Source organism: Stenotrophomonas sp. 86428_Sma (assembly GCF_056481585.1).
Genome location: NZ_CM151156.1, coordinates 3,147,426 through 3,375,889, shown reverse-complemented (window position 1 = coordinate 3,375,889; position 228,464 = coordinate 3,147,426). Strand labels below are relative to the sequence as shown.

Below are 228,464 nucleotides of genomic sequence, written 5' to 3'. Positions count from 1 at the left end.
GGCCTTCGTTGACCATGCGGGCGTTGGTGATGAGGGTGGAGGACATGTCAGTGTTTTCCTGTGCAACGGCAAGAGGGGGCGTTGGGGGACTCGGGCACGGGGTCGAAGCCGCCGGGATGGAACGGGTGGCAGCGGCCCAGCCGGCGCGCAGCCAGCCAGCTTCCGCGCAGCGGGCCGTGCCGCGAGATGGCGTCCATCGCGTATTCAGAACAGCTCGGCACGAAACGGCAGCGTGGCCCCAGCAGGGGGCTGATGAAGCGCTTGTAGAAGCGCAGCAGGGCAATGAGCAGGCGCGAGATCACCCAGTCATCTTATGCCAGTTGGCATGAAGGCCGCATTTGTGCAGGATGGGCCGTTGGTCGCATGTCGCCGATGGCCTGCGACCGGTACCAGTACCTTCGGGTGCTGGCCAGGTTCCGTACCGCGCAAGGCGGTCCGTGTTTGTCGGACTGCCTCCAAGGGCGCCTTGACTCCAGGACTGAATGGAGCAGGGGGTCGAGGTTGCTGCTGCGGGTCGGGTAGGCTATAAAGGCCCGCTTTCCCGGGCCCCGGGGAATCCAAGGAAGAGCGTTTCGTGGCTGCTAAAAAAACTGCAAAGAAGGCCGCAACGGCCGCCAAGAAAACCGCCAAGCCTGTTGTGAAGAAGTTGGCGGCAAAGCCCGTTGCCAGGAAACCGGCCAGCAAGCCGGCGACCAAGGCAGCGTCCTCGCAACCGGCGGCCAGGAAGGCCACCGCAAAGAAAACGCCGGTCAAGGCAACCAAGCCGGTGGCGAAGAAGGCTGCTGCGCCCGCCAAGGCCAAGCCTGCCGCTGCCAGCAAGAAGGCGCCGGTGGTGAAGAAAGCCGCCAGCAAGGCCGCGCCGGTGAAGAAGGCCGCCGCCAAGCCGGTGGCGAAGAAGGCAGCAGCCAAGCCGGCGCCGAAGGCGGTGGTGAAGAAGGCTGCGGCCAAGCCGGTCGCCAAACCTGCAGCGAAGAAGGTTGCTGCGGCTAAACCGGTGGCCACGCCTGCCGCTGTAAAGAAAGTCACCAAGAATGTTGCCGCGCCGGCCGCAAAGCCGACCCCGGCCCCCGTAGTGAAGTCCGCACCGAAGCCTGCCCCCAAGCCGGCTCCGGCCAAGCCTGTCCCGGCCAAGACCGTGGCAGTGGCAGCAGCCCAACCGGCCCCCAAGCCGGCCCCGGCCGCCGCTCCTGCTGCTTCGAAGGCCCCGCAATCCAAGAATCCCGTGCCCGTTTCGAAATCGCCTGCCAAAACCGCCGTGAAATCCGATTCCGCTCCGAAGACCGTGTCGCGCCCTGTCGGCAAGGTTGCCGTGGCCGTCGCCGCCCGCTCGGCGGCACCGGCCCCGCGCAGCAAGTACAAGGTGGTCGAGTACAAGACCGACGAGGCCACCGGCCGCCCGATCCTGCCGGCTGGCTACAAGCCGTCCTCGGAAGAGGAATACATGAGCCCGCTGCAGCAGGAGTATTTCCGTCAGCGCCTGCAGAACTGGCGCGCGGACCTGGTGGAAGAGTCCAAGCAGACCATCGAGAACCTGCGCGAGGAAGTGCGTGACATCGGCGACGAAGCCGAGCGCGCGACCCGCGAGACCGAGAACTCGCTGGAACTGCGTACCCGTGATCGCTACCGCAAGCTGATCGGCAAGATCGACAGCACCCTGAAGCGCCTGGAAGCCGGCGACTACGGTTACTGCGTCGACACCGGCGAAGAAATCGGCCTGGAGCGCCTGGAAGCGCGCCTGACCGCCGAACGCACCATCGACGCCCAGGAGCGCTGGGAGCACCTGCAGAAGCAGCAGGGCGACTGATTCCCGATCGTTGTATGGTCATGCGAAAAACCCGGCCTCGGCCGGGTTTTTTGTTGGGTGTGGTTGGCTGTGTAGAACGGCGCCTTCCGGGTATAGGAGGGAGCCTGTGTGCGCGGTTGCTGTAAAGCCTAGCCCATGCCCGGCTCGGGTCGAAGGCGGAGGGCAAGGAAGAGCAAAAGCAAAAGCAAAAGCAAAAGCAAAAGCAAAAGCAAAAGCAAAAGCAAAAGCAGCCAAGCATGGCTTGGCTCTACCAAGGGCGGTCATGCGTGCGCTCGCGGCTGTTGGGTCCGCCTTGTAGCGAGCCGAGCACCGCAGGGGAATCAGGGGCGAAGAGGCGCCGCTGTTTGAGCGCAGCGAGTTCGGCGCCGTCCCCTGATTCACCGAGGAGCACAGGGCACCGGCGCGCAGCGCCGGCTCGCGGATGGCGGCGCGTTTCTTTTGGTTACTTTTCTTTTCGCGCGAAAAGAAAAGTGACACCCCACCGCGGTCACGGAAAGAGCCCGCCGGGCATGGCCCGGCGCTACCGGCGCGTGGGCGCGCGGAAATCCGCTCTATTGCAGGTCGCGAAGATTCAGTTTCCGCAACGTCGGGTTCTTCCACGCGGTGATCCCGGCCACGCTCAGCACCGCAAACCCGCCCAGCACCACTGCCGGCACCAGGCCGAGCAGCTTTGCCATCGTGCCGGCATAGAACGCGCCCAGTTCGTTGGACGAACTGATGAAGATGCCGTTGATCGACGACACCCGGCCGCGCATTTCTTCCGGTGTAGCCAGCTGCAGGATGGTCGAGCGGATCACCACCGACACGCCGTCGAAGGCCCCATAGAACAGCAGGATCAGCGCGGACAGCCAGAAGTGCTGCGACAGCCCGAAGCTGATCACGCACAGGCCGAAGCCGGCCACCGCGAACAGCAGCACGCGGCCGGCATTGCGGTGCAGCGGGTGGCGCGCCAGCCACAGGCCAACGCAGACCGAGCCCAGCGCCGGCATTGCGCGCAGGATGCCCAGGCCTTCCGGACCGTGGTGCAGGATCTCGTGCAGGAACGCCGGCAGCATCGCCACCACGCCGCCCAGCAGCACCGAGAACATGTCCAGCGCCATCGCCCCGACCATGATTCGGTTGCCGACCACGAAGCGCGCGCCTTCAGCGATGCTCTTGAAGATCGGGGCGGCCGGACCGGTATGCACCGGTTCTTCCACCTTCAGCGTGGCCAGGCAGGCCATCGCCACCAGCGCGAAGCCCGTGGCCACCGCGTAGGACAGGCCCTTGCCGCCGAAGCCGACCAGCACGCCACCCAATGCCGGACCGGCCACCATGCCGGCCTGGAACACCACGGCGCCGAGGCCAGCGCCACGCGCGAACTGGTCACGGGCCAGCACGCGGGCGAACAGGGCGTTGTAGATCGGCGACAGGAAGGCGCGGACCATGCCGGTCAGCGCAATGGCCGCATAGATCGGCCACACGCCTTCGAACGGCAGCCAGCCCTTGGCCACGCCGGTCAACACCAGCGCGGTGGCGATCAACCCGGAGCAGGCGACCATGCCGAGCCGGCGGCGCGGCAGGTGGTCGACCAGATAACCGGCGAACGGTGCGACGCAGAAGAACGGCAGCACCTCGGCCAGGCCAACCAGGCCCAGCGAGAACGGATTGCGGGTGACTTCGTAGATGTGCCAGCCGACGGTGACCGCGACCACCTAGTAGGACAGCATCGCGAAGATGCGGTAGGCCAGCAGCTTGGCGAAACCGGGCCGGGACAGCAGCCCCAGCGCGGTGTCTTCGGCCGTGGCGGGTTCGCTCACGACGGGTCGCGCTGCAGCTGGGCCTGCGCGGTCTCGCGGATGAAGGCCAGCATCGCCGCCACGCCGTTGCTGCGGGTGGGCGAGAGGTGGCGGGCCAGGCCGATGTCCTGGATGTAGCTCGGTTCGGTGGCCAGGATCTCCTGCGCCGAGCGCCCGGAGTACACGCGCAGGGCCAGGAAGATCAGGCCGGAAACGATGGCCGAATCACTGATGGCGTGGAAGCGCAGCGACTGCGCATTGCCTTCCGGCACGATCCAGACCATCGACTGGCAGCCGAGCAGGCGGTGCTCTTCGGTCTTCCATTCGTCCGGGAAGGCGGGCAGCTTGCGGCCGAGGTCGATCAGGTACTGGTAGCGCTCGGACCAGTCGCCGAAGAAGCCGAATTCCTCGGCGATGGCGGTCTGGGCCTCGGCGGCGGTGGGTTCAAGCGGGAACGGGGAGTCGGTCACAACAGTCTCTACAGTGGAGCGTGGCCGGCGGACCGGCCACGGGGCAGGGTGGGTCAGCCGCGCTTGCGCGACCAGCGCACGCCCTGCGGGGTGTCTTCCAGCACGATGCCTTCGGCGGCCAGCTGGTCGCGGATGGCGTCGGAACGGGCGAAGTCGCGTGCCTGCTTGGCGGCGGCACGCTCGTCGATCAGGCCCTGGATGCGGGCATCTTCGCCATCATCGCTGGCCGCGGTGCCGAACCACTGCGCTGGATCGGCCTGCAGCAGGCCCAGGGCCAGGCCGGCACCGAGCAGTTCGCCCTTCAGGCGCACCTGTTCGGCAGGGTCGGTGGCCCGGCGTGCATCTGCGGCGATGCGGGCCACTTCGGCCAGTGCCTGCGGGGTGTTCAGGTCGTCATCAAGAGTCGCCTCGACCGTGGCCGGGATCGCCACGACCGCCTCGACCGACGCCAGCTCGCGTAGCGTGCCGTACAGGCGGTCCAGGGTGCGCACCGACTGCTCGATGAGGCCATCGGACCAGTCCAGCGGCTGCCGGTAGTGGGCCGACAGCAGGGCCAGGCGCAGCGCTTCCGGCGGGTGCTGGCGGACCAGATCGTGCACGCGTTCGATGTTGCCCAGCGACTTGCTCATCTTGGCGCCGCCGAAGTTGAGCATGCCGTTGTGCAGCCAGAAGCGGGCGAAGATCTTGCCGCCGTGGGCGCATTCGCTCTGCGCAAGCTCGTTTTCGTGGTGCGGGAACTGCAGGTCGACGCCGCCGGCATGGATATCGATGGTCTCGCCCAGGTGGGCGGCGGCCATCGCCGAGCATTCGATATGCCAGCCCGGGCGGCCACGGCCCCAGGGAGACTCCCAGCCAGGGAGGTCATCGCTGGACGGCTTCCACAGCACGAAATCGCCTGGGTCGCGCTTGTACGGGGCCACGTCGACGCGGGCGCCGGCCAGCATCTCTTCCGGGTCGCGGCGCGAGAGCTTGCCGTAGCCTTCGAAGCTGGCCACCGCGAACAGCACGTGGCCTTCGGCGGCGTAGGCATGACCATTGGCGATCAGCTGCTCGATCATGGTGATGATCTGCGGGATGTGCGCGGTCACTTCCGGCTCGATGTCCGGCGGCACCACGCCCAGCGCGGCCATGTCTTCACGGTAGGCGGCGGCGAACCTGTCGGTGATGGTGCTGATCGGCACGCCCTGCTCACGCGCGGCGTTGTTGATCTTGTCGTCCACGTCGGTGATGTTGCGCGCGTAGCGCAGGCCACCGAAACGGCGTCGCAGCAGATCGGCCAGCACCCCGAACACTACCGGGCCACGGGCGTTGCCGATGTGCACGTAGTTGTAGACCGTCGGGCCGCACACATACAGGGTCGGACAGGCCGGGTCGAGCGGGGTGAACGGTTCGAGCTGGCGAGTCAGGTTGTTGTGCAGGCGCAGGGTCATGGGGCTGTGGCTGGGGGACAAGCCTGTGATTTTAGAACGTGTCGGCCCCCTTTGGGGGCACCGCCTGCCACCGGTGGACGCCGGGTCCAACCAGGGTGGGGTGGGCAGGAGCAGCGTGGACGGGTAATGTTCAGCCCCTTGCGCTCGCCACTGCCTACACTATTGCCGTGTCCTTGCTCCCGTCGCCAATGAAATCCACCGCGTTGCTGACCCTGGCCTGCCTGTCGGCGCTGGCCGCCGTGGCCCAGGCGCAGGAGGCCGAGCCCCGCAACCGGGTGGTGATCGTGGAGAACGTGAAGTTCGACTACGCGCAGGTACTGAACGTCGAACCCGTGTTCCAGACCCTGCGCGCGACCCGTACCGAAGAACACTGCGAGCCGGTCTCGACCCGGACCCTGGCGCCGGTCAATGTCACTGGTGAGGAGCCGGTCGAGGACAAGGGCCGGATCAGCCGCTTCTGGGACTCGGTACGCTCGATGTTCAAGCGCAGCGATGAAGAGGTCTCCGAGGACACCGCCGCCGAGTCACCGGCTCCGGCGCCGGCACCGGCCAACAATGGTCCGATGCTGACCCGCGACTGTCGCATCGTGCCGGTGGGACGTGAATTCCGCCGGCCCATCGCCTACGACGTGGACTACGTCTACAAGGGCACCAAGTACCGCTCGCGGCTGCCGGAAGATCCCGGCAACCGGCTCAAGATCCGGGTGTCGATCACCCCCTGGGTCGGCCCCGAGCAGGGCGCGGCCGGCAATCCCTGATTCTGCGGCCCCGGCCCCTTGCGTCGGCCCCGGCCGCATGCAAAGATGGTTGACCATGAAGCTCACCGACTTCCAGCACGACAGCAGCGCAGCCCGACAGGCGTCGGGCATGACCTCGCGTGCGCGTCGACCGGAACCCCACATCCTCGCTGGGTAACCGGAGCTTTTTGCTGTTCGTCCGAAAAAAACCCAGCCCGCCGGCTGGGTTTTTTCGTTTCCGCGTCATGAAAGCTGCAACTGCAACCTTTTCGTTCCACCTTTGCTTCCTGTTTTCCCTTCCACCGCGTCGAACCCGGCGCCGCCACGCAAGGAAAGATGATGTCCCCCAAGCACTTCCTGAACACCCAGGACTGGAGCCGCAGCGAGCTCGACGCGCTGCTGACCCAGGCCGCGCTGTTCAAGCGCAACAAGCTCGGCGACCAGCTCAAGGGCAAGTCGATCGCGCTGGTGTTCTTCAATCCGTCCATGCGCACCCGCACCAGCTTCGAACTGGGTGCGTTCCAGCTGGGTGCCCACGCGGTGGTGCTGCAGCCGGGCAAGGATGCGTGGCCGATCGAGTTCAACCTCGGCACGGTGATGGACGGCGATACCGAAGAGCACATCGCTGAAGTGGCCAAGGTGCTGGGCCGTTACTGCGACATCATCGCTGTGCGCGCATTCCCCAAGTTCATCGACTGGGCCTACGACCGCCAGGACATCGTCCTCAACAGCTTCGCCAAGTACTCGCCGGTGCCGGTCATCAACATGGAGACCATCACCCACCCGTGCCAGGAGCTGGCCCACATCATGGCCCTGCAGGAGCACTTCGGCACCCAGGACCTGCGCGGCAAGAAGTACGTGCTGACCTGGACCTACCACCCCAAGCCGCTGAACACCGCAGTCGCCAATTCGGCGCTGACCATCGCCACCCGCATGGGCATGGACGTGACCCTGCTGTGCCCGACCGCCGACTACATCCTCGACGACCGCTACATGGGCTGGGCCGAGCAGAACGTGGCCGAGAGCGGCGGCTCGCTGAAGATCAGCCATGACATCGACAGCGCCTACGCCGGTGCCGACGTGGTCTACGCCAAGAGCTGGGGCGCGCTGCCGTTCTTCGGCAACTGGGAACCGGAAAAGCCGATCCGCGACCAGTTCAAGCACTTCATCGTGGACGAGCGGAAGATGGCGCTGACCAACAACGGTGTGTTCAGCCACTGCCTGCCGCTGCGCCGCAACGTGAAGGCCACCGATGCGGTGATGGATTCGCCGCAGTGCATCGCCATCAACGAAGCCGAGAACCGCCTGCATGTGCAGAAGGCGATCATGGCGGCTGTTGCCGGGCGCTGAATCAAACAAGGGGTAGAGCCGACCGTTGGTCGGCTGCTCCCGCAGCGGCGCATCCAACATTTCAGCCGACCAGCGGTCGGCTCTACCGAATTCCCATCCCCCAAGTGGACCTGATCCCCATGAGCAACAAAGACGTCGTTCTCGCCTTCTCCGGCGGCCTGGATACCAGCTTCTGCGTGCCGTACCTGCAGGAGCGCGGCTACAACGTGCACACCGTGTTCGCCGACACCGGCGGCGTGGATGATGAAGAGCGCGATTTCATCGAGAAGCGCGCCGCCGAACTCGGCGTGGCCAGCCACGTTACCGTCAATGGTGGCCCGGCCATCTGGGAAGGCTTCGTCAAGCCGTTCGTGTGGGCAGGCGAAGGCTATCAGGGACAGTACCCGCTGCTGGTCTCGGATCGCTACCTGATCGTCGATGCCGCGCTGAAGCGTGCCGCCGAACTGGGTACCAACATCATCGCCCACGGCTGCACCGGCATGGGCAACGATCAGGTCCGCTTCGACCTGGCGGTGAAGGCCCTGGGTGACTACCAGATCATCGCGCCGATCCGCGAGATCCAGAAGGAACACACCCAGACCCGCGCCTACGAGCAGAAGTACCTGGAAGAGCGCGGCTTCGGCGTGCGTGCCAAGCAGCAGGCCTACACCATCAACGAGAACCTGCTGGGCCTGACCATGTCCGGCGGCGAGATCGACCGCTGGGAAGCCCCGGGCGAGGGCGCCCGCGGCTGGTGCGCACCGCGCAGCGAGTGGCCGGAACAGGCGCTGACCGTGACCCTGAAGTTCGTTGAGGGCGAAGCCGTCGAACTGAACGGCAAGGCGCTGCCGGGCGACCAGATCCTGGCCCAGCTCAACAAGCTGTTCGCCCCCTACGGTGTTGGCCGCGGCGTCTACACCGGTGACACCGTGATCGGTCTGAAGGGTCGCATCGTGTTCGAGGCCCCGGGCCTGGTTTCGCTGCTGGCCGCGCATCGCGCGCTGGAAGACGCCGTGCTGACCAAGCAGCAGAACCGCTTCAAGCCGGACGTGGCGCGCAAGTGGGTGGAGCTGGTCTACGAAGGCTTCTACCACGACCCGCTGAAGACCGACATCGAGGCCTTCCTGAAGTCCTCGCAGGCCAAGGTCAATGGCGAAGTGGTGCTGGAAACCCGCGGCGGCCGCGTCGATGCAGTGGCGGTGAAGTCGCCGCACCTGCTCAACACCAAGGGCGCCACCTACGCGCAGTCGGCCGACTGGGGCGTGGAGGAGGCCGAGGGCTTCATCAAGCTGTTCGGAATGAGCTCCACTGTCTATGCGCAGGTCAATCGCGGTTGACCTGTGACGGGGGTGCCGGCCGCTGGCCGGCGCCTCGCAACGTCAATGGAGGGTAGTGCCGGCCGCTGGCCGGCTCGTGGCACGGCTGGATCATTGCGGAGCCGGCCAGCGGCCGGCACTACCGATTTCGAACCCTACGGATATTCAGACACATGCTTGAACAGACGCTCGATCACCTGCAGGCCCTGGTGTCCTTCGACACCCGCAACCCGCCGCGTGCGATCACCACCGGTGGCATCTTCGATTACCTGCGCGTGAACCTGCCCGGCTTCAACGTCGAGGTGATCGACCATGGCGCCGGTGCGGTCAGCCTGTACGCCGTGCGTGGCACGCCGAAGTACCTGTTCAACGTGCATCTGGATACCGTGCCGGATTCGCCGCACTGGAGTGCCGACCCGCACGTGATGCGGCGTCTGGACGACCGTGTGGTCGGCCTGGGCGTGTGTGACATCAAGGGCGCCGCCGCTGCACTGGTGGCCGCGGCCAACGCCAGTGATGGCGATGCCGCGTTCCTGTTCTCCAGCGACGAAGAAGCCAACGATCCGCGCTGCATCGCCGCGTTCCTGGCCCGTGGCCTGCCGTATGAAGCGGTGCTGGTGGCGGAGCCGACCATGAGCGAAGCGGTGCTGGCGCACCGTGGCATCAGTTCGGTGCTTATGCAGTTCGCCGGCCGCGCCGGGCACGCGTCGGGCAAGCAGGATGCGGCCGCCAGCGCGCTGCACCAGGCCATGCGCTGGGGCAACCGCGCATTGGACCATGTGGAATCGCTGGCCTCGGCGCGCTTCGGCGGGCTGACCGGCCTGCGCTTCAACATCGGTCGCGTCGAAGGTGGCATCAAGGCCAACATGATCGCGCCGGCCGCCGAAGTGCGGTTCGGGTTCCGTCCGCTGCCGTCGATGGACATCGATGGCCTGCTGGCGACCTTCGCCGGTTTTGCCGAGCCGGAAGCGGCACTGTTCACCGAAACCTTCCGTGGCCCCAGCCTGCCGGCCGGTGATATCGCCGAGGCAGAGAACCGCCGTCTGCTGGCACGCGACGTGGCCGATGCGCTGGAACTGCCGATCGGCAACGCGGTGGACTTCTGGACAGAGGCCTCGCTGTTCTCCGCTGCTGGATACACCACGCTGGTGTTCGGCCCGGGCGACATCGCCCAGGCCCACACCGCCGATGAGTTCGTGACGCTGGAGCAGCTGCAGCGCTACACCGACGCCGTGCACCGCATCATCGCCGCCGGCGCCTGATCGACCCCACAACGCCGCCCGGCCCTGGCCGGGTGGAACTGCAACGCGGCGACCGCCGCCTGTGACGAAACCGAAATGTCTCCTGCCCTCCAGCCCCACCGCCAGACCCGCCAGACCATCGTGCGCCTGCTTTCCAGCATGGCCAGCGCGAAGGAGATCAGCCAGTACCTCAAGCGCTTCTCGCAGCTGGACGCCAAGCGCTTTGCCGTGGTCAAGGTCGGCGGCGCGGTGCTGCGCGACGATCTCGACGCGCTGACCTCTTCTCTGTCGTTCCTGCAGGAAGTCGGCCTGACCCCGATCGTGCTGCACGGCGCCGGCCCGCAGCTGGATGCCGAACTGTCGGCCGCCGGCATCGAAAAGCAGACCGTCAACGGTCTGCGCGTGACCTCGCCGGAGGCACTGGCGATCGTGCGCCGGGTGTTCCAGCAGTCCAACCTGCGCCTGGTCGAAGCACTGCAGCAGAACGGCGCGCGTGCCACCTCGATCACCGGTGGCGTGTTCGAGGCGGAGTACCTGGACGTGGACACCTACGGCCTGGTCGGCGAGGTGAAGAAGGTCAACCTGGCGCCGATCGAGGCCAGCCTGCGCGCCGGCTCGATCCCGGTCATCACCAGCCTGGGCGAAACCGCGGGTGGCCAGATCCTCAACGTCAACGCCGACTTCGCCGCCAACGAGCTGGTGCAGGAGCTGCAGCCGTACAAGATCATTTTCCTGACCGGCACCGGCGGCCTGCTGGACGAGCAGGGCAGCGTGATCGATTCGATCAACCTGTCCACCGAGTACGACCACCTGATCGCGCAGCCGTGGATCCACGGTGGCATGAAGGTGAAGATCGAACAGATCAAGGATCTGCTCGACCGCCTGCCGCTGGAATCGTCGGTGTCCATCACGCGCCCGGCTGACCTGGCCAAGGAACTGTTCACCCACAAGGGCTCGGGCACGCTGGTGCGCAAGGGCGAGAAGGTGCTGCGCGCCACCGCGTGGAACGAGCTGGACCTGCCACGGCTGAAGGGCCTGATCGAATCCAGCTTCGGCCGCACGCTGGTGCCTGACTATTTCCAGAAGACCAAGCTGCTGCGCGCCTATGTCAGCGAGAACTACCGCACCGCGGTGATCCTCACCGACGAAGCCGAGGGCGTGTACCTGGACAAGTTCGCCGTGCTCGATGATGCACAGGGTGAAGGCCTCGGCCGCGCGGTGTGGAACGTGATGCGGGATGAAACGCCGCAGCTGTTCTGGCGTTCGCGCAATGGCAACCCGATCAATCACTTCTACTATGCTGAATCCGATGGCTGCTACAAGCAGGGCCATTGGAAGGTGTTCTGGTACGGCGCCGATGGCATCGACCGGATCAGCACCTATGTCGACCACTGCGCCCAGCGCGCACCGAGCCTGCAGGGCTGAATGATGGACCATTCCGATCACTGGACTACGATTCCCACCCTGCGCGGCCAGCACGTGACACTGCAGCCGCTGCAGCCCGAGCATGTGCCTGGCCTGCGCGCCGCCGTGGAGGGCAGCGGCCTGGACCAGCTCTGGTACACCCAGGTGCCTTCGCCGGAGCGGGTCGAGCACTATGTGCAGGCCGCGCTGCAGGCACAGGCAGAAGGCAAGGTGCTGCCGTTCGTGATCCTCGATGCGGCGGGTGACATCGTGGGTACCACCCGCTTCTACGACCTGGATGCCGGCGTGCCCAAGCTCAGCCTGGGTTACACCTGGTATGCACCGCGCGTGCAGCGTACTGGCGTCAACACCGAAACCAAGCTGTTGCTGCTGCAGCACGCCTTCGAAACCATGGGCTGCATCAGCCTGGTGCTGGAAACCAGCTGGTTCAACTTCACCTCGCGCACCGCCATCGCCCGCCTCGGCGCCAAGCAGGACGGCGTGCTGCGCAACCACAAGCGGCACGCCGACGGCACGCCGCGCGACACCGTCATCTTCTCCATCATCGATACGGAATGGCAGGGCGTGAAGCGCCACCTGCAGTACCGCCTGGACAGCCACGCATGAACGATTCGACTTTCACCCTGGGCATCGTCGGCGCCCGTGGCCATACCGGTGCCGAGCTGATCACGCTGGTGGCCGCACATCCGCGGCTGAAGCTGGCCTTCGTGTCCTCGCGCGAACGCGCCGGGCAGCACCTGTCCGACCACCATCCGGAGTTCCAGGGCGAGCTGCAGTACGAGAACCTGGACGCCGACGCGGTGGCCGCCAAGGGCGTGGACGCGGTGATCCTGGCCCTGCCCAACGGCTTGGCCGCACCGTTCGTGGCCGCACTGGAAGCGGCGAAGCCGGACACCGTCATTGTCGACCTGTCGGCCGACTACCGCTTCGACAACAGCTGGTACTACGGCCTGCCGGAGCTGACCCGAGGCCGCTACAACGGCCAGAAGCACATCAGCAACCCGGGCTGCTATGCCACGGCGATGCAGCTGGCGGTGCATCCGCTGCTGGACCTGCTGGCCGGCCCGCCGCAGTGCTTCGGTGTGTCCGGCTATTCCGGCGCCGGCACCACGCCGTCGGACAAGAACAACGTCGAACTGCTCGCCGACAACCTGATGCCGTATGCGCTGACCAACCACGTGCACGAGCGTGAAGTGTCGGTCCAGCTGGGCGTGGCGGTTGAATTCATGCCGCATGTCGCGCCGCATTTCCGCGGCATCACGCTCACCGCCAACCTGTGGCTGAACCGCGTGCAGACCCGCGAACAGATCGTCGAGCGCTTCCAGCAGGCCTATGCGGGCGAACCGCTGATCGAGGTAGTGGATGAAGCGCCGTGGGTCAGCCGCATCGCCGGCCGCCACGGTGCGCAGGTCGGTGGCTTCACCCTGGCCCCGGGCGGCAAGCGGGTGGTGGTGGTGGCGACCCTGGACAACCTGCTGAAGGGCGCGGCCACCCAGGCCATGCAGAACCTCAACCTCGCGCTGGGCATCGACGAACTGACGTCGATCCCGCACTGAACGCGTATTCCGGAGCCCCCATGGCAGACCTTCTTTGGCAGAAGCCCGGCGTCGCCGTCGACGCCCAGATCCAGACCTTCCTCGCCGGCGATGACGTGATCCTCGATCGCGAATTCTTCCTGCACGACATCGCCGCCAGCGCCGCGCATGCACAGGGCCTGCAGCACATCGGCATCCTCAGCGCCGATGAGCTGGCGGGCCTGCTGCGCGAGCTCGACGTGCTGGCGCAGGACTTCCGTGAAGGCCGCTTCGTGCTGGACACGCAGTACGAAGATGGTCACTCGGCGATCGAAGCGCGCCTGACCGAACGCCTTGGCGATGCCGGCCGCAAGATCCACACCGGCCGCAGCCGCAATGACCAGATCCTGGTTGCCACCCGCCTCTGGCTGAAGGAGAAGCTGCTGCGTGTGGCCCAGCTCAGCGCCGAGGTTGCCAAGGTCGCGCTGGACCGTGCGCAGGCCGAGAAGGATCTGCCGATCCCCGGCTACACCCACATCCAGCGTGCCGTGGTGTCCTCGGCCGGCATGTGGTGGGCCGGCTGGGCCGAGGCCTTCATCGACAACGCCATCCGCGCGCGCGACACCCATGCGCTGGTCGACGCCAATCCGCTTGGCACGGCTGCCGGCTACGGTGTGAACCTGCCGCTGGACCGTGAGCACACCACGGCCGCGCTCGGTTTCGCCCGCATGCAGATCTCGCCGATCTACGCGCAGCTGTCGCGCGGCAAGTTCGAACTGGCCGCGCTGGAAGCGCTGGGCGGCGCCACGCTGGACCTGCGCCGCATTGCCTGGGACCTGTCGCTGTTCACCAGCGCCGAGTTCGGCTTCGTCGCGCTGCCGGCGCAGTACACCACCGGCAGTTCGATCATGCCCAACAAGCGCAATCCGGACGTGATCGAGCTGATGCGCGCGACCCACGCCAGCGTCGCCGCCGCGCGTACCGAGATCGAGCAGCTGCTGTCGCTGCCGTCGGGCTATCACCGCGACCTGCAGTCGTCCAAGGGCGCCATCTTCCACGGCTTCGGTCGCGGCCTGTCGGCGCTGGAACTGCTGCCGGCGCTGCTGGCCAACCTGGAATGGCGCGACGACAAGGTTCGCGCGGCAATCGACTCGGGCATGTACGCCACCGATGTGGCGGTGGAAGCGGCCGTGGCCGGCGTGCCGTTCCGCGAGGCCTACAAGGCTGCTGCCGCCGGTGCCGACAGCGCAGGGCAGGGGCGTACCCCGGAAGGCAGCCTGGCCGCACGCGTATCGCCGGGTTCGGCCGCCGACCTGCGCCTGGACGAACTGCACGCGCGCTGGCAGGCGCTGTCCTGATGGCCGGCACCGTCTACCTGGTGCTGGCCATGCGCCGGCCCGATTTCAACGCCGCCGCCGTGCAGCCGCACCGTGACTTTCTCGATGCGTTGCAGGCACAGGGCAAGCTGCAGCTGACCGGCGGTTTTGCCGATGGCAGCGGTGGCGCCTATGTGCTGTGCAACGTGGACAGCCTGGCGCAGGCGCAGGCCATCGTCGCCACCGATCCGCTGGTGACGATGCAGGCCTCCGCGCTGACCGTGCACGAATGGAACACCCGCTGAGAGCCTGACCGATGATCCAGCACGCTGCCCACGTCGCCTCGCCGTTCCCGCAACAGGCGCTGCCGCCGTGGCGGCGTGCAGTGCTGAAGGTCGGCAGCAGCCTGCTGGCGGCCGATGGCGGCGGCCTGTCGCCACGCCACGCGCTGGGCCTGGCCCAGTTTGTTTCCGCCAACGTCCTGGCCGGGCGCGAGGTGGTGATCGTGTCTTCCGGCGCGGTCGCTGCTGGGCGCGCGATCCTGCCGCGGGCCGATGAGCCGGGCGCAGCGATGGCAGCGCGGCAGGCGCTGGCTGCGCTCGGCCAGGCGCAGCTGATCGGGCTCTGGCAGCGCTTCTTCGAGCGCCCCGTGGCGCAGGTGCTGCTGACCCACGACGACCTGCGCAACCGCCGCCGCTACCTCAACGCACGCGCCACGCTCAATGAGTTGCTGCGGCTGGGCGCGTTGCCGGTGGTCAACGAGAACGACACCGTGTCGGTGGACGAACTCAAGCTCGGCGACAACGACAACCTGGCCGCCACCGTGGCCGCGCTGGTCGATGCCGATGCACTGTTCATTGCCACCGACATCGACGGCCTGTACAGCGCGGATCCGCGCACCGTGGCCGATGCGCGGGCACTGCACGACGTGCCGGAACTGAGTGACGAGGTGCTGGCGATGGCCGGCGGCGCAGGTTCGCGCGCCGGTACCGGCGGCATGCGGACCAAGCTTGAGGCGGCGGCCAAGGCGGGTCGTCTCGGCATCGAGACCTACCTTTTCAACGGCCGCAGCAGCGACGTGGTGCGTGCACTGGCGCAGGACCGCCTGTTCGGCACCCGCATCCACGCCGCGCGCAGCCGCGAGGCGGCCCGCAAGCACTGGCTGCGGCATGCACCGCTGACCGAAGGCGCGATCGTGATCGATGCCGGTGCGGCACAGGCCATGCGCGAGAAGGGCGCCTCGCTGCTGCCCGGTGGCATCACCGGTGCGGAGGGCGCGTTCCGGCGTGGCGATATGGTGCAGGTGTGCTGGAATGCACCACAGGGCCGTGTCTGCATCGCCCGCGGTGTCAGCCAGTACGCCGCCGATGATGTGCGCCGGATCGCCGGTCGCCATTCGCGCGACATCGAGGCCGTGCTGGGCTACAACTACGGTGGCAGTGTCGTCCATCGCGACGATCTGGTGCTGCCATGACCGGTTTGAAGGACTCCCCGATGAGCGAAATCGAAGCGCAGGCGCGTGCCTGCCGTGACGCGGCCCAGATCGTTTCCGGCCTCGACAGTGCGGCGCGCCGCACGCTGCTGCTGGCAATGGCGCAGGCACTGGAAGTGAATGCCGGGCTGATCCTGGCCGGTAATGCGCGTGACCTTGCTGCCGCGCGCGACAAGGGCGTTGGCAGTGCCATGCTCGACCGCCTTGCGTTGGACCCGGCGCGCCTGTTCGCGATGGCCGAAGCGGTGCGTGAGGTCGCTGCGCTGCCCGATCCGGTCGGCCAGGTCACCCGCGACGATGTGCGTCCAAACGGCATCCGTGTGCAGAAGGTGCGCGTTCCGCTGGGGGTGATCGCGATGATCTACGAAGCCCGCCCGAATGTGACCGCCGAAGCGGCCGCCCTGTGCCTGAAGGCCGGCAATGGCGTGATCCTGCGCGGAGGCTCCGAGGCGATCCACTCCAACACCGCCATCGCCCAAGCGTTGTCCGGCGCATTGAAGGCCAACGGCGTACCGCCGGCGGCGGTGACCGTGCTGACCGACCTGCGCCGCGAAGCGATGCTGGAACTGCTGCAGCTGCATGAGCTGATCGATCTGGCGATTCCGCGAGGCGGCGAGGGCCTGATCCGCTTCGTTGCCGAGCATGCGCGGGTGCCGGTGATCAAGCACTACAAGGGCGTCTGCCACCTGTTCGTGGATGCCAGTGCCGACCTCGGCAAGGCCATTGATCTGCTGGTGGATGGCAAGTGCAGCCGCCCTGCAGCCTGTAACTCGCTGGAAACGCTGCTGGTGCACCGCGACGTGGCCGAAACGTTCCTGCCGCGCGTGGCGCAGGCGCTGGGCGAGCGCGGCGTGCAGCTGCGCGCCGATGCACTGGCGCAACCGCTGCTGCCGGGCAGCACCGCCGCCACCGAAGACGACTATGCCGCCGAGTTCCTCGATCTGGTGCTGGCGGTGCGCGTGGTCGACGACCTCGATGCGGCTATCGCGCACATCCGCACTTATACCTCCGACCACACCGAAGTGATCGCCACCGAAGACGCCGGCCATGCCGAGCGCTTCGTCAACGCACTGCGCTCGGCGGTGGTGATGGTCAATGCGTCCTCGCGTTTCTCCGACGGCGGCCAGCTGGGCCTGGGCAGCGAGATCGGCATTTCCACCACGCGCCTGCACGCGTATGGCCCGATGGGGCTGGAGGCACTCACCGTCGAACGATTTGTCGTGCGCGGTGAAGGGCAGACCCGCACGTAGATCCACGCCATGCGTGGATGCTCTTCGCGGTAGACCCCGGTGCCGACCAAGGTCGGCACCCACCAGAGAGAACGCCGACCAAGGTCGGCATCTACCGTGCAGCAGGGCTACACAACCTCGCGGCGGATGCCGATCGGCCGCGCGTGATCGTCCATGTGCAGCGTGGCGGCCTTGCAGCCCAGCAGGCGCTCGGCCAGCCCGGTGCTGGCCCCCAGGTCGGCGGCCACTTCGTTGAGGCTGGCCAGCGGCCGCGGCAGGCGCCGGTCGTGGCCGCGGAAGCGCGCGCGGTTGTACTCGGCCCAGCCGATCAGCAGTACGCTGGCGCACAGCAGCATCAGCGGCAACGCCACCAGCACATAGGGGTCGAACTGGCTTTGCCGTTCGTACAGCTGCTGCCAGGCCAGCTGGCCGCCGACCAGCCACGACACCAGGGTGACCAGTGGCGCCCACAGGTAGAAGTAGAACCCCCAGAACGCGAGGGTGACGAAGCCCCAGGCGGTGCGTTGGAAGCGTGGTTGGCGATGCGGCTTGCGGATCATCCGCGAGTCGAAGCGGTTGGACGGGCGTTGTGCGTTCATCGGATCCCCCGATCGGGACTGGTCCAGGTGGCGCGCTTGCTGCGACGGCGCAGCAGGGTTTTCGGCAACGCCACCAGGGTGGTGGAAAGGCTGATCAACCAGTACGCCATCGGGTACCAGATGACCCAGAAGTAGTTGCGTCCAATCTGTGTTTCGTAACGACGGTCGATGATCAGGCTGCTGGCGAACTGCAGCAGGCAGACCAGGGCCAGGATCACGCCATGCCACTCCGGCAGCAGGCTGGCGATATGCAGTTGCGGGGGCAGTTCGATGAACTTGCCCAGCGCCCACAGCACCACGATGAACAACATGGTGTAGGCCCAGATCACGCTGAGCACGTACTCCAGCAGTACGCCCCACATGCGCCGCTCCTTCCAGTGCAGCAGCGAGCGGGCGTGGCGCAGCATCACCTCCACGCCGCCCTGGGCCCAGCGCAGTCGCTGCCGCCACAGTCCCTTCAGGGTTTCCGGCATCAGGATGAAGCATAGTGCGTTGGGTTCGTAGCGGATGTCCCAGTGCGCGCGCTGCAGCCGCCAGCTGATGTCGATGTCTTCGGTCACCATGTCATCGGACCACCAGCCGACCTGGTGCAGGGCGGTGCGTCGGAAGCCGGCGATCACCCCGGAGATGGTGAAGATGCGTCCATACACGCGCTGCGCGCGCTTGATCATGCCGATGATCGAGGAAAACTCGGCCACCTGCAGGCGACCGAGCAGGGTGGAACGGTTGCGGATGCGCGGGTTGCCGGTGACGGCACCGACCCGGTTGCCGCTGACCAGATGCCAGATCATCCAGTGCAGCGCGTGTTCTTCCAGCATCGCGTCGCCGTCGATGCACACCAGGTATTCCGAGCGTGCGGCGAGCGCCCCCATGCGCAGCGCATTGGCCTTGCCGAGGTTGCGGTCCAGGTGCAGCACGCGCAGCCGTGGGTGCTTTGCCGCCAGGGCGTCCAGCCGCGCACCCGTGTCGTCGCTGCTGCCGTCGTCGATGGCGATCACCTCATAGTCGGCCGGGTAGCGCTGGGCCAGCGCCGCGCCGAGTGTGTCGTCGAGGTTTGCCGACTCGTTGTGGCAGGGAATCAGCAGGCTCGCGAACGGTGGATCGACCATCAGCGGCGGGTCGTTGCGTGGGCGCGAATGGCGTTCGCGCCGGAAGTAGTAATACAGGCCGCCCGACATCCAGAAGAATGCCATCACCATCGGGTAGTAGAAGGCGAACTGGAACAGGACCTGCAGCAACGGATGCATGTCCATGTCACTTCTCCGGGTACGGGAAGTTGCCGGCGGACATTGCCGCGCGGGCATCGCGGGTGGAGGGCTGGTCGGCGATGAAGTCGTCCGGGTACCAGGCGAAGTGGTGCACGCCCTGCGCCTGCAGCTGGCGGATCTGCGCGCGCAGTCGCTCGGCGGGAATCGGTTGCCCGCTGCGCCAATCGACGGTCTGCAGTTCGAACAGGGTGTGCTGCAACTGTGGGTCATGTGCACGCACCGCGGCCAGCAGCTGGTCGAGCCAGCGCTCCGGATGCTTGCTGCCTTCCATCCACGGCATCGCCATCAGTGCGGTCTGGTCGTAGGCCTTGTTGAACAGGTCCAGGCGCTGCGCGAACCAGGCTTCGCTCTGCGGGCGCAGCACCGGCTCTGCGTACAGGTTGCGCACCGTGGCCAGCTTCGGCCGCCAGCGCTGCGCGCTGTTGCGCAGCGCCAGGGTGAAGTCGATCAACGCCTGCGTGCGTGCGCTGCTCCCATCGCCGGGCGCCAGCGTGGGCAGCTCGGTATCGCGCAGATAGCCATCGTCATGGAACAGCAGGCCCTCGAAGTAGGAGTTGACCGCCAGATCCTCGTAGAGGTCGAGCATGACCTGGCGCGCCTGGGGATTGGTGAAGTCCAGCCGGTACATGCCATCGGCATCGCCGTTGCGGATCGCCAGCGCCTTGCGCTGCACCGGGTCGGGCAGCTCGAAGCCGAGTACCGGCAGCCACGCGTAGACCTTCACCCCCGCACGCGATTTCAGCTGCCAGGCGACGCGACTGAACAGGTCCGCGCGCATCGGCATGTGGCGGTTGGGGAAGTACAGTGCATCGGCGGTGTTGTTGCCGTCCGGGTCGGCGAACGCCTGCAGGTAGACGTGCGTCGGTGCGATGCGCTTGACCCGCTCGATCAGTGCATCCAGATTGCGCGCCTGCTGTGCGGGCTCCGGGTCGTAGACATCATCCAGGTCGATCTGCAGGGCACGGATGCCATCGAGCGCGACGTCGCGGCGCAGCTCGTAGGCCAGCCCTTCCACGGTCGGGTTGTCGCTGACCAGGAAGCGCGCCAGGCCATGCAGGTCGCTGGCCACCGGCGTGCTGCGGCCCTCCAGATCGAAGGACACCGGCATGCCCAGCTGCTCGGCGATGTCGTTGCTCAACTGGTTGTAGGCCGCGTATGGCCAGACGATGGCGCGCGGGCGCACGCCCAGATGCTGCTCGATGCGCTGCACGCTGCGCGAGAGATCGGCGCGCAGGCGTTGCGCGTACTGCGCCTCGCTCTCATAGCTGCGCGTGGCGGGGTTGTAAACGCGGGTCACGACAGCCGGGGTGGAGTTCCCCTGTGGGTTGGCGAGCACCCCGTGGTGCAGGTCGTCGGTATGGCTGGCCACTTCGATCAGGCCGCTGTCGTGCATCTGCTTCAGCTGTGCCCAGGTGATGAAGTCGTCGCGGCCGAACGGCCGGTAGCCATAGTCGATGGTGCGGCCAGGTGCCATGTCCACGTAGTCGGTGATCACCGCCACCAGCGCCGGATAGCGGTAAGCCTGCAGCAACGGGAAGGCCTTGTCGTAGACGCTGCGCAGGCCGTCATCGAAGGTCAGCAGTACCGGTTTCGGTGGCAGCGTGGCGCGTCCCTGGGAGGCGTCGATCACCTGCGACAGCGACACCGGGTGGTAACCGTGTGCCCCCAGCCAGTCCAGATGGGCGGCGAAGTTCTGCGTGCTCACCGCATAGGTATCGGCATCCCCCTTGGCTGCGACCTGGTCGCGGATGTCGTGGTAGCTGAGGATCAGCAGGCCGTTGTCGATCGCATCGAGATGCAGGGCCTGCTGCGCGAAGGCCGGCGGCGCAGCCGACAGCAGCAGGAGCACGATCAGGCGCAGGATGCGGGTCATGTCAGTCTCCCCAGCGCAGTGCGGCTTCGAAGCCGATATGGCATTCGCGATGGCCGTCGTAGACCGGCCGCGACCAGCGCATGCCATACTCGAACACGCGGCCCTGGCCGATCTGCCACTCGTGCATGTATGACACCGACGGCACCAGTGCACTGCCGAAGCCGTCCTGCCAGTAATCGCCCAGCGAGACGGTCAGCCGGTGGCGGAAGTGGCGTTCGTAGTGGCGCCACAGCTGCTGGTCGATGCGCAGGCCGATCTCGACCATGCGATCACGCTTCGGGTTGAAGTAGGGAGCATCATCGCGGCTGCCGCGACTGGTGTAGGCACTGCCCAGGCCATCGATCAACCACCGTGGACGTGTCAGCAGCCGCTGCTCGACGCTGGTGCTGAACAGTTCGCGATGGTTGCCATCGTCGTAGCGGAAGCGGCTGGCGCCGAACATCCAGTGCGTGCGTTCGCTGCGCCGGTAGTCGACCTGCGCGCTGACGCTGTCGGCAGTGATGCCGGCCACGCGCGCCTGCATTGATGCATCCGGATCATTGCGTGCGGCGGTCAGTCCGGCATGCCAGTAGTCGTTGAACTGCCAGCCCACGCCGACGCGCAGGCCGGTATCACCGATGTGGTCGTTGGCGCGCAGCACTGCAGCTTCCGCATCCAGACGGCCGAATCGGTAGCGTACGCCCGCGCCCAGCCACAGCGGGTCGATGCGCTGGTCCTGGAAATCGACCGAGCGCCGGTCAGCGAAGGCGAACAGCCGCCAGCGATCGTCGAGTACGGGTGTCTGGACTTCCATGCCATAGCGGCGGTCGTCGTTGCCCAGTGGCGAGGTGCCACCACCGCCGGAACTGCGCCCGATGTCGGTCCATGCCTTCAGCTGCCAACCGCGGTGCGCGCGCCAGGCCTGGTCCATGCGTTCGACGGCGGGCTGGGTGGGGTAGCGCGCGACCAGATCGTCGTGCAGCGGTCGCGCCAGGTCATCGCGTTGCAGGGCGACGTAGGCTTCCTGCATGCCCAGCCGTGGCTCGATGTCGCGCGGGTCCAGCGCATGCGCCATCTGTTGCCGTTGCAGCGCCCTGCGTGGCCAGCCGCGCATCATGTACACGCTGCCCAGCGCGCTCTGCAGGCCGCCGTTGCCCGGTGCGATGTCGACCATCGATTCCAGATCGCGCTGCGCGGTGGGCAGGTCACCGCTGTAGGCGCGCACCATCGCCAGGTTGAGGTCGGCTTCGTAGCGCGACCAGTTTGGATACGGCGACTTGCCGTTGCTCCAGCGCCAGGCAGGTTCCTTGTCGCGCCACGCCTGCAGCAGGTCGACGGCCTTTTCCTGCTGCTCGCTTTCCAGGTAGGCGTAAGCCAGTTCCGAATGCGAGGCGTCGCGCGTCGGATCGCCTGCGACGGCCGCCTGCAGCACCGGAATGGCTTCTTCCGGATGCAGCGTGCCCATCAGCGAATCGCCGACCGCAGGCAGAACATAGTCGGGCAGGGCATGGCCTTCAGCCTGCAGTGCGCGGGCTTCCTCTCGCACCTGCGCATGGCGGCCCAGCCGGTTGAGCAGGATCAGCCGGTCCATGCGGATGCGCAATGGCGCCTGCACAGGTGGGGTGCCTTCGCTGCCCAGATAGCGCTGCATGCGCGCCAGGGTCGATTCGGCTTCTTCCAGCCGGCTGTCTTCGCTGCTGCTGTAGGCCAGGCTCCAGACCACCAGCTTGGCCAGGTAGTCGCCTTCGATGCGTTGCTTCTGAGCAGCGTCGAACAGTTGCGGGCGCTGCTGGTACAGCTCCCAGGCGCGCCAGGCATTGCCGATGTCGCCCAGGGTCAGGACGCGCAGCTTGAACAGCAGGTCGTCGTTGGGCTGCTGCTGGCTGGCGCGCTCGATCGCGCCGAGCGCATCCAGCCAACGGGCCTGGTCGCGGTAGCGGCCGATCTCGGCCAGGGCCGCCTCGCGGTCAGGCGGGGCAGCGCTGCTGGCCCAGGCCAGGGCGGTACAGGCAAGGCCGACGCAGAGCGCCAGCCGGCGGTGGACAACCATTGGGGACCCCCTTGGCTTCCGAACCAGACAACCTGAAAAATGTGACGCACATCACATGCCAGATTTTGGGATGGCCGTGGCCTGCGTCACTCCCCTCGCGAACTCCCATCCAGCAGGGATGGGCGAAACCAGGACAGCGACCTGCAATGTCTTGTCTGAAACGAGAGTCCCCCGCACACCGAGTGGTGGCCTGGGCGGCGCTGCCGCCCCCATGCCCGATGCCGGCACGCGGCAAGGATGGGCATTCGTGGGCACTATCCGCCCGGAATTGTCAGCCCGGCGTCAAAATGCGCAGACGGGCTGACGAGCGGTAGGTGGGGCCGGTTGCGAGGCCCCACGTGGCTTACCAGAGGTCTTCCAGCTTGCGCGGCTTGCAGGCCACCCAGGAGGCGCACAGCATCAGGGTGGCGCAGCCGAACAGGAAGCTGAATGGGATCGTCCAGCCGTCGCTGACGGTGTGCAGCCAGCCGACCAGGAACGGCCCCAGGCAACTGAAGCTGTAGCCCACGCCCTGCATGAACCCGGACAGCGCGGCCGAGCCGGTGGGGGTGCGGGTGCGCAGGTTGATCAGGGTCAGCGCCAGCGGGAAGGTGGACGGACCGACGCCGAGCAGGCAGGCCCACAGCAGCGGCGCCTTCATCGGGGCCACAAGCAGGCCGGTGAAGGCGATCACGAACGAGAAGAAACCGATCAGCACCAGCGGGAACGGGTTCTGCAGGCGCACCGCCATCGACGGAATGACCAGCGACGGCAGCAGGCCCAGTGCCGAGAACACGGCGACCATCACGCCGCCGAACGCGGGCGTGCCACCGGCCTCGACCACGATGCGCGGCAGCCAGGTGAACATCGAGTAGGTCATCAGCGAGGTCATGCCGAACATGAGCGTCATGCTCCAGCCCAGCGACGTGCGCCAGACCTTGCCGTGCGGCTGTGCGGTGGGATCGGTGGCGTCGGCCTGCGGCTTCGGTGCGCGCCTGGCCAGCAGCAGCCACGGCAGGGCGGCGGCCAGCGCCAGCAGCGCCCACATGCCCAGCGACACGCGCCAGCCCGCAGCATTCGCCACCGGCACTGCCAGCAGCGCCGGCAGCATCGTGCCCAGCTGCAGCACGCTGATGTACAGCGTGCTCATGGTGCCAACCTTGTTGGCGAAATAGCGCTTCACCAGCGGCGGCACCACCACGTTGCCGATGCCCATGCCGGCCAGTGCAACCACCGAACCGAGCAGCAGCGTGCCGACGTTGCCGGCGCTGGAACGCAGCAGCAGGCCGGCCATCGCCATCACCATCGCCAGCAGCGTGGTGCGTTCCAGGCCCAGGCGCCGCGCCAATGCCGGCGTGGCCACGCCGAACAGCGCGAACGAGGCGGTCGGCAGCATGCCCAGCACGCCGGTCATGGTGGTGCCGAAGCCGAACTGCTGGCCGAGCACGTCCAGCAGCGGGGTGATCGAGGTGACCGCAGTGCGCAGGTTGACCGCTGCCAGCAGGATCGCGGCAAACGCGAGGACACGACCGTGCAGCAGCGACGGCGAATCGGAAGGGGAGGAACTCATCGGTGGTCCTTGCAGGTGTCGCACGCCGCAGCAACGGCATGCAGCGCCGGCATCGGTCTACGCCGAAGCGGCAGGTGGGGGGGGGGGCTGCAGGAGGGCCGGCAGCGCGGCCATTGTACGTGCGCTGCGCGGCAAGGTCCCGTCACGCGGGCGGCCTGGCGCTTGATACAAAAAAACCCGGAGGACAGTGATGTCTTCCAGGCTTCTTGGTGACCACCGAAGTGGTCGGGGAGACAGGATTCGAACCTGCGACCTCTACGTCCCGAACGTAGCGCTCTACCAGACTGAGCTACACCCCGAAGGGAGCCGCCTATTCTAGCGATTCACCCCGATGGCGGCAAGGGGGGAATGCTGTTTTCTGCACACTGCCGAAGCAGTGCCACTTCAGGGAACAAAAAAGCCTGGACGATTTCACCAGGCTTCAATGCGACCACTTAAGTGGTCGGGGAGACAGGATTCGAACCTGCGACCTCTACGTCCCGAACGTAGCGCTCTACCAGACTGAGCTACACCCCGAAGGAGCCGCCTAAGATACCGTGTGAAGGCCAAGGCGGCAAGGCTTTTTTACAGCTCAGCGACGATTTTCCTTCTCGATGCGGTTCTGCTCGCGGGCTTCGAACCACATGCCGTTGAGGATGGCCACCGTCGAGGCGAGGCCGGCACCGAGAATCCAGGCGAAATACCACATGATCAGTCTCCTTCATTCCGGGTAGGTGCCGACCGTTGGTCGGCACACGTGCAAGCAATCAATACGCGTTCGGGTTGTTGCCCATCTCTTCGGTGGTGGTCTTGCCCTTCAGCACGCGGTACACCCAGGTGGTGTAGGCGAGGATGATCGGCAGGAACACCGCCGTGGCCAGCAGCATGATCCACAGGGTCAGGTGGCTGGACGAGGCGTCCCACACGGTCAGGCTGGAGGTGGGCTGGCTCGAGGACGGCAGCAGGAACGGGAAGATCGCAAAGCCGACGGTCAGGATGATGCCGGCGATGGCGGCCCCCGAGGCGATGAAGGCCAGGCCGCCGCGACGGGCCCGCAGCAGTACCGCACTGGCCAGCAGGCCGGCCAGGCCGAGCAGCGGGGCCAGGATCGTGGCCGGCATCGTGCTGTAGTTGCGCATCCAGCCGCCGGCGGCGCCCAGTTCAGCAGTCTTCAGCAGCGGATTGGTGGCGCCATCGGTGACCACCTGCGAGGTGATCTGGTAACCCGGCAGGCCGAAGGCCACCCAGGCGCCACCGACGGCGAACAGCACAAAGGCGATGATCGCGGCGATGCTGCCGAAACGGGCCGCACGTTCGGCCACCGGGCCGTCGGTCTTCAGCACCAGCATGGCGGCACCGTGGGCGACCAGCATCGACACGCTGAGCAGGCCGGCCAGCAGCGCGAAGGGCATCAGCAGGCCGAAGAACGAGCCGGTGTAGAAGATGCGCATGCTGTCATCGAAGTGGAACGGCACGCCCAGCACCACGTTGCCCACCGCCACGCCCATGATCAGCGCCGGGATGAAGCCACCGATGAACAGCGCCCAGTCCCAGGTGTTGCGCCAGCGCTCGCTGGGCATCTTGCTGCGGAACTTGAAGCCGACCGGTCGCAGGATCAGCGCGAACAGGATCACGAACATCGCCAGGTAGAACCCGGAGAAGCTGACCGCGTAGAGCGGCGGCCATGCGGCGAAGATCGCGCCGCCGCCCAGGATCAGCCACACCTGGTTGCCTTCCCATACCGGACCGATGGTATTAATCACCAGCCGGCGCTCAGCGTCGTTGCGGGCGACGAAGGGCAGCAGGGTGCCCACGCCCAGGTCGAAACCATCCATCACGGCGAAACCGATCAGCAGGATGCCGAGCAGCAGCCACCAGATCACGCGCAGCGTGGTGTAGTCCAGAAGAATGAAATCCATCTTGGTTCTCCTGCCTCAGGCCTGGCCGGCGGCCGGCGCCGAGGCATTGTGGGAAGCATGCGGCTGGGGCGACTGCAGTGACGGCAGCACCTCGTCCGGACCCTTGCGGATCGCCTTGAGCATCAGCTTGATCTCGACCACGATCAGCGCGGTGTAGATGGCAGTGAAGCCGGCCAGGGTCAGCACGATTTCATGCAGGGCCAGCCCCGATGCTGCATAGAAGGTCGGCAGCACGCCATCGACCGCCCACGGCTGGCGACCATATTCGGCCACGAACCAGCCGCACTCGATCGCGATCCACGGCGCCGGCAGCGTCCACAGGGCCAGCTTGAGGAACCAGCGCTTGTCCTGGAAATTGTTGCGGCAGGAGTAGTAGAAGGCCAGGGCGAAGAAGGCGATGAGGTAGAAGCCCAGGCCGGCCATCACGCGGAAGGTCCAGAACAACGGCATCACGCGCGGCACCGTGTCCATCGCCGCCTGCGAGATTTCCTGCGGGGTGGCGTTGAGGATGTCATCGCGATAGCGCTTGAGCAGCAGGCCGTGGCCCAGGTCCTGCCAGTGACGGTCGAACATCTCGCGCGCTTCAACGTCGTTCTTGTTGGCGCGCAGGCGTTCCAATGCACCGTAGGCCAGCTGGCCGCCACGCACGCGGTGTTCGGCGCGCTCGACCAGTTCCAGGATGCCGGGAATCGGCTGGTTCAACGAGCGGGTGGCGATCAGGCCCATCAGGTAGGGGATCTTCACCGCGTAGTCGTTCTGGTGGGTCTCCTGATTCGGGATGCCGAAGGCGGTGAAGTCGGCCGGCGCACGCTCGGTCTCCCACATCGCTTCGATCGCGGCCAGCTTCATCTTCTGGTGTTCGCTGGCGGCGTAACCGCTCTCGTCACCCAGCACGACCACCGACAGCGATGACAGCAGGCCGAACGCCGCGGCCACCGCAAACGAACGACGGGCCAGGTCCTTGTGCTTGTTGCGCAGCAGGAACAGCGCGCTGATCGCCATCACGAACACCGCACCGGTCACGTAGCCAGCGCTGACGGTGTGCACGAACTTGGCCTGCGCCACCGGGTTGAACACCACCGCCATGAAGTCGACCACTTCCATGCGCATGGTTTCCGGGTTGAACACCGCACCGGTCGGGTTCTGCATCCAGCCATTGGCCACCAGGATCCAGATCGCCGACAGGTTGGTCCCCAGCGCCATCAGCCAGGTCACCATCAGGTGCTTGACCTTGCTCAGGCGGTTCCAGCCGAAGAAGAACAGGCCGACGAAGGTGGCTTCCAGGAAGAACGCCATCAGGCCTTCGATCGCCAGTGGCGCACCGAAGATGTCACCCACGTAGTGGCTGTAGTAGGACCAGTTCATGCCGAACTGGAATTCCATGACGATGCCGGTGGCAACGCCCATGGCGAAGTTGATGCCGAACAGGACGCCCCAGAACAGGGTCATCCTGCGCCAGATCTCCTTGCCGGTCATCACATACACGCTCTCCATGATGGCCACCATGAAGGACAGGCCGAGGGTGAGCGGTACGAATAGGAAGTGGTACATCGCGGTCAGCGCGAATTGCAGCCGCGACAGTTCTACGACTGTCTGATCAATCATGGCCTGGCTACCTCGTTGGATAGTGCCGTTGCAGGTGGCGGGAAGGGTGGTCTACGGGGTGAATGATGTGACCGACTACTTCAAACAGCCTTGATCCAGATCAATGTATGAATGGGTATTCAGGAGGATCGTATGCCAACCCGATGAAGACTGCGACCGCCGGCCGCAGGGGGAGGCTGTTGCCTGCGCCTACAATGCCGTGTCTCCCCTGTTACCCGTGAAGACCCCTTGAGCGCTGCCGAAACGACCCCTGACGGCCTTTCCCCGGAAGCCGAAACGACCCGCCAGCGGCGTGCCCGCACCGCCTGGCTGGCCGATCTTGCGCGCTCCGCTCGAGGTCGCCAGCGTCTGGCGGCGCTGTGCATCAGCCTGTCTGGCGCGCTGCTGATCGGCCAGGCCGCTGCCATCGCCTGGCTGGTGCAGCAGGTGCTGGTGGAACGCGCACCGCTGGCGTCGGGCCTGCCGGTGCTCGCTGGGCTGGCGGTGATCCTGGTGCTGCGCACGCTGCTGGGCAGCGCCACCCAGGCGGCTGCCGGTGATGTGGCCGATGCTGCGCGGTTGGCGCTGCGCGAGCGTGTGTTCGCGCGCCTGCTTGGGCATGGGCCGCTGTGGCTGCGCCAGCGCCGCACCGGCGAGCTGGGCGAACTGATGCTGCATCACGGTGATGCGATCGAGAGCTATTACAGCGGCTTCCTGCCGGTGCGCACCGAAGTGGTGGTGGTGCCGCTGCTGATCCTGGCCGCAGTGGCCTGGGTGGATTGGGTGGTGGCGCTGATCCTGCTGTTCACCGCACCGCTGGTGCCGTTCTTCATGATGCTGGTGGGCTGGGGCGCTGAAGCCGCCGGCCGTGCGCAGCTGGGCGAGCTGGCGCGGATGAGCGGCCACTTCGCCGACCGCATCAAGGGTCTGGGCCTGCTGCGCCTGTATGGCCGCGGCGAGGCCGAACTGGACGGCATCGCGGCCGCCGCTGAAGGCGTGCGCGTGCGTACGATGAAGGTGCTGCGCATCGCCTTCCTGTCGTCCACGGTGCTGGAATTCTTCGCCTCGGTGAGCGTGGCGATGGTTGCGCTGTACCTGGGCCTGAGCTATCTGGGCCTGATGACGCTGCATGCAGCAGTGCCGACGCTGGGCGCTGGGCTGTTCTGCCTGCTGCTGGCGCCGGAGTTCTACGCGCCGCTGCGGCGGCTGGCCGCGCACTACCACGACCGCGCCAACGCGCTGGCCGCTGCCGCCGAGGTGGAGCGCCTGCTGCAGTCGCTGCCCGATGAGCAGGGCCTGATCGAGAACGAGATCGCGCCGCTGGCGGTGGAGCCGGCCGAGGCCGCATTGCCGCCGCTGCAGGCGCAGGGCCTGGTGCTGCGCCCGTTGGGCGCGCCGCACGACGTGCTGCAGCATCTGGATGTGCTGCTGGAACCGGGCCAGCGCCTGGCCCTGGTCGGCTCCAGCGGATCCGGCAAGAGCACGCTGCTGGAGGCACTGGCCGGATGGTTGCCGCCGCGTGCCGGCAAGCTGCAGCTGCGTCCCGGCGTGCAGGTGGCCTATGCCAGCCAGCGGCCGTACCTGTTCCACGGCAGCATCGCCGACAACCTGCGCCTGGCCGATCCCGGTGCCAGCGATGCGCGGTTGCGCGCAGTGGCCGAGGCCTCGCAGGTGCTGCAGTTCGCTCAGCGCCTGCCGCAGGGGCTGGATACCGTGATCGGCGAGCGCGGCTTCGGCCTGTCCGGTGGTGAAGCACGCCGCATCGGCCTGGCCCGCCTGCTGCTGCGCGACCCGCAGGTGCTGCTGCTGGACGAACCCACTGCGTTCCTCGATGCCGATACCGAAGCCGCGCTGCTGCGCAGCCTGGCCGCCTATGCACGTGGACGCAGCGTGGTGGTCGCCACCCACAGCCCTGCGGTGATCGCGTGGGCTGACCGTTGCCTGCTGTTGCCGGAAGGCCGCCTGGTCGAGCCGGCACAGGCGGTGCGCGCATGAGCCGTTCGCCTGATTCGCTGCGCGCGGTGTTCCTGCGCCATCGCCCGCGCCTGCTGCTGACCGTGCTGCTGCTGTGGATCACGATGCTGGCTGGCACCGCCCTGCTGGGCCTGTCCGGTGGCTTCCTGACCGCCGCTGCGCTGGCCGGTGCGGCCGGGCTGGCGCAGGGCTTCAACTTCTTTTCGCCGTCGGCCGGCATCCGCGGCCTGACCATGGCGCGCATCGTGTCGCGCTACTTCGAGAAGCTGGTCGGCCACGATGCCACGCTGCGCATCGCCCGCGACCTGCGCGTGTGGTTCTTCCGCCGCGCGCTGCCACTGGCACCGGCGCGGCTGGGGGCCACGCGTACCGGCGAACTGCTGGCACGCCTGCTGGGTGACATCAATGAGGTGGATGGCCTGCTGGTGCGTGCGATCGGGCCGCTGGTGGCGCTGGGTGCGCTGTCACTGGTGGCGATCGCCTCGGCCGCTGTGATCCTGCCGTCTGCGGCGGTACTGCTGGCGGTGCTGGCGCTGCTGATCGCCTTCGGTGTGCCGTGGCTGGGCGTGCGCGGTCGCGACGATGAGGAAGCCGACCGTGCCGCGCATCGTGCTGCCCTGCGTACCGCAGCCTTCGAAGGACTGGAGGGCGCGGGTGATCTGGCCGCGTTGCATGCCGATGCAGCGTGGCAGTTGAAGGTGCGCGTGGCGGCCAAGCAGCTGGCTTCGCGGGATCGTCGTCGGCGCTGGCGCCTGATCGCGGCCTCGACCCTGCATGGCCTGGTCGCCGGGCTGGGCCTGGTGGCGATGCTGGCGTTGGCCCTGCATGCGGCCGAACAGCAGCGCATCGCGCCGGAAATGGCGGCGGGTCTGGTGTTCCTCACCGTGGCACTGATCGAACTGTGGGCCGGCATGGGCCTGGCCTGGCAGTCGCTGCAGTCCGGGCGCATCGCCGCCGATCGCCTGCAGGCCATCGTCGAGCAACCGCCGACGGTGGAGGACCCGCAGGCGCCGCAGGCGGTGCCGCAGGCCGCGCGCGTGCATTGGGATGACGTGCACTTCCAGTGGCCCGGTGCGGCGCGGCCGGTGTTGTCCGGCCTGCAGCTGACCCTGGCGCCGGGCGAGCGGATCGCGATTCGCGGCGACAGCGGCAGTGGCAAGACCACCCTGTCGAGCCTGCTGCTGCGGTTATGGGATCCGCAACAAGGACGGTTGACCTACGGGGGCCGCGACCTGCGTGATTTCGCCCAGGGCGACTGGCACCGGCAACTGGCGTGGCTGCCGCAGAACGCGCCGGTGTTTGCCGGCAGCGTGGCCGAGAACCTGCGATTGGGTGATCCCGATGCCAGTGACGCCGCGTTGTGGGCGGTGCTGCGTCGCGTGCGCCTGGGTGAGTGGGCCGAGCGCAACGGTGGCCTGCAGACCTGGGTGGGCGAGAACGGCGCGACGATGTCGGCCGGCCAGGCACGACGCCTGGCGCTGGCGCGCGCGCTGCTGCGCAATGCGCCGATCCTGCTGCTGGACGAACCGACCGAAGGCCTGGACGTGGATACCGCGCGCGCGCTGCTGCAGGATCTTTCCGGATTGCTGGACGGGCGCAGCCTGCTGATGATCACCCACGACGACCTGCCCGACGGCGTGGTGGATGCGCAGTACCGGTTGCGTGATGGGGGAGTGGTGCGCGAAGCGTGAATGGTAGTGCCGGCCGCTGGCCGGCAACCTCATGGCGCTTGATATGGATACGCAATTGCCGGCCAGCGGCCGGCACTACCCATTCGAAGGGTTACCGCGAGAACTCGCGCAGCATCACCGCGATCGAGGCCACGTTGGCCAGCACGCACAGCCAGAACACCCACTGGAATCCGGCTTTGCGATGCTTGTGGCGGAACAGCGCCTGGCCCAGCAGCGCGCCCGGCCAACCGCCGGCAAAAGCCAGCAACTGCAGTGTGCGCTCGGGAATCCGCCACTGCTTTCGCTGCGCCGCGCGCTTGTCGTGGCCGTACAGGCCGAAAGACACCGCGCTGGCGAGCAGGCACCAACCGCCCAGCCACAGCGGCAGCACGCCGCTGACCGTCAGTGCGATCAACGCACCGAATGCGGCCAGCGCGAGGTTACGCCGCCATGCCACTTACAGCGCGTCGAGGAAGCCGCGCACGGCCGGGCCGAAACGCTCGAAATCGACGAGGAAGGCGTCATGGCCCTGCGGCGACTCCAGGCCGATGAAGCGCGCATCGGCACCGCCGGCGCGCAGGCCGTCGGCGACCTGTTGCTGCTGCTGCACCGGGAACAGGATGTCGGTGTTGGCGCCGATCGCCAGCGCCTTCTCCACCCGGATCTTCGCCAGCCCGGCCAGCACATCACCGTCGGCGTATTCGGCCAGGTCGAACCAGTCCATCGAGCGGCTCAGGTAGAGGTAGCAGTTCGGATCGAAGAAGCGCACGAAGCGCCGGGCATGGCCTTCCAGGTAGCTTTCCACCTGGAATTCCAGGCCGAACGGATCGTCGTCGGCCTGGTCCGAATCCAGCCGCACGCGGCCGAAGCGGCCATCCCATTCCAGTGCCGAACGGTAGGTGATCACGCCCAGCTTGCGCGCCATGCGCATGCCGGACTCGGGATACTCGGCATCGTCGTAGCGACCACCATTCCAGCGCGGATCGAGACGGATCGCCTCGCGCTGCAGCGAGCGGATCGCGATCGAGAACGGCAGTGCCTGCGCACTGCCGGAAATGTTGACGTGGCTGCGCGCAATGCCCGGGTGCAGCATCAGTACCGCGAGTGCGTTCATGCCGCCCATTGAATTGCCGACCACGCAGGCCAGCTGTTCGATGCCCAGGGCACGCACGACTTCGATGGCGGCGCGTGCGCCGTCTTCGATCGACAGCTCGGGGAAGTCGAGGCGATACGGTTGGCCCGTGGCCGGGTTGAGCGAGGCGGGACCGGTCGAGCCCTTGCAGCTGCCCAGCGAGTTCACGCACACCACGAACCAGCGGTCGGTATCGATCGGCTTGCCGGGGCCGACCATGCCTTCCCACCAGCCCGGTGCCGGGTTGGCCTCGTTGGCTGCCGCGTGTGCATCCGGCGAGAGGCCGGTCACGATCAGGATCGCGTTGCTGGCGTCGGCCGCCAGTGTTCCCCAGGTCTCATAGGCCACGCGCGCGCCGTGCAGGGCGCCGCCGCGCTTGAACGGGAAGGGCGAGGGCAGGGCGTGGAAGCGGGTGCCGGGCGGGATGAATTCGGTCATGCAGGCATTCTAGCGGGGCCGCATGTGGAGCTGGCGACACGCTGGTTTCCATCGGTGATGCAGGTAGTGCCGGCCGCTGGCCGGCAACCTCGCAGGCGCATCACGATTCATGAGGTTGCCGGCCAGCGGCCGGCACTACCGCGGCGCGTTACGGGAAGCGCAGCTCCACAACACCGTCGTGGGGCAGGCTCACCTTCACCGGTACGCTCTGCAGGTCATCCTCGCTGCGGTTGGCGCTGCCGGTGCGCGAGATGCGTGCCTGCACTTCCACTTCGCGATGGGCCGACAGCGGTGCGGTTGGCATCGGACTGTCTCCGTCGCCCAGCCCGACCGTGGCCGGGAATCCGGCCAAGGGCAGCTTGCGTGCGGCCACCGGCATCGGCGGTCCACCCACGGCGCGTGCCAGCACGAATACCTGGGTGCTGGCCGGCCACTCGGTGCCCTTCAACGCAGGCAACTGCACGCGCACCTGCAACAGCGCCGGTGGCGCCGCAACGGCTGCATCGGACGGTTGACCGGCGGCTTCACGGGCGATGGCGATCTGCGCCTGCAGCGCCTGCGCGGCGCCGGGCTCAAGCCGTGGCAGCAGGCCGCTCCACACATCTGCGGCCTCGGCATTCTTTCCGCGCTGGCGCAGGGCGATCCCCAGCAGCCAGCTGGCACGCTCGGCATCGGGCGCCAGCGCACGCGCCTGCTGCAGCCAGGCCATCGCCGTGTCATCGAACTGCTTGCCGGCATCGGCCTGCGCACGTGCCTGCGCCGCTTCCACCAGCACGCCGGGGTCTTCCGGGGCGAGAGTGGCGGCCCGCGCGAACGCGTCCGCCGCGGCTGCGGCATTGCCCAGTTCGGCTTGCGACCGGCCCAGCAGCGCCCAGCCATCGGCCCGCTGTGGGTCACGCTTCAGTGCATCCTGCAGGGCCTGCACGCCATCGCGCAGGGTGGCTACCGAAGGCGTCGGTTGTATCTGTGCTGCACGTGGATCACCGACCAGCAGGTACAGGCAGGCACCGGCCACGCCCAGTGCGAATACGCCGACCACGACGCCGCGGCGGCCAGAGTGGCGCAGCGGCCACAGCACCAGCGCTGCCATCAACGCAGCAACCAGACCGGCCAGCACCGGCAGCCAATGGCTCACCATCCGTCTCCTTCATCGGCCTTGCCGGCCGCTGCGGCGCCAACCGTACGGCCACGGCGGCGGACGATGCCCAGCACCACCAGAGCACCCGCACCGAGCATCAGCAGGGGACCGCCCCACAGCAGCCAGGTGCCCGGCTGCAACGGTGGCTGATAGAGCACGAACTCACCGTAGCGCGCGACCAGGAACTGCTTGATCTGCGCGTCGTCGTGGCCCTGCTGCATCAGCTGCAGCACCTCGCGGCGCAGGTCCTGCGCGATCTGCGCGTTGGAATCGGCCAGCGACTGGTTCTGGCACTGCACGCAGCGCAGCTGCGCGGCCAGGTCGTGGAAGCGGCGTTCTTCGGCGCCATCGCGGAACTGCAGCGGCTGCGGATCATGCAGCGGCTGCTGTGCCAGCGCGGCCGGCGGCAGCATCAGGAGCAACAGCGCCAGCAGCCAGCGCATGGGCTCAGGGCGCCGTGTGCAGCGTGCTGCCGGCATTGCCCTGGGCCTTCTCGATCTTCTCCAGCGCCGGGATCAGCTTCTCGTCGACCACGCGCTGGGTCATCGCACCGCTGTACTTCCAGCGCACGATGCCGCTGCCGTCGACAAGGAAGGTTTCCGGTGCGGCGGTCACGCCCCAGTCGATCGCGGTGCGGCCTTCCACGTCGCTGAGCACGACCATGAACGGGTTGCCCAGCTGTTCCAGCCAATGCAGGGCATCGGTCGGTTCATCCTTCCAGTTGTAGCCGATCACGCGCACGCGCTTGCTCTCGGCGAAACGGGTCAGCACCGGGTGTTCCTCGCGGCAGGCCGCGCACCAGCTGCCCCACACGTTCAACAGGTACGGCGCGCCACGCAGTTCGTCGCTGTGCACGATCATTTCCGGGTCGTGCAGCACCGGCAGCGCGAACGCTGGCGCCGGCTTGTCGATCAGCGCCGATGGCAGCACGTCGCGCTGCGGATCACCCGATTTCATAACCCCGTAGATCATCAGCCCGAGCAGGCCGAAGAAGAACAGCACGCCGATCACGATGGCTACCGGCGGCAGCGGGCGGGAGGGGCGCGGGGCGGGGGACTCGGACATGGAAACTCCTACGGACGACGGAAGCGGCGGTCGGCGGCGGCGATGAATCCGCCCAGGGCCATCAACAGCGCGCCCAGCCAGATCCAGCGCACGAACGGCTTGATGTGCACCCGTACCGCCCATGCATTGTTGCCCAGCGGCTCGCCCAATGCCACGTAGACATCGCCGTCGAAGCGTGCATCGATGCCGGCCTCGGTCATCACCTGGCCGCCGCTGGCGTACTGGCGCTTTTCCGGATGCAGCAGGGCCAGCTCGCGGCCGTCGCGGAACACGCGCAGGTGGCCGCGGTCGGCGATGAAGTTCGGTCCTTCACGATGGTCCACGCCCTCGAAGCGCACCTCGTGGCGACCGACCACCAGCTGCTGGCCCGGGGCCAGCGCCACTTCGCGCTGCACGTTCAAGGCTTCCACCAGCAGCGCGCCGGCCAGGAACACGGCGATGCCGGCGTGGGCAACGATCATGCCGAGCATTTCGGCGGTGAAGCGGCCGTTGCCGCGCAGTCGCTGCCAGACGAAGCGTGCGGTACCGAGTGCGACCCAGGCCGCAGCGGCCACGCCGATGCCGGCCTTCCAGCCGTTCTGCGGCGCCTGCCACCAGGCCAGCGCGCCCAGCAGCAGCGCCAGGCCCAGCCACGGTGCCAGCAGCGCGAAGGCGCGCGAGGGCTGGTCACGCTGCCATTTCACCAGCGGGCCGAACGGCAGCAGCAGGATCATTGGCGCCATCAGCAGCAGGAACAGGCTGCCGAAGTAGGGCGGGCCGACCGAGATCTTGCCCAGCGACAGCGCATCGGCCAGCAACGGATACAGCGTGCCGAGCAGCACCATCGCGCAGGCCGTGGCCAGCAGCAGGTTGTTGGCCAGCAGCAGGGTCTCGCGCGAGGTCGCGGTGAAACCACGGCGCGGGTCGTCGGCGTCCACGCTCAGCTGGCTGGCGCGCAGCGCGTACAGCAGCAGGCTGCCACCGACCAGCACCGACAGGAACACCAGGATGAACAGGCCACGCGAGGGATCGGCGGCGAACGAATGCACGCTGGTCAGCACACCGGAGCGCACCAGGAAGGTGCCGAGCAGTGACAGCGCGAAGGCCGCGATCGCCAGCAGCAGGGTCCAGCTGCCGAAAGTGCCGCGCTTCTCAGTGACCGCCTGCGAATGGATCAGTGCCGCACCGACCAGCCACGGCATGAAGCTGGCATTTTCCACCGGGTCCCAGAACCACCAGCCGCCCCAGCCCAGCTCGTAATAGGCCCACCAGCTGCCCAGCGCGATGCCCAGGGTCAGGAACCCCCAGGCGACGTTGGTCCACGGCCGCGTCCAGCGCAGCCAGCGTGCGTCGACGCGGCCTTCCAGCAGTGCGGCCACCGCGAATGCGAACGGCACCGCGAAGCCGACATAGCCCAGGTACAGCATCGGCGGATGGATGATCAGCCCCGGGTCCTGCAGCAGCGGATTGAGGTCGCGGCCTTCCAGCGGTGCCGGGTTCAGGCGCAGGAACGGGTTGGAGGTGAAGATCAGGAAGGCGAGGAAGCCGACGCTGACCACGCCCATCACCGCCAGTACGCGCGCCTGCACCGGTGCAGGCAGGTGCCGCGAGAACAGCGCCACCGCGCCGGTCCACAGGGCCAGCACCAGCGCCCACATCAGCAGTGAGCCCTCGTGCGCGCCCCACACCGCCGAGTAGCGGTAGATCATCGGCAGCAGCGAATTGGAGTTCTCGGCCACGTAGCGCACCGAGAAGTCCTGCTGCACGAACGCAGCGGTGAGCACCGCGAAGGCGCCGGCGAGCAGCAGCAGCTGTGCGAAGGCGGCTGGCCGTGCCACCGCCATCCATGCCGTGTTGCCGCGATGCGCGCCGACCAGCGGCAGGCCGGCCTGCAGCAGCGAGGCGAGCAACGCGCACAACAACAGGATCTGACCCAGTTCGGGCAGCACTCAGCGCACCTCGGGTGCCGTCACCGGCACGTCATGCTTGCGATGGGCGTCGCCCATCTTGTCGGCCACTTCCTTGGGCACGTACTTCTCATCGTGCTTGGCCAGCACCTCGTCGGCGACGAACACATCGTCCTGCAGGCGGCCACTGGCGACCACTGCGGTGCCTTCGGCGAACATGTCCGGCAGGATCCGCGACGTGGTCACCGCCAGCTGGGCATCGCCGTCGGTCACTTCAAAACGTGCTTCCAGCGAACCGACCGGGCGGTTGAAGGAGCCCTTCACCACCATGCCGCCCAGGCGGAACCGCGACTGCGCATCGACATCGCCGCGCAGCACTTCCGAAGGCGTGTACAGGTAGGCGATGTTGCGTTCCAGCGCCATCGCCACCAGCGCGGTGGCCAGCCCGGAGGCGAGCAGGGCCAGCAGTACCCAGACCAGGCGGCGACGTTGTACCGGCGTCATCGTTCCAGCTCCGTCGACAGCGGCGCCGCAGCGTCCTGTTTGACGGCGCGGGTCTGCTGCCGCTGCTGGCGTGCCAGCGCCAACCGGCGTGCCACGCGCAGGCGCAGCCACGAACCGATGGCATCGGCGCCGAGTACCAGCACGAACACGGCATAGGCGCCGATCACATAGGGCAGGTGGGTCATGGCTGGGCCTCCCCGGCCGCACGTGCGGCATCGACGCGGCCGCCGACCCAGGCCTTGCCGGCCTCGCGGTCGAGATTGTCGGCACGGGCCTTGGCCAGCACCGAACCGGCGAACCAGAACTTGGTGCCGATCACCATCCACCACAGCGGCGCGATCATCGCGCTGCTGATCGCCGATTCACCGAACACGTTGATCGACTGGCGCTGGTGCAGGCCGCCCCACCAGTCCACCGAATAGCGGATCACCGGCAGCAGGCTGACTCCGACGATGGCCAGCAGGCCGGCTGCGCGTGCGGCGCTGCGGCGGTCTTCGATGGCGTGATACAGGCCGATCACGCCCAGGTACAGGAACAGCAGCACCAGCTCACTGGTCATGCGCGGGTCCCAGTCCCACCAGGTGCCCCAGGTACCCTTGCCCCAGATGCTGCCGGTGAGCAGGGTGATCAGGGTGAAACCGGCACCCATCGGTGCGCAGGCCATGGCCAGGATCTCGCAGACCTTGATCCGCCAGATCAGGGCGATGGCGGCATACAGCGCCATCAGCGCGAACACGAACAGGCTCATCCAGGCGCTGGGCACGTGGATGTAGAGGATGCGGAAGCTGTCCAGCTGCTTGGCTTCCGGCGGCACCACCAGCAGCGCCTGCCACATGCCGACCAGCAGCACCGGCACCGCCGCGAGGTAGAACACCCGCGACCAGCGGGCAGCGAATCGGTCGAACGTGGGGGGCGAACCGAGTTGGTGGAACCAGCGGACAATCGGATTCATGCGTGGCGGCTATCCAGCAGGGGTGGATTGGCTCTCAGCTCGGTCAACTCAGAGAAATACGTATTGCAGCGGCGGTGGCCAACGGCGCCAGCACCAGCGCGACCAGCAGGCCGGCGCCCAGCATCAGCAGCGCACCGACCGGATCCTGTCCGCGTCCCGCCGCTGCCAGGCTGCCTGCACCGAACACCAGCACCGGCACGTACAGCGGCAACGACAGCAACGCCACGAGAATACCAGAGCGCCGGATGCCTACGGTCAGTGCAGCGACCACGCCACCGATCAGGCTCAGCAACGGTGTTCCCAGCAGCAACGATGCCAGCAACATCGGCAGCTGGTCATGCGGCAGATGCAGCATTTCGGCCAGCAACGGGCTGACCACGATCAGCGGCAGCGCAGTGGTGGCCCAGTGCAGCAGCACGCGCACCAGCACCAGCCAGGCCAGCGGCACCGGCGCCAGCAGCCATTGTTCCAGCGAGCCGTCTTCGGCATCGGAGCGGAACAGTGAATCCAGTGACAGCTGGCCGGCCAGCAGCACGGCCAGCCACAGCACCGCGCCGGCGGTGGCGGCCAGCAGTTGCGGCTCGCGCCCTTGGGCCAGCGCGAACAGCACCACCACCAGCACCGCGAACAGCAGCGGCTGCAGCGCATCGCCGCGGCGGCGCCAGAGCAGGCGCAGGTCGCGCTTGAGCAGGGCGCCCGCGGTCTGCCAGAGGCCCGGTTCGGTGCCTGGCGCGATCATGCGGTACCGCCGAGGTCGAGCTGGCGGGTACGCACCGGCGGTGCGGCATAGGCGCCGTGGGTGGTGACCAGTGCAGCGCCGCCGGCACGCAGATGCGCGGAAATCATCCGGTTGACCAGGGTGATGCCCTCCAGGTCGAGGTTGGCATAGGGTTCGTCGAGCAGCCACAACGGCGCCGGTGACAGCCAGATGCGTGCCAGTGCCAGCCGCCGCTTCTGTCCGGCGGACAGATGCCGAACGAGAGTGTCCTCATAACCGGCCAGGCCGACGATGGCCAGCGCGTTGCCCGGCATCTGCCGTGCGCGACGGCCGTGCAGGCCACACAGGAAATGCAGGTTCTCCAGCGTGTCCAGATCGGGCTTCAATGCGGGCAGGTGGCTGAGGTAGGCGACGTAACGCGCGCGCTCGGCATTGCCGGCCGGCCTGCCATCGATCTGCACCTGCCCGGCACCAGGCCGGGCCAGGCCCGCCAGCACGCGCAGCAGGGTGGTCTTGCCGGCGCCATTGCCGCCTTGAACCAGCAGGGCTTCGCCGGCGTCCACATGGAAGTCCAGCGGGCCGAACACCGGCTCGTCATTGCGGGAAAAGCTCAGGCCGCTGGCGGCCAGCAATCCAGGGGTGTTCAAGGGGCAAAGGTCTTCATGCCGGAGTGCGGCGGCAATTGTAGCGGTGAATTCACAGGGTAGTACCGGCCGCTGGCCGGCAGGTGCGACCCGGCGTCGCAGATCGTCCCAGGGGTGCCGGCCAGCGGCCGGCACTACCGACGCGCGGATTGCGTAAACTCGCAGGCCTGTTCCCCCACAGCCCAGGCCGATGCAACCGAACACCAAGCTGCCCAAGGTCGGTACCACGATCTTCACCGTGATGTCCCAGCTCGCCGCCGAACACGGCGCGGTCAACCTCGGTCAGGGGTTCCCGGACTTTTCCGCACCGCAGCGCCTGATCGATGAAACCGCCAGGGCGATGGGCGCCGGGCTGAACCAGTACCCGCCGATGACGGGTGTGGCGCCGCTGCGCCAGGCCATCGCGCAGAAGGCGTTGGACTGCTACGGCGCGCAGGTCGACGCGGACAGCGAAATCACCGTCACCAGCGGCGGCACCGAGGCCATCTTCAACGCTATTCACGCTGTGGTGCGTGCGGGCGAGGAAGTGATCGTGCTCGACCCGGCGTATGACTGCTATGAACCGGCGATCGATCTGGCCGGCGCCAAAGCCGTGCATGTGTCGCTGGATCCGCAGACCTTCGCCGTCGACTGGGACCGCGTGCGTGCGGCGATCACCCCGCGTACCCGCATGCTGATCGTCAACACCCCGCACAATCCGTCCGGTGCGATGCTGTCGGCGCAGGACATGCAGGCGCTGGCCGAGCTGCTGCGCGGCACGCAGATCTACCTGATCTCCGATGAGGTGTACGAACACATCATCTACGACGGTCGCCGCCACGAGTCGGCGCTGCGCTACCCGGAACTGCGCGAGCGCGCGTTCGTCATCTCCAGTTTCGGCAAGACCTACCACTGCACTGGCTGGAAGATCGGCTATGCGATCGCCCCGCCGGCGCTGACCGCCGAGTTCCGCAAGGTGCACCAGTACAACACCTTCACCAGCTTCGGCCCGGCGCAGTACGGCTTCGCCGCGATGATCCGCGATGAGCCCGAACACCACCTGGAGCTGGGTGCGTTCTACCAGGCCAAGCGCGATCGCTTCCGCGAACAGCTGGCCAGCACCCGGCTGAAGGCGCTGCCGGTGCCGGGCGGTTACTTCCAGCTGGTCGACTACTCCGCCATCAGCGACCTGCCGGACCATGAGTTCGTGAAGTGGCTGACCATCGAGAAGGGCGTCACTGCCATTCCGCTGTCGCCGTTCTACGAGAACCCGCCGGCCGGCCAGCGCCTGGTGCGCCTGTGCTTCGCCAAGAATGAAGCAACGATGGACGCGGCGATCGAACGCCTGCGCCTGCTCTGAGCGGAGGCGTGAACATGCAGGATCTGCGCATTTCCCTCGTCCAGGGCGACACCCGCTGGCATGACCCGGCGGGCAACCGTGAGTACTACGGCGCGCTGCTGGCACCGCTGGCGGGCACCACCGATCTGGTGGTCCTGCCGGAGACCTTCACCAGTGGCTTTTCCAATGAAGCCATTGCCCAGGCCGAAGGCATGGACGGCCCGACCGTGGCCTGGGTGCGCGAACAGGCCAGGGCCTTGAACGCGGCGGTGATCGGCAGCGTTCAGTTGCGTGATGGCGAAGGCGTCTACAACCGCCTGCTGTTCGCCACGCCCGATGGCAACCTGGAGTACTACGACAAGCGCCACCTGTTCCGCTATGGCGGCGAGCACGAGCGCTATGCGGCCGGCCGCGAGCGCCTGAGCGTGGAATGGAAGGGCTGGCGGATCAATCCGCAGGTCTGCTACGACCTGCGTTTCCCGGTGTTCTGCCGCAACCGCTTCAACGTTGAACGTCCGCAACAGATGGATTTCGATCTGCAGATCTTCGTTGCCAACTGGCCGTCGGCACGCGCCTATGCGTGGAAGACGCTGCTGCGTGCACGTGCGATCGAGAACCTGTGCTTCGTTGCTGCGGTGAACCGTGTCGGCGTCGATGGCAACCAGCTGCATTACGCCGGTGACAGCGCGGTGATCGACTTCCTCGGCCAGCCGCAGGTGGAAATCCGCGAGCGCGAACAGGTGGTCACCACCACCATCTCGGCTGATGCGCTGGCTGCACACCGCGCACGCTTCCCGGCGATGCTCGATGCTGATGCCTTCCACCTGGACGAGCAGGCCTGAGCGACGGCCTGAACGCCGCCGCACCAGCGCGCGCGCCTGCATTCAACGTGCACGCGCGCGCTGCTAGATTCGCCGCCAGTCTGATCGAACTGGAAGTCCTGCCATGAACACGTCCTTCGCCCTGCTGCTGGCCCTGTCCGCCGCATCGCTGGCCCCGGCCGCGCACGCCGCTGGCAACCTCGACTGCGAGCTGCGCTACAACCTGTCCGGCTGGTCGCTGATCTACAAGACCGCCTCCGGCAATGGCACGGTCACCTGCAGCAACGGCGCCAGCATGCCGGTGCGCATCCAGATGAAGGGCGGCGGCCTGACCGTGGGCAAGTCGAAGATCACCAACGGGCGTGGCAGCTTCACCGGCGCGGTCAGCGTCAACGAACTGCTGGGTACTTACGCCTCGGTGGGTGCGCACGCCGGTGCGGTGAAGTCCAGCAACGCGCAGGTGATGACCAAGGGCGACATCTCGCTGGCCCTGTCCGGTACCGGCAAGGGCTGCGACCTGGGCGTGGACGGCACCGCGTTCACCCTCAGCCGGCGCTGAGGCGCGACGGCTCGGCAGATCCCCAGCTGATGCGGATGTAGTGCTGTTCGGAATCGCTCAACAACCGTTCGACACCGAAACCATTCTTGAGCAGTTGTGCGGTCACGTCTTCGACGAGCTGCTCGCTGGCCATCACCTGGCTGAAGCCGAACACGAGATAGCGGCGGCCATTCTCCGAGCCGATCTGGATCGAGTTGTCGAGGTCGCGGTAGAACTGCTCGATCGGGCGCTTGGCGGCATCGGCGTTGGCGCGGGCCTGTTCGGCGGTAATGGTGATCATGGGCATCTGCCTGGTGTGGGAGAGCGCGCACGATAGCCAGCGCCCTGATGTGAATTCCGGGCGTGGCGCACAATGCCTTGTGTTTGCAGCAATTCCTAACATGCGGTGTGAGCGTCGATCCGCGCCGGAAAAGTGCCGCGCGGCGGTGAGCATCCTGCATCGACATGAAGTCATCGGGCAGGGATAGGGGCCAACCGCAGTGGAGGCGGTGCAACGCACCGCCCAGAGCGGGTCCTGCAGCTATCCGACGCTGTGGGCGCGCAGTGCATTTACGTTTCCTTGACCCTGCAGTAACCCCGCAATGCCTAACAGGGACGTCCCAGCGATTCTGCTGGGATCATTGGAGACGCTGGAATGGAGTTCAGAACGTTCGTGCTGCTCGTGGCCCTCATCGCCACGCCCGCCATCGCCCACGCCGAGGTCTGCCTGTCTGACAGCGGACTCGTTGTGCCGTGTCCTAGCCTGTTGCCGCATCCGGTGACGGCCAGATTCGAGATCGGCACCCTGCCGCGTGTGGCTGGCTCGCCGTCGGAAATCTACATCACAGGCGGCGGCCAGGTGGATGGAACGAGTAATTTCTCGGTCTATGCCAATGGTCAGTTCCTGTGCCGTACCAATGACAATTACGACGGTGGCAACACCACGCCCATCCGCCATTGCACCGCGACCATCGCAACACCCGGGACCTATGTGATCTCGGCGTCGCGCAACAGTCCTGGCAACTTCCTCGCGCCAATGGACGAAGTGATCAACGTGCAGTAACCCGCTGTTTGCTGATCCAGGCCCCGGGGCAGGGACCTCGGGGCCCCTGCTGCCCGCGTGGCAGCAGGAGCGAGTCCTTCATCGTTACGATCGGCAGCCAGGCCTTCCGCCGTCGACTGACCGATCCCGCTGCAGCCACAAGGCCAGCAGGCCACACACGATGAGGGTCGGTGCCAGCAGCTGCACTGCACCGACCAACGCCATTGCCGCGCCGATCAACAGGTAGTAAAGCAGGCCGAACAGCGCGCCTGCGCTGCCGAGACAATGCGGATAGCCGCGCAGAGCCTGGCCGAGCACATTGGGAATGGCAAGGCCGAAGCCCGTCACCACCGGGACCATCGCCGCGACCAGGGCAGGGTGATCATCCAGCAGCGTGGCCAGCAGGCCTCCCGTCAGGACCAGTCCTGCGGCGATGCGGATGCGCGTGGTTGCGGCAACGCCTGCACGCAGCAGGCGGCCATTGCCCCACGCGCCCAGTGCCGAGCCCAGTGCCAGCACCGCGCCGCTGGCGCCGAACCAGGTGGCTGGCCAGTGCAGGCGCGCAAACACGAAGGGGCCGAGTGCATACCAGCTGTACATCGCCACGTTGAAGGCCATCACCAGCAACGCGTGTGACCAGATCCAGCGATCGCGCAGCAGTTCCCGCAGCAGCGGCAGCATGAGCGTGTGCGGGATCTGCGCAGGGCGGCTTTCGCGCAGGCCAGCCAGGCATGCGACTGCCAGCAGGGCAGCTATCAGCAGCAGGCCGGACTGTACGCCGAGATAGCCATTGGCGGTGACCAGCAGCGTGCCCAGTGCAAGACCGATGGCCGGGCTCAGGGCGAGGGCCATGCCGATCCAGGAGAATGCCTGCGCCAATGCCGGCCCCTGCAGATGGTCGCGCAGCACGGTCTGGGTGACCACCGAAGCGGCGGCGGCGCCGACTGCGGCCAACGCCTGGGCCAGCAGCACCTGGCCGAAGCTGCCAGCCATCAGCCCGCCCAGTGCAGCCACTGCGAAGACGCCGAGGCCACAGAGCAGGGCGGGGCGACGACCGATACGATCGGCCAGGCGCCCCCACAGCAGCACGCCTGCAGCGAAGCCGAACAGGTATAGGCTCATGGCCTGGCTGGCGGCACTCGGCGGCAGGGCGAAGCGTTCGGCCAGATCGGCCAGGGCCGGGCTGTACAGGGTCTGTGCCAACTGCGGAAACATCAGCAGTGCAATGGTGAGCAGCAACAGGCGGCGCGACATGCGGGCGCTCCAGAAACAGGGCCGCGCATTGTGGTTGCGTCCGCAATGGCGCACTCTGTCTATCCTGTCATCGAATGCATGAAATCAGACATGGCCTGGTTGCAGCCGGATGAGCACTTCGACGCCGATGCCTGGGGCGCTCCGGTGCTGGGTATCGCGGCCTCATTGGCCGATCACGACTCGGGTTGGCACCAGCATGCGCGCGCGCAGCTGCTGTACACCCGGCAGGGCTGTACGCGCCTGACCTACGGTGATCGCATCAGCCTGCTGCCGCCCGCGCGCGCAGCGTGGATTCCGGGTGGGCTGCGCCATCGCGCGCAGATGCGCCAGGCGGTCGACTACCGTTCGTTGTACTTCGATGCCACCCTGTCGGCCCAACTGCCCCGCCAGCCGGCCATCATCAGCGTAGGTCCGCTGCTGCAGGCCTTGCTGGAGCCGATCGCGCAGGCACCGTTCGACCATGACTGGCAGTCGCCGCGCGCACACCATCAACTGGCGTTGTGCGTGCTGGAAATCGTCGCTGCACCGGTGGCGCCGATGGACCTGCCTCTGCCGCGTGATCCGCGGATCGCACGTTGTCTGCCGCTGGCCGAACAGCTGCCGCCCGAACTGGGGGAGCTGGCCGCGCGCACGGGCCTGAGCGCGCGTACTGTCGGTCGGTTGATGCAACGCGATACCGGCATGAGCTACCAGGCCTGGCGTCAGCAATGGCGCCTGATGCGGGCCATGGAGCTGCTGCTGCTCGGCCATCGCGTCGCGCATGTGGCGCAGGACACCGGCTTCTCCGCCGAGAGCCCGTTCATCGCCTTCTTCCGCAGCATGACCGGCACCACACCCGCCGCGTTCCAGCGCCACGCAAAAGGGGACGGAGGGGATTAAGTCGCTTTCGCCCCTTCGACACACGCCGTGGCAAAAACGACTTAATCCCCTCCGTCCCCTTTTTAAAGAAAAACCCCGGCCGGAGCCGGGGTTTTTCATTTCAGTCGGATCGCTGATCAGCCGCCGCGCGGGCCGCTGCGGCGCGGGCCGCCCGGACCGCGGTTGCCACCGGGGCCGCCCGGGCCTCGGTTGCCACCCGGACCACCGGGACCACGGTTACCGCCCGGGCCACGGTTGTTGCCACCGCCCGGACCGCGACCGCCCGGACGGGCGCCCTGCGCCGGCTTCGGGCTGCCATACGGGTTGAAACCCGGGGTGGCGTGGTCGGACGGGAAGCTCGGGGCATTGCCCGGATGGCCGTACGGGTGCTTGTTGCCCTGGCCCTGCGAGCGGTTGCCCGCGCCGGCCGGACGACCCTGGCCGCCTGCGCCGCCACGGCCTTCACCGCCGAAGCCGCCACGGCCCTGGCCGCCACCGGCGCCAGCACCCGGCCCCTTCGGCTTGCCGTACGGACGGCCCTGGCCGCCTGCGCCCGGACCACGGGCACCCGGGCCACGTGCGCCCGGACCGGCATTGCGATGGCCGCTCGGGCCGGTGCTCACGCCATCCGGCACGTACCAGGTGCGGAACGCGGCCGGGTTGCCTTCCGGCAGCGAACGATCGTTCTTCTGGGCACGCTGCTTGAACGGCTTCTGCGACTGCTTGGCTGCCGCTTCACCGCTGACCGTCAGGCCGCCCTTGAAGCCGCCACCCTTGCCGCCGCGACCACGGCCGCGGTCTTCGCGCACGTTGTCGAAGCGACGCAGCTCGCGACCTTCGTCAGCGGTGTTGTGGCCGTTGACGTAGGCGTTGCCGCGGCCACCTTCGCGCACGCGCACGGTGGTCTTGGCGGCGCGGCGCTGGCCGATCACCGGCTGCAGGGTCAGTGCCGACGGTGCGCCTTCTTCCAGCTTCAGCTGCGCGCGCAGGGCTTCAACCTGCGCGGTGCCCAGTTCCACCGAATGGCCACGGGCCAGTTCGCGCGGCAGGCTCACCTTGCCGTAGCGGGTGCGCTTCAGGCGGCTGACCTGGCAGCCCTGCGATTCCCAAAGACGACGCACTTCGCGGTTGCGGCCTTCCTTCACCACGACGCGGAACCAGTCGTGCGAATCGGTGCCGCCGATGCGTTCGATCTCGTCGAACTTGGCCGGGCCGTCTTCCAGTGCCACGCCACGGGTGAGGCGGTCGACGATGGCGTCGGAGACCTTTTCCTCGCCTTCCGGTGCACGCACGCGCACCACGTATTCGCGCTCGACCTCGAACGACGGGTGCATCATGGCGTTGGCCAGTTCACCGTCGGTGGTGGCCAGCAGCAGGCCGGTGGTGTTGATGTCGAGGCGGCCGATCGCGATCCAGCGCGCGCCCTTCAGCGGCGGCAGCGATTCGAACACGGTCGGGCGGCCTTCCGGATCATCGCGGGTGGTCACTTCGCCTTCCGGCTTGTTGTAGACCAGCACGCGCGACGGCTCGGCCAGGGCGGTGGCGACGAAGCCACGGCCATCCAGTTCGATCTTGTCGCCGCTCTTGACCGACATGCCGGTCTGCGCGACTTCACCGTTGACCTTGACCAGGCCTTCGGCGATGCGCTGTTCCAGCGCGCGGCGCGAGCCAAGGCCGGCCTGTGCCAGCACCTTGTGCAGGCGTTCTTCCAACTTGAACTGTTCGGAGGTGGCTTCGCGCTTGAGCGAGAGCTTGTTCAACGACAGCTTGCGAGGGGTGTCACTCATCAGTTTTGCTCCGGCCGACGGTTTCGAGGTCGGCCTCTGGTTCGGAATCGGCTTGGTCAACAGCCACGGTCGTCATCGCGACGGCGTTGTCTTCGCGTTCGTTCACTGGCACCGCGCGCTCGCCCGGCGCGGAATCGGGGTGCCCATCATCGAGGGGCGAAGGTGCTTGCTCATCGGAAGCCGGCGCAGGGGCTGCGTCGGCGGAATCGGGGGTGTCACTGCCGGCCAGGCCGGCATCATCGTTCGCGGCAGCGCTTTCGTCGCCGGCCGATAGGTCAGGACCGTCGGCGCTTGCCGCTGCCGGTGCATCGCGGTCCAGGGACAGCTGGGGTTCCAGCTCGCCCAGGTCCTTCAGTTCCGACAGTGGCGGCAGCTCATCCAATCGCTTCAGGCCGAAATAATCCAGAAAGCCCTTGGTGGTGCCGAACAGCGCCGGCTTGCCGGGTACGTCGCGGTGGCCGACCACGCGGATCCACTCGCGTTCTTCCAGCGCCTGGATGATGTTGCTGCTGACCGCCACGCCGCGCACCTGCTCGATCTCGCCACGGGTGATCGGCTGCCGGTAGGCGATCAGCGCCAGGGTTTCCAGGGTGGCGCGGGTGTAACGGGTCTTGCGTTCGGTCCACAGCCGGCTGATCCAGCCATGCACTTCGCCGGTGACCTGGTAGCGGAAGCCGGAGGCGACCTCGACCAGTTCCACGCCGCGGCCTTCGCAGGCTTCGCGCAGACGTTCCAGTGCGCGTTCGATGCTGCCCGGCGGTGCCGGTTCCTCTTCCGGGAACAGGTCCTTCAGCTGGGCCAGGGTGAGCGGCTGGCTGGAGGCCAGCAGCGCACCTTCGACAATGCGGTTGATCAGCAATTGATCCATCGGCAGTCAGCGCTCACTCGTCTGCATTGGCGGCGTCGTTGTCGTCGAACTCGCTGCTGAACTGCAGCGGGGCGTTGGTGTTGCCGGCGGCCAGCGATTTCACGTAGATCGGCGCCAGCGGTTCTTCCTGGACGATGTCCAGCAGCTGTTCCTTGGCCAGTTCCAGCACCGCCAGGAACGTGACCAGCACGCCCAGCTTGCCTTCTTCGGCCGTGAACAAGCCTTCAAAACGATAGAACTTGCCATCTTCCAGGCGTCCCAGCACTTCGCCCATGCGTTGCCGCACGCTCAGTGCCTCACGCTTGATGGCGTGGCCGCTGAACAGCTCGGCGCGCTTGAGCACGTCGTGCAGCGCCAGCAGCATCTCCTTCAGGTCCACCGGCGGCGGCAGTTTCACCGTAGCGCGTTCGGGCATGAAGGCATGGGCCAGGCTGGTGTCGCGGTCCTGGCGGGGCAGGGCGTCGATGTCCTCGGCGGCCTGCTTGAAACGTTCGTATTCCTGCAGCCGGCGCACCAGCTCGGCGCGCGGGTCGGCTTCATCGCCTTCCTCGCTGACCGGGCGCGGCAGCAGCATGCGCGACTTCACCTCGGCCAGGATCGCGGCCATCACCAGGTACTCGGCGGCCAGCTCGAAGCGCAGCTCGCGCATCACGGTGATGTATTCCACATACTGCCGGGTGATCTCGGCGACGGGAATGTCCAGGACATCCAGGTTCTGGCGGCGGATCAGGTACAGCAGCAGGTCCAGCGGGCCTTCGAAGGCATCCAGGATGACTTCCAGCGCGTCCGGCGGAATGTACAGGTCCTGCGGAATCTGCAGGACCGGTTGCCCATGCACCACGGCCAGCGGCATTTCCTGCTGCTGGGGGGCGGGCGGCCGGGTTGGCGGGTTCGCGTCGAGCGCGAGTTCGGAAGTCATCTAATGGACATCAGGATTGCAACGGACCAGTCGCGGCACCGGGTTTGCCGGGCCAACGCCACGGAGCCCCAGGGCACCAGACACGCCGGGATCGGCGCGATTCCACACATATCAAACAGCAGGACGCGCCGCAGGAAACGGCAGCGACGGAACTACGGGGAGGTCGTCTACGTGGCCCGGCCAGGTGGTCCGGTTTGAAGCAGCGGGACGGTCGTCGGGGGCTGCGTTGGCCGCAAAAACCGACGGGCTGCTGCATCCAGCCACGTGCAATGGAGTCTAGGGTAAGCCTTTGTTGCGCCAGTGTCCAGCCGGGCCGGGGCAGGGGCCGCATTGGCTAGAATCTGCGGACCCGACAACGCAAGCGAGGAAATGCCGGTGTGGTATGTGATCGAAGGGTATGACGGCCAGGATGTGCTGGCGCAGCGGCTGCAGGCGCGGCCGGAACACCTGGCGCGGTTGCACGCGCTGCGCGACGAGGGACGCCTGCTGCTGGCCGGCCCCTGCCCGGCGGTGGACAGTGAAGACCCCGGCCCGGCCGGTTTCAGCGGCTCGGTGGTGATCGCGCAGTTCGAGTCGCTGCTGCAGGCCCAGGCCTGGGCCGACGCCGACCCGTACGTGGCCGCCGGCGTCTACACCCGCGTGCAGGTGCGACCGTTCCGGAAGGTGTTGCCGTGAACGCGGAACGGATCTCGCGAATGCGTGATGCGCTGCAGCATGCGCTGGCGCCGAGCGTGCTCGAGATCGAGGACGACAGCCATCGCCACGCCGGCCATGCCGGTGCGCGCGATGGCCGCGGTCATTTCAACGTACATGTGGTCAGTGAACGCTTCGCCGGACTGGGCCCGCTGGCCCGGCATCGCGCGGTGTACGCCGCGCTGGGGACGATGATGGAGACCGATATCCACGCGTTGTCCATCCGCGCGCAGACCCCGTCAGAACAGGGCTGAGCCCTTGTCCCACGCTGTCCTGGCGGGTCCCTGCGGGGGCTCGCTGCAGACAGATTTCCATGTCCATTTCGGGACATTCGCCTAACGGACTGTTTACAAGCCCAGATGGAAACGCTTACATTCCGCGCCAATGCTGGTAGGTCCAAGCCGTGGAGGGCGGCTTCGTGAACAAGGCAGCCATCACAATCAAAGACGTCGCTCGCGAAGCCCGGGTCTCCGTGGCCACGGTTTCCCGCGCGCTCAACGGGCATGAAAATGTCGCCGAACCGGTCCGCCAGCTTGTGCTGGAGGTGGCCGCACGGCTGCGTTACACCCCGCACGCCGCCGCCCGCAGCCTGAGCAGCCGCCGCACCAATACGGTGGGCGTGGTACTGCCTGATCTGTACGGCGAATTCTTCTCCGAGCTGATGCGTGGCATCGACAATGTCGCCCGTAGCCGTCGCCAGCACCTGCTGGTGTCCAGCTACCACGGTGACCAGGAGCAGCAGGGCGCGGCCCTGCGCGCCATGCGCGGCCGCGTCGACGGCCTGCTGGTGCTCTCGCCCTATGCCGAGAGCCCCGGTTTCCTGACCGACAACCTGCCGCAGTCGTTGCCGACGGTGTTGATCAACACCTATCTGCCCGGGCAGGACCACCCGGTGCTGAGCATCGACGACCATGCCGGTGCGATGGCGATGACCCGCCATCTGCTTGACGCCGGCCACCGTCGCATCGCTTTCATTTCTGGCCCGGATCTCAACTTCGACGCGCGCGAGCGCCTGCGCGGCTTCCGTGACGCGCTGGCGGCTTTTGGCGGTGGCGCCGAGGGCATCGAGCTGCCCGGTGATTTCGACGAAGCTTCCGGCCATCGCGCCGGTCAGGAGTTGCTGGCAGCCGGAGCGCTGCCTGATGCCGTGTTTGCCGCCAACGACATGATGGCCCTGGGATGCCTGTATGCATTCACGCAGGCCGGTGTCCGTGTTCCGACCGATGTCGCCCTGGCGGGTTTCGATGACATTCCACTGGCGCGTTTCGTCCACCCGTCGCTGACCACCATGCAGGTCAGCATCGCCGAGCTCGGCGACCGGGCCATGACGCGCCTGCTGCAGTTGATGGACGGCACCTCCACGGACGGGACAGGGGACAAGCAGACCCTGGTTCCCCGCTTGATAGTTCGCGATTCCACCACTCCGCCATCGGGCCATTGAAGCCAGAGGCGTTCCTTCTTTTTTGATTGATCGCAGGGACCGCGCGAGCGGTCACCGCCACCCGGAGATTGAGTTGATGATGCATACCACCTTCCGCACGCCGGCACGCCGGCTGCTGAGCACCGCACTGGTCAGCTGCCTGATGCTGGCCGCCGCTCCGAACGTCATGGCGCAGTCGGCCAATGCCAGCCTGCGCGGCCAGGTTTCCGGCGCCCAGGCCGGCGCCGAAGTGACCGCCACCAACCTGGCCACCGGCACCGTCCGTCGCGGCACCGTCCGTGCCGATGGCAGCTACTCGCTGATGGGCCTGGACCCGGGCACCTATGACGTGGTCGCCAACGGCCAGTCGCAGAAGGTCACCGTCACCGTGGCCTCGACTGCTACCCTGAACTTCGCCGGTGCCGCCAGCAGCACCCCGGGTTCGACCGCGGCCACCAACCTGGACACCGTCAACGTTGTCGCACCGACCCTGCTGCAGGAAGTGCGCACGTCCGAAGTCGGCAAGACCGTCAGCCTGCAGCAGATCCAGACCACGCCGCAGGTCTCGCGCAACTTCCTGGAGTTCGCCGACGCGGTGCCGGGCATGATCTTCACCCGCGATGCCAAGGGCAACACCTCGCTGCGTGGCGGTGCCACCAACTCCGACGGCACCAACGTCTATATCGATGGTGTGGGCCAGAAGAGCTACGTGAAGGGTGGCGGCATCTCCGGCCAGTCCGGCAGCGCGGGCAACCCGTTCCCGCAGCTGGCCATCGGTGAGTACAAGGTCATCACCGGCAACTACAAGGCCGAGTACGGCCAGGTGTCCAGCGCCGCGATCACGGCTGCGACCAAGTCGGGTACCAACGAGTTCAAGGGTGAGACCTTCTACCGTTATACCAACGAAAGCATGCGTGCGATGACCCCGGCCGAACGCCAGCCGGGCAAGAGCAAGGAAGACTCGGCCGAGAAGGAATACGGCTTCGCGCTGGGTGGCCCGATCATCAAGGACAAGGCCCATTTCTTCGTCACCTATGAAGCCAAGCGCTTCGATCTGCCGGTGACCATCGCGCCGGACGGTGCCGTCACTCCGTCGGCCGCCAATCTGCCCGCCGATGGTCTCGCAGGTCTCGGCCCGGCCAGCCAGCCGTTCCAGCAGGACCTGATCTTCGCCAAGATCGACTTCGAGCCGACTGACAACGATCGCATCGAACTGACCTTCCAGGACCGCGACGAAACCCAGCAGCAGTTCAGTGGCCAGACCGCGAAGGTACACGGCAAGGTCGTGGACAACACCGACCGCCGTTATGCGCTGCGCTGGAACCACAGCGGTGAGCGTTTCTACAACGAGTTGATGGTGACCCACGAGGAGGCCTTCAACAATCCGCTGCCGTTGACCATGGGCAACGGCATCATCTACACCGCACCGGATTTCGGCGACTCGGACGCCAACCGCCCGCAGGAGAAGACGCTCGTCCAGGTTGGCGCGGCTGATGCCTTCGCCTCGCAGGTGAAGGGCCAGAAGGGCTGGGCGATCGAGGACAACCTGACCCTGGACGGCCTGCAGTGGGCGGGCGACCACACCATCAAGATGGGCGCCAAGTACAAGCAGATCGACCTGTACGCTTCCGACGCGGCGCAGATCAACCCTCAGTTCTCCTACACCATCGACAACCCGGCGTTCCCCTCGAGCACGCCGTATAAGGCGCAGTTCACCAAGGCCAGCACCGGCGTCACCGGCGTGCAGTCCGAAGTGCGCGCCAAGGTCAAGCAGATCGGCTTGTTCATCCAGGACGACTGGCAGGTCAATGACCACCTGCAGCTGAATATCGGCCTGCGCTGGGACTACGAAAAGAACCCGGTCTACACCGATTTCGTGACCCCGCCGGAGGTAGTGAAGGCGCTGTTCTCGCAGGATCCGAACGCGCCGGCGGGCGTGTCCCAGACCTATGCGCAGACGCTGGCGCTCAGCGGGCTGAACGTCAACGACTACATCAGCACCGGCCACAACCGCAAGAACTTCAAGAACGCCTGGCAGCCGCGCCTGGGCTTCTCGTATGACGTCAATGCCGACGAACGGCACGTGTTCCATGGTGGCGCCGGCCGTTCCTATGACCGCGACCTGTTCGACAACCTGGCACTGGAAACCACCAAGCTGGCGCTGCCGCAGCCGACCGTTTACTTCCGCAACCCGGCCACCGGCAACTGCATGTACGGCCAGACTCCGTGCTTTGACTGGAACCCGAACCTGATGAACGGCATCGAGAACGTGCAGGCACTGCTGGGTTCCACCAGCAATGAAGGCATGGAAGTCGATCTGCTGAACAACAACATGAAGGTGCCGTACGCCGACCAGTTCAGCCTGGGCATGAGCAACCAGTTCGGTGAGTGGCTGACCGACGCGACGATTTCTCGCACGCTGACCTATGATGGGTTCGCCTTCACCCTGGGCAACCGCTTCAACAACGGCAACTTCTTCGATAACCAGATGCTGTGTGGCGCCAAGGAGCCGACCTACGGCCAGCCGTGGAACTGCAACATTCCGGGCTTCGGCAGCCTGATCATCGGCCAGCAGGGCATCAAGACCCGTTCCACCCAGGTGCTGCTGTCGGCGCAGAAGCCGTACAGCAAGGAAAGCGGTTGGGGCACCTCGATCGCCTATACCTGGACCAACGCGCGTCACAACCGAAACATCAACGAGCATTACTCGTTCGATCGCGGCACCATCGGTGAGTACCCGACCATCAAGTCCAACGGCGCGCCGCGCCATCGCCTGGTGGTCACCGGCTCGTATGACGGCTTCTGGGGCATCACCTTTGGCGGCAAGCTGACCCTGGCCACGCCTACCCCGGGCAATGACTGGTCCTGCATCGCGCAGGCTGGCACTGCCAACTGCCTGCCGACTCCGGCCGCGGGTACTCCGGGTGGCAATGGCCGCTTCCTGCTCGGTGGCAAGATCTTCGGCTACCGCTCGCTGGACCTGCAGGCGACCAAGACCTTCAAGCTGGCCGGCGATACCGAGCTGTATGCGCGTATCGACATCATCAACGTGCTCAACTTCGACAACTTCTCGAACCTGAACTACGTGAAGAGCGATGGCAAGTTGCTGGTGAGCTACAACGAGACCGGCGATGTGATCGGTACCCCGCGTCAGGTGAAGGCCGAAGTGGGCTTCCGCTTCTAAGCGGATCCGCCTGAAGCAATACCCCGATGCCGCCGGTTCGCCGGCGGCATCGGCAGGAAGAAAAAAGGCAATGGCCGGCCCCGTGCCGGTCCATTGCCCATGCCGCTGCGGGCCAGGCGGCAGCGGCATGGGCAATGATCGCGGTGTCAAACCACGTTTTTCGTGGTTTTTTCAGAACGCATCTTGTAAACGATTTCAGATCATTGGACGGTATGCTTTCCCATCGATCAGACCACCGGAGAAATCGCGCCATGCAGGCACGCCATCTGTTGTCCGCCGCAGCGTTGAGCCTGGCCGTGGCCGCCTGCCAGCCGGCCCAGCAGGAACCTGCCAAGCCGCGGCCGCCGGTGATCCTGATCGAGGCCGACGCACCGCCGCGGCCGATGAAGCCGGTGCTGCCGCCGCTGTTCGATGACATCGAGCGGCGTACCTTCCAGTTCTTCTGGGATACCACCAACGAGATCAACGGCCTGACCCCGGACCGCTATCCGTCGCGACCGTTCGCCAGCATCGCCTCGGTCGGCTTCGCGCTGACCGCCTATCCGATCGGCATCGAGAACGGCTGGGTCAGCCGCAACCAGGCGATCGACCGCACCCTGACCACGCTGAAGTTCTTCCGCGACGTGCCGATGGGCCCGCAGCGCACCGGCAAGGCCGGCTACAAGGGTTTCTACTACCACTTCCTGGACATGCAGGAAGGGCGTCGCTACGACAGCTGGGTTGAACTGTCCTCGGTGGATACCGCGCTGTTGATGATGGGCGTGCTGTTCGCGCAGTCGTACTACGACGGTGACGATCCGCGCGAGAAGGAGATCCGCCAGATCGCCGACACGTTGTACAAGAAGGTCGACTGGCCGTGGCTGCAGCAGCGTGCGCCGCTGATCTCGATGGGCTGGTTCCCGGAGAGCGGCTTCATCGACCACGACTGGATGGGCTACAACGAGGCGATGATGGTCTACATCCTCGCCCTGGGGTCGCCGACGCACCCGGTCAGCCCGGATGCGTGGACAGTGTGGACGCGCACCTACGACAACGACTGGGGCGTCTACCAGGGCCAGGAATACCTGTCCTTCGGCCCGCTGTTCGGCCACCAGTACAGCCATGTCTGGATCGACTTCCGCGATATCCAGGACGCGTACATGCGCGAGCGCGGCAGCACCTACTTCCTCAACAGCCGCTCGGCTGCGCTGGCCCAGCGCGAGTACGCCATCGCCAACCCGATGCAGTGGAAGGACTATGGCGAGAACGTATGGGGCCTCACCGCCAGCGACGGCCCGCAGAACACCACCCAGGAGTACCGCGGCGAGCAGCGCCAGTTCCGCCACTACTCCTCGCGCGGCGCCGGCCTGCGCGAGAACTTCGATGACGGCACCATTGCCCCCACCGCCGCGATCGCCTCGGTGGTGTTCGCGCCCGAGCAGGTGATCCCGGCCACGCTGGAAATGCACAAGCGCTACGGCGACTACATCTATTCCAGCTACGGTTTCCTGGATTCGTTCAACCCCAGCTTCAACTACGACATCCCGATCAAGACCGGCCGCCTGGTGCCGGATCGCGGCTGGGTCGCCAGCGATTACATCGCCATCGACCAGGGCCCGATCCTGACCATGATCGCCAACTACCGCGATGACTTCGTCTGGGAAGTGATGAAGAAGAACCCGTACATCCGCAAGGGCCTGGAACGGGCCGGGTTCAGCGGTGGCTGGCTGGCACCGGAAGGTTCGTTCCAGCCGCTGGAACTGCAGAAGGACGAAAAGGCCGCGGCGGCACGCGCGGTGGGTATCGCCGAATCACGCGCGGCTGCCGCGCAGGAACAGAAGAACAATGCCAACCGCAATACAGGCCAGGGCAAGTAACCCGATGCCGAACTGGATCGACCGCCTGCGCCGCTGGGCGCTGCCTGCCCTGGCCGTATTGGCCGTGGCCGGCTGCGCCCGTACCGAACCGGGCACCACCACCGTGCGCTTCTGGGCGATGGGACGCGAGGCGGAGGTGGTCAGCGAGCTGATCCATGAATTCGAGGCCGAGAATCCGGGCATCAAGGTGGATGTGCAGAACATTCCGTGGACCGCCGCGCACGAGAAGCTGCTGACCGCGTTCGCCGCCGACGGCCTGCCGGACGTGTGCCAGCTGGGCAACACCTGGGTGCCGGAGTTCGCCGAACTGGACGCGCTGACGCCGCTGCAGCCGTTCGTGCAGCGTTCGTCCGTGGTCGACCCGAAGGACTATTTCCAGGGCATCTGGGATACCAATGTGATCCACGGCGAACTGGTAGGCGTGCCGTGGTATGTCGATACCCGCCTGATCTACTACCGCAAGGACCTGCTGGCCAAGGCCGGCTACGACCACCCGCCGCGCACCTGGCAGGAGTGGGACGAGCAGATGGCGGCGATCAAGCGCATGCAGGGCCCGAACCGCTATGCGGTGCTGATGCCGATCAACGAGTTCGAGCAGCAGCTTTCGCTGGCACTGCAGCAGCCTGATCCGCTGCTGCGCGACGACGACACCCGCGGCAATTTCGCCAGCCCGGGCTTCCGTCGCACGCTGGCCTTCTACGCCAACATGTTCGAGCAGGGCTGGGCGCCGAAGATGTCCGAGACGCAGATCTCCAACGTCTGGGATGAGTTCTTCCGCGGCTTCAACGTGTTCTACATTTCCGGCCCGTGGAACATCCGCGAGTTCAAGAAGCTGCAGCCGAAGGAACTGGAAGGGCAGTGGGGTACGGCCGCGCTGCCGGGTCCGGACGGCCCGGGCGCCGGTATTGCCGGTGGTACCAGCCTGGTGATCTTCCGCAAGTCGCAGCAGAAGGAGGCGTCGTGGAAGCTGATCGAGTTCCTGTCGCGACCCGAAATCCAGGCGCGCTTCCATTCGATCATCGGCGACCTGCCGCCGCGCCGCAGTACCTGGAACGCGCCGTCGCTGGCCAACGATCCGCTGGCCGCTGCGTTCCGTGACCAGCTGGAGCGGGTCAAGCCGACGCCGAAGGTGCTTGAGTGGGAGCGCATCGTGCAGGAAATGCGCATCGTCACCGAGAAGGTGGTGCGTGGTGGCCTGGCGCAGGACAAGGCCGTGGAAGAGCTGGACCAGCGCGTGGACAAGGTGTTGGCCAAGCGCCGCTGGATGCATGAACAACAACGCCTGCAGCAGCGCGTGCCGTCGCCGCAATCGAGCAGTGCCGTGGCCGCCGGGAGCGCGCAATGAAACGTACCTCGCTTGCCGGCTGGGTTTTCGCCGGTCCCTCGCTGATCGTGCTGGGCATGTTCTTCGGCCTGCCGGTCGCCTCGGCGCTGGCGCTGAGCGTGACCGATTTCGACCTGTATGCCTTGGCCGACAGCAGCAACCTGCGCTTCGTCGGCCTCGGCAACTACATCGATCTGCTGCAGACGCCGATGTTCTGGAAGTCGCTGTGGAACACCACCTACTTCGTGTTGATCGGCGTGCCGTTGTCGATCGGCGTGTCGCTGGGCGCAGCCATGCTGCTGAATGCACCGGCCGCGCGTTTCAAGGCGCTGTTCCGCACCGCGCTGTTCGCGCCGGTGGTGACCACACTGGTGGCAGTGGCGGTGATCTGGCGCTACCTGTTCCATACCAGCTACGGCCTGGTGAACTACGGCCTGGGCCACCTGGGCATCAGCCCGATCGACTGGCTGGGTGATCCCAACTGGGCGATGCCGACCATCATGCTGTTCGCAGTGTGGAAGAACTTCGGCTACAACATGGTGATCTTCCTGGCCGGCCTGCAGGCCATCCCGCATGACCTGTACGAGGCCGCCCGCATCGACGGTGCCTCGCGCTGGAAGCAGTTCCTGCACATCACCCTGCCGATGCTCGGCCCGGTGCTGCTGGTGGTCGGCGTGATCACCGTGTCCGGCTACTTCCAGCTGTTCGCCGAACCCTACGTGATGACCCGCGGCGACCCGCTGCAGAGCACCGTCAGCGTGCTGTATTTCATGTTCGAGGAAGGCTTCAAGTGGTGGAACCTGGGACGCGCCTCCGCGGTGGCGTTCCTGCTGTTCCTGATCATCCTGGCGGTGACCACCGTGATGCTGCGTTTCGGCCGCAAGAGGCAGTTGGTATGAGTCGTGAAATCGGCCAGTCGCGCTGGTACCCGTGGTTGATCAATGGTGCGTTGCTGGTGCTGGCCCTGGTCAGCCTGGCACCGCTGCTGTGGATGCTCTCGGTTTCGTTCATGCCGCAGGGCGAGGCGACCCATTTCCCGCCACCGCTGCTGCCATCCAGCATCACCACGCGCAACTACCATGAGTTGTTCGCGCGCACCGGCATGGGCGGCAACTTCGCCAACAGCCTGCTGGTGTCGGTCGGCATCACCCTGGGTTCGCTGCTGCTCAACACCATGGCCGGCTATGCCTTCGCCAAGCTGAACTTCGTCGGCCGCGAGCGCCTGTTCCAGGTGCTGATGGCGGCGCTGGTGATTCCGGCCCAGGTGGCGATGCTGCCGCTGTTCCTGCTGATGAAGCAGCTCGGTCTGGTCAACAGTTTCGGCGGCGTGATCGTGCCGGCGCTGGCCAGCGTGTTCGGCATCTTCCTGGTGCGCCAGTACGCGCGTTCCATTCCGGACGAACTGCTGGAAGCGGCCCGCATCGACGGGGCAGGGGAGCTGCGGATCTTCTTCCAGATCGTGCTGCCGATGCTCAAGCCGGTGCTGGTGACCCTGGCGATCTTCACCTTCATGGGCGCATGGAACGATTTCATGTGGCCGTTGATCGTGTTGACCGACCAGGAGCACTACACTTTGCCGGTGGCGCTGGCCACCCTCTCGCGCGAGCACATCATGGACGTGGAAATGATGATGGCCGGCGCGGTGGTCACCGTGGTTCCGGTGCTGGCGCTGTTCCTGGTGCTGCAGCGGTACTACATCCAAGGTCTGTTGCTGGGGAGCGTCAAAGGATGAAGCGAGCGATCGCCGTTGGACTGGGCCTGTTGTGGACCTCCCTGGCGATCGCCGCACCACCGGCGCTGCCGGCACCGAAGGTGCTGGACGACTTCGACGACATCGCAGCCTGGAAGCTGGTGCTGTCCGACCAGGTCAGCGGATCGCTGCGACCGGTCAGCGGCGCCGGTGGTGGCCGCGCGCTGTGCCTGGACTATGACTTCCACGATGTCTCCGGTTACGTCGGCATCCGCCGCGCGCTGAACATCGACTACCCGGTCAATTACCGTTTCGGTTTCCAGCTGCGCGGTGATTCACCGGGCAACGACCTGCAGTTCAAGCTGATCGATGCCAGCGGCGACAACGTCTGGTGGGTCAATCGTCCCGGCTACAGTTTCCCCAAGGCGTGGACGCCGGTCGAGTATCGCCGTCGCCAGATCGACAAGGCGTGGGGGCCGTCTCCCGAGAAGGAGATGGCACGCAGCGCTGCGGTCGAGTTCACGATCTACAGCAAGGTCGGCGGCCGCGGCACGGTGTGCTTCGACAAGCTGACCCTGCAGGGCCTGCCAGCCCAGGATGACTCGGCGCTGGTGCCGTCGGTGATCGCCGATACCGCCACCGCGCTGCAGGACCGCATGATCGACGGCAAGAGCGATACGTTCTGGATCAGCGGTGGCGTCAAGCAGCAGACCATCAGCCTGGACCTGCACAAGAGCCGCGAGATCGGTGGTGCGGTGATCGACTGGCTGCCGAACCTGGAAGCCCGCCGCTACACCGTGCGCACCTCCGAGGATGGCCGCGACTGGCGCACCGTGCGCGAAGTCACCAGTGGTGCCGGTGGCCGCGACTGGCTGGCGCTGCCGGACACCGATGCGCGCTACGTGCGCTTCGATCTGCAGGACGGCCCGAACTGGCGCTACGGCATCCGCGACATCGCGCTCAAGCCGCTGGCCTTTGCTTCCACCCCGAACGCATTCCTGTCCTCGGTCGCCGCCGACCTGCCACGGGGCTCGCTGCCTCGTGCCTATGTGGGCGAGCAGCCGTACTGGACCCTGCTCGGCCTTGATGGTGGCCAGGAACAGGCATTGATCAGCGAGGATGGCGCACTGGAGCCGGCCAAGGGCAGCTTCAGCATCGAGCCGTTCATCCGCCTCGATGGCAAGCTGCTGGACTGGTCGAAGGTGGCCATCACCCAGTCGCTGCAGGATCACTACCTGCCGATCGCCAACGTCGACTGGGTGCATGAGAAGGTCGGCCTGGCAGTGACCAGCTTCGTGCAGGGTACGCCGGAGCGCGCGCAGCTGATCGGCCGCTACCGTCTGAGCAATCCGGACAAGGTCGCGCACGAGTACACCCTGGCGCTGGCGATCCGCCCGTGGCAGGTCAACCCGCCCACCCAGTTCCTCAACACCGTCGGTGGTTTCAGCCGCATCGATGCACTGGATGTGGGTGAGCAGCTGGTGCGGGTCAACGGTGAGCCGCGCATCTACCCGCTGCAGGTGCCGGACGCGCGCTTTGCCAGTACGTTCGACGGCAAGCTTGATGCGATGCATCTGGAAAGCGGCACATACCCGGCGACCACAGCGGTGAAGGACAGCACCGGCATGGCGTCGGGTGCGCTGATGTACACGATCAAGCTGGAGCCCGGCCAGAGCCGTGAAGTGGCGGTGGTGCTGCCACAGACCGGTGGCTGGGCACCGCAGGCGCTGGACGTGGCCAAGGCGCAGGCGCAGGTGGCCGAGCAGTGGCGCAAGAAGCTGGGCGTGGTCTCGCTGCAGGTGCCGGCTGCGGGCCAGGCGCTGGTGGATACCCTGCGCACCGCGGTCGCGCACATGCTGATCTCGCGCGTCGGCCCACGCCTGCAGCCGGGCACGCGTTCGTATGCGCGCAGCTGGATCCGCGATGGCGCGATGATTTCCGAGGGCCTGCTGCGCATGGGCCGCAGTGATGCGGTGCGCGACTACATCAACTGGTATGCGCCGTATCAGTTCGAGAACGGCAAGGTGCCGTGCTGCGTCGATGCCCGCGGCAGCGACCCGGTGCCGGAGAACGACAGCCATGGCGAGTTGATCTACAGCATCGCCGAGTACGGGCGCTACACCGGCGACAGCACTTTCACCGAGCTGATGTGGCCGCATGTGCAGGGCGCCTACGGCTACATGGAGCAGCTGCGCGCCAGCGAGCGCACCGAGGAGAACCGGGCACGCAACCCGGCCTTCTACGGCATGATGCCGGCCTCGATCAGCCACGAAGGCTATTCGGCCAAGCCGATGCACTCGTACTGGGACAATTTCTGGGCACTGCGCGGCTACAAGGACGCGGCCCTGCTGTCGACCCAGCTGGGCAAGGTCGAGGCGATGCAGATCGCCGAGTCGCGCGACCAGTTCCGGGATGATCTGCAGGCCTCGCTGCTGTCCGCGATGCAGCAGCACAACATCGACTACCTGCCGGGCTCGGCCGAGCTGGGTGACTTCGACGCGACGTCGACGACCATCGCGCTGGCCCCGGGCGGCGAACAGGGCAGGTTGCCGCAGCAGGCGCTGGAGGCCACCTTCGAACGCTACTGGAACGAGTTCGTTGCCCGTCGCGACGGCAAGCGCGAGTGGAAGGACTACACGCCCTACGAATGGCGCAACGTGGCTGCGTTCGTGCGCCTGGGCTGGCGCGATCGCGCTTGGCAGGCGACCGAGTTCTTCTTCAAGGACCGCGTACCGCAGGCCTGGAACCAGTGGGCCGAGGTGGTTTCGCGTACGCCGCGGAAGCCGTTCTTTGTTGGCGACCTGCCACACGCCTGGGTGGCTTCGGACTTCGTGCGCTCGGCTTTGGACATGTTCGCCTACAACCGCGACATGGACGAGTCACTGGTGCTGGCCGCCGGCGTACCGACCGCGTGGTTGCAGGGCGAGGGCATCGCCGTGCAAGGCCTGCGCACGCCGCAGGGCCAGCTCAACTACCGCCTGCAGCGCAGCGACAAGCAGCTGGTGCTGGAGGTGCAGCCGGGCCTGGTGCCACCGGTGGGAGGCGTGGTGTTGCCGTGGCCATACGCCGGTGATCCGGGCGAGGCGAGTATCAACGGCGAAGCAGCCGAGTGGGTCAACAAGGAACTGCACGTGCACCAGCTGCCGGCGCGGGTTGAGATCGACATACCGAGCGCAGTGCGCCGCGCCGAACGCAAGGGGCAGTAACGATGAAGCAACAGGGGGCAAGGGTGCGCACGTCGGTGCGTGCCCTGGGGCTGGCAATTGCATTGGCAGTGCCGGGCGCGGTGATGGCGGCCGAGCCGGCTGCCGCGAACGCGGCGCCCGACGTTGCCAGCGCAGCGGGTATGAGCATGGTCACCTTCAACCTGCATCATGACCGCGAAGACTGGCCGAGCCGGCGCCGCACCATCCTGGCCGAGCTCAAGCGCCTGCAGCCGGATGCGGTTGCCCTGCAGGAGGTGATCCAGCGCCGCAACGTGCGAAACCAGGCGCAATGGCTGGCCAGCCAACTCGGCTACAAGTACGTGTTCGTGTCCACCGATCCGGTCGGGGCACCCAAGCGCTACGGCAATGCGCTGCTGACCCGGCGGCCGATCCTCGCCCGTGGTGATCATCTGCTGCTGCCGTTGGACGACTACCGCACCGTGGCTCACCTGCGCATCGACGTCGACGGCACGCCGGTGAACGTCTACGCCACGCATCTGAACGAGCGCAGCGATGAGAGTGGGCAGCGCATCCGTCGCACCCAGGTCGAGGACCTGCTGCGCTTCATCACTACGACGTCGGCCGGTGCGCCGGTGGTGATCGCGGGCGACTTCAATGCGCTGGTGGATGCCGCCGACCTGAGCGAGCTGCGCAGCCACTACGGCGACAGCTACGGCAGCGTGCACGTCAACACCGACCTGTCCGGGGTCAGTACGCTCAACCGCCACTATTACCAGGCGCCGTCGCGGATCGACCACATCTTCTTCCAGCAGGACGAGATGGTCGCGCGCGAGGCGAAGCTGCTGTTCGACCAGCCCGATGACAGCGGACGCTGGGCCTCGGACCACTACGGCGTGTGGACCCGGTTGCAGTTCGCACCGAAGCCCTGACGGAGCAGGCTCCGGTAGGTGCCAACCTTGGTTGGCACGAACGTGTCCGCGTGCACTGAATCAACGGCGCCAACCAAGGTTGGCCTCTACCAAAGCAGTGACCGTGCGCGGGGTGTGCCCTGGTGGGTGCCAACCTTGGTTGGCACGGACGTGTCTGCGTGCACTCAATCAACGGCGCCAACCAAGGTTGGCCTCTACCAAAGCAGTGACCGTGCGCGGGGTGTGCCCTGGTGGGTGCCAACCTTGGTTGGCGCGTGCGTGTCCACGTGCACTCAATCAACGGCGCCAACCAAGGTTGGCTTCTACCAAAGCGAAGCCAGCGCCAAACGCACACACAAAAACGGCGGGGATCATTGATCCCCGCCGTTTCGTTTTCACGCGATCAAGGAGCGATCAGTTCGCCGGCGGCGTGCGCTTGGCGGCCTCTTCGTCTTCTTCATCGGTCTTGGCTTCTGCAGCCTGGGCCGCAGCGTCGGCATGGCCATCGGCGACCGGGTCGATCGACGGCGTCACCACCGCTTCGGCGACCGGGGCAGCGGCCTCGATCGGCGCGGCTTCCACCGCCACCGGAGCGACCGGCTGTTCGGCGGCCACGACGGGCTCGACGACCGGCGTGGCTTCAACCACCGGCGCGGCCTCAACGGCCACCGGCTTGGCTTCAACTGCCGCAGCGGCTTCAACGATCTCTGGCTTGGCTTCAACGACCGGCGCAGCCTTGACCGCCACCGGCTTGGCTTCAACCACCGGCGCATCCTCGACCGCCGCCGGCTTCGCTTCGATCACCGGAGCGGCTTCAACCACCGGGGCGGCTGCAACTGCGACCGGCTTTGCTTCGGTCACCGGCGCAATGGCTTCGGTCACCGGCGCGGCAGCGGCTACCGGCTGGGCCGGGGTCGCCGCGTCGATGGCATCGAGCATGCTGGTCTGCACCGGCGAGGACACCGCTTCGGTCTTCGCAGCAGCTTCGACCGGGGCCTGCACTTCAGCCACGACCGGGGCGGCGGCTTCGACCACAGCGCTGCTCACCACGGCAACCGGTGCGGCGGCAACAGCGGCGGCAGCACGGACCGGTTTCGCGGCATCGGCAGCGGCCGGTTCGGCTTCGTCATCGAAGTCGAACTCCGGCTGCGAACGGGCCGGCTGCGCAGCAGCGACCGGCGCAGTGCCGGCAGTGCTGTCGACGCTCGGCTCGGCGCCGTCGGCGTCGTCACCGTCGTCACCATCGTCCTGGTCATCGCCCAGAGCGTCGCTGCCGGCGGCGTTCTCGGCGCCACCGCGACGACGGCGACGGCCACCGCGACGGCCGCGACGACGGCGGGTCGCACCTTCGCCGGTCTGCTCGCCATTGGCGTCGGTTGCAGCCTCTTCACCGGCAACCGCAACCACCTCGGTCTCGCTGGCGGCGTTGGCAGTGGTGTCGACCGGTGCTGCGGCTTCGGCCGGAGCGGCGGCCACCGGAGCAACCGGCGCGGTCGCTTCCTGCGCGGTCACCGTATTGGTGGCGACCGCCGTGGCGGCCACGGCTGCAGCCGCGGTCACGGCTTCGGCCGGTGCCTCGGCGGCGTTGCGCTGCGGCTTCTCGGCCGGCTTGTCACCGTCCTGCTGCGGGCGCGGCTGCTTCGGCTGCTTCAGCTTCGGCTGCTGCGGGTTCTGGCCCTGCTGCTCGTTGCGCGGCTTGTTCTGCTGCTGCGGCTGGTGCTGGCCATCCTTCTGCTGCGGCTCCTTCTGCTTGCCCTGCTGCGGCTGCTGCTGGGCATTGCCGTTGTTACCGTTGCGGCCGTCCTTGCTGCGCTGCTCACCGCGCTCCTTGCGGTTGCCGCCGTCCTTCTGCTGCTGCGCGTTGCCGTTGCCGCCGTTGCCGCGGTTGTCGTCGCGACGGTCCTTGCGGTCCTTGTTGCGATCCTTGTTGCGGTCCTTGCGGCCGCCGTCCTGCTGCTGGCGGGCGACCGGAGCCGCCGGTGCCGGTGTCGGCGCCGGTTCGCCACCGAACACGCGCTTGAGCCAACCGATCACGCCGCCGCTCGGGGCCGCTGCAACCGGCGCTGCCACGACCGGGGCCGGTGCCGCTGCGGCCGGCTCCACTTCCTCGCGCACCGGAGCGGGGGAGGTGTGCTTGACCTGGGTCACGGCCGGCGGCGGGATGTTCAACTGGCCCTTGGTCAGGGCGTGCACCGGCAGCTTGCGCGGGGTGCCGCGCTGGTAGCTGGGCTTGTTGCTCTCTTCACCCAGCTCGTTCTCACGCAGGCGGGTGACGGTGTAGTGCGGGGTGTGCAGCTGCTCGTCGGCGACGATCACGATCGGCGCCTCGTGGCGCTGCTCGATCTCACGCAGGGCGCTGCGCTTTTCGTTCAGCAGGTAATTGGCGATCTCCACCGGGGCCTGCACCAGCACCTGCCCGGTGTTCTCCTTCATCGCATGCTCTTCAGCCACGCGGATGATCGACAGCGACAGCGACTCGACGCTGCGCATGCGGCCGTGGCCGTCACAACGCGGGCAGACGATCTGGCTGGACTCGCCCAGGCTCGGGCGCAGGCGCTGGCGGCTCATTTCCAGCAGGCCGAAGCGCGAGATGCGGCCGACCTGCACGCGCGCGCGGTCGTACTTCAGCGCGTTGGCGAGGCGGTTCTCGACTTCGCGCTGGTGCTTGTTGGAGGCCATGTCGATGAAGTCGATCACCACCAGGCCGCCCAGGTCACGCAGGCGCAGCTGGCGGGCCACTTCCTCGGCCGCTTCCAGGTTGGTCTGGAAGGCGGTGTCCTCGATGTCGCTGCCCTTGGTGGCGCGCGAGGAGTTCACGTCGACGGCGGTCAGCGCTTCGGTCTGGTCGACCACGATCGAGCCGCCCGACGGCAGGCGCACGTTGCGCTCGTAGGCGCCTTCGATCTGCGATTCGATCTGGAAGCGGTTGAACAGCGGGATGTCGTCCTTGTAATGCTTGAGCTTGCGCAGGGTCTGCGGCATCACCTGCTGCATGAACTCGCGGGCGTGCTCGTACATCTCCTCGGTGTCCACCAGGATCTCGCCGATGTCGGCGCGCAGGTAGTCACGCAGGGCGCGCACGATCAGGCGCGATTCCTGGTAGATCAGGAACGGGGCCGGCTTGCTCAATGCGGCTTCGGCGATGGCGCGCCAGACGTTGAGCAGGTAATCCAGATCCCACTGCAGCTCTTCCGCATCGCGGCCGACGCCGGCGGTACGGATGATCACGCCCATGTCGTCGGGGATGTTCAGCTTGTCCAGGGCGTCCTTCAGGGCGGCCCGGTCTTCGCCCTCGATGCGACGGGAGACACCGCCGGCGCTGGGCGAGTTCGGCATCAGCACCATGTAGCGGCCGGCCAGCGAGATGAACGTGGTCAGGGCGGCGCCCTTGTTGCCACGCTCTTCCTTGTCGACCTGGACAACGATCTCCTGGCCTTCCTTCAGCAGTTCGCGGATGCCGGCCTTGTTGTGGTCGACACCGGCCTGGAAGTAATCGCGGGAGATTTCCTTCAGCGGCAGGAAGCCATGGCGGCCGCCACCGTATTCAACGAAGGCCGCTTCCAGCGAGGGCTCGATGCGGAAGATCCGGCCCTTGTAGATGTTGGACTTCTTCTGTTCCTTCGACGGCTGCTCGATGTCGATGTCATACAACGACTGGCCATCCACGATGGCAACACGCAGCTCTTCAGCCTGCGTGGCGTTGATCAGCATTCGCTTCATTGTTGCGTTCCTCGCAAGCGGCTACCGCGCGGAACGCCATGGGGTTTCGCCTCTGGACACGGTTCGCCGCCCATTCGCGCAAGCGCGGGGAGGGCGGCTTGGGTTTCCAGCGCTACGACACCACGGCAGGCCGCGGGAGCGCTTCACTCTTATGGGTTTTGGGGTGTTACAGGCCGCAGGCAGCTGTCAGCCAGGCTGGAGCGCCACGCGGGACATGTTCAGCACGGTTGCGTGTCAGGCATCCGGCGATGGCCGGGAAGGCCGGTGAGCCGCTAACATGGCCGCCCCGCGGGCGGTGGTCGCGCACTGTGCCGGATTCGTCGGAAGCTGGGCTTCTGGCCCTGAGTAACTTCCAACGAAATCAATCCCTTATCTCGCCCCCCGAGTGTAACAGAATAAACAGCCTGATGACTGCCCAAGACCCCACCAAACCCGCTGGCGACAAGCCTTCCGTGCGCATGATCACCGTTCCCGCCGACCGTGCCGGCCAGCGCCTGGACAACTTCCTGCTCGGCCAGCTGAAGGGTGCCCCGCGCAGCCTGGTCTACAAGCTGGTGCGCAGCGGCCAGGTACGGGTGAATGGTGGCCGCGCCAAGGCCGAACGCAAGCTCGAGGCGGGTGATGAGGTGCGCGTGCCGCCGGTCCGTCTCACCGAAGAGGGAGACAAGGCCGGTCCGCCGGAGGCGTTCATGCGCCGCCTGGAGCAGGCCATCGTCTTCGAGGATGCCCGCCTGCTGGCCCTGAACAAGCCCACTGGCGTGGCCAGCCATGGCGGCAGCGGCATCAGTTTCGGTGCCATCGAGACCCTGCGGGCCCTGCGCCCGGGCCAGACCCTCGAGCTGGTCCACCGGTTGGATCGAGACACCTCGGGCCTGCTGATCGTGGCCAAGAAGCGCTCCGCGCTGAGCGAACTGCAGGCGCTGCTGCGTGAAGATCACGGCGCCGGCATCCGCAAGCGCTACCTGACCCTGCTGGCCGGGCGCATGCCGGACGGCGTGATGACGGTCGATGCGCCGCTGCACGTGGGCCTGCGCCAGGGCGGCGAGCGCCATGTGCAGGTCAATGCGATCGGCAAGGAATCGATCAGCCACTTCCGTGTGCTGGAGCGTCGCGGTGGTCATTCCTACTGCGAAGTCCGCATCGAGACCGGCCGTACCCACCAGATCCGCGTGCATGCCCAGCATCTGGGGCATCCGGTGGCCGGTGACGACAAATACGGCGATCCTGCGGCCAACAAGCGGCTTCGTGAGCAGATCGGGCTGAAGCGTCTGTTCCTGCACGCGGCCTCGCTGGAGTTCGCGCTGGACGACGGCAAGAGCCCGTACGTGCTGAACGCGCCGCTGGCCGATGAGTTGGTCGAGGCGCTGGACCGGCTGCGCTGACGGCGGTTCGGCGGCGCCGGGTGCTTGGTCGGCGCCGTCGCTTCCCTGCGATGAGTGGGCTTGTCACTTTCTTTGCTCGTGCAAAGAAAGTAACCAAAGAAACACGCCGCCATCCGCGAGCCGGCGCTGCGCGCCGGTGCCCTGCGCTCCTCGGTCCGCCGAGGGGCGGCGCGGAACTCGCTGCGCTCAGACACCCGCGCCTCTTCACCCTCGCCGGACCTGCGGTGCTCGGCTAGCTACAAGGCGGACCAGACAGCCGCAGCGTAGACCCATATCCGCACGTAGCCTTTGTAGAGTCGAGCGACGCTCGACTCGCGCGCGCAGCGCGGGCTTCGCTTTCTTATTCTTTCATCGCGTGGCTGGCACGCACAGAAAAATGACGGGGCACGGGCGGGGGCGGCTTGCAGGGGTGTCCGCCGCATGGATGCGGCGGCCAAGCCTCCATGGATGGATTCACGGCGTCCCCTGCAAGCCGCCCCCGCCCGTGACCTCTCGATGCTGCGGGACCTACCAGCCGCGAGGGGGCTCAGCCCGTTGGCCGCAAACCCCTCACCACTTGAACAGCACCAGGCTGATCGCCAGCGTGCCCATGCCTGCCACCAGCCCGTAAACCGTCTCGTGGCCCTTGGCATAGCGCTTGGCCGCCGGCAGCAGTTCATCCAGCGCCAGGAACACCATCACGCCGGCGATCAGCCCGAACACCCAGCCGAAGGTGGCGTGCGACAGTGATCCGGACAGCAGCCAGTAGCCCAGCGCCGCACCCACCGGTTCGGCCAGGCCGGACAGAAGGCTGGCACTGAACGCGTAGAACTTGTTCTGGGTGGCGAAGTACACCGGCACCGCAATGGCGATGCCCTCGGGAATGTTGTGGATGGCGATGGCGAAGGCCAGCGGCATGCCGACCGACGGACTCTCCAGCGTGGCAAAGAAGGTTGCCAACCCTTCCGGGAAGTTGTGCGCGGTGATCGCGATCGAGGTCAGCAGGGCAACCCGCTTCAGGTACTCGCGGCTGTTCTCGCGGAACGCCGGGTCCTGCTTGTCCAGGCTGTCATGCGGGTTGGGGATGAAGTGGTCGATCAGCACGATCACGATCACGCCCAGCAGGAAGGCCAGAGTGCCGTAGGTGAAGCCGGTGCGCTCGCCATAGGCCAGTGCGAACGAGGCAATGGACTTGTTGAGGATCTCCGACAGCGACACATAGACCATCGCGCCGCCGGCGAAGGCCAGGCCAAAGGCCAGCAGGCGCGGGTTGGGGCGGCGCGAGAACAGCACCAGCAGGCTGCCGATGGCGGTGGCCAGGCCGGCCGCGAGGGTGACCGCCAGTGCGATCCAGACATTTTCGGGGGGAATCTGCAGCATGTACCGACGCGGTCCTGGTCAACAGACAACCGCCCCGGATGAACCCGGGGCGGGGAGGGCGAGGCGGGCGTCGGCTGGCCTCGTCGGGGCGCGCGCGATCAGCCGCCGCGGCGCAGGCGTTCTTCGATGGCGAAGCACTGGTCCGGCTTCGGCTGCGGCGGGTTGAAGCTCACCGGCACCTGGATCGTGGCCGGCACCGGCTGGCCGTTGCGGGTGGCGGCATTGAACTGCCAGCCCTGTACGGCGGTCCTGGCCAGCTCGTCCAGCTGGGGGTTGCCGGCGCCGGTCAGCAGAGCCACTTCGCTCGGCTTGCCATCGGTGCCGATGGTCACCTTGAAGGTGCTGGTGCCGCCCACACCCATGCAGGCCAGCTCAAGCGGGTACTGCGGCGGCGGTGTCTTCACCGCAGCCACTTCGGTGGGCGGCGGCGGTGGTGGTGCCGCTGGTTCGGACGCGCCACAGCCGGCCAGGCCGGTCGCAGCGATCAGGGACAGGCTCAGCAAACGTACGTTCATGGCAGTTGCTCCGTCAGGGCCGAAGTCTTCGCCGCACAGATGAAGTCGTTCTCGCTCAGGCCGCCCACATCGTGGGTGGAGAAGCGCACGACCGCGCGATCGTAGTGCACGCCCAGGTCCGGATGGTGGTCCTCGCGATGGGCGATCCAGGCCAGCGCGTTCACGAAGGCCATGGTGGCGTAGTAGTCCTTGAAGCGGAAGGTGCGCGACAGGGCCTGGCCGCCCTCGCTCAGCTCCCAGCCGGGAATCTGCGGCAGCAGTTCGGCCAGGCGGGCTTCGCCAAGCTTGTGATCGCTGCCTTTGCGCGGCACGCAACGGGCCTGGGCCAGTGGAATCAGGTCGGCCATGGGAATCTCCACCTCGTGTTGACTGAACAATGCGCCGGACGGTGTATAAACCGAATGAGCGGTTGACGCTTACTTGGCTAGAATAGCCTGATGATCCAGATCTCCGACACTGCCCAGACCCATTTCCGCAAGCTGATCGAACGCGAGGGCGTGCCCGGCATGGGCGTGCGCTTGAGTGCGGTCGAGCCCGGCACCCCGCGCGCCGATGCCCGGCTGGAGTTCGCCGAACCGACCGACCTGCTCGGTGACGAGTGGGCGGTGGACTGCGATGGCTTCACCCTCTACGTCGATGCGAGCAGCGTCGGCTGGCTCGATGGCGCCGAGATCGACATCGTCGCCGGCACCGCCGGTACCCAGCAGTTGACCATCAAGGCGCCGCGCATCAAGGGCGAGGCCCCCGGCGATGCCGCTTCGCTGGTCGAGCGCGTGCACTGGGTGGTGGAAAACGAAGTCAATCCGCAGCTGGCCTCGCATGGCGGCAAGGTGGCCGTGCAGGAAGTCTCGTCCGACGGCGTGGTGCTGCTTCGCTTCGGTGGTGGCTGCCAGGGCTGTGGCATGGCCGACGTGACGCTCAAGCAGGGCATCGAGAAGACCCTGATGGGCCGCGTGCCGGGCGTGACCGCCGTGCGCGACGCGACCGACCATGACAGCGGCCACGCGCCGTATATCCCGCGCGGCAACGTCGCCTGACCGCTGACGCGTGCCTCTGACCCGGGCCGAGCAACTCATCGAACTGCTGCTGGCCCGCCAGCAGCCACGCGCCGTCCTCGAGAAGTCCACGCGCCTGCCCTATGGCTGGGCGCTGTGGCTGCGCTCGCTGGGCCCGCTGCCGCGGCCGTTCCACGCCCGCGAAGTGATTGCGGTATTGCTGCCGCGCCCGCTGCCTGGACCGCCGGGCCAATCACCCCGGCTGTCGCCGTGGCAGGCGCTGCGCCGGTTGTTCTGGCAGGACTGGGACGCTGCGCCGCGCGATCAGCGCTGGATGCGCTGGACCTCGGCGTTGGCCAGCGCGCTGCTGCACCTGCTGTTCTTCATGCTGCTGCTGTGGGTTGCGGTGATCCGCACCACGGCACCGGAAGCAGAGGGCGCCGAAGGCGAGCGCATGCAGGTGGAATTCGTCGGCCGCGCCTCGCAGGAGGGCGGAGGCGATCAGCCGGGTGCCGAGGCGGCTGCGGCTGCACCGGCCGGCCAGGTTGCCGCCGGCCAGGCAGCAGGGGCCGCGACTGCACCTGAGCCGCGTCCTGTGGCCGCGTCGGCGCCTGCGCCTGCACCGGCTCCAGCACCGGCAGCCAGCGCGCCGTCGCCGCCGGCCGAAGCCGAGCCGGCCCCGCTTGCGGCCCCGCCACCGTCGCCGGTGCAGGCCACCGAAGTGGCGCAGGCCAGCACGGATTTCGTGGTGCCGCCGGTCAGCGTGCCGCGCACCGAGGTCAGCATCGTGCCGCGTGACACCACGCCCACGGTGCGCGAGCGCAGCGTGCAGCCGGTGCAGGCGCCGCCAACCCCAACCGCGATGCGTGCGCCGCAGATCGCGGTGCGGACGCCGCAGCTGCGTGACATCCCGGTGCAGGAGCGCGAAGTCAGTACGGTCGATGCACTGGCGGTGTCGCAGCCACTGCGCACGGCCGATGTGCAGGTGCGCGTGCCGCAGCGCGACGTACAGGTGCGCGAGCGTGAAGTGCAGGCGGTGGTCGATCCGCAGGTGCGGATGGCGACCGTCGCCGGTCGCGAACCGGCAGTGCATGCGCCGGCGGGTCGTGACGTACAGGTGCGCGAGCGCGAAGTAGCCTCGGCACCGGTGGCAGCCCCTTCGTCTTCCAGTGGCAATGCACCCGTGGCAACGCCCGCGCCGGCGGCCAATGGCAGCGCGACGCAGGCGAGCAGCAGCGCCGCGCGGCCTGCTGCATCCAGCACGACCCCGGCCCAGGCCGGAGCGCGCCCGGCCCCCAATCCGGGCAACTGGGCCACGCCCGCCAAGGGCGATGACTGGGGGGCATCGAGCCGCAACCAGGACGGCGCCGACAAGGGCGCCCGCCAGGCCAGTACCAGCGGCAAGGGCAGTGGCCTGTTCAATGCCGATGGCAGCGTCCGCGTGCCGGGCCAGGAAGGCGAGGGGCGTGCCGAGCGCGGTGCGCCAGGTGGCGCCAACGACGGCTGGAGCAAGGAACGCATCGCGCAATCGGGCACCTGGCTGAAGCGACCGCCGTACGACTACACGCCCACTTCGTTCGACAAGTACTGGGTGCCGCAGGAATCGCTGCTGGCCGAATGGGTGCGCAAGGGCGTCAAGGCGATGGAGATTCCATTGCCGGGTACCAGCACGAAGATCTCCTGCGTGATCTCGATCCTGCAGGCCGGTGGTGGCTGTGGCCTGACCAACCCCAACATGCAGGACCAGCCGGCGGTGGCACGACCGCCGCCGGACATCCCGTTCAAGAAAGAGCTGCAGGAAGACAACGGGAGCCGCTAACGGCTCCCGTTGTCCACGCATGTTTCCTTGTCCTCGCGCCGTTGGCGCGCCCCCTTGAACAACAAGGGGGCTTTTCGATGGACCCATCGCGGGATGTGACGGCCATGCTGGCGCGCTTGGGTAGGTGCCAACCTTGGTTGGCACAGAAGCGCCGACCAAGGTCGGCATCTACCGGATGCACGTGCGCCGACCAGGGGCGGCCTCTACCTGGGTGGTGACCTCACGCGCTCTGCGACAGAAACACCCAGAACGGCACGTCTCCGCCAACCCACTGGCCGGCTCGCACTTTGGTAGGTGCCAACCTTGGTTGGCACAGAAGCGCCGACCAAGGTCGGCATCTACCAGGGCATCGACCTCACGCGCTCTGCGACAGAAACACCCAGAACGGCACGTCTCGGCCGACCTGCTGGCCGGCCCGCGCTTTGGTAGGTGCCAACCTTGGTTGGCACAGAAGCGCCGACCAAGGTCGGCATCTACCGGAGCACGTGCGCCGACCAAGGTCGGCATCTACCGGAGCACGTGCGCCGACCAAGGTCGGCATCTACCAGGGCATCGACCTCACGCGCTCTGCGACAGGAACACCCAGAACGGTACGTCACGGCCGACCCAGTCGCGGCTGGCTTCGTCCATCACGTCCAGCAGAGTATCGAAATCCTTCTGCGTGGAGGCGCGCAACGTGTCCACGTCGGCCAGGAACAGCGCGTAGCCGTTGGCCGGCAGCCACTGCAGGTCGCGCAGGTTGTCCGACAGCGCATCCCAGTTGCCGCCGAAGCCGGCAGGGAAATCCAGTTGCGCGGCCAGCCGGGCCAGCAGGGTGCGCTTGTCGGCCACGCCTTCCAGGTCGATGCGGATCACCTTCAGCCCGGCATCGCGCATCGCCGCGGCCAGTGCGCCGATGTCGTCGCTGTCGATGGCGTAGACGCCGGCATTGTTGATGTCATGCAGGCCGAGGCCGAAATCATCGTGGCTCATCACTGCGCTCCCTGGGCCGGTACGGTGAAGCTGCGGAACGATGCGTAGTGGTCGTCGGTGTAGTACCACGCCTCCGGCGGATCGCCACCGGTGACGATGCGGCGCGTGCCGCGGGTACGCGCACCGGGGGTGTCGACGGTGTATTCGCGGTAGTAGCCGCGCGGGCGCTGCGGCAGCTGCTGTTCGCGGTTGCCGAAGGTGCTGCCGTCCTGGCGGTGCGGGAACGGGCCGCCACGCTGGATCAGGGCGATGGTCTGCCGGGCTTCGGCGGGCAGGAATGCGGGCAGGCCGTTGTCGTTACCGATTGCGGCCGTGGCCGGCGCGCGCGCGGCAGGCGCACCCTGCAGGTCCGGCGCGAACTGCGGCGTCGGCGGGCGCTGCATGAAATGGTTGGCGACCAGGCCGAGCAGCAGCAGGGCGATGGCGGTGATCAGCAGCCGGGGGTTGCGCATGGGCAGGGCGGGCGAGGGTGGTGCGGGCACTGTAGCGCCTGTGCGCTGCACGGTGCATGAGGACGCCGTCGCGTCACTGCTGCGTAACAATTGCCGTCATGCTCACTGGCAGGACGCAATTTCCTTTACATCCCCCTTGGTAATCTGGCGGTCTGTCCCCATCATTCACCGCGCAACGCCCGACACCGTCGGGTGCCCTCGCAATCAGGAGGTGCATCATGGCCTATACCCTGCCCAAGCTGTCCTACGCCTACGACGCGCTGGAACCGCATATCGATGCGGCGACGATGGAAATCCATCACACCAAGCATCACCAGACCTACATCAACAACGTCAACGCGGCGCTGGAAGGCACCGAGTACGCTGACCTGCCGGTCGAAGAACTGGTGAAGAAGCTCAAGTCGCTGCCGGAGAACCTGCAGGGTCCGGTGCGCAACAATGGTGGCGGCCATGCCAACCACTCGCTGTTCTGGACCGTGATGGCTCCGAATGCTGGCGGCAACCCGGTGGGCGACGTGGCCAAGGCCATCGACAAGGACCTGGGCGGCTTCGACAAGTTCAAGGACGCCTTCACCAAGGCGGCGCTGACCCGTTTCGGCAGTGGCTGGGCGTGGCTGAGCGTGACCCCGGACAAGAAGGTTGTGGTCGAGAGCACCGGCAACCAGGACAGCCCGCTGATGGAAGGCAACACCCCCATCCTCGGCCTGGACGTGTGGGAACACGCGTACTACCTGAAGTACCAGAACCGTCGTCCGGAGTACATCGGCGCGTTCTTCAACGTCATCGACTGGAACGAAGTCGAGCGCCGTTACCAGGAAGCGATCGCCTGATCGCGGTAACGGGATGAACTGAGAAGGCCGGGGGAGACCCCGGCCTTTTCTGTTGCAGGAGTCATTCGGTAGTGCCGGCCGCTGGCCGGCAATCGTGTGGTACCCGAGGAGCCGGCCAGCGGCCGGCACTACCTATTCGGCCGTGGCCGTATCACCCTGCAGGCGCAGGGTCGCCATCACGCCCAGGCGCAGGCCGGGCAGGTCGCCGTCGGCTGGCAGCAGGATCGGCTGCTGGCGGATGCCGCCGAAGTGCTTGACCTGGAACAGCACATCCAGGCCGTGGCCGCTGCTGCCACCGCCACTGGCCGCCGGCGCTTCGGCGCGGCCGCCGGGATTGCGCCGGGCCGGCTGGAAACCCGGCGTGCTGCGCACCAGTTCCACCGTGTTGGCCGAGAAATCGCCAGCAATCAGGCTGGGCATGCCCTCGGCGGTGGCGCCGACCCAGGTCATCAGGTCGCTGGTCTGATGCTGGCGGGCGGTGGCCTCGTCCGGGTCCGGGCGCAGCCGTGCCACATAGATGTTGACCAGTGCCTCGCCCAGCTTCAGCCGCATCATGCCGGCGGCGCTGAAGGTGCCGGGTGGGTGCAGCAGGGTCACGCCATCCTCGCTGACCGGCAGCCGGGTCAGCATCGCGTTGCCATGCCGCAACGGCTGGCTGGGCGGATCGGCGGTAACGAAGTCGCAGCTGTAGCGCAGCCGGCTGGCCAGCCAGCAGGCCGGATTGCGGCCCCGCTGCTGCAGCACCTGCTGCACCGAGATCACGTCCGGCTGCAGGTCGGTCAGCAACTGTGCGACCTGCTCACGGCGCAACTTCCATTGCGCGTCATCGCGGCTGGGCAGTTCCAGCGCGGCCACGGTCAGTTGCCGGGGCTCGTTGTCACTGGCAGTGGCGGCCGTTGCCTGCGGCCGCGCCTGTGCCTGCAACGCCATCAGCAGCACCAGGCAACTGAGCAGGAGACGGGCGGGGGCGAGGGGGCACATAACGATAAGTTTACGCTTTTGTCGTGCAGGTGCCGTGACTTCCGACACGGAGTGTCGCTGCCTGCCATGGATTGGCACCGTTGTCATGCAGCCCTGCAGCGTGCTTCGCAAGCCCTGCTTCCGGTAATCTTGCGCCTTTCGCTTTGCAGGATTGCCTTACAGGATGAGCCACGACGCAGTTGCCCCCATCGCCGGCCAGGGAAAGATGCCGCGCCAGATCCCGTACATCATCGGCAATGAGGCCTGCGAGCGGTTCAGTTTCTACGGGATGCGCAACATCCTGGTGCAGTTCCTGATCACCTCGCTGCTGCTGCAGGAAATCACTGCGGAAGGCCGTGCCGGTGAAGCCAAGGACATCATGCACAGCTTCATGATCGGCGTGTATTTCTTCCCGCTGCTCGGAGGCTGGCTGGCCGACAGGTTCTTCGGCAAGTACCACACCATTCTCTGGTTCAGCCTGGTCTACTGTGCCGGCCACCTGTGCCTGGCGCTGTTCGAGAACAGCCGCGAGGGCTTCTTCCTCGGCCTGGGCCTGATCGCGCTCGGTGCCGGTGGCATCAAGCCGCTGGTGGCCTCGTTCATGGGCGACCAGTTCGACCAGAGCAACAAGCACCTGGCCAAGATCGTCTTCGACGCCTTCTACTGGATCATCAACTTCGGCTCGCTGTTCGCCTCGCTGCTGATCCCGCTGGTGCTGAAGAACTGGGGCCCGCAGTGGGCGTTCGGCATCCCGGGCATCCTGATGTTCATCGCCACCTTCGTGTTCTGGCTGGGCCGCAAGCGCTACGTGCTGGTGCCGCTGCCGCCGAAGGATCCGCATTCGTTCGCCAACGTGGTGCGTACCGCACTGACCACGCGCGTGGCCGGCCAGGGCCGTCCGGGCCTGGTGATCGCCGTGCTCGGCCTGGTGCTGGCAGTGGCCTCGTTCGGCCTGGTTGGCTCGCTGGGCATCGTGATCTGCCTGTGCCTGGCGCTGGTATCGATCCTGGCCGGTATCGGTGGTGGCACCTGGCTGCAGCTCGATCGCGCCCGTGGCCAGCATCCGGCCGAAGCCGTCGAAGGCGTGCGCTCGGTGCTGCGGGTGCTGGTGATCTTCGCGCTGACCACGCCGTTCTTCTCGCTGTTCGACCAGAAGGCCTCGACCTGGGTCCTGCAGGGCCAGCAGATGCAGATGCCGAGCTGGTTCACCGCCTCGCAGATGCAGGCACTGAACCCGCTGCTGGTGATGATCCTGATTCCGTTCAACAACCTGGTGCTGTACCCGGCCCTGCGCCGCTTCGGCTTCGAGCCGACCGCGCTGCGCCGCATGACCGCCGGCATCGCCTTCAGCGGTCTGGCCTGGATCGTGGTCGGCGGCATCCAGGTGGTGATGGACGGGGGCAACGCCATGTCGATCTTCTGGCAGATGCTGCCGTATGCGCTGCTGACCTTCGGTGAGGTGCTGGTCTCGGCCACCGGCCTGGAGTTCGCCTACAGCCAGGCGCCGCAGGCGATGAAGGGCGTGGTGATGAGCTTCTGGAACCTGACCACAACCATCGGCAACCTGTGGGTGCTGCTGTCCAACGCGGCGGTGCGCAACGATGCGGTGACCCACAAGATCGCCAGTACGGGCCTGAGCGAGGCGGCGTTCCTGATGTTCTTCTTCGCCGGTTTCGCCTTCGTCGCGGCGTTGGCCTTCGGTTGGTACGCGAAACACTATCGTATGGTCGACAACTACCGTAGCGCCTGAGCCTGACATGACCCCCGTCAATCTGCTGTTGATCGCCATCACCGCCATCCTTTCGTGGATGGCGTTCAACAACCGCAAGCTGGCCGACCGCCTGATCCTGTGGCCGCCGGCCATCGACCGTCACCGCCAGTACGACCGGCTGGTGACCTATGGCTTCATCCACGCCGACTGGTCGCACCTGATCTTCAACATGATCACCCTGTTCTTCTTCGGGGGATTCATCGAGAGCGTGATGGTGCAGCTGACCGGCAGCTACCTGACCTACCCCGCGTTCTACATCGGTGCGCTGCTGGTCTCGATCCTGCCCAGCTACCTGAAGAACCAGAAGAACCCGAACTACCTCAGCCTGGGTGCGTCCGGTGCGGTGTCGGCGGTGCTGTTCGCCTTCATCCTGATCAAGCCGTGGTCGATCATCCTGGTGTTCTTCATCCCGGCGCCGGCCATCGTCTACGCCGCGTTCTACGTCGGCTACAGCATCTGGATGGACAAGCGCGGCGGTGACCGCATCAACCACAGCGCGCACCTGGCAGGCGCGGCGTTCGGCGTGATCTTCATGCTGGCCATGCAGCCGAGCATCTTCACTCACTTCCTGCGCGAACTCTCCAACCCGACCTTCCGCCTCGGCGGCGGTTGATGCCGGGAGCGGGGCGGATCGGCAGCGATCCGCCCCCGCTGTTTCAGAGCGTGGGCTGCTGACCGTAGGTATCCAGCAGGCGGGCGAACACTTCTTCGCCGATGCGCTGGAAATCCTGGTCCTGGGTCTGCCCCTCCACCGCCAGTTGCAGCAGGCCCTCCAGCAGGGCGCGGTCGGTATCTGAATTGGAATCGCTGGGGTGCATCGGAGCCTCCGCGGTGGTGCGCATGATCAACGGTCGCAAGGGCCGTGCCAGCCTGGCCGTACCCCTCCACAGGCGATAGCGGCCGCCAGCGCTCCAGCTTGAGGGTCGCAAACTGACGTGAATGGAACGGACTTGCCCCTGTTCAGGCTTCACGCGATCATGGCGCCCGGCTGCGCACCATCCACGCAGTCGCCGCAGGAGACAGTTCCATGGCTTCGGTCACGCCCCCCGGTCTGGCCTACGAGGTCGAACACGACCTGGCCAACCATCGCTTCACCGCCCGTGTGCGCGGACAGCTGGCGGTGCTGGACTACCAGATCAAACGCAGGCGCATGGTCATCACGCATACCGAGGTGCCCGAGCCGATTGCCGGCCGAGGCATCGCCGGTGAGCTGACCCGTGTGGCGCTGCGTTTTGCCCGTGAGCAGAAGTACAAGGTGGTGCCGGCGTGTTCCTACGCCGAGGCCTTCCTGCAGCGGCATGAGGAGTACCACGACCTGCTCGTTGGCTGAATGCCAGCGGGCCACGCTTCAGCCATGGCAGGCGATGATGTACAAACATGAACAGGGGATCCCGATGAAGATTGGAAACAACCGGCCACTGCACGGCAGCGTGCTGGCCGGCGTGGTAAGCGTGCTGTTGCTGGCCGGTTGCCAGCGTGAGAGCGAGCCGGCACCGGCGACCGACGCGGCGCCTGCCGCCGAGGCCACCGCCGCAGGCGAAACGCCGGTCACGGAAGCGCCGCTGGACCTGCGCGACGTGATCGAGAACAACGAACGCGAAGTGGTGGGTATCAGCTACCCGGCCGGCATCGACCGCTACCCGGGCTTGGCCCGCGCGCTGCAGAGCTATGCGACGAGTGCGCGCAGCGACCTGCAACAGGCGCTGGACGGGCTGGGCAATGACAAGCCGACCATGCCGTACGAGCTGTCGCTGAGCTTCGAGAAGCTGCTGGAAACCCCGCAGCTGGTGGTGGTCAGTGCCGATGGCAGCCGCTACACCGGTGGCGCCCATGGCGAACCGCTGGTGGCCCGATTCGTGTGGCTGCCGCAGCATCAGCAGATGCTCAGCGCCGAAAAGCTGGTGGCCGATGCCAAGGGCTGGAAGGCGATCAGCAATTTCGTCGCTGACCAGCTGCGTGAACGCGTGGCCACCCGCCTCAGCGGTGAGGACATGGATCCGGCCCAGCTGCAGGAATCGCTGCGCAACGCATCGCGCATGATTGCCGACGGCACCGGCCCGCAGGCCGACAATTTCAGCCAGTTCCAGCCGCTGACCGACGACAAGGGGCAGATCACCGCGCTGCGCTTTGTTTTCCCGCCGTACCAGGTGGGTCCATACTCGGACGGCACCCAGACCGCCGATGTACCGGCGGCGGTGCTGTTGCCGCACGTGGCCAAGGACTACGTGGAGCTGTTCGCACGCGGTTGACCGCAGTCGAGGAGGTGGCGTGGATACAGGGTTGCAGGAGCGGGTCGCCGGCCTGCTGCAGGAAGCCGGGGTCCGCATCGGCGGTTCCCAGCCACAGGATATCCAGGTTCATGACCCGCGCTTCTTCGCGCGGGTCATGGCGCACGGCTCGCTTGGCCTCGGCGAGAGCTACATGGACGGTTGGTGGGATGCCAACGTCCTGGATGAATTCCTTGTCCACCTGATGCAGGCGCACCTGGACGAACGGGTGCACGGTTGGCGCGAAGTGGCCGATGCACTGAAGGCGCGCCTGTTCAACCTGCAGGTGGGACAGGGCAGCTACGAGGTGGGCCGCCGCCACTACGACCTCGGCAATGATCTCTACCAGGCCATGCTGGGCCAGCGCCTGGTCTATAGCTGTGGCTACTGGCGCAATGCCGGCGATCTCGACGCCGCGCAGGAAGCCAAGCTTGACCTGGTCTGCCGCAAGCTGGGCTTGCGCGCGGGGCAGCGTGTGCTGGACATCGGCTGTGGCTGGGGCGAAGCCCTGAAGTTCGCCGCCGAGCGCTACGGTGTCAGTGGCGTCGGCGTGACCATTTCGCAGGAGCAGGCCGAGTTCGCCCGCGAACTGTGCGCCGGCCTGCCGATCGAGATCCGCCTACAGGACTACCGCGAACTGCACGAGCCGTTCGATGCGATCTTCTCGATCGGCATGTTCGAGCACGTCGGCGACAAGAACTACGCCAGCTTCTTCGAGGTGGCCAGGCGTTGCCTGTCACCGCGCGGCCTGCTGCTGCTGCACAGCATCGGCACCAACATCTCGCGGCATCGTACCGACCCGTGGATCGCGCGCTACATCTTTCCCAACTCGATGCTGCCATCGGCGGTGCAGATCACCAAGGCGTTCGAGGGCCGCTTCGTGCTGGAGGACTGGCACAACTTCGGCACCGATTACGACCTGACCCTGCAGGCCTGGCGGCGCAACGTGGAAGCGGCGTGGCCGCGGCTGGATGCGCGCTACGACGAACACTTCCGGCGCATGTGGCGCTTTTACCTGGCCGGGTCGATGGCCACCTTCCGTTGCCGGCACGCGCAGCTGTGGCAGCTGGTGCTGTCGCCGGAAGGCGTGCCGGGTGGGTACGTGGCGCCACGTTGAGGCTGCACTTCTGCCCTGCGCGACCGATGGTGCGGGTCGTGGAAGAAGCGACATCGCTTGACGTCATGCGCGAGCGTTGTCGGCGCTGTGCCTGGCTGGGGTGACGTGGGCGCTAGACTTGTCGACCAGCGGCATCACCGCTTCACTGAAGGCATCGCAGCATGGGTTGGGACATCACCTATCATCCGATTGCGGAATCCGAGATCCGTGACATCTATTTCCGTGCGCTGGAGGATGGCGCGCTGGTCGCCGAGCTGCAGCAGCGGTTCCAGATCGAGCCGTTCTACATGGAGCAGCTGCAGGAGCGCATCGAGGAGGCTCGCTCGATCAGCGCAGAAGTGCCTTTCGAGAAGGGGCACGCTTTGTACCTGGCGATCGTGGCTGGCCACCTTCGGCGGTATCACTATCTCCGCGGGAGCGCCCTTTCGTTTTTCATCGACGATCCGGTGGTCGCCCGCTATTTCGCGGACTGGCGGCAACTGGTGCCGTTGCAGTGGGCGGATGCTGCCGCCGGCAACCATCTACGTGAAAACTATGGTGGTGGCGTGTTCATCACGCATGCCCGGCTGAAGCAGTTACGCGCTGATCATGCAGTGGACAGCGCACTGGCTGCGCGCCTGGAGGAGCTGTTCTCCGATGGACGCCTGGTCGTTTTCTGGCGTGTTGTCGATTACGCGATCGCCAGCGGATGCGGATTGCTGGAGGCCAGCGAGGTGGTCGAGCCGAACCCGATGGATCTCAATGCATCGACCAGCTTGAGCAATCTGCTGAACTGCGCGCCGGATGGCGCGATGCTGTATGCGGAGGCCGCGGCGGCACAGCTGGCGGAGTTCGTGGCAGCGCACCCGGATATCGCATCGACTGCCGCTGCCACGCCCGGTACGCCGAAAGGACGGTGGTGGGAGCGACTGTTTCGGCGGTGACCGGAGAGCATCCACGCATGGCGTGGATCTACTGGTGGGTGCCGACCGTTGGTCGGCACGATCCATCCGCGCCACGAACCCCGGCATCATCGATCCACACATGACGCACTCCAGTAGATCCACGCCATGCGTGGATGCCCCAACAAAAAACCGCCCGGTCTCCCGGGCGGTTTTCGTTTCAGGCTACCGCGCGGGCGATCAGTTGCCGGCGCCGGTCAGGCCACGCTTTTCCAGCAGCGGTTCGATCTGCGGCTCGTGGCCGGCGAAATCGCGGAACAGCTGCATGGCATCCACGCTGCCGCCCTTGGACAGCAGGGTGGCGCGGAAGTGGTCGCCGTTCTTGCGGCTCAGGCCGCCGTTGTCCTTGAACCACTTCTGGGTGTTGGCGTCGAGCACTTCCGACCAGATGTAGGCGTAGTAGCCGGCCGAGTAGCCGCCCATGATGTGGCTGAAGTACGGGGTCTTGTAGCGCGGCGGAACCGGCGCGTAGTAGATGCCGTCCTTCTCCAGCGCGGCGCGCTCGAAGGCCATCACGTCCTTGGCGGCCGGCACCTGGTCGGCGCCGATCTGGTGCCAGCGCTGATCAAGCATGGCCGCGCCCAGGTACTCGGTGGTGGCGAAGCCCTGGTTGAACTTGGCCGCTGCCAGCACCTTGTCCAGCAGTGCCTGCGGCATCGCCGAACCATTCTGGTAGTGCTTGGCGTAGTTCTTCAGGATGACCGGATTATCCGACCACATTTCGTTGACCTGCGAGGGGAACTCGACGAAGTCACGCGGCACCGAAGTGCCCGAGAAGTACGGGTACTTCACGTTGGAGAACATGCCGTGCAGGGCGTGGCCGAACTCGTGGAAGGTGGTGTTCACCTCATCCCAGGTCAGCAGGGTCGGCTGGCCGGCCGGCGGCTTCGGGATGTTCAGGTGGTTGGCGACCACCGGCTTGAAGCCGGTCAGCTTGGACTGCGAGACGTAGGAGTTCATCCACGCACCGCCGCGCTTGGAGGCGCGTGCATACGGGTCGAAGATGAAGATCGCCAGCTGGCTGCCGTCAGCGTCGAACACGTCGTAGACGGTGACGTCATCGTGGTAGACGGGCAGGTCGGTGCGCTGCTTGAAGGTCAGGCCGAATTCCTGGCCGGCGGCGTAGAACACGCCGTTCTCCAGCACGTTCTTCATCTCGAAGTACGGCTTCAGCTGCGACTCGTCGAAGTTGTACTTGGCCTGGCGCACCTTCTCGCTGTAGAAGGCCCAGTCCCACGGTTCCAGCTGGAAGGTCGGCTTGCGCGCGGCCTTCTGTTCCTTGTCGATCATCGCCTGCAGATCGGCGGCTTCGCGCTTGGCGTTGGCCACGGCGGCCGGAGCCAGCTTGCCCAGCATTGCGTTGACCGCTTCCGGGGTCTTGGCGGTCTGGTTGGTCAGGTTGTAGGCGGCGAAGTTCGGGAAGCCCATCAGCTTGGCCTTGTCGGCACGCAGCTGCATGATGCGCGAGACCAGCGCGGTGTTGTCAAACTCACCGCCGCGGCTGCCGCGCGTGGTCGAGGCTTCGTAGATCTTCTGGCGCAGGGCGCGGTTGGCCAGGTTGGTCAGCGGCGGCTGGCCGGTGGTGTTGAGCAGGGTGATCACGTACTTGCCTTCCAGGCCACGGGCCTTGGCGGCTTCGGCGGCGGCAGCGATCTGCTCCTTGGACAGGCCGTCCAGCTCCTTGACGTCGTCGACGGTGATCGCCGAAGCGTTCACTTCCGACTGCACGTTCTGGCTGAACTTGGTGCCCAGGTTGGCCAGCTCGGCGTTCATCGCCTTCAGCGTGGCCTTGTCAGCCTCGGACAGCTTGGCGCCGGCGCGCACGTAGTTGTCGTAGTACTTCTCGACCAGGCGCACGCCTTCGGCGTCCAGGCCCAGCTGGCTGCGGGTGTCGTACAGCGCCTGGATGCGGGCGAACAGCTTGCCGTTCAGCGCGATCGCATCGCTGTGCGCGGCGAACTTCGCCGAGTAGTCGGCCTGCAGCTTCTTGCGGGTGTCATTGGTATCGGCGCCTACCAGGCTGAAGAACACGGTGGTCGCACGGTCGAGGATGTCACCGCTCTTTTCCAGGGCGATGATGGTGTTGTCGAAGGTCGGCTTGGTCTTGTTGTTGGCGATCGCCTCCACTTCCTTCAGCTGCTGCGCCATGCCGGCGTCGAAGGCCGGGGCGAAGTCGCTGTCCTTGATCTTGTCGAACTGCGGGAAATGCAGCGGCAGCGGGCTTTCGGCGAAGAACGGATTGGCCTGCTGGGCATGGGTGCTGGCAGCCGGGGTGGCGGCGCCGGCCGAGAAGGCGGGCAGGGCAAGGCCGAGGGACATGGCCACGGCAAGGGCAAGGCGAGTGGTCAAGGTAGGAACTCCGGTAAGGCAAACAAGGGCCCGAGGGTAACCCGGCCGGCGGCGCCCGCACTTGTGTCAAAAGGCATGTTGCCGGGGCTGGGCGCGGGTACCATGCATTAACCGCCCACGGCCCGCTGCCATGACCACTGCCTACGACTTCAGCTTCCGCGACCTCGACGGCCAGCCGCAGGCCCTGACCCGGTACCAGGGGCACCCGATGCTGCTGGTCAATGTCGCCAGCCGCTGTGGCTTCACCCCGCAGTACACCGGGCTGGAACAGCTGTGGCAGGAGTATCGCGAGCGTGGCCTGGTGGTGATCGGGTTCCCATGCAACCAGTTCGGTGCACAGGAGCCCGGCGACGCCGCGCAGATCCGCCAGTTCTGTTCGCTGGACTACCCGGTCAGCTTCCCGCTGTCGGAGAAGATCGAGGTCAACGGCGACTGGGCTGATCCGTTGTGGGCATGGTTGTCACGCGAAAAGCGCGGCCTGCTGGGTAGCGCCCGCATCAAGTGGAATTTCAGCAAGTTCCTGGTCGACCGCCAGGGGCAGGTGGTGTCGCGGCATGCGCCCACCACCAGGCCGGAGCAGCTGCGCGGCGAGATCGAAGCGCTGCTGTGAGATGAACCCGAAAAGGGGACGGAGGGGATTAAGTCGTTTGTGCACAAACGACTTAATCCCCTCCGTCCCCTTTTTGCTTATTTCTCGACGAAGGCGCGTTCGAACACGTAGTGGCCCGGCTGGCCGATACGCGGCGAGACCTGGAAGCCACGGGCATCGAGCACGCTGCGCAGGTCGGCCAGCATCTGCGGGCTGCCGCAGATCATCGCGCGGTCGTTCTCCGGGCTCAGCTCGGGCAGGCCGAGGGTGCGCTGCATCTCGCCGCTTTCCATCAGCTGGGTCAGGCGGCCCTGGTTGGCGAACGGCTCGCGGGTGACGGCCGGGTAGTACAGCAGCTTGTCACCGATCATCTCGCCCAGGAATTCGTGCTCACGCAGTTCCTTCTCGAAGTAATCGCGGTAGGCCAGGTCCTTCTCGTAGCGCACGCCGTGGCAGAGGATCACCTTCTCGAAGCGCTCGTAGGTTTCCGGGTCCTTGATGACCGACAGCCACGGTGCCATGCCGGTGCCGGTGCCCAGCAGGTACAGGTTCTTGCCGGGGTGCAGATCGCTGATCAGCAGGGTGCCGGTGGGCTTCTTGCCGACCAGCACCTTGTCACCCGGCTTGATGTGCTGCAGGCGCGAGGTCAACGGGCCGTCCTGCACCTTGATGCTGAAGAACTCCAGATGCTCTTCCCAGTTGGCGCTGGCGATGGAATACGCACGCAGCAGCGGCCGCGCCTCGGTTTCCAGGCCGATCATCACGAACTGGCCGTTCTCGAAGCGGAAGCCGCTGTCGCGGGTGAGGGTGAAGCTGAAGTAGGCATCGGTCCAATGACGGACCTCAAGCACCGTTTCGGCGCCAAAAGCGGAGGACATGGGCGTATCTATCGGAAGTCGTCGGGGTGATTCTATCTCAAATGAGACAGGTTCTCATTAGGCGGAACGAGAGGCGTTCTCAGCGGTAGCCGGCCGCCTGCAGCTCGAACAGCTCGGCGTAGCGGCCGCCCTGGGCCATCAGCTCTTCATGGGTGCCGCTGGCCTCGATCCGGCCATCGGCCAGCACCAGGATGCGATCGGCCATGCGTACCGAGGAAAAACGGTGGGAAATCAGCACTGCGGTGCGATTATCCGCCAGTTCCCTGAACCGCTGGAACACCTCGAACTCACTTCGCGCATCCAGCGCCGCCGTTGGCTCATCCAGGATCATCACCTGCGCATTGCGCATCCATGCACGGGCGATGGCGATCTTCTGCCATTGGCCACCGGACAGGTCCACGCCCTGCTTGAAGCGGCGACCGATCAGCTGGTTGTAGCCGCCGGGCAGGTCGTCGATCACTTCCTCGGCCATGCCGCGCCGCGCGGCGTCGGCGATGCGTGCCTGATCGTCCATCGCCTCGACCTGGCCGACGCCGATGTTCTCGCCGGCGCTGAGGTTGTAGCGCACGAAGTCCTGGAAGATCACCCCGAGGTTGGCGCGCAGGTCGTCCAGGTCGTAGTCGCGCAGGTCGCGGCCATCGAGCAGGATGCGGCCCTCGTCCGGTTCGTACAGCCGCGCCAGCAGCTTCACCAGGGTGGTCTTGCCGGCGCCGTTCTCACCGACCAGCGCCAGTACTTCGCCGGCCTGCAGCTGGAAATCAAGGTGGCGCACCGCCCATTGCTCGGCATCCGGGTAGCGGAAGCCGACGTTCTCGAACACGAAGCCCTGGCGGATCGGCTGCGGCACGCGCACTGCACCTTCGCGCGAGTGGATTTCCGGCTGGATCTGGAAGAACGAGAACAGGTCATCCAGGTACAGCGCCTGGCTGGCCACCTGCGAGAACCCGATCAACAGGCCCTCCAGCAGCTGGCGCAGGCGCAGGAAACTGCCGGCGAGGAAGGTCAGGTCGCCGATCGAAAAGTCGCCGCGCACCGTGCGCCAGGCGATGTAGGCGTAGGCGGTGTAGTAGCCCAGCGTGCCCAGTGCGGCCAGCAGCGTGCCCCAGAACGCGCGGCGCCGGGCCAGGGCGCGGTTGGCCTGGAACAGCGCGACCGACAGGCGCCGGTAGCGCTCCACCAGGAAGCGGTGCAGGTTGTAGATCTTCACTTCCTTGGCCGTTTCCACGCTGGCACCGAGCTGGCGCAGGTAGTCGAGCTGGCGGCGCTCGGGCGTCCACTGGAAGTTGAGGCTGTAGCCGGCCGCGTTGAAGTGCGATTCGCCGATGAAGGCCGGCACCAGGGCCAGCGCCAGCAGGAGGATCAGCCACGGCGCGTAGACCAGCAGGCCGACGGCGAGGCTGGCCACGGTGATCGCGTCCTGCACCTGGCCGAACAACTGGCTCATCAGGTTCATCCGGCCCATGGTCTGGCGCCGCGCACGGTCCAGCTTGTCCTGCAGGTCCGGGTCCTCGAAGTCCTCCAGATCCAGCGTTGCCGCATGTTCCATCAGTCGGATGCTGGTGACGTTGGCGAACAGTTCCGAGAGCAGAGCATCGGCGTAGCTGACCAGCCGGCCGAGCAGATCCGAGGCGATGGCCAGGCCGAATTCCAGCGCCAGCAGGCCCAGCAGCGGATTCAGTATGCCGCTGGACAGCGCCTCGCCCAGTGGCGGGAAGCCGGCATCGTGCTGGCTCAGGTGCAGGGCGCTGTCGATGATCAGCTTGCCGACGTAGAGCATCGCCACCGGCAGCAGTGCACGGATCAGGCGCAGGCCAAGGCTGGCCAGGGTGAGCGCGGGGCTGGTCTTCCAGACCATGCGCAGGAACGGTGGCAGGTTGCGCATCGCCCTGAAGCGCTGGCGCAGGCTGGGTTTCTTCGCGGCGGCAGCGCCAGCGGTGGGGGTAGCAGGCATGTGCGTATTGTGCGCGCCCTGCGCGTGGCGGAGGCATGAACGGGGCGCATGCCTGCCATGCGCCGGCAGGGCAGCGCGTCGGCGCCGCCTGCGCGCTCAGTCCAGCGCAGCCAGCAGCGCAGGATGGTGAGCGAACCAGAAGCGCAGGGCCCCGCTGTCGATGCCGTAGGCGCCTTTCCAGAAATCGACGGGATAGCTCCAGTCCGAAGAGCGCGACGTGCGCGGTGCCAGGCCGACCCGGGTGAAGCGTTGCGCCAGGCCGGGATGCTCGGGGGTCTGCAGCAGCCCGGCATGGCCCAGGGCATCCAGCAGGTGACGCGCCTGCTCGACGGACAGTTTCAGGCCCGGCAGCGCGCGCACGCGTTTGACGATGGTCGACGGGGTGTCCTTGGCGTCGCTCTCGTGGTGCAGCAGCCGCAGCAGTGCCACCAGTGTGCTCATGTCGCCGGGCGCCCGTCTGGGCGTCAGATTGTGTTGTTCCAACAGGAAGGTGATGGCGTTTACGCTTCCGCCGAGCACGACCCCGATGTTGTGGCGGACGCGCGCCCAGGTGGTCGGGTCGAATCTGCCTTCGCGGACCTGGCCGCAGACCGCACAGGCGAGGCTGGGGTGTGGCTGCTCCTGATGCCTGGGGAAGTGCACCATGAACGCATACGCCGACAGCCCGGCGCGCAGGTCGCTGCGGTTCTCCTGCACGCCGAGGATGAAGTTGTCTGCCACATGCTGGCGGTCGGCGCGGGCATAGGCGGCGAACATCCGCACCTGGAGGGCCTCATGGCCCGGATGTTCGACGGGCCACAACAGTCCATGCCGTTCAAGCGTCGACAGGAGTTCGGGCGACGCGGTGTCCCGCTCCCGGTACTGGGTCAGCGCCTTCAGCGCCTCCTTGCTGGGCGTGTCGGGGGCTTCGTCGGCCATGACGTTCGGATGCTTCCTGCGGGGCAGGTACAGTGCCCGGCGGTCCAGGCACTGTCAACGAAGCGCTCAGGGCAGCGGCGGCAGCAGCCCGGCGCCCAGCCGGTTCCAGGCATTGATCACCGCGATGCCCATGCTCAGGTCGCTGATGCCCTTCTCATCGAAGTGCGGTGCCAGTGCATCGAACGCCGCCTGTGACGGTGCACCGTCGGTCAGCCGGGTCAGCGCTTCGGCCCAGCCCAGCGCCGCACGCTCGCGGGCATCGAAGAAACGGCTTTCGTGCCAGGCCGGCAGGGTATCGAGCTTGCGCGGCTCGATGCCGCCCTTGCGCAGCGTGGTGGCATGCATGTCCATGCAGTAGCCGCAGCCGTTGAGCTGCGACACGCGCAGGAACACCAGTTCCATCAGGGTCGGATCGATCGAGCTGTCATGCACCGCCTGGCTGGTGGCCAGCAGGCCCTTGAAGGCTTCGGCGGCCAGGCGGGTGTATGGGACGCGGGGAGATGCGTGGTCGGACATTTTCGGCTCCACGGCGGCCACGATGGCCGCCTTTCATTACAAGGACGCCGTGCCGTCACCGCGCGTGACAACGTCCGGCAACTTTTCCGGATTCAACACGCTGTACACGTTGGCGATGCGGCCATCGACCACTTCGATGGTGGTGATCGAGTGCAGGCGATCGCCTTGGAAGCGCAGGATCGCCGGCTCGCCGTTGACGTAGCCCAACTGCGCCGGATGCGCCGCGCCGCGGCGGGCGATGGCCCAGAACAGGCGGCCGATGCGCTCGGCGCCCAGCAGCGGGCGGATCGCCGCGGTAACCACGCCACCGCCGTCGGAGACCAGCAGCGCGTTGGCGTGCAGCAGGGCCTGGATCGCTTCGCTGTCGCCGCGCTGGGAAGCGTCCATGAAGCGCGTGAGCAGTTGCCGGTGCTGGCTGGCGTCGGCGTTGAAGCGTTGCCGCCCGGCCTGCAGGCGCTGCCGGGCACGATGCACCAGCTGCCGGCAGTTGGCCTCGCTGTGGCCGATCAGGTCGGCGATCTCACGGTAGTCGTGGTCGAAGGCTTCCTTCAGCAGGAAGGCGGCGCGTTCCTCGGGGCCGAGCTGTTCAAGCAGGGTCAGGAAAGCCACCGAGACATCGTCGGCAAACGCATGCAGCTGCGCCGGGCCGGGCGCCGGGTCGGGCTCCAGGGTGACCGCCAGTGGCTCGGCCAGCCACGGGCCGACGTAGTGCACGCGCTCGCGCTTGGCTGCGCGCAACCGGTCCAGGCCGAGCCGGGTGGTGGTGGTGACCAGCCAGGCTTCGGGGTCGCGGACGGCCGCCGGGTCGGCGCCGGACCAGCGCAACCAGGCATCCTGGACCACGTCTTCGGCGTCGGCGCGACTGCCGAGCAGGCGGTAGGCCAGCGCCATCAGGCGCGGACGGTGGGTCTGGAAAGCGGTTTCAGCGTTCATGTGGGCAAGGACGCCGCAGTGGCGCGTGGCGTGACAGAGGGTGTGCGTGGATAGTGCAGGCCAGCGGCCGGCACTACCACCCTGCGGCCGGGGGAGGGGGTAAAATGGGGGGATTACCCCCGCCAGCCTCCAGCAAGCGAGCAAGTCGTGACATCGATCAAGCAGGAAGACCTCATCCAGTCCATCGCCGACGCGCTGCAGTACATCTCGTACTACCACCCGGTCGACTACATCAAGAACCTTGCCGCCGCCTACGAGCGCGAGGAGTCGCCGGCCGCGAAGGAAGCGATGGCGCAGATCCTGATCAATTCGCGCATGTGCGCCGAAGGCCACCGTCCGATCTGCCAGGACACCGGCATCGTCACCGTGTTCCTGGAAATCGGCATGGACGTGCGTTGGGACGACGCCACCATGGGCGTGGAAGACATGGCCAACGAAGGCGTGCGCCGCGCCTACATGCACCCGGACAACAAGCTGCGCGCCTCGGTGCTGGCCGACCCGGCCGGCAAGCGCACCAACACCAAGGACAATACCCCGGGCGTGGTCAACGTCAAGGTGGTGCCGGGCAACACCGTCGAAGTCATCGTCGCCGCCAAGGGTGGTGGTTCGGAAGCCAAGACCAAGTTCGCCATGCTCAACCCGTCCGATTCCATCGTCGACTGGGTGCTGAAGACCGTGCCGACCATGGGCGCCGGCTGGTGCCCGCCGGGCATGCTCGGCATCGGCATCGGCGGCACCGCCGAGAAGGCGATGCTGCTGGCCAAGGAAGCGCTGATGGAGCCGATCGACATCACCGAGCTGCAGGCCCGTGGTGCGTCCAACCGCATTGAAGAGCTGCGCCTGGAGCTGTACGAGAAGGTCAATGCGCTGGGTATTGGCGCGCAGGGCCTGGGTGGCCTGACCACCGTGCTCGACATCAAGATCAACGATTACCCGACCCACGCGGCCAACCTGCCGGTGGCGATGATCCCGAACTGCGCGGCCACCCGCCATGCGCACTTCACCCTGGATGGCAGCGGCCCGGTGATGCTGGACCCGCCGTCGCTGGAGGACTGGCCGAAGCTGACCTACGATTCGTCCAAGGGCACCCGCGTGGACCTGGACACGATCACCCCGGAGGACGTGGCCAGCTGGAAGCCGGGCCAGACCCTGCTGCTCAACGGCAAGCTGCTGACCGGTCGCGACGCCGCGCACAAGCGCATGGTCGACATGCTCAACAAGGGCGAGGAACTGCCGGTCGATCTGAAGGGTCGCTTCATCTACTACGTCGGCCCGGTCGATCCGGTGCGTGACGAAGTAGTGGGCCCGGCCGGCCCGACCACGGCCACCCGCATGGACAAGTTCACCCGTCAAGTGCTTGAACAGACCGGCCTGCTGGGCATGGTCGGCAAGGCCGAGCGCGGCCCGGCGGCCATCGAGGCGATCCGTGACAACAAGTCGGCCTACCTGATGGCCGTCGGTGGTTCGGCCTACCTGGTGTCCAAGGCGATCAAGGCGGCGAAGGTGGTTGGTTTCGCCGACCTCGGCATGGAAGCGATCTACGAGTTCACCGTGCAGGACATGCCGGTGACCGTGGCGGTCGACTCCACTGGCGAATCGGTGCACAAGACCGGCCCGCGCGAATGGCAGGCCCGCATCGGCAAGATTCCGGTGGTGGTGGAGTAATTCCTCCCGTTCCGGTCCAGACAACGGCGCCCGTGTGGCGCCGTTGTTGCATGCAGCCTGCCCGTGGATGGTGTGCTCTGCTAACGTGCGCTGTCTGACGTATTGGAAGGGAGTCCATCGTGCTGCAGTGGTCGCGTGTTTTCGTGTTGCTGGTCGCTGCGCTGGCATGCAGTGCCTGCGGGCCACGTTATTTCGTCGAACCGCCAACCCACGAAGCGGGGAGGATCTGCGCGTCGGTCTGCGAGAGCCAGAAGGCGACGTGCGACTTCCACAACCGCGCCCGCGCGGAATCGGATCAGCGCAGCTGCGAAAGCGAGAAGAGCCGGATCATCAGCCGTTGCAGTGGTATCGCCGACGACAAGCAGCGGCACAACTGTGAAGGGGGCAACGGCGCCGGCACCTACTGCGGTTCCCCGGCGCTTCCTTCATGCAGTGCTCCGTACGCCCAGTGCCTGCTCTCCTGCGGCGGCACCGTGAATGAAGTCCGCACCGACACCGGCATTCCCGTGTACTGATTCGGGGGCGCGCGTCGCTGCCTGCACGAGTAACCGTAGTCTGCTAAGGTCGGAACACCCCTGCACCGGATGTGCCCATGCGCCTGCATCGATCCGTCGCGGCTGTGTTCCTGCTGGTCCTGGCCGGCTGCAGCACAACGTCATCCTATGAAGGTGCGGATTTCTCCGCCTCCTCGCAGTGCCGCATGCAGTGCCAGGCCGACTATCGCAGCTGCATGGCGCAGAATGACTCCCTCGGCAGTCGCCAGAGCAATTGCGAGCAGCAGGTGGTGCCGGCGCCGGACAAGCGCTGCAAGGATGTGGACAACCCGGACCTGCGCCGTGCCTGCGAACTGAAGGCGCATGACTGCACGATGCGCGCGCCGATGATGTCCTGTGGCGAACGCCGGGATTCCTGCATGAGCATCTGCGGCTGAGCAGCGACCGCGCGCGCGGGTGCATAATCGGCGGATCCACCCGCACAGGATCCGCCGCATGAGCACCACGCTGTATGGTTCAACCAGTACCGCCGCGCTGGTGGTGCACTGGCTGCTGATCGAGCTGGGCATCGAGCACGAACTGGTGCTGCTGGATTTCGACGCGCGCGAGCACAAGTCGGCGGAGTACCTGGCGCTGAATCCGGCCGGTGTGGTGCCGACGCTGCTGATCGATGGCTTGGTACTGACCGAAGCGGCGGCGATCGCACTGTATCTGGCTGACCGCCATCCGGAGGCCAACCTGCTGCCCGCACTGGGCACGCCGCAGCGCGCCGATGCCTACCGCTGGATGTTCTGGTGTGCCAATACGCTGCAGCCGGCCTATCGTGCCTGGTTCTATCCGCATGAAATGGCGGGCGAGGCAAATATCGAAGCGAGCCGCGAGATGGCCCGTCAGCGCCTTGAGGCGGCCTGGCAGCAGGTCGCCACGCACCTGCAGGCGCATGGCCCCTACCTGCTGGGCACCACGCCCTGCGTGGTCGACTACATGCTGGTGATGCTGATGCGCTGGTCGCGCAACATGCCGAAGCCCAGCGACACCTGGCCTGTGCTCAAGGCACATGCCACGTCGATGAAGGCGCGCCCGGCGTTCGCCGAGGTGTACCGCCGCGAAGGCATCACCGACTGGCGGTAACCAGAAAAGGGGACGGAGGGGATCAAGTCGTTTGTGCACAAGCGACTTGATCCCCTCCGTCCCCTTTTCCGTTACAGGATCTCCAGCACCGTTTCCGGTGGACGGCACAGCCGGGTGCCCTTGGGCGTGCGCACCACGGGGCGGTTGATCAGGCGCGGGTGTGCGGCCATCGCGGCCAGCAGCGTGGCATCGTCGGCATCTTCCAGGCCCAGTTCGGTGAACTGTGCTTCCTTGCTGCGCACCAGATCACGTGCGCTCAATCTGGATTCGGCCAGCACCTGGCGCAGTGTGGTCACATCGGGTGGATTGCCCAGGTACTCGATCACCTCCGGCTCGAAGCCGGCATCGCGGATCAGCTTCAGTGCGCCGCGCGAATTGCTGCAGGCCGGGTTGTGCCAGATCGTCACGTCCATCAGAACCACTCCAGCAGCGACACGCCCACGCCCACGTAGGTGGCCTTGTGGTTGTAGTCGATCAGGCTTTCGCCGTAGCCGTCGAAGATCTGCACGTGGCCGCGCAGCAGGTTGCTGATCGGGAAGCCGTAATCCAGCTGCAGGGCACCGTGTGAGCGGCTGCCGGTACGCAGCGAATGGCGTGCCATCAGCGAGACTTCGTGGCCGTTGCGGTTCCAGGTCAGGGTCGCATCACCGCGGCCCATGTAGTCCTCGATGTCCGGATTGTTGTCGTCGCTGCGGGTCTCGGGAATGCGGTACCACGGCCGCAGCACCAGCGCCCAGTTCTCGCGGTCCAGGCCGATGTTGAGCATCACCCGGTTCCAGCTGCGCGACAGTGGGTCGGCACGGCCGTTGGACTGGTGGTTCAGCGCGATGCCGGTCATGCGTCCACGCCAGCCACCGATCGAGTAGCCGTTGCGGAACACCATCATCACTTCCGGCTCGTAGTTAGTTTCGCGGAACGGGCGCGAATCCTCGCCGTTGTAGGCCTGCCAGCGCGAGCTCTGGGTGTAGCCGGCCCAGATGTCGCCGTTGTCGCCGAACAGGTTCTCGGCGATCTTGGTCTTGAAGCTGATCTGGAACTTCAGTTCGGCGCTGTCCAGCACCTGCGGCGTGGTGACCGTGTTGGCCGGGTTCGGCGAATGCGGCGTGGTGTTGCGGTCGCTGGTCCAGAACGCCGGCAGCAGGTACACCGGCTTGTAGGCACGCAGCTGGAATGGGCCGAGCTTGGAGTCCTCGGCCAGTTCCCAGCGGCTGTCCAGCAGCGAACCGCGGCCGGCATTGGCCAGCGCGCTGTCGGGCGCAGCGGGGCGGAACAGGTCGCTGACCCGCTCGCGCAGTTTCTCTTCGCCCTGGCTCACGCGAGCGGTCTGGCGTTCTTCGCGACGGGCCTGCGCGGCCGCCTCGGCAGCGGCATCGGCGGCGGCCGTGGCCTGCGGCGTATGCGCGAACAGGCGGTCATAGCAGGCCAGGCGCGCCGCGTCAGTGGTGATGGCGGCACACGCCGCCGGCGAGGTATCGGTGCTGGGCACGAATTCCTGCGCGGCCAATGGGGCACTGGCCAGGGCCAGCGCCAGCGGCGCAAGGCGGGGAAGCAGCGGGGGGAGGGTCATTCCAGCAGGCCCTTCGGTGAATACGGGAATCGCACAGTGTGGCGGCTGTACCGCATCGCGGCCAGCCCCCACGGTTTATGCACGGCCACCGCGTGCGCGCGGCGTGAAGACGGTGCGGGTTACAGGAACCAGGCGAAGGCGAACAGGCCCAGCATCGCGATCACCACCGCCAGCTTCAACGCCAGGCCGAGCAGGATGCCGAGCCAGGTGGCCAGACCCACCTTGGTCGAGCGGCCCAGTTCACGGGTGTGCCAGTACTCGCCGGCCAAGGCGCCGATCAGGGGCCCGGCAAAGAGGCCGATCGGCATGAAGAACAGCCCGACGATGCTGCCGACGAACGTGCCCCACAGCGCCTTGCGGCTGGCACCGACCCGCTGCGCACCCACCACTGTGGCCAGCACGTCCACCAGCAGCGAGAGCAGGGTCAGTACGCCCAGCGCGACCAGGGTCGGCCAGCCGACGTGGGCGAAGCCGTCGGCCCACGCCGCCAGCAGCAGTCCGATGAATACCAGCGGGATGCCGGGGAGGGCCGGAAGGATGATTCCGGCGATGCCGACGAGGACAAAAATGACCGCTAGCAGATATAAGATGAATGAGAGTCCCATGCTGCCCCGTATGGTGGTCGTTTTGGGGTTGACAGTGAAAGATTTTGCCAGTTGCTTTTTCGTTTTGGGCGGGTTAAGTTGCAGTCGCTGAGCTTGGCAAGGTCACCGTGGATCGTGGCCTGATGAAGCAAGATCTTCCCGATCCGCTGCATCGATGCACCTCGCTTCCCCCTTGCTTGTCAGCCGCCCACCAGGCGTTTCCTACAACAAGAGAGAGTCACCAGGGAGTTAGTGAGATGTCTGATCGCGAGACCGGTACCGTCAAGTGGTTCAACGATGCAAAGGGCTTCGGCTTCATCAGCCGTGAAAACGGCGAAGACGTGTTCGTGCACTTCCGTGCCATCCAGACCCAGGGCTTCAAGAGCCTGAAGGAAGGCCAGAAGGTCACCTTCACCGTCGTGCAGGGCCAGAAGGGCCTGCAGGCCGACGCCGTTCAGCCGACTTGATCGCGCTGCATACCGTCAAATGAAAAGGCCCGCGCAAGCGGGCCTTTTCCTTGCCGTCGGCCCGATGCAGGTCAGCGCAGGATGACCTTGCCGTTGACTACGCGCACGTAGGTGTTCTCGCGGATGCCGCCGAGGTCGCGCTGGTTGACGACGATGGTGCGGCCATCGTCCATGCGCACGCTGATGTCGTAGGTGTCGCTGGTCACGTTCTTCTGGATCTGGTTGCCGGCCAGTGCGCCACCGACCGCGCCCGCAGCGGCGGCGATGTTCTTGTTGCCACGGCTGCCGCCGGTGTGGTCGGAGATCTCGTGGCCGGCCACGGCGCCGACGATGCCGCCCAGGATCGCGCCGGTCGCGCTGGGCGCGGTACGGCCGGACTGCACGGTGTTGATGCGGGTCACGATGCCGCAGTCGGCGCAGCGGCCCTGGTTGTAGCCACCATTGTTGCCGTAGCCGCCATTGTTGTAGCCGTTGTTGTAACCACCACCGCCGTAGCCGGGCGAGGTGGCACAGCCAGCCAGGGCAAGGGTAGCGATGGCGCTGGCGGCGATGAGCTGGATCTTCATGGGGCGTCTCCTGGCCGTGAAGGCGGGTGTCTGGGGTGGTACTGCGTCATGCAGCAGGGTGGACGAATCGTCCCCTTTTGAACGTGAACAAGGCGCCAACCGCGCAGGCCTTGTCCGGCTGCAGGATGAATGCGGCTCAGCGGAAGTCCTGGTGGCAGGCGCGGCAGTCGGCCTGCACCGTTTCCACCACCCGGGCCAGGGCCGTGCAGTCGCTGGGCGGCGCAGCCAGAGCGGCGTTGAGGTTGCCGCGCAGCTGGCTGGCATGTTGCTGGAACTGCGCGCTGTCCTTCAGCCCGGGAAAGGCCAGGTCCAGGTCGTTGGACAGCAGGCGCATCGCCTGCAACCGCGGCACGCTGTCGGCCAGGCTGCAGCGGTTCTGCTGCTGGGCCTGCTGCAGCAGCTGTGATTGCCGTTGCATCACCTGCATCAGGCTGTCCGGGAACGGATCGCGGCGGGCCTGCAGGGCGCGGCCGACCATCACCGTGGCGATCAGGCCGATCAACAGGCCCAGGCCGAGCACGAACAGATAGCGGTAGGCGGTGGACGGGCGGCGGGGCGGGCTGGCGTTCATGGCGGGCTCTCCGGACGTGCAACGGTGGGTTCGATGCCGGCGCGCTGCAGGCGCTGGCGCCTGCACGTTAAAATAGCCGGATGAACGAACAGGTCAAACAACGCTTCGCCGGCATCGAACGGCTGTATGGCGTGGGCGCACTCGAGCGCCTGCAGAGCAGCCGCGTGGCGGTGGTGGGCATGGGTGGCGTTGGCTCGTGGGTGGTGGAGGCATTGGCCCGTTCGGCGGTCGGTCACCTGACCCTGATCGATGCCGATGACATCTGCGTGTCCAACACCAACCGGCAACTGCCGGCGATGGAAGGCAACTACGGCCGCAACAAAGCCGAGGCGATGGCCGAACGCTGCCGCGCGATCAACCCGGACATCGCGGTCGATGCCGTACAGGCGTTCCTGACGGTGTCGAACATGGCCGAACTGCTGGACCGTGGCTTTGATCTGGTGATCGATGCCTGCGACAGCTTCCGGGTCAAGGTCGAGACGATTGCCTGGTGCCGCCGCCGCAAGCTGCCGCTGCTGACCGTGGGTGCCGCCGGTGGCCGCACCGATCCCACCCTGGTGCGCATCCGCGATGTCTCGCGCACCGAGCACGACGCCATGCTGGCGTTGATCCGCAAGAAGCTGCGCAGCGAGTTCAACTTTCCGAAGAATGCCAAGCGCTACTTCGGCGTGCCGGCGGTGTATTCGCTGGAGAATGTGAAGTACCCGCAGGCCGATGGCAGCGTCTGTGGCATCCGCCCGAACCTGGGCGCTGATGCGGCATTGAAGCTGGACTGCGGCGCGGGCCTGGGTGCGGCGACCCACATCACCGGTGCGTTCGCGTTCGCGGCGGTCGGCAAGGCGCTTGAAATGCTGCTGGAGCCGAAGAAGGTGAAGGCCGAAGTGGTCGAGGATCACGCTGACGCGTGATGGTAGTGCCGGCCGCTGGCCGGCAACCCGGAATGAATGAATCAGCGCAGATGCCGGCCAGCGGCCGGCACCTACCGTTGCATTGCGGGCAGCGCGAACAGCCGCCGCGCGTTCTCCGTCGTGGCCTGGGCCACCGCGTCCAGCTCCATCCCGCGTAGCGCCGCCACGTGGCGGGCGATGATCGCCAGCCGTGCCGGTTCGTTGCGCTGGCCGCGGATGCCGGCGTCAGGCTGGTCCGGAGCGTCGGTCTCCAACAGCAGCTGTTCCAGCGGCATCTCGCGCACCAGCCGCTGCAGGCGTTGCGCGCGTTCGTAGGTCAACGGGCCGCCGAGCCCGAGCAGGAAGCCCTGCCTGTGCAGTTGCACTGCCTGTTCCGGACTGCCGGAAAAGCTGTGCACCACGCCGCGCAGGCCGCCGACGCGACGGATCGCGGCGATCACCGCATCCACCGCGCGCCGTGCATGCACGATCACCGGCAGCTCGAACTCACGGGCCAGTTCCAGCTGACCGATGAAATATGCCTGTTGCGCCTCGGCATCCAAGCCTTCAACGAAAAAGTCCAGACCACATTCGCCGATCGCGCAGGGGCGTTCGCGTTCGATCCACTCGCGCAGCAGCGGCAGGTGCCCAGGCTGGTGCTCGGCCAGGAACATCGGATGCAGGCCGTAGGCTGGGTACAGCCCCGGCGCCTGCTGGCAGACCTCGCGCAGCTTCGGCCAGCTGGCTGCGGTCACCGCCGGCACCACCTGCAGGTGCACGCCAGCGGCCTGCGCACGCTCGACCACCGCGGCGCGGTCGCGGTCGAACTCGCTGGCGTCCAGATGGCAGTGGCTGTCGACCAGCAGGCTCAATGCTGCTCCAGCGGCGGAGGCGTGGTGGTGTTGCGGCGCTTCCAGTTGGCCAGCAGCAGGGTGCCGAAGCCGAGCACCAGCTCATCGACGAACGGAATCGGGTCTGGGATGAACAGGGTCAGCGCGAACAGGCCCGCGGTGAGCTTGAACAGGGTGGGGTAGCGCAGCCGGCGCGCCCATTGCAGTACCGGCAGCAGCATCGGGTTGGCCATGGCGGGGGTCCTCCTGGGGAATATGCAAACGCTACCACGGGCCCAGCATTTCCCGATGCTGAATGGGTTACGGGAATGAGCAGGAAATGTGGAGATTCCGTTCAGGCAGCGCATGCTGCAATCTGGTTCGAGAACGTTGCGGATGGTCCGCAAGGAGCAGGTCATGAAAAGCACAACTACAACTGTCCTGGTCGCAGCGGGCGCGCTGCTGGTCGGTGGCATCGCCACTGCCGCCTTCATGAAGAGTGGCGACAGATCGCCCGATTCCATCAGCGCCGGAACCCCCAATGGTGAATCGCGCCTGGTCGATGGCAACGCCACCGACGATGGCGCGCGTGGTGACACTCTCGACCCGACCGCACCGCGTGGGCTGGAATATGCCGATGTGCTGAAGGTCGACCCGATCACCGAGAAGCAGAAGGCCTACGCCACCGTGATCGGCACCGACGCGGTGCGTGAGACCTCCACCACCCAGACCCCGCATGAAGTCTGCCAGGACGTGACGGTGCAGGAGCGCCTGCCGGAACGTGACGGCAACGTCGGCGGTACCGTGGTCGGTGCTGTGGTGGGTGGCCTGCTGGGCAACCAGGTCGGCGGTGGCAACGGCAAGAAGGCCGCGACCGCAGCCGGTGCCGTGGCCGGTGGCTTCATCGGCAACCAGATCGACAAGCGCCATGTGGGTGGCCGCGTGGTCAACCGCACCGAGCGCCAGTGCCACACCGAGACCGCCACCTCCGAGTCGAGCCGTGTTACCGGCTACAACGTGACCTACCGCAACGAGGACGGCACCACCGGCACCATGCGCATGGCCAGCAAGCCGGGCAACCGCATCGCCATGGGCACCAATGACGTGGTGAAGGGCTACAACGTGACCTACCGCTACGACGGCGCCGAGAAGACCGTGCGCATGGACAACAAGCCGGCCAGCGATCGCCTGCCGGTGGTCGACGGCCAGCTGGTCACGCAGACCGCTGCTGCCGGTGCCACGGCGGCCAGCACGCGCCAGTAATCCAGATGCCGCATGCAGTACCTGACGGGCCGGCTTATGCCGGCCCGTTTCGTTGCAGCCGGCGAAATTCATCCGCGCGGGGCGTGAATCCACCATCATGGACGCTTCCTTCGACATGGAGCCGGCATGAGCATCTTCGACCTGCGCATCGAAACCGAACGGCTGATCCTGCGGCCGCTGCTGCGCGAGGACTACGAGCCGTATCTGGCGTTCTGCGCCGACGAGGAAACGATGCGCACCCTTGGTGGCGTGCAGCCGCCTTCGGTGGCCTGGCGTGGCTTCTGCAGCCTGGCTGGCGCCTGGCAGCTGTTTGGCTTCTCGATGTTCAGCGTGATCGAGAAATCCAGCGGTGACTGGATCGGGCGGATGGGGCCCTGGCAACCGCAGGACTGGCCCGGTACCGAGGTCGGCTGGGGCATCCGTCATGCCAGCTGGGGCCGGGGCTATGCGCCGGAAGCGGCGGTCGCAGCAATCGATTGGGCGTTCGACACGCTGGGTTGGGACGAAGTGATCCACACCATTGCCGAGAACAACGACAACTCGCGGGCGGTCGCGCGCAAGCTCGGCAGCACCCTGCTGCGCATGGGGGAGTTGCCAGCGCCGTACAACGACAAGCCGATGCAGATCTGGGGCCAGTCGCGCGAGCAGTGGCGGCAGCGCGCGCGCTGATCGTTGCCCGGTAGTGCCGGCCGCTGGCCGGCAATCGCATGAATCTGCCGCAACGCGATTGCCGGCCAGCGGCCGGCACTACCGGGTTGCCATGCTGCACCCGCGCTTGGCATTCATCGGCGCGCTTGCCAGACTGCACGCAGCTGGCCGCCGGCCGGATCCGATGGAGCAGGCGATGGTGGAAGAGCGCGTCCCGTTGACGGTGCATGGCATGTCGGTCTCGGGCAATTGCCACAAGGTGCGCCTGCTGCTGGAGCAGCTCGGCAGCCGCTACCGCTGGGTGGAGGTGGACAGCGCCCATGGCCAGACCCACACCCCCGAATTCCTGGCGTTGAATCCGAATGCCAAGGTGCCGCTGATCGTCCGCGACGATGGCCGCGTGCTGACCGAATCCAACGCGATCCTGTTCTGGCTGGCCGAGGGCACGCCGTACCTGCCCACCGATGGCTGGGAGCGCGCGCAGGCGTTGAGCTGGATGTTCTTCGAGCAGTACACGCACGAGCCGTGCGTGGCGGTGGCGCGCTTCATCCGTGGCTGGACCCCCGCTGATTCACCGCGCCGCGCCGAACTGCCGCGCCTGCACGAGCGCGCCGCCACCGCGCTGGCGGTGATGGAGCAGCACCTGCGCCAGGCGCAATGGTTCACCGGCAACGGATATGGCGTCGCCGATATCGCGTTGTTCGCCTATACCGACGTGGCGGCAGAGGGCGGTATCAGTCTGGAGCCATTCCCGGAAGTGCGTGGCTGGCTGCAGCGCGTGCGTGAACAACCGCGCTTCCTGCCGATGCCGGCCGTGACTGCCGAAGTGCGCTCGCGATTCGAGGCTGCGTGACTCTCGCCAGGGTGACCCCCACAGGGTAGCGCCTGGCCAGCGCCGGGCGGAATGCAACAACGACACGGAGGGTGTTCGATGTTCGCTGTGGTTCCAGATCCGATTCCCGCACGCATGCGCGTGCTCAACCGCGCCGAAGTGTGCGACGTCAACTTTCTCGATGCGGTGCGTGGCTGGCGTGGAACCCCGCGTCCGCGCCCGGCGCCGGATGCGCCGATCCTGCCGGGCAGCACGCTCACTGCCGCAGCGTTTGGCGAACTGTTCGATTCGCAGCTGGCCAGCCGCCAGCTGGACCTGATGGCACGCGTGCTGCGCGTTCAGAACAAGGTCTTCTACACCATCGGTTCCTCCGGCCACGAAGGCAACGCGCTGTTGGCGCGGGCCTGCCGGCATACCGATCCAGCCTTCCTGCACTATCGCTCTGGTGCCTTCATGGCCGAGCGTTCGCGCCAGGTGCCGGGCATCGATCCGCTGCGCGATGCCGCGCTGTCTTTCGCCGCCAGCGCCGATGACCCGGCCAGCGGGGGCCGCCACAAGGTGTGGGGCAGCAAACCGTTGTGGGTGCTGCCGCAGACCTCGACCATCGCGTCGCACCTGCCGAAAGCGCTGGGCACCGCGCTGGCCATCGAGAGCGGCAAGCGCCTGGGGCAGCCGTTGCCGATCCCGGCCGACAGCATCGTGCTGTGCTCGTTCGGCGACGCCTCGGCCAACCATGCCACCGCGCAGACCGCGTTCAACACCGCGATGTGGTCGGCCTACCAGAAGCTGCCGGCGCCGATCCTGTTCGTCTGCGAGGACAACGGGCTGGGCATTTCAGTGAAGACGCCGGAAGGCTGGATTGCCGAGCGCTTCAGCCGCCAGCCGGGGCTCGACTATTTCTTCGCTGATGGTCTCGACCTGGCCACCGGGCACGCCCAGGTGCAGGCGGCGGTGGAGCACTGCCGGCGCACGCGGCGACCCACCTTCCTGCATCTGCGCACCACCCGCCTGATGGGCCACGCCGGCACCGACTTCGAGGTGGAATGGCGCGCGCTGCCGGAGCTGTGCGCGGCCGAGGCGCAGGATCCGCTGCTGCGCTCGGCGCAGATCGCGATGGAGTCGGGCTGGATGGATGCGGCCGCCATCGAGGTCGCCTACGAAACGATGCGCGCGCGCTGCATGGCGGCGGCGGCGGATGCCGAAGGCCGCCCGACGCTGCAGTCGCTGCAGGAGGTGATGGCGCCGCTGGCACCGTACACGCCGGCGGCGGTGCAGGCCGAAGCGCGGCGCGAGGTGCCCGCCGATGCGCGCGAAGCGCTGTATGGCGGTGCGGAGGCCCTGCCCGAGCGGCAGGCACCTCGGCACCTCGCCATCCAGATCAACCATGGGCTGCAGGAACTGCTGGCGAAGTATCCGCAGAGCCTGCTGTTCGGCGAGGACGTCGCGCAGAAGGGCGGTGTCTATACCGTCACCAAGGATCTGCTGCGCCGCTTCGGCCCACGCCGGGTGTTCAACACCCTGCTGGACGAGACCATGATCCTGGGCATGGCGCAGGGCCTGGCCAACATGGGCATGCTGCCGATCCCGGAGATCCAGTACCTGGCCTACCTGCACAACGCCATCGACCAGGTGCGCGGCGAAGCGTGCTCGCTGCAGTTCTTCTCCAATGACCAGTACCGCAACCCGATGCTGGTTCGGGTGGCCGGGCTGGGCTACCAGAAAGGCTTCGGTGGCCACTTCCACAACGACAATTCGATCACCGCGCTGCGCGACATTCCCGGCCTGGTGGTCGGCTGCCCGTCGCGCGGCGACGATGCGGTGATGATGCTGCGCACGTTGGCCGCGCTGGCGCGGGTGGACGGGAGGGTGGCGGTGTTCCTGGAGCCGATCGCGCTGTACATGAGCAAGGACCTGCATGCGCCGGGCGATGGCCAGTGGCTGTTCGACTACCCCGCCCAGGGCCAGACGCTGGTGCCGGGCGAAGGGCGGGTCTATGCGCCGGAGGCAGGCGACCTGGTGGTCTACACCTATGGCAATGGCGTGCCGATGGCGCTGCGCGCGGCGCGGGCAATCGAGCAGCAGCTGGGCTGGCAGGTGCGGGTGGTCGACCTGCGCTGGCTGGTGCCGCTGGATGCCGGTTTCATCGCCGCGCAAGCCGCCAGCGCCCGGCGCGTGCTGGTGCTGGACGAGGGCCGCCACAGTGGCGGGGTGGGCGAGGGCGTGGTCACCGCCCTGGTCGAGGCCGGTTTCGGCCACCTGCCGCTGCGCCGGGTCTGCGGTGCCGATACCTATACGCCGCTGGCGGGGGCAGCAATGTTCGGGCTTCCAAGCGACAATGCGGTGATTGGCGCCGCCCTTGAACTGGCGCAGGAACCTTGATGCATGTGTGGATTGGCGGGAATGTTGTTGCCGGCGCCGGTGGCGTCGGCCGAGGTGCTGCAGGCGCAGGTCCTGGCCATGGGCGAGGCGCTGCACCACCGCGGGCCGGATGATGGCGGCAGCTGGGTCGATGCCGGGGCCGGCATCGCGCTGGCGCACCGTCGGCTGAGCATTCTCGATCTGTCGCCGCTGGGCCACCAGCCGATGGCCTCGTCCGATGGTCGCTACGTGATGGCTTACAACGGCGAGGTCTACAACTTCGCCGCCCTGCGTGCCGAACTGGAGCCGCTGGGACACGCCTTCCGTGGGCACTCCGACACCGAAGTGCTGCTGGCAGCGATCCTGCAGTGGGGCATGGAAGACACCCTGCAGCGCTGCAACGGCATGTTCGCCATTGCGCTGTGGGACCGCCAGGAGCAGTGCCTGTGGCTGGCCCGCGACCGTGTCGGCAAGAAGCCGCTGTACTACGGCTGGGCCGGCGACACGCTGGTGTTCGGTTCGGAACTGAAGGCGCTGTGGCAGCACCCGGCCTTCGACAACGACATCGACCGTGACGCCCTGACCCTGCTGCTGCGGCTGGATTACATTCCGGCGCCGCACAGCATCCACCAGCGCTGCTACAAATTGATGCCGGGCCGCGTGCTGCGCCTGGATGCGGAAGCCGTAGCGGCGGGTGCGGCAGCGCACAGGCCGGAACAGGCGCAGCGCCCATACTGGGATGCCCGTGCACGCATGCAGGCGGCGCTGGCTGCGCCGTTCCAGGGCCGCGTCGAGGAAGCCGAGGAGCAGTTGGACGGGCTGCTGCGTGACGCGGTCGCGCTGCGCATGGTGGCCGACGTGCCGGTGGGCGTGTTCCTGTCCGGCGGCACCGATTCGTCGCTGGTTGCCGCGCTGATGCAGGCACAAAGTGGCCAGCCGGTGCACAGCTTCAGCATCGGGTTCACCGGTTCGGGCCACGACGAGGCGCCGCTGGCCAAGGAGCTGGCCGCGCATCTGGGCTGCGACCACACTGAACTCTACGTCAGCGGTGCCGATGCGTTGGCGGTGGTGCCGCAGTTGCCGGCGATGTTCGACGAACCCTTCGCCGATGCCTCGCAGGTGCCGACCGCGCTGGTCGCCCGCCTGGCGCGGCAGGGCGTGACCGTGGCGCTGTCCGGCGATGGTGGCGACGAGCTGTTCTTCGGCTATACCCGCTATGTACGCGCGCTGCGCAACTGGCAGATGCTGGGCCGTGTGCCGGGGCCGCTGCGGCGCTGGATGGGCGCGCGCTCCCAGCAGCAGGGCGAGGCCTCGCGTACCGGCGGCCTGGCCGCGCTGCTGGCCGAGTCCGGTGCGCGTGGCATCGGTGACGTGTACCGCAACCGCATCTCGCGCTGGCGCGACCCGGCGGCGGCAGTGCCCGGGGCGCAGGCCGCGGGCAGCTTCTACGACCTGGCCGACCCGTTGCACGGTGCCGGCACACCGGCCGATGCGATGATGCTGGCCGATTACGTGACCTACCTGCCGGATGACCTGCTGTGCAAGGTCGACCGCACCTCGATGGCGGTCAGCCTGGAAGCCCGCGCACCGCTGTTGGATTCTCGCGTGGCCGAGTTCGCCTGGTCGCTGCCGCTGGGCTTCAAGCGCAGTGAAACCACCAGCAAGGTGCTGCTCAAGCGCGTGCTGGGCCGCTATGTACCGCAGTCGATGGTGCACCGGCCCAAGCGTGGTTTCGGCGCGCCGGTCAGTGACTGGCTGAAGGGCGACCTGCGGCCGTGGGCCGAAGACCTGCTGCAGCCCGCGCGGCTGGAGCAGGAGGGCGTGCTGTCGGCGGCCGCGGTACAGCCGCTGTGGCAGCAGTTCCTCGGCGGCCAACGCAAGTGGCATACCCATCTGTGGAACGTGCTGATGTTCCAGGCCTGGCAGGCGCATTGGCGGCAGGTGCGCGCGGGCGTGACCGGCGGCTGATCTTCACCGGCATGCAAGGGCCCGGCGACTAGGCTGGGCCTCCCGCACCGTGAGGAGTATGTCCCGATGTCCGTCCCCACCATCGCCGTGTTCGTCGGCAGCCTGCGCAAGGATTCCTGCAACCGCAAACTGGCCCATGCGCTGGAGAAGATTGCCGGCGACCGTGCGCGCTTCCAGTACGTGCAGATCGGTGATCTGCCGCTGTACGACCAGGACTTCGATGGCCACTATCCGGCGCAGGGTGCCCGGCTGAAGGACCAGGTCCGTGCCGCCGATGCGGTGCTGTTCGTGACCCCGGAATACAACCGGTCGGTGCCTGGCGTGCTGAAGAACGCCATCGATATCGGCTCGCGCCCGTACGGTGACAGCGCGTTTGCCGGCAAACCGGCGGCGGTGATCGGCGCCTCCATCGGCCAGATCGGCACCGCCGTGGCCCAGCAGCACCTGCGCAACAGCCTGGCCTTCCTGGACATGCACGTGCTCGGCCAGCCCGAGGCGTTCATTCATTTCAAGGACGGCCTGATCGATGCCGATGGCACGGTCCACAATGAAGGCACGCAGAAATTCCTGCAGGGCTACGTGGACCGGTTCCTGGCGCTGATCGCGGTTCACGTCAAGGGCGATTGACGCCAGCGGTTGCCAGCCCCATCTGCGATAATGTCCGCTCGGGTGCCGCAATGGCGCCCGTCGCAGGCAGTGCGACGCCCCCACGCCAGTCTGGCCAGGCACCGGCGGATATCCCCCGTTTCTCCACGGCTTATCCACAGGCTTGTCCATGGCCGCCGGGGTCGGCGCATGCCTACACTCGTCCGGCCCAATTTCGCAGGAAACACCGCAGCATGTCCGCTCGCCCCGGCTTCCGTTCCAACCGCAGAGAGCGCGGTGATGGCTTCGATCGCGATCGCGATCGCGACGAGTCGCGCATCGACCAGTTGCGGGTACCGCCCCATTCGGTGGAAGCCGAGCAGGCGGTGCTGGGTGGCCTGATGCTGGCCCCTGAGGCCTATGACCGGGTCAATGACCAGCTGACCGAAGGCGATTTCTACCGCCGCGACCACCAGATGATCTATCGCGCGATCCGTGAGCTGTCCGAGCGCGAGCGGCCGTTCGATGCGGTGACCCTGGGCGAGTGGTTCGAATCGCAGGGCAAGATGGAACTGGTGGGCGATGGTGCCTATCTGATCGAACTGGCCAGTACCACCCCGTCGGCGGCCAACATCGTGGCCTACGCCGAGATCGTGCGTGACAAGGCGGTGCTGCGGCAGCTGATCCAGGTGGGTACCGACATCGTCAACGACGGTTTCCAGCCCGAGGGACGCGAGAGCAGCGAGCTGCTGGCCTCGGCGGAAAAGAGCGTGTTCGCCATCGCCGAACAGGGCGCACGCGGCCGTACCGATTTCGTGGCGATGCCCGGTGCATTGAAGGATGCCTTCGAAGAGCTGCGCAGCCGCTTCGAGAACGGCGGCAACATCACCGGCCTGCCGACCGGCTACAACGATTTCGATGCGATGACCTCCGGCCTGCAGCCGACCGACCTGATCATCCTTGCCGCGCGCCCGGCCATGGGCAAGACCACCTTCGCACTGAACATCGCCGAGTACGCGGCGATCAAGTCGAAGAAGGGCGTGGCGGTGTTCTCGATGGAAATGTCGGCATCGCAGCTGGCGATGCGCCTGATTTCCTCCAACGGCCGCATCAACGCACAGCGCCTGCGTACCGGCCAGCTGGAAGACGAGGACTGGAGCCGCGTCACCAGCGCGATCAAGATGCTGAAGGAAACCAAGATCTTCATCGACGACACGCCTGGCGTGTCGCCGGAAGTGCTGCGTTCCAAGTGCCGCCGCCTCAAGCGCGAGCATGATCTGGGCCTGGTGGTGATCGACTACCTGCAGCTGATGAGCGTGCCGGGCAACAGCGAAAACCGCGCGACTGAAATCTCGGAGATCTCGCGTTCGCTGAAGGGCCTGGCCAAGGAACTGCACGTGCCGGTGATCGCGCTTTCGCAGCTCAACCGCTCGCTGGAAACGCGTACCGACAAGCGCCCGGTAATGGCCGATCTTCGCGAATCGGGCGCAATCGAGCAGGATGCGGACATGATCGTCTTCATCTACCGCGACGATTACTACAACAAGGAAAATTCGCCGGACAAGGGCCTGGCCGAGATCATCATCGGCAAGCACCGTGGCGGCCCGACCGGGTCGTGCAAGCTGAAGTTCTTCGGCGAGTACACCCGCTTCGACAACCTGGCCCATGACTCGGTCGGTTCATTCGAATAGCCGTAGTGCCGGCCGCTGGCCGGCAACCACCCCACGGCCGGCAAACCATTCGAAACGCCGAACGTCCGTATGTGGCGTGTAAATGACATGTAACGCGACGCTTTTACGATTCCGCCGCTGCTGCCCTTCGACGCCGCCCTTCGGCGTCCAGCGTGCCCAAGGAATCCGCCCCCATGCCGTCCCACGCTCCGCTCCGCCGCAATCTGCTGGCCCTGCTGGTCTGTGCTTCGCTGCCGTCGCTGGCTGTCGCTGAAACCGCCCCCGCCACCGACGCACAGTCGGCCACCACCCTTGACTCGGTCTCGGTGATCGGCCGCGGTGAAGCGCGCCAGGTGCAGCGCGTGACCGCCGAGGACATGAAGGTGCTGCCGCCGGGTGCCAATCCGCTGAAGCTGCTTGCAACCAAGCCGGGCGTGCATTTCGAATCGGCCGATGCCACCGGCGCCTACGAATGGTCCACCACCATCAGCCTGCGTGGCTTCAACCAGAACCGCCTGGGCTACACCCTTGATGGCATCCCGCTGGGCAACATGGCCTATGGCAACAGCAACGGCCTGCACATCAGCCGCGCGGTGATCAGCGAGAACCTGGGCGGTGCGGAGGTCTCCACCGGCATCGGCGCACTGGGTACACCGTCCACCAGCAACCTCGGCGGCGTGTTCCAGTTCTATTCGATCGATCCGTCCACCGAGTATGGGGTCGTGCTGGCACAGAGCTTTGGTAGTGACAGCGCACGCCGCAGCTATGCACGCCTCGATACCGGCGAGCACCAGGGCTTTGCCGCCTACCTGTCCGGCGTGTATTCGGAAGGTGACAAGTGGAAGGGCAAGGGCTCACAGGAGCTGAAGCAGTTCAACGGCAAGGCCACCTACAACTTCGGAACGGACAGCAAGATCACCGCGCTGTTCAACGCCTCGCGCCGCGTCGAGGCCGATTACCAGGATCTGTCGCTGGAAATGATCGATCGCCTCGGCTGGGACTGGGACAACTACGCGCCGGACTGGGATCGCGCCGTCGCCGCCGCACGCGGCAAATTCAGCGGCGGCGTCAACAGCCCGTGGGATGCGTACTACTCCGGCCACGGCCTGCGCAATGATGACCTGTCCAGCATTGCCGGCGATTTCGGCCTGAACGAGTCGATGCGCTTGAAGGTCAACGTCTACAACCACAGCAACCGTGGCCAGGGCCACTGGTTCAGCCCGTCCAATCCGTCGAACCCGGGCACCAGCCGCGAGATTCCGATCTCGATCCGCACCACCGAGTACGCGATCGACCGTACCGGCGTGACCTCGGCGTTCACCTGGAACGTCGGTGGCCACGAACTGGAAGCCGGCCTCTGGTACGAGGACAACGGCCACAGCGTGCAGCGCAACTTCTACTACATCGACGGCCCGATCACCGACGACTTCTTCCTGCGCAACCCGGACCAGCGCGTGTGGCACCAGCGCTACACCACCATCACCCGCCAGTTCTACGTGCAGGACCGCTTCCGCCTGTTCGATGACCGCCTGACCATCGACATCGGCGCGAAGTCGCCGCATACCCGCACCAGCGTGCGCACGCCGCTGGGCAGCTATGCCAACAACAGCAGCCTGACCTCGAAGAAGGGCCTGCTGCCGCAGGCCGGCTTCAACTTCAAGCTCAACGAAGGCAACGAGATCTTCGGTTCGTTCGCCAAAAACGTCGCCGCCTATGCGCTGGGCGTGGGTAGCCCGTTCAATGTGCCGCAGGCCGCCTTCGATGCCAGCGCGAAGAACCTGAAGCCGGAACAGTCGCGCACCATCGAGCTGGGTTGGCGTGGCTACGGCCGCGGCTATGAAGCCTCGGTGGCGGTGTACGACGTCAAGTTCGACAACCGTCTGCTGGCCATCGCGCAGTGCGTGGGCATCCTCGGTTGCCCGGCGCTGTTCTCCAACGTCGGTTCGGTGACCAGCCGTGGCGCCGAGGCAACCTTGCAGCTGAAGCCGATGCAGGACCTGACCTGGTCCAACGCGCTGTCCTGGAATGACAGCACCTACGACAACGACTACGTGAACAACGGCGTGGTGCCGACCCGCGGCAAGACGACCGTCGACACCCCGGAATGGATGTTCGCCAGCACCCTGGCGTGGACCCCGGGCCCGTGGGACCTGCGCCTGGCCGCCAACAATGTCGGCAAGCGCTACGTGACCTATACCAACGATGTGTCGGTGCCGAGCTACTGGCTGGTCAACGCCTCGGCGGCCTATGACTTCGGCAAGCTCGGCCCGGCGCAGAACCTGACCGTAGCGCTGAACCTGACCAACCTGACCGACAAGCGCTACCTGTCCTCGATCAACACCAATGGCACCTACGCCGCTGACCCGACCCGCAGCCTGGCGACCATGCAGGTCGGCGCGCCGCGCCAGGTGATGGCCACCGCCACCGTGCATTTCTGATGCGCGGGCCTGTCGATCCGGAAAGCCGTCGTCGCCTGCTGCGCATGGCGTGGCAGGGCACGGGGGCGGCGATCGCGCTGGCGGCGATGCCGGGGCTGGCCACGGCCGGCCCGCGGCCGCGGCTGGGGCGCGATCCGTTCACCCTCGGCGTAGCCGCTGGCGATCCGGATCCGCAGGGCGCGGTGCTCTGGACGCGGCTGGCCCCGGACCCGCTCAACGGTGGTGGCATGCCATCGCGGGCGGTGCCGGTGCGCTGGTTCGTGGCCGAGGACCCGGCCATGCGCCGGCTGGTGCAGCGGGGGACTGCGGCCGCGGTGCCCGAGCTGGCGCATTCGGTGCACGTGGAGGTCAACGGCCTGCGCCCAGGCCGCGACTACTATTACCGTTTCGCCTGCGACGGCGATGAGGAAAGCGCGGTCGGCCACTTCCGCACCGCGCCGCCGCTGGACACGCAACTGCAGCAGCTTCGGTTGGCCCTGTGCACCTGCCAGGCCTGGAACAGCGGCTACTACCCGGTCCTGCGCGATATCGCGCAGAGCGATATCGACCTGGTGCTGCATGCCGGGGACTACCTGTACGAATACAGCCCGCTGCAGAACGCGCGTGGTCGTGCGCTGGATGCGCAACGCTTCAGTGGCGAGACCGTCAGCCTGGAGCGCTACCGTGACCAGTACGCGCTGTACAAGCTCGATCCGGATCTGCAGGCCGCGCATGCCGCACACGCGTTCGCGGTGATCTGGGACGACCATGAAGTACAGAACGATTACTCCGGCATCCACCCGGAAAAGCCCGGTGTATCGACCGAAGATTTCATCGTGCGTCGTGCGGCGGCCTACCGCGCGTTCTACGAGCACCTGCCGATGCGCAGCACACCTGCGGGCAACGGCGGCCTGCGCGTGCATCGGCGCCTGCGCTACGGCGATCTGGCACAGCTGACCCTGCTCGATTGCCGCCAGTTCCGCCCGGCCAATCCCTGTGGCGTGGGCGAGTCGCCACGCTGTGATGCTGCACTGGACCCGCGCATGAGCATGCTCGGCACGGGCCAGGAGGCGTGGTTCGCGCAGTCGATGGCGGCCGCGCAGGGCACGCGCTGGAACGTGGTGGTGCAGCAGTTGCTGATGGCGCAGCTGCGGCTGGACGGTGGCACGCCACGCGAGCGCTTCTGGAATGACGCCTGGGATGGCTATCCCGCCGCACGTAACCGGCTGCTGCAGGCGATGCAGGCAGGCGGGCAGGGCAATGCCATCGTGCTGGGCGGCGACTGGCATTCCACCTTCGTCAACGACCTGAAGCTGGATTTCGACGCGGCCAGTGCGCCGGTCGTAGCCACCGAATTCATCGCTCCGGCGATCAGCAGTGGCGGCGACGACACGCCATACGGGCCGTACTACGGGCCGTCGATTCCGCAGAACCCGCATATCCGCTATTTCGACGGTGACCGCCGTGGCTGGTGGAAGCTGCAGCTGAACCGGCAGACCGTGGATGCGGAACTGCGCTTCGCCGACAGTGTGCTGCGTGCGGACGCTGCGGTGCGCACCGCGGCGCGTTTCCAGGTGACCCACGGCCGTCCGGGCGCTGTCCCGGTGTAAATCCCTGCGGTTGTGCCGGCCGCTGGCCGGCAACCTCCTGAATCTCCGGTTTCCCCGCAATCGGTTTCATCGCCCCCAGCCCGGGTTTCGTCGCAAACCGTTTGCGGGCGGCCAGGGCGGGGCGCCAAGGTGTCCGCAGGCGGCAGGGTGCCGCCCCAAGGAGACCGTGATGAAGACCCTGTTCGCGCTCGGTGTGTGGTGCCTGCTGTTCGTGCTGTGCTGGCCGCTGGCGATCCTCGCCCTGATCGCCTGGCCGTTCGTGTGGCTGCTGAGCCTGCCGTTCCGCCTGGTCGGCATCACCTTCTCGGCCCTGTTCGCGTTCCTGCGCGCGCTGTTCATGCTGCCGGCGCGCCTGCTCGGTGGCCGAGCGGTGGCTGCATGAGGACGGTGCTGCTGGTGGCGCTGGCATTGCTCGCGGGGCCGGCACTGGCCACACCTCCAGCGCCACCGTCGGTGTGGCTGGAACGCCAGCAGACTGCTGCGGCTGACGAGGCAAATGCTGCAGCGGTCTCTGTGCAGAAAGCCAAGGAGCGCTGCAGGGTCGCGAAGGAATGGAAGGTTGGCGAGACGGTGGTGCAGCACAGGGTCTGCGACGATCCGCCGAAGAAGCCGGTTGGGAAAGTGTAGCGCCGAGCCTGTGCTCGGCCCCACATCACGCGGCCTCCGCGCGCAGCGCCGCCTGCACGGCCGGTCGTGCGTTGATCCTGCGGGCATAGGCAGGCAGCGCCGGCCACACCGCCAGATCGATGGAGAAGAAGCGGCACCAGCCCAGTACCGTGAAAAGGTAGGCATCGGCGATGCTGAAGTCTGGTCCCATGAGGAAGTCCTGCGTTGCCAACGTCTCCTGCAGCAGGTCGAAACGCTTGAACAGCTTCTGCCGGAAGAAGGCCTTGGCCGCTTCCGGCAGATCGGCGTTGAACAGCGGCGCCGAGCCGGCGTGGATCTCGCTGGTCACGAAGTTCAGCCATTCCTGCAGTCGTACCCGCTCCCAGCTACTGATGGGCGGGGCCAGTGCGCATCCGGGTTTCAGGTCGGCCAGGTACTGGACGATGGCCGGGCCTTCGGTCAGCACCTGCCCGTCATCCAGTTCCAGCGCCGCGACATAGCCTTTGCGGTTGATGGTGCGGAAATCGCGGCCATCGGCGGTCTGTTTGCTGGCGTTGTCGACCTTGACCAGCTCGAAGGGGAGGCCAAGTTCACGTAGCACGATATGGGGCGACAGCGAGCAGGTGTAGGGCGCGTAGTACAGCTTCATGGAGGGTCTCGAGGGAGAAAGGACGGCCGGGTCAGCCGGTGCGAGGCAGTCTGCTGTGCGAGCGGTATCCGGTAAAATCAATCTTTGATTTTTCTCCCATAAGCTGGGCTACTGCCTGTCATGATGAATCTTGCCCACTGGCGCCTGCTGGTTGCGGTGGCCGACGAGGGAACCATCTCGCGCGGCGCTGACCGGGTTGGCATCAGCCAGTCCGGTGCCAGCCAGGCCCTGGCCCAGCTGGAGTCCTCATTGGGGTTTGCGGTGTTCGTGCGCGAGCGGCGTCAGGTCGAGATCACTGCGCTCGGGCAGCGGGTGATCGAACACGCACGCATCATGCTGGGCGGCCTGCAGGCGATCCGTGCGTTGGCCGATGACAGCCAGGGGTTCAGTGGTGCACGCATCCGCCTGGCGACCTTCCCGTCACTCGTTTCCAGCGTGCTGCCAGCGCTGCTGCGGGATTTCCAGCGCCGCCACCCGGGCATCGAGGTGGTGATCGTGGAGGGTACGGACGAGGAGGTCGAGCGCTGGCTCGAATCGGGCACGGTCGACGCCGGCGTGGTGATGAACCCCGCTGCAGATCGCGCGCCGTTGATGCTGGGCAGCGACGGGTGGATGGCGGTGCTCGCGCAGGCGCATCCGCTGGGGCGCCGCGCCACGGAAAGCGGGGTGGCCTTGAGCGAGCTGGCGGGCGAACCCTTCATCCTCGCAACAGGGGGTTGTGCGGTGAACGGTCAGCGCCTGATGGCGGACGCTGGTCTACAGCTGAGCGACGTACGAATGACCGTGCGCGACTGGGCCAGCGCGTGCGTGCTGGCGCGCGAGGGACTGGGCGTCTCGCTGGTGCCGGAATCGACGTTGCCGGACGATCTCCATGGCCTGCGCGTGCTGCCGGTGAAGCCGGCCATCCGTCGATTGTTTGGCCTGGTCTGTTCGCCGGCGGGTCGCGCATCGCGTGCAACGCAGGTCTTCATGCGGGAGCTGGCCACGGCCGTTGCGGGCAGTGCGTCCGGATCAGCGTGAACCGGCTACCGACGGGGAGCCGGAGCGTGCGGACGTCAATCTGCCCGGCAGGGTTGCGGGCAACAAAAAACCCCGCCGAGGCGGGGTCTTTTGATTGCTGGAGTGTGCCGGCCAGCGGCCGGCACTACCAGCGAACGATCAGTTCGCCTTGTGGATGGCGCGCTTGCTGACCGCCATTGCTGCGTCGTGGATCACTTCCGACAGCGACGGGTGAGCGTGGCAGATGCGGGCCAGGTCATCGGCCGAGCCGCTGAACTCCATGGTCAGCACGCCTTCGTGCACCAGCTCGGAGACGTTGGCGCCGACCAGGTGCATGCCGAGGATGCGATCGGTTTCGGCATGGGCCAGGATCTTCACGAAGCCGGCCGGCTCGATCATCGCCACGGCACGGCCGTTGGCGGCGAACGGGAAGCTGCCGGCCTTGTACGGAATGCCTTCGGCCTTCAGCTGGGCTTCGGTCTTGCCGACCCACGCCAGTTCCGGCTCGGTGTAGATGACCCACGGGATGGTGTCGAAGTTGACGTGGCCCGGCAGGCCGGCGATCAGCTCAGCCACCGCGATGCCTTCCTCGAAGCCCTTGTGCGCCAGCATCGGGCCGCGCACGCAGTCGCCGACCGCCCACACGCCGTTGACGCCGGTGTGGCAGTGCGCATCGACTTCGATCTGGCCGCGCTCGTTGATCTTGACGCCGGTGCCTTCGGCCAGCAGGCCCTTGGTGGCGGCGCGACGGCCAACGGCCACCAGCAGCTTGTCCACGGTCAGGGTCTTTTCGCCTTCGCTGTCGGTGTAGGTGACAACGACTTCCTTCTTCTTGCCCTTGCCGGTGATCTCGGTCTTGGAGACCTTGGCACCGAGGCGGATATCCAGGCCCTGCTTCTTGAATTCCTTGGCAGCGGTCTTGGCCACTTCGGCGTCGGCCACGGCCAGGAACTCCGGCAGTGCTTCCAGGATGGTGACTTCAGCGCCCAGGCGCTTCCACACGCTGCCCAGTTCCAGGCCGATCACGCCGGCGCCGATCACGGCCAGGCGGTTCGGCACTTCGGTGAAGTCCAGGCCGCCGACGTTGTCGACGATGGTCTCGCCGTCGAACTTGGCGAACGGCAGTTCGATCGAATCCGAACCGGCGGCGATGATGACGTTGGTGCCCTTCAGCTCGACGATGGAACCGTCATGCTGGGTGACCTTGACCACGTTGCCCGGCTGCAGTTCGCCGAAGCCGTAGTAGGCAGCGACCTTGTTGGCCTTGAACAGCATGCCGATGCCGCCGGTGAACTGCTTGACGATCTTGTCCTTGCGGCCAACCATCGCCTCGACGTCGATCTTGGCATCCTTGAAGCTGATGCCGTGGTCGCCAAAGATGTGGCCCATGTTCCAGAACTGGCGCGAGGAATCCAGCAGCGCCTTGGACGGGATGCAGCCCACGCGCAGGCAGGTGCCGCCCAGCGCCGGCTTGCCGTCCTTGCCCAGCGCTGCGTCGATGCAGGCGGTCTTCAGGCCCAGCTGGGCCGCGCGGATGGCAGCGTGGTAACCGGCCGGGCCGGCACCGATGACGACGACGTCGAATTGTTCAGCCATTGAATTATTCCTTGATGCATTACCAGAACCCCTCCGCGCGGGCGCGGAGGGGCGGGAGGTGTCTTACAGGCCGAACAGCATGCGGCCCGGGTTTTCCAGCTGGTTCTTGATGTCCACCAGGAACTGCACCGAGTCCTTGCCGTCGATGATGCGGTGGTCGTACGACAGCGCCAGGTACATCATCGGCGCGATCACGACCTGGCCGTTCTGGGCGATCGGACGCTCCTTGATGGCATGCATGCCCAGGATGGCGCTCTGCGGCGGGTTGATGATCGGAGTCGACAGCAGCGAACCGAAGGTGCCGCCGTTGGTCACGGTGAAGGTGCCGCCCTGCAGTTCTTCCAGGCTCAGCTTGCCATCACGCGCCTTCTTGGCGTAGTCGGCGATGGTCTTCTCGATGTCGGCGAACGACATGCGCTCGACGTTGCGCAGCACCGGCGTGACCAGGCCCTTCTCGGTCGAGACGGCGATCGAGATGTCCGAGTAGCCGTGGTAGATGATGTCGTCGCCGTCGATCGAGGCGTTGACCAGCGGGAAGCGCTGCAGGGCATTGGCAGCGGCCTTCACGAAGAAGCTCATGAAGCCCAGCTTGATGCCGTGTGCCTTGACGAACTCGTCCTGCAGTTCCTTGCGCGCAGCCGAGACCTTGGACAGGTCGACTTCGTTGAAGGTGGTCAGCATGGCGGTGGAGTTCTTCGACTCCATCAGGCGCTCGGCGATGCGCTTGCGGATGCGGGTCATCGGCACGCGCTCTTCCGGACGTGCGCCACCGGCCTTGCCGGCGCCGCCGTTGCGGGCGAAGTTGACGATGTCTTCCTTGGTCACCGCGCCGCGACGGCCGGTGCCGTCGACGTCGGCCGGGTTCACGCCTTCGGTGATGGCGGTGAAGCGGGCGCCCGGCGGCAGGATGTCGGCGGCCGACTTGGCAGCCGGGGCCGGAGCGGCGGCAGCGGCCGGCGCAGCGGCGGCCGGAGCGGCCTCGGCCTTCTTCTCTTCAGCGGCCGGAGCCGGGGCAGCAGCGACGGCGCCTTCCTCGATGATCGCCACGACCTGGCTGGAGGTCACGGTCGAGCCTTCGGCGTACTTGATTTCCTTGAGCACGCCGTCGACCGGCGACGGCACTTCCAGGACGACCTTGTCGGTTTCCAGGTCAAGCAGGTTTTCGTCGCGCTTGACGGCGTCCCCCACCTTCTTGTGCCAGGTGGCGATGGTGCCGTCGGCGACGGATTCGGGCAGTACCGGGGCTTTGACTTCGGTGGCCATTGCGGGAGCTTCCTGGTTTGTCTTCTAAATAGGGGGAGGATTATTCAGCGAACGTGTCGTTGAACGGGTTGACCAGTGCATCGGCGACCAGCTGCTGCTGTTCGCGGACGTGGTCAGCCATGTGACCGGCAGCCGGCGAAGCCGAACGTGCGCGACCGGCGTAGTGCAGGTTCTGGCCATCGGCCAGGCAGAACTGCAGGTGGTGGCGGATCTGATACCACGCACCCTGGTTCTGCGGTTCTTCCTGCGTCCACACCACGTCGGTGGCCTTGCCGTACTTCTTCAGTTCGGCAGCCAGCAGCGCACGCGGGAACGGGTACAGCTGCTCCACGCGGATGATCGCCACGTCGTCCTGGCCACGCTTGGTCTGGTCTTCCAGCAGGTCGTAGTAGACCTTGCCCGAGCACAGCACCACGCGCTTGACCTTCTTGGCGTCCGCGTTGGCGTCGCCGATCAGGTGCTGGAACTCGCCGTTGGCCAGTTCGTCCAGGGTCGATACGGCCAGCTTGTGGCGCAGCAGCGACTTCGGCGACATCACCACCAGCGGCTTGCGGGTGGTCAGGTGCTGCTGGCGACGCAGCATGTGGAAGGCCTGCGCCGGTGTCGACGGCACCACCACCAGCATGTTCTCCAGTGCGCACAGCTGCAGGAAGCGCTCCAGGCGCGCCGAGCTGTGTTCCGGACCTTGCCCTTCATAACCATGCGGCAGCAGCAGGGTCAGGCCGGAGATGCGGCCCCACTTGGCTTCACCGGCGGCGATGAACTGGTCGATGACGACCTGGGCACCGTTGGCGAAGTCGCCGAACTGGCCTTCCCAGATGCACAGCGTGTTCGGATCGGTGGTGGAGAAGCCGTACTCGTAGGCCATCACCGCTTCTTCGCTCAGCAGCGAATCGATGACGGTGGCCTTCTCCGGCGAATCCACCAGCTGCCGCAGCGGCATGTAGTAGTTGTCGGTCTTCTGGTCGTGCAGGATCGCGTGGCGGTGCGTGAACGTACCGCGACCCACGTCCTGGCCGACCAGGCGCAGGGCACTGCCTTCGTCGAGCAGGGTGGCGTACGCCAGGTTCTCGGCAAAGCCCCAGTCGCCCGGGATCTCGCCAGCGGCCATCTTGCGGCGGTCGTCGTAGACCTTGGCCACGCGCGAGTGCAGCTGCACTTCGTCCGGAATGGTGTTGATCAGCTTGGCCAGCTCGACCAGCTTGTTCTTCTCGACCTTGGTCGAGATCGGGTCGGACAGCTTGCCTTCCAGCAGCTTCGGCCAATCGACGAACAGCGGGCTGGTCGGCGGGGTCTTCTCGACCTTGGCCAGCTCGGTGGTCACTTCACCGGCATCCAGCTTCTCGCGGTAGGCATCGACCATCGCCTTGCCGGCACCGGCGGCGATCACGCCCGCCTTTTCCAGCTGCTCGGCGTACATCTCGCGGGTGGTGGCGTGCTTGCGGATCACCTGGTACATCAGCGGCTGGGTGATCGCCGGTTCGTCGGCCTCGTTGTGGCCCCAGCGGCGGTAGCACATCAGGTCGATGACCACGTCCTTGGCGAACTTCTGGCGGAACTCGAAGGCCAGCTGCGCGGCGAACACAACGGCTTCCGGATCATCGCCGTTCACGTGCAGCACCGGGGCGGCGATCATCTTCGCCACGTCGGTGGCATAGCGCGTGGAACGCGTGTCCAGCGGGTTGGAGGTGGTGAAGCCGACCTGGTTGTTGACCACGATGTGCACGGTGCCGCCGACGGCGAAGCCGCGGGCCTGCGACATCTGGAACAGTTCCATGACCACGCCCTGGCCGGAGAAGGCCGCGTCGCCGTGGATCAGGATGGGCATGACCTGCTTGCGCGCGGTGTCCTTGCGGCGCTCCTGGCGCGAACGCACGGAACCGGCCACGACCGGGTCAGCGATTTCCAGGTGCGACGGGTTGAACGCCAGCGCCAGGTGCACCGGGCCGCCATCGGTGGCGACGTCGGCGGAGAAGCCCATGTGGTACTTCACGTCACCGGCCGAGGCGTGCTCGTCGTGCTCGAACTTGCCTTCGAATTCGTCGAACAGCTTGCGCGGGTTCTTGCCCAGGGTGTTGACCAGCACGTTCAGGCGGCCGCGGTGGGCCATGCCGATCACCACGTCCTTGACGCCATCCTTGCCGGCGCTGCGGATGATGGTGTCCATCATCGGGATCAGCGAGTCGCCGCCTTCCAGCGAGAAGCGCTTCTGGCCGACGTACTTGGTGTGCAGGTAGCGCTCCAGGCCTTCAGCCGCGGTCAGGCGCTCCAGGGTGCGGCGCTGGGTATCAGCGTCCAGCTGGTAGTTGCCACCGGCCAGTTCCAGCTTCTTGTAGATCCACTGGCGCTGCTCGACCTCGGAGATGTGCATGAACTCCGCACCGATCGAGCCGGTGTAGGTCGCCTTCAGGCGTGCCAGCAGGTCGCGCAGCTTCATGCGCGGCTGGCCACCGACGCCGCCGGTGCTGAACTCGCTGTTGAGGTCGCCATCGGACAGGCTGTGGAACGGCAGGCCCAGGTCCGGGGTGTTGACCGGTGCGGCCAGGCCCAGCGGATCGAGGCGGGCGTCCAGGTGGCCGCGCGAGCGGTAGGCGGTGATCAGACGACCGACATTGCGCTCGCGCTCGTCGCCTGCACCGTTGCCGGTACCGGCCTTCAGCGCATCCTTGGCCGCGTCCGCAATGTGGGAGATGACGGCCGAGTGCGGAATGTCACCTGCTTCACGGCCCTTGAAGCCGTCGAAGTAGGTTTTCCATTTGGGATCGACACTATCCGGGGAGACCAGGTACTGCTCGTACAGGTCCTCGACATAGGAGGCGTTGCCGCCGGCGAGTTGCGAAGATTGCGCAAACTGCTTCAGTTGATTGTCCACGATGGAGGGTGTTGATTCGCTTTGTGGGGTATGGCTTCAGAAGGACCCGGCAGGAAGATGAATAGCCCTGCGCGGGCGCGTTCAAACAGCCAAATTGTACCCCCAACCGGACACGAAGGGGCACCACCAGAGGTATCGCGCGTCCCCCGGTGCCGGTTCCAGACAGGTTGAGTCAGCCCGCTCCGCTCAGATGCCGAGCGCGCGCAGTTCGCTGCAATCACGCGAACGGTCCCAGACGCGCTGCAATTGCTGCTCGAACGGCTGCGAACGTGCCGGCAGCGCGATGCCGGCTTCGCCGTCGAGGCGATGGCCGATCAGACGAAAGTAGAAGTCGCCCGCATCGTTGAGCAGACAGGCCGAGGCCAGCGCACGGTCGACCGGGTCGGTGACCTCGCGGAACTGGATCACGCTGGGCAGGCGCTGGGCCAGCGCCAGCAGCGGCGCCCCGCTAGATGCGATCGCGGCGGCGTCGTGCACGATCACCCGCAGCTGCTTGTCGTGGCGGGCGGTGACGAAGCGGCGCAGGGCGGCCTGTACCGGGGGCGCGTCGAGCAGTCCGGGGTCCAGGTGGCGGCTGTGCAGCCATAGCTGGCGACGGGCGCGGTGGATGATGGCCGTGGTGATGGCCACCGCCTCGGCGCGGCTGTCGATGGCGCTGGCCGCGCCCAGCCGGCGGCGCATCTGCTGGTGGCCGATGCCGGCCTCCTCGAACACCTCGCCTTCGGGCAGAAAGCCCTGGCGGGCGTAGAAGTCACGGGCGGGCAGCTGGGCATGCAGATGCAGCTCGGCCAGGCCGAGCCGGCGCCCGGCCTCCACCAGCGCTTCCAGCAGGGCCTCGCCGACCCCGCGGCTGCGATGGCTGGCCAGCACCGCCATGCGGCCGATGCGGCCATCCGGGGCCAGCCGGCCCGTGCCCACCGGCTGGTTGTCACTGTCCACCGCCAGCACATGGGCACTGACCGGGTCCAGCGCATCGCGTTCCAGCTCGGCGGCGATGCCCTGTTCCTGCACGAACACGCGTTGGCGTACCTCGTGGATGGCTGCGTGGGCATCGGCGTGGCTGACCTGCTGGACCCGGATCATGGCGATGGCTCAGGCCCGGCCGGCGCTGTCGTCTTCCTCGTCGTCCTCGAAGTTGACGATGACCTCGATGCCGTCGTCGTGCACGGTCACGGAGTGGACATCGTCGGACACCGCGTCGGCGTCGATCGCATCCACGCGGTCGCGGCCTTCGACGACCTCGCCGAGCACCACGGCATCCTCGCCGTCGTCCTCGTCTTCGGCCTCGTATACCTCATTCGGGTCGATCAGCTGGAACACCCCGCCGACCAGCAGCTGCTGGACCACGGCACGGCCCTTGTCGGACAGGCCGCGATAAGCGGCGGCGTCCAGCTGTTCGGTGCCAGCCAGGCGCTGCGCGTCCTTCACCGGCAGCGCGAAGTCCTGGCCGCTGACATACAGGCTGGCGCCACGCTTGGCCCGGCGCCAGGCCAGGCGGGCCCACGGGTGGCGCTGCAGCAGCAGGCCCGAGGCCAGGGCCTGGACCACTTCTTCCTGTGCCGGTGCGGCCTGGTGGGCCATCACTTCGCCGGCCGCGCGGTAGGTGGTGATGAAGCGGCCGAACCAGTCGCCCAGCTTGTCCGGGTCGTTCATGCGGATGGCGTTGAGGGCGGTGATCACGCGTGCCATCGCCACTGTGTCGATTTCGTTCGGATCGGCCGGCACCTTCAGGTCGGCGTCCTGGTAGCGGATGTTCTCGTCGGCATCCGCGATCAGGGTGTCCAGGTAGTCACTGATCAGCTCGGCCGAGGACGGCGCACGCATGCCGAACGAGAAGGTCAGGCACGGGTCTTCGGCCACGCCGTGGTGCGGCACGTTCGGCGGCAGGTACAGCATGTCACCCGGCGCCAGCACCCAGTCGTGGGTCGGCTTGAACACCTTCAGCAGCTTCAGCTCCACGTCCGGGCGGAAGCCCAGCGGCGGCTGCTTGCCCTTGATCGATTCGCTGGCATCGATCTGCCATCGGCGGTGGCCATGGGCCTGCAGCAGGAACACGTCGTACTGGTCGACATGGGCGCCGACCGAGCCGCCGGTGGCGGCGAAGCTGATCATCACGTCATCCATGCGCCAGCGCGGCAGGAAGCGGAAGTGCTCGATCAGGGCGCGCACGTCCGGGTCCCACTTGTCCACGTCCTGCACCAGCAGGGTCCAGTCGTGGTCGGGCAGGGTGGGGAACACGTCTTCCTGGAATGGACCGGTGCGCACGCGCCAGCCGTCCTGGGTCTTGTCGTGCTCGATCAGGCGTGCCAGCACGCCTTCCTCGCAGGCCAGCCCGGCCAGGTCTTCCGGCTGCACCGGGGTCTGGAAGTCCGGGAAGGCATTGCGGATCAGCAACGGGCGCTTCTGCCAGAAGTCGCGCAGGAAGGTGGCCGGCGCCATGCCCAGCGGCTGGCCGGGGCGGGCGGTGACTTCGATGAGGGGGGCGGAGGACTTGCGGGCGGCCATGGGGGAATCCTTGCAGCGGAAAGCGGGAGGGGCGGCGCGGCGGGCCGCCTGAGATCTCCATTGTCCGCCGTTCGTGGGCATTGCGCACGTGCGCGGGTTTGTCGCGGGGTGTCCGGCCAACGGCGGAGCCCCTCGTGGCGGGGTCTGGTCGCGTAAAGCGCTCGCTTCATGGGCTGGGCCGGGCGGGGTGGGTTCGCGGGACACGCCGTAAACCCATCCATGGGGGCTCGATGGCGCCATCCATGGCGCCAACGGTCCCGCGAACCCACCCCGCCCGGCCCCTGACAGTTTCCTGCGCGGCCCGCCACGGAATGGAAGAAGAAGATCAAAGGCAAAAGCGGGTCGCGCGCTGCGCTTGCTCATGCTCCTGTAGAGCCGAGCCCATGCTCGGCTTGCTGTTGGAACAAGCAGCCGAGCATGGGCTCGGCTCTACAATCAGCCAAAAACAACAGAGGGACGCGGCGAAGCCGCGTCCCTCTTCCAAATTCCGTCCCGACAACCCAAAGCTCTTCGATCCGTCACCAGGAATCTGTCAGAGGTGGGACGGGATGGGCCAGCGGGACCGTTGGCGCCATGGATGGCGCCATCGAGCCCCCATGGTGAAGTGACCCCCGAGACTTGGACGGGGTCAGGCGGCCGATTGGGCCTGCTCCCGGTACTTTATCGGGCTCAGACCTTTCAGTTTCAGTTTGATGCGTTCTTCGTTGTAGTACTGGATGTATTCCACCAGCCCAGCCTCCAGACTCTCGAGGCTGTCAAAGCTGTTCAGGTAGAAGAATTCCGACTTCAGCGTTCCAAAGAAGCTCTCCATCGCCGCATTGTCCAGGCAGTTGCCGCGCCGGGACATGCTTTGCTTCAACGAGTGCTTTTCCAGCATATGCCGGTAGTTTTCATGCTGGTACTGCCAGCCCTGGTCGGAGTGGATCATCGGGCGCTCATCCGGGGGAAGCTTCTTGATGGCCTCCTCCAGCATTTGACCCACCAGATCAAATACGGGCCGACGCTTGATCTGATAAGCCACGATTTCGCCGTTGTAGAGGTCCATGATCGGCGACAGGTATAGCTTCATGCCCTGCACCTTGAACTCGGTCACGTCAGTCACCCACTTCTGGTTGGGCCGCTCGGCATGGAACTGGCGATTGAGGTCATTGCCAACCACAACATTGGCCGCCCCCTTGAAGGCCTGGTAGCGCTTCACACGCACCCGCGATTTCAGCCCCATCTCCCCCATCAGGCGCTGAACCCGCTTGTGATTGGTCCGATGACCCTGATTGGCCAATTCCAGCGTCACCGTGCGATAGCCATAGCGCCCTTGGCTTTGATCGTAGATTGCACGGATGCGCTCGCACAGGGCTGCCTCATCCTGATCCGGATGGGCCAGGACATGATTCTGGTAATAGAACGTACTGCGTGACAGCTCAGCTGCTTCGAGCAGAAGCGACAGCGTATGAACCTGCCTCAATCCTTGGACGGCTTGCGCTTTGCGTCCTGCGCCGCCTGCTCTTCCCGGATCAAGGCATCGAGTTTTTTTAGGTAGTCGGTCTCCGCACGCAGATAGGCGACTTCCTTGAGCAGCTCATCGCGGCTCATATCTTCAGGCGGCTTGGACGAACGGGTCTTCTTCATCGGCTTTCGGGGCGGCGGCGGAGGGGGTGCCAACGCTTGGGCACCGCCTTGAGCATACAGGCGCCGCCATCGCCCCACCGCGCCGGCATCGCCAATTTGAAAGTAGGTGGTGGCCTCGCGCCCGGACATGCCGTCCTGGCTCATTTTCTCCAGGACAGCCAGCTTGAACGGGAGGTCATAGGACCGGGCCTGGCGATGAAATCCCCGCCAACCATGCAGCCGATAGGTCGCCACCCAGCGCCTGACCGTGGAGAACTCCAGGCCGTGGCGACGGGCAATGGCTTTGACCGATGTGGAGGTCTTGCAGGCCTCTTTGGCGACCTGCAGTTTGAAACGCGCGTCGTATTTGTTCATGTATCCCTCGGGGTTGGATCTGGTGTCCAACTCCCGGGGGTCACTTCATGGACGGGTTTACGGCGTGTCCCGCTGGCCCATCCCGTCCCGCCCAGCTAGCAGCAATCCAGAGCCGCTCTTGACGTTGCTGTTGCCGTTGCCTGCCGCAGGCAGCGCCCGCGGCCGCCGCCGCAAAGGAAACTCCTTAAATCTTCTTCGCCAGCGACTCGGCCAGGCCGGTGTAGCTGCCCGGGGTCATCTCCAGCAGACGCTGCTTCGCATCCGCCGGCAGCTCCAGCCCCTGCACGAACGCCCGCATCGACTCGGCGGTGATGCCCTGGCCGCGGGTCAGCGCCTTCAGCTGTTCGTACGGGTTCGGCAGGCCATGGCGGCGCATCACCGTCTGCACAGCTTCGGCCAGCACTTCCCAGGCCGCGTCCAGATCGGCATCCAGGCGCTGTGGGTTCACTTCCAGCTTGCCCAGGCCCTTGGCCAGCGAATCCAGCGCCACCTGGCTGTGGCCGAACGCGGTGCCCAGCGCACGCAACACGGTGGAGTCGGTCAGGTCACGCTGCCAGCGGCTGATCGGCAGCTTCGCGCTGAAGTGCTCGAACAGCGCGTTGGCAATGCCGAAGTTGCCTTCCGCATTCTCGAAGTCGATCGGGTTGACCTTGTGCGGCATCGTCGACGAGCCGACTTCGCCTTCCTTCAGGCGCTGCTTGAAGTAGCCAAGCGAAACGTAGCCCCAGATGTCACGGGCCAGGTCGATCAGGATGATGTTGGCGCGGCGTGCGGCATCACCGATCTCGGCGATGTTGTCGTGCGGCTCGATCTGCGTGGTGTACGGGTTGAACACCAGGCCCAGGCCGGTCACGAAGCGCTCGGCGAAGGCCGGCCAGTCCACGTCCGGGTAGCTGGCGATGTGGGCGTTGTAGTTGCCCACCGCGCCGTTGATCTTGCCGGTCAGTTCGACCGCGGCAATCTGCCTGCGCTGGCGTTCCAGGCGGGCGACCACGTTGGCCAGTTCCTTGCCCAGGGTGGTCGGCGAGGCGGTCTGGCCGTGGGTGCGCGACAGCATCGGCTGGCCGGCCTGGGCGTGGGCCAGGCTGCGCAGGCTGTTGGCGATGCCGTCCAGGGTCGGCAGCAGCACCTCGCGGCGCGCCTGTTCCAGCATCAGGCCGTAGCTGAGGTTGTTGATGTCTTCGCTGGTGCAGGCGAAATGCACGAATTCCAGCGCCGGGGCCAGCTCGGCGTCGTCCTTCAGCTGTTCCTTGATGAAGTACTCCACCGCCTTGACGTCATGGTTGGTGGTGCGTTCGATCTCCTTCACGCGCGCGGCCTGGACCGGGCTGAAGCTGGCGGCCAGGGCGCGCAGGCGGGCGACGGCGGCGTCGGAGAACGGGGCCAGTTCGACGATGCCCGGCTCGGCGGCCAGGGCCAGCAGCCACTCCACTTCGACCGTGATGCGGGCCTTGATCAGGCCGTACTCGGAGAAGATCGGGCGCAGGGCGTCGACCTTGCCGGCATAGCGGCCATCGAGCGGGGACAGGGCGAGCAGGGCGGAATCGGACATGTCGGCAGGGCTGGGGCGAGCGGCGGGGGCCATATTCTACGACGTGCCGGTGAGGTAGTGCCGGCCGCTGGCCGGCAACCACGCCCGGCCCACGATTCCATGGATTGCTGGCCAGTGGCCGGCACTACCCCTTGCGCGTGCAGATCGGCCCTGCGGATGAAACGATCTGGCCCGCCCTCGTCATCCCACGCTGCGGGCAAGGGAGTATCGTTGGCGCAGCCGCCAGCCCGGGAAGCGACACCCTGCCAGCCGCCGCTTCCCTTTCCCCAACTGAAGTAGTGCGGAGTTGATGCAATGAGCAAAGCTGCAAGCAAGGGTTTCAGAATCGAACACGACAGCATGGGCGAGCTGCAGGTGCCTGCGGACGCACTGTGGGGCGCCCAGACCCAGCGTGCCGTGCAGAACTTCCCGGTGTCGGGCCAGCGCATGCCGCGCGGTTTCATCCGTGCCCTGGGCCTGGTCAAGGGCGCCGCCGCGGGCGTCAACGCAGAACTGGGCCACCTGCCGAAGAACGTGGCCAAGGCCATCCAGACCGCTGCCGCCGAAGTGGCCGCCGGCAACTGGGACGCGCAGTTCCCGATCGATGTCTACCAGACGGGTTCTGGCACGTCGTCGAACATGAATGCCAATGAGGTCATCGCCACCCTGGCCAACCGTGCCGGCAAGGCGGGCAAGACCACTGTGCACCCCAATGACCACGTCAACCAGGGGCAGAGCTCCAACGACGTGATTCCGACCGCGTTGCGGGTGTCGGCGGTGTTGGCGACGCATGAGCAGCTGCTGCCGGCGCTGGTGCACCTGCGCAAGACCCTGGACAAGAAGGGCCGCAGCCTGCGCAAGGTGGTCAAGACCGGCCGCACCCACCTGATGGATGCGATGCCGCTGACCTTCGAGCAGGAATTCGGCGCGTGGTCGGCGCAGCTGGCGTCGGCGCAGGAGCGTATCGAAGACAGCCTCAAGCGCGTGCGCCGGCTGCCGCTGGGTGGCACCGCCATCGGCACCGGCATCAATGCCGATCCGCGCTTCGGTGCACAGGTGGCCAAGGCACTGAAGCAGCAGACCGGTTTCAAGTTCGACAGTGCCGAGAACAAGTTCGAAGGCCTGGCCGCACAGGACGACGCGGTGGAGCTTTCCGGTCAGCTCAATGCGCTGGCGGTGGCGCTGATCAAGATCGCCAACGACCTGCGTTGGATGAACGCCGGTCCGCTGGCCGGGCTGGGCGAGATCGAACTGCCGGCGCTGCAGCCGGGCAGCTCGATCATGCCGGGCAAGGTCAACCCTGTGATTCCGGAAGCGACGGTGATGGCCTGTGCACAGGTGATCGGTCACCACACTGCGATCACCGTGGCCGGGCAGACCGGCAACTTCCAGCTCAACGTCACCCTGCCGCTGATCGCAGTGAACCTGCTCGATGGCATCGGCCTGCTGGCCAACGTGTCCACCCTGCTGGCCGACAGTGCGATTGCCGGGCTGAAGGTGCGCGAGGACCGCGTTGCCGAGGCGCTGGCGCGCAACCCGATCCTGGTTACCGCCCTCAACCCGATCATCGGCTACGAGAAGGCTGCGGCGATTGCCAAGCGTGCGTACAAGGAACAGCGCCCGGTGCTGGATGTGGCGCTGGAGGACAGTGGACTGGAGGAGGCCGAGCTGCGTCGCCTGCTGGACCCGACCGCGCTGACCGCCGGTGGCATCCAGGCCGGTGGCGGCGGCGCCGGCGGTTGATCGGCCGGTTGTAGAGTCGAGATCCTATGTTCGTGGTCAAGCCTGCTGGAAGCAGGCTTGACCCACCTTCAGCATGGCCGGATCGAAGTCCCGGCCGCTTTTGAAGACGCCCCAGGCGATCCTGGCCAGCTTTCTGGCCAGGATGTTGAAGACGGCGGTGCTGGGGTGACCGCGTTTTGACAGCTCGTCGTAGAGCGGTTGCCCCCGACGACACCGCTTGAGCCCCATGGCGGCCATGTAGAGCATCTGGCGCAGCACTGGCGCGCCCTGTTTGGACAGCCGACGCCGTCCCGTTCTGCCGCCAGACTCGTTGGGCCGGGGATCCAGGCCGGTGCAGGCGATCCACGCGTTGGCGTTGGCCAACGGCCAGCGCGTCATGTAGTAGATCAGGTGAGCGGCGACGGCAGGGCCGACACCAGGGATGGTCAACAGGCGCTTGTAGAGCGTGCCATGCTCTCCATCGCGACCCAAGCGCTGCAGTTCGCTTTCCAGCTCGGACAGCGTCCCAGCCAGAGCGCAGAACAGATCTGACAGCTCCCCGGGAGCACTTTTGCTTACCCCGAAGGATTGCTCCAGGCGCGCGCGTGTCTTTACCAGCGTCTGCCGCTTGCGCAGCAAATCGTGCATCTGCTGCTGCTCGTCGGTACGCGGTACGTATTCACGCAGGCGATCGTTCTCCTTCTTCACGTACCGGGCGATCGCTTCGGCGTCCATGGCGTCCGTCTTGCCACGCGAGCCCGTCGCCCGGCCGTAGTGCTTGATCAGACGTGGATTGATCACATAGACAACGTGGCCTGCCTGGCCAGCCATCCGAGCCAACAACTCGTAGTACCGCCCCGTCGCCTCCATGCCAATCCGGCATCGCTGGGGCAAGGTGTTGAGCCACTGGGCTATGCCGGCCCGGGTGTTGGCGATCCTGTCGCCGGCCTTGCGGTCGGCCACTGCCGGTACGAACTCCTTGGAGTCCACGTCCACGCCAATATCGAGAGAATCAGACATTTGTACGGCTCCCAGCTATCTTTAAGGGGCTGGGGTGGTACCGCACCGACGTTAGCTTGCCTACATCGACGATCCCCTTTGGGGGCCGTACGATCCTTTATCGACGTTCGTGTGCGGGATGGGGATCGCTCGACTCGTCTGTCGGCTAGTATCCGCAGATGCATGCTTGACGGTCCCTCCACCCTGGCTCCTACATACCGCGTAGGAGCCGGGAGGAACATACAAGCCATGCTCGACTGTTGTTCCGGAGTCGAGCATGGCTCGACTCTACAGAAAGCAGAAACGCCGCCCTTTGGGCGGCGTTTTTTTTCAGCGACGGTCGGCGACGATGTTGCCGAAGGTGTCGGTGTAATCCTTGAACTCCGGGATGCGCTGGATCAGGTCCGCCGGAATCACGACCATGCCCTCCGGCGGTTGGATCTTCACCGGCTGCATGTTGGGATCGGCCGGTGCGGCCACCAGGGTGTTCTGGCGCAGCACCTGCAGTTTGCCGAACATGGTCTGCAGCATCTGTTTCTGCCCGTCGTCCAGCGGAATCTGGATCTCGTCCATCTTCATCGTGCCGTCGGCGAGGATGATGATGTTCGGCGCGGGCGGGCGACGCACGGTGACCATGCCTTCGCTGACGGAAATCTTGGGCTTGCCACGCTCGGCGCGGTGGTTGCGGTACTCCTGGTCACAGCCGGCCAGGCCGAGGCAGAGCAGGGCGGTCAACAGCAGAAACAGCTTCTTCATGACATTCGGTTCGGGGGCGTCCGGGGCCGCCATTGTAAGCCGGGCGGCGCACTACGGCCGGCAGCTGGACGCCGCTGCCGGCCGGGTGCGCTGATCTGTCACAGGCCTAGCGCTGGACCACGGTGTCCTTGCCGCAGTCGTCCACGTCGCCCTGGTCCATGGTCGCGTAGGGCTTGAATGCCGGCAGTTCACGTGCGAGCGCCTGCTGGCTGGCCAGCATCGCCGGAAGGCGGTCGCAGATGCGCTTGGCCTGGGCTTCGATCTTCTCGGCTTCGGCATTGATGCGCTTTTCGACACCTTCGCTGTCGCCACTGAAAATGCCCTTCAGCGCTTCGCCGGCAGCACTGGCACCCAGTTTGGCGCCGGCCAGGCCGACATCCATGCCGTCCATCGCGATGGCGACCACGTGGCCGCGGTAGTCCTGCAGATGACGGCGCTGGATATCGTTGGCGGCGATCTCCTTGCCCGCGATCAGCAGGCGGCCATCCGGCGTGATCTCCGCACGCGGCTGCTTGTCCGCCGAGATCTTGATGTTGCCCTGGGTGATATCCTTGCGGGCATCGTCCATCGCGTTCCTGACGGTCTCGCCGACGCCGCCTGTGGCTTCGGCCACACTCTTGCCAACGGTCTTGTCGGGTGCTGACGACGTGCCGCCGCAGGCGATCAGCGGCAGGGACAGCAGCACAGCGGGCAACAGGCGCAACAGGTTCATGGTGTTCCCCTGGTAGTGTCTGGAAGAGGGTTTACTTGCTGCGCGGCAGAGTGACCCGGCCGCTGACGTTGCGATGATCGACGTCACCGCTGCCGCTGTGGTCGACGGTCAGGGTGCCGCGCACGCCGTCGACGTTGATGTCGCCCGAGCCGTGGCTGCGGACATGCACATTGCCGCCGATGTCGGCCAGATCGACCCCGCCGGAGCCAACCACGCCCACTTCAACGCTGCCCTGCACGCGCTTGAACTCGATATCACCCGAGCCCACGGTATCCAGCCGCGCGTTGCCACGCACATCGCTGATCTTCAGGTCACCGGAGCCGACGGTACCGGTGCTGGCATCGCCGCTGATGTTGCGTACGGTGACGTCGCCGGAACCCAGCGACAGCAGATTCAGGGAGCTGCCGCCATCGATGTTGAGGTCGCCCGAACCCACTGCAGCGTGGATGCTGCCGCGGGTACCGCGGACCACGGCATCACCGGAACCCACATCCACGCTCAGCGACTGTGCGTTCTCCACGCTGGCATCGCCCGAGCCGATCTTGAACTGCAGCGGCATGTTGTCCGGCACGCTGCCACGGATATCCAGCCAGGCGTAGCTGTTGCCCAGGCTGATGCCGCTTTGGCGGCCGTCGCGGCGCAGGCTCACCACCAGCTTGTCGCCGACCTTGCGCTGCTCCAGCACCAGCTGGTCCAGCCATTCCTGGCTGGACGCGCAGGCGCGGCCGTCCAGCTGGCCGCCGCCAGCGCTGGCGACCACCTTCAGGTCATGCTGGTTGACCTCGAACACCACCGTCCTGGCACCAGCCACGTCCAGCTTCAGTGCGCGGGCGGCAGTGAACTTGCAGTTCGGAGCATCGGCGGCCAGCGCCGACAACGGCAACAGCAACGACGCAGAACAGGCGAGCAAAGAACGCATGAGTGGTGCCTCCGGATGGATGGGATCAGATCTCGCCGGCGCGCTTGCGCAGGCGGATGGCAAGGAAGATGAACACTGCACCGACGACGGCGCCGATCCACAGCTCCGGCATCGCCAGCGACTTCAGCTGCGAGGCGGGGGACATCAGGCTGACGACCGAGTCCAGATCGCGGCGCGATGCTTCGTCGGCGCCGAGGCGATACAGCAGGTCCATGCCGGGCACGCCGCCCAGCAGCAGGCGGCCGACGATGTTCTGCCAGAACCAGCCGGTGGTCAGGCCGAACAGCGGCATCATCTTGGTGGAGCTGACAATGATGCCGGCAAACAGCGGCAACATCACCGCCCACAGGAACGGCTTGCTCCTGGCCCATGCCGAGCACAGCAGCAGCCAGCCGGCGGTGGGCAGGGCCCACAGGGCATAGACCGGAATCCAGGCCAGGTGTCCAGCGGCCAGGGTCAGCGGGCTGGCCGGGCCCCAGATCAGGGTCATCGGGCTGCCACCGTGCAGCAGCGCGACGGCACTGATGATCAGCATGAAGCCGAACATGGTGAGGATGCCGGCGATGACCGCGATCAACGGTGCCACGATCAGTGCGCTGATCACCTTGGACAGCACGGTCTGCGTGTCCGACAGCGGCAACGACTTCCAGAACAGGATGCTGCGGTCACGGCGATCGTCGTAGAGGGCGCCCAGGCAGTAGAAGAACACGACGAAGGCCAGCACCACGAACGGCCAGCTTGAACTGAGTACCAGAGTCAGATCCAGGCCGTTGCCAAGATCAGCAAGGTCCTTGGCACTGATGTCACGGGTGAGCAGGGCCAGGTTCAGGCCGTTGATGTTCACGTTCTCGCCATCGATGTGCAGGCCGCCGTCGCGTGCTGCACGGTTCAGCGCGAACAGGCCGAAGGCAATGCCGGCGATGCTCATCACCAGTGAGATCAGGCCCGCGATCAACGGGGCATACAGGAAGCCGCCGCGGTTCTCCCAGTACTCGCGCTTGAGCAGCCAGCGCAGGGTGCCGATCGGGCTGATGGGGTGGTTGACGGCATTCATGCGTAGGTCCCCTTCATGATGGCGACGAACAGGTCGGCCAGGCCCGGGATGCGGGTCTCGCCGAGAGAGGAAAGCTGGGTGCGCGGCACGCCATCGAACAGCATCACCGTCTTGCCGAACGCCAGGCTGCGCTCGTCGATCGGCTTCAGGGCGCGCGCGGTGTCCAGCTGGTCGGCATTGACCAGCAGCTCGGTATAGCGCTGGCCGACGTCGTCCATTTCCGCGTCGAGCACGATGCGGCCATCGCGGATGAACATCACGTCGCTGAGGATGTGCTCGATCTCCTCCACCTGGTGGGTGGTGACGATGATGGTTTTCTGTTCGTCGAAGTAGTCTTCCAGCAGGCGCTGGTAGAACTCCTTGCGGTACAGGATGTCCAGGCCGAGGGTCGGCTCGTCCAGCACCAGGATGCGGGCATCGATGGCCATCACCAGCGCCAGGTGCAGCTGCACGATCATGCCCTTGGACAGCTCGCGCACGCGCTGCTTCGGCTGCAGCTTGGTGTTGGCCAGGAAGCGCTCGCAGCGGGCGCGGTCGAAGCGCGGGTGGACGCCGGCCACGAAATCGATTGCCTCGCGCACCTTCAGCCAGCGCGGCAGCACGGCGACGTCGGCGATGAAGCAGATGTCGTTCATCAGTTCGTCGCGGTGCAGTCGCGGGTCGCGGCCGAGCACGCTCAGTTCACCCTCCACCGAGGTCAGCCCAAGAATGGCCTTCAGCGCGGTGGTCTTGCCGGCGCCATTGGGCCCGATCAGGCCGACGATGCGTCCGCTTGGAATGCTGAAACTGGCGTTGTCGAGGGCGACCGTGGTCTTGTAGGCCTTGCGCAGGCCTCGGGCGGTGATGACCGACTCACTTGCAGTGCTATTCATCAGACTTTCCTCTGGGGCAGCAATTCGTCGAGGCTCAGGCCCAGGCGCTGGATGCGCTCCAGAACCGCCGGCCATTCTTCGTTGAGGAAACGGTCGCGTTCGCTGCTGCGCAGCTGCGTGGCCGCCTGCTCGGTCATGAACATGCCCAGGCCGCGGCGCTTCTCGACCAGGCCTTCGTCGGCCAGCTCCTGGTAAGCGCGCGAAACGGTGATGGGGTTGAGTTGATAGTCGGCGGCCACCTGGCGCACCGAAGGCAGGGCATCGCCCGGCTTGAGGATTCCGTCGAGCATCATGGCGATCACGCGCTCCTTCAACTGACGGTAGATGGGAGCGCCGTCGCTCCACTGGATGTCGCTCATATTCAGCTCCGTGGGGTCAGCGGCTGGGCGAACGAGAAATACGGCATGGACAGCGCGCTGTGCAGCCGACGCGGGGGAGGGGGGAGGAGGAGGGGGCGTTCCCTGCGGGGGAGAGAGTCGCGTCCTGCGCACTTTCAGCAGCGGCGGAAACAGGGGCGGTGGGCGTGGCCCACCAGGCCAGCACGAGCAGGGTCGAAACAGCGACGGCCGCGGGTGCGGTGAGGTTGCGACGGATCCGGACGTTCATGGCTTCCCCCTGTCTCAGATGACTGGTGTTGTATGCAACTATAACACCGGCACGCCTACGTGCAACCCCTTGCCGTCCCCAACTGATGGCAGGGGTGGTCAGATTGCTGAAACATCCCTCTAGTCGATTGATTTAAAAGGGAAATGAATCTTCTGCAGGGGGCTTTTCGGGGCGGCCTTCCATTCAGTGATGTCCATGCTATGTCATCACTGCGCCTTCGATGGCGCCCGGGCAGCACATTCGCCACGCCGCGCAAAGCCCGGGATGGACCTGTGCCATCAGGGGCTCCAGAGCCCGGTGCTATAGTTCGGCCGATTCCCGGCCAGCACTGGCCGGGCCTTGTGAATGGCTACCGCGGACCGCCTCTGATGCCCCTGCCGACCGTTTCCCCGTGCCGCCTGCGCGGCCTGTCCCTGCTGGCCCTGATGGTGGCCGGCGCCGCCGGTTCCGCCAGTGCGCTGGCGGCCGACCTGCTCGATCTGGAATACCGGCCGTTGGCCAGCAAGCAGCAGGTGAATCTGCAGCAGCGCTATCACGGGCAGGTGCTGCTGGTGGTCAACACCGCCAGCAAGTGTGGCTACACGCCGCAGTACGAAGGGCTGGAGGCGCTGCAGAAGCGCTATGCAGGCCGCGGTTTTGCGGTGCTGGGCTTTCCTTCCAATGACTTCAAGGGCCAGGAACCGGGTGACGAGAAGCAGATCCAGGACTTCTGCACCCTGACCTACGGCGTCAAGTTCCCGATGTTCGAGAAGGTGCATGTGGTCGGCACGCAGGCCACGCCGCTGTACCAGCGGTTGACCGTAGCGACCGGCGTTGCGCCGGCCTGGAACTTCCACAAGTACCTCGTGGGCCGCGATGGCAAGGTCATTGCCCAGTTCGCCAGCAAGGTGACGCCGGACGATCCGCAGCTGACCGCGGCCATCGACAAGGCGCTGGCGGCAGCCGCCACGCATTGATATCCAGCACGCATGCCTCGACATCGACGGCATGCGTGCGACAATGTTTCTTTTCGCGCCGACGTCGGCGCCCAGACACTTCCAGGAATGCAGCGAATGAAGATGGGAATGCGCGGCGCCGCGGCGTCGGTTCTGATTCTGGCGATGGGCACTTCGGGTGTCGCTCTGTCGCAACAACCGGCTGCCCCCGCAGCCGCCAAGGAGACCGCAACCTTGAATTCCCCCAAGCAGAAGCTCGGCTACGCCATCGGCCTTGATGTCGCCAAGTCGTTCACCCCGATCGCCGATGAGATCGATGTGGCCGCCCTGCGCACCGCCGTTGAGCGTTCGTTCGAGGGCCTGCAGCCGCAGATCACCCAGGAACAGGCCAAGGCCACCGATGCCGCCCTGCGCCAGGTCGTGATGGCCCGCAGCGGCCAGCAGGTGCCGGGCGTGGCACCGGGCTCGCAGCCGCCGAAGGTCGACCGCGTCAAGGTGTCGCAGATGATCGGCTCCTACTCGGTGGGTCCGTCGCTGGCGCAGCTGAAGGACGATATCGATGTCGCCTCGTTGTTTGACGCAATCAGCACCGGCCTGACCAAGGGCCAGCCGAAGATGACGGAAGCTGACGCGACCGCCACCATCCAGGCCTTCATGGGTGCCAAGCAGGCTGAAATGCAGGCCAAGGCCGCCCAGGCTGCGCAGACCAACCGCACGGAAGGCAACGCATTCCTCGCCAAGAACAAGACCCAGCCGGGCGTGGTGACCACCTCGTCGGGCCTGCAGTACCAGGTGATCCGCCCGGGTAGCGGCGAGCGCCCGCTGCCGAGCAGCAAGGTGCGCGTGAACTACGAAGGCAAGCTGCTCAACGGCACCGTGTTCGACAGTTCCTACGGCCGCCAGCCGGCCGAGTTCGGTCTGGACCAGGTGATCAAGGGCTGGACCGAAGGCGTCGCGCTGATGCCGGTCGGTTCGAAGTACCGCTTCTGGATCCCGGGCGAACTCGCCTACGGTGAGAACGGCACCCCGGGCGGCCCGATCGGCCCGAACGCGACTCTGACGTTCGACGTCGAGCTGCTGGGCGTTCTGCCGTAAGTCATTCAGGAGCGAATACGGATATGCGCGTTGCGATTTTTGGTACCGGCTACGTTGGACTGGTGACCGGTACCTGCCTGGCCGATGTTGGTCATCAGGTGGTCTGTGTCGATATCGACCAGGCCAAGGTGGATGGCCTCAACCAGGGCATCATCCCGATCTATGAACCCGGCCTGGAGCCGATGGTGAAGGCCAACCATGCCGCAGCGCGGCTGGCGTTCACCACGGATGCCGCGGCCGCCATCGATCACGGTCAGGTGGTGTTCATCGCCGTTGGTACGCCGCCGGACGAGGATGGCAGTGCCGATCTTCAATACGTGCTTGCCGTAGCCCGAACCATTGGTCGGCACATGAGTGTGCCGACCGTGGTGGTGAACAAGTCGACGGTGCCGGTCGGCACCGCCGACAAGGTGCGTGCCGCCATTGCCGAAGAGCTGGCCGCGCGTGGCGCGGACATCGCCTTCGACGTGGTGTCCAACCCGGAATTCCTGAAGGAAGGCGATGCGGTTGCGGACTGCATGCGCCCGGACCGCATCATCATCGGTGCGGCGAACGAAGAGTCGGTGGCGGTGATGCGTCGCCTGTACGCGCCGTTCAACCGCAACCACGACCGCGTGGTGGAAATGGACGTGCGTTCGGCCGAACTGACCAAGTACGCCGCCAATGCGATGCTGGCGACCAAGATTTCGTTCATGAATGAAATCGCCAACATCGCTGAACGCGTCGGTGCCGATGTCGAGCAGGTCCGCCAGGGCATTGGTTCGGATCCACGCATCGGCTGGCACTTCATCTATCCGGGTGCCGGTTACGGCGGCTCGTGCTTCCCCAAGGACGTGCAGGCATTGGCCCGTACCGCCCAGCAGTATGGCCTTGAGCCGAAGCTGCTCAATGCGGTTGAAGCGGTCAACGATGCGCAGAAGGGTCATCTGTTTGCCCTCATCCAGCGTCATTACGACAAGGGCGAGGACGAGGGCGTGCGTGGAAAGACCTTCGCCGTATGGGGTCTGGCCTTCAAGCCGAACACCGACGATATGCGTGAGGCCTCCAGCCGTCGACTGCTGGCGCAGCTGTGGGAAGGCGGTGCGACGGTGCGTGCCTACGATCCGGAGGCGATGCACGAGTCGCAGCGCATCTTCGGCGAACGCGATGACCTGGTGTTCTGCAACAGTGCCGATGAAGCACTGCAGGGTGCCGACGCGCTGGTGGTGGTGACCGAGTGGAAGCAGTTCCGCAGCCCCGACTTCCAGAAGCTGCGCGAGCAGCTGAAGGATGCGGCGGTGTTCGACGGCCGCAACCTGTATGAGCCGGGCGAAGTGGAAGCCGCAGGTCTTGCGTACTACGGCATTGGCCGGGGGCGCTCGTTGCATGTCTGATCTGCCCACTGAACGCGAGCAGGCGCTGGAAGCGCGCCTGGTCGAGCTGGAAATGCGCGTGTCCTTCCAGGAACAGGCGCTGGCCGAGCTGAGCGACGCGCTGGCTGATGCCCGCATGCAGGGCATGCGCAACGCCGATGTGCTGCGCGTGCTGCTGGAAGACCTGGGCAAGGTCCGCAACGCACTGAATTCTTCCGATCCGGCGAGCGAACCGCCGCCGCCGCACTACTGATCCGAATCCTATGAGCGATACCCTCCGCGACCAGCTGATGGGCCTGGGCTTCAAGCCCGCGCCCAAGCCCGAGCGCAAGAATGATGGCCCCCGCCGTGATGGCCGCCCGCAGGGCAAGGGTGGCAACGGCAACGGCAATGGAAAGCCGCAGGGCGCAGGCAAGGGCGAGCACAAGCCCGGTGAGCGTCGTGGGCAGGGCCATGGCGCGGGCAAGCCCGGCGGGCATGCGCGCGGTGGCCAGGGCCAGCAGGGCCCGCGCAAGCCGCGCAGCACCGAAGAGATGGACCTGGCCAAGGCCTATGCCATCCGGGCGCAGCGGGAGAAGGAAGAGCGCATCGAGACCGAGCGCCTGAAGCAGGAAGAAGCACGCGTGCGCCGCGAGGCGAAGGCCAAGCTGGAAGAACTGCTGAAGGACAAGAGCCTCAACGCCGAGGCAGCGGACATCGCCCGCCACTTCCCGTATGGCGGCAAGATCAAGCGCATCTATGTGACCGCCGAACAGCTGACCGCGCTCAATGCCGGTGAGCTGGGTGTGGTCCAGCTCAATGGCCGCTACCTGCTGGTAACGGCCGACGTGCTGGCACAGTCCGAGGCGGTGTTCGCTGCCTCGGTGGCGCTGAAGGTCGATCCGAATGCGCCGGCCGAGGAAGATCCGTATGCGGATCCGCAGTACCAGGTGCCGGACGACCTGGTCTGGTAAAGGCGCAACCACCGCGGACGGCATTGCCTCCGCGGTTGGGGGGAAGGGATGACCGCTGATCCAAGCCGCGGCTACGTGCCGCACATTGACGGCCTGCGCGCGATTGCCGTGCTGGCCGTCATCGTGTTCCACCTGGACCCGGCCTGGTTGCCGGGCGGGTTCACCGGCGTAGACGTGTTCTTCGTCATTTCCGGGTTCGTGGTCAGCGCGTCGGTGCACCGGCTGCCGCCGTTGTCGCTGTGGCAGTCGATGCTGCGCTTCTATTCGCGTCGCATCCGCCGCATCGCACCTGCGCTGATCAGCTGCCTGCTGTTGACCGCCGTCGGCAGCGTGCTGTTCATTCCCGAGTCCTGGCTCAGCGAGGCCAGTGACAAGACCGCGCTGATGGCATTCTTCGGCTTCAGCAACTGGGTGCTGGCGCTGATCGGCAACGATTATTTCGCGCCCAAGGCCGAATTCAATCCCTATACCCATACCTGGTCGCTGGGCGTGGAGGAGCAGTTCTACCTGCTGTTCCCGCTGCTGTTCCTGGCCTGGGCGCGCGGCGTGCGCGGGCGTTGGATCAGCCTTGGCCTGTTTGCCGTGGTCAGCGCGGCGTCGCTGCTGCATGCGGCGGTGCTGGGCCTGCGCGAGGCGCCGCCATCGTGGGCGTTCTACGCCACCACTACGCGGCTGTGGCAGCTGGGTGTTGGCGTACTGCTGTTCCAGCTGCTGCATGTTCGCCAGCCAGTGGATGCGGTGACGACGATTGCACTGAAGCGCGCTGCGCCCGTGTTCTCGCTGCTCGCGATGGTGGCGCTGGCCTTGCTGTGCTGGGCATTGTGGACCGCACGGGCCGGACGTTCGCCGTGGCCTGATGGCCTGCTGCCGACCTTTGCGGCGGCAGGCCTGCTGTGGGCGCTGCATCATCATCCCCGGTCCTGGGTGGCACGCCTGTTGGCCAGCAGGCCGATGCGCTCCATCGGCCTGCTGTCGTACTCGCTGTATCTGTGGCACTGGCCGGTATTCGTGCTGATGCGCTGGACCGTGGGCCTGCAGACACCCCTGCAGATGAGCGCTGCGATGGCGCTGGTGCTGCTGCTGTCGTGGTTGTCGTGGCGCTGGGTGGAGCAACCGTTCCGGGGCCCCTTGGCGCAGCGTCTGCGCCCGGGTCGCTGGGTACTGGCAGGTTCGGCTGTGCTGCTGGTCGCGGCCGGCACCCAGACGCTGCTGTACCTGCAGGCACCGCAGATATCACTGAGCACGGTCAGTCGGCATCCCGGCGACTGGTATCCCAACGGCAAGAGCGTGGCAGGCGACTATCCCGACTGCAGCCTGGTGACCACCAAGCGACGCTTCGAAGGTGGCAGCATGCGGACCTATGCGCGTGGTGACTGCGATCGGCCGGCGCCTGCCGGTGCGCCGAAGCAGGTGTTCGTTGCTGGCGATTCGCATGCAATGGCCTACATCGAGCTGCTGCAGCGGCTGGCGCTTGAGAGTGGCTCGGAGGTAATTCTCTACGGTCGTGGTGGATGCCCGCAGGTGAGCCTGCAGAAGTGGCGCGGCGCGGGTGCCGGTTGCAGTGATTTCGACGCAGCGATGCTCGCCGATGTCACGCAGCGTGCGCAGCCAGGTGATGCCGTGGTGCTGGTGTCGCTGCGGATACCGCGCTTGTCCGATCAGTTCGTATTGTTCGATGCGCAGGCGCAGCTGGCGGGCGAGGTGACCCCGGAAGCCACTGCAGGACGCGAGGCCGAAGTGGCCGAGGCGATCACCCAGTGGAAACCGTTGGCCGAGCGCGGTGTGCGAATTGTGCTGGAGGCGCCCAAACCGGTGCTGCCGGCGCCGCCGTATCGCTGTTCGGACCGCTTCAACGCGCGCAACGAGATCTGCCGCAATGGCCTGGACAGCACGCGTGAGGCGATGGAAACGCTCCGTGCGCCGATGCTGGGCAGCCTGCAGCAGGTGGTCGATGGCCTGCCAGGGGGTGTGCTGTGGGATCCGATGCCGGTGCTGTGTGATGACGTGCTGTGCCCGGCGCAGCGCGATGGCCGGCCGTTGTTCTTCGATGGCGATCACCTCAGCGCGCATGGCAACCGTGTGCTGCTGCCGTCGCTGCAGCAGGTACTGCTGCAGCAGTAGGACCGCGCCGGCGTCAGGCCTTGAAGCGGCTCCGGCGTGCGCGGATCAGTGGCAGGCTCGGTGCGAAGAAGCACAGCAGTGCGCCGACCAGGGCAAACGACACCGGACGAGAAACCGTCAAAGTCCAGCGCAATGATGAAGCGAAAAGGGGACGGAGGGGATTAAGTCGTTTTGGGCACAAACGACTTAATCCCCTCCGTCCCCTTTTTGTGTCATTCGGGGTCGTAGTCGAGGTTGGAGGCCAGCCAGCGCTCGGCCTGGGCGCGGTCCACGCCCTTGCGGCGGGCGTAGTCGCTGACCTGCTCGCGGCTGAGGCGGCCGACCACGAAGTACTGGCTCTGCGGATGGCTGAAGTAGTAGCCCGAAACGGCCGCCGTAGGCAGCATCGCAAAGCTCTCGGTCAGTTCCATGCCGGCGTTGGCTTCGGCCTGCAGCAGGTCGAACAGGCGCCGTTTCTCGCTGTGCTCCGGGCATGCCGGGTACCCTGGCGCCGGGCGGATGCCACGGTACTGCTCGTCGATCAGCGCCTCGTTGTCCAGCGTCTCGGCGTGCTCATGGCCCCAGAATTCGGTACGCACGCGCTGGTGCAGGCGCTCGGCCAGCGCTTCGGCGAAGCGATCGGCGAGGGCCTTCAGCAGGATCGCGTTGTAGTCATCGTGGTCGGCTTCGAAGCGCGCTACGTGCGCGTCGATGCCGATGCCGGCAGTGACGGCGAAGGCGCCGATCCAATCCTGCTTGCCGCTGTCGGCCGGGGCGATGAAATCGGCCAGGCAGAAATCCGGGCGCTCGGCCGGCTTGTCCACCTGCTGGCGCAGGAAGTGCAGGGTGGTCTCGCCCTGCGGGTGCTGCACGCGCACGTCGTCGCCGATGCTGTTGGCCGGCCACAGGCCGAACACGGCCTTGGCGGTCAGCCATTTCTCATTGACGATGCGCTCAAGCATCGCGCGGGCGTCCCTGTACAGATCGCTGGCCTGGGTGCCGACGATCTCGTCGGTGAGGATGGCCGGAAACTTGCCGGCCAGCTCCCAGGCCTGGAAGAACGGCGTCCAGTCGATGTAGTCGACCAGTTCGGCCAGCGGGTAGTCGTCAAATACGTGCAGGCCGGGCTGGTTCGGTGCCGGCGGCGTGTAGGTGTCCCAGCCGCCCTGGAATTTCTGCCCACGCGCGTGTTCCAGCGAAACCAGGCGCTTGGCATCGCCACGGTTGCGATGGCGCGCGCGGATCTCGGCATAGTCGGCCTCGTTGGCGGCTACGAAGGCCTCGCGCAGGTCACGCGAGATCAGCGACTGGGCGACGCCGACCGCGCGCGAGGCGTCCTTCACCCACACCGTGGGCGCCTTGTAATGTGGGTCGATCTTCAGCGCGGTGTGCGCGCGCGAGGTGGTCGCTCCACCGATCAGCAGCGGCAGGTCGAAGCCCTGGCGCTGCATCTCCCGGGCCACGTGGCTCATCTCTTCCAGTGATGGAGTGATCAGGCCGGACAGGCCGATCAGGTCGGCGTTGTGCTCGCGCGCGGCATCGAGGATCTTCTGCGCCGGCACCATCACGCCAAGGTCGACCACCTCGAAGTTGTTGCAGGCCAGGACTACGCCGACGATGTTCTTGCCGATGTCATGCACATCACCCTTCACCGTGGCCATGATGATCTTGCCGTTGCTCTTGGCGGTGTCGCCACTGCGCGCCTTCTCGGCCTCGATGTAGGGCAGCAGGTAGGCCACGGCCTTCTTCATCACGCGCGCGGATTTCACCACCTGCGGCAGGAACATCTTGCCGGCGCCGAACAGGTCGCCGACCACGTTCATGCCATCCATCAACGGACCTTCGATCACGTCCAGCGGGCGGCTGGACGCCTGCCGGGCCAGTTCGGTGTCTTCTTCCACGAAGGCATCCAGGCCGTGCACCAGCGCGTGCGCCAGGCGCTGCGCCACCGGCTTCTCGCGCCAAGCGAGGTCTTCGGTCTTCGCCGCGCCCTTCTTGCCCTTGTAGCGCTCGGCGATTTCCAGCAGGCGCTCGGTGGCATCGCTGCGGCGGTTGAGGATCACATCCTCGACGCGCTCGCGCAGTTCCGGTTCCAGTTCGTCGTAGATCGGCATGGCGCCGGCGTTGACGATGCCCATGTCCATGCCGGCGGCAATGGCGTGGTACAGGAACACCGAGTGGATGGCCTGGCGCACCGTTTCGTTGCCGCGGAACGAGAACGAGACGTTGGAAACACCGCCGGACACATGGCAGTGCGGCAGCGTCTGCTTGATGATGCGGGTGGCTTCGATGAAGTCCACCGCATAGTTGTCGTGCTCTTCGATGCCGGTGGCGACGGCGAAGATGTTCGGGTCGAAGATGATGTCCTGCGGTGGGAAGCCGATCTCGTCGACCAGGATGCGGTAGGCGCGGGTGCAGATCTCGACTTTGCGTGCGCAGGTGTCAGCCTGGCCGCTTTCGTCGAATGCCATCACCACCGCGGCCGCGCCATAGCGCAGGACCTTGCGTGCGTGCTCGCGGAACAGCGCCTCGCCTTCCTTCAGCGAGATCGAATTGACCACGCTCTTGCCCTGCAGGCACTTCAGGCCGGCCTCGATCACGCTCCACTTGGAGGAGTCGACCATCACCGGAATACGGGCGATGTCCGGCTCGGACATGATCAGGTTGAGGTAGCGGGTCATCGCCGCTTCCGAATCGATCAGGCCCTCGTCCATGTTGACGTCGAGGATCTGCGCACCGCTGGCCACCTGCTGGCGGGCCACGTCCACCGCTTCTTCGTAGCGGCCTTCCTTGACCAGCTTGCGGAACTGCGCGCTGCCGGTGACGTTGGTGCGCTCGCCGACGTTGATGAACAGCAGGTCCGGAGTGATGACCAGAGGTTCCAGGCCGGACAGGCGGGTAGGGCGGACAGGCGTCATGGCAGGCGTCAGCTCAACAGCAATAGGGTGGGAAGTGCGGAACGGTGGCGGCGACATTCATGCGGCCTGCTCCTGGACACCGGGCAGGGCGCGCGGCGGCAGCCCGGCCACGGCCTCGGCGATTGCGCGGATGTGGTCAGGGGTGGAGCCACAGCAGCCACCGACCAGGTTCAACAGGCCATCCTCGGCGAAACCGCGCAGGGTGCTGGCCATGTCCTCGGGCGTCTCGTCGTACTCGCCGAAGGCATTGGGCAGACCGGCATTGGGGTGTGCGCTGACGTAGCAGTCGGCGACCTGCGAAAGGGTTTCCACGTGCGGGCGCATCGCATCGGCACCCAGTGCGCAGTTCAGGCCGATCGACAATGGGCGCGCATGCGCGAGCGACGCGTGGAAGGCCTCGGCGGTCTGCCCGGACAGCGTGCGTCCCGAGGCATCAGTGATGGTGCCGGAGATCATCACGGGCAACCTTGCGCCGCGTGCATCGAAGGCCTCCTCCAGTGCATACAGCGCGGCCTTGGCATTGAGCGTGTCGAAGATGGTCTCGACCATGATGGTGTCGGCGCCGCCGTCGATCAGGCCGTCAATGGCTTCGCGGTACGTGTCGCGAAGCTCGTCGAAGCTGGTGTTGCGAAAGCCCGGATCGTTGACATCGGGACTGATCGAGGCGGTGCGGCTGGTCGGGCCGATCACCCCGATCACGAAGCGTGGCTTGCCTGGTGTGGTTGCAGCTACCGTATCGCAGCAGGCGCGTGCCACCGCTGCGCCAGCCTTGTTCAACTCGTACACCAGGTGTTCGAGGTGGTAGTCGGCCTGGCTGACCGACGTGGCGTTGAACGTGTTGGTCTCGACCAGATCCGCGCCCGCTTCGAGGTAGGCGGTATGGATGTCGGCGACGATCTGCGGCCGGGTCAGCAGCAGCAGATCGTTGTTACCCTTCAGGTCATGCCCTTCCTGCACGGCGTGGTCGCAAGCGGGGCCATGCACATGATCGTAGCCACCGGCGAAGCGCTCGCCGCGGTAGTCGTCTTCCTGCAGGCCATGGCGCTGGATCATGGTGCCCATCGCGCCGTCGATGATCAGGATCCGCTCGCGCAGGGCGTCGAGCAGGGCGTTGGCACGATCAGGATGCAACCAGGGCAGGGCAGGCATGGCGATCTCGGGCTCAGGGCTTGTTGGCGATCAGTGAAATCACTTCGAAGTGCGGCGGACGCTTTTCGCGGGTGACCGTCTCCAGGCTGGATACCTGCAGGCCGGCCTTGTCGACGAACCTGCGCAGCTCCTTGTCGCTGAAGCCGAGGTTGACGTGGCCGTAGGCCTCGACCGCCGCCTTGTGCTCGTGGCGGGCCAGGCTGCACAGCAGCAGGCGGCCGCCGGAGCGCAGCACGCGCGCGGCTTCGGTCACCGCCTGCGCCGGTTTGCTGGCGTAGGTCAGCGCATGCATCAGCACCACCAGGTCGAAGCTGCCGTCCTTGAACGGCAGCGCATGCATGTCGCCCTCGCGCACTTCCACATTGGGCAGGCGGCGCAGGCGCTCGCTGGCAGCGGCAACCACGCGCGCGCTGGTATCGATGCAGATGTAGCGCTTGGCATGCGGGGCGACGAGTTCGGCCAGCACGCCGTCACCGGAGGCGATGTCCAGCACGTCGCCGGTCTCCAGCAGCGGCAACGCGGTACGCGCGAGGGCTTCCCAGGTGCGGCCGGGAGAATAGTGGCGCTCCATGTCGCCGGCCACGCTGTCGGCCCAGTTCTGGTCGGAGGCACGGTGGGCCAGCACGGCGGCGACACGTTCAGCGTCCTGCCGCAGCAACGGGTCGTCGCTTCCATTGCTCAAGGCATGCCACAATGCACGCTGCGCCGGGTCCAGCTGGGCCTCGTCGAAGCGGTAATAGGCCGACACGCCCGCACGGCGGTCGCGGACCAGGCCGGCTTCCTTCAGGCGCGCCAGGTGGGTGGACACCCGCGGCTGTGCCAGCCGGGTGATCGCCGACAGTTCGGCCACGGTCAGTTCCTCCTGCTCCAGCAGCGCCAGCAGGCGCACGCGGGTGGCATCGGCGAACACCTTGAGGCGGGTCGACCAGTCTTCCAGATCCATAAATATCTACCTATCGCGATATAGAGATATATTCGCTGAGAACGCCTGCCGCGGTCAAGTCGCTGGCGTACGGAAACTGGCGGGCCCCGGTACAATCGAGGCACCTGGGCGCGCGGTGCGCGGCCCATAACTTCATGTACCCGGGAGGGTGTTGTGGATTTCAGCTTTACTGAAGAGCAGTTGATGCTGCAGGACGTGGCGCGGCGCATCGCGCAGGAAAAGATCGCCCCCAGCGCGGAGCACCATGACCGCACCGGCGAGTTCCCGCTGGACAACATCCGCCTGCTGGGCGAAAACGGCTTGATGGGCATCGAAGTGCCGACCGAATACGGTGGCGCGGGCATGGACCCGGTGGCGTACGTGTTGGCGATGGTGGAGGTCGCCGCCGCCGACGCAGCCCATTCGACCATCATGTCGGTCAACAACTCGCTGTTCTGCAACGGCATCCTCACCCACGGTACCGAGGAACAGAAGCAGAAGTATGTGCGTGCCATCGCCGAAGGCGAGGCCATCGGCGCGTTCGCGCTGACCGAGCCGCAGTCCGGTTCGGACGCCACGGCCATGCGCTGCCGCGCGGTGAAGCAGGCCGATGGCACCTTCGTCATCAACGGCAAGAAGAGCTGGATCACCTCCGGCCCGGTGGCCAAGTACATCGTGCTGTTCGCAATGAGCGAGCCGGACAAAGGCGCGCGCGGCATCACCGCCTTCATCATCGATACCGACAAGGCGGGCTTCGGTCGTGGCAAGACCGAGCCCAAGCTCGGCATCCGTGCCTCGGCCACCTGCGAGATCGAGTTCAACGATTACGTGGCACAGGCCGAAGACGTGCTGGGCCAGGAAGGCGAGGGCTTCAAGATCGCGATGAGCGTGCTCGATGCCGGCCGCATCGGTATCGCCTCGCAGGCCATCGGCATCGCCCGTGCCGCCTATGAAGCGACCCTGGCGTACGTGAAGGAGCGCAAGGCGTTCGGCGCGGCCATCGGTACCTTCCAGATGACCCAGGCCAAGATCGCCGACATGAAGTGCAAGCTGGACGCAGCGCTGCTGCTGACCCTGCGCGCGGCATGGGTGAAGGGCCAGGGCAAGCGCTTCAGCACCGAAGCAGCGGTGGCCAAGCTGACCGCCTCGGAAGCGGCGATGTGGATCACTCACCAGGCCGTGCAGATTCATGGCGGCATGGGGTATTCGAAGGAAATGCCGCTGGAGCGCTACTTCCGTGATGCCAAGATCACCGAGATCTACGAGGGCACCTCGGAAATCCAGCGCCTGGTGATCGCCCGCAACGAGACCGGACTGCGCTGAGTTCGACCGGCCGCGCCGCTGCAACGGCGGCGCGGCCAGTAGATCCACGCCATGCGTGGATACACGGTCTTCTTGGCCGAGCCATACCCGATCTGGTCCAATGCAAGCCGGTTTTTACGCGGTCTGCAAAGATGATCTATCGAGGTTGGGGATTCATGACGCTGGTGACGCCGATTGCAGCCATCCTGCTGCTGGCGTACTTCTTTCCGCATGAAGGCTCCAGGGGCAACACGCCGCTGCCCCAGGTTCTGTTGGGTGCAGGCATCGGCGCAGCGGTGAACGTATTGCTGGGTTTGTGGCTCAACCGTGCGCCCCGGCAGAAGGGTATGGCTGCACCCCATCATTTCTTCTTTGTGCCGATGCAATGGGCTGCATTGGCTCTCGTGGTGGTATGCGTGGTGGTTGCGCTGCTGCGCTGAGACGCCGGCTTGGCATGCGCCAACCTTGGTTGGCATGGATCCAGCGGCGCCAACCAAGGTCGGCGACTACCGGCTTCATGGCACTGACTCGTCCTGCCATAGGTTGACACCGATGGGTGGATGGTCCGGCCGCCGTCAGGCGGCCAAAGACGCCCGATGCATCGCATCGGGCGTCTGCATTTTAAGGGACAGGTGGGGGCGCTCAGCGTTGTAGATGTCTACGGCCTCAGCCACCATCTGGCGGGCTTGCCCCAGGTCCCGTGGGCGATGAAGCAGGAACTCGCACTTGAGGATCCCGTTGACTCGCTCTGCCAGAGCGTTCTGATAGCAGTCGTAGCCGTCGGTCATCGAGCAGGTCAGGCCGTGCCGCGCATGGATCTTCTGGTAGTAATCCGAGCAGTACTGGATTCCACGATCAGAGTGATGGATCAGCTTCTGCGGTGTCTTTCTCCCTTTCAGCGCCATCTCCAGCGCCTGAGCTACCTGCTCTGTCTGTAGCGTTTCGTGCACGCTCCAGCCCACGATCTTGCGCGACCAGGCATCGGTGACCAGGCTCAGATACACGAACTTCCCCTGCGTCGGCAGATAGGTGATGTCCGCCACCCACACCTGCTCGCTACCGGTTGGTATTACGCATCCTTGGCCAGGTTTGAGCAGATTCGGATGCCTGCGAAAGCGATGATGGCTGTCGGTAGTCTTGTGATAAGCCCGACGTTTCGGTACCAGCAGGCGCGCTTCCCGAAGTACGTCAAACAACCGGTCACGCCCCATGGTGATTCCCGCCGCCTGCAGCTTCGGTCCGATCAAATGGTGCAACTTGCGCGTCCCGATCCGTGGCTGCCGCACGCGGCAATCGCTCACCAGCGCCAGTGCTTTGGTCTCGCTGGCGCGTCGTCGTTGATGCCGGCACCCCGCTTGATAGAACGCCTGTCGACTGATGCCGAAATGGCGGCAAGCCCTTGCCACGCTTACGCCTTTGAGGCGCCCTTGCGTGAGGACTTGCCTGAAGGCTTTTTTACGATGCGCACCCCGTAATCCTCTTTGAGGACATCCACGATGGCTTCGAAAAGCTGTGCTTTCTCGTTGGCCTCCCGCAACTGGACCTGCAGGGCCTTGATCTGTTGTTCCGGCGTCAGCGGCGTGGCCGGTCCACTTTTGGGAGAAGTCGTCATGGGGGCAGATGATGCACCACCTGACCAATCCTGCCGACCATGGCGGCGAAGCCACTTCAGAACCGTGCTGCTACCTTGGATACCGTATCGCTCCTGAGCCTTCTTATAGGTCAGTTCTCCACGCTCGACCTGATCGACCACGGACAACTTGAAGGCCAGCGAGTAATCCCGCTGACTGCGCCTGATTGTTGATTTCATTGAACATTCCTTTTCCAGAGGGAAAAGGTGTCAACCCAATTCAGGACGGGTCACACGAATGAAAAAGGCCCCGGATCGCTCCGGGGCCTTTTCGTTTCAACTCACCGCCGGATCAACGATCCGGGCGGTGCGCGGCTTCCGCGTCGCGCTGGCGCTCCATGAATTCCTTGGAGGACTCATCCAGCTTGTCACCCAGCATGCGGCGCACGACCACGAAGAACACCGGGATCATCAGCAGGCCGAGCAGGGTGGCGAACAGCATGCCGCCGATCACGCCGGTGCCGATGGCGTGGCGGGAGTTGGCGCCGGCGCCGGTGGAGATCGCCATCGGGATCACGCCCATGATGAACGCGAACGAGGTCATCAGGATCGGTCGGAAACGCAGGCGTGCCGCCTCGATGGTGGCATCGCGCAGGGTCTTGCCTGCTGCGCGCTGCTCCACCGCGAACTCCACGATCAGGATCGCGTTCTTGGCGGCCAGGCCGATCACGGTGATCAGGCCGATCTTGAAGAACAGATCGTTCGGCAGGCCACGCAGCATCGACAGGCCGAGGGCGCCAAGCACGCCAAGCGGCACCACCAACAGCACCGCCACCGGGATCGACCAGCTTTCATACAACGCGGCCAGGCACAGGAACACCACCACGATCGACAGCACCAGCAGCAGCGTCGCCGCGTTGCCGGCCAGGATTTCCTGGTAGGACATGCCCGACCAGTCGTAGCCGAAGCCAGCCGGCAGATCGTCGTTGACGATGCCTTCCATGGTCTGCATCGCCTCACCCGAGCTGGTGCCCGGTGCCTGCGAGCCGACGATGTTGATCGCCGAGTAGCCGTTGTAGCGGCTCAGCGACGGCGGTGCCGACACCCATTCGGACTTGACCACCGTATTGAGCGGGATCATCGAACTGGTGCCATCGGCGTTCTTGGTCAGGCTGGAGGGGCTGTAGAAGCTCTTCAGCGATTCCTGGCCGGTGCGGTACGGACCATCGGCCTGCATGGTCACGCGCTTGATGCGGCCTTCGTAGAAGAAGTCGTTCACGTACACCGGGGCCAGCATCAGCTGGATGGTGCTGTACACGTCCGACACCGACATGCCCATCGACTGCGCCTGCACGCGGTCGACATGCAGCTGCAGCTGCGGGGCGTTTTCCAGGCCGTTCGGGCGTACGCCCACCAGATGATCGGGCTTCTGCGCAGCCTGGCCAAGCAGGATGTTGCGCGCCTGGGTCAGCTGCTCGTAGCCGGCACCGCTGCGGTCCTGCAGCCACATGTCGAAGCCGCCGAACTGGCCGAGGCCCTGCACGGTGGGCAGGTTGACCACGAAGATCTGCGCTTCCTTGATGCCGTAGAACGCGCCGTTCATGTTCTGGATGAACTCGGGCGCGGTGAACTTGCGTTCCTCCCATGGCTTCAGGCGGATGAAGCCCATGCCCACGTTCTCGCCGGAACCGACGAAGCTGAAACCGGCCACCTGCAGCATGCCTTCATAGCCATCCTGCTTTTCCAGGATGCCACGCATCTGCGCGAACACTTCGTTGGTCTGGCCCTTGGTCGAGCCCGGCGGCAACTGCACGATCGCCAGCGCATAGCCCTGGTCTTCTTCCGGCAGGAAGCTGCCCGGCATGCGGGTGAACAGGAAGCCGCACAGTGCGGTCAGCACCACGAACAGGATCATCCAGCGCGGTGCATGGCGCACCGCCGAAGTGATGTGCCCCACATAGGTATGGCTGATCTTGTCGTAGTACTTGTTGAAGGTGCGGTAGATGATGTTCGGGTTGTCGTTGTGCGTCGGCTGGAGGAAGGTCGCGCACAGCGCCGGGGTGAAGCCCAGAGCCAGGAACGCCGAGAACGCCATCGAGATGGCGATGGTCAGCGCGAACTGCTTGTAGATCTCACCGGCGGCGCCGCCCTGCAGGGCGGACGGGATGAACACCGCGGCCAGTACGACGGTGATCGCCACCACCGCGCCGGTGATCTGGGTCATCGCCTTCTGCGTGGCCGGCTTCGGCGCCAGGCCTTCCTCGGTCATGATGCGTTCGACGTTCTCGATCACCACGATCGCGTCATCGACCACGATGCCGATCGCCAGCACCATCGCGAACAGGGTCAGCTGGTTGATCGTGAAGCCGATCATCCACATGCCCAGGAAGGTGCCGAGCAGGGCCACCGGGATGACCAGGGTCGGGATCAGCGTGGCGCGGAAGTTCTGCAGGAAGATCAGCATCACCAGGAACACCAGGAACACTGCTTCAAACAGTGTCTTGACCACTTCCTGGATGGAGATCTTGACGAAGGTGGTGCTGTCGTACGGCGAGAACCAGGTCACCCCGGACGGGAAGCTGGGCTGCAGCTCGTCCATCTTGGCGCGCACCGCATCGGCCACGTTCAGGGCGTTGGCGCCCGGTAGCAGCTGGATGGCGAAGGCACCGGTCGGCTTGCCGTTGTACTGGGTGTCGAAACCGTAGTTGTTGGCACCGAAGGCAACGCGGGCGATGTCCTTCATCAGCACCCGCGAACCGTCCGGATTTGCCCGCAGGATGATGTTCTCGAACTCCTGCGGCGAACTGAAGCGGCCTTCAGCCGAGACCGTGGCGGTGAAGTGCTGGCCTTCCGGCGACGGGTCCGAACCCAGCGCACCGGCAGCGAACTGCACGTTCTGCGCACGCACCGCGGCGAGCACCTGGCTGGCCGACAGGCCATAACCCTGCATCTTCTCCGGGTTGAGCCAGATGTTCATGGCGTACTCGGAACCGAACTGCTGGGTGCTGCCGACGCCGGGAATACGCGAGACCTGATCGAGCACGCGCGAACCGACGATGTCGTTCAGGGCGTCACGGTTGATGGCCGGCGTATCGGACTGCAGCGCGATCACCATCAGGAAGCCGGCGTTGGCCTTGGCCACCACCACGCCCTGCTGGGTCACTTCCGAAGGCAGGCGTGGCGTGGCCAGCGAGACCTTGTTCTGCACCTGCACCTGGGCGATGTCCGGATCGGTACCGGTCTCGAAGGTCAGGGTGATCTGCGCACGGCCGTTGGAGGCGGACGAGGAGCTGAAGTACAGCAGGTGATCGATACCGGTCAGCTGCTGCTCGATCACCTGGGTGACCGATTTCTCGGTGGTGTCCGCACTGGCGCCCGGGTAGGTCGCCGAGACGGTGACCTGCGGCGGGGCGATGTTGGGATAGGACTCCACGCCCAGGTTGAGGATCGCGATCACGCCGCTGAGCGAGATCAGGATCGCAACCACCCAGGCGAAGACTGGATGTTCGATGAAAAATTTAGGCATGACGGAAGGTTCCCGTTACTGCTTGTTCGAATCGTTGGCGGCCGGCTTGGCCGCGTCGGCCGGTGCCTTGCCTGCGGCCGGTGCTGCGCCCGCCGGAGCGGCGCCGCCTGCGGCAGGCTTGCCGTTGGCGTCCTGCCCCGGGGTCCACGGCTTGGCCACCGCCGGTGCACCTTCCTTGACCTTCTGCACGCCGGCCACGATCACCTTGTCACCGGCGGCCAGGCCGTCGCTGACCAGCCAGTTGCCGTTCTGCGCGCCATCGGTCTTCACGTTCTTGCGCACCACCTTGCCGTCGGCACCGACCACCATCACGTAGCCGCCGGTGGTGTCGCGCAGCAGCGCCTGCTGCGGCACCAGGTAGGCGTTGTTGCGCTCGCCGAGGTTGGCCTGGAAGCTGACGAAGGCGCCGGGCAGCAGGATCTGCTGCGGGTTCGGCAGCAGCGCACGCAGCGACACCGCGCCGGTGGCCGGGTCGACCGTGGTCGAAGAAAAGTCCAGCGTGCCCGGCTCGCTGTAGGTGCTGCCGTCGGCCAGCTTGACGTTGACCGTGGCCTTGCCGTCACCGGACAGCGCCAGCGCACCCTTGGCCTGCTGCGCGCGCAGCTGGGTCAACTCGTCCACGCTCAGCGAGAAGTTCACGTACAGCGGGTCGAGCTGGTCGACAGTGGTCAGCAGGGTCACATCGCCCTGGCCGACCAGTGCGCCTTCGGTGACCTGCTGCTTGTTGGCCACACCGCTGATCGGCGCGGTCACTTCGGTATAACCCAGGCTGATGCGCGAAGAGGTCACCGCCGCTTCGGCCTGCTTGACCGCGGCCAGCGCGGTGCGCTCGGCCGATTCGGCGTTGTCCAGGTCGGATTTGGAGACGAACTGCTGCGGCGCCAGCGAACGCGCGCGGTCCGCGGCCACCTTGGCATTGGCGTAGGTGGCGCGGGCCGAGGCCAGCTGGGCCTCGGAGGCATTGAGCGAAGCACGCAGCGGCGCCGGGTCGATCAGGAACAGGGGCTGGCCCTGCTTGACCTGCGAGCCTTCCTGGTAGACGCGCTTGAGCAGTACGCCCGGCACGCGCGCGCGGACGTCGGCGCTGCGGAACGGCGACAGGCGGCCGACCAGCTCACGCTGCAGCGGCAGGGTCTGCGGCTTGGCGTCGATCACGCCCACCTCCGGCGGCGGGGGCGTCTGCTGTTCCGGCTTCTTGCAGGCAGCCAGCGCGACAGCAACGGCGCACGTCAAGGCAAGGGTGCGGAGTGGGGCGGTCATCAGGAGGAACTCCGGGGTTGGTTTGAAGACGGGGCCGCCGACGGCTGAGGCGCGAAGGCGCGCAGGAAGCTGTCGACGGAGAACTCTGCCCAGCGCCGACGCAGCTGCGCGTCATCACGATGGGGGGTATGGAAACGCTGTTTGTCGAAATCCTGACCGGCGATCATGCTCAGCAGCAGTTCGGCCATGAAGTGCGGGTCGTCATGCCGGAGCTGGCCACGCATGCAAACGGTTTCAATCCATTCAGCAAGATGAAGCGTCAGCGCGCCGGCGCCATGCCGGTACAGCGTACGCGCCTCTTCGGGAAACTGGGCCGCGTCGGCGGCGATCAGCCGACAGGCCTGCCCTACGTGCGGTTGGTTGAAATGCTCCAGGAAGTCGGTGGCGAACTGGAGCAGGCTGGCACGCAGGTCGTCAGTGCGGAGTGCACGAACCATGGCTCCGGTAGCGTGGCCGACATGGCGCTGCATCACCCGGCGCAGCAGTTCCTGCTTGTTGCCGTAGCGCGAGTACAGGGTCTGCTTGGAGCAGCCGGCATGCTGGGCCACCGCGTCCATGCTCATCTGCATGCCCTGCTGGGCCAACAGCTCGCGCACGGCATCGAACACGCGCTCATCGCGTGCGTCGAGGGCAACGGGGAGGTAGGCCGGGTTCACGCGGTGGACTATACCGTCCAGTTCAGGATTGTGGAATCGAATCGGCGTCGCCGCGTGTGTCTTCCGGTAACACGCTTTGCCGATCCTGTCGGCAGTGCTGAAGCGCGCACCAGCACCATGCCGGTGCGAACTGAATAGGCGTCTAAACCGCAGCAAACCCGAATCTGGTTATTCCGTCCTGCAGCAAGGCCTTTTCGTGCGGTAGGGCTACAATTTCATTTTCCCAACTGAGCAAGCGCATCGCTCTGCCATGAAACCGCAAAAAACCGCAGCCAAGACCGTGAAAAACAAGACCAAACCAGCAGAGTCGGAGGTCGCAGTGACCGCTGGTTTCTCCCTGGAGCCGGTGTACACGGCATTGCGCAAGCGTTACCCCGCGGCCGCACAGGCCGAAGCGGTGGCCTTCGCCACTGACTTCTACAAGCGCATGGAGTCGGACGAGTTCCCGCACCACAGCGCTGAAGAGTGGGCCGCTCTCGCGGCTGAGACGCTGGAATTCGCCCGTGCCCGCAAGGCCGGCAAGGCCAACGTCCGCGTGTTCAATCCGACCGCGAAGGCCAACGGTTGGGAATCGCCGCACACCGTGCTGCAGATCGTCAACGACGACATGCCATTCCTGGTCGACACCGTCACCATGTCGCTGGCCGAACAGGGCGTGGGTGTTCACGTGTTGGGCCACCCGGTGCTGCGCTTCACCCGCGACAAGGCCGGCAAGCTGGTCAAGGTCGGCGAGGGTGATGCCGAGTCGGTGATGCTGCTGGAGATCGACCGCCAGCCGGCCGAAGCCATGGCGGCCATCGAGCAGGCCATCAGCAAGGCGCTGGACGAAGTGCGTGCGATCGTGCGCGACTGGCAGCCGATGAAGGACAAGGCGCTGGCGCTGGCCGACGACCTGGGCAGCCGCCAGCTGCCGGTCGACGACGCGTCGCGCAAGGAAGCACAGGAATTCCTGCGCTGGGCCGCCGACAACCACTTCACCTTCTTCGGCTACCGCGAGTACCGCGTCGAGAAGCAGGGCAAGGAAGAGGTGCTGGCGCCGCTGAACGACACCGGCCTGGGCCTGATGCGCGGCAAGGACAAGTCCGCCGCACGTCCGGTCAAGACCCTGGCCGCGCAGGGCCTGAACACCACGTCCGGGCTGAAGGACGCGCTGATCCTGACCAAGACCAATGCCCGTTCGCGCGTGCACCGCGCCGGCTACATGGACTACATCGGCGTGCTGGAATTCGACGCCAAGGGCAAGATCATCGGCGAGCAGCGCTTCCTCGGCCTGTTCACCTCCAGCGCCTACAACCGTCGCCCGTGGGAAATCCCGCTGGTGCGCCAGCGCCACGAGCACGTGATGAAGCAGTCGGGCCTGGCCTCGGCCAGCCACAGCGGCAAGGCCCTGCGCCACATCCTGGAAACCCTGCCGCGCGAAGAACTGTTCCAGTCCAGCGAGGACGAACTGTTCCGCACTGCCATGGGCGTGCTGGGCCTGCAGGAGCGCGTGCGCAGCCGCCTGTTCCTGCGCCGCGACAAGTACAGCCGTTTCATCTCCGCGCTGGTCTACCTGCCGCGTGAGCGCTTCAACACCGACGTGCGCCTGCGCATCGAAGCGATGCTGAAGGACGCGCTGCACGGCGAGTACGTCGACAGCTCGGTGGTACTGGGTGAATCGCCGCTGGCCCAGGTGCACCTGATCGTGCGCCCGAAGCCGGGCGAAATGCTGGACGTCGATACCGCCGAACTGGAGCAGAAGCTGGCCCAGGTGCTGCGCAACTGGCAGGACGACCTGCGCGAAGCGCTGGTGACCCGCCATGGCGAAACCGAAGGCCTGCGCATCGCTGCCCGCATCGGCAAGGCACTGCCGGCCGGCTACATCGAAGACAACAGCACCGCCGTTGCCGCCAACGATGTCAGCCAGCTCGATGCCCTGACCGGCCCGGACGACCTGCGCCTGAGCCTGCAGGCCGTGCCGCGCGAAAGCGGCGATGGCCTGCGCCTGAAGCTGTATCGCCAGCTGGACGACATTCCGCTGTCGGACGCGCTGCCGATGATGGAAAACATGGGCCTGCGCGTGATCGCCGAGCGTCCGTACCGCCTGTCGGTCGACAACGCGCCGGTGTACGTGCAGGACTTCGAGGTCGAGTCGACCGCCGGCGCGATCGATGCCGCCAGCGTCGATGAAGCCTTCGGCGAGACCTTCGCCCGCGTCTGGCATGGCGATGCCGAGAACGACGGCTTCAACCGCCTGGTGCTGGCTGCCGGCCTGCACTGGCGCCAGGTCGCCATGCTGCGCGGCTACTGCAAGTACCTGCTGCAGACCGGCGTGCCGTTCTCGCAGGCCTACGTGGAAGGCACCTTCGCGCGCTACCCGCTGCTGGCCCGCCTGCTGGTCGAGCTGTTCGAAGCCCGCTTCGACCCGGCTACCGGCCATGAGAGCAAGGACGATATCGCCGCCGGCCAGGCCCAGCTGAAGGCCCACTTCGATGTGCTGGCTGCTGGCGACGACGCCACCCTGAAGGTGCTCAAGACCGTGGTCGACGCCCGCAAGGGTGACCGCGACGCGCAGATGCAGGCCGCGCGCGATGCGCTGCTGAAGCTGATGGACCGCGTGTCGAGCCTGGACGAGGACCGCATCCTGCGCTCGTTCATGGGCGTGATCGATGCGACCCTGCGTACCAGCTACTACCAGACCGATGCCAACGGCCAGCACGGCCATGTCATCAGCTTCAAGTTCGATTCGGCGCTGGTGCCGGACCTGCCGAAGCCGCGCCCGTACCGCGAAATCTTCGTCTACGGCCCGCGCGTGGAAGGTACCCACCTGCGCTTCGGCGCGGTCGCCCGTGGTGGCCTGCGCTGGTCGGACCGTCGCGAAGACTTCCGTACCGAAGTACTGGGCCTGGTCAAGGCGCAGATGGTCAAGAACACCGTCATCGTGCCGGTCGGCGCGAAGGGCGGCTTCTTCGCCAAGACCCCGCCGGTGAACGGCGACCGCGACGCGATCTTCGCCAACGGCGTGGCCTGCTACAAGCTGTTCATCCAGGGCCTGCTGGACATCACCGACAACATCGTCAACAACAAGATCGTGCCGCCGGTGGATGTCGTGCGCCACGACATGGACGATCCGTACCTGGTGGTGGCTGCCGACAAGGGCACCGCGACCTTCTCCGACATTGCCAACGGCCTGGCCATCGCGCACGGCTTCTGGATGGGCGATGCCTTCGCCTCCGGTGGTTCGGTGGGTTACGACCACAAGGGCATGGGCATCACCGCACGCGGTGCGTGGGAGTCGGTCAAGCGCCACTTCCGTGCGCTGGGCCGTGACAGCCAGAGCCAGGACTTCACCGCAGTCGGCGTCGGCGACATGTCCGGCGACGTGTTCGGCAACGGCATGCTGCTGTCGCGCCACATCCGCCTGGTCGCTGCGTTCGATCATCGCCACATCTTCCTGGACCCGAACCCGGATGCAGCCACCACGTTCGTCGAACGTGAGCGCCTGTTCACCGTGCCGCGTTCGAGCTGGGCGGACTACGATGCCAAGCTGATCAGCAAGGGCGGCGGCGTGTACCCGCGCAGCCTGAAGTCGATCGAGATCACCCCGCAGGTGCGTGAAGTGCTGGGCCTGGACGAGAACGTCAAGGCGCTGTCGCCGAACGACCTGATGAGCGCGATCCTGAAGGCACCGGTCGACCTGCTGTGGAACGGCGGCATCGGTACCTACGTCAAGGCCGCCAGCGAGCAGCACAGCGATGTCGGCGACCGCGCCAACAACGCGCTGCGCGTGAACGGTGGCGAGCTGCGCTGCAAGGTGGTGGGCGAGGGCGGCAACCTGGGCATGACCCAGCTGGGCCGCATCGAAGCCGCCCAGGCCGGCGTGCTGCTCAACACCGACTTCATCGACAACTCGGCCGGTGTCGACACCTCCGACCACGAAGTCAACATCAAGATCCTGCTCAACGATGTGGTGCGGGCGAAGAAGCTGACCGTCGAGCAGCGCAACAAGCTGCTGGCCTCGATGACCGATGAAGTCGCCGAGCTGGTGCTCAACGACAACTACCGCCAGAACCAGGCGCTGAGCCTGATGGAGCGGATGGCGGTCAAGCGCCTGGGTTCCAAGCAGCACTTCATCCGTACCCTGGAGCAGCAGGGCCTGCTTGATCGCCAGATCGAGTTCCTGCCGTCCGATGCCGAGCTGTCGCAGCGCAAGGCACGCGGCCAGGGCCTGACCCGTCCGGAGTTGTCGGTGCTGCTGTCCTATTCCAAGCTGGTGGCGTTCGCCCAGCTGCTGGATTCGGACATTCCGGAAGATCCGTACCTGTCCAAGGAGCTGCAGCGCTACTTCCCGACCCCGCTGCAGAAGAAGTACGCCGACGCAATGGAGCGTCACCGCCTGAAGCGCGAAATCATCGCCACGGCCGTGACCAACCAGACCATCAACCGCATGGGCGCCACCTTCCTGATGCGCATGCAGGAAGACACCGGCCGTTCCATCGCCGAGGTCGCCAAGGCCTACACCATCAGCCGTGAAACGCTGGATGCGCGTGCGCTGTGGGCACAGATCGATGCCCTCGACGGCAAGGTGCCGGAGTCGGTGCAGATCGATGCACTGGAAGTGATCTGGAAGCTGCAGCGCTCGTTCGTGCGCTGGCTGCTGTCGCGCCCGGGCGCGATGCCGGGCATCACCGAAGCGGTCAACCGCTACCAGGGGCCGTTCAACGACATCCGCGTTGCTTCGGGTGTGCTGCCGGATTCGCAGCGTCCGACCTACGAAGCCCTGGTGGCCGAGTGGAAGGAAAAGGGCCTGCCGTCCGCGCTGGCGCAGCAGCTGGCCGAACTGCACTTCCTGGAGCCGGCGTTCGACATCATCGAACTGGCCCGCACCCGCAAGCTGAAGCCGGTGGACGTGTCCAAGGTTCACTTCCGCTTGGGCGACGCCCTGCAGCTGCCGTGGCTGTTCGAGCAGGTCGACGCGCTGGAGGTCAATGGCCGTTGGCACGCCGTGGCACGTGGCGTGCTGCGTGACGAGCTGGCCGCCAACCACCGCAACCTGGCGGGCCAGGTGCTGGGCACCAAGGGCAGCAGTGCTGAAGCGAAGGTGGCGGCCTGGATGGGTCGCGACGACAACAGCCTGCGCTTCACCCTGGCGATGCTGGCCGAACTGGCCGAGCAGAAGACCCTGGACTACCCGACCGTCTCGGTCGCGGTGCAGCGCCTGGGCCAGCTGGCTGCACATGGTGCGTAAGTGATGTACCGCCGGGTTATGCCCGGCGTGTGTTGAACAGAACGGCCCCGCGAAAGCGGGGCCGTCTTGTTTTGCGGCGCATGCCTGGGACGGGTAGTGCCGGCCGCTGGCCGGCAACCCCATGGGCCTCCCCGCAGATAGGCGGTTGCCGGCCAGCGGCCGGCACTACCGGGTATGCTCTTGCTGGCACACCCACCCGGATCCACCGATGAGCGACACCCCCCGCATCGCTTTCCTGGCCAGCACCACCGAGCCCGCGCAGATGGCCCGCGCCGCGATGGTCTCGCGCTATGGCGATCACGCGCCGGAGCAGGCGGACGTGCTGTGCCCGCTGGGCGGCGACGGTTTCATGCTGCAGACCCTGCATCGGCACGGGCACCTGGGAAAACCGGTGTTCGGCATGAAACTGGGCACCGTCGGCTTCCTGATGAACCAGTACCGCGGCGACGACGACGTGCAGGCCCGCATTGCCCGTGCCGAACCGGCCAACCTGCGCCCGCTGGAAATGGTGGCGCTGACCGAGTCGGGCACCAGTACTGGTTCGCTGGCCTACAACGATGTGTCGCTGCTGCGCCAAACCCGGCAGGCGGCGCATATCGGCATCGACCTCAACGGCCAGGAACGTGTGGCCGAACTGATCGGAGACGGCGTGCTGGTGGCCACCCCGGCAGGCAGTACCGCCTACAACTATTCCGCGCACGGACCGGTGCTGCCGCTGGGCTCGCATACCATCGCGCTGACGCCGCTGGCCCCTTACCGGCCGCGACGCTGGCGCGGGGCGATCCTCAAGGCCGACACCGAGGTGCGTTTCCGCGTGCTTGATCCGTACAAGCGCCCGGTCAGTGTTACAGCGGATTCGCACGAGACCCGCGACGTGGTCGAGGTGACCATCCGCGAGTCGAAGGACCGCCGCGTGACCCTGCTGTTCGACCCGGAGCACAACCTGGAAGACCGGATCCTGAGCGAACAGTTCGTTTTTTGACGACAATAGGCGGCCGGCCCCGCCGACCGCTTGAAGGACCCCCACCGATGGGCGACAACTCCCCCCGTTTGCTGACCGTCGCGGTGACCTCGCGCGCCCTGTTCGACCTCGAGGAAAGCCATGCGCTGTTCGAGAGCGATGGCGTGGCGGCCTATGCCGAATTCCAGCGCCAGCACGAGGACGATATCCTCGGGCCCGGCGTGGCCTTCCCGGTGGTGCGCAAGTTGCTGGCGCTGAATCAGGGCGCCAGCCCGGAGAACCCGCGGGTCGAGGTGATCCTGCTGTCGCGCAATTCGGCCGATACCGGCCTGCGCATCTTCAATTCGATCCAGCACTACGGCCTGGGCATCATCCGCGCAACGTTCACCGCCGGCGAGCCGACCTGGCCGTACGTGAAGCCATTCGGCACCGACCTGTTCCTGTCGGCCAACCCCGAATCGGTGCGCAGCGCGCTGCGCCATGGCATCGCGGCGGCGACCATCCTGCCCAAGCCGCCGGGCGAGACCGCCGCTGCGGCGGCCGACCAGATCGATACCGGTCGCCCGGCCGGCCAGCTGCGCATCGCCTTTGACGGTGACGCCGTGATCTTCGGCGACGAGAGTGAGCGCATTTCGCGCGAGCAGGGCGTGGAAGCCTTTGGCCGCCACGAACGCGAGCGCGCCCGCGAGCCGCTCAGCGGCGGGCCGTTCCGTGGCTTCCTGTCGGCGTTGCACACGCTGCAGGAAGTGTTCCCGGCCGGCGACAGTGCGCCGATCCGTACCGCGCTGGTCACCGCGCGATCGGCACCGGCGCACGAACGGGTGATCCGCACCCTGCGTGAGTGGGGTGTGCGCCTGGACGAAGCGCTGTTCCTCGGTGGCCGCCACAAGGGCCCGTTCCTGCAGGCGTTCGGCGCCGACATCTTCTTCGATGATTCGCAGCACAACATCGACAGCGCCCGAGAGCATGTAGCCGCCGGCCACGTACCGCATGGCGTTGCCAACGAAGGATAGGGTCTGGTAGTTGCCAACCTTGGTTGGCGCCGTCCTGGATCCATGCCCACCAAGGTGGGCATCTACCAGAGCGCTGTACCCCGGTAGTCGCCAACCTTGGTTGGCATTGCCGTCAGGCCACGGGTCCGGTCACGGGCTGCCGGACATCCCCAGCTGCAGGTCCACCACCTTCCAGCGCAGGCCCTGCGGTTCCAGCACCACCTTCATCGGCGGCTGGCCGGGGCCGCGATCGACATCGATCACGAAGCGGTCCAGCGCTTCGAAATGATGTTCGGCATGCTTCAGCGGCCGTGCGGGTTCGGTCGCGCCGAAGGCATCGCCGCCCTGCAGTTCATTGCGGCCGCGCTTCCACAGCACGTGACCCTGCAGCATCGCGCCGATCCCGGTCGGGGTCACCATGGTGTCCACCGCGGCACCACCAAGCTGGTCGCCCAGCCCGTACAGCAGGGCACCGAACGGGCTGGCCGCCACATCCGGGCCGGCCTGGCGCACCAGATAGTCATTGAGCTGCGCGCGCAGGCTGCTGCGCACGCGCGGGAAATCGACGTAACGCTCCAGGCGCGCGGTGTCGCGTTGCTCAATGGCCTTGGACAGGCCATTGACGGTCATGTACGGGCCGCCGAACCACCAGGCGGCCAAGGCCAGGACCAGCAGCCCAACGAGTGCGGTGAGTTTCTTCATGCCGCCCAGACTGCCGCAACCGCAGCAGCATGGGGTGAAGACTCAATGACTGGGTGATCCGCCGCCATCACCGAAGGCGCTCACCAGCTGTTGGCGTTCGGCTGCGGTCAGTGCCTCAAGCCGCGTCGCCAGCACTTCGTCCAGGCTGCCGGTGCGGGTGGTGCCCAGGATGCCACTGGCTACGCCGGGATGGCCGAGCGCGTAGGCAAACGCGGTCTGGGCCGGGCGCTGGCTGCGGATGGCGGCGAGTGCCTTCCGCATATTGCGTGCGCTGCGCATCAGTTGACGGCTGCTCGGCTTGAGCCAGGCCCTGGCCAGGTACCAGGCATCCGCCGGTCGTGGCAGGCGCGGGCGTGGTGGCAGCAGATGGCCCTGCGCCAGCACGGTGCCGGCCAGCACGCCGATGCCCACCGCGTGCAACTGGTCGATGAGGGGTTCACGGTCCTGCTGCAGGGCGTTGTAGTCCAGAAGCACCACGTCGAACAGCGTGGGATGGTCGATCATCCAGCGCAGGGTCGATGCCGTGTGCGTATTGATGCCGGTGTGCCGGATCAGCCCACGTTCGCGCAGGCGTTGCAGCGCGGCCAGCAGGTCATCGTTGATGTCGTGCTGGCTGGCACCGTGCAGCTGGTAGATATCCAGGTAATCCAGGCCGAGGTTGCGCAGCGAAGCCTCGCAGCTGGCAGTGATGGCTGCCGGCGAGAAATTGCGTTGCTCGGCGCCGCTGACGCCGGCCTGGCCGGTCAGTGTGCCGCCCTTGCTGGAAATCACCAGCGACTCGCGCGGGTATCGCTTCAGCAACGGGCGCAGGATGCGGCCCAGCCGCGGCTCGGCGTGGAAACCGGAATAGTTGTGGCCGGTGTCCAACAGGTTCACGCCCTGTGCCAGTGCATGCTCGACCACGTGCGCTGCCGACTGTTCCGGGAAGCGGCGATGCCCCCAGAAGCCGGAGCAGCCCAGGCCCACCGGCGAAATCGGCAGGCCGGTGCGGCCCAGCGTGCGGCGTTGCTGTGCCAACGGCATCAGAATTCCAGGTCCAGCGCCGCGCACAGGTAGTCGACGAACGGGCCGAGCGCGGCCAGGTCCTTGCCCAGCGTGGACAGCAGGCGCGGGCCGGTCATGGTGGCGTCGTCCAGCGAGCGCCACATCACCCAGTTGCGGTGCTTGAGGTCGTCGATGAACTCGAAGTCGGCCGGGAAGCCGCGCGGCGGCCGCACCAGCTTTTCGCTCTCCTCGAAATCGAAACGCTTGCGCAGCGCCGGTGCATGCGCGGCGGCCTTCCAGCTGCCCGGGTTGTCGAGGATGAAGTGGCGCACGCGGCGCTGGGTCTCCGGTTCCGGATGCCACAGGCCGGCACCGACGAAGCTCTCGCCCGGCTGCAGGTGCACGTAGAACGAGGGCGCGGCCACCTCGCGGCGGCGCTCATGGAACAGGCGTGCACCCTGCCAGGTCTTGTACGGGGATTTGTCGTTGGAGAAGCGCGCGTCGCGATGGATGCGGAACAGCGAGCCGCCGACGCCGCGGGTATCGGCGCGGAAGTGGTCGCTGACCTCGGCCAGCGCCGGCTGCAGGTCACCCAGCAGGCGCAGGAATGGCTGCCGCACGTGGTCTTCATACTGCTGGCGGTGGTCGTTGAACCACGCCTTGTCGTTATGCCGCGCCAGGCTGCGCAGGAACTTGAAGCTGGCGTCCGAGAAATAGGTACTCACAAGGTCTCCTGCAGGTGCTGGCCCCAGTCGCGCAGCGATTGCAGCAGGGCCTGGCGCCGTGCATCGTCGGGCGCTTCAGCGGCCAATGCATCGAGCTGCTGCTGGTACTGGGGCAGGTTGAGTTCGCCCAGCCCGCCGTCCCCGAGCAGGCGCTGGCGGCGGTAATCCTGCCAGCGCTGGCGTTCAGCCGGTGCGAGGCTGTCGGGATGATTGCGCGCACGGTAACGGAACAGCAGCTCCGGCAGGCGTGGGTCGCGGAAGCGGCCTTCCAGTGCGGCCAGCTGCTCCGGCGCGGTGGTGCGTGCCAGCGCAAGCAGCGGCTTGTCGCCATTGCCGAGGAAGCCGTCGTAGAGCGAGGCATCGACATCGGCCACGGTGGCGGCGCGGGGCTGGTTGTAGACCTGCCGGGCCTTCTCGGCCAGCTGCGGGGCGAACGCGCGCAGGCGTTCCACCTTGGCCTCGATCGCGGCCACGTCCAGGCCGAGGCGCGCGTGGTCATCGGCGCGCAGGTGGTTCCAGGCGATCAGCGCGGGCACCTTGTTCAGGTGCACTTCCTTCAGCGGCACCCGCGCCACGCCTTCGGGCAGCTCGCTGGCGCGCATGTACAGGCGCTGTGCGATCACCTCGGCCGGCAGTTCCAGCAGATCGTCGATCTCGCCTTCCAGGTCGAACACGATCACCCGGTTGTTGATGGTCGGGTGCGCGGCCAGCGGCAGCACCGGGGCCGCGCACAGGCGACTGGCCGGGTAGCGCATGGAAATGTGCAGTACCGGCTTCATCGCGGCCACGTCCAGCAGGCTGCCGACGAAGCGTTTGTCGCGCAGCTTCAGCGCGTACTCCCACAGCCGTGGCTGCGACTGCTTGAACAGGCGTGCCATGCCGATGGTGGCGCGTACGTCGGACAGCGCTTCGTGTGCATCGCCTTCGCGCACGTTGTTGGCCTCGGCCAGGTGCTCGAGCTTGAACGAGGTGGCGCCATCCTCGCGCAGCGGCCACTGGATGCCGTCCGGGCGCATCGCGCGCATCAGCCGCAGCATGTCCAGCAGGTCCCAGCGCGAATTGCCGTTGCGCCACTCGCGTTCGTACGGGTCGTGGAAGTTGCGGAACAGGCCGTAGCGGACGAACTCATCGTCGAAGCGCAGCGTGTTGTAGCCCAGCGCACAGGTGCCGGGGCGCGACAGCTGCTCGTTGATGCGATCGAAGGCCTCGGCCTCGCTGATGCCCTCGGCCAGTGCCTGCTGCGGGGTGATGCCGGTGACCAGCGTGGCCATCGGCGAGGGCAGCAGGTCATCGGCCGGGCGCACGAAGAAGCTGACCGGCGTGTCGATTTCGTTGAGATCGGCGTCGGTACGGATCGCGGCGTACTGCGAGATGCGCGTGCGCCGCGGGTCCTGGCCGAAGGTTTCCAGGTCGTAGAACAGGAAGCTGTCAGCCATCAGTGCGCGCCCTCCAGGACCGGTAGCTGGGCGTGGATCTGTGCTTCCAGTGCGGTCCAGTCGATGTTGTCCAGTGAATCGTGACCGGCGGTGGCGGCCACCAGCATGTCGCGCTGCAGTTCGGTGCGGCGCAGCGCCTCGGCGTACGGCGTGTGCAGGAAAGTGACCATCGTGTAGTGCGGTACGAAGCGGGTCGGCCAGCGCCGCTGCAGTTCCTGTTCCAGCTCGCGCTGCAGCAGGAAGGCGGGATCGGCCACGCGGTCACGCATCTCCAGGTAGTTCTCCAGTGCCATCCGCTGGATGGCACGTGCATTCGGCTTGCGCTCGGCTTCGAACGCGGCGAACGCGCCTTCCAGATCATCCGCCTCCATCAGGTGGCGGGCCAGCGCAACGCAGTCCTCGAACGCGCAGTTCATGCCCTGGCCGTGGAACGGCACCATCGCATGCGCGGCGTCGCCGATCAGCACCGCGCGGCCCTGCTGGTGCCAGCGTTCCAGGGTGAGCGTGCCAAGCAGGCCCGGTGGATGCTGCTCCCAGTCCGCGCGCAGGTTCGGGATCAACGGCAGGGTGTCGGCGAACTCGCGCGCGAACAGCGCCTCGGCCTGCGCCCCGGTATTGACCGTGGCGAAGCTGGGGTCGCCCTGGTTGGGCAGGAACAGGGTGACGGTGAAGGTGCCTTCGTGGTTGGGCAGGGCGATGCACATGTAGTGGCCGCGCGGCCAGATGTGCAGCGCATTGCGCTCGATGCGGAAGCTGCCATCGGCAGCCGGCGGGATCTCCAGCTCCTTGTAGGAGTGGTCGAGGAAGGCGATGTCCTCGCCCAGCGGCGCACGCCGGTTCATCGCCGCGCGCAGGGCCGAACCGGCGCCGTCGGCACCGATCAGGGTGTCGAAGCGGATGTCGTGCGGGCTGTCGTCGCGGTCATCGATGAAACGCGCGTAGCCGGCGTCGAAATCGACGGTGTGCAGGCGGCGATGGAAGTGCACGGTGGCGCCAGCCTGTTCGGCCAGCTCCAGCAGCGTGGTATTCAGATCACTGCGGTGGATCGACCAGATCACTTCGCTGTCATCACGGCCATAGCGCTGCAGCTGCGGTTCGCCGTCGCGCGGGTGCACCATGCGCCCGCGCATCATCACCGCGCGTGCCATCACTTCGTCCTCCACGCCCGCCTGGCGCAGCGCATTGCGCCCGCGCTCGGCCAACGCCAGGTTGATCGAGCGGCCGCTCTCGTAGTCGGCTACGCGCGGATCGCCGCGGCGTTCGTACAAGGTGATGCGCCAGCCCTGGCGTGACAGCAGGATGGCCAGCAGGGACCCGGCAAGGCCGGCACCGATAATGCTCAACGAGCGGGAAGCGTGTGCGATCAACGAACTGTCCAGCAGTAGGGGAGGGGCCGGCTTAGAGGCCGGCCCAGGCTTCCACTTCCTCGACGAAGTGGTGCACGTCCAGGTAGCGGTTGTAGAGCGGCGTGGGCGAGATGCGGATCACGTCGGGTTCGCGCCAGTCGCCGAGCACGCCGATGCCGCGCAGATGCTCGAACAGCGCACGGCCGCGCTCGCGGCCACCGATCACGCGCAGCGACAGCTGGCAGCCGCGGCGCTGCGGGTCAGCCGGCGTGATGATGTCCAGCACGCTGGACAGGCGCGCGCGCACCAGCGCTTCGAGCATGCCGGTCAGCGCCAGCGACTTGCTGCGCAGCGCTTCCATGCCGGCACGCTCGAACAGGTCCAGCGATGCACGCAGCGGGGCCAGGCCGAGGATCGGTGGGTTGCTCAGCTGCCAGCCCTCGGCGCCGATGGCCGGGGTGAACTGCGGCGCCATCTGGAAACGGGTGGATTCCTCATGGCCCCACCAGCCGGCAAAGCGCGGCAGGGTGGTGTCGCGGTGATGGCGCTCGTGGACGAAGGCGCCGGCAACCGCGCCCGGGCCGCTGTTGAGGTACTTGTAGTGGCACCACACGGCGAAATCAGGGGCCACGTCATGCAGGCGCAGCGGCAGGTTGCCGACCGAGTGTGCCAGGTCGAAGCCGATACGCGCGCCCTGCAGACGTGCGGCGCGGGTGATCGCATCGAGGTCGAAGGCCTGGCCGGTGCGGTACTGCACGCCAGGCCACAGCACCAGCGCCAGGCGTGAACCGTGCTCGGCGATGGCATGCTCGATCGCGGTCAGTGAAATCGTGCCGTTGGCCTCGTCCGGCTGCACTTCCACCAGGCACTCGGCCGGGTCGAAGCCATGGAAGCGGATCTGTGCTTCCACCGCGTGGCGATCGGTCGGGAATGCGCCGGCTTCCATCAGGATCACCGGACGCTCGGCCGTGGGCCGGTAGAAGCTGACCATCATCAGGTGCAGGTTCACGCTCAGCGTGTTCATTGCAACCACCTCGCTGGGCAGCGCACCGACCACGCGGGCCAGCTGCGCGCTCACCAGGCGGTGGTAGGACAGCCACTGCGTCGGGCCGGTGAAGTGGCCTTCCACCGCCAGCTCGCCCCACTGCTTCATCACTTCCTGCACGGCCGCCTGCGCGCCACGCGGCTGCAGGCCCAGCGAGTTGCCGACGAAGTAGGTCTGCTCGCCGCCGCCATGGCGCGGAATCAGGAATTCATTGCGCAGCGGGCGCAGCGGATCGGCGGCGTCCAAGGCAATGGCGTGGGTGCGGCTGAGCAGGTCGGACATGGTCGGGCAACAGGCTGCAACGGGACCGCCAGTGTAGCGCCTGGGCCAGGGCCCGGTAGCAGCCGACCCTGCACCAGCGCCGCATGACCCGGTTGTCGCCAACCTTGGTTGGCGCACGTACAAGCAAGCGCCCACCAAGGTGGGCATCTACCAGAGCGGGGGCGAGCATGCGCCCACCAGGGTGGGCGACTACCGTTCGAGGCTCAGCCGACCGCTGGCGCCGGCAGCGGGTCCACGTGCCCGCACTCGCTGCAGGTACGCAGTTCCAGGCTGGCGTGATAGCGCGCGAACACTTTGGGCAGGTCGGTCTCGATGTTCTGCAGCGGGAAATACTCTTCGTGCAGCTTGTGGTTGCAGCGCTCGCAATGCCAGATCACGCCGTCCATCTCGTGCGGCAGGCGCTTGCGCTCGACCACCAGACCGATACCACCGGGCGGGCGCCGCGGCGAGTGCGGAACCTTTGCCGGCAGCAGGAAGATCTCGCCGGCGCGGATCGGAATGTCGCGCACCGCGCCGTCTTCCTGCACCTTCAGCACCATCTCGCCTTCGAGCTGGTAGAACCACTCCGGGCCTTCGTCGTAGTGGAAGTCGGTACGCGAGTTCGGCCCGCCCACCACCATCACGATGAAGTCGCCGTTGTCGATCATCTTGTTGCCCACCGGCGGCTTCAGCAGGTGGCGGTTTTCTTCGATCCAGGCGTGCAGGTTGATCGGCGAAGCGAGCATGGTGGTCATCCGTAAGGGATCAGTCGCGCTTGCCCTTGCGCGGGACGTAGGACAGGGCCTTTTCATAGGCGGGCTGCAGCTCTTCCTGCGAACCGACGTCGATGCCCATCTCGCGCACGCGTCCGTCCTTCAGGCTGTAGACCCAGCCGTGCACCATCAGCTTCTGGCCGCGGGCCCAGGCGTCCTGCACGATGGTCGAGCGGCACAGGTTGGCCACCTGCTCGATCACGTTCAGTTCGCACAGGCGTGCGTGCTTGAGCTCGTCGGTCTCGATCGCATCAAGGATGCCGGTGTGCTTCTGCATCACGTCGCCAACGTGGCGCAGCCAGTTGTCGGCCAGGCCGACGCGGGTGTTGTGCAGGCAGGCATGCACGCCGCCGCAGCCGTAGTGGCCGACGATCAGGATGTGCTTCACCTTCAGCTGGTCCACCGCGTACTGCACCACGCTCAGGCAGTTCAGATCGGTGTGGGCGACCACGTTGGCGACGTTGCGGTGCACGAACACTTCACCCGGGGCCATGCCGATGATCTGGTTGGCCGGCACGCGCGAATCGGAACAGCCGATCCACAGGTATTCGGGGTGCTGCTGCTTGGCGAGCTGGTGGAAGAACTCGGGGTCTTCCTTCTCGATGCGGTCGGCCCAGTCGCGGTTGTTCTGCAGCAGTTTGTGGATGTCTTTCATGTATGGGTCCCTGGCGTCGGGTGGGGGCTCGCCGCAGCCGTCCGGCTGCGTCGTCGCGGGAATCTGGGGCGTTCAGTCGCTGCGGGCGGCCTGTTCGCGGTGCCAGCGCATCCACTGCGCCAACTCGGTGGAAGCGGGGGTGCCCAACTGTTCCAGTTCGGCGATCACCGCGCGCTGGTTCGCATCGGGATGGTTCTGGCTCAGCTTGAGCTTCAGCTGCACCTGTTCGACCTGGAAGCGGAAGCCGACGATGGCGCGCAGCTCCGGGCCATGTTCGGCACGCGTGGCATCGAACTGCCAGGCCTGGCCGACACTCGCTTCGAAGCGGTCGCTGATCGCGCCGACCAGTTCGGCCAGCGCTTCGGCATCGTCGAACGTCTGCAGCTGGCCGCGCAGTTCGGCGGCGGCGTAGTTCCAGGTGGGTACCCGCGCAGCGGGTTCCTTGTCCGGATACCAGCTGGCCGAGACGTAGCCATGCGGACCATCGATCAGTACCTTGGCCGCGCCGCGGTGGCGCGACTGCGGGTTGGCGCGCGCCCAGTGGCCGCGCAGTTCGATCTGGTCGCCGTCACGCCGGTACAGCACCGGCATCCGGGTCAGCTCCGGCAGGCCATCGCTGCCGGGCGTGAGCACGGTAACGAACGGGTCGCGCGCCAGCAGGCGGTCCAGCCAGAGCAGGTCGGTCTCGGCGAAGGCGCGCGGGGTGAACATGCAGGGGTCAGGCGCGCCCGCCCAGCGACTGGATCATGCGGCCGCGCAGGCCCTCATCACTGTCGGCCTGCGGCGGCTGCACTTCATGCAGGCTGAAACCGCGCACCAGCGCGTCTTCCTCGTCCAGGCCGTCGTACTCGACGAACTCGGCGTCGAACAGCTGCGAACGGGCGGTGTCTTCGCTGTCATAGCTCAGCGTGTTGCCATCGCTGTCGAGCACCTCGGCGGTGCCGGCCGGGCGAACGCGCAGGCGCGCCCAGATCAGGGTGTTGCCGAGGCTGGCCAGCCACCAGCTGTCGCGCGAGGCGGAGATGTCATTCATGGAGGTATTACCAGAGCGAGGCCAGCCAGAGCAGGGCGGCCATGCCCAGTCCAGTCAGCAGGGTCAGCAGCGATACCCAGGCCGGCGTCGCCAGCCCGGACAGCGAACGGTCCGGCTGTTGGCGATAGTCACGGCGCAACAGCCAGGCCAGGGCATCGGGCTTTAGGAAGGCGCCGCTGCCGAAGCGCTCGGCGAGCGCCGGATGGCGGTCGCGTACGTGCACCAGGGTCAGTGGCCAGAAGATCACGAAGGCACTGAACCCGGCCACTGCAACGCCGACGAAACAGAGGGCGAAGAACAGGGTCATGGGGTCAGTACCTCCGTGGTCGTGTGGGGCTTAGAAGTCCGCGCTGCCCGGGGCGCGCGGGTAGGGGATCGCATCGCGGATGTTGGACAGCCCGCAGACGTACACCACCAGGCGTTCGAAGCCCAGGCCGAAGCCGGCGTGCGGCACCGAACCATAACGGCGGAAATCGCGGTACCAGCTGTAGTGCTCACGGTCCAGGCCGAACTGGGCCATGCGCGCGTCCAGCACGTCCAGGCGCTCTTCGCGCTGGCTGCCGCCGATGATCTCGCCGATGCCCGGGGCCAGCACGTCCATCGCGGCGACGGTCCTGCCGTCATCGTTCAGGCGCATGTAGAAGGCCTTGATGTGCTCCGGATAGTTGGTCACCACCACCGGGCGGCCGACGTGCTCCTCGGTCAGCCAGCGCTCGTGCTCGGTCTGCAGGTCCAGGCCCCATTCGACCGGGAAGTCGAACTTCTTGCCGGACTTCTGCAGCAGGCTGACCGCATCGGTGTAGTCGATGCGCTCGAACGGCGCATTGATGAAGTCTTCCAGCTTGGTGATCGCGTTCTTGTCCACGCGCTCGGCGATGAAGGCCAGGTCGTCGCCGCGCTCGTTCAGCACCGCGCGGAACAGGTACTTCAGGAATTCTTCGGCCAGGCGCGCGTCTTCGGCCAGGTCGGCGAAGGCGATTTCCGGCTCGATCATCCAGAACTCCGCCAGGTGGCGGGTGGTGTGGCTGTTCTCGGCGCGGAAGGTCGGGCCGAAGGTGTAGACCTTGCTCAGCGCCAGGCAGTAAGCCTCGACATTCAGCTGGCCGGACACGGTCAGGAACGTTTCCTTGCCGAAGAAGTCGCGGCTGAAATCGATCGCGCCCTTCTCGTCACGCGGCAGGTTCACCATGTCCAGGGTGGACACGCGGAACATCTGGCCGGCGCCCTCGGCATCGGAGGTGGTGATGATCGGGGTGCTGATCCAGTTGAAGCCGTTCTCGTGGAAGAAACGGTGCACGGCCTGGGCCAGGCAGTTGCGGATGCGGGTGACCGCGCCGAACAGGTTGGTGCGCGGGCGCAGGTGCGCCACTTCGCGCAGGAACTCCGGCGACATCGGCTTGGGCTGGATCGGGTAGGTGAGCGGGTCTTCGACCCAGCCGACCACCTCCAGCGCGCTGGCCTGGATCTCGAACGACTGGCCCTTGCCCTGCGACTTCACCAGCGTGCCGGTGGCGATGACCGAGCAGCCGCTGGTCAGGCGCTTGATCTCATCGAAGTTGGCCAGGCTGTCGCCGGCCACGACCTGGATCGGCGCGAAGCAGGAGCCGTCGCTCACATTCACGAAAGCCAGATTCGCTGAACCGCGCACCGTGCGCACCCATCCGCGTACCGTGACTTCGCCGCCTTCCGGGATCTTCCCGGCAAGCGCATGTTCAACGCTGACCACCGTCATGACTTGAATCCTCTGCTGATCGACTCGATCTGTGAACACGGGAGTTTACCGGTTGCAGCGTTCTGCTTGCGAGGCATTTTTCGTGGCAACGGCTCCTTATAATGTCCCCGTACCTCTGGAGTAGCCCCATGGCCGTCAGCCTGACCCCCATTGCCTTCGAGCGCGTGCAGCGCTTTGTCGCCCAGACCCCCGGCGCGCTGGGCCTGCGTTTCGGCGTGACCAGGACCGGCTGCTCCGGCTGGGGCCACGTGACCGACCTTGCCCGCGACGAGCGCGAGGGCGACACCGTGTTCGACCAGGACGGCGTGAAGATCTACGTCGACGCCAAGAGCCTGGCGCTGGTGGACGGCACCGTGATCGACTTCGGCAAGCACGGCCTGAGCGAAACGTTCACGTTCAGCAACCCGAACGCCACCGCCGAGTGCGGCTGCGGCGAGAGCTTCACCACCGACGCCGACAAGGCCTGACGCGCGGCTTTGGCGCCCGCTGGGCATGGCCCGGCGCTACCCGCCTGGTGGGTGCCGACCTTGATCGGCACCGGGGGCAGGGCACCCCGGTTCAGAAGGTCGGGTGCCCCCGGTTGCCCGCCATCCCCATCTGCGCCATAATGCGCGGCTTCCTGCCTCCCCGGCGGGAATCCTTGCCCCACCGCGGTATCAACGGCGGGGGGCTGTCCGGCCGCAAGGCCACATCCGAAAGGTAGAAAAAACATGAGTCGTCATTACGAAATCGTGTTCATGGTCCACCCGGACCAGAGCGAGCAGGTCCCGGCCATGATCGAGCGCTACAAGTCGCTGGTCGAGAACGGCAACGGCACCATCCACCGTCTGGAAGACTGGGGCCGCCGCCAGCTGGCGTACCCGATCCAGAACCTGGTGAAGGCCCACTACGTGCTGATGAACATCGAAGCCGACCAGGCCGTTCTGAACGAACTGACCGAGAGCTTCCGGTTCAACGACGCCGTGCTGCGCAACCTGGTCATCAAGCGTGACGAGGCTGACACCGAGCAGTCGCTGATCATGAAGAGCAAGGACGAGAAGGGTGACAAGCCGGAGCGCGGTGAGCGCCGTCGTCGTGACGACGAAGAAGGCGAGTCCAACAACACCGCTGACAACGAAGCCGGCGACGACGCCGCTTCCGCCGCCTAAGGAGCCTTCCCATGTCCAAGTTCTTCCGTCGCCGCAAGTTCTGCAAGTTCACTGCTGAAGGTGTGAAGGAGATCGACTACAAGGATCTCAACACCCTGCGCCAGTACCTGACCGAGAACGGCAAGATCGTGCCGAGCCGCGTCACCGGTACCAAGTCGAAGTACCAGCGCCAGCTGGCGACCGCCGTCAAGCGCGCTCGCTTCCTGGCCCTGATCCCGTACACCGACAACCACGACGTCTGATGCCAGCGGGGCGGCCCGGCGCCGCCCCCGCTGTGCCAGCTATTCGGACAGCCTTTGTTGCGGGGCATCGCCTCGCTAACGAATAACTTATCTGGAGCAATACCATGCAGCTGATCCTCCTGCAGAAAGTCACCAACCTCGGCAACCTGGGCGACCTGGTCGACGTGAAGCCGGGCTACGGCCGTAACTTCCTCGTGCCGCAGGGCAAGGCCGTGCCGGCCACCGAGAGCAACAAGGCCGAGTTCGAAGCCAAGCGCGCCGAATACGAAGCCAAGGCCCAGGCCATCCACGCTGACGCCGAAGGCCGCAAGGCCAAGCTGGAGGGCGCGAGCGTGACCATCGCCGCCAACGCTTCGACCGAAGGCAAGCTGTACGGCTCGGTTGGCCCGCGCGACATCGCCGAGGCCTTCACCGCCGCCGGCCTGCCGCTGGAAAAGAGCGAAGTCATCCTGGGCGAAGGCGCCTTCCGCAACATCGGCGAATACGACGTGCTGGTCCACCTGCACGCCGACGTCGAGACCACCGTCAAGGTCGTCGTCGTCGCCGAAGCCTGATCCCACGCCGCAAGGCCTGGCATCACCGCAGAACGGGCGCCCGCAAGGGTGCCCGTTTTGTTTTTGGCGCCGTTCCGCGGCGTAGGGCCAGGTCCGTCCGACGGGGTGGGGGTGGACAATGTTCCACGCCCATTCGTAGAACACGTCCACATCGGTATACTCAGGGCGTCACACCCGTTCCACGGGCATCGATCCCAACAGGATCAATGGCTTGGAGGGTAAACGCAGGCCGCTTGCCGGCCCCAGTCCGGAACCCCTATGCGTCTTTCCACGATCAAGCTCTCCGGCTTCAAGTCGTTCGTCGATCCGACCACCCTGCACCTGCCGACCAACATGACCGGCGTGGTGGGGCCCAATGGCTGCGGCAAGTCGAACATCATCGACGCCGTGCGCTGGGTCATGGGCGAGAGCTCGGCCAGCCGCCTGCGCGGCGACTCGCTGACCGACGTGATCTTCTCCGGTTCCAATGCCCGCAAGCCGGTCTCGCAGGCCACCGTCGAGCTGATCTTCGACAACTCCGACCACACAATCTCGGGCGAGTACGCCTCGTTCAACGAAATCTCGGTCAAGCGCACGGTCAGCCGCGACGGCACCAGCAACTATTACCTCAACGGCACCAAGTGCCGTCGCCGCGACATCACCGACCTGTTCCTCGGCACTGGCCTGGGCCCGCGCAGCTACTCGATCATCGAGCAGGGCATGATCAGCCAGATCATCGAGGCGCGCCCGGAAGACCTGCGCGTGTACCTGGAAGAGGCGGCCGGCATCTCCAAGTACAAGGAGCGCCGCAAGGAGACCGAGACCCGCATCCGCCACACCCGCGAGAACCTGGACCGGCTGGGCGACCTGCGCGACGAGATCAGCAAGCAGCTCGAACACCTCAAGCGCCAGGCCAGGCAGGCTGAGCAGTACCAGGCCCTGCAGGAAGAGCGCCGGGTCAAGGATGCCGAGTGGAAGGCCCTGGAATTCCGCGGGTTGGACGGTCGCCTGTCCAAGCTGCGCGAAGGGCTGTCGCAGGAAGAGACCAAACTGCAGCAGCTGATCGCCGACCAGCGTGACGCCGAGGCCCGCATCGAGACCTCGCGCGTGCGCCGCGAAGAGGCCGCCGATGCGCTGAACACCGCGCAGGCCGCGGTCTACCAGGTCGGCAGCACGCTGGCGCGCCTGGAACAGCAGATCCAGCACCAGCGCGAACTGTCGCAGCGCCTGCACAAGGCGCGCGACGAGACCCGTCAGGCGTTGGCGGAACTGGGCCAGCACATCAGTGGTGATGAGGCCAAGCTGATGGTGCTGCGCGAAGCGGTGGAGGCCGCGACCCCGCAGCTGGAAGAGCTGCAGGAAGAGAACGAGATCAAGCAGGAAAGCCTGCGCGAGGCCGAAGACCGGCTGGCCAGCTGGCAGCAGCGCTGGGAGCAGCACACCTCGCAGAGTTCGGAGGCCTCGCGCGCCGGCGATGTCGAGCGCACGCGCGTGGACTACCTGGACAAGCAGATCCTCGACGCTGATCGGCGTCGTGAAGCGCTGGCCGCCGAACGCGCCGGGCTGGACGTGGACGCGCTGGAAGAAGCCTTCGAGCAGCTGCACCTGCAGCACGACACGCAGAAGACTGCGCTGGATGAATTGAGCGAAGACGTCGAGCTGCGCAAGCAGGGCGTGGCGGCCGTGCAGGAACAGCAGCGCAATGGCCAGAACGAACTGGCCGAACTGCGCAAGCAGGCCAACGGCCTGCGCGGTCGCCTGGCTTCGCTGGAAACTCTGCAGCAGGCCGCGCTGGGCCAGGAGCAGGGCGCCGCCGTGGCCTGGCTGAAGGCGCGTGGGCTGGACTCGGCGGCGCGTGTCGGCGAACGCCTGGATGTCGATGCCGGTTGGGAAAACGCGGTGGAAAGCGCGCTCGGCCAGTTGATCGAAGGCGTGCTGGTCGATGACCCGGCCAGCCTGGTCGACGCGCTGGGCGAACTGGGCGAGGGCCACATTGCGCTGGTCGCCAACGATGGCGCGGACCTGAAGGTCGCGCCGACCTCGCTGGCTGCACGCGTGCGTGGCCCGGCAGCGATCCGGCGCCTGCTTGCGCACCTGCATGGTGCCAAGGACCTGTCCGAGGCGAAGGCTCTGCAGGCCAGCCTTCCGGAAGGCGATTCGATCATCACCCAGAGCGGCGAACGCCTGGGCCAGGGCTGGCTGCGTGTATCGCGCTCTGGTGCGGCCCAGCAGGGCGCGCTGCTGCGCGAGCGCGAGATCAACGAGCTGCGCGAGCAGATCGAGCAGCTGCAGGACCGCGAGGCCGAGCTGGAAGAACAGCTGAGTGGTTTCCGTGAGCAGTTGCAGGCCGCTGAGCAGCAGCGCGAAGACGCGCAGCGTGGGCTGTACCAGGCCCATCGTGCGGTCTCTGAACTGGCTGGCCAATTGCAGGGACAGCAGGGCAAGGTAGAGGCGGCGCGCACGCGCATCGACCGCATCGAAGGCGAACTGAAGCAGTTGCAGGAAACGCTGGAAGCCAACAACGAGCAGGCGCGTGAAGCGCGCTCGCGGTTGGAAAACGCGGTCAGCAGCATGGGCGACCTGGAATCGACCCGGCAGCGGCTGGAGGGTGAGCGTCGCCAGTTGACCGAGGCCCGCGACCTGGCCCGCGACGCCGCACGTGCGGTGCGCGAGCGCTCGCATTCGCTGGCCCTGACCCTGGAATCGCAGCGTGCGCAGCTGGCTTCACTGAGCCAGGCGTTGGAACGCATGGGTACCCAGCGCGGACAGCTGGATTCGCGACTGGGCGAACTGCACTCGCAGCTGGATGAAGGTGATTCGCCGGTCGAATCGCTGCAGGCCGAGCACCAGAACGCACTGGAAGAGCGCGTGCGGGCCGATCGCGTGCTGACCGAGGCGCGCACGCTGCTGGACGGCATCGACGCCGAGCTGCGCAATTACGAGCAGACCCGCCACCAGCGCGACGAACAAGCGCTGGCCCAGCGCGAGCGTATTTCGCAGCGCAAGCTGGACCAGCAGGCGCTGGTGCTCAGCGCGGACACCCTGCAGGGCGCGGTGGAGAAGGCCGGCTTCGTGCTGCAGGACGTGCTCAACGCACTGCCCGAGGACGCCCGCCTGGGCGACTGGGAGCAGGCCGTGCATCAGATCGATGGGCGCATGCGCCGGCTGGAGCCGGTCAACCTGGCCGCCATCCACGAGTACGGCGAGGCTTCGCAGCGCTCGGACTACCTGGATTCGCAGCACACCGACCTGACCACGGCGCTGGAAACCCTTGAGGATGCCATCCGCAAGATCGACCGCGAGACCCGCGGTCGTTTCAAGGACACCTTCGATCGTGTCAACGCTGGCGTGCAGGCGCTGTACCCGCGCCTGTTCGGTGGCGGCCACGCCTACCTGGAACTGACCGGTGAAGACCTGCTCGACACCGGTGTGACCATCATGGCGCGTCCGCCGGGCAAGCGCGTGTCCAGCATCTCGCTGCTGTCCGGCGGCGAGAAGGCGATGACCGCGGTGGCGCTGGTGTTCGCCATCTTCCAGCTCAACCCCGCGCCGTTCTGCCTGCTGGACGAGGTGGACGCGCCGCTGGACGAAGCCAACGTCGGCCGCTTGGCCAACATGGTCAAGGAAATGAGCGAAAAGGTGCAGTTCCTGTTCGTCAGCCACAACAAAGCGACGATGGAGGCCGCGCACCAGCTGTCGGGCGTGACCATGCGCGAGCCGGGCGTCAGCCGCCTGGTCAGCGTGGACCTGGAAGAAGCCGCGCGATTGGCGGGCGCGGCCTGACGTGCCATCCTAGTTACCTGAATGAACTAGCCGGAGAACCTATCGAATGTCCGACACGGCACTGTTGCGCATCGGCATCCTGGCCGCCGGCCTGCTGTTGATCGCCGCGATCTTCCTGTTTGGCCGTCCGAAAAAGAAGCCCCAGGGGCGCCGCGTGGAAGGCGCGGAACCGACCAGCGGCGAGCGCCGCGAACCGGTACTGGGCGAAGACGGCGTCGCCGTGGCCGATGGCCGCGTCGAACCGGGCATGGGCACGGAAGGCGAGCAGGCCGAACTTGGTCTGGGCGAAACCGACCCGGGCGCCAGTGATCTCGGCAAGCGCGCCACCCAGGATTTCGACAAGATCGTCTCCTTGTTCGTGGCTGCCCGGGCCGGTGAACAGCTGCGTGGCGAAGACATCGTGGTGGCGGCCGAGAAGACCGGCCTTGTGTTCGGCCACATGAACGTGTTCCACCGTCTGGTGGAAGGCCACCCCGAGCGCGGCCCGATTTTCTCGATGGCCAGCATCATGAAGCCGGGCAGCTTCGACATGGCCAACATCCGCGCCATGGAAACCCCGGCCATCGCCTTCTTCCTGACCCTGCCGGCGCCGCTGACCGCGCTGGACGCCTGGGAGAAGATGCTGCCGACCGTGCAGCGCATGGCTGAACTGCTGGATGGCGTGGTGCTGGATGACAGCCGCAACGCCCTGGGCCGCCAGCGCATCGCACACATCCGTGACGAGCTGCGCGCCTACGACCGCCAGCACCAGGCCCCGCCGCTGACCAAGACCCCGCGCTGGTAAGCGCCATGGCGTGCCGACCAACGGTCGGCACCCACCCCGACCAACGGTCGGCACCCACAACAGTAGATCCACGCCATGCGTGGATGGGGCGAACCAAGGTTCGCCCCCACCAACAGGGTCAGGCCGGTACGCCGGCCACCTTCGCGAACGCATGGCGGAACGCAGCCATTTCCTCTTCGGTGCCGACGGTCACGCGCACGCGCTGTGGCCAGATCGGCCAGCTGCGTCCGATCACCACGCCGTTGTCCGCCATCGCCTTGGCGAACGCGCTGCCGTCGCGTTGCACGTCGACCACGAAGCAGTTCGCTTCCGACGGCAGGCAGCTGAAACCACGTTTGCCCAGCCATGCAATGGTGGCCTGGCGCACCCTGGCGTTCTGCAGGCGACGCTGCGGAATCAGCTGCGGATCGTGAAGGCTGGCCAGTGCCGCCGCCAGCGCGGGCACCGGCAGCGGGTTGTCGCCGGGGCTGGCCAGCTCGCGCAGACGCTCGGGATGTGCGGCCGCTACGCCCAGGCGCAGGCCGGCCATGCCGTACAGCTTGGAGAACGTACGCAGCACTATCAGATCGTCGCGCTGTGTCACCTGCTCGATCAGACTGGGCTGCTCGCTGTACTGCAGGTAGGCCTCGTCGACCAGTACGCGGGTGGAGGCGGGCTTGTGGGCCAGCAGCCAGGCGAGCTCATCCGGCGGGCTGACAGAACCGGTCGGGTTGTTCGGATTGCACACGTACAGCAGCCCGGTCGGGCGCGCATGCGCGGCGGCGACCATTGCGCGCAGGTCATGCGCGCCGTCATTGCGCAGCGGCACCTTCTGCACGTGTGCACCATGTGCGGCAGCGACCTCGCCCAGCGTCTCGAAGGTGGGGTCGGCCACTACCAGTCCCGCCTGCGGGCTGGTCCACAACGTGGCGGCGCGGTTCAGTGGTTCGCTGGAGCCCGGATAGAGGCGCACATGGTCGGCGGGAATGCGGGCCTGCTCGATGAAGGCATCGCGCACCTGTGCCGCCAGGGCGAAGCGGTAGCGGCCGCAGCTGGCGATGCTGTCGCGTGCCGCCTGCTGGGCGGCGGGGGAGGGGCCGTATGGGCATTCGTTGAAGTTCAGTAGTACGGCGCCTTCGGCGGGGGCCGCGGCGACGGCGGCCGCGGGTTGGGCCTGGCCGAATTGCGGCAGGCCGCTGCTGGCGACGGCGAGGCCGGCACCGGCCAGTTGCAGGAAGCGTCGACGGGAGGCAGGCAGGGTCACGGGTGGGATTCCGAGGGGCAACCGTCGCACGCTAGCGCTGGTGGGGGTGGGCGGCAAGCTGCTCTTTGTGGAGTCGAACCATGTTCGACTGCAGATGTGCCAACCAAGGTTGGCACCTACCAGAGCGGGGGGAGTGGTTGGCGCGTACCAGAGCGGGGGAGTGGTTGGCACGTACCAGGGCGGGGGAGCGCCAGTCGAGCAAGCTCGACGCTACGAAGGCGGGGCCGTTACCGGGCCTGACAGCCGGGCGCGGTAGAATCCCCGGCCATCCCAGAACCACCGGATCCCGATGAGCCCCAGCCCCGCCGAACGCGCCGAAGACCTTCGCCGGCAGATCGCCCAGGCCAACCGCGCCTACCACGAGCTGGACGCGCCGGAGATCCCCGACGTCGACTACGACCGGATGGTGCGCGAGCTGGAAGCGCTGGAGCGCGAGCACCCGGAACTGGCCCGTGCCGACAGCCCGACCCAGCAGGTCGGTGCGCGCCCGTCCGGTCGCTTCCCCGAAGTGCGCCACGCGGTGCCGATGCTGTCGCTGTCCAATGCCTTCAGCGATGAGGAAGTGGCCGACTTCGTGCGCCGCATCGACGAGCGCCTGGGCCGCCGCAGCCTGCGGTTCTCGGCCGAGCCGAAGATGGACGGCCTGGCGATCAGTCTGCGCTACGAGGACGGTCATTTCGTACTCGGCGCAACCCGCGGTGATGGCAGTACCGGCGAGGACGTGACCGCCAACCTGCGTGAGATCGGCGATGTTCCCAAGCGCCTGCACGGCAAGGACTGGCCCGACGTGCTGGAGGTGCGTGGCGAGGTCTACATGGCCCGCGCCGACTTCGAGGCCTACAACGAGCGTGCGCGCCAGCAGGGCGGCAAGGTGCTGGCCAACCCGCGCAACGCGGCAGCCGGTTCGCTGCGCCAGCTCGATCCGAAGATCAGTGCGCAGCGCAGGCTGAGTTTCTTCGCCTACGGCACCGGCGAAGTGCAGAGCGGCGAGCTGCCAGACACCCATTCGGGCACGCTGGCCCAGCTCGGTGCCTGGGGCTTCCCGGTCAGCGAGTTGTGCAAGGTGGTGGAAGGCACCGACGGCCTGCTCGGCTACTACCGCGATATCGGTGAGCGCCGCGATGGCCTGCCGTTCGATATCGATGGCGTGGTCTACAAGCTGGATGACCGCGCCGGCCAGCAGGCCATGGGCTTCGTTTCGCGTGCGCCGCGCTGGGCCATCGCGCACAAATTCCCCGCGCAGGAACAGAGCACTACGGTAGAGGCGATCGAGATCCAGATCGGCCGCACCGGTGCTGCCACACCGGTCGCGCGGCTGGCGCCGGTGGCGGTGGCCGGCGTGATCGTGTCCAACGCCACGTTGCACAACGCCGACCAGATCGCACGCCTGGATGTGCGCGTGGGTGACAGCGTGATCGTGCGCCGCGCCGGTGATGTAATTCCGGAAGTGGTCAGCGTCATCCTTGATCGCCGCCCGCCGGGCACCACGCCGTGGCAGATGCCGACGCGCTGCCCGGTGTGCGGCTCGGAAATCGTGCGCGAGGAAGGTGCTGCCGCATGGCGCTGCTCGGGCGAACTGTCCTGCCCGGCGCAGCGCAAGGAAGCCATCGCCCATTTCGCCTCGCGTCGCGCGATGGATATCGATGGCCTGGGTGACAAGTACATCGAAACCCTGGTCGACGCCGGCATCGTCAGAAGCGTGGCCGATCTGTACCGGCTCAACCGTGACCAGCTGCTGCATCTGAAGCTGGTGCTGGATGCCGAGGCCCCTTCCGCACTGGCGGCTGCGCTGAAGCTGCACCTGCCCGCCGAAGGCAGTGGTGCGGTGCTCAATGCGGTGCTCAGGCTGGATGGCAACGATCCGGGCTGGCGAGCACAGGCGCTGGCACAGCCGGCCAGCTTCGAATGGAACACGAAGAAGATCGCCACCAAGTGGGCCGACAACCTGATCGCGGCGATCGATGCCAGCCGTGCGGCCACGCTGGAGCGCCTGCTGTTCGCGCTTGGCATCGAGCACGTGGGCGAGAGCACGGCCAAGGCGCTGGCGCAGTGGTTCGGTGACCTGGAGCTGATCCGCTACCTGCCATGGCCGCTGTTCAAGCGTGTGCCGGACATCGGCGGCGAAGTGGCGCGTTCGCTGGGTCATTTCTTCGAGCAGCAGGGCAACCAGCAGGCCATCGATGACCTGCTGCAGGTCGGTCAGGTGCGCATCAGCGATGTGCATGCGCCCAGTGCCAAGCTGCGCGAAGGGCTGGATCTGGCGCAGCTGCTGGTCGAATCGGAAATCCCTGGCATCACCCGCCTGCGCGCCGAAAAACTGGTCGCTGCGCTTTCCGGCGCGCAAGCAGTGCTCGACGCCGAGCATGGCCAGTTCGTCAACGCCGGCCTGCCCGATGACACTGCACGCGGCCTGGCTGCGTGGCTCGATGCAGATGGCCATGGCGCGATGCTGCTGGCGGCCGAGAAGGCGATGCAGCAGATCCTGGCCAAGGCGCCGGCGCTGGCCGAGATCGTGGCCGGCCCGCTGGATGGGCAGACCGTGGTGCTGACCGGCACCCTGGCCCAGCTCACCCGCGATGCCGCCAAGGAACGCCTGGAAGCGCTGGGTGCCAAGGTCTCCGGCAGCGTGTCGAAGAAGACCAGCTTCGTGGTGGCCGGTACCGAGGCCGGCTCCAAGCTGGACAAGGCGCAGTCGCTGGGCGTGCCGGTATGGGACGAAGACCGCCTGCTGGCCTACCTCGCCGAACACGAATGATGACCCCGCCGGGTGCCTGGCGCCCGGCATGAAACACAAAGGAACACCGATGCAGACCGCTCCGCTGGATTTCCGCCTGGCCACCCGTGCCGACGAAGAACTGTTGATCGCGTTGATGCGCGAGTTCTATGCCGAAGACAAGATCGACTTCGACGACGCGCGCGTGCGTCGCGGCGTGGACGCGCTGCTGGCCGATCCGCGCAATGGCGAGGTGCTGCTGTGGCTGGACGAGGCCGCCGAGGTGGTGGGCTACGCAGTGATCGCGATGGGTTTCAGCCTGGAGCAGGGCGGCCACTTCATGTTGCTGGACGAGCTGTACCTGAGCCACCGCGCGCGCGGCCGCGGCCGCGGCAAGCAGGCGCTGGCCATCTGCGAACAGCGCGCTCGCGGGCGTGGCGTCAGCCGCCTGCGGCTGGAAGTGAACCACCACAACGAACTGGCCCGGCGCCTGTACCTGGCCAGTGGCTACATCGATGACACCCGCGATCTGCTGACCCTGCCGCTGGATCATCCGCGCCCGGAGGGCATCCTGTGAGCGAGGCCCTGCTGCGCGCGCTGCAGCAGCGTGCCGCGCTCAATGCGCTGGTGCGCCGCTTCTTCGCCGATCGCGATGTGCTGGAGGTGGAGACGCCGATCCTGTCGGTGGCCGGCAACACCGAGCCGAACATCGACAGCTTCCATACCGATTTCACCGGCCATGTCGATGCCGGTGGCCGCCGCCGTTGGCTGCGCACCTCGCCGGAGTATCCGCTCAAGCGCCTGCTGGCGGCGGGCGTGGGTGACTGTTACGAACTGGGCCGGGTGTTCCGCAACGGCGAGGCCGGCGGCCGCCACAATCCGGAATTCACCATGCTGGAGTGGTACCGGGTCGGTTGGGACCACCATCGTCTGGTGCAGGAAACCGCCGAGCTGGTCGGCCAGGCGCTGGCCCTGGTCGGGCGCAGTGCGACGCTGCGTGTGCTCAGTTACCGCGAGCTGTTCCAGCAGTACGTGGGTGTGGATCCGTTCGATGCCGACGAGGCCGCGCTGCGTGCCGCGCTGGGCGAGGTACATATCGACCCGGTCGGGCTGACCCGCGATGACTGGCTGGATCTGCTGATGACCCATCATATCCAGCCGCATTTCGATGACGCGGTGATGACCGTAGTCCATGATTGGCCTGCCAGCCAGGCCGCACTAGCGCGCATTCGAGCCGGCACGCCGCCGCTGGCCGAGCGTTTCGAGCTTTATCTGGGGGCAGTGGAACTGGCCAACGGCTATCACGAACTGAACGACGCGCACGAACAGCGTGCGCGATTCCAGCGTGACCTGCAGCGCCGCCATGAGCGGGGCCAGGTGCAACCGTCCGTGGATGAGGCGCTGCTGTCGGCGTTGCCATCGATGCCTGCCTGCGCTGGCGTGGCGGTGGGTGTCGATCGGTTGTTGATGGCGATGAACCGCACGCCGCGTATCGCCGATGTGCTGGCCTACGACTTCGCCCACGCGTGAGCGCGGTGCGCACGTTCCTGAACATCGAAGACTGAACGGAATTCCGCGTTTCCGCGCTTGCTTCGGTAAGCAGGATGATGCTCTTATCACAGCAGATGCCGGACACTGGCACGCAGTTCATCCATTCCTGCTGGGGAAGGCTTTGGTCAAGTGGTTTGCGGTTGTCGCTGCACCGGTGTACTCCATCGCGCTCTGGGGTGCCTGGCTGCCGTCATCGGCGTCGGCCCAGCAGGCGGGCTATGACGGCGAAGTGGTGACCTGCGAATCGCGCGACATGGGCTGGGTGCATTGCGATATCGACGTCAGCAATGGCATCGACCTTGTGCGCCAGTTGTCCAGCAACAGTTGCATCCGTGGCAGCGAGTGGGGCACCGACCGCAGTGGCGTGTGGGTCACCCTTGGCTGCCGCGCCGAGTTCCGTGCGCGTCGTGCGGAAGGTGCAGCGCCTGCGGCAACGGAAGGCAAGCGCCTGGTCCGCCGTGTGGTGCGCTGCGAATCCAATGGCCGCCCGCAGAGTTGCCCGGTGCGCCTGGACGGGGCGCCGGTGCGCCTGCTGCGCCAGCTGTCGGTGCTGCCGTGCCGCGAAGGGCAGGGCTGGGGCTACAAGCGCAATGAAGTCTGGACCAGCCGTGGTTGCCAGGGCGATTTCGAAGTGGCTGACGAGGACGGCCGTTTTGTCGACGTGCCACGCCGCCTGACCTGCGAGTCGAAGTCGAAGAAGCGCCGCTTCTGTGGGGCGAGCATTTCGGTCGGCGCGGTCGTTACCGAGCAGTTGTCCAGCACCCCGTGCGAGGAAGGCAACACCTGGGGCTGGAACCGCAACGGGATCTGGGTGGACGGCGGCTGCCGCGCCGAATTCTCGGTGAATTGAGCCCGGGCAGGCTCCAACCACGCGGGGCGTGGCCCTACAATGGGCCCATGAACACTGCCTCCGACATCGACTACGCCCGTTATGACCACATCCGCCCGATCCTCTGGACCGGCGATGCCCTGCAACTGCTGGACCAGCGCAAGCTGCCGTTCGTGGTCGAGCACGTGGTCTGCCATGACAGTGACGAAGTGGCTGCGGCCATCCACGCGTTGACCGTGCGCGGTGCGCCGGCCATCGGCATCGCCGCCGCCTGGGGCGTGGTGCTGGCCGCACGTGACGTGCAGGCTGCAGACGGTGCGCACGCGCTGCAGCAGCTGGAACCGGCGCTGCAGCGTCTGAACGCCTCGCGTCCGACCGCCGTCAACCTGGCCTGGGCGCTGGCGCGCATGCGCCGTTGCCTGAATGCCGCCGGTGCTGACTGGAAGGCGAAGCTGGAGGCCGAAGCGCAGGCCATCGCCGAGGAAGACCTGGCCGCCAATCGCCACATGGGCGCGCTGGGCGCAGGCCTGATCGAAGCCGGCAGCGGCGTGCTGACCCACTGCAACACCGGCTCGCTGGCCACCGCCGGCTTCGGCACCGCGCTGGGCGTGATCCGCGCCGGCATGGCCCAGCACCGCATTGCCCGCGTGTTCGCTGGCGAGACCCGTCCGTGGCTGCAGGGCGCGCGCCTGACCGTGTGGGAGCTGCAGCAGGATGGCATTGACGCCACGCTGATCGCCGATTCGGCCGCCTCGCACCTGATGAAGACCGGCGCTGTGCAGTGGGTGATCGTCGGTGCCGACCGCATCTGCGCCAACGGCGATACCGCCAACAAGATCGGGACCTACCAGCTGGCCATCGCCGCCCGCCATCACGGCGTGAAGTTCATGGTCGTGGCGCCGTCCTCGACGGTGGACATGGAGACCGTGGACGGCAGCCAGATCGAGATCGAGCAGCGCGATCCGGGCGAGCTGTACGGCGTGGGCGGCACCCGCACGGTGGCAGAGGGCATCGCTGCCTGGAACCCGGTGTTCGACGTCACCCCGGGCGAGCTGATCGACGCCATCGTGACCGAGCGCGGCGTGATCCTGAACCCGACCATCGAGAACATGCGCGCCGCCTTTGGTGGCTGAGGCACAGGGGAGGGGGCAGCGTGACCTCCGCCCCCGGTAGTGCCGGCCGTTGGCCGGCACCCCCCTAAGTTCCTGATTTGTGCCGGTAAAATCCCCGTAAATGGAGGCAGGGAACGGCCTGTTGTGGTAGTATCCACAGGTTGAATCGAGGTTCCGGCACGACCCCCTCCCGCAGAGGGCTGCGCCGGACTGGACCGCTACCAGACAACGGAACCCGAATGGCAGAAAACGCCAAGGAAATCATCCAGGTCAACCTGGAAGACGAGATGCGCAAGAGCTACCTCGATTACGCCATGAGCGTGATCGTGGGCCGCGCGCTCCCGGATGCGCGCGATGGCCTCAAGCCGGTGCATCGCCGCGTGCTGTTCGCGATGAACGAACTCAACGCGCACAGCAACAAGCCCTACTTCAAGTCGGCGCGTATCGTCGGTGACGTCATCGGTAAGTACCACCCGCATGGCGATCAGTCGGTGTACGACACGCTGGTGCGCCTGGCACAGCCGTTCTCGCTGCGTTACATGCTGGTCGATGGCCAGGGTAACTTCGGCTCGATCGATGGCGACTCCGCCGCGGCGATGCGATACACCGAAGCGCGCATGTCGCGCCTCGCGCATGAGCTGATGGCGGACATCGACAAGGAAACCGTCGATTTCCAGCCCAACTACGACGAGAAGGAACTGGAGCCGACGGTCATGCCGACCCGGTTCCCGAACCTGCTGGTCAACGGTTCGGCCGGTATCGCGGTGGGCATGGCCACCAACATCCCGCCGCACAACCTGAGCGAATCGATCAACGCCTGCATCGCGCTGATTGATAATCCGGAAATCGATGTCGACGGCCTGATGGAGTACATCCCGGGCCCGGATTTCCCGACTGCCGGCATCATCAATGGCACTGCCGGCATCGTCGCCGGCTATCGCACCGGCCGCGGCCGTGTGCGCATCCGTGCCAAGGCCGATATCGAAGTGGCCGACAACGGCCGCGAATCGATCATCGTCACCGAAATTCCTTACCAGGTGAACAAGGCGCGTCTGATCGAGAAGATCGCCGAGCTGGTCAAGGAAAAGAAGATTGAAGGCATCAGCGAGCTGCGCGATGAGTCCGACAAGGACGGCATGCGCATCTACATCGAGATCAAGCGCGGTGAATCTGCCGAGGTTGTGCTGAACAACCTGTACCAGCAGACCCAGATGGAATCGGTGTTCGGCATCAACATGGTGGCGCTGGTCGATGGCCGCCCGCAGTTGATGAACCTCAAGCAGATGCTGGAGGCGTTCGTCCGCCACCGTCGCGAAGTGGTCACCCGTCGCACCGTGTTCGAGCTGCGCAAGGCGCGCGCCCGTGCCCACGTGCTGGAAGGCCTGACCGTTGCGCTGGCCAACATCGACGAGATGATCGAGCTGATCAAGACCTCGCCGAACCCGAATGAAGCACGCGAGCGCATGCTGGCGCGCGTGTGGGAGCCGGGCCTGGTCGGTGCGATGCTGGGTGCCGCCGGTGCCGAAGCCTCGCGTCCGGAAGACCTGCCCAAGGGCGTGGGCCTGATCGAGGGCGGCTACCAGCTTACCGAGATCCAGGCCACCCAGATCCTGGAAATGCGCCTGCACCGCCTGACCGGGCTGGAGCAGGACCGCCTGACCGACGAGTACAAGCAGCTGCTGGAAGTGATCGCCGGGCTGATCCACATCCTGGAAGATCCCGACCGCCTGCTGCAGGTGATCCGCGAGGAGCTGGTCAACGTCAAGGCCGAGTTCGGCGATGAGCGTCGTACCGAAATCCGCCACAGCGAAGAAGACCTGGACATCCTCGACCTGATCGCGCCGGAAGACGTGGTGGTGACCGTGTCACATGCCGGTTACGTGAAGCGGCAGCCGGTGAGCGTGTACCGCGCACAGCGCCGTGGCGGCCGTGGCCGTAGTGCGGCAGCGACCAAGGAAGAGGATTTCATCGAACAGCTGTGGCTGGTCAACACGCACGATACGCTGCTGACCTTCACCAGCTCGGGCAAGGTGTTCTGGCTGCCGGTCTACCAGCTGCCCGAAGCCGGTTCGAATGCCCGCGGCCGTCCGATCATCAACTGGATCCCGCTGGAGCCGGGCGAACGCGTGCAGGCCGTGCTGCCGGTGCGCGAATACGCCGATGGCCAGTTCGTGTTCTTCGCCACCAAGAACGGTACGGTCAAGAAGACCCCGCTGGGCGAGTTCGCCTTCCGTCTGGCGCGCGGCAAGATCGCAATCAATCTGGACGAGGGCGATGCCCTGGTCGGCGTCGGCCTGACCGACGGCGAGCGCGACATCCTGCTGTTCGCCTCCAACGGCAAGACCGTGCGCTTCGGTGAAGACAAGGTCCGCTCGATGGGCCGTACCGCAACCGGCGTGCGTGGCATCAAGATGCCGGCCGGCGAGGAAGTGGTCAGCCTGATCGTGGCCGAGAGTGCCGGTGGCAGCGAGGATGAGAACGAGGACGACAACGGTGTCGAGGAAACCGCAGCCAATGGCGATGCGGTGATCGACGGCGCCGATGACGCCAGCGTGCAGTACATCCTCACCGCCACCGAGAACGGCTACGGCAAGCGCACCCCGCTGCCGGACTACCCGCGCAAGGGCCGTGGCACGCAGGGCGTGATCGGCATCCAGACCACCGAGCGCAACGGCAAGCTGGTCGCCGCTGTGCTGATGGGCTCCAGCGACGAAGTGCTGCTGATCTCCGATGGTGGCACCCTGGTGCGTACGCGTGGCTCGGAAATCAGCCGCGTTGGCCGCAACACCCAGGGCGTGACCCTGATCCGCCTGTCCAAGGACGAGAAGCTGCAGGCGGTGGAGCGCATGGATGCCTCGATCGACGAAGACGAGGACGAGGTGGCCGTCGCCGCACCGGCCGCGACCGACGGCGCACCGGCTGCTGCCAGCAGCGAGGACGCCGCGCAGGAGTGATCCTGCCGCGAGCCTGAGGTACCCGACGACGCCGGCCCTGTGCCGGCGTCGTCGTATCCGGATGCCGCACATACGCGCGCGCTTCACGCAGGCGGTGGGATAACGGCGCATGCTGCCCCCGGAGATCGACGATGTCCGCCACGCCGCAGTCCGCTCCTGCCCCTGTTCGCGCCTCCCGGCACCCCCTTGTCACCGTGCTGTCGCTGCTGCTGGTCGTGCTCGGCCTGGTCATCGGCGGGCTCGGTGCGTGGCTGCTCAGCCTTGGCGGCTCGGCGTACTACGCCATCGCCGGGCTCGGCCTGCTGGCCAGCGGCATCCTGTTGTTCGGCAACCGCCGCAGCGGTGCATTGCTGTACGCGCTGGTGTTCATCGGCACGCTGCTGTGGACCTGGTGGGAGTCAGGCAGCGACTACTGGCGCTGGGTGCCCCGGCTGGGCCTGGTGACCGCACTCGGCATGGTGCTGGCCTTGCTGGCGCCCACCCTGCACGAGCCGGTCTCCAAACGCCTGTCGCGCAGCGCGGCGGGTGTGCTGATGCTGGTGTTCGTGGCCGCCTTCGGCCTGGCCTTTGCGCCGCATGGTGAAGTGGATGGGCATCAGCCGTTCCCGGAAGGCGCGGTCAGCGCCGGACTGGAACCTACGCGTGATACCACGGGCCTGCAGCCGGCTGACCAGCCCGCCGAGGGCGACTGGCCGGCGTGGGGCCGCAGCAATGCCGCCACCCGCTATTCGCCGCTGCAGCAGATCACCCCGGCCAATGTGGCCTCGTTGCAGCCAGCCTGGCAGTTCCGTACCGGCGATATGCCCAAGAAGCGCTGGGGCGCGGAAACCACGCCGCTGAAGATCGGCGATCGCCTTTACCTGTGCACCGCGCGCAACCGCCTGATCGCACTCGATGCCGCCAGCGGCAAGGAACTGTGGCGGTTCGATCCCAAAGTGAAGGACACCTCGATTCCGTACACCGCCGCCTGCCGCGGGGTGAGCTACTACGAGCAGCCCCGCACGCCGACCATTGCCGATGCGGCATTGGCCGATGTCGCTGCCGATCTGGCGCTGCCGGAGCCGCCGCCCAGCGTCACCCGCAGTGCTGCACCGGGCAGCCGTCCGGCGTGCTGGGCACGCATCATCGAAGGCACGCTGGACGGCCGCATCATCGCGGTGGACGCGGACAGCGGCCGCCCCTGCGCCAACTTCGGCAACAACGGCCAGGTCGACATCACCCTGGGCATGGGTGAGGTGCCACCGGGTTACGTGTCGATCACCTCGCCACCGGCGATCGTGCGCGGGGTGATCGTGACCGGTCACCAGGTGCTGGACGGGCAGCGCCGCGATGCGCCGTCGGGTGTGATCCAGGCCTACGATGCCATCACCGGCAAGCTGCGCTGGGCGTGGGACATGGACCAGCCCGAGCGCAGCGGTCTGCCACCGCGCGAGCAGACCTATACGCGCGGCACGCCCAACATGTGGACCACCGCCACCGGTGATGAGGCGCTGGGCCTGGTCTACCTGCCGCTGGGCAACTCCGCAGGCGACTACTGGAGCGGCTCGCGCACGGAAAACCAGAATCGCTACTCGACCTCACTGGTGGCGATCGACGTGGCCACCGGCAAGCCGGCCTGGCATTTCCAGGCGGTGCGCAAGGACGTGTGGGATTACGACCTGGGTTCGCAGGCCAGCCTGATCGATTACCCGACCGCTGCCGGCAAAGTGCCGGCGATCCTGCTGCCGACCAAACAGGGCGACATCTACATCCTCGACCGCCGCAACGGCCAGCTTCTGACCGCGGCCGAAGAGCGCAAGGTGCCGGTGGGCGGCGTCGAACCCGAGCAGCGCTCGCCCACGCAACTGTTCTCGCTGTATCACACGTTGCGTCGCGAGCATGAGCTGACCGAACGTGACATGTGGGGCATCACCCCGATCGACCAGCTGGTCTGCCGCATCCAGTTCCGCAAGGCCTACTACGAAGGGTTCTACAGGCCGCCGAGCAGTGACCGCCATTCCATCGAGTACCCCGGCTACAACGGCGGCTCGGACTGGGGCAGCGTGTCCATCGATACGCGCCGCGGCGTGATCGTGGCCAACTACAACGACATGCCGAACTACAACCGGCTGGTGCCACGCGCGGAGGCCGACCGGCTGGGCTGGCTGCCGCGCGAAAAGATCCGGTTCGACAAGGGCGGAGCAGAAGGCGCGGGTGACCCGCAGGTGGGCACGCCCTACGCCATCCAGGTCAATGCCGGTTGGCGCCTGCCGTTCACCGGTCTGCTGTGCAAGCAGCCGCCCTATGGCGGCATCCGTGCCATCGACCTGCGCACCGGCAAGCTGCTGTGGGACCGTCCATTCGGCAGTGCGCGCGGCAACGGACCCTTCGGCATCCGCTCCGGCCTGCCGATCGAGATCGGCACACCGAACAATGGCGGTTCGGTGGTGACCGCCAGCGGACTGATCTTCATCGCCGCCGCCACCGATGACCTGCTGCGCGCCATCGATCTGAAGACCGGCAAGGAACTGTGGCACGCCAAGCTGCCGGCCGGTGGGCAGGCCAACCCGATGGTGTACGAGCAGGGCGGCCGCCAGTACGTGGTGATCATGGCCGGCGGCCACCATTTCATGGAAACCCCGAACGGCGATTACGTGATGGCGTTTGCGTTGCCGAGGTAACCGCAACGGGGGCGGTGGGCCGCCCCCGTTGCATGACGCTGGATCACACCGTCACTACCACCTTGCCGATCTGCTCGTTCGATTCCAGGTAACGGTGTGCGTCCTGGATCTGCGCGAACGGGAACACCCTGGCGATCTTCGGTGCCAGCGTGCCCTTGTCCAGGCCATCCACGATGAATGCCTTCGCGCGGGCCAGCGCGGCATCGTCGGAAACGATCTCCGAGTACAGGTAGCCTTTCAACGTCAGCGACTTGCCCAGCACGTTGAACAACGGGAACGGCGTGGGTTCGCTGCTCAGCGCGCCGTATTCCAGCAGGATGCCGCCACGCGCCATCGCTTCGGTCAGCGGCACGAACTGCGGGCCACCGATCGGATCGAACACCACGCGGGCACCTGCGCCGCCGGTGATGCGCGCCACTTCGGCCACCAGATCCTGTTCCTGGGTGGCGATGACATGGGCGGCACCGGCGTCGAGCAGGGCCTGGCGCTTGCCCGGGCCACGGGTCACAGCGATCGGCGTGGCGCCGACTGCATTGGCGATCTGGATGGCGGCCAGGCCGACGCTGCTGCTGGCGGCGGTGATGATGACGAAATCCCCGGCGGACAAGTGCGCCTGCTCCAACAGCGCCCCCCAGGCGGTGACGTACTGCATCCACACCGCGGCGGCCGTTTCAAAGTCCAGTGCCTGCGGATGCTTGACTACCAGTCGTGCCGGCACGTTGGCCAGTTCGCCGTAGGTGCCCCAGCGCGCGATATCCAGCGGCGGCACCACGCTGACCGCATCGCCCGCAGTGAATCCGCTCACTGCACTGCCGACGGCTTCAACCACGCCGGCCGCTTCGTAGCCCAGGCGGCTGGGGAACTGCGCTTCCTGCAGGTAGGCGCCGTTACGGAACATCACCTCGGCGCGGTTCAGGCCAATCGCCTTCACCCGGATCTGGACTTCGTCAGGGGCGGGGGCGGGAACGTCGATATCGTCGATGCGCAGTACATCGGCAGTGCCATATTCGTGGATGCGGACAACCTGGCTCATGGGGGGCTCCGAGGAAGGGCCGGCGAGGGCGCCGGCGAAAGGGTGAGCGCTACTGTGCGCGTAGTCTGCATCCAGAATAAGGGGTAATCTGGCGTTTCATTGAAAAACAATTGTTTGCAATGGACCTGATCGTTCCCCTGCGGACCTTCGCCAAGGTGGCCGAGGTCGGCTCCTTCGCCGCCGCTGCCGAGGCACTGGACCTGTCGCCGCAGCTGGTCGGCAAGCACATCCAGGCGCTGGAGCAGCATCTGGGGGTGCGCCTGCTCAACCGCACCACGCGCAAGCAGAGCCTGACCGACTTCGGCCAGGCCTATCTGGCGCGGGCGCGGGTGATCCTGGAGGAAGTGGAGGGGGCCGAGCAGCTGGCCGAAGTGGCGCGCGGGCGGCCGATGGGGCGCCTGCGCATCAGTGCGCCAGTCACCTTCGGCGTGCACGCGCTGGGCCCCGCGGTGGTGGCCTACATGCAGCAGTACCCGGACGTGCAGGTCGATCTGAACCTGTCCAACAGTCTGGTGGACATCGTTGAAGACGGCTACGACCTGGTGTTCCGCACTGGCGATCTGGCCGACAGTGGGCTGGTGGCGCGGCGGTTGGGGCCGTATCCGCTGGTCCTGTGTGCCTCGCCGGACTATCTGGCTTCGCGCCCGGCCATTGCCCATCCCAATGACCTGAGCCGCCACGAGTGCCTGGGCTTCGCGCATTCGATCATCCGCACCCGCTGGAGCTTTCGCGATACCGATGGCGGCGTGCTGACCGTGCCAGTGTCCAGCCGCTTCATGGTCAACCAGGCCGAGCCGCTGCTGACCGCCGCCATCGGAGGGCTGGGGCTGATCCTGCAACCGCACGAAATGCTGGCCGGAGCATTGGCGCGTGGTGAGCTGGTGGAAGTGCTGCCGGACTACGTACCGGTGTCGACCTCGATCAACCTGGTGTATCCGCGCGATCGCCAGCTGACGCCCAAGCTGCGCAGCTTCCTGGACTTCTGCGTGGCGAGATTCAGCGAACAGACGATGGCAAGGCGATAGCGGGGCCATCGGGTAGAAGGGTTTCCATCAACTGCGAAGGATCACGCATTCACGTTGCATCCGGGGCTGTGCGCATTCCACCACGCAGGCGGAGTGGATGGCGTCGCATCGAAGCATTCAGCGTCACTGTTGAGGTGTTGCGGCAGAGTCCCTGGCGTCGATGCGGCGGCCGCATCCTTGGTCTAGGATGCGGCCAGGAATCCCCGCAAAGGAACTGCCATGAGGGTTGTTGGACGCCTGTTTCTCTGCAATGCACTGGCCTGCTCGGTTCTAATGGTTACCCCGGTTTTTCCAGCAATCGGCGCTACATCTTCCGAGCGTGCACATCCACGTGCGCAGGACGCCATCGATGACTGGCTGGTGGCCTTCAACGCTGGCAGCCTCGAGCAACTGCAGGCGTTCGCCGATACCTACGCGAAGAAGGAAGGCAGCAGCCCCAAGGACTATCTCGAGTTCCGCGAGAGCACCGGCCCGCTGCGTGTGCTGGAAACACTCCAGAGCGCGCCCGGTCACGCGAAGGTGCTGGTGATGGGCCAGCTGAACGAGCGCGCGATGTGGGTGACGGCCAGCATGGACCCGGACAATCCGGCGCACCTGAAGCAGTTCCAGATCGAAGGCACTGAAACGCCGGACAAGTACAGACCGGAGAGGGTTGCTTTGCCTGCCCTGATGGCCGATGCCACAGCAAGGCTGGAGGCGCTGCGGGCCCAGGACGCGCTGTCGGGTGCGTTGCAGGTGGCACGGAACGGCAAGGTGCTGCTGGACTGGCGCGGTGGCAATGCCGATCGCACCGCTGGCATTCCAGTGGGTGTGGATACGCAGTTCCGCCTTGCGTCCTCCAACAAGATGTTCACCGCAGTGGCCATACTGCAGCGGGTGCAGGAGGGCAAACTCAGTCTCGATGACACGATCGGCAAGCACCTGCCGGACTATCCGAACAAGGCCGTTGCCAACAGCGTGACGGTTCGCCAGCTGCTGACCCATACCAGTGGCCTGGGTGATTTCTTCGGCGACGATTTCGAGCAGTATTCCGCGTCGCTGAAGACGCTGGATGACTATGTGCAGCGCTTTGCCAAGGATGCACCGCAGTTCACGCCCGGCAGCCAGGACAGCTACTCGAACTATGGCTTCATCGTGCTTGGGCGGATCATCGAGGCCGTCTCCGGGCAGTCGTACTACGCCTATGTGGAGCAACACATCCTGCGCCCGGCAGGCATGACCGGCACCGGCTTCGAACCGGAAACAGTGACGGTGCCACAGCGTGCGGTCGCCTATACGAAGCAGGATGGGCAATGGGTGCGTGAAACGAAGTCGCTGCCCTGGCGCGGCATGTCAGCCGGTGGTGGCTACAGCACGGTGAGCGACATGGTGAAGTTCGCCGAGGCGCTGCGCAGCGGAAAGCTGGTCTCACCTGCATTGCTGCAGCAGGCCACCACGGCGCAGAACCACAAGGGCTGGTACGGGTTCGGCTTCTTGGTGCAGGGCGAGGGCAGGGAGCATCAGTACGGCCACGAAGGCGGTGCGCCCGGATCGAACAGTGCCATCGTGGTGCTACCCGCGCAGGGCTATGTGATCGTTGGGCTGGCCAATGTCGATCCGGATGCGATCGGCAATGTGGTCAACTACATCGCGCGAAGAGTGCCGTTGTAGTCCCGAGCGACTATGCCACAGCGATGTTGACGCTGGGGCAGGTGGCGGACCAGAATCGGGCCATGAGCCGACTCCTTCCCGTGGTGTGTCTGGTCGCCAGCATGGTGCTGCTGCTGCGTGGGGTGCACGTGATACTCAAGGGTGTTCCGGCCATGGCCAGCGAAGGTGCCAGTGCTGCGTATGCACAAGGCTACCTGCATGGACAAGCGGCAGCCGGGTGGGTGTTGATTGCCGCTGCAGCAGCCTGTGCGCTCATTGCCTGGCACAGGGCGCGCGCCCGGAAGTGAGAGACGGGCGCGTCAGCGCGGCACCCGCACCATCTTCGTCATCAAGTGTTCCACCACACCCGCCGGGTCCGCCGTGCGGCCCACATGCGTGCTCGACATCTGCACGACCGAGCTACGCTTGGCGGTGAGGAAATGGAAGCGCGCGCGCGCCGGCAGCTGCGCGATCGGCCCGGCGCTGGCATCGCCGCGGCAGATCGCCACGATCGCATCCAGCCATGGCTGCAGCGCCTCCTGGTCCAGCGCTGGCGCGAAGGCGTGCAGGCGTGCCGGATCGATCTCGATGGCCGCTTCCAGATGACGCGCACCGGGACAGGAGACGATCACCCCGACGTTGATGAATTCCTCGCGCTCCACCCGCGGTACCACGCGGATGACGGCGTAGTCATACGTGTGCAGCGTGGGCACGGATGGCCTCCTGCACGAACACCGCACGCACCTTCAGGCGGTGCTTGAGGTAGTTGATATAACCCTGCCGGTAGGCCTGCGGGCTGTCGAACGCCGGTTCGTCCACCAGCCAGCTGTCCGGCACCAGGCCGACGATGCGCTCGATCTCGGCATCGGTCAGGCGCGCGGCCAGTTCGGCATCCACCCCGGCGATGCGGTTGGCGAACGACAGCAGTACGTGGTCGCGGATCAGCACGAACGGCTTTTCGCAGGCATCGCCGGCGTTGGCCCAGTCGTGATGGAAGTACATGGCCGCACCGTGGTCGATCAGGTACAGCTTTCGATGCCACACCATCAGGTTGGGATTGCGCGTGGTGCGATCGACATTGCTGGTGAACGCATCGAACCAGACGATGCGCGAGGCCAGGTCGGCATCCACCGGCATCGCCGCCGGGTCGTAGTTGATCGCACCGGGCAGGTAGTCCAGGCCCAGGTTCAAACCCTCGCTGGCGCGGATCAGTTCCTGGATCTCCGGGTCCGGCTCGGTGCGGGCGAACTCGCGGTCCAGCTCCACGAACAGGATTTCCGGAATCGGCAGGCCCAGCGTGCGCGCCATTTCACCAGCGATCAGCTCGGCGATCAGTGCCTTCGGGCCCTGGCCGGCGCCTCGGAACTTCAGCACGGCCATGCCGTCGTCGTCAGTCTCGACTACGGCCGGCAGGGAGCCACCTTCCCGCAAGGGGGTGATGTAGCGGAGGGCATGTACGGTGCGCATGCGCGCATTCTAGCGTGGGTGCCGCCAAGGGAGCGCCGGGCGCGTCCCGGCGGCTCCATGTCGTTCCCCGTCAGTGCGTCAGCGCGCCGCGCTGCTGCTCCTGCACGCGGACCTGTTCCTGCGTGGCCTGAGCGGCCTGCCGCTGGTTGACCACGGCAAGCGTATCCAGGCTGTCCTGCACCGGACGCTGGGCGGCCTCGGCAGTGGGTGATGAGGCGCGCAGCGAGGCCGGATCTTCCAGCGGCCCCATCACCACAAAGATGTTCTGCGCCGCGCCCGCACCCTCGGTCTGGCGGCTGAGCACCACATGGTCGACCCGGTCCAGGCCGTTTTCGCGGGCCAGCACCAGCAGGCTGGCACTCAGGCGCTCGCTGGACGCATCGAAACTGCGTCCGTTGGCAGCATCCAGCTCAGCTACCTTGCCGCGGATCTGCTCGTGCAGCGAACGGTCACGGCCTTCCGCAAGCAGCGTCGGTAAGCCATCGCCCTCCACCGCATGCTGTGTGGTGATCGGCACATGCGTATGCGTGCCCTCAGTGTGGTCGAAGTAATGCAGCGTCGACGGCGAGGTACTGGTATCGAAGTAGGGCTGGCGCGGGGGCGAGCCCTCGCCGAGGTTGAGCCCGTTCTGCTCCAGTAGGCGCTCATCCAGGCCCAGCTTCTTCATGTTCACTTCCATCCGGCTGACGCCATCGGGCGCTGGATTCGCGGCCTCGTATTCGCTGGCCAGTCCGATCGCCAGGGCGCCGTAGAAATTCTGGTAGTCCGAATTCCCATGATGGCCCAGGCCGGTGCTGACGCCCTGATCGTAATAGTGCCTGGCCATTCCCTCGATGTTGGCTGCGGTGGGGGAGATGGTCAGGTCCGCATTGAGGGTCAGCTCCGGGTGCGGGGCATAGGTGATCGGCGGGCCGGGGCGCGACTGGATGACATCTGTCGAGCGGGTGCTGGCTTCATACAGGTCGCGCAGGGTAGCGTCCGGGTTGTTGGCACGTACCTGGCTGACCAGCGCATTCCAGCCTGCGATGTTCGAAGAAGCCTCATCGCGGCGGTTGGCCGCGAGCAGGGTGCCGATGGCCTCGGTGTAATCATGGCTCGTTGTACGGCCCGCGACCTGCTCCACGTCGGCTTCGAACTGCACGTAGGCGCGCTCGACATCAGCATCGTTGAAGCCGTGCTGGATCTCGTGACCGAGCACAAAGGTGACCTCGGCCGCGTCGAGCCGGTCCGGCGCCGCCGGGGTCGACAAGCTGCTGGCGGGCAGGTTGATGGATTTCGTGCCGGTCTCGTAGGTGCCACCCGCGTTGCTTGTGGCGGGCAACAGTTCGAAGCGTTCCAGATAGCCTGCCGCGATGGCGGCGTCCACCTGCTTTGCCAGCACGGGCGAGCCCGCGATGACGCTGCGCAGATTGTCGACCTGGTCGCTGGTGACGTCGGTCTTGCCAGCGAATTCGCCCAGCAGGCGTTCCGTTTCTGCGGAAAGGATCGTCATTGATGGCTCCCCTTACTGCACGGTGACAAGACGCACGCAGGCATGCGTGGCGTCGCCGAGGGCGTGAGGGTTCTCGGGCATGGTGTCGACCTTGATGCTCAGCTGCGGTCGATCGAAGCGGTCGTAGATCACCCGGCCGTGTTCGCCGCGCACCGTCTCGCGCTTGAAGCCGGCGGCATCCAGTGCGGAAGCGAAGTGGTTGAAGTCGACCTGGCAGATCGCCGCAGCCGAGGCCTTGCGATCGCTGCTGGTGTCCATGAAGTTCAGGTCCAGCCGCGCGTCGGCAGTGCCGGCCCGCTGCACTTCCAGTCCATAGCCCCATTCCGGTGTCAGCGTGCCGCCATAGCCGAAGTGGCCGGGGCCGAAGACCTGCGCCGGCGCCTGCATTGCCGCGGACAGGCGCTCGGCGGTGAGCTCGCGGGTGGAGGTCGTGACCTTGATCAGGTCCAGCAGGCGCAGCAGCAACTGCTCGGCATTGAGCGGTGAGGGCGAAGTGGTCTCGGATACGGCGGGGGCCATGGTGTCGGTTCCTTGAGAAGTCGGCGTGCGGTCGGCGGCATGTGCGCAGGCGCAGAGCGTGGTCGCTGAAAGTGCGAGCGTCCACGGTCGTATGAATGCGTACCGGGGCATGTGCGTTCCTTGCAGATTGAAGGCTGACCCTAGGGCCAGCCGGATGAAGCAGAGGATAAGCGTAATCGAGGCACCCGAATGCGTTACAAAAGGTGAACGGGTGCGCATTCTTCACTTGACCATTCCGCGCGCGATGTCAGCATCGGGTCCATGGATCATCAACTTCGCGTGTGACCTTCAACAGGAGGCCGTCATGCAACAACTGCGCAGCTGTCACGCTTTACCCTGCATGCAATGCAACGCGTGGTGTTGACCCTGGTCTGATACGGCCACTTTGCCGGCACGGATGGCCGCCACCCACAGCATCTGCCACTGTTCACCCGATGCGGTCCCGGCATGCTCTTGCCGGCCCTGCAATAGACATACGCCCGCCAGATTGTCCTCTGCGTTGCCCGATGGCCTTCGCAGCGCGGAGGCTGGCTTGTCCATGATGATCCTGCAGGCTTTGGAGGTGCACCGATGAGCGACCAATACGAACAAATGCTGCCGGCCCTGGACGATGCCAAGGTCGAGGAAATGATCGGAAAACTGGTGCTGGTCGGGGTGACCCGCTACGGCGGCGACGGCCAGGTGCAGGGACTGGAGCAGTACGCGGGAACGGTGCTGCGCATCAGTGCCGATGAAGGCGTGGTGCTGGCCGACGAGAACGATGGCCACGAGCGTTACCTGCCGCCGATGCTTGACCAGTACCTGCCGGCCCAGCCGGGAGAGTACCGGATGAGCAACAGCGGCATGATCGTGGTCGACCCGGACTATCTCACCGCCTGGGACCTGCACGCCCAGCAGTAGTGCCAGGCCATGCCTGGCAGGTGCCGGCAGCTCCCCGGCACCTGCCGGAGCTGCACTTTGCCCCATCCGGCCACTAGCCCTTCCGGCCCATTCACGACAACTCCTGCGGTGCTAGATTCGGGGCCATGCCCGATTCCGGGTACCCATTCACACCCCAGGGGATAAGGATGCTGATCCGTCGAACCTCTCTGGCAGCGGCCGTTGCCGTTGCCACCGTCGGCCTGCTGGCCGCTGGCCCGGCGCTTGCCGATTACGCGAAGCCGCCGGAGCACCTGCTCAAGGTGCTGAAGGCACCGCCGCCGCCAGCACCGAACGTGGCCCCGGGCGGCCAGCGCCTGCTGCTGACCACCGCGCAGACCTATCCGTCGATCAGCCGCGTCGCCCAGCCGTACCTGAAGCTGGCCGGCGTTCGGCTGGAGCCGAAGAACCGCAGTCGGCATGACACCCCCGGCGGCTACGGTATTCCGGCCTGCGTGGCCGACTTCACCCTGGTCGATATCGGCAGCGGCAAGGAGACCAAGGTCAACCTGCCGCAGGGCTGCGCCACCGGCGCGCTGTGGTCGGCCGATGGCAGCCATTTCGCCTTCCAGAATGCGGTCGATACCAGCGTGCAGCTGTGGGTAGGCGATGCGGCCACCGGCCAGGTGAAGCAGGTGCCGAACGTGCAGCTGAACCCGATCTTCGGCTACACCGTGCAGTGGCTGGGTGGCAGCCAGAACCTGCTGGTGAAACTGGTGCCGGCCAATCAGGGTCCGGCGCCGTCCAACGGTGGCGTGCCGACCGGTCCGGATGCGCAGGAATCGCTGGGCAGCAGTGGCGAGAGCAGCACCTACGAAGCCCGCGACACGCTGACCAGCGTGCATGACGAAAAGCTGTTCGCCTACTACGGCGCTTCGCAGCTGGCCGTGGTCGATACCGCCGCGGGCAGCGTGCGCCCGGTGGGGCAGCCTGCGCTGTTCAACGAGGTCAGCGCCGCGCCCGACGGCGTGCACGTGCTGACCGAATCGATCAAGGCGCCGTACTCACATGCGGTGACCTACCAGCGCTTCGCCAACGACGTGGCCGTACTGGACGTGAGCAATGGCCGCAGCACGCCGATCGCCAGCCTGCCGCTGGCGGATCGCGTGCCGGTGCACGGCGTACCGGAAGGCCCGCGCGGTTTCGACTGGCGAGCCACCGATCCGGCGACCCTGGTCTATGCCGAAGCGCTGGACAAGGGCGACTGGAAGGTCAGCGTGCCGCACCGTGACCGCGTGCTGATGCTGAAGGCCCCGTTCAACGGCAGGCCGACCGAGATCACCCGTACCGCGCAGCGATTCGAGGGCTTCGCGTGGACCGCCGATCCGGCCGTAGCCTTCCAGTACGAGAACGACGAGAACCGTCACTGGATGCAGACCCGCATCGTCGACGTGGACCAGCCGAAGAAGGAAGGTCGCCTGCTGTGGGACATGTCCAGCGATGAGCTGTACGGCAATCCCGGCAACCTGGTGTTTACCCGCCTGCCGAATGGCGCGCAGGTCGTGCGCCGTGAGGGCAACCACGTGTTCCTCAGCGGCCGTGGCGCCTCGCCGCAGGGCGATCGTCCGTTCCTCGACCGCCTGGACCTGGGCACGCTGAAGAGCGAGCGCCTGTTCCGCAGCAGTGCCGACGCCTACGAACAGTTCCTCGGCTTCAGCAACACGCCGGGGCGCTACCTGACCTGGCACCAGTCGGTGATCGATCCGCCGAACGCCTTCATCCGCCAGCAGGGGGAGGCAGTGGCCGATGCGAAGACCAGCGAGGCGCAGTTCGCGTCCACCGCGACCGCGCTGACCAAACTGGTCGACCCGACCCCGGAAGTGCGCCAGATCAAGAAGCAGCTGGTGACCTACAAGCGCGCCGATGGCGTGGACCTGTCGTTCACCCTGTACACGCCGCCGGGCTACAAGGAGGGCCAGCGCGTGCCGGCGATCCTGTACGCCTACCCGGCCGACTTCGCCAATGCCGCGCAGGCCGGCCAGGTGTCCGGTTCGCAGCAGACCTTCACCCGCCTGCAGCCGTACCGCCTGATGCTGCTGGCCGGCTACGCGATCATCGACAATGCCTCGTTCCCGATCGTGGGTGACCCGAAGAACGCCTACGACACCTACCTGGAGCAGCTGGAAGCCGACGCCAAGGCAGCGGTGGACAAGGCCGTGGACATGGGCGTGGTCGACCGCAACCGCATCGGCGTGACCGGTCACAGCCATGGCGGCCTGATGACCGCCAACCTGATCGCGCACACCAACCTGTTCAAGGCCGGCGTGGCGACCAGCGGTTCGTACAACAAGACCTTTACCCCGTTCGGCTTCCAGAACGAGCGTCGCTCGGTATGGCAGGCGCAGGACGTGTACCTGAAGGCCTCGCCGTTCTTCTATGCCGACAAGATCAAGCTGCCGCTGCTGCTGGTCCACGGCGAGGACGACGCCAACCCGGGCACCGAGCCGTTCCAGTCGCGCAAGCTGTACCAGGCCATTCGTGGCAACGGCGGTACCACCCGCCTGGTGATGCTGCCGAACGAACCGCACTGGTACACCGCGCTGGAGTCCAACGAGCAGCTGGTGTCGGAGATGCTGAACTGGTTCGACACCTACGTGAAGAACGCCAAGTAGCGTCGAGCGAGCTCGACTGCTTTGCACGAGGCCGCCTTCGGGCGGCCTTCCTGCATCCTGTAGAGCCGCGCCATGCTCGGCTGCTGTTCGCATGTAAACAGATGCACGTGCTCTGCAATCAACTGTGGAGACTCGGTAACGACGTGTTACCGGCACATTCGCATGCCACGCAAATGGTCTAGGCTGAACCTGATCGCTCGTTCCAGGTCGGTGCAATGAAAGCCATTCTCCTTGCTGCAACGTTGTCGTTGGCCCTGGTTTCAACGGCATATGCTCAGTCGTTTCCTGCTGAGCTGACGCAATTGGGCATTGTCGCCGGCATGCCTTACGCCAAGGCCAAGCGCCTGCTGGATGCTGCAGGCTGGCAGGCGAAACCTGCGCAGGGCGCGCCGGAGTCGCTGGAGGGCTTTCCGGAAGTCGGATGCCAGAAGGACGGAAAGCAGTGTGCGACGACCTTCGAAAAGGACGGTCAACAGATCGCGGTGCGGCTGGGCACTACCCTGGCAGGGCAGCCGTTCGTGCAGAGCGCTGACTGAGCAGCCGCCCTCACGCCAGCGGTAGGCGGTCCTGCGCGTGGGATAACCCGTCATGCAGATCGCGCACGTGCTCGGCCTTGGCATGCACCCGGGTGGTATCGCCGAAACTGCGTAGATAAGCGCAGGCTGCGAAGCCGGCGCTCTTCTTTTCGTACTCGGCAATCCAGGCCAATCGATCCGGGTTGTTGGCCTGTTCGGATGACCACGCGGCCACTGGCGGGCGGATGCGGTACTTCAGGCCGACGCGCCACGGCTTCGGTGTCAGTCGCGCACGGAAGCAATGCTGCAGCCGGCACATGCGCGCGTACAGGGTATCGGTGCCCAGTGCCTTGAAGAATGCCTGCAGCTGCTCGTCCTCCGGGGAGAACGTGGCATGCATCGCCAGTACGCGCAGTCCCGCAGGCGTCCGGTAGGCGCGCAGATGCCAGTGGGGGTGTTGTTCGCTGAAGGCTTCCACGCGTCGCAGCGCCAACCCCTCGGCGCCCCCGGCGGCGGCCAGCCGCTGCCTGCGGCGCATCAGCAATGCCGCATTGACCAGAACCACCGCCGCCACGCCCAGCACCAGTCCCACCAGCCAATGCCACAGCAGCGTGCCGGTGACGGCGCCGGCAAGCAGCACGACCGCCGCAACGATGGCCGGCATCACGCAGCCGGCTGGCGGCTGCGCATGGTCGATGTCGGCGAACAGTACGTCCGGGCTGTTGAGGCACAGTGCGCCATAGCTGTTGCGGGTTATGACGACGTCGCCGTCGCGCTGCACGATCTGCTCGCGGATCGGCACGCCTTCCACGCCGTAGTTGCTGCGCACTTCGCGACGCGGCAGCACCTGTCCGGCGAGGATGGCATTGAGGGCTTCATTGGCGCGGCGGTCGGCGTGCACCTGCGCCTCGGCAGGGCCTTCGTCGGACCAGCCGAAGCGGCGCACCACCACCGGCCGGCCACGGAAACGGGCCTGCAGGCGGGCTTCGGCCCAGTAGGCGGGAACGATCATCATCGCGGGGTGCTCTATCTTCCGTGGCAGGTGCCAACGCGAGTCTGGCACAGCGCCGGGGTGCCCGCATCTGCTTGCTGCGGCGGCCGGGCCGGAGTGATAGATTGCGCGCTTCGCATGCACTCCACCAAGGACGGAGCGATGTCCATGATCCTGCGCGGCCTGTTGGCCCTGGCCTGTGCCGGGGTGGTTGGCATGGCCACGGCGGCGGCACCGGCCGGGCCGCAGATTGTCACTGACGATGTCAGCCGTTTCTACGCGCTGTACGACAACGCAGGTGGCAAACCCAGCGTTGCGCAGTTGCGTGGCTACATGGCCGAGGGTTCGGCGGGCCTGACCGAGCTGGCCAAGGCGCGCCGGGTCACCCCCGAGCGCATTGCCGAGTCCATCGCCAGCCAGCCGGAGCTGTATGTGCAGGGGCGAAGCTGCCTGGCCGAACTGCCGGCGGTGAAACAACGTCTGACGCAGGTGTTTTCCAACCTGCAGGCCATCTATCCGCAGGCTGCGTTTCCGCCGGTGACCATCGCCGTCGGCCGTGGTCGTCCGGTAGGGTTGACCTCGAAAAGCGGCGTGATCATCGGCCTGGAAGCGCTGTGCGCAGCCGATTTCATGAATCCCAATGTGCAGGACCGCTTCGTGCATGTGATCGCGCACGAGTACGTGCACATCCAGCAGACCGGCCTGACCGACTTCGAGCCGGGCGACCCGCATGCGACGGTGCTGCGTGTTTCGTTGGGCGAGGGCATTGCTGAGTTCATCGCCGAACTGATTTCCGGCAACGTCGGCAACGGGCGCCATGCGGCCTGGACCCGTGGTCGGGAAGTGCATATCGAAAGCGCATTCGCGCTGGATCTGGACAGCACCGATCTGTCGCCGTGGCTGTACAACTACAAGCCCGGTTCGCAGGAGCCCTATGACCTCGGGTACTGGGTGGGATACCGCATCGCCAAGGCCTATTACCTGCAGGCCAAGAACAAGCGTGACGCGGTGCGTGCGCTGATCCAGCAGGACAACCCGAAGGCGATCCTGGCCGCCAGCGGCTGGACGCCGGGTATGTGGATGCCGGCGAAAGTCACGGGTGTGGCGGCGCGTACGGCTGCACGCTGAGCACAGGGTGGGGCGTTAGACTGCTGAAGATGATTTCAGGAGTACCCGCATGCGTGGACCTGTTGAGCTTGCCACTGCCACTGTCGTGGCGTTGGGCCTCGCGTTGGCTTCTCCGCTGGGCGCCGCTGAGGCCGTCGCAGTCAACCCGCTGCTGCAGACGCCCATCGACCAGCTACGCCCCGACGAAGTGCGCTTCATGCAGCAGCGCCTGGCCGATTGGCCGGAGCTGCAACGCTATCGTGATGCCAATGCGCGCCTACCTGATGCGGTGCCCGGCCAGCCGCGCGTGGTGTTCTTCGGTGACTCCATCACCGAGGGCTGGGGCAGGGAAGGCAGTGCCGGTTTCTTCCCCGGCAAGGGCTGGCTCAACCGCGGCATCAGCGGCCAGACCACGGCGCAGATGCTGGTGCGTTTCCCGCAGGACGTGCTGGCACTGAAGCCACAGGTGGTGGTGATCCTGGCCGGCACCAACGACATGGCAGGCAACACCGGCCCATCCACGCAGGCGATGATCGAAGACAACCTGCACGCGATGGTGGACCTTGCCCGTGCACATGGCATCGGCGTAGTGCTGGCATCAGTGCTGCCGGTCAGCGATTACCCGTGGCTGCCGGGCACAGCACCTGCGCCCAAGGTGCGTGCATTGAACACGGCATTGAAGCGCTATGCCGATGCACAGCAGCTGGTCTATCTGGACTACTACACGCCGATGGCCAATGCGATCGGCGGACTGGACCCGCAGTTGGCGGAGGACGGCGTGCATCCTACGGCGAAGGGCTATGCGGTGATGGCGCCGTTGGCCGAGGCGGCGGTCAAGCGCGCGCTGCAGCAGAAGTAGCTTCTGCGGGCAGACTCGCCAGCAACCACTCACAGAAACTGATCACCAGCGGATCGGCCGCGCTGTCCTCATGCACCAGCCAGCTCCAGCGCGGGCCGCGCACGCGTGCATCATCCAGGGCTTGCAGCAGGCCTTGTTCGCAGGCTCGGGCTGCCAGCAGCTCGCTGACCAAGGCGATGCCCAGCCCTTGGCAGGCTGCATCCAGCAACTGCCCGGGCTCGGAGAAATTCATTCCCTCGCGACGCTGGCCGACATCGGCGCCACCCTGTACCTGCCATTGGCTCCAGTCCATCTCGCGCTCGCCATGCAGGGTGAGGCGTTCGTGCGCCGGTGTGGCGAGCAGGGCCGGATGGCAGGCTGGATAGAGGCGGTCCTGCAGCAGCACGCGATGCTCGCACTGCGCCTGTGAGTCGAGGTCATCACGCACCGCCACGTCCAGCGTCTGCGTGGTCATGTCTGGTGCTTCCTCGCTGGTCAGCAGCCATAGGTCGGCGTCGGGATGCAGGCGGTGGAACCCGGCCAGGCGTGGCACCAGCCAATGGCGGGCGAAGGCCGGGCTGGTGTTGACGATCAGTTGATTGGGCTTGCGGTACTGATCGAGCCGGCGGATGCCGCTGGCCAGCTGCCGCAGCAGCGCCTGCGTTGTTTCCAGCAGGTCGATGCCGGCATCGGTGAGGGTGACGCTGCGGCCCTGCCGGAAGAACAACGGCTGCTGCAGCGACGCTTCCAGGCCCCGGATCTGCTGGCTGATGGCCGACTGGGTCAGGTGCAGTTCCTCCGCCGCACGGTGGAAACTGCCCAGCCGGGCGGCAGCCTCGAAACCCCGCAGGGCGTTCAGCGGTGGCCAGTGCTTGAGCATTTCAGATAAGTAAAGCTATTCATTTGATGGCTGAATCTATCGTTTGTTCTTATGTGTCGGCAAGCGCAGCATAGCGCCCATCCCACACCGGCCATGGAGCCTGTCATGAGCAACCGTCGTCACTTCCTCACCCAGCTGGCGGGCGCCGCCGGCCTTGGCGGCCTGGCTGCTCTGGGCCTGGCCGGGCTGCCGGGTCGCGTGGCTGCAGCAGGGCCAGGTGCGGGGACTTGGCGCATGCCGGACGAGCACGGCCCACAGGAACGCGTGTTCCTTGCCTTCGCCGCGCAGCCGCGGGTGTGGGGCGCGCAAGCCGATGCGGTGAACACCGCCGTGGCGCGGTTGGCCCGTACCATCGCGCGCCACCAGCCGGTCAGCGTGCTGTGCCGCCCGGCGCAGTTGAAGCAGGCGCAGGATCGCTGTGGCCGCGACAACATCGAGTTCCTCGAGGTGCCGCTGGATGACATCTGGGTGCGCGACTATGGTGGGTGCTTCGTCACCGATGGCCAGGGCGGGCTGGGCCTGGTCGACTTCAACTTCAATGGCTGGGGCGGCAAGCAGAGCGCGCGCAACGATGGCGCGGTGGCGCCGTGGCTGGCGCAGGTGACTGGCGCGACGCTGCTGGAAAGCGATCTGGTGGGCGAGGGCGGTGGCATCGAAGTCGATGGCCATGGCACGGCCATCCTCACCGAAAGCTGCTGGGTCAACCGCAACCGCAATCCGGACTGGTCGCGCGCGGATATCGAGGCCGAGCTGAAGCATCACCTGGGCCTGCGCAAGGTGATCTGGCTGCCCGGCATCGCCGGCAAGGACATCACCGATGCGCACGTGGACTTCTATGCGCGCTTCGTACGCCCGGGCGTGGTGATCGCCAATCTGGACAACGATCCGGAGTCCTACGATTACGACCTGACCCGCGAGCATCTGCGGATCCTGCGCGGGGCCACCGATGCCGATGGCCGTCGCCTGCAGGTGCATACGCTGCCGCCGCCGCTGGACGGACGCGACAACGTGCATACGCGCGACAACGACGATCTGGCGATGGGCTACATCAACTACCTGCCGATCAACGGCGCGGTGGTCGCGCCGCAGTTCGGAGACGACGAAGCGGATGGATTCTGCCGCGAACTACTGGAAGACATGTATCCCGGCCGCGTGATCGAGCAGGTGGATATCGATGCCATCGCGGGCGGCGGTGGCGGCATCCATTGCGTGACCAAGAACATGCCGAAGGTGGGCTGACGCGCCTCAGGCGTCGTCCTGCTTCAATGCGGCATCGGCAGCCAGCAGCGCCTCGGCGGCTGCACTGAGCGGCGGCGACGGCGGGGCGACCACGCCGATCGCTTCCATCATCTTCGGCATGCCCAGGAACTGCCGCGCGCGGCGGTCGTAGATGCCGGTGACCAGCAGCGCACGGGTGGCGATCTTCTGCTCGGGCCCGATCAGTACGCGTTGTTCCATGATCCCGCGCGAGCCGACCCAGCCGACCAGCCGCGTTTCCAGGGTGAAGCGCTGGAACGGCTTCAGCTCGCGGCGGAACTGGATGGTGCCGGCGCCGACGATCGGTGCCCACTTCTCGCGCAGCGCCACCCGGCCCAGGCCCATGCGCAGGATCAGGTCCAGCCGGCCCAGGTCGAAGATGTTCCAGTAGCGGCCGTTGGTCATGTGCAGGTTGCTGTCCAGGTCATTGGGCAGTACCCGGAACTGCAGCCGCGAGACCCCGAACGGGGCCTCCAGCTTGGGCCGGAACAGGCTGCACAGGAGCAGGTGGAGCAGGCGGAACCAGAGATTCATGGTTATGACGACTGTTATATAATCGCCGGTACGCTAATCTATGACGACTGTCCTGGCAAGGAGCCTGCCGTGAGCCCGCGTCCCTCTGATGCGCCACAACGCGTGATTGATGCTGCGGCACAGATGCTGGCGCGTGTGGGTCTCAATGCCACCAGCATCCGTGAGGTCACCAAGCTGGCCGAGGCACCGCTGGGCTCCACCTATCACCACTTTCCCGGCGGCAAGCAGGAGCTGTTGGCGCGTGCCACCCATATGGCCGGCGACAAGGTCGAAGCGTTGTTGGTGGAGCTGCTGAAGGGCGGGGCGGTGCAGGGCCTGCAGCAGTTCCTGACGATGTGGCGCGAGCGCCTGCTGCGCACGGATTTCCGCGCCGGCTGCCCGGTGTTGGCCGCTGCGGTGGAGGAGCCGGTGGAGGCCGTACCGAGCCAGCCGCGCGCGGCAGCTGCAGAGGTATTCGCGCGCTGGCAGGGCCATCTGGCCGCAGCGTTCGTCGCCGACGGACACGATCCGGCCGCCGCGGGTGGGCTGGCCAGTCTGGTGATTGCCAGCGTGGAAGGTGCGGTGGCGATGAGCCGCGCACTGCAGGACATCGCCCCGTTCGACCAGGTGGCCGCGCAGTTGTTGAAAGCCGCCGCGCGGCCTTGATCCGGCGGCACGGTCGCGGGAGACTCGGCGCAGGCCCTGACGGGACGCCGCCATGGACGAATCGCACTGCCGCCACCTGATCGAGCACTACCTGCAGGCCTACAACCGCTTCGACATCGACGCCATGCTGGCGGTGCTGGCGCATAACGTGCGTTTCGAGAACCACAGCGGCAGCCAGCTGACGATGGTCACCGAAGGCATCGATGCCTTCGGCGAACTGGCACGGCAATCGGCGCCGTTGTTCCGCGAGCGCGAGCAGCGGTTGCTCGAGTTGACCTTCGAGGATGGCATGGCGCTGGCCAGGATCGGCTGGCGTGGCGTGTTCGCGCAGGACATTCCCGATGGTCCCAGTGCGGGCACGGAACTGGCCCTGCAGGGACGCAGCGAGTTCGCTTTTGAGGACGGTCGCATCGTGCGGATCATCGACCGCAGCTGAGGATCGATGGCATAGGCCCGCCGTCTGGACAGCGGACCTGCCCGCGGTAGAATCCGCCCACCACCGCTTACGCGTGCCCGGCAAGGATGTCCGCATGCAGTATCAGGTTTTCGAGCTTCCACGCTGCACGATCTGCGGCATCCAGCGGCGCCGATGAAACGCACCCGTTTCTTTACACGCAGCCCATTGAAGCTGCCGGCTAATCGCGGCAGTGAAGTCGTGCGCGCGCGGCAGCATCTGCAGCAGCTCGGCTGGCCGCGCCTGCAGATGGCGCTGATCGTGGCCCTGACCGGTGCGGCCGGTTTCCTCGCCTCGCACCTGCTGCGTCTGGCCGGTATCGACGCGATGCTGCTGCGCTACCCGATGGCCGTGCTGCTGGCCTATGGCGTATTCCTGCTGCTGATGTGGATCTGGATCCGCTGGCGCTGGGACAACGTGCTGGATGGCCTGTCGCCGGATGTGGGCAGTGGCAGCCCATCGCCTCGTGGAAGTGCCGTGGAATCACCGTGGAGCGGCGTCGGTGGCCGTTCTGGAGGTGGCGGCGCGTCAGCTTCGTGGAATGAGTCGGCGCGGGTCAACGGCGACGATGCCGGTGAGCTGCCGTTGACCGGCCTGGCCGAAGACGAAGCAGGCCTGCCGTTGCTCGCGATCCTCGGCCTCGTCGCGCTGGTGGCGACCGTTCTGCTGGCCAGCGTGTGGATTGTGTGGTCGGCGCCAGTGCTGATGGCCGAGCTGCTGGTGGACGCGGCCATTGCCGGAGGCCTGTACCGGCGCATGCAGGGCATGCGGGAGCAGGGATGGTGGCGCGTATGCGTGACGCACACGATCTGGCCGCTGCTCGGCCTGCTGCTGTTCTTTGCTGTGCTGGGTTGGCTTGCGCAGGCGCTGGCTCCAGGAGCGACCCACCTGCTGCAGGTCATTCAAGCAGTGTAGCGCCACGTTCCCGGCCGATATCCCAACCTGCTTCATTTCTTCGAGGAGCTTCATGCGACAGCGCATTGCACGGAAGCGCATCCTGACGACAGCGGTCGTCCTGTTCGTGGCTGCTGGCGCAGCGCTGATGGCCAGCGTGCGCCCGCAGTGGCGGCAGGATGTCAGCCCGCCTCCGATCAATCTGGGAACGGCACGGATGCAGGCCGAGGTGATGGCAGAGCTCATCGACCTGCGACCGACACCGCCAGGAAAGCCGCCAGTACCATCGATTCCAATGAAGGCAGTCTCCTCCCCGATGCTGACTGGCAACAGTGCGTTCGCGACCGCGGAGGTGCCACTGGCAGATGTCGCGCCAGCACACTTCGAGCCGCGCGGCTGGGAAGCCGACATGCCATTTGCAGTGATGGAATGGACTGCGCCTTCCTGCGGTGAAGGAGACCCCGTCCCGGTCTGCCAGGTTCGTCACAGCGTCGTCGAGTGGCGCGATGATGACAGTGCGGCGTCCTTTCAACTTCAGCAGCATCTGGAGGCGATGCTGCAGGTTGCGAACCGCCGGGCTGTACGCGTACCCGACCTCGCGTTTGAGCTTGCGCATGTGCGAGCGCAACGGATGACGTGGGACGAGCTTCAGCAACGGCGCGCACGCGGCGTCGAGGGATGCACGGGTGGCCGGGGCAATCCGGATCTGGGCGTTGTCTATCTGCAGCGTCCTGTGTTCAGCCTGGACGGGAACTGGGCAATGGCATCGATCGCCTCGGATCTGTGCAGTGGAGGAACGGCGATGCGCGCCCTCTACCTTCTGCACCGCAGCAAGGGCGGGTGGGAGCGTGTTCGAGTGGATCCTGTCCGCTATATGAGCTTTGGCCACGGCCTGTGGCCCGCGTTGCCGGAGTCGTGATGACAGATACCTCGTTCAAGCCGGACCGTGACTGCCAACAACGGATCGTCTGGCGACGCATTGCGTCGTTGGCGGCGGCGCTGTCGGCTTTGGCTCTCATGGCCGGAGTCTGCAGCCTGCGCCCGAGGTGGCAGCAGGCGATCGGTCCGCCATTGGTCAACCTGGGAACGGCGCAGATGCAGGCGGAGGCGATGGCGCTGGCGATCCGGCAGAGGCCGCCTTTCTCCCCTCCACCTCCGCCAGAGCCGCAGCCAACACCAGTTCTGCCATCGCCGCTGAGCGAGGTGCCCACCGCACCGCAGACGCCGTCCACGCGCGTCGATCGATGGCGCCCGCAGGAGCAGCCACAGTTGACCGACCCGGTGGGGGAGGACATCTACGTGATGGAGCAGACCTTGCCCTATTGCTGGCCGGGCAGCAGTGCCTCCACCTGCCAGGAGGTGGACGATCTGGTCCTGCCGCTGGACGATTGGTGGCCGCAGGACATCCATGCGCTGCGGTTGCAGCTGCAGGCGGACCTGGTTCCCGCCAATCGCCGTTCCACGCCAGTGCCTGCGGCCGCATTGGCCGGTGTGCAGCGGATGGACAGCGCGGGGCTTCGAGCGCTGCGGGAGCAGGGGTGCGGGGCAACGGTGCATGGGCCGACTCGGACATACGACCACGTCGTCTATCTGACCCGGCCCGTTTTCAGCGTCGATGGGCAGTGGGCTATGATCGCGGTCGCCTGGGATTCGTGTTCCGACGATTTCGTCTACCGGGAGCTTGTCGTACTGCATCGGGAACAAGGACGCTGGATGGCCGAACCCCCGGAACGGGGTCTGGGCGGCGTATGGGACGGCCGCGTACTGCGGCCCTGGACGTACAACCACTGACGAGGAAGAGCGCATGGATGTCGCTGCACGCAGGAACAGGATGTTGTTTCGTTGGATCATGGTGACGCTGCTGGCGGTGTTGTTGCCGTTTGCAGCACTGGCACAGCCTGCAGCCGGGCAGGCCGATGGCGCCGAAGCCGTTACTGCCGCGGAAGAGGCGCAATGCCGCGCCTGCACTTATGAGCGTATTGGGCCCAAGGTCGATATCGGCCTGGTGGCTCTGATTTCGCTGCTGGTGGTGGGCCTGCTGGTGGCGGTATCCCGCGAATGGGGCACCACCTCGCAACGATGGACCTGCCGCACGCTGGCCCTGTTGCTGGTGGGTGTCGGTGTGGCGTTGCTGTGGTGGGCTGGCAGCGTCGTCTACCTGGGCTACAACCCGTGGCAGGAAATGGCCGCCCCCGTCGATGGCTCGCTCACCTCGACACTGCTCACTACCTCACCGAAGTGGCTGGCGGCGATGGTGCTGATCGGCTTCGCGCCTTCCATCTGGAAACGCAGCGAGCGCCTGCCGGCGTGGCGCATCAGCTGACATTGAAACGGCGGCGCTGGATCACACCCGGCGCCGCCTGCGGTCATCAGTCAAAGCGCAAACGCACACCAGCGTAGATGCCACGGCCTTCGCCCGGCGTCGAGCGGGCAATATCCTTGCCGGCATCGTTGTAGCCCGGCGTGACCGTGGCGGCGTAGCGGCGATTGCCGATGTTGCGCATCTCCGCCCAGGCCTGCCAGCGGCCACCGGGTGCGTCGTAGCCGATGCGGCTGCCGAAGATCACACGGCTGTCGGCCCAGTAGCTGTTGGCGTAGTCGACGGCGATGCGCGAGGCGTATTCGGTATTCAGCGCAGCGTACAGGCCGGACGCGTGATCGAAGCGCAGCTCGGCCTGGTAGGCGTGACGCGGCAGGCCGGGCAGGCGGTTGCTGCCGAAACGCGCATCGTGGCGATAACGAAAGTCGCTGAAGGTGTACGCCTGGCGCAGCGACAGGCGGCCCGGCGCTGCCTGCCACAGCGTGCTGTCCAACCCGGCTTCGATGCCGCGGTGAACGGTGGGGCTGGCGTTGTTCTCGGCGATGAACAGGTTCGGCACCGGCTGCAGCTCGACGCTCAGCAGTTCGTGGTTCACGTGTGCGTAGTAGCCGGTCAGTTCCCAGCGACCCAGCGCCGCGTCACCGCGCGCGCCCAGTTCCAGCGTGGTGGCGGCCTGGTTCTGCATCGGCACCGGCGCGCGCTGGCGGCCGCTGGATGGGCCATTGCCCGGCCCGAAGTACTGGTTCGAGCCCCAGATCATCGACCACGGGTGCGGTGCTTCCACCGAGCGGCTGAGGTTGCCGAACCACTGGGTCTGCGCGCTGTGCTGCCAGGTGAAGCCCAGTCGGGGCGCGTAGTCCCAGTCGTGGTCGCGCAGGCGGCCGCCGCTGCTCGGCCAGGTCACCTGTACATCGCGACGGGTGTTGATCAGTGCCAGCCCGGTCTGCATGCGCAGGCGGTCATTGAAGGTGAGGGTATTACCTATGTGCAGCGTGCTGTCGGTGCCGTGGTGGCGGAAGTCACGCGTGCGCGTGCCGGCGGCATAGCCGTTGCTGGCAAAACGCAGCGACTCGCGCACATCGGCATCCAGGTCATGGGTGACGCGCAGGCCGACCGTGGTTTCGCTGTCCAGGCCGAACAGCCGGTGCCGGTGGCGGTAGTCCAGCGTGGCGTTGAGGTTGGCGTAGTCCAGCTGCTGGCGGTACAGGCTCTCGTTCAAGTCCATCGGGTACGTGTGGTAGACCAGCCCGGCCTGCAGCGAAGAATCCTCATCGATCTGCAGCGTGGTGACGTTGCCCACCCACGTGCTGCCGGGCTGCGGGCGACGTGCATCGATGGCCAGGTTGGCCGGGTTCGCCGCATGCGGGTCGTTGCGGATCTGGTCGCGGGTCAGGCGACCGGGTGTTTCGTGATTGGTTTCGCGGTAGCGCACGAAGAAGCGCGTCTGCAGGTCGGGCGTGATCTGCCAGCCGATGTTGGCCATTGCGCCCTTGCCGTCGCCGCGCGCATGGCGCTGATAGCCATCGAACTCGGTATCGGTGTAGGCCAGGAAGTAGTCGACATAACCACTGACGCCGCCCCAGCTGATCCCACGCTTCTGGTAGCCACGACTGCCGGCTTCGTAGTGCAGCTGCACGCCCGCAGAATCACGGCCGCTGCGGCTGACGTAGTCGATGGCACCGCCCAGTGCCAAGGCACCACGCTCGAAACCGTTGGCGCCGCGCAGGACTTCTACGCGCGATAACCACAGCGGTTCCAGCAGTTCGTAGGGTGTGCCGCCCGGGCCGGTCAGCGGCAGGCCGTCGATCGACACCGCAATACCCGAGGCATGCGCGCCGGGGCCACGGTTGATGCCCGAGCCCCGGATCGAGACCTTGGTGCCCTCATTACCCGGTGACTGCGCGCTGATGCCCGGTTGGTAGGCCAGCACATCGGCACTGCTGGACAAGCGGCTGTCGGCCTTGGCCACGTCGATGACGTTGCTCGCGCCGGGTACGCGCTTCAGCGCCTCGCGCGCCTGGGCGCTGGCATCGGCAGCAGCGGTGACCTGCACGGCATCCAGCGTGGTGGCCTGCGGCGCAGCAGCGGCGGTGGTGGAGAGGCCAAGGGAAACGGCCAGGAACAACAGCGACGGGGTGGGGCGGTACGACGAGAGCGACATGCGGGAATGCTGTAAACTACGAAAGTGGCGCGCAAGTTAACAGGTCGGCGACGTCACGTCACCCATCGGCGGCGTATGGCCGCCCGCGCTCCTTGTAGAGTCGAGCTTGCTCGACTGCCTCTGTGTCCCGGAGTCGAGCACGGCTCGACTCTACAGCGCCGGCTTCGCCAGCGCCTTGGCCTTTGCATACAGCCGATCGGCCGCTTCCTTCTCGCCCAGCGCCGCATGGCACTCGGCCAGGCTGTCCCAAGCATTGGCCGAATCCGGATACAGCTCGGTGTTGAGCGCGAACACCTTCACTGCCTTGCGTGCCCCGAGGCTCTCGCGGATCGCGTAACCATCGGCATTGATCGCGCGTTCCAATTCACTGGCAGCAACCTTGTTGCTGTCGCGCAGCCAGCGATGCACTGCTTCGGCCGCGCCGGCGCTGTCATCCAGCGCATACGCGATCAGTCGCTCGGACAATACCGCATGCGGAAACTCCTCCGGCGCGGCCACCGCCATCGTGCTCTCGACCAGCATGCTCGACCAGACATTGCGGGCGCTGCCGTTGGTCAGGTACACGAACACCCAGTAGCCGCTGGCCAGGGTGCCCTTGTAGGCCAGCCGCGCACGTACACGGGTGCCGCCATCGTGGCCGACCTGGGTGTAGCCGTCGCTGCGGGTGGTGTCCCAGCCCGTGGAGAAGAAATTGCTGCCGCCGCCGGCCAGTTTCTGCGGCTGCCAGAGTTTTTCCAGGGTCGCCGTGCGCAGCAGCTTGCCGGTCGCCAGCGCCTGCAGGAAACGGTTCATGTCACCCACGGTGGTCTGCAGATCGGCATGGCCCCAACCGTAGTCCGGCCAGGGGTCTTCGTTCGCTGGCTGCAGCTGACCGTCCTTGCCGATGTACGGCACCGCTGCGCGCTGCGCCGGCACGCTGGCTGCTCCCCATGAAGTGCGGGTCATCTTCAGCGGCTGCAGGATGCGTTCGCGCGCGATGGCCGGGTAGGGCTTGCGGTAATGTGCTTCCAGCAAGGCGGTCAGCACCAGGTAGTTGGCCTGCGTGTACTGCACGCGGCTGCCGGTGACGAACTGCATCGGTGTCGCGCCGGCCACCTTCAGTGCAGCGCCAAGGTTAGGCGCCACTCCGGTGTAGCCCTTGCTCACCCAGCGGTTGTCCACCCGGTCGTAATACTCGCCGATACCCGAGCTGTGGTTGAGGAAATCGCGTACGTGAATCGCCTGCCATGCCGTCGGTAGGTCCGGAACATAACGGCTGGCCGGTGCGTCCAGATCCACCTTGCCCTGGTCGACCAGCTGCATCACCAGTGTGCTGGTCAGCAGCTTGGCCATGGATTGCGCGGCGAAGATGGTGTCGACAGTGGCAGGCACATGGGCAGCGGGATCGCGTTCGCCGCTGGCGCCCTGGTAGAGCACCCGGCCATTGTGCGCGACCAGTACCGCCTGGCCGGCGATGCCGTAGCGCTCGCGGTTGGCCTGCAGTTGGGTGTCGAGCTGAGCAGAGAGAGTGCCGGGAGCGCCACGTGCAGAAGCGATCGGAACGCGAAGAGGGCACAGAGCAATGCGGCAGCAAGGGTGCGGTACATCGCGGTGATCCGTCGGCGGTGATGGCGCATGTTGGTCACGGCGGGAGAGCGGGTCAAGGGCACCGATTCCCGCATCAGGGAGAGCCGGCCAGCGGCCGGCACTACCCTACGTTTCCGGTAGTGCCGGCCGCTGGCCGGCACCCCTGCGATCAGCCCAGGATTCCTGGCAGATCCAGCCCCTTTTCCTTCGCGCAGTCGATCGCGATTTCATAGCCTGCATCGGCATGGCGCATCACGCCTGTGGCCGGGTCGTTCCACAGCACGCGGCCAATCCGCTTGGCCGCGGCCTCGGTGCCGTCGCAGACGATCACCATGCCGGCGTGCTGCGAGAAGCCCATGCCGACGCCACCGCCGTGGTGCAGCGACACCCAGGTCGCGCCGCTGGCGGTGTTGAGCAGGGCGTTCAGCAGCGGCCAGTCGGACACCGCATCGGAGCCGTCGGCCATCGCTTCGGTTTCGCGGTTTGGCGAGGCAACGCTGCCGCTGTCGAGGTGGTCGCGGCCGATCACCACCGGCGCCTTCAGTTCGCCGTTGGCGACCATCTCATTGAACGCCAGGCCGAGACGATCGCGGTCGCCCAGACCCACCCAGCAGATGCGCGCGGGCAGGCCCTGGAACTTGATCTTTTCGGCGGCCATGTCCAGCCAGCGGTGCAGGTGCGGGTTGTCCGGAATCAGTTCCTTCACCTTGGCATCGGTCTTGGCGATGTCTTCCGGGTCGCCGCTCAGTGCGGCCCAGCGGAACGGGCCGATGCCGCGGCAGAACAGCGGGCGGATGTAAGCTGGCACGAAGCCCGGGAAATCGAAGGCGTTGGCCACGCCTTCTTCCAGCGCCATCTGTCGCAGGTTGTTGCCGTAGTCCACGGTCGGCACGCCCAGTGCGTGGAAGCCGAGCATGGCGCGGATGTGGTTGGCCATCGACGCGCGCGCGGCTTTCTCCACTTCCTTGGGCGCGGAGACACGTTTCTCATCCCACTGCTCGACCGTCCAGCCCTGCGGCAGGTAGCCGTTCACCGGGTCGTGCGCGGAGGTCTGGTCGGTCAGCAGGTCCGGCTTCACGCCGCGCGCCAGCAGTTCGGCCAGCACGTCGGCGACATTGCCGAGCAGGCCCACCGACTTCGGCGTGCCAGCCTTGCATGACTCGTCGATCAGGCGCAGCGCTTCGTCCAGATTGTCAGTCCAGGTATCCAGGTAGCCGGTGCGCAGGCGCATGTCGATGCTGCTCTTGCGGCACTCGACGGCCAGGCAGGAGGCGCCGGCCATCACTGCAGCCAGCGGCTGCGCGCCACCCATGCCACCGAGGCCACCGGTGAACAGCCACTTGCCGGTCAGGTCGCCGCCGAAATGCTGGCGGCCCATCTCCACGAAGGTCTCGTAGGTGCCCTGCACGATGCCCTGCGCGCCGATGTAGATCCAGCTGCCGGCAGTCATCTGGCCGTACATGGCCAGGCCCTTCTTATCCAGTTCGTTGAAGTGGTCCCAGTTGGCCCAGCGTGGCACCAGATTGGAATTGGCGATCAGCACGCGCGGCGCATCGGCGTGGGTGCGGAACACGCCCACCGGCTTGCCCGACTGCACCAGCAGGGTCTGGTCGTCGTCCAGGCGCTTGAGCGTTTCGACAATGGCGTCGAAGCTCTCCCAGTCGCGCGCGGCGCGGCCGATGCCGCCGTACACCACCAGTTCCTGCGGCCGTTCGGCCACGTCCGGGTGCAGGTTGTTCATCAGCATGCGCAGCGGCGCTTCGGTCAGCCAGCTCTTGGCGTTGAGCGTGGTGCCGGTCGGCGCGGCAATGGTGCGGGTCGGGTCGTTGCGGGTCATGCGGCGCTCCGGTTCGTAGCGAATTCAAGACAGGCGTTGAGCACCTGCGCCAGGGTGTGGCGCAGCGGTGCGGCGTGGTCGGGGTCGAGCGGGGTGGGCCAGCTGTGCTCGTCCACCTGGTCCGGCAGGGGTTCGTGCATGTAGCCGCGGCAGGCCAGTTCCATCTGCAGGCTGTGCACGCCGCCGGCGACGTTGCTGTAGTGGCGGGTGATCCAGCCGCCCTTGAAGCGGCCGTTGCGCACCTGGCTCATGCCACTGATCTTCAGCAGGTTCTCCACCACATCGCTCAACGCGTTGTCGCAGGAGGTGTCCGGCGCGCCGGAGGGGCCGGCGGTACCGAGATTGAACTGCGGCAGTTCACCGTCGAACAGGTGCGGGATATGCGAGCGGATCGAGTGCGCGTCATACACCACGACAGTGCCGAACTTCGCGCGCAGGCGCGTGATCTGTGCGGCCAGCGCATCGTGGTAAGGCAGGAAATACGTGTCGCGGCGACGGGCGATTTCCGTTTCATCCGGCTCTCGGCCCGCGTGGTACAGCGGCTGGTTGTCGAAGGTGGTCAGCGGGCACAGGCCGGTGGTGTTCTGGCCCGGGTACAGCGACACGCCGCTGGGATCGCGGTTGAGGTCGATCACCGAGCGCGAGATCGCCGAGCGCACCGTGGTCGCGCCCATGCCGCGCACGAAGTCGTACAGTTCGTGCACCCACCAGTCGGCATCGCGGCGGGCCAGCCACGGTGAGTGGTAGTCGCCGATCAGGTCGTGCGGCAGTTCGCTGCCCGTATGCGGGAAGCTGACGATCAACGGGGCATCGCCCTCGTGCACCGTCAGCCATTCGGGATGGGTATTCATGCCTGCGGTTCCACGGTTGGCAGCAGCTCCGCCAAGCCCTGTGCCAGCGCGCCACTGCGGACCAGGTTCGTGGCGGTCACCATGTCCGGGTGGAAGTAGCGATCTTCTTCCAGCGTCGGCACCTGCGCACGCAGGGTGGCGCGCACGGATTCGAGCGCGGCACTGGAGCGCAGCGGCGCGTGGAAGTCGCAGCCCTGCGCGGCGGCCAGCAGCTCGATGCCGATCACGTTGGCGGCGTTCTCGGCCATCTGCATCAGGCGGCGTGCACCGTGCGCGGCCATCGACACATGGTCTTCCTGGTTGGCCGAGGTCGGAATCGAATCAACACTGGCCGGGTAGGCGCGCTGCTTGTTTTCCGAGACCAGCGCCGCGGCGGTCACCTGCGGAATCATGAAGCCGGAATTCAGGCCCGGGCGTGGGGTCAGGAACGCCGGCAGGCCGGACAGCGCCGGGTCAACGAGCATCGCCAGGCGGCGCTCGCTGATCGAGCCGATCTCGCACACCGCCATCGCCAGCATGTCGGCGGCGAAGGCCACCGGTTCGGCGTGGAAGTTGCCGCCTGACAGTGCCTCGCCGGTATCGGTGAACACCAGCGGATTGTCGGACACGCCGTTGGCTTCGATTTCCAGCGTGGTCGCGGCCTGGCGCAGGATGTCCAGCGCTGCGCCCATCACCTGCGGCTGGCAGCGCAGGCAATACGGGTCCTGCACGCGCACGTCGTTGTCACGATGCGATTCGCGGATGTCCGAGCCCTGCATCAACGTGCGCAGGGTGGCGGCCGTGGCGATCTGCCCGCGCTGGCCGCGGATGGCATGGATGCGCGGGTCAAACGGGGTATCCGAGCCCTTGGCCGCTTCCACCGACAGCGCGCCGGTGATCAACGCGGCCTGGAACACGGTCTCGATCTCGAACAGGCCGGCCAGCGCATAGGCGGTGGAGAACTGGGTGCCGTTGAGCAGCGCGAGGCCTTCCTTCGCGCCCAGCTCGATCGGCTGCAGGCCGGCACGTGCCAATGCATCGGCTGCCGGCAGGCGCTCGTCACCGATAAAGGCTTCACCCACGCCCAGCATCACGCTGGCCAGGTGCGAGAGCGGCGCCAGGTCACCCGAGGCACCCACCGAGCCCTGTGCGGGCACCACCGGCAGCACGCCCTTGACCAGCATTGCTTCCAGCAGCAGCAGGGTTTCCTCGCGCACGCCCGAAGCACCCTGCGCCAGGCTGACCAGCTTCAGCGCCATCATCAGGCGCACCACGCTGGCAGGCATCGGCTCGCCAACACCGGCAGCGTGCGAGAGCACGATGTTCCGCTGCAGGGTAGCCAGGTCCTCGCGCTCGATGCGCACGCTGGCCAGCTTGCCGAAGCCGGTGTTGATGCCATAGACCGGCGCGCCCTTGGCGACGATGGCGGCCACGGTCGCGGCACTGGCACGCACCACCGGCAGCGCGGCCGGGTCCAGTGCAAGCGGCGCACCGCGATAGGCCTGCCGCCACTGGGCGAGAGTGACATGGCCGGGGCGAAGAACCAGGGTGTTGCTCATGTGTTGCTCCAGGAGGCAGGCAGGTCGGGCTGTCCGCGCACCACGCGCGCGTGCAGCGGGTTGAATCCAATGCGATAGACCAGATCGGCGGGGGCGTCGATGTCCCAGATCGCCAGGTCGCAGTCCATGCCGATGGCGAGGCGACCGACGCGATCGCCACGGCCCAATGCGCGCGCCGCCTCACGGGTGAAGCCGGCGATGCATTCGTCCACGGTCAGGCGGAACAGGGTCGCGCCCATGTTCATCGCCAGCAGCGGGCTGGTCAGTGGCGAGGTGCCGGGGTTGCTGTCGGTGGCCAGCGCCAGTGGCACGCCGGCCGCGCGCAGCGCCGCAATCGGCGGCAGGGTGGTATCGCGGGTGAAATAGAAGGCACCGGGCAGCAGCACCGCCACGGTGCCGGCCGCGGCCATCGCGGCGATGCCGGCATCGTCCAGGTGTTCGATATGGTCGGCCGAGAGTGCACCGAAGCTGGCGGCCAGTTCGGCGCCATGCTGGTTGCTCAGCTGCTCGGCGTGGATCTTCACCGCCAGCCCGTTGGCGCGCGCCGCTTCGAAGACCTGCCGCGCCTGCGCCGGCGAGAAGGCGATGTTCTCGCAGAACACGTCCACTGCTTCGGCCAGGCCTTCGGCGGCGATGGCCGGAATCATCACGTTGCACACCTCGTCGGTGTACTCCTGTGCTTCGCGGCCCGGCGGAATCGCGTGTGCGCCGAGGAAGGTGGTCACCACGTTGACCCGGCATTCCTCGCCCAGCGCACGCGCCACCTGCAGCTGTTTGCGCTCGTCGGGCAGGGTCAGGCCGTAGCCGGATTTGATCTCGAGGGTGGTCACGCCCTCGGCGCGCATCGCCAACAGGCGCGGCCGGCTTTCGCGGGCCAGCTGTTCCGGCGTGGCGGCGCGGGTGGCGCGCACGGTGGAGACGATGCCGCCGCCGGCACGGGCGATGTCGGCATAGCTGACGCCCTGCAGGCGCTGCTCGAACTCGTTGGCGCGGTTGCCGGCGTAGACCAGGTGGGTGTGGCAGTCGATCAGTCCGGGCGAAATCCAGCGGCCTTCGCCGTCGATGCGGGTGGTCGGCTGCAGGTGGGCATCGCTGCCGGCGGTGCCGACGTGGACGATGCGGCCATCGGCGCAGGCCAGGACGCCATCGCGGATGACACCCAGCCCCTCGCCATCGAGGGTGATCAGGTGGACGTTGGACCAGAGGGTATCGACGTGCATGGCATCCACAACGCGGCTGTGCTTATATGTCTATACAATATAGGCGTCCATTTCGGGTTGTCCAGCCATGTCCGATTCGCGTTCCCCGCACAGTTTCCATGCCGCCCACGCCCTGCTGGTCGAGGGTTGGGCCCGCGATGTCCGCCTGCAGGTGCAGGACGGTCGCTTCACGGCGATCAGTACGGGGCAGGGCGCGCAGGCGGGTGATACCCGTGTCGGCATCCTGGTGCCGGGCCTGCCCAACCTGCACAGCCATGCCTTCCAGCGCGGCATGGCCGGGCTGACCGAGATCGGCGGCGGCGACGGTGACAGCTTTTGGAGCTGGCGCGAGCTGATGTATCGCTTCCTGGCCCATCTGCGCCCGGACGCGGTGCAGGCCATCGCCGCCCAGGCCTACATGGAAATGCTGGAAAGCGGCTTCACCCGCGTCGGCGAATTCCATTACCTGCACCATGATGCTGACGGCCGGCCGTATGCCAACCGTGCCGAGATGAGCGCGCGGATTGCGGCGGCGGCCGACCAGACCGGCATCGGGCTGACCCTGCTGCCGGTGTTCTATGCGCATGCCGATTTCGGCGGAGCGGCACCGAACCCCGCGCAGCGACGCCTGATCCACGACGTGGACGGCTTCGCGCAGCTGCTGGACGCCACCAAGCCGTCTTTGGCCGCGCTGCCCGATGCGGTGCTCGGCATTGCCCCGCACAGCCTGCGTGCAGTCACCGGCGAGGAATTGAGTGCTTTGCTGCCGCTTACCGACGGCCCGGTGCACATCCACATCGCCGAACAGGTGCGCGAGGTGGAGGCCTGCCTGGCCTGGAGCGGCCAGCGCCCGGTGCAGTGGCTGTACGACCATGCGCCGGTGGATGCGCGCTGGTGCCTGGTGCATGCCACCCACATCACCGACGATGAGCGCGCCGCCATCGTGGCCAGCCAGGCGGTGGCCGGCCTGTGCCCGATCACCGAAGCCAACCTTGGCGACGGCCTGTTCCCGATGCAGGCGTTCGCGCGCGAAGGCGGTCGCTTCGGTGTCGGCTCCGATTCCAATGTGCTGATCGACGCGGCTGAAGAACTGCGCCTGCTTGAATACGGTCAGCGCCTGACCCTGCGCGGGCGCAATGTGCTGGCTCCGGATGCCACCCGCAGCACCGGCCGCTTCCTGTTCGAGGGCGCACTGCAAGGCGGTGCACAGGCCCTGGGTGTGGCCGCCGGCCTGCAGGTCGGCGCCAGTGCCGACCTGGTCGAGCTGGATGCCGCACACCCCGCGCTACAGGCGCGGCAGGATGACGCATGGCTTGACAGCTGGGTGTTCGCCGCACGTAATGGCGCGCTGCGATCGGTCTGGCGTCATGGCCGCCAGTGCGTGGCCGACGGCCGCCACCTGCAGCGCGAGGCGATCACCACCGCCTTCGCTGCCGCCCTGCGTGGCGTGCTGGGCTGATCGCCTCCCGCCGCCGAGACCCCATCACGTGAAGGCCAGCAAGTCCGCCACGCTCAACCAGCGTATCCGCAGCGATCTGGAAAGCCGCATCCTCAGCGGAGAGTGGGCGCCGGGCTTCCGTATTCCGTACGAGCACGAGCTGATGGAGCAGTACGGCTGCTCGCGGATGACGGTGAACAAGGTGCTGACCGCGCTGGCCGAGAGCGGCATGATCGAGCGGCGCCGCCGCGCCGGTTCGTTCGTGGCGCGGCAGCCCCCGCACCTGGAGCAGGTGGCGCTGGAGATTCCCGATATCGCGATGGAGGTCGGCTCGCGCGGCCATCAGTACGCCTATCGTCTGCTGCAGCGCGAGCTGCGCCTGGCCGACGCTGGCAATGCCGGTGAAGTGGAGCTGGCCGGCCAGGAGAGGCTGCTGGCGATGCGCTGCCTGCACCTGGCCGATGGCCGTCCGTTGGCGCTGGAGCACCGCCTGATCAGCCCGGTGGGCGTGCCCGAGGTGCTGGAGGTCGATTTCAGTACCACCGCGCCGGGCAGCTGGCTGCTGCAGAACGTCTCGTGGACCCGTGCCCAGCACCGCATCAGTGCCTGGGGCGCGGATACCGCCACCGCCAAGCTGCTGGAGGTGAAGCCGGGCACCGCCTGTCTGGTGATCGAGCGCCTGACCTGGCGCGGTGAGCAGCCGATCACCCGTGTGCGCCAGGTGTTCCTCGGCGACGCCTGGGACCTGGTGGCGCGCTTCGCGCCTGGGGCAAGGTAGGGTCGACCCCGCTCGGGACACGCTGTCGCCTTGAACTCTGTCGGGGCGTGTGTACGATGTGTATCGTCCCCGCATGAAGAGCAGGGATCTCATCCGGGATCTGGAGGCGGCAGGTTGGACCTGTCGCCGGATTCGCGGATCCCATCATGTATTCGTGCACCCGCAGCACCCTCACATCATCACCGTGCCTCACCCAAGGAAGGATCTGGGCAAAGGGCTGGTGCAGGCGTTGCGGAAGCTCGCAGGACTGACGTAGGAGGGCCCATGCGATATCCAGTCTTGATCGAGGCAGGTGATGAGCGCACCGCGTGGGGTGTGGTCGTTCCGGATCTGCCGGGGTGCTTCTCGGCGGCCGACACGCTTGATGATGCGCTCACTGCGGCGGAAGAGGCCGCGCTCGCCTGGATTGATGCGGCCCTGGATGAGGGACGCTCGATTCCGACACCTTCGGCACCGCAGAAAATCGCCGCCGAGGCATCCAAGGACATCCGTTGGATTCTTGCGTACATCTGCATTGATCCGGCCCTGCTGGACGACACCATCGAGCGGGTCAACATCAGCCTGCCACGCCGGATCCTGGCGAGGCTGGATGCGCAGGCCAGAGCGGCAGGTGAATCGCGCTCCAGTTACATCGCCCATCTCGCAGCATTGGGCTGAGCAGGCGCCATGTAGAGCCGAGCCATGCTCGGCTGCTGTTGGCGCGATGCGCGATGAGTCGAGCGTGGCTCGACGCTACAGAGGCATCCACGCATGGCGTGGATCTACAGACACCCCAATCAATACGTAGCGCACTGCCGCCAGCGTACGGGCTCATCCACGCCAGGGCGGGCGTTGAGCTGGATGCGCACGTTACGCAGGGCGGGGTAGTGCAGCACTTCCTCGCAGACCTGCGGCCACACCGCGTCCAGCTCGCCGGTGCGGTTGATCGCCAGCGTCTGCCGGGTCAGCCAGACACCGCTGGCGATGCCGGGCTTGCCAGCCAAGGCACGGGACAGATCGGCCTGGAAACGCTCGAGCGTGGCGGCATCCGGGTTGGGATTGCTGCGCGCATCGGTTGAGGGCGTCGGCGCAGGCGCCGTGGTCGGCGGTGTGGTGGCGGGGGCCGGCGCCAGTTCGGGCGCCGCTTCAACCGCAGGCGCAACCGGCGCGGGGGTGTGCGCCACCTCGGCAACAGGCGCGGTGTCCTGCACATGCAAGCCTTGCAGGCTCAATCCCACCAGCAGGCCCAGCGTGACCGCGCCGAGCGCGGCAATGGCGATCCGGCGCAGGGCTTCATGACGGGCACTGGCGCGCACACGGGTTTCGATTTCTGCCGGCAGATAGGGCTGCAGCAACGGCCACAGGCGCGGGCCGTCCAGCACCTCGACGGCCTGCTTCTCGGCGGCGCTGCGGCCGTCGCGTTCGATCCGGCCCTCGGTCAGCAGCACGCCGCCCTTGGCGCCGGCCAGGCGCGCGGCCGCGCCCAGTTCGTTCACTGCGGCGGTACCGATGCGGTAGGCCAGGCCGTGCTTGCAGGACACCAGCCACTGGTTGGGACCATCGCTGAGCAGGAAGTCGCTGCTCGGCTCGCGGGACTCCTCGGCCGGGTCGTTCAGTTCACGCAGGCCGCGCTGTTCGCGCAGCATGCGTTTGACCAGCACTGAGAATTCGCGCCAGTGCATGCCAGCCAAGGCCTGCAGGCCGAGTTGCATCTCCTTCTGCCGCCGCTTGATCCACCACAGATAGACAACGGCCAGGGAACAGGTAAGCAGGGCCGACAGCAGGGCCAGGATCCAAGGGAGCATGCAGGAGGTGCGCGGAAGGGGCGAATGCGGAGGACGACAGTGTAAAGGTCGTGCCGCATCGCTGGGTCAGGAGGTTCCTGACAGGAAACGTGATGGCGCGCGCAGATCGGTATACGGCGGGCACGAAAAACCCGCCAATCCTGAAGCCGTGAGGGGAGGGAACAAACGGCAGCCGAAGCGATTGGCGGGTTGCTCGCGATTGTCAATCAAAATTTATTGCATTGCAACAATGGTCGGTCAGGGCACGCTGCCTGGCGACTGATGGCTGCCCGGTGCAGGTGCATCAGCGCCCGAGGCGTCGCGATTCTCCAGCTTGGCCAGGCGTGCCTGCAGTGCGTCGATGCGCGCCTCCAGCGCAGTCACCTCGTCGGCGGTGGGCACGTGCAGGCGCTTGAGTACGCCCTGCACCTGGTCGTCGAACGCCTTTTCGACCTTGTTCCAGGTACCGGAAGCCTTCTCGCGGGCCTCGTCCAGCGACGTTTCAACGTTGTCGCGCCAGCCCGGGCCCTGTTCGCCGTTGCGTTCACGGCGGCGGGCTTCCCAAGCTTCGCCTTCCTTCACCAGGCCGTCGAAGAAGCGGCTGCCTTCGGCCTGTGCACGGCCAAGAGCGCCCAGGCCGGCCAACCAGACCTGCTGCGCCGAGTCACTCAGCTTGCGCGAGAAGCGCTCGGCCTGGTCACCGAAAGAGGCGTCGTCGTTGCGGCGGTCGTCGTTCTCGTAGTGGTTCATCGCACTTCCCGTGGGAGTTGGGCCTGCCCCGAGAGTAGCGCGCGATGGCGTTGCACGGCCGTGACGGCCGCCGCCGGGGTTCAGCCCAGCTTTTCCTTCAGAACGCGCTGGATCTCGCCTTCGACCATGCCCTTCATCGCCGACAGCAGGAAGCCCAGCTTGGCCGTGACGCGCACGGCGCCCGGCTGCAGTTCGATCGCACCGTCCACGCCGCTGCCGGAGAAATTCAGTACGTCGGCAGTCCAGGACGACTTCAGGCCGAAGCGCTCGGACAGCTTGGCGGCGACCTGTTCGATCGCGGCGCGCGCCTGCGTATCGGGCAGGGCGTGGGCGTGGCGGACATCGATGGTGGACATGCAGGCTCCTGGCGCAAAGCGGGGATGATCAATGAGGGCGAGCATTGTGCGCATCGAGGGCCTTCGCGCCAAGCACTCATCGTGGGTTCTTCTTCGTTGGCGACCAACCTGCTAGGCTGCGCCGCGTGCAGAACCTGCTTGTTCACTTCAGCCAACAACAACAGCCCGACCAGCCGCTGCGGCCCGGGGTGCAACGCATCGTGCGCCAGGCCAATGGCAGTGTGAGGCTCGGCGACGCCGGCCACGGTGCCCTGCTGCTGGCGCAGTTCTGCGTGGATGATCGCGGCCTCTGGCTGCAGGTCGGCAACGGTATCCGCGGCATTCATGTGAACGGTCGCCCGGTGCGGCGCATGGCGCTGCTGCGTGCGGGCGATGCGGTGTATGTGGACGGCGTGGAAATGGTCCTGCAGGGCGAGGTGGAGAGCCTGCTGCAGGCCCCCGCACCGAACAGCGGTGACGGCACCAATGAGCAGCAGCGCCTGCTGCGCGGTGTCGGTGGCCTGCACCATGGCCGCAGCTTCACGCTGTCGCGGTCCCGCCTGATCGGCCGCGGTGGCGACGCTGACATCGAGATCAATGAGCCGGCCTTCGCCGAACAGCACGCCCGCGTGGAAGTGCATGGCGAGCGCGTGCTGTTGCGTGACCTGGGCAGTGCCGATGGCACACGGGTCAATGGCGTGGCCGTGCGCCACTGCTGGCTGCAGGCCGGCGACCAGGTGGTGTTCGATGGCCAGCACCGGTTCGTGCTGGAAGTGCCGCATGACCCGCGCCGGCGCCCGCTGCCGGATGAAGACGAGTCCAGCCAGGACGCCGAGCAGGCGCCGGTGCTGCCGGCCGCGCCGCGCAAGGTCCGGCGCTGGCCGTGGCTGCTGGTGAGTGCGCTGCTGCTGGCTGCACTGCTCAGCCTGCTGCTCTGGTTCGGCGCGCGCTGATCTGAACCGGCCGTATCCGCTCTGGTAGGTGCCGACCTTGGTCGGCACGCTCCTTCGGCGGGGATGACGCCTGACGGCGTACGCCGACCAAGGTCGGCGACTACCGGGGCATTGCTGCTGGCCTGAGTCCGCTGGATCCGCTCTGGTAGGTGCCGACCTTGGTCGGCACGCTCCTTCGGCGGGGATGACGCCTGACGGCGTACGCCGACCAAGGTCGGCGACTACCGGGGCATTGCTCCTGGCCTGAGTCCGCTGGATCCGCTCTGGTAGGTGCCGACCTTGGTCGGCACGCTCCTTCGGTGGGCACGACGCCTGACGGCGTACGCCGACCAAGGTTGGCGACTACCGGCGCCTTGCTGGCGGCCA

The 228,464-nt window shown here is 66.4% G+C and carries 204 protein-coding genes, 2 tRNA genes and 2 pseudogenes (1 of these 208 only partly in view); 103 read left to right on the top strand and 105 right to left on the bottom strand.

Annotated elements, in window-relative coordinates:
* Both ACZK3J_RS15560 and yidD read right to left on the bottom strand, forming a co-directional pair.
* Positions 1–46: the beginning of a dihydroorotase gene (locus ACZK3J_RS15560; protein ID WP_010486624.1), read on the bottom strand. Its footprint begins 1,301 nt before the window's first position; 46 of the gene's 1,347 nt are visible here — the first part of the coding sequence; it begins with the start codon at positions 44–46; its stop codon lies beyond the left edge, outside the window.
* A gap of 1 nt (position 47) precedes the next feature.
* The gene (gene yidD, locus ACZK3J_RS15555) at positions 48–302 is read right to left on the bottom strand and encodes a membrane protein insertion efficiency factor YidD (RefSeq protein ID WP_014037867.1); all 255 of its coding nucleotides are present in this window, start codon (positions 300–302) and stop codon (positions 48–50) included.
* A gap of 272 nt (positions 303–574) precedes the next feature.
* On the opposite strand from yidD, the gene dksA reads away from it, so the two are divergent.
* Entirely contained in the window at positions 575–1,804 is a 1,230-nt protein-coding gene (dksA, locus tag ACZK3J_RS15550) for an RNA polymerase-binding protein DksA (RefSeq protein ID WP_071229711.1), read from the top strand.
* A 551-nt stretch (positions 1,805–2,355) separates the two neighbouring features.
* Here the strand turns inward: dksA and ACZK3J_RS15545 are convergent.
* The 3 genes and pseudogenes from ACZK3J_RS15545 to cysS all read right to left on the bottom strand — a co-directional run bounded on the left by ACZK3J_RS15545 (position 2,356) and on the right by cysS (position 5,482).
* Positions 2,356–3,603 (bottom strand): annotated as a pseudogene (locus ACZK3J_RS15545) (MFS transporter).
* Positions 3,600–4,052, bottom strand: coding sequence for a SufE family protein (locus ACZK3J_RS15540; protein WP_049423936.1), 453 nt, complete (start codon positions 4,050–4,052; stop codon positions 3,600–3,602). Before ACZK3J_RS15540 ends, ACZK3J_RS15545 begins: the two are co-directional and overlap by 4 nt.
* A 53-nt stretch (positions 4,053–4,105) precedes the next feature.
* A complete protein-coding gene (cysS, locus tag ACZK3J_RS15535) occupies positions 4,106–5,482 on the bottom strand; it encodes a cysteine--tRNA ligase (RefSeq protein ID WP_369352643.1) in 1,377 nt (458 codons plus the stop codon).
* Between the two features lie 188 nt (positions 5,483–5,670).
* Between cysS and ACZK3J_RS15530 the strand changes: the two genes are divergently transcribed.
* The 11 genes from ACZK3J_RS15530 (at position 5,671) to ACZK3J_RS15480 (ending at position 17,102) form a co-directional block, all read left to right on the top strand.
* A complete protein-coding gene (locus tag ACZK3J_RS15530) occupies positions 5,671–6,240 on the top strand; it encodes a glycine zipper 2TM domain-containing protein (protein ID WP_032129397.1) in 570 nt (189 codons plus the stop codon).
* 318 nt (positions 6,241–6,558) lie between these two features.
* The gene (locus ACZK3J_RS15525; RefSeq protein WP_032129398.1) at positions 6,559–7,569 is read left to right on the top strand and encodes an N-acetylornithine carbamoyltransferase; all 1,011 of its coding nucleotides are present in this window, start codon (positions 6,559–6,561) and stop codon (positions 7,567–7,569) included.
* Positions 7,570–7,688: 119 nt separating this feature from the next.
* A complete protein-coding gene (locus ACZK3J_RS15520) occupies positions 7,689–8,885 on the top strand; it encodes an argininosuccinate synthase (RefSeq protein ID WP_005414009.1) in 1,197 nt (398 codons plus the stop codon).
* Between the two features lie 152 nt (positions 8,886–9,037).
* On the top strand, positions 9,038–10,126 hold the full coding sequence (locus tag ACZK3J_RS15515; protein ID WP_414578397.1) for an acetylornithine deacetylase: 1,089 nt from the start codon (positions 9,038–9,040) through the stop codon (positions 10,124–10,126).
* Positions 10,127–10,201: 75 nt separating this feature from the next.
* Positions 10,202–11,530: an acetylglutamate kinase gene (locus ACZK3J_RS15510; RefSeq protein ID WP_134951255.1), complete on the top strand. Its 1,329-nt coding sequence runs from the start codon at positions 10,202–10,204 to the stop codon at positions 11,528–11,530.
* Between the two features lie 3 nt (positions 11,531–11,533).
* On the top strand, positions 11,534–12,136 hold the full coding sequence (locus ACZK3J_RS15505; protein WP_049401159.1) for a GNAT family N-acetyltransferase: 603 nt from the start codon (positions 11,534–11,536) through the stop codon (positions 12,134–12,136).
* The gene (gene argC, locus ACZK3J_RS15500) at positions 12,133–13,086 is read left to right on the top strand and encodes an N-acetyl-gamma-glutamyl-phosphate reductase (protein WP_478476052.1); all 954 of its coding nucleotides are present in this window, start codon (positions 12,133–12,135) and stop codon (positions 13,084–13,086) included. Before ACZK3J_RS15505 ends, argC begins: the two co-directional genes overlap by 4 nt.
* A 20-nt stretch (positions 13,087–13,106) precedes the next feature.
* On the top strand, positions 13,107–14,402 hold the full coding sequence (gene argH / locus ACZK3J_RS15495; RefSeq protein WP_317218028.1) for an argininosuccinate lyase: 1,296 nt from the start codon (positions 13,107–13,109) through the stop codon (positions 14,400–14,402).
* Positions 14,402–14,665, top strand: a complete 264-nt coding sequence (locus ACZK3J_RS15490; protein ID WP_032129404.1) for a YciI family protein — start codon at positions 14,402–14,404, stop codon at positions 14,663–14,665. Before argH ends, ACZK3J_RS15490 begins: the two co-directional genes overlap by 1 nt.
* 11 nt (positions 14,666–14,676) lie before the next feature.
* Positions 14,677–15,834 (top strand): glutamate 5-kinase, encoded by a 1,158-nt coding sequence (proB, locus tag ACZK3J_RS15485; protein ID WP_149909172.1) that lies wholly within the window; start codon positions 14,677–14,679, stop codon positions 15,832–15,834.
* A complete protein-coding gene (locus ACZK3J_RS15480; protein WP_277779341.1) occupies positions 15,831–17,102 on the top strand; it encodes a glutamate-5-semialdehyde dehydrogenase in 1,272 nt (423 codons plus the stop codon). The genes proB and ACZK3J_RS15480 overlap by 4 nt, the downstream gene beginning before the upstream one ends.
* A gap of 107 nt (positions 17,103–17,209) precedes the next feature.
* Here the strand turns inward: ACZK3J_RS15480 and pgaD are convergent, their stop codons facing one another.
* The 10 genes from pgaD to ACZK3J_RS15430 all read right to left on the bottom strand — a co-directional run bounded on the left by pgaD (position 17,210) and on the right by ACZK3J_RS15430 (position 27,902).
* Positions 17,210–17,680 carry a poly-beta-1,6-N-acetyl-D-glucosamine biosynthesis protein PgaD gene (gene pgaD / locus ACZK3J_RS15475; protein ID WP_032129407.1) on the bottom strand — a complete coding sequence of 157 codons (471 nt, stop codon included), beginning with the start codon at positions 17,678–17,680 and terminating at the stop codon, positions 17,210–17,212.
* Positions 17,677–18,933 (bottom strand): poly-beta-1,6-N-acetyl-D-glucosamine synthase, encoded by a 1,257-nt coding sequence (gene pgaC, locus ACZK3J_RS15470; protein ID WP_010486660.1) that lies wholly within the window; start codon positions 18,931–18,933, stop codon positions 17,677–17,679. Before pgaC ends, pgaD begins: the two co-directional genes overlap by 4 nt.
* Position 18,934: 1 nt before the next feature.
* Positions 18,935–20,821: a poly-beta-1,6-N-acetyl-D-glucosamine N-deacetylase PgaB gene (gene pgaB / locus ACZK3J_RS15465; protein WP_478476051.1), complete on the bottom strand. Its 1,887-nt coding sequence runs from the start codon at positions 20,819–20,821 to the stop codon at positions 18,935–18,937.
* 1 nt (position 20,822) lies between these two features.
* Positions 20,823–22,850, bottom strand: coding sequence for a poly-beta-1,6 N-acetyl-D-glucosamine export porin PgaA (pgaA, locus tag ACZK3J_RS15460; protein ID WP_277779344.1), 2,028 nt, complete (start codon positions 22,848–22,850; stop codon positions 20,823–20,825).
* Between the two features lie 343 nt (positions 22,851–23,193).
* Positions 23,194–24,399, bottom strand: a complete 1,206-nt coding sequence (locus tag ACZK3J_RS15455; RefSeq protein WP_032129410.1) for a CynX/NimT family MFS transporter — start codon at positions 24,397–24,399, stop codon at positions 23,194–23,196.
* A gap of 222 nt (positions 24,400–24,621) precedes the next feature.
* A tRNA-Pro gene (locus tag ACZK3J_RS15450) sits at positions 24,622–24,698 on the bottom strand.
* Positions 24,699–24,838: 140 nt separating this feature from the next.
* A tRNA-Pro gene (locus ACZK3J_RS15445) sits at positions 24,839–24,915 on the bottom strand.
* Between the two features lie 55 nt (positions 24,916–24,970).
* On the bottom strand, positions 24,971–25,087 hold the full coding sequence (gene cydX / locus ACZK3J_RS15440) for a cytochrome bd-I oxidase subunit CydX (RefSeq protein ID WP_005410354.1): 117 nt from the start codon (positions 25,085–25,087) through the stop codon (positions 24,971–24,973).
* A 58-nt stretch (positions 25,088–25,145) separates the two neighbouring features.
* Complete coding sequence (gene cydB, locus ACZK3J_RS15435) at positions 25,146–26,297, bottom strand: cytochrome d ubiquinol oxidase subunit II (RefSeq protein ID WP_014647773.1); 1,152 nt, start codon at positions 26,295–26,297, stop codon at positions 25,146–25,148.
* A 15-nt stretch (positions 26,298–26,312) separates the two neighbouring features.
* Positions 26,313–27,902, bottom strand: a complete 1,590-nt coding sequence (locus ACZK3J_RS15430) for a cytochrome ubiquinol oxidase subunit I (protein ID WP_005410352.1) — start codon at positions 27,900–27,902, stop codon at positions 26,313–26,315.
* Positions 27,903–28,130: 228 nt separating this feature from the next.
* Between ACZK3J_RS15430 and cydD the strand changes: the two genes are divergently transcribed.
* Complete coding sequence (cydD, locus tag ACZK3J_RS15425) at positions 28,131–29,876, top strand: thiol reductant ABC exporter subunit CydD (protein ID WP_478476050.1); 1,746 nt, start codon at positions 28,131–28,133, stop codon at positions 29,874–29,876.
* Entirely contained in the window at positions 29,873–31,546 is a 1,674-nt protein-coding gene (gene cydC, locus ACZK3J_RS15420; protein ID WP_049460751.1) for a thiol reductant ABC exporter subunit CydC, read from the top strand. The genes cydD and cydC overlap by 4 nt, the downstream gene beginning before the upstream one ends.
* A gap of 91 nt (positions 31,547–31,637) precedes the next feature.
* Here cydC and ACZK3J_RS15415 read toward each other — a convergent pair whose 3' ends face one another.
* From ACZK3J_RS15415 to ccmA, 11 genes are all read right to left on the bottom strand, one after another.
* Positions 31,638–31,982 (bottom strand): DUF1294 domain-containing protein, encoded by a 345-nt coding sequence (locus tag ACZK3J_RS15415; RefSeq protein ID WP_049401133.1) that lies wholly within the window; start codon positions 31,980–31,982, stop codon positions 31,638–31,640.
* The gene (metX, locus tag ACZK3J_RS15410; RefSeq protein WP_478476049.1) at positions 31,983–33,095 is read right to left on the bottom strand and encodes a homoserine O-acetyltransferase MetX; all 1,113 of its coding nucleotides are present in this window, start codon (positions 33,093–33,095) and stop codon (positions 31,983–31,985) included. It lies immediately after the preceding gene.
* A gap of 148 nt (positions 33,096–33,243) precedes the next feature.
* On the bottom strand, positions 33,244–34,233 hold the full coding sequence (locus tag ACZK3J_RS15405) for a tetratricopeptide repeat protein (protein ID WP_049460754.1): 990 nt from the start codon (positions 34,231–34,233) through the stop codon (positions 33,244–33,246).
* The gene (locus tag ACZK3J_RS15400) at positions 34,227–34,676 is read right to left on the bottom strand and encodes a cytochrome c-type biogenesis protein (RefSeq protein WP_049460756.1); all 450 of its coding nucleotides are present in this window, start codon (positions 34,674–34,676) and stop codon (positions 34,227–34,229) included. The genes ACZK3J_RS15405 and ACZK3J_RS15400 overlap by 7 nt, the downstream gene beginning before the upstream one ends.
* 4 nt (positions 34,677–34,680) lie before the next feature.
* Entirely contained in the window at positions 34,681–35,298 is a 618-nt protein-coding gene (locus tag ACZK3J_RS15395; protein ID WP_005410345.1) for a DsbE family thiol:disulfide interchange protein, read from the bottom strand.
* A gap of 8 nt (positions 35,299–35,306) precedes the next feature.
* The gene (locus tag ACZK3J_RS15390; protein ID WP_478476048.1) at positions 35,307–37,226 is read right to left on the bottom strand and encodes a heme lyase CcmF/NrfE family subunit; all 1,920 of its coding nucleotides are present in this window, start codon (positions 37,224–37,226) and stop codon (positions 35,307–35,309) included.
* Positions 37,227–37,688 carry a cytochrome c maturation protein CcmE gene (ccmE, locus tag ACZK3J_RS15385; protein ID WP_032129787.1) on the bottom strand — a complete coding sequence of 154 codons (462 nt, stop codon included), beginning with the start codon at positions 37,686–37,688 and terminating at the stop codon, positions 37,227–37,229.
* Complete coding sequence (locus ACZK3J_RS15380) at positions 37,685–37,873, bottom strand: heme exporter protein CcmD (protein ID WP_032129786.1); 189 nt, start codon at positions 37,871–37,873, stop codon at positions 37,685–37,687. The genes ccmE and ACZK3J_RS15380 overlap by 4 nt, the downstream gene beginning before the upstream one ends.
* On the bottom strand, positions 37,870–38,640 hold the full coding sequence (ccmC, locus tag ACZK3J_RS15375) for a heme ABC transporter permease CcmC (RefSeq protein ID WP_010486688.1): 771 nt from the start codon (positions 38,638–38,640) through the stop codon (positions 37,870–37,872). Before ccmC ends, ACZK3J_RS15380 begins: the two co-directional genes overlap by 4 nt.
* A 43-nt stretch (positions 38,641–38,683) precedes the next feature.
* Complete coding sequence (ccmB, locus tag ACZK3J_RS15370) at positions 38,684–39,379, bottom strand: heme exporter protein CcmB (protein WP_006456616.1); 696 nt, start codon at positions 39,377–39,379, stop codon at positions 38,684–38,686.
* Positions 39,376–40,005, bottom strand: coding sequence for a heme ABC exporter ATP-binding protein CcmA (gene ccmA / locus ACZK3J_RS15365; RefSeq protein WP_478476047.1), 630 nt, complete (start codon positions 40,003–40,005; stop codon positions 39,376–39,378). Before ccmA ends, ccmB begins: the two co-directional genes overlap by 4 nt.
* A 187-nt stretch (positions 40,006–40,192) precedes the next feature.
* Here ccmA and ACZK3J_RS15360 point away from each other — a divergent pair, with 187 nt between their 5' ends.
* The 3 genes from ACZK3J_RS15360 to ACZK3J_RS15350 all read left to right on the top strand — a co-directional run bounded on the left by ACZK3J_RS15360 (position 40,193) and on the right by ACZK3J_RS15350 (position 42,700).
* Positions 40,193–41,341 carry a pyridoxal phosphate-dependent aminotransferase gene (locus ACZK3J_RS15360; protein WP_277779137.1) on the top strand — a complete coding sequence of 383 codons (1,149 nt, stop codon included), beginning with the start codon at positions 40,193–40,195 and terminating at the stop codon, positions 41,339–41,341.
* Between the two features lie 14 nt (positions 41,342–41,355).
* A complete protein-coding gene (locus tag ACZK3J_RS15355) occupies positions 41,356–42,162 on the top strand; it encodes an amidohydrolase (protein ID WP_277779138.1) in 807 nt (268 codons plus the stop codon).
* Positions 42,163–42,265: 103 nt separating this feature from the next.
* Positions 42,266–42,700: a hypothetical protein gene (locus tag ACZK3J_RS15350; protein ID WP_478476046.1), complete on the top strand. Its 435-nt coding sequence runs from the start codon at positions 42,266–42,268 to the stop codon at positions 42,698–42,700.
* Here the strand turns inward: ACZK3J_RS15350 and ACZK3J_RS15345 are convergent.
* Positions 42,687–42,980, bottom strand: coding sequence for a hypothetical protein (locus tag ACZK3J_RS15345; protein WP_032129780.1), 294 nt, complete (start codon positions 42,978–42,980; stop codon positions 42,687–42,689). The genes ACZK3J_RS15350 and ACZK3J_RS15345 overlap by 14 nt on opposite strands.
* A 354-nt stretch (positions 42,981–43,334) precedes the next feature.
* On the opposite strand from ACZK3J_RS15345, the gene ACZK3J_RS15340 reads away from it, so the two are divergent.
* Entirely contained in the window at positions 43,335–43,742 is a 408-nt protein-coding gene (locus tag ACZK3J_RS15340) for a hypothetical protein (protein WP_478476045.1), read from the top strand.
* An 84-nt stretch (positions 43,743–43,826) separates the two neighbouring features.
* Here ACZK3J_RS15340 and ACZK3J_RS15335 read toward each other — a convergent pair whose 3' ends face one another.
* Positions 43,827–44,975, bottom strand: a complete 1,149-nt coding sequence (locus ACZK3J_RS15335; protein ID WP_164080179.1) for an MFS transporter — start codon at positions 44,973–44,975, stop codon at positions 43,827–43,829.
* Positions 44,976–45,065: 90 nt separating this feature from the next.
* On the opposite strand from ACZK3J_RS15335, the gene ACZK3J_RS15330 reads away from it, so the two are divergent.
* A complete protein-coding gene (locus ACZK3J_RS15330) occupies positions 45,066–45,854 on the top strand; it encodes an AraC family transcriptional regulator (RefSeq protein WP_277779141.1) in 789 nt (262 codons plus the stop codon).
* A gap of 116 nt (positions 45,855–45,970) precedes the next feature.
* Here ACZK3J_RS15330 and ACZK3J_RS15325 read toward each other — a convergent pair whose 3' ends face one another.
* From ACZK3J_RS15325 to ACZK3J_RS15315, 3 genes are read right to left on the bottom strand one after another with little or no spacing between them, the layout of a single operon-like run.
* Complete coding sequence (locus ACZK3J_RS15325) at positions 45,971–47,620, bottom strand: pseudouridine synthase (protein ID WP_049401107.1); 1,650 nt, start codon at positions 47,618–47,620, stop codon at positions 45,971–45,973.
* Entirely contained in the window at positions 47,613–48,488 is an 876-nt protein-coding gene (gene scpB / locus ACZK3J_RS15320) for an SMC-Scp complex subunit ScpB (protein WP_049423988.1), read from the bottom strand. The genes ACZK3J_RS15325 and scpB overlap by 8 nt, the downstream gene beginning before the upstream one ends.
* 13 nt (positions 48,489–48,501) lie before the next feature.
* Complete coding sequence (locus tag ACZK3J_RS15315) at positions 48,502–49,407, bottom strand: segregation and condensation protein A (RefSeq protein ID WP_006456456.1); 906 nt, start codon at positions 49,405–49,407, stop codon at positions 48,502–48,504.
* A 375-nt stretch (positions 49,408–49,782) separates the two neighbouring features.
* On the opposite strand from ACZK3J_RS15315, the gene ACZK3J_RS15310 reads away from it, so the two are divergent.
* The 10 genes from ACZK3J_RS15310 to ACZK3J_RS15265 all read left to right on the top strand — a co-directional run bounded on the left by ACZK3J_RS15310 (position 49,783) and on the right by ACZK3J_RS15265 (position 63,670).
* Complete coding sequence (locus tag ACZK3J_RS15310; RefSeq protein WP_032129789.1) at positions 49,783–50,082, top strand: YciI family protein; 300 nt, start codon at positions 49,783–49,785, stop codon at positions 50,080–50,082.
* A complete protein-coding gene (locus tag ACZK3J_RS15305; protein WP_434060509.1) occupies positions 50,079–50,354 on the top strand; it encodes a BolA family protein in 276 nt (91 codons plus the stop codon). Before ACZK3J_RS15310 ends, ACZK3J_RS15305 begins: the two co-directional genes overlap by 4 nt.
* Before the next feature lie 149 nt (positions 50,355–50,503).
* On the top strand, positions 50,504–51,541 hold the full coding sequence (locus tag ACZK3J_RS15300) for a LacI family DNA-binding transcriptional regulator (RefSeq protein WP_032129774.1): 1,038 nt from the start codon (positions 50,504–50,506) through the stop codon (positions 51,539–51,541).
* Between the two features lie 76 nt (positions 51,542–51,617).
* Positions 51,618–54,704: a TonB-dependent receptor gene (locus ACZK3J_RS15295; protein WP_049401101.1), complete on the top strand. Its 3,087-nt coding sequence runs from the start codon at positions 51,618–51,620 to the stop codon at positions 54,702–54,704.
* A gap of 251 nt (positions 54,705–54,955) precedes the next feature.
* A complete protein-coding gene (locus tag ACZK3J_RS15290; RefSeq protein ID WP_032129772.1) occupies positions 54,956–56,560 on the top strand; it encodes a glucoamylase family protein in 1,605 nt (534 codons plus the stop codon).
* A gap of 4 nt (positions 56,561–56,564) precedes the next feature.
* Positions 56,565–57,905, top strand: coding sequence for a sugar ABC transporter substrate-binding protein (locus ACZK3J_RS15285; protein ID WP_032129771.1), 1,341 nt, complete (start codon positions 56,565–56,567; stop codon positions 57,903–57,905).
* The gene (locus tag ACZK3J_RS15280) at positions 57,902–58,783 is read left to right on the top strand and encodes a carbohydrate ABC transporter permease (RefSeq protein ID WP_032129770.1); all 882 of its coding nucleotides are present in this window, start codon (positions 57,902–57,904) and stop codon (positions 58,781–58,783) included. Before ACZK3J_RS15285 ends, ACZK3J_RS15280 begins: the two co-directional genes overlap by 4 nt.
* A complete protein-coding gene (locus ACZK3J_RS15275; protein WP_006378064.1) occupies positions 58,780–59,616 on the top strand; it encodes a carbohydrate ABC transporter permease in 837 nt (278 codons plus the stop codon). Before ACZK3J_RS15280 ends, ACZK3J_RS15275 begins: the two co-directional genes overlap by 4 nt.
* Positions 59,613–62,780, top strand: a complete 3,168-nt coding sequence (locus ACZK3J_RS15270; protein ID WP_478476044.1) for a discoidin domain-containing protein — start codon at positions 59,613–59,615, stop codon at positions 62,778–62,780. Before ACZK3J_RS15275 ends, ACZK3J_RS15270 begins: the two co-directional genes overlap by 4 nt.
* Positions 62,781–62,782: 2 nt before the next feature.
* A complete protein-coding gene (locus ACZK3J_RS15265; protein WP_478476043.1) occupies positions 62,783–63,670 on the top strand; it encodes an endonuclease/exonuclease/phosphatase family protein in 888 nt (295 codons plus the stop codon).
* A gap of 393 nt (positions 63,671–64,063) precedes the next feature.
* Here the strand turns inward: ACZK3J_RS15265 and ACZK3J_RS15260 are convergent, their stop codons facing one another.
* Positions 64,064–67,369, bottom strand: a complete 3,306-nt coding sequence (locus ACZK3J_RS15260; RefSeq protein ID WP_414578571.1) for an Rne/Rng family ribonuclease — start codon at positions 67,367–67,369, stop codon at positions 64,064–64,066.
* Between the two features lie 407 nt (positions 67,370–67,776).
* On the opposite strand from ACZK3J_RS15260, the gene ACZK3J_RS15255 reads away from it, so the two are divergent.
* Positions 67,777–68,751: an RluA family pseudouridine synthase gene (locus ACZK3J_RS15255; RefSeq protein WP_478476042.1), complete on the top strand. Its 975-nt coding sequence runs from the start codon at positions 67,777–67,779 to the stop codon at positions 68,749–68,751.
* Positions 68,752–69,300: 549 nt separating this feature from the next.
* Here the strand turns inward: ACZK3J_RS15255 and zupT are convergent.
* The 3 genes from zupT to ACZK3J_RS15240 all read right to left on the bottom strand — a co-directional run bounded on the left by zupT (position 69,301) and on the right by ACZK3J_RS15240 (position 70,972).
* Positions 69,301–70,110 (bottom strand): zinc transporter ZupT, encoded by an 810-nt coding sequence (gene zupT, locus ACZK3J_RS15250; RefSeq protein ID WP_006456115.1) that lies wholly within the window; start codon positions 70,108–70,110, stop codon positions 69,301–69,303.
* A 98-nt stretch (positions 70,111–70,208) separates the two neighbouring features.
* On the bottom strand, positions 70,209–70,625 hold the full coding sequence (locus tag ACZK3J_RS15245; RefSeq protein ID WP_032129663.1) for an energy transducer TonB: 417 nt from the start codon (positions 70,623–70,625) through the stop codon (positions 70,209–70,211).
* On the bottom strand, positions 70,622–70,972 hold the full coding sequence (locus tag ACZK3J_RS15240; RefSeq protein WP_006456031.1) for a 4a-hydroxytetrahydrobiopterin dehydratase: 351 nt from the start codon (positions 70,970–70,972) through the stop codon (positions 70,622–70,624). The genes ACZK3J_RS15245 and ACZK3J_RS15240 overlap by 4 nt, the downstream gene beginning before the upstream one ends.
* Positions 70,973–71,062: 90 nt before the next feature.
* On the opposite strand from ACZK3J_RS15240, the gene ACZK3J_RS15235 reads away from it, so the two are divergent.
* Positions 71,063–71,662: an NfuA family Fe-S biogenesis protein gene (locus tag ACZK3J_RS15235; RefSeq protein ID WP_032129662.1), complete on the top strand. Its 600-nt coding sequence runs from the start codon at positions 71,063–71,065 to the stop codon at positions 71,660–71,662.
* 10 nt (positions 71,663–71,672) lie between these two features.
* Positions 71,673–73,439, top strand: coding sequence for a hypothetical protein (locus ACZK3J_RS15230; RefSeq protein WP_478476041.1), 1,767 nt, complete (start codon positions 71,673–71,675; stop codon positions 73,437–73,439).
* Between the two features lie 558 nt (positions 73,440–73,997).
* Here the strand turns inward: ACZK3J_RS15230 and ACZK3J_RS15225 are convergent.
* Positions 73,998–74,411: a barstar family protein gene (locus ACZK3J_RS15225; RefSeq protein WP_032129660.1), complete on the bottom strand. Its 414-nt coding sequence runs from the start codon at positions 74,409–74,411 to the stop codon at positions 73,998–74,000.
* Positions 74,411–74,863, bottom strand: a complete 453-nt coding sequence (locus ACZK3J_RS15220; protein WP_414578533.1) for a guanyl-specific ribonuclease — start codon at positions 74,861–74,863, stop codon at positions 74,411–74,413. The genes ACZK3J_RS15225 and ACZK3J_RS15220 overlap by 1 nt, the downstream gene beginning before the upstream one ends.
* A gap of 218 nt (positions 74,864–75,081) precedes the next feature.
* Here ACZK3J_RS15220 and ACZK3J_RS15215 point away from each other — a divergent pair, with 218 nt between their 5' ends.
* On the top strand, positions 75,082–75,693 hold the full coding sequence (locus tag ACZK3J_RS15215) for a superoxide dismutase (RefSeq protein ID WP_005410310.1): 612 nt from the start codon (positions 75,082–75,084) through the stop codon (positions 75,691–75,693).
* A gap of 132 nt (positions 75,694–75,825) precedes the next feature.
* Here ACZK3J_RS15215 and ACZK3J_RS15210 read toward each other — a convergent pair whose 3' ends face one another.
* Positions 75,826–76,674 carry an endonuclease/exonuclease/phosphatase family protein gene (locus tag ACZK3J_RS15210; RefSeq protein ID WP_414578531.1) on the bottom strand — a complete coding sequence of 283 codons (849 nt, stop codon included), beginning with the start codon at positions 76,672–76,674 and terminating at the stop codon, positions 75,826–75,828.
* 163 nt (positions 76,675–76,837) lie between these two features.
* Here ACZK3J_RS15210 and ACZK3J_RS15205 point away from each other — a divergent pair, with 163 nt between their 5' ends.
* Both ACZK3J_RS15205 and ACZK3J_RS15200 read left to right on the top strand, forming a co-directional pair.
* Positions 76,838–78,403: a POT-type proton-dependent oligopeptide transporter gene (locus ACZK3J_RS15205; RefSeq protein ID WP_478476040.1), complete on the top strand. Its 1,566-nt coding sequence runs from the start codon at positions 76,838–76,840 to the stop codon at positions 78,401–78,403.
* Positions 78,404–78,410: 7 nt separating this feature from the next.
* Positions 78,411–79,037 (top strand): rhomboid family intramembrane serine protease, encoded by a 627-nt coding sequence (locus tag ACZK3J_RS15200; RefSeq protein ID WP_010486760.1) that lies wholly within the window; start codon positions 78,411–78,413, stop codon positions 79,035–79,037.
* Between the two features lie 43 nt (positions 79,038–79,080).
* On the opposite strand, the gene ACZK3J_RS15195 is transcribed toward ACZK3J_RS15200, so the two are convergent.
* Positions 79,081–79,242, bottom strand: a complete 162-nt coding sequence (locus tag ACZK3J_RS15195) for a hypothetical protein (protein ID WP_277779147.1) — start codon at positions 79,240–79,242, stop codon at positions 79,081–79,083.
* 209 nt (positions 79,243–79,451) lie between these two features.
* On the opposite strand from ACZK3J_RS15195, the gene ACZK3J_RS15190 reads away from it, so the two are divergent.
* From ACZK3J_RS15190 to ACZK3J_RS15175, 4 genes are all read left to right on the top strand, one after another.
* The gene (locus ACZK3J_RS15190; RefSeq protein ID WP_006455911.1) at positions 79,452–79,754 is read left to right on the top strand and encodes a GNAT family N-acetyltransferase; all 303 of its coding nucleotides are present in this window, start codon (positions 79,452–79,454) and stop codon (positions 79,752–79,754) included.
* 37 nt (positions 79,755–79,791) lie between these two features.
* Positions 79,792–80,673, top strand: a complete 882-nt coding sequence (locus tag ACZK3J_RS15185) for a DUF3298 and DUF4163 domain-containing protein (RefSeq protein WP_049462196.1) — start codon at positions 79,792–79,794, stop codon at positions 80,671–80,673.
* A gap of 19 nt (positions 80,674–80,692) precedes the next feature.
* Positions 80,693–81,808, top strand: coding sequence for a cyclopropane fatty acyl phospholipid synthase (gene cfa / locus ACZK3J_RS15180; protein ID WP_277779148.1), 1,116 nt, complete (start codon positions 80,693–80,695; stop codon positions 81,806–81,808).
* A 161-nt stretch (positions 81,809–81,969) separates the two neighbouring features.
* Positions 81,970–82,731, top strand: a complete 762-nt coding sequence (locus tag ACZK3J_RS15175) for a hypothetical protein (protein WP_049462195.1) — start codon at positions 81,970–81,972, stop codon at positions 82,729–82,731.
* Positions 82,732–82,929: 198 nt separating this feature from the next.
* On the opposite strand, the gene ACZK3J_RS15170 is transcribed toward ACZK3J_RS15175, so the two are convergent.
* Positions 82,930–85,098 (bottom strand): M3 family metallopeptidase, encoded by a 2,169-nt coding sequence (locus tag ACZK3J_RS15170; protein ID WP_134951897.1) that lies wholly within the window; start codon positions 85,096–85,098, stop codon positions 82,930–82,932.
* 130 nt (positions 85,099–85,228) lie between these two features.
* On the opposite strand from ACZK3J_RS15170, the gene ACZK3J_RS15165 reads away from it, so the two are divergent.
* Positions 85,229–85,708 (top strand): glutathione peroxidase, encoded by a 480-nt coding sequence (locus ACZK3J_RS15165; protein WP_134951896.1) that lies wholly within the window; start codon positions 85,229–85,231, stop codon positions 85,706–85,708.
* A 77-nt stretch (positions 85,709–85,785) separates the two neighbouring features.
* Here the strand turns inward: ACZK3J_RS15165 and ACZK3J_RS15160 are convergent, their stop codons facing one another.
* The 5 genes from ACZK3J_RS15160 to ACZK3J_RS15140 form a co-directional block, all read right to left on the bottom strand.
* Complete coding sequence (locus ACZK3J_RS15160; protein WP_046984352.1) at positions 85,786–86,565, bottom strand: ferredoxin--NADP reductase; 780 nt, start codon at positions 86,563–86,565, stop codon at positions 85,786–85,788.
* Between the two features lie 79 nt (positions 86,566–86,644).
* Positions 86,645–88,516, bottom strand: a complete 1,872-nt coding sequence (locus ACZK3J_RS15155; RefSeq protein ID WP_107433037.1) for an ABC transporter ATP-binding protein — start codon at positions 88,514–88,516, stop codon at positions 86,645–86,647.
* A gap of 96 nt (positions 88,517–88,612) precedes the next feature.
* Positions 88,613–89,434, bottom strand: coding sequence for a hypothetical protein (locus ACZK3J_RS15150; RefSeq protein WP_164161915.1), 822 nt, complete (start codon positions 89,432–89,434; stop codon positions 88,613–88,615).
* Positions 89,435–89,500: 66 nt separating this feature from the next.
* The gene (locus ACZK3J_RS15145) at positions 89,501–89,950 is read right to left on the bottom strand and encodes a carboxymuconolactone decarboxylase family protein (RefSeq protein WP_012511595.1); all 450 of its coding nucleotides are present in this window, start codon (positions 89,948–89,950) and stop codon (positions 89,501–89,503) included.
* A 36-nt stretch (positions 89,951–89,986) separates the two neighbouring features.
* On the bottom strand, positions 89,987–90,883 hold the full coding sequence (locus ACZK3J_RS15140; protein ID WP_049460576.1) for an RNA polymerase sigma-70 factor: 897 nt from the start codon (positions 90,881–90,883) through the stop codon (positions 89,987–89,989).
* A 147-nt stretch (positions 90,884–91,030) separates the two neighbouring features.
* Between ACZK3J_RS15140 and ACZK3J_RS15135 the strand changes: the two genes are divergently transcribed.
* The 4 genes from ACZK3J_RS15135 (at position 91,031) to ACZK3J_RS15120 (ending at position 94,173) form a co-directional block, all read left to right on the top strand.
* Complete coding sequence (locus ACZK3J_RS15135) at positions 91,031–92,548, top strand: fumarate hydratase (RefSeq protein ID WP_049460574.1); 1,518 nt, start codon at positions 91,031–91,033, stop codon at positions 92,546–92,548.
* Between the two features lie 119 nt (positions 92,549–92,667).
* Complete coding sequence (locus ACZK3J_RS15130) at positions 92,668–93,063, top strand: hypothetical protein (RefSeq protein WP_049421524.1); 396 nt, start codon at positions 92,668–92,670, stop codon at positions 93,061–93,063.
* Positions 93,064–93,140: 77 nt separating this feature from the next.
* Positions 93,141–93,479 (top strand): hypothetical protein, encoded by a 339-nt coding sequence (locus tag ACZK3J_RS15125; RefSeq protein WP_049460571.1) that lies wholly within the window; start codon positions 93,141–93,143, stop codon positions 93,477–93,479.
* Between the two features lie 58 nt (positions 93,480–93,537).
* Positions 93,538–94,173 (top strand): glutathione S-transferase family protein, encoded by a 636-nt coding sequence (locus ACZK3J_RS15120; RefSeq protein WP_049398760.1) that lies wholly within the window; start codon positions 93,538–93,540, stop codon positions 94,171–94,173.
* A 71-nt stretch (positions 94,174–94,244) separates the two neighbouring features.
* Here the strand turns inward: ACZK3J_RS15120 and arsC are convergent, their stop codons facing one another.
* The 3 genes from arsC to ACZK3J_RS15105 form a co-directional block, all read right to left on the bottom strand.
* Positions 94,245–94,586 carry an arsenate reductase (glutaredoxin) gene (gene arsC / locus ACZK3J_RS15115; protein ID WP_478476039.1) on the bottom strand — a complete coding sequence of 114 codons (342 nt, stop codon included), beginning with the start codon at positions 94,584–94,586 and terminating at the stop codon, positions 94,245–94,247.
* A complete protein-coding gene (locus tag ACZK3J_RS15110; protein ID WP_019337376.1) occupies positions 94,586–95,740 on the bottom strand; it encodes a phospholipase A in 1,155 nt (384 codons plus the stop codon). Before ACZK3J_RS15110 ends, arsC begins: the two co-directional genes overlap by 1 nt.
* Positions 95,741–95,859: 119 nt before the next feature.
* Complete coding sequence (locus ACZK3J_RS15105; RefSeq protein WP_049398758.1) at positions 95,860–96,345, bottom strand: DUF456 domain-containing protein; 486 nt, start codon at positions 96,343–96,345, stop codon at positions 95,860–95,862.
* 236 nt (positions 96,346–96,581) lie between these two features.
* Here ACZK3J_RS15105 and ACZK3J_RS15100 point away from each other — a divergent pair, with 236 nt between their 5' ends.
* Positions 96,582–96,791 (top strand): cold-shock protein, encoded by a 210-nt coding sequence (locus tag ACZK3J_RS15100; protein ID WP_005410290.1) that lies wholly within the window; start codon positions 96,582–96,584, stop codon positions 96,789–96,791.
* A gap of 71 nt (positions 96,792–96,862) precedes the next feature.
* Here the strand turns inward: ACZK3J_RS15100 and ACZK3J_RS15095 are convergent, their stop codons facing one another.
* Entirely contained in the window at positions 96,863–97,357 is a 495-nt protein-coding gene (locus tag ACZK3J_RS15095; protein ID WP_010486804.1) for a glycine zipper 2TM domain-containing protein, read from the bottom strand.
* Positions 97,358–97,493: 136 nt separating this feature from the next.
* Positions 97,494–97,928 carry a cytochrome c gene (locus tag ACZK3J_RS15090; RefSeq protein ID WP_049398757.1) on the bottom strand — a complete coding sequence of 145 codons (435 nt, stop codon included), beginning with the start codon at positions 97,926–97,928 and terminating at the stop codon, positions 97,494–97,496.
* 80 nt (positions 97,929–98,008) lie between these two features.
* Between ACZK3J_RS15090 and ACZK3J_RS15085 the strand changes: the two genes are divergently transcribed.
* Positions 98,009–98,836: a tRNA threonylcarbamoyladenosine dehydratase gene (locus ACZK3J_RS15085; RefSeq protein WP_049460567.1), complete on the top strand. Its 828-nt coding sequence runs from the start codon at positions 98,009–98,011 to the stop codon at positions 98,834–98,836.
* 71 nt (positions 98,837–98,907) lie between these two features.
* On the opposite strand, the gene ACZK3J_RS15080 is transcribed toward ACZK3J_RS15085, so the two are convergent.
* Together ACZK3J_RS15080 and ACZK3J_RS15075 are read right to left on the bottom strand one after the other, a co-directional pair.
* A complete protein-coding gene (locus ACZK3J_RS15080; protein ID WP_478476038.1) occupies positions 98,908–99,687 on the bottom strand; it encodes a TatD family hydrolase in 780 nt (259 codons plus the stop codon).
* The gene (locus ACZK3J_RS15075; RefSeq protein WP_049398753.1) at positions 99,684–99,899 is read right to left on the bottom strand and encodes a DUF6116 family protein; all 216 of its coding nucleotides are present in this window, start codon (positions 99,897–99,899) and stop codon (positions 99,684–99,686) included. The genes ACZK3J_RS15080 and ACZK3J_RS15075 overlap by 4 nt, the downstream gene beginning before the upstream one ends.
* A 163-nt stretch (positions 99,900–100,062) precedes the next feature.
* Between ACZK3J_RS15075 and ACZK3J_RS15070 the strand changes: the two genes are divergently transcribed.
* The 11 genes from ACZK3J_RS15070 to ACZK3J_RS15020 all read left to right on the top strand — a co-directional run bounded on the left by ACZK3J_RS15070 (position 100,063) and on the right by ACZK3J_RS15020 (position 113,623).
* Positions 100,063–100,908 (top strand): glycine zipper 2TM domain-containing protein, encoded by an 846-nt coding sequence (locus ACZK3J_RS15070; protein ID WP_049398785.1) that lies wholly within the window; start codon positions 100,063–100,065, stop codon positions 100,906–100,908.
* 126 nt (positions 100,909–101,034) lie between these two features.
* The gene (locus tag ACZK3J_RS15065) at positions 101,035–101,577 is read left to right on the top strand and encodes a GNAT family N-acetyltransferase (RefSeq protein ID WP_049460564.1); all 543 of its coding nucleotides are present in this window, start codon (positions 101,035–101,037) and stop codon (positions 101,575–101,577) included.
* Positions 101,578–101,752: 175 nt separating this feature from the next.
* On the top strand, positions 101,753–102,409 hold the full coding sequence (locus tag ACZK3J_RS15060; RefSeq protein WP_049460582.1) for a glutathione S-transferase family protein: 657 nt from the start codon (positions 101,753–101,755) through the stop codon (positions 102,407–102,409).
* A gap of 78 nt (positions 102,410–102,487) precedes the next feature.
* Entirely contained in the window at positions 102,488–104,767 is a 2,280-nt protein-coding gene (locus ACZK3J_RS15055) for a thiamine pyrophosphate-dependent enzyme (protein WP_478476037.1), read from the top strand.
* 3 nt (positions 104,768–104,770) lie between these two features.
* Positions 104,771–106,714 carry an asparagine synthase (glutamine-hydrolyzing) gene (asnB, locus tag ACZK3J_RS15050; RefSeq protein ID WP_049460561.1) on the top strand — a complete coding sequence of 648 codons (1,944 nt, stop codon included), beginning with the start codon at positions 104,771–104,773 and terminating at the stop codon, positions 106,712–106,714.
* 66 nt (positions 106,715–106,780) lie between these two features.
* Positions 106,781–107,341: an NADPH-dependent FMN reductase gene (locus ACZK3J_RS15045; RefSeq protein ID WP_049460558.1), complete on the top strand. Its 561-nt coding sequence runs from the start codon at positions 106,781–106,783 to the stop codon at positions 107,339–107,341.
* Between the two features lie 212 nt (positions 107,342–107,553).
* Entirely contained in the window at positions 107,554–108,990 is a 1,437-nt protein-coding gene (locus ACZK3J_RS15040) for a replicative DNA helicase (RefSeq protein ID WP_032129633.1), read from the top strand.
* 173 nt (positions 108,991–109,163) lie between these two features.
* Positions 109,164–111,407 carry a TonB-dependent receptor family protein gene (locus tag ACZK3J_RS15035; RefSeq protein WP_478476036.1) on the top strand — a complete coding sequence of 748 codons (2,244 nt, stop codon included), beginning with the start codon at positions 109,164–109,166 and terminating at the stop codon, positions 111,405–111,407.
* Positions 111,407–112,996, top strand: coding sequence for an alkaline phosphatase D family protein (locus ACZK3J_RS15030; protein WP_478476035.1), 1,590 nt, complete (start codon positions 111,407–111,409; stop codon positions 112,994–112,996). The genes ACZK3J_RS15035 and ACZK3J_RS15030 overlap by 1 nt, the downstream gene beginning before the upstream one ends.
* Positions 112,997–113,165: 169 nt before the next feature.
* Positions 113,166–113,378, top strand: coding sequence for a hypothetical protein (locus ACZK3J_RS15025; RefSeq protein WP_010486834.1), 213 nt, complete (start codon positions 113,166–113,168; stop codon positions 113,376–113,378).
* Complete coding sequence (locus ACZK3J_RS15020) at positions 113,375–113,623, top strand: hypothetical protein (RefSeq protein ID WP_164080952.1); 249 nt, start codon at positions 113,375–113,377, stop codon at positions 113,621–113,623. Before ACZK3J_RS15025 ends, ACZK3J_RS15020 begins: the two co-directional genes overlap by 4 nt.
* A 25-nt stretch (positions 113,624–113,648) precedes the next feature.
* On the opposite strand, the gene gstA is transcribed toward ACZK3J_RS15020, so the two are convergent.
* Entirely contained in the window at positions 113,649–114,251 is a 603-nt protein-coding gene (gene gstA, locus ACZK3J_RS15015; protein WP_478476034.1) for a glutathione transferase GstA, read from the bottom strand.
* A 120-nt stretch (positions 114,252–114,371) separates the two neighbouring features.
* Between gstA and ACZK3J_RS15010 the strand changes: the two genes are divergently transcribed.
* The gene (locus ACZK3J_RS15010; RefSeq protein ID WP_478476033.1) at positions 114,372–115,271 is read left to right on the top strand and encodes a LysR family transcriptional regulator; all 900 of its coding nucleotides are present in this window, start codon (positions 114,372–114,374) and stop codon (positions 115,269–115,271) included.
* Between the two features lie 138 nt (positions 115,272–115,409).
* On the opposite strand, the gene lpdA is transcribed toward ACZK3J_RS15010, so the two are convergent.
* From lpdA to purB, 7 genes are all read right to left on the bottom strand, one after another.
* Entirely contained in the window at positions 115,410–116,846 is a 1,437-nt protein-coding gene (gene lpdA / locus ACZK3J_RS15005; protein WP_008264626.1) for a dihydrolipoyl dehydrogenase, read from the bottom strand.
* 63 nt (positions 116,847–116,909) lie between these two features.
* Positions 116,910–118,109 (bottom strand): dihydrolipoyllysine-residue succinyltransferase, encoded by a 1,200-nt coding sequence (gene sucB, locus ACZK3J_RS15000; RefSeq protein ID WP_414578547.1) that lies wholly within the window; start codon positions 118,107–118,109, stop codon positions 116,910–116,912.
* 40 nt (positions 118,110–118,149) lie between these two features.
* Entirely contained in the window at positions 118,150–120,981 is a 2,832-nt protein-coding gene (locus ACZK3J_RS14995; protein ID WP_032129626.1) for a 2-oxoglutarate dehydrogenase E1 component, read from the bottom strand.
* A 186-nt stretch (positions 120,982–121,167) separates the two neighbouring features.
* Entirely contained in the window at positions 121,168–122,064 is an 897-nt protein-coding gene (locus ACZK3J_RS14990; protein ID WP_478476032.1) for a GNAT family N-acetyltransferase, read from the bottom strand.
* A 9-nt stretch (positions 122,065–122,073) separates the two neighbouring features.
* On the bottom strand, positions 122,074–123,486 hold the full coding sequence (locus ACZK3J_RS14985) for a ribosomal protein uL16 3-hydroxylase (protein ID WP_134952223.1): 1,413 nt from the start codon (positions 123,484–123,486) through the stop codon (positions 122,074–122,076).
* A 628-nt stretch (positions 123,487–124,114) separates the two neighbouring features.
* A protein-coding gene (locus tag ACZK3J_RS14980) for an IS3-like element ISStma2 family transposase (protein WP_478476031.1) occupies positions 124,115–125,466 on the bottom strand; the annotation gives its coding sequence in 2 pieces (ribosomal slippage) (positions 124,115–125,019 and positions 125,019–125,466; 1,353 coding nt in all).
* Positions 125,467–125,650: 184 nt separating this feature from the next.
* The gene (purB, locus tag ACZK3J_RS14975) at positions 125,651–127,018 is read right to left on the bottom strand and encodes an adenylosuccinate lyase (RefSeq protein WP_049462123.1); all 1,368 of its coding nucleotides are present in this window, start codon (positions 127,016–127,018) and stop codon (positions 125,651–125,653) included.
* Between the two features lie 294 nt (positions 127,019–127,312).
* Here purB and ACZK3J_RS14970 point away from each other — a divergent pair, with 294 nt between their 5' ends.
* Positions 127,313–128,740, top strand: coding sequence for a class II fumarate hydratase (locus tag ACZK3J_RS14970; RefSeq protein ID WP_049400231.1), 1,428 nt, complete (start codon positions 127,313–127,315; stop codon positions 128,738–128,740).
* A 36-nt stretch (positions 128,741–128,776) separates the two neighbouring features.
* Here ACZK3J_RS14970 and ACZK3J_RS14965 read toward each other — a convergent pair whose 3' ends face one another.
* The 7 genes from ACZK3J_RS14965 to ACZK3J_RS14935 all read right to left on the bottom strand — a co-directional run bounded on the left by ACZK3J_RS14965 (position 128,777) and on the right by ACZK3J_RS14935 (position 134,390).
* Entirely contained in the window at positions 128,777–129,682 is a 906-nt protein-coding gene (locus tag ACZK3J_RS14965) for an IS110 family transposase (protein ID WP_478476030.1), read from the bottom strand.
* 366 nt (positions 129,683–130,048) lie between these two features.
* A complete protein-coding gene (locus tag ACZK3J_RS14960; RefSeq protein WP_032130459.1) occupies positions 130,049–130,474 on the bottom strand; it encodes a hypothetical protein in 426 nt (141 codons plus the stop codon).
* Positions 130,475–130,580: 106 nt separating this feature from the next.
* Positions 130,581–131,186, bottom strand: a complete 606-nt coding sequence (locus tag ACZK3J_RS14955) for a YggN family protein (RefSeq protein ID WP_049463146.1) — start codon at positions 131,184–131,186, stop codon at positions 130,581–130,583.
* Between the two features lie 31 nt (positions 131,187–131,217).
* On the bottom strand, positions 131,218–132,105 hold the full coding sequence (locus tag ACZK3J_RS14950) for a DUF4097 family beta strand repeat-containing protein (RefSeq protein ID WP_478476029.1): 888 nt from the start codon (positions 132,103–132,105) through the stop codon (positions 131,218–131,220).
* A gap of 25 nt (positions 132,106–132,130) precedes the next feature.
* Complete coding sequence (locus tag ACZK3J_RS14945; protein WP_201116784.1) at positions 132,131–133,159, bottom strand: ABC-2 transporter permease; 1,029 nt, start codon at positions 133,157–133,159, stop codon at positions 132,131–132,133.
* On the bottom strand, positions 133,156–134,031 hold the full coding sequence (locus ACZK3J_RS14940) for an ABC transporter ATP-binding protein (protein WP_032130455.1): 876 nt from the start codon (positions 134,029–134,031) through the stop codon (positions 133,156–133,158). The genes ACZK3J_RS14945 and ACZK3J_RS14940 overlap by 4 nt, the downstream gene beginning before the upstream one ends.
* Positions 134,031–134,390 carry a GntR family transcriptional regulator gene (locus ACZK3J_RS14935; protein ID WP_134951802.1) on the bottom strand — a complete coding sequence of 120 codons (360 nt, stop codon included), beginning with the start codon at positions 134,388–134,390 and terminating at the stop codon, positions 134,031–134,033. The genes ACZK3J_RS14940 and ACZK3J_RS14935 overlap by 1 nt, the downstream gene beginning before the upstream one ends.
* A gap of 615 nt (positions 134,391–135,005) precedes the next feature.
* Between ACZK3J_RS14935 and ACZK3J_RS14930 the strand changes: the two genes are divergently transcribed.
* From ACZK3J_RS14930 to ACZK3J_RS14905, 6 genes are all read left to right on the top strand, one after another.
* Complete coding sequence (locus tag ACZK3J_RS14930) at positions 135,006–135,593, top strand: glutathione peroxidase (protein ID WP_049463149.1); 588 nt, start codon at positions 135,006–135,008, stop codon at positions 135,591–135,593.
* A 96-nt stretch (positions 135,594–135,689) separates the two neighbouring features.
* Positions 135,690–136,667: an FKBP-type peptidyl-prolyl cis-trans isomerase N-terminal domain-containing protein gene (locus ACZK3J_RS14925; RefSeq protein WP_019337358.1), complete on the top strand. Its 978-nt coding sequence runs from the start codon at positions 135,690–135,692 to the stop codon at positions 136,665–136,667.
* Between the two features lie 23 nt (positions 136,668–136,690).
* Positions 136,691–138,040, top strand: coding sequence for a UDP-glucose dehydrogenase family protein (locus ACZK3J_RS14920; RefSeq protein ID WP_032127659.1), 1,350 nt, complete (start codon positions 136,691–136,693; stop codon positions 138,038–138,040).
* Positions 138,033–138,272 carry a SlyX family protein gene (locus ACZK3J_RS14915; RefSeq protein WP_019660397.1) on the top strand — a complete coding sequence of 80 codons (240 nt, stop codon included), beginning with the start codon at positions 138,033–138,035 and terminating at the stop codon, positions 138,270–138,272. Before ACZK3J_RS14920 ends, ACZK3J_RS14915 begins: the two co-directional genes overlap by 8 nt.
* A gap of 10 nt (positions 138,273–138,282) precedes the next feature.
* The gene (locus tag ACZK3J_RS14910) at positions 138,283–138,972 is read left to right on the top strand and encodes a DUF2058 domain-containing protein (protein WP_032127660.1); all 690 of its coding nucleotides are present in this window, start codon (positions 138,283–138,285) and stop codon (positions 138,970–138,972) included.
* 48 nt (positions 138,973–139,020) lie between these two features.
* Positions 139,021–141,093, top strand: a complete 2,073-nt coding sequence (locus ACZK3J_RS14905) for an acyltransferase family protein (protein ID WP_478476028.1) — start codon at positions 139,021–139,023, stop codon at positions 141,091–141,093.
* Positions 141,094–141,305: 212 nt separating this feature from the next.
* Here ACZK3J_RS14905 and metH read toward each other — a convergent pair whose 3' ends face one another.
* From metH to ACZK3J_RS14890, 3 genes are read right to left on the bottom strand one after another with little or no spacing between them, the layout of a single operon-like run.
* Positions 141,306–143,990: a methionine synthase gene (gene metH, locus ACZK3J_RS14900; protein ID WP_478476027.1), complete on the bottom strand. Its 2,685-nt coding sequence runs from the start codon at positions 143,988–143,990 to the stop codon at positions 141,306–141,308.
* A 57-nt stretch (positions 143,991–144,047) separates the two neighbouring features.
* Positions 144,048–145,139 carry a homocysteine S-methyltransferase family protein gene (locus ACZK3J_RS14895; protein ID WP_032127663.1) on the bottom strand — a complete coding sequence of 364 codons (1,092 nt, stop codon included), beginning with the start codon at positions 145,137–145,139 and terminating at the stop codon, positions 144,048–144,050.
* 13 nt (positions 145,140–145,152) lie between these two features.
* Complete coding sequence (locus ACZK3J_RS14890; RefSeq protein WP_032127664.1) at positions 145,153–146,082, bottom strand: ArsR/SmtB family transcription factor; 930 nt, start codon at positions 146,080–146,082, stop codon at positions 145,153–145,155.
* A gap of 153 nt (positions 146,083–146,235) precedes the next feature.
* On the opposite strand from ACZK3J_RS14890, the gene ACZK3J_RS14885 reads away from it, so the two are divergent.
* Positions 146,236–147,384, top strand: coding sequence for an acyl-CoA dehydrogenase family protein (locus tag ACZK3J_RS14885; RefSeq protein ID WP_049400221.1), 1,149 nt, complete (start codon positions 146,236–146,238; stop codon positions 147,382–147,384).
* A 155-nt stretch (positions 147,385–147,539) separates the two neighbouring features.
* Positions 147,540–147,803, top strand: a complete 264-nt coding sequence (locus ACZK3J_RS14880; protein ID WP_080355173.1) for a hypothetical protein — start codon at positions 147,540–147,542, stop codon at positions 147,801–147,803.
* 135 nt (positions 147,804–147,938) lie between these two features.
* On the opposite strand, the gene ACZK3J_RS14875 is transcribed toward ACZK3J_RS14880, so the two are convergent.
* The 4 genes from ACZK3J_RS14875 to ACZK3J_RS14860 all read right to left on the bottom strand — a co-directional run bounded on the left by ACZK3J_RS14875 (position 147,939) and on the right by ACZK3J_RS14860 (position 154,375).
* A protein-coding gene (locus tag ACZK3J_RS14875; RefSeq protein WP_223224739.1) for an IS3 family transposase occupies positions 147,939–149,173 on the bottom strand; the annotation gives its coding sequence in 2 pieces (ribosomal slippage) (positions 147,939–148,822 and positions 148,822–149,173; 1,236 coding nt in all).
* 112 nt (positions 149,174–149,285) lie between these two features.
* Positions 149,286–152,459: a multidrug efflux RND transporter permease subunit gene (locus ACZK3J_RS14870; protein ID WP_478476026.1), complete on the bottom strand. Its 3,174-nt coding sequence runs from the start codon at positions 152,457–152,459 to the stop codon at positions 149,286–149,288.
* 15 nt (positions 152,460–152,474) lie between these two features.
* On the bottom strand, positions 152,475–153,719 hold the full coding sequence (locus ACZK3J_RS14865; protein WP_414577605.1) for an efflux RND transporter periplasmic adaptor subunit: 1,245 nt from the start codon (positions 153,717–153,719) through the stop codon (positions 152,475–152,477).
* Positions 153,719–154,375: a TetR/AcrR family transcriptional regulator gene (locus ACZK3J_RS14860; RefSeq protein ID WP_032127669.1), complete on the bottom strand. Its 657-nt coding sequence runs from the start codon at positions 154,373–154,375 to the stop codon at positions 153,719–153,721. Before ACZK3J_RS14860 ends, ACZK3J_RS14865 begins: the two co-directional genes overlap by 1 nt.
* 250 nt (positions 154,376–154,625) lie before the next feature.
* Here ACZK3J_RS14860 and ACZK3J_RS14855 point away from each other — a divergent pair, with 250 nt between their 5' ends.
* From ACZK3J_RS14855 to ACZK3J_RS14845, 3 genes are all read left to right on the top strand, one after another.
* Complete coding sequence (locus tag ACZK3J_RS14855; protein WP_149909403.1) at positions 154,626–159,602, top strand: NAD-glutamate dehydrogenase; 4,977 nt, start codon at positions 154,626–154,628, stop codon at positions 159,600–159,602.
* A 208-nt stretch (positions 159,603–159,810) separates the two neighbouring features.
* Positions 159,811–160,584 (top strand): NAD kinase, encoded by a 774-nt coding sequence (locus ACZK3J_RS14850; RefSeq protein WP_006376667.1) that lies wholly within the window; start codon positions 159,811–159,813, stop codon positions 160,582–160,584.
* Positions 160,585–160,631: 47 nt separating this feature from the next.
* Positions 160,632–161,576 carry a 5'-nucleotidase gene (locus ACZK3J_RS14845; RefSeq protein WP_005417414.1) on the top strand — a complete coding sequence of 315 codons (945 nt, stop codon included), beginning with the start codon at positions 160,632–160,634 and terminating at the stop codon, positions 161,574–161,576.
* A 129-nt stretch (positions 161,577–161,705) separates the two neighbouring features.
* Here ACZK3J_RS14845 and ACZK3J_RS14840 read toward each other — a convergent pair whose 3' ends face one another.
* The 12 genes from ACZK3J_RS14840 to asnS all read right to left on the bottom strand — a co-directional run bounded on the left by ACZK3J_RS14840 (position 161,706) and on the right by asnS (position 172,247).
* Positions 161,706–162,257 carry a DUF2939 domain-containing protein gene (locus ACZK3J_RS14840; protein ID WP_071227460.1) on the bottom strand — a complete coding sequence of 184 codons (552 nt, stop codon included), beginning with the start codon at positions 162,255–162,257 and terminating at the stop codon, positions 161,706–161,708.
* A 42-nt stretch (positions 162,258–162,299) separates the two neighbouring features.
* Positions 162,300–163,280, bottom strand: coding sequence for an aldo/keto reductase (locus ACZK3J_RS14835; RefSeq protein ID WP_414577606.1), 981 nt, complete (start codon positions 163,278–163,280; stop codon positions 162,300–162,302).
* Complete coding sequence (locus ACZK3J_RS14830) at positions 163,280–163,966, bottom strand: DUF2461 domain-containing protein (RefSeq protein WP_032127674.1); 687 nt, start codon at positions 163,964–163,966, stop codon at positions 163,280–163,282. The genes ACZK3J_RS14835 and ACZK3J_RS14830 overlap by 1 nt, the downstream gene beginning before the upstream one ends.
* A complete protein-coding gene (gene sbcB, locus ACZK3J_RS14825; RefSeq protein ID WP_182266389.1) occupies positions 163,963–165,402 on the bottom strand; it encodes an exodeoxyribonuclease I in 1,440 nt (479 codons plus the stop codon). Before sbcB ends, ACZK3J_RS14830 begins: the two co-directional genes overlap by 4 nt.
* Entirely contained in the window at positions 165,402–166,769 is a 1,368-nt protein-coding gene (locus ACZK3J_RS14820; protein ID WP_134951557.1) for an FAD-dependent oxidoreductase, read from the bottom strand. The genes sbcB and ACZK3J_RS14820 overlap by 1 nt, the downstream gene beginning before the upstream one ends.
* A 31-nt stretch (positions 166,770–166,800) precedes the next feature.
* Complete coding sequence (kynU, locus tag ACZK3J_RS14815; RefSeq protein WP_134951556.1) at positions 166,801–168,075, bottom strand: kynureninase; 1,275 nt, start codon at positions 168,073–168,075, stop codon at positions 166,801–166,803.
* Between the two features lie 203 nt (positions 168,076–168,278).
* On the bottom strand, positions 168,279–168,800 hold the full coding sequence (locus ACZK3J_RS14810) for a 3-hydroxyanthranilate 3,4-dioxygenase (RefSeq protein ID WP_032127723.1): 522 nt from the start codon (positions 168,798–168,800) through the stop codon (positions 168,279–168,281).
* A gap of 19 nt (positions 168,801–168,819) precedes the next feature.
* Positions 168,820–169,482, bottom strand: coding sequence for a carbonate dehydratase (can, locus tag ACZK3J_RS14805; protein WP_014037740.1), 663 nt, complete (start codon positions 169,480–169,482; stop codon positions 168,820–168,822).
* Positions 169,483–169,554: 72 nt separating this feature from the next.
* Positions 169,555–170,193 (bottom strand): FMN-binding negative transcriptional regulator, encoded by a 639-nt coding sequence (locus ACZK3J_RS14800; protein ID WP_049463163.1) that lies wholly within the window; start codon positions 170,191–170,193, stop codon positions 169,555–169,557.
* 7 nt (positions 170,194–170,200) lie between these two features.
* On the bottom strand, positions 170,201–170,515 hold the full coding sequence (locus ACZK3J_RS14795; RefSeq protein ID WP_014037738.1) for a hypothetical protein: 315 nt from the start codon (positions 170,513–170,515) through the stop codon (positions 170,201–170,203).
* Between the two features lie 7 nt (positions 170,516–170,522).
* Positions 170,523–170,822 (bottom strand): hypothetical protein, encoded by a 300-nt coding sequence (locus ACZK3J_RS14790; protein WP_014037737.1) that lies wholly within the window; start codon positions 170,820–170,822, stop codon positions 170,523–170,525.
* A 30-nt stretch (positions 170,823–170,852) separates the two neighbouring features.
* Positions 170,853–172,247: an asparagine--tRNA ligase gene (asnS, locus tag ACZK3J_RS14785; RefSeq protein ID WP_014037736.1), complete on the bottom strand. Its 1,395-nt coding sequence runs from the start codon at positions 172,245–172,247 to the stop codon at positions 170,853–170,855.
* 128 nt (positions 172,248–172,375) lie between these two features.
* On the opposite strand from asnS, the gene ACZK3J_RS14780 reads away from it, so the two are divergent.
* From ACZK3J_RS14780 to zipA, 6 genes are all read left to right on the top strand, one after another.
* Complete coding sequence (locus tag ACZK3J_RS14780) at positions 172,376–172,714, top strand: HesB/IscA family protein (protein ID WP_005417401.1); 339 nt, start codon at positions 172,376–172,378, stop codon at positions 172,712–172,714.
* Positions 172,715–172,957: 243 nt separating this feature from the next.
* Positions 172,958–173,395 (top strand): 30S ribosomal protein S6, encoded by a 438-nt coding sequence (gene rpsF / locus ACZK3J_RS14775; protein WP_005410228.1) that lies wholly within the window; start codon positions 172,958–172,960, stop codon positions 173,393–173,395.
* 11 nt (positions 173,396–173,406) lie between these two features.
* Complete coding sequence (rpsR, locus tag ACZK3J_RS14770) at positions 173,407–173,637, top strand: 30S ribosomal protein S18 (RefSeq protein ID WP_002804494.1); 231 nt, start codon at positions 173,407–173,409, stop codon at positions 173,635–173,637.
* Positions 173,638–173,741: 104 nt separating this feature from the next.
* Complete coding sequence (gene rplI, locus ACZK3J_RS14765) at positions 173,742–174,191, top strand: 50S ribosomal protein L9 (RefSeq protein WP_005410227.1); 450 nt, start codon at positions 173,742–173,744, stop codon at positions 174,189–174,191.
* 258 nt (positions 174,192–174,449) lie between these two features.
* A complete protein-coding gene (gene smc, locus ACZK3J_RS14760) occupies positions 174,450–177,953 on the top strand; it encodes a chromosome segregation protein SMC (RefSeq protein WP_478476025.1) in 3,504 nt (1,167 codons plus the stop codon).
* Between the two features lie 46 nt (positions 177,954–177,999).
* Complete coding sequence (gene zipA, locus ACZK3J_RS14755) at positions 178,000–178,737, top strand: cell division protein ZipA (RefSeq protein ID WP_006376490.1); 738 nt, start codon at positions 178,000–178,002, stop codon at positions 178,735–178,737.
* Between the two features lie 118 nt (positions 178,738–178,855).
* Here zipA and ACZK3J_RS14750 read toward each other — a convergent pair whose 3' ends face one another.
* Positions 178,856–179,980 carry a pyridoxal phosphate-dependent aminotransferase gene (locus ACZK3J_RS14750; protein ID WP_478476024.1) on the bottom strand — a complete coding sequence of 375 codons (1,125 nt, stop codon included), beginning with the start codon at positions 179,978–179,980 and terminating at the stop codon, positions 178,856–178,858.
* Positions 179,981–180,263: 283 nt separating this feature from the next.
* Here ACZK3J_RS14750 and ligA point away from each other — a divergent pair, with 283 nt between their 5' ends.
* From ligA to ACZK3J_RS14715, 7 genes are all read left to right on the top strand, one after another.
* Positions 180,264–182,735, top strand: coding sequence for an NAD-dependent DNA ligase LigA (gene ligA, locus ACZK3J_RS14745; protein ID WP_478476989.1), 2,472 nt, complete (start codon positions 180,264–180,266; stop codon positions 182,733–182,735).
* A 49-nt stretch (positions 182,736–182,784) separates the two neighbouring features.
* Positions 182,785–183,270 (top strand): GNAT family N-acetyltransferase, encoded by a 486-nt coding sequence (locus ACZK3J_RS14740; RefSeq protein WP_032127684.1) that lies wholly within the window; start codon positions 182,785–182,787, stop codon positions 183,268–183,270.
* Positions 183,267–184,223, top strand: a complete 957-nt coding sequence (gene epmA / locus ACZK3J_RS14735) for an EF-P lysine aminoacylase EpmA (protein ID WP_032127685.1) — start codon at positions 183,267–183,269, stop codon at positions 184,221–184,223. Before ACZK3J_RS14740 ends, epmA begins: the two co-directional genes overlap by 4 nt.
* A 142-nt stretch (positions 184,224–184,365) precedes the next feature.
* Positions 184,366–185,094, top strand: coding sequence for a DUF3011 domain-containing protein (locus ACZK3J_RS14730; protein WP_032127686.1), 729 nt, complete (start codon positions 184,366–184,368; stop codon positions 185,092–185,094).
* A 47-nt stretch (positions 185,095–185,141) separates the two neighbouring features.
* Positions 185,142–186,206, top strand: coding sequence for an S-methyl-5-thioribose-1-phosphate isomerase (gene mtnA, locus ACZK3J_RS14725; RefSeq protein WP_478476023.1), 1,065 nt, complete (start codon positions 185,142–185,144; stop codon positions 186,204–186,206).
* A 218-nt stretch (positions 186,207–186,424) separates the two neighbouring features.
* Positions 186,425–189,139 carry a DNA gyrase subunit A gene (gene gyrA / locus ACZK3J_RS14720; RefSeq protein WP_049400193.1) on the top strand — a complete coding sequence of 905 codons (2,715 nt, stop codon included), beginning with the start codon at positions 186,425–186,427 and terminating at the stop codon, positions 189,137–189,139.
* Positions 189,140–189,270: 131 nt separating this feature from the next.
* On the top strand, positions 189,271–191,799 hold the full coding sequence (locus ACZK3J_RS14715) for a membrane-bound PQQ-dependent dehydrogenase, glucose/quinate/shikimate family (protein ID WP_478476022.1): 2,529 nt from the start codon (positions 189,271–189,273) through the stop codon (positions 191,797–191,799).
* Positions 191,800–191,842: 43 nt separating this feature from the next.
* On the opposite strand, the gene ACZK3J_RS14710 is transcribed toward ACZK3J_RS14715, so the two are convergent.
* Entirely contained in the window at positions 191,843–192,832 is a 990-nt protein-coding gene (locus ACZK3J_RS14710; RefSeq protein ID WP_032127690.1) for a zinc-dependent alcohol dehydrogenase family protein, read from the bottom strand.
* 119 nt (positions 192,833–192,951) lie between these two features.
* Between ACZK3J_RS14710 and ACZK3J_RS14705 the strand changes: the two genes are divergently transcribed.
* The 3 genes from ACZK3J_RS14705 (at position 192,952) to ACZK3J_RS14695 (ending at position 195,794) form a co-directional block, all read left to right on the top strand.
* Positions 192,952–193,857 (top strand): LysR family transcriptional regulator, encoded by a 906-nt coding sequence (locus ACZK3J_RS14705; protein WP_478476021.1) that lies wholly within the window; start codon positions 192,952–192,954, stop codon positions 193,855–193,857.
* A 219-nt stretch (positions 193,858–194,076) separates the two neighbouring features.
* Positions 194,077–195,507: a serine hydrolase domain-containing protein gene (locus ACZK3J_RS14700; RefSeq protein WP_478476020.1), complete on the top strand. Its 1,431-nt coding sequence runs from the start codon at positions 194,077–194,079 to the stop codon at positions 195,505–195,507.
* A 62-nt stretch (positions 195,508–195,569) separates the two neighbouring features.
* On the top strand, positions 195,570–195,794 hold the full coding sequence (locus ACZK3J_RS14695) for a hypothetical protein (protein WP_125892069.1): 225 nt from the start codon (positions 195,570–195,572) through the stop codon (positions 195,792–195,794).
* Positions 195,795–195,806: 12 nt separating this feature from the next.
* Here the strand turns inward: ACZK3J_RS14695 and ACZK3J_RS14690 are convergent, their stop codons facing one another.
* From ACZK3J_RS14690 to ACZK3J_RS14670, 5 genes are all read right to left on the bottom strand, one after another.
* Entirely contained in the window at positions 195,807–196,199 is a 393-nt protein-coding gene (locus tag ACZK3J_RS14690; RefSeq protein ID WP_049400180.1) for a DUF3037 domain-containing protein, read from the bottom strand.
* Positions 196,177–196,953, bottom strand: a complete 777-nt coding sequence (locus ACZK3J_RS14685; protein WP_478476019.1) for a HipA family kinase — start codon at positions 196,951–196,953, stop codon at positions 196,177–196,179. Before ACZK3J_RS14685 ends, ACZK3J_RS14690 begins: the two co-directional genes overlap by 23 nt.
* Before the next feature lie 70 nt (positions 196,954–197,023).
* The gene (locus ACZK3J_RS14680) at positions 197,024–198,445 is read right to left on the bottom strand and encodes an XVIPCD domain-containing protein (RefSeq protein ID WP_478476018.1); all 1,422 of its coding nucleotides are present in this window, start codon (positions 198,443–198,445) and stop codon (positions 197,024–197,026) included.
* 12 nt (positions 198,446–198,457) lie between these two features.
* A complete protein-coding gene (locus tag ACZK3J_RS14675; protein WP_223224724.1) occupies positions 198,458–198,964 on the bottom strand; it encodes a hypothetical protein in 507 nt (168 codons plus the stop codon).
* Positions 198,965–199,288: 324 nt separating this feature from the next.
* Positions 199,289–199,504, bottom strand: coding sequence for a hypothetical protein (locus ACZK3J_RS14670; protein WP_071227482.1), 216 nt, complete (start codon positions 199,502–199,504; stop codon positions 199,289–199,291).
* Between the two features lie 30 nt (positions 199,505–199,534).
* Here ACZK3J_RS14670 and ACZK3J_RS14665 point away from each other — a divergent pair, with 30 nt between their 5' ends.
* From ACZK3J_RS14665 to ACZK3J_RS14655, 3 genes are all read left to right on the top strand, one after another.
* Entirely contained in the window at positions 199,535–199,864 is a 330-nt protein-coding gene (locus tag ACZK3J_RS14665) for a hypothetical protein (RefSeq protein ID WP_478476017.1), read from the top strand.
* 167 nt (positions 199,865–200,031) lie between these two features.
* Positions 200,032–202,494, top strand: a complete 2,463-nt coding sequence (locus tag ACZK3J_RS14660) for a S9 family peptidase (RefSeq protein WP_478476016.1) — start codon at positions 200,032–200,034, stop codon at positions 202,492–202,494.
* Between the two features lie 215 nt (positions 202,495–202,709).
* A complete protein-coding gene (locus ACZK3J_RS14655; RefSeq protein ID WP_006376283.1) occupies positions 202,710–203,030 on the top strand; it encodes a hypothetical protein in 321 nt (106 codons plus the stop codon).
* Between the two features lie 10 nt (positions 203,031–203,040).
* On the opposite strand, the gene ACZK3J_RS14650 is transcribed toward ACZK3J_RS14655, so the two are convergent.
* Positions 203,041–204,024 carry a hypothetical protein gene (locus ACZK3J_RS14650; protein WP_049463183.1) on the bottom strand — a complete coding sequence of 328 codons (984 nt, stop codon included), beginning with the start codon at positions 204,022–204,024 and terminating at the stop codon, positions 203,041–203,043.
* Between the two features lie 138 nt (positions 204,025–204,162).
* Here ACZK3J_RS14650 and ACZK3J_RS14645 point away from each other — a divergent pair, with 138 nt between their 5' ends.
* Positions 204,163–205,128 carry a DUF2268 domain-containing putative Zn-dependent protease gene (locus tag ACZK3J_RS14645; protein WP_478476015.1) on the top strand — a complete coding sequence of 322 codons (966 nt, stop codon included), beginning with the start codon at positions 204,163–204,165 and terminating at the stop codon, positions 205,126–205,128.
* Positions 205,129–205,177: 49 nt separating this feature from the next.
* Positions 205,178–205,966, top strand: a complete 789-nt coding sequence (locus ACZK3J_RS14640; RefSeq protein ID WP_478476014.1) for an SGNH/GDSL hydrolase family protein — start codon at positions 205,178–205,180, stop codon at positions 205,964–205,966.
* On the opposite strand, the gene ACZK3J_RS14635 is transcribed toward ACZK3J_RS14640, so the two are convergent.
* Positions 205,941–206,825 carry a LysR family transcriptional regulator gene (locus ACZK3J_RS14635; RefSeq protein ID WP_478476013.1) on the bottom strand — a complete coding sequence of 295 codons (885 nt, stop codon included), beginning with the start codon at positions 206,823–206,825 and terminating at the stop codon, positions 205,941–205,943. The genes ACZK3J_RS14640 and ACZK3J_RS14635 overlap by 26 nt on opposite strands.
* Positions 206,826–206,930: 105 nt before the next feature.
* Between ACZK3J_RS14635 and ACZK3J_RS14630 the strand changes: the two genes are divergently transcribed.
* Positions 206,931–208,064: an agmatine deiminase family protein gene (locus ACZK3J_RS14630; RefSeq protein WP_201116746.1), complete on the top strand. Its 1,134-nt coding sequence runs from the start codon at positions 206,931–206,933 to the stop codon at positions 208,062–208,064.
* A 6-nt stretch (positions 208,065–208,070) separates the two neighbouring features.
* Here ACZK3J_RS14630 and ACZK3J_RS14625 read toward each other — a convergent pair whose 3' ends face one another.
* On the bottom strand, positions 208,071–208,616 hold the full coding sequence (locus ACZK3J_RS14625) for a thioesterase family protein (RefSeq protein ID WP_049397600.1): 546 nt from the start codon (positions 208,614–208,616) through the stop codon (positions 208,071–208,073).
* A 69-nt stretch (positions 208,617–208,685) separates the two neighbouring features.
* Between ACZK3J_RS14625 and ACZK3J_RS14620 the strand changes: the two genes are divergently transcribed.
* The 6 genes from ACZK3J_RS14620 (at position 208,686) to ACZK3J_RS14595 (ending at position 212,932) form a co-directional block, all read left to right on the top strand.
* Positions 208,686–209,261: a TetR/AcrR family transcriptional regulator gene (locus ACZK3J_RS14620; protein WP_049463188.1), complete on the top strand. Its 576-nt coding sequence runs from the start codon at positions 208,686–208,688 to the stop codon at positions 209,259–209,261.
* Positions 209,262–209,313: 52 nt separating this feature from the next.
* A complete protein-coding gene (locus ACZK3J_RS14615) occupies positions 209,314–209,697 on the top strand; it encodes a nuclear transport factor 2 family protein (protein WP_049463189.1) in 384 nt (127 codons plus the stop codon).
* A 153-nt stretch (positions 209,698–209,850) separates the two neighbouring features.
* Positions 209,851–210,630 (top strand): hypothetical protein, encoded by a 780-nt coding sequence (locus tag ACZK3J_RS14610; RefSeq protein WP_049463190.1) that lies wholly within the window; start codon positions 209,851–209,853, stop codon positions 210,628–210,630.
* Positions 210,631–210,682: 52 nt separating this feature from the next.
* Positions 210,683–211,528 carry an energy transducer TonB gene (locus ACZK3J_RS14605; RefSeq protein ID WP_478476012.1) on the top strand — a complete coding sequence of 282 codons (846 nt, stop codon included), beginning with the start codon at positions 210,683–210,685 and terminating at the stop codon, positions 211,526–211,528.
* Positions 211,528–212,400, top strand: coding sequence for a hypothetical protein (locus ACZK3J_RS14600; protein WP_049463192.1), 873 nt, complete (start codon positions 211,528–211,530; stop codon positions 212,398–212,400). Before ACZK3J_RS14605 ends, ACZK3J_RS14600 begins: the two co-directional genes overlap by 1 nt.
* Before the next feature lie 13 nt (positions 212,401–212,413).
* A complete protein-coding gene (locus tag ACZK3J_RS14595) occupies positions 212,414–212,932 on the top strand; it encodes a hypothetical protein (protein WP_049463193.1) in 519 nt (172 codons plus the stop codon).
* 46 nt (positions 212,933–212,978) lie between these two features.
* Here the strand turns inward: ACZK3J_RS14595 and ACZK3J_RS14590 are convergent, their stop codons facing one another.
* From ACZK3J_RS14590 to hutI, 6 genes and pseudogenes are all read right to left on the bottom strand, one after another.
* Positions 212,979–215,090: a TonB-dependent receptor family protein gene (locus tag ACZK3J_RS14590; RefSeq protein ID WP_478476011.1), complete on the bottom strand. Its 2,112-nt coding sequence runs from the start codon at positions 215,088–215,090 to the stop codon at positions 212,979–212,981.
* Between the two features lie 150 nt (positions 215,091–215,240).
* Positions 215,241–216,676, bottom strand: a pseudogene (locus ACZK3J_RS14585) (serine hydrolase domain-containing protein).
* 149 nt (positions 216,677–216,825) lie between these two features.
* Positions 216,826–218,493: a urocanate hydratase gene (gene hutU / locus ACZK3J_RS14580; protein WP_478476010.1), complete on the bottom strand. Its 1,668-nt coding sequence runs from the start codon at positions 218,491–218,493 to the stop codon at positions 216,826–216,828.
* Positions 218,490–219,344, bottom strand: a complete 855-nt coding sequence (hutG, locus tag ACZK3J_RS14575; protein WP_478476009.1) for an N-formylglutamate deformylase — start codon at positions 219,342–219,344, stop codon at positions 218,490–218,492. Before hutG ends, hutU begins: the two co-directional genes overlap by 4 nt.
* Positions 219,341–220,882: a histidine ammonia-lyase gene (gene hutH / locus ACZK3J_RS14570; protein WP_478476008.1), complete on the bottom strand. Its 1,542-nt coding sequence runs from the start codon at positions 220,880–220,882 to the stop codon at positions 219,341–219,343. The genes hutG and hutH overlap by 4 nt, the downstream gene beginning before the upstream one ends.
* Positions 220,879–222,102, bottom strand: a complete 1,224-nt coding sequence (gene hutI, locus ACZK3J_RS14565) for an imidazolonepropionase (RefSeq protein ID WP_134951393.1) — start codon at positions 222,100–222,102, stop codon at positions 220,879–220,881. Before hutI ends, hutH begins: the two co-directional genes overlap by 4 nt.
* 67 nt (positions 222,103–222,169) lie before the next feature.
* On the opposite strand from hutI, the gene ACZK3J_RS14560 reads away from it, so the two are divergent.
* The 4 genes from ACZK3J_RS14560 to ACZK3J_RS14545 all read left to right on the top strand — a co-directional run bounded on the left by ACZK3J_RS14560 (position 222,170) and on the right by ACZK3J_RS14545 (position 224,954).
* Positions 222,170–223,540 (top strand): formimidoylglutamate deiminase, encoded by a 1,371-nt coding sequence (locus tag ACZK3J_RS14560; protein WP_134951392.1) that lies wholly within the window; start codon positions 222,170–222,172, stop codon positions 223,538–223,540.
* A 28-nt stretch (positions 223,541–223,568) separates the two neighbouring features.
* Complete coding sequence (gene hutC / locus ACZK3J_RS14555) at positions 223,569–224,297, top strand: histidine utilization repressor (RefSeq protein ID WP_134951391.1); 729 nt, start codon at positions 223,569–223,571, stop codon at positions 224,295–224,297.
* 73 nt (positions 224,298–224,370) lie between these two features.
* The gene (locus ACZK3J_RS14550; RefSeq protein WP_107433137.1) at positions 224,371–224,553 is read left to right on the top strand and encodes a type II toxin-antitoxin system HicA family toxin; all 183 of its coding nucleotides are present in this window, start codon (positions 224,371–224,373) and stop codon (positions 224,551–224,553) included.
* A 23-nt stretch (positions 224,554–224,576) separates the two neighbouring features.
* The gene (locus ACZK3J_RS14545; RefSeq protein ID WP_239509172.1) at positions 224,577–224,954 is read left to right on the top strand and encodes a type II toxin-antitoxin system HicB family antitoxin; all 378 of its coding nucleotides are present in this window, start codon (positions 224,577–224,579) and stop codon (positions 224,952–224,954) included.
* A gap of 119 nt (positions 224,955–225,073) precedes the next feature.
* On the opposite strand, the gene ACZK3J_RS14540 is transcribed toward ACZK3J_RS14545, so the two are convergent.
* The 3 genes from ACZK3J_RS14540 to ACZK3J_RS14530 form a co-directional block, all read right to left on the bottom strand.
* Positions 225,074–226,081, bottom strand: coding sequence for a restriction endonuclease (locus ACZK3J_RS14540; RefSeq protein ID WP_478476007.1), 1,008 nt, complete (start codon positions 226,079–226,081; stop codon positions 225,074–225,076).
* 237 nt (positions 226,082–226,318) lie between these two features.
* Complete coding sequence (locus ACZK3J_RS14535) at positions 226,319–226,810, bottom strand: phasin family protein (protein ID WP_049399651.1); 492 nt, start codon at positions 226,808–226,810, stop codon at positions 226,319–226,321.
* Positions 226,811–226,890: 80 nt separating this feature from the next.
* Positions 226,891–227,166, bottom strand: a complete 276-nt coding sequence (locus tag ACZK3J_RS14530) for a polyhydroxyalkanoic acid system family protein (protein WP_277778202.1) — start codon at positions 227,164–227,166, stop codon at positions 226,891–226,893.
* A gap of 125 nt (positions 227,167–227,291) precedes the next feature.
* Between ACZK3J_RS14530 and ACZK3J_RS14525 the strand changes: the two genes are divergently transcribed.
* The gene (locus ACZK3J_RS14525; protein WP_032127717.1) at positions 227,292–228,098 is read left to right on the top strand and encodes an FHA domain-containing protein; all 807 of its coding nucleotides are present in this window, start codon (positions 227,292–227,294) and stop codon (positions 228,096–228,098) included.
* Positions 228,099–228,464: the final 366 nt, after the last annotated feature.

Bases quoted from the DNA above. Each gene is read 5' to 3' on its own strand.
- cysS (WP_369352643.1), bottom strand. From the start codon at position 5,482: ATGACCCTGCGCCTGCACAACAACCTGACTCGCCAGCTCGAACCGTTC.
- ACZK3J_RS15530 (WP_032129397.1), top strand. From the start codon at position 5,671: ATGAAATCCACCGCGTTGCTGACCCTGGCCTGCCTGTCGGCGCTGGCC.
- ACZK3J_RS15525 (WP_032129398.1), top strand. From the start codon at position 6,559: ATGTCCCCCAAGCACTTCCTGAACACCCAGGACTGGAGCCGCAGCGAG.
- ACZK3J_RS15520 (WP_005414009.1), top strand. From the start codon at position 7,689: ATGAGCAACAAAGACGTCGTTCTCGCCTTCTCCGGCGGCCTGGATACC.
- ACZK3J_RS15515 (WP_414578397.1), top strand. From the start codon at position 9,038: ATGCTTGAACAGACGCTCGATCACCTGCAGGCCCTGGTGTCCTTCGAC.
- ACZK3J_RS15510 (WP_134951255.1), top strand. From the start codon at position 10,202: ATGTCTCCTGCCCTCCAGCCCCACCGCCAGACCCGCCAGACCATCGTG.
- ACZK3J_RS15505 (WP_049401159.1), top strand. From the start codon at position 11,534: ATGGACCATTCCGATCACTGGACTACGATTCCCACCCTGCGCGGCCAG.
- argC (WP_478476052.1), top strand. From the start codon at position 12,133: ATGAACGATTCGACTTTCACCCTGGGCATCGTCGGCGCCCGTGGCCAT.
- argH (WP_317218028.1), top strand. From the start codon at position 13,107: ATGGCAGACCTTCTTTGGCAGAAGCCCGGCGTCGCCGTCGACGCCCAG.
- ACZK3J_RS15490 (WP_032129404.1), top strand. From the start codon at position 14,402: ATGGCCGGCACCGTCTACCTGGTGCTGGCCATGCGCCGGCCCGATTTC.
- proB (WP_149909172.1), top strand. From the start codon at position 14,677: ATGATCCAGCACGCTGCCCACGTCGCCTCGCCGTTCCCGCAACAGGCG.
- ACZK3J_RS15480 (WP_277779341.1), top strand. From the start codon at position 15,831: ATGACCGGTTTGAAGGACTCCCCGATGAGCGAAATCGAAGCGCAGGCG.
- pgaD (WP_032129407.1), bottom strand. From the start codon at position 17,680: ATGAACGCACAACGCCCGTCCAACCGCTTCGACTCGCGGATGATCCGC.
- pgaC (WP_010486660.1), bottom strand. From the start codon at position 18,933: ATGGACATGCATCCGTTGCTGCAGGTCCTGTTCCAGTTCGCCTTCTAC.
- pgaB (WP_478476051.1), bottom strand. From the start codon at position 20,821: ATGACCCGCATCCTGCGCCTGATCGTGCTCCTGCTGCTGTCGGCTGCG.
- pgaA (WP_277779344.1), bottom strand. From the start codon at position 22,850: ATGGTTGTCCACCGCCGGCTGGCGCTCTGCGTCGGCCTTGCCTGTACC.
- ACZK3J_RS15455 (WP_032129410.1), bottom strand. From the start codon at position 24,399: ATGAGTTCCTCCCCTTCCGATTCGCCGTCGCTGCTGCACGGTCGTGTC.
- cydX (WP_005410354.1), bottom strand. From the start codon at position 25,087: ATGTGGTATTTCGCCTGGATTCTCGGTGCCGGCCTCGCCTCGACGGTG.
- cydB (WP_014647773.1), bottom strand. From the start codon at position 26,297: ATGGATTTCATTCTTCTGGACTACACCACGCTGCGCGTGATCTGGTGG.
- ACZK3J_RS15430 (WP_005410352.1), bottom strand. From the start codon at position 27,902: ATGATTGATCAGACAGTCGTAGAACTGTCGCGGCTGCAATTCGCGCTG.
- cydC (WP_049460751.1), top strand. From the start codon at position 29,873: ATGAGCCGTTCGCCTGATTCGCTGCGCGCGGTGTTCCTGCGCCATCGC.
- metX (WP_478476049.1), bottom strand. From the start codon at position 33,095: ATGACCGAATTCATCCCGCCCGGCACCCGCTTCCACGCCCTGCCCTCG.
- ACZK3J_RS15405 (WP_049460754.1), bottom strand. From the start codon at position 34,233: ATGGTGAGCCATTGGCTGCCGGTGCTGGCCGGTCTGGTTGCTGCGTTG.
- ACZK3J_RS15400 (WP_049460756.1), bottom strand. From the start codon at position 34,676: ATGCGCTGGCTGCTGGCGCTGTTGCTCCTGATGCTGCCGCCGGCCGCG.
- ACZK3J_RS15395 (WP_005410345.1), bottom strand. From the start codon at position 35,298: ATGTCCGAGTCCCCCGCCCCGCGCCCCTCCCGCCCGCTGCCGCCGGTA.
- ccmE (WP_032129787.1), bottom strand. From the start codon at position 37,688: ATGACGCCGGTACAACGTCGCCGCCTGGTCTGGGTACTGCTGGCCCTG.
- ACZK3J_RS15380 (WP_032129786.1), bottom strand. From the start codon at position 37,873: ATGACCCACCTGCCCTATGTGATCGGCGCCTATGCCGTGTTCGTGCTG.
- ccmC (WP_010486688.1), bottom strand. From the start codon at position 38,640: ATGAATCCGATTGTCCGCTGGTTCCACCAACTCGGTTCGCCCCCCACG.
- ccmB (WP_006456616.1), bottom strand. From the start codon at position 39,379: ATGATCGCGCCAGGCACCGAACCGGGCCTCTGGCAGACCGCGGGCGCC.
- ACZK3J_RS15360 (WP_277779137.1), top strand. From the start codon at position 40,193: ATGCAACCGAACACCAAGCTGCCCAAGGTCGGTACCACGATCTTCACC.
- ACZK3J_RS15355 (WP_277779138.1), top strand. From the start codon at position 41,356: ATGCAGGATCTGCGCATTTCCCTCGTCCAGGGCGACACCCGCTGGCAT.
- ACZK3J_RS15350 (WP_478476046.1), top strand. From the start codon at position 42,266: ATGAACACGTCCTTCGCCCTGCTGCTGGCCCTGTCCGCCGCATCGCTG.
- ACZK3J_RS15345 (WP_032129780.1), bottom strand. From the start codon at position 42,980: ATGATCACCATTACCGCCGAACAGGCCCGCGCCAACGCCGATGCCGCC.
- ACZK3J_RS15340 (WP_478476045.1), top strand. From the start codon at position 43,335: ATGGAGTTCAGAACGTTCGTGCTGCTCGTGGCCCTCATCGCCACGCCC.
- ACZK3J_RS15335 (WP_164080179.1), bottom strand. From the start codon at position 44,975: ATGTCGCGCCGCCTGTTGCTGCTCACCATTGCACTGCTGATGTTTCCG.
- ACZK3J_RS15330 (WP_277779141.1), top strand. From the start codon at position 45,066: ATGGCCTGGTTGCAGCCGGATGAGCACTTCGACGCCGATGCCTGGGGC.
- ACZK3J_RS15325 (WP_049401107.1), bottom strand. From the start codon at position 47,620: ATGAGTGACACCCCTCGCAAGCTGTCGTTGAACAAGCTCTCGCTCAAG.
- scpB (WP_049423988.1), bottom strand. From the start codon at position 48,488: ATGGATCAATTGCTGATCAACCGCATTGTCGAAGGTGCGCTGCTGGCC.
- ACZK3J_RS15315 (WP_006456456.1), bottom strand. From the start codon at position 49,407: ATGACTTCCGAACTCGCGCTCGACGCGAACCCGCCAACCCGGCCGCCC.
- ACZK3J_RS15295 (WP_049401101.1), top strand. From the start codon at position 51,618: ATGATGCATACCACCTTCCGCACGCCGGCACGCCGGCTGCTGAGCACC.
- ACZK3J_RS15290 (WP_032129772.1), top strand. From the start codon at position 54,956: ATGCAGGCACGCCATCTGTTGTCCGCCGCAGCGTTGAGCCTGGCCGTG.
- ACZK3J_RS15285 (WP_032129771.1), top strand. From the start codon at position 56,565: ATGCCGAACTGGATCGACCGCCTGCGCCGCTGGGCGCTGCCTGCCCTG.
- ACZK3J_RS15280 (WP_032129770.1), top strand. From the start codon at position 57,902: ATGAAACGTACCTCGCTTGCCGGCTGGGTTTTCGCCGGTCCCTCGCTG.
- ACZK3J_RS15275 (WP_006378064.1), top strand. From the start codon at position 58,780: ATGAGTCGTGAAATCGGCCAGTCGCGCTGGTACCCGTGGTTGATCAAT.
- ACZK3J_RS15270 (WP_478476044.1), top strand. From the start codon at position 59,613: ATGAAGCGAGCGATCGCCGTTGGACTGGGCCTGTTGTGGACCTCCCTG.
- ACZK3J_RS15265 (WP_478476043.1), top strand. From the start codon at position 62,783: ATGAAGCAACAGGGGGCAAGGGTGCGCACGTCGGTGCGTGCCCTGGGG.
- ACZK3J_RS15260 (WP_414578571.1), bottom strand. From the start codon at position 67,369: ATGAAGCGAATGCTGATCAACGCCACGCAGGCTGAAGAGCTGCGTGTT.
- ACZK3J_RS15255 (WP_478476042.1), top strand. From the start codon at position 67,777: ATGACTGCCCAAGACCCCACCAAACCCGCTGGCGACAAGCCTTCCGTG.
- zupT (WP_006456115.1), bottom strand. From the start codon at position 70,110: ATGCTGCAGATTCCCCCCGAAAATGTCTGGATCGCACTGGCGGTCACC.
- ACZK3J_RS15245 (WP_032129663.1), bottom strand. From the start codon at position 70,625: ATGAACGTACGTTTGCTGAGCCTGTCCCTGATCGCTGCGACCGGCCTG.
- ACZK3J_RS15240 (WP_006456031.1), bottom strand. From the start codon at position 70,972: ATGGCCGACCTGATTCCACTGGCCCAGGCCCGTTGCGTGCCGCGCAAA.
- ACZK3J_RS15235 (WP_032129662.1), top strand. From the start codon at position 71,063: ATGATCCAGATCTCCGACACTGCCCAGACCCATTTCCGCAAGCTGATC.
- ACZK3J_RS15225 (WP_032129660.1), bottom strand. From the start codon at position 74,411: ATGAGCCACGATGATTTCGGCCTCGGCCTGCATGACATCAACAATGCC.
- ACZK3J_RS15220 (WP_414578533.1), bottom strand. From the start codon at position 74,863: ATGCGCAACCCCCGGCTGCTGATCACCGCCATCGCCCTGCTGCTGCTC.
- ACZK3J_RS15215 (WP_005410310.1), top strand. From the start codon at position 75,082: ATGGCCTATACCCTGCCCAAGCTGTCCTACGCCTACGACGCGCTGGAA.
- ACZK3J_RS15210 (WP_414578531.1), bottom strand. From the start codon at position 76,674: ATGTGCCCCCTCGCCCCCGCCCGTCTCCTGCTCAGTTGCCTGGTGCTG.
- ACZK3J_RS15205 (WP_478476040.1), top strand. From the start codon at position 76,838: ATGAGCCACGACGCAGTTGCCCCCATCGCCGGCCAGGGAAAGATGCCG.
- ACZK3J_RS15200 (WP_010486760.1), top strand. From the start codon at position 78,411: ATGACCCCCGTCAATCTGCTGTTGATCGCCATCACCGCCATCCTTTCG.
- ACZK3J_RS15195 (WP_277779147.1), bottom strand. From the start codon at position 79,242: ATGCACCCCAGCGATTCCAATTCAGATACCGACCGCGCCCTGCTGGAG.
- ACZK3J_RS15190 (WP_006455911.1), top strand. From the start codon at position 79,452: ATGGCTTCGGTCACGCCCCCCGGTCTGGCCTACGAGGTCGAACACGAC.
- ACZK3J_RS15185 (WP_049462196.1), top strand. From the start codon at position 79,792: ATGTACAAACATGAACAGGGGATCCCGATGAAGATTGGAAACAACCGG.
- ACZK3J_RS15175 (WP_049462195.1), top strand. From the start codon at position 81,970: ATGGGTTGGGACATCACCTATCATCCGATTGCGGAATCCGAGATCCGT.
- ACZK3J_RS15165 (WP_134951896.1), top strand. From the start codon at position 85,229: ATGACCACTGCCTACGACTTCAGCTTCCGCGACCTCGACGGCCAGCCG.
- ACZK3J_RS15160 (WP_046984352.1), bottom strand. From the start codon at position 86,565: ATGTCCTCCGCTTTTGGCGCCGAAACGGTGCTTGAGGTCCGTCATTGG.
- ACZK3J_RS15155 (WP_107433037.1), bottom strand. From the start codon at position 88,516: ATGCCTGCTACCCCCACCGCTGGCGCTGCCGCCGCGAAGAAACCCAGC.
- ACZK3J_RS15150 (WP_164161915.1), bottom strand. From the start codon at position 89,434: ATGGCCGACGAAGCCCCCGACACGCCCAGCAAGGAGGCGCTGAAGGCG.
- ACZK3J_RS15145 (WP_012511595.1), bottom strand. From the start codon at position 89,950: ATGTCCGACCACGCATCTCCCCGCGTCCCATACACCCGCCTGGCCGCC.
- ACZK3J_RS15140 (WP_049460576.1), bottom strand. From the start codon at position 90,883: ATGAACGCTGAAACCGCTTTCCAGACCCACCGTCCGCGCCTGATGGCG.
- ACZK3J_RS15125 (WP_049460571.1), top strand. From the start codon at position 93,141: ATGCGCCTGCATCGATCCGTCGCGGCTGTGTTCCTGCTGGTCCTGGCC.
- ACZK3J_RS15120 (WP_049398760.1), top strand. From the start codon at position 93,538: ATGAGCACCACGCTGTATGGTTCAACCAGTACCGCCGCGCTGGTGGTG.
- arsC (WP_478476039.1), bottom strand. From the start codon at position 94,586: ATGGACGTGACGATCTGGCACAACCCGGCCTGCAGCAATTCGCGCGGC.
- ACZK3J_RS15110 (WP_019337376.1), bottom strand. From the start codon at position 95,740: ATGACCCTCCCCCCGCTGCTTCCCCGCCTTGCGCCGCTGGCGCTGGCC.
- ACZK3J_RS15105 (WP_049398758.1), bottom strand. From the start codon at position 96,345: ATGGGACTCTCATTCATCTTATATCTGCTAGCGGTCATTTTTGTCCTC.
- ACZK3J_RS15100 (WP_005410290.1), top strand. From the start codon at position 96,582: ATGTCTGATCGCGAGACCGGTACCGTCAAGTGGTTCAACGATGCAAAG.
- ACZK3J_RS15095 (WP_010486804.1), bottom strand. From the start codon at position 97,357: ATGAAGATCCAGCTCATCGCCGCCAGCGCCATCGCTACCCTTGCCCTG.
- ACZK3J_RS15090 (WP_049398757.1), bottom strand. From the start codon at position 97,928: ATGAACGCCAGCCCGCCCCGCCGCCCGTCCACCGCCTACCGCTATCTG.
- ACZK3J_RS15085 (WP_049460567.1), top strand. From the start codon at position 98,009: ATGAACGAACAGGTCAAACAACGCTTCGCCGGCATCGAACGGCTGTAT.
- ACZK3J_RS15075 (WP_049398753.1), bottom strand. From the start codon at position 99,899: ATGGCCAACCCGATGCTGCTGCCGGTACTGCAATGGGCGCGCCGGCTG.
- ACZK3J_RS15070 (WP_049398785.1), top strand. From the start codon at position 100,063: ATGAAAAGCACAACTACAACTGTCCTGGTCGCAGCGGGCGCGCTGCTG.
- ACZK3J_RS15065 (WP_049460564.1), top strand. From the start codon at position 101,035: ATGAGCATCTTCGACCTGCGCATCGAAACCGAACGGCTGATCCTGCGG.
- ACZK3J_RS15060 (WP_049460582.1), top strand. From the start codon at position 101,753: ATGGTGGAAGAGCGCGTCCCGTTGACGGTGCATGGCATGTCGGTCTCG.
- ACZK3J_RS15055 (WP_478476037.1), top strand. From the start codon at position 102,488: ATGTTCGCTGTGGTTCCAGATCCGATTCCCGCACGCATGCGCGTGCTC.
- asnB (WP_049460561.1), top strand. From the start codon at position 104,771: ATGTGTGGATTGGCGGGAATGTTGTTGCCGGCGCCGGTGGCGTCGGCC.
- ACZK3J_RS15045 (WP_049460558.1), top strand. From the start codon at position 106,781: ATGTCCGTCCCCACCATCGCCGTGTTCGTCGGCAGCCTGCGCAAGGAT.
- ACZK3J_RS15040 (WP_032129633.1), top strand. From the start codon at position 107,554: ATGTCCGCTCGCCCCGGCTTCCGTTCCAACCGCAGAGAGCGCGGTGAT.
- ACZK3J_RS15035 (WP_478476036.1), top strand. From the start codon at position 109,164: ATGCCGTCCCACGCTCCGCTCCGCCGCAATCTGCTGGCCCTGCTGGTC.
- ACZK3J_RS15030 (WP_478476035.1), top strand. From the start codon at position 111,407: ATGCGCGGGCCTGTCGATCCGGAAAGCCGTCGTCGCCTGCTGCGCATG.
- ACZK3J_RS15025 (WP_010486834.1), top strand. From the start codon at position 113,166: ATGAAGACCCTGTTCGCGCTCGGTGTGTGGTGCCTGCTGTTCGTGCTG.
- ACZK3J_RS15020 (WP_164080952.1), top strand. From the start codon at position 113,375: ATGAGGACGGTGCTGCTGGTGGCGCTGGCATTGCTCGCGGGGCCGGCA.
- gstA (WP_478476034.1), bottom strand. From the start codon at position 114,251: ATGAAGCTGTACTACGCGCCCTACACCTGCTCGCTGTCGCCCCATATC.
- ACZK3J_RS15010 (WP_478476033.1), top strand. From the start codon at position 114,372: ATGATGAATCTTGCCCACTGGCGCCTGCTGGTTGCGGTGGCCGACGAG.
- lpdA (WP_008264626.1), bottom strand. From the start codon at position 116,846: ATGGCTGAACAATTCGACGTCGTCGTCATCGGTGCCGGCCCGGCCGGT.
- sucB (WP_414578547.1), bottom strand. From the start codon at position 118,109: ATGGCCACCGAAGTCAAAGCCCCGGTACTGCCCGAATCCGTCGCCGAC.
- ACZK3J_RS14990 (WP_478476032.1), bottom strand. From the start codon at position 122,064: ATGATCCGGGTCCAGCAGGTCAGCCACGCCGATGCCCACGCAGCCATC.
- ACZK3J_RS14985 (WP_134952223.1), bottom strand. From the start codon at position 123,486: ATGGCCGCCCGCAAGTCCTCCGCCCCCCTCATCGAAGTCACCGCCCGC.
- purB (WP_049462123.1), bottom strand. From the start codon at position 127,018: ATGTCCGATTCCGCCCTGCTCGCCCTGTCCCCGCTCGATGGCCGCTAT.
- ACZK3J_RS14970 (WP_049400231.1), top strand. From the start codon at position 127,313: ATGAGCAAAGCTGCAAGCAAGGGTTTCAGAATCGAACACGACAGCATG.
- ACZK3J_RS14960 (WP_032130459.1), bottom strand. From the start codon at position 130,474: ATGAAGAAGCTGTTTCTGCTGTTGACCGCCCTGCTCTGCCTCGGCCTG.
- ACZK3J_RS14955 (WP_049463146.1), bottom strand. From the start codon at position 131,186: ATGAACCTGTTGCGCCTGTTGCCCGCTGTGCTGCTGTCCCTGCCGCTG.
- ACZK3J_RS14950 (WP_478476029.1), bottom strand. From the start codon at position 132,105: ATGCGTTCTTTGCTCGCCTGTTCTGCGTCGTTGCTGTTGCCGTTGTCG.
- ACZK3J_RS14945 (WP_201116784.1), bottom strand. From the start codon at position 133,159: ATGAATGCCGTCAACCACCCCATCAGCCCGATCGGCACCCTGCGCTGG.
- ACZK3J_RS14940 (WP_032130455.1), bottom strand. From the start codon at position 134,031: ATGAATAGCACTGCAAGTGAGTCGGTCATCACCGCCCGAGGCCTGCGC.
- ACZK3J_RS14935 (WP_134951802.1), bottom strand. From the start codon at position 134,390: ATGAGCGACATCCAGTGGAGCGACGGCGCTCCCATCTACCGTCAGTTG.
- ACZK3J_RS14930 (WP_049463149.1), top strand. From the start codon at position 135,006: ATGCCCCTGCCGACCGTTTCCCCGTGCCGCCTGCGCGGCCTGTCCCTG.
- ACZK3J_RS14925 (WP_019337358.1), top strand. From the start codon at position 135,690: ATGAAGATGGGAATGCGCGGCGCCGCGGCGTCGGTTCTGATTCTGGCG.
- ACZK3J_RS14920 (WP_032127659.1), top strand. From the start codon at position 136,691: ATGCGCGTTGCGATTTTTGGTACCGGCTACGTTGGACTGGTGACCGGT.
- ACZK3J_RS14915 (WP_019660397.1), top strand. From the start codon at position 138,033: ATGTCTGATCTGCCCACTGAACGCGAGCAGGCGCTGGAAGCGCGCCTG.
- ACZK3J_RS14910 (WP_032127660.1), top strand. From the start codon at position 138,283: ATGAGCGATACCCTCCGCGACCAGCTGATGGGCCTGGGCTTCAAGCCC.
- ACZK3J_RS14905 (WP_478476028.1), top strand. From the start codon at position 139,021: ATGACCGCTGATCCAAGCCGCGGCTACGTGCCGCACATTGACGGCCTG.
- metH (WP_478476027.1), bottom strand. From the start codon at position 143,990: ATGACGCCTGTCCGCCCTACCCGCCTGTCCGGCCTGGAACCTCTGGTC.
- ACZK3J_RS14895 (WP_032127663.1), bottom strand. From the start codon at position 145,139: ATGCCTGCCCTGCCCTGGTTGCATCCTGATCGTGCCAACGCCCTGCTC.
- ACZK3J_RS14890 (WP_032127664.1), bottom strand. From the start codon at position 146,082: ATGGATCTGGAAGACTGGTCGACCCGCCTCAAGGTGTTCGCCGATGCC.
- ACZK3J_RS14880 (WP_080355173.1), top strand. From the start codon at position 147,540: ATGACGCTGGTGACGCCGATTGCAGCCATCCTGCTGCTGGCGTACTTC.
- ACZK3J_RS14870 (WP_478476026.1), bottom strand. From the start codon at position 152,459: ATGCCTAAATTTTTCATCGAACATCCAGTCTTCGCCTGGGTGGTTGCG.
- ACZK3J_RS14865 (WP_414577605.1), bottom strand. From the start codon at position 153,719: ATGACCGCCCCACTCCGCACCCTTGCCTTGACGTGCGCCGTTGCTGTC.
- ACZK3J_RS14855 (WP_149909403.1), top strand. From the start codon at position 154,626: ATGAAACCGCAAAAAACCGCAGCCAAGACCGTGAAAAACAAGACCAAA.
- ACZK3J_RS14850 (WP_006376667.1), top strand. From the start codon at position 159,811: ATGAGCGACACCCCCCGCATCGCTTTCCTGGCCAGCACCACCGAGCCC.
- ACZK3J_RS14845 (WP_005417414.1), top strand. From the start codon at position 160,632: ATGGGCGACAACTCCCCCCGTTTGCTGACCGTCGCGGTGACCTCGCGC.
- ACZK3J_RS14840 (WP_071227460.1), bottom strand. From the start codon at position 162,257: ATGAAGAAACTCACCGCACTCGTTGGGCTGCTGGTCCTGGCCTTGGCC.
- ACZK3J_RS14835 (WP_414577606.1), bottom strand. From the start codon at position 163,280: ATGCCGTTGGCACAGCAACGCCGCACGCTGGGCCGCACCGGCCTGCCG.
- sbcB (WP_182266389.1), bottom strand. From the start codon at position 165,402: ATGGCTGACAGCTTCCTGTTCTACGACCTGGAAACCTTCGGCCAGGAC.
- kynU (WP_134951556.1), bottom strand. From the start codon at position 168,075: ATGTCCGACCTGCTCAGCCGCACCCACGCCATTGCCTTGGACGCCGCC.
- ACZK3J_RS14810 (WP_032127723.1), bottom strand. From the start codon at position 168,800: ATGCTCGCTTCGCCGATCAACCTGCACGCCTGGATCGAAGAAAACCGC.
- can (WP_014037740.1), bottom strand. From the start codon at position 169,482: ATGAAAGACATCCACAAACTGCTGCAGAACAACCGCGACTGGGCCGAC.
- ACZK3J_RS14800 (WP_049463163.1), bottom strand. From the start codon at position 170,193: ATGTTCACCCCGCGCGCCTTCGCCGAGACCGACCTGCTCTGGCTGGAC.
- ACZK3J_RS14795 (WP_014037738.1), bottom strand. From the start codon at position 170,515: ATGAATGACATCTCCGCCTCGCGCGACAGCTGGTGGCTGGCCAGCCTC.
- ACZK3J_RS14790 (WP_014037737.1), bottom strand. From the start codon at position 170,822: ATGACCCTGTTCTTCGCCCTCTGTTTCGTCGGCGTTGCAGTGGCCGGG.
- asnS (WP_014037736.1), bottom strand. From the start codon at position 172,247: ATGACGGTGGTCAGCGTTGAACATGCGCTTGCCGGGAAGATCCCGGAA.
- ACZK3J_RS14780 (WP_005417401.1), top strand. From the start codon at position 172,376: ATGGCCGTCAGCCTGACCCCCATTGCCTTCGAGCGCGTGCAGCGCTTT.
- rpsF (WP_005410228.1), top strand. From the start codon at position 172,958: ATGAGTCGTCATTACGAAATCGTGTTCATGGTCCACCCGGACCAGAGC.
- rpsR (WP_002804494.1), top strand. From the start codon at position 173,407: ATGTCCAAGTTCTTCCGTCGCCGCAAGTTCTGCAAGTTCACTGCTGAA.
- rplI (WP_005410227.1), top strand. From the start codon at position 173,742: ATGCAGCTGATCCTCCTGCAGAAAGTCACCAACCTCGGCAACCTGGGC.
- smc (WP_478476025.1), top strand. From the start codon at position 174,450: ATGCGTCTTTCCACGATCAAGCTCTCCGGCTTCAAGTCGTTCGTCGAT.
- zipA (WP_006376490.1), top strand. From the start codon at position 178,000: ATGTCCGACACGGCACTGTTGCGCATCGGCATCCTGGCCGCCGGCCTG.
- ACZK3J_RS14740 (WP_032127684.1), top strand. From the start codon at position 182,785: ATGCAGACCGCTCCGCTGGATTTCCGCCTGGCCACCCGTGCCGACGAA.
- mtnA (WP_478476023.1), top strand. From the start codon at position 185,142: ATGAACACTGCCTCCGACATCGACTACGCCCGTTATGACCACATCCGC.
- gyrA (WP_049400193.1), top strand. From the start codon at position 186,425: ATGGCAGAAAACGCCAAGGAAATCATCCAGGTCAACCTGGAAGACGAG.
- ACZK3J_RS14715 (WP_478476022.1), top strand. From the start codon at position 189,271: ATGTCCGCCACGCCGCAGTCCGCTCCTGCCCCTGTTCGCGCCTCCCGG.
- ACZK3J_RS14710 (WP_032127690.1), bottom strand. From the start codon at position 192,832: ATGAGCCAGGTTGTCCGCATCCACGAATATGGCACTGCCGATGTACTG.
- ACZK3J_RS14705 (WP_478476021.1), top strand. From the start codon at position 192,952: ATGGACCTGATCGTTCCCCTGCGGACCTTCGCCAAGGTGGCCGAGGTC.
- ACZK3J_RS14700 (WP_478476020.1), top strand. From the start codon at position 194,077: ATGAGGGTTGTTGGACGCCTGTTTCTCTGCAATGCACTGGCCTGCTCG.
- ACZK3J_RS14695 (WP_125892069.1), top strand. From the start codon at position 195,570: ATGAGCCGACTCCTTCCCGTGGTGTGTCTGGTCGCCAGCATGGTGCTG.
- ACZK3J_RS14685 (WP_478476019.1), bottom strand. From the start codon at position 196,953: ATGCGCACCGTACATGCCCTCCGCTACATCACCCCCTTGCGGGAAGGT.
- ACZK3J_RS14680 (WP_478476018.1), bottom strand. From the start codon at position 198,445: ATGACGATCCTTTCCGCAGAAACGGAACGCCTGCTGGGCGAATTCGCT.
- ACZK3J_RS14675 (WP_223224724.1), bottom strand. From the start codon at position 198,964: ATGGCCCCCGCCGTATCCGAGACCACTTCGCCCTCACCGCTCAATGCC.
- ACZK3J_RS14670 (WP_071227482.1), bottom strand. From the start codon at position 199,504: ATGGACAAGCCAGCCTCCGCGCTGCGAAGGCCATCGGGCAACGCAGAG.
- ACZK3J_RS14665 (WP_478476017.1), top strand. From the start codon at position 199,535: ATGAGCGACCAATACGAACAAATGCTGCCGGCCCTGGACGATGCCAAG.
- ACZK3J_RS14660 (WP_478476016.1), top strand. From the start codon at position 200,032: ATGCTGATCCGTCGAACCTCTCTGGCAGCGGCCGTTGCCGTTGCCACC.
- ACZK3J_RS14655 (WP_006376283.1), top strand. From the start codon at position 202,710: ATGAAAGCCATTCTCCTTGCTGCAACGTTGTCGTTGGCCCTGGTTTCA.
- ACZK3J_RS14650 (WP_049463183.1), bottom strand. From the start codon at position 204,024: ATGATGATCGTTCCCGCCTACTGGGCCGAAGCCCGCCTGCAGGCCCGT.
- ACZK3J_RS14645 (WP_478476015.1), top strand. From the start codon at position 204,163: ATGTCCATGATCCTGCGCGGCCTGTTGGCCCTGGCCTGTGCCGGGGTG.
- ACZK3J_RS14640 (WP_478476014.1), top strand. From the start codon at position 205,178: ATGCGTGGACCTGTTGAGCTTGCCACTGCCACTGTCGTGGCGTTGGGC.
- ACZK3J_RS14635 (WP_478476013.1), bottom strand. From the start codon at position 206,825: ATGCTCAAGCACTGGCCACCGCTGAACGCCCTGCGGGGTTTCGAGGCT.
- ACZK3J_RS14630 (WP_201116746.1), top strand. From the start codon at position 206,931: ATGAGCAACCGTCGTCACTTCCTCACCCAGCTGGCGGGCGCCGCCGGC.
- ACZK3J_RS14625 (WP_049397600.1), bottom strand. From the start codon at position 208,616: ATGAATCTCTGGTTCCGCCTGCTCCACCTGCTCCTGTGCAGCCTGTTC.
- ACZK3J_RS14615 (WP_049463189.1), top strand. From the start codon at position 209,314: ATGGACGAATCGCACTGCCGCCACCTGATCGAGCACTACCTGCAGGCC.
- ACZK3J_RS14610 (WP_049463190.1), top strand. From the start codon at position 209,851: ATGAAACGCACCCGTTTCTTTACACGCAGCCCATTGAAGCTGCCGGCT.
- ACZK3J_RS14605 (WP_478476012.1), top strand. From the start codon at position 210,683: ATGCGACAGCGCATTGCACGGAAGCGCATCCTGACGACAGCGGTCGTC.
- ACZK3J_RS14600 (WP_049463192.1), top strand. From the start codon at position 211,528: ATGACAGATACCTCGTTCAAGCCGGACCGTGACTGCCAACAACGGATC.
- ACZK3J_RS14595 (WP_049463193.1), top strand. From the start codon at position 212,414: ATGGATGTCGCTGCACGCAGGAACAGGATGTTGTTTCGTTGGATCATG.
- ACZK3J_RS14590 (WP_478476011.1), bottom strand. From the start codon at position 215,090: ATGTCGCTCTCGTCGTACCGCCCCACCCCGTCGCTGTTGTTCCTGGCC.
- hutU (WP_478476010.1), bottom strand. From the start codon at position 218,493: ATGACCCGCAACGACCCGACCCGCACCATTGCCGCGCCGACCGGCACC.
- hutG (WP_478476009.1), bottom strand. From the start codon at position 219,344: ATGAATACCCATCCCGAATGGCTGACGGTGCACGAGGGCGATGCCCCG.
- hutH (WP_478476008.1), bottom strand. From the start codon at position 220,882: ATGAGCAACACCCTGGTTCTTCGCCCCGGCCATGTCACTCTCGCCCAG.
- hutI (WP_134951393.1), bottom strand. From the start codon at position 222,102: ATGCACGTCGATACCCTCTGGTCCAACGTCCACCTGATCACCCTCGAT.
- ACZK3J_RS14560 (WP_134951392.1), top strand. From the start codon at position 222,170: ATGTCCGATTCGCGTTCCCCGCACAGTTTCCATGCCGCCCACGCCCTG.
- ACZK3J_RS14550 (WP_107433137.1), top strand. From the start codon at position 224,371: ATGAAGAGCAGGGATCTCATCCGGGATCTGGAGGCGGCAGGTTGGACC.
- ACZK3J_RS14540 (WP_478476007.1), bottom strand. From the start codon at position 226,081: ATGCTCCCTTGGATCCTGGCCCTGCTGTCGGCCCTGCTTACCTGTTCC.
- ACZK3J_RS14535 (WP_049399651.1), bottom strand. From the start codon at position 226,810: ATGAACCACTACGAGAACGACGACCGCCGCAACGACGACGCCTCTTTC.
- ACZK3J_RS14530 (WP_277778202.1), bottom strand. From the start codon at position 227,166: ATGTCCACCATCGATGTCCGCCACGCCCACGCCCTGCCCGATACGCAG.